Annotated in this window: 203 protein-coding genes, 2 pseudogenes and 1 riboswitch (1 of these 206 only partly in view); of the genes and pseudogenes, 132 read left to right on the forward strand and 73 right to left on the reverse strand. The window is 72.4% G+C overall.

What is annotated here, in order from left to right; all coding sequences use genetic code 11:
- Nucleotides 1–69, reverse strand: the start of a protein-coding gene (locus tag IE258_RS27585) for an MBL fold metallo-hydrolase (protein ID WP_189747801.1). The gene continues 1,125 nt to the left of window position 1, outside the view; only the first 69 of its 1,194 coding nucleotides appear in the window; its start codon is at nt 67–69; the stop codon falls past the left edge of the window.
- A gap of 151 nt (nt 70–220) precedes the next feature.
- Between IE258_RS27585 and IE258_RS27590 the strand changes: the two genes are divergently transcribed.
- Nucleotides 221–841 (forward strand): TetR/AcrR family transcriptional regulator, encoded by a 621-nt coding sequence (locus IE258_RS27590; protein WP_159325893.1) that lies wholly within the window; start codon nt 221–223, stop codon nt 839–841.
- A 56-nt stretch (nt 842–897) separates the two neighbouring features.
- On the opposite strand, the gene IE258_RS27595 is transcribed toward IE258_RS27590, so the two are convergent.
- Both IE258_RS27595 and IE258_RS27600 read right to left on the reverse strand, forming a co-directional pair.
- Nucleotides 898–1,683 carry an SGNH/GDSL hydrolase family protein gene (locus tag IE258_RS27595; protein WP_189748140.1) on the reverse strand — a complete coding sequence of 262 codons (786 nt, stop codon included), beginning with the start codon at nt 1,681–1,683 and terminating at the stop codon, nt 898–900.
- Nucleotides 1,684–1,926: 243 nt separating this feature from the next.
- Entirely contained in the window at nt 1,927–2,883 is a 957-nt protein-coding gene (locus tag IE258_RS27600; RefSeq protein WP_189747803.1) for a M23 family metallopeptidase, read from the reverse strand.
- A gap of 2 nt (nt 2,884–2,885) precedes the next feature.
- Nucleotides 2,886–3,045, reverse strand: a riboswitch (cyclic di-AMP (ydaO/yuaA leader).
- A 424-nt stretch (nt 3,046–3,469) separates the two neighbouring features.
- On the opposite strand from IE258_RS27600, the gene IE258_RS27605 reads away from it, so the two are divergent.
- On the forward strand, nt 3,470–4,267 hold the full coding sequence (locus tag IE258_RS27605; RefSeq protein WP_189747805.1) for a tyrosine-protein phosphatase: 798 nt from the start codon (nt 3,470–3,472) through the stop codon (nt 4,265–4,267).
- Nucleotides 4,268–4,292: 25 nt separating this feature from the next.
- Here the strand turns inward: IE258_RS27605 and IE258_RS27610 are convergent, their stop codons facing one another.
- The 20 genes from IE258_RS27610 to IE258_RS27700 all read right to left on the reverse strand — a co-directional run bounded on the left by IE258_RS27610 (nt 4,293) and on the right by IE258_RS27700 (nt 25,512).
- A complete protein-coding gene (locus IE258_RS27610) occupies nt 4,293–4,412 on the reverse strand; it encodes a DUF6126 family protein (RefSeq protein WP_087805636.1) in 120 nt (39 codons plus the stop codon).
- On the reverse strand, nt 4,409–5,035 hold the full coding sequence (locus IE258_RS27615; protein WP_127893114.1) for a helix-turn-helix domain-containing protein: 627 nt from the start codon (nt 5,033–5,035) through the stop codon (nt 4,409–4,411). Before IE258_RS27615 ends, IE258_RS27610 begins: the two co-directional genes overlap by 4 nt.
- Nucleotides 5,036–5,145: 110 nt before the next feature.
- The gene (locus tag IE258_RS27620; RefSeq protein ID WP_189747807.1) at nt 5,146–6,531 is read right to left on the reverse strand and encodes an aspartate aminotransferase family protein; all 1,386 of its coding nucleotides are present in this window, start codon (nt 6,529–6,531) and stop codon (nt 5,146–5,148) included.
- Complete coding sequence (dxs, locus tag IE258_RS27625; RefSeq protein ID WP_189747809.1) at nt 6,532–8,502, reverse strand: 1-deoxy-D-xylulose-5-phosphate synthase; 1,971 nt, start codon at nt 8,500–8,502, stop codon at nt 6,532–6,534.
- 25 nt (nt 8,503–8,527) lie between these two features.
- Nucleotides 8,528–9,682 carry a flavodoxin-dependent (E)-4-hydroxy-3-methylbut-2-enyl-diphosphate synthase gene (gene ispG, locus IE258_RS27630; protein ID WP_189747811.1) on the reverse strand — a complete coding sequence of 385 codons (1,155 nt, stop codon included), beginning with the start codon at nt 9,680–9,682 and terminating at the stop codon, nt 8,528–8,530.
- Nucleotides 9,683–9,686: 4 nt separating this feature from the next.
- Entirely contained in the window at nt 9,687–10,709 is a 1,023-nt protein-coding gene (gene hpnH, locus IE258_RS27635) for an adenosyl-hopene transferase HpnH (protein WP_030404094.1), read from the reverse strand.
- A 6-nt stretch (nt 10,710–10,715) separates the two neighbouring features.
- Complete coding sequence (locus IE258_RS27640; RefSeq protein ID WP_189747813.1) at nt 10,716–11,357, reverse strand: phosphorylase family protein; 642 nt, start codon at nt 11,355–11,357, stop codon at nt 10,716–10,718.
- Entirely contained in the window at nt 11,357–13,399 is a 2,043-nt protein-coding gene (gene shc / locus IE258_RS27645; RefSeq protein WP_189747815.1) for a squalene--hopene cyclase, read from the reverse strand. Before shc ends, IE258_RS27640 begins: the two co-directional genes overlap by 1 nt.
- Nucleotides 13,400–13,513: 114 nt before the next feature.
- Entirely contained in the window at nt 13,514–14,578 is a 1,065-nt protein-coding gene (locus IE258_RS27650; protein WP_189748143.1) for a polyprenyl synthetase family protein, read from the reverse strand.
- Between the two features lie 68 nt (nt 14,579–14,646).
- Nucleotides 14,647–16,083 (reverse strand): hydroxysqualene dehydroxylase HpnE, encoded by a 1,437-nt coding sequence (hpnE, locus tag IE258_RS27655; RefSeq protein WP_189747817.1) that lies wholly within the window; start codon nt 16,081–16,083, stop codon nt 14,647–14,649.
- A complete protein-coding gene (locus IE258_RS41370) occupies nt 16,080–16,238 on the reverse strand; it encodes a DUF6380 family protein (protein WP_159325865.1) in 159 nt (52 codons plus the stop codon). The genes hpnE and IE258_RS41370 overlap by 4 nt, the downstream gene beginning before the upstream one ends.
- On the reverse strand, nt 16,238–17,188 hold the full coding sequence (gene hpnD / locus IE258_RS27660) for a presqualene diphosphate synthase HpnD (RefSeq protein ID WP_373309939.1): 951 nt from the start codon (nt 17,186–17,188) through the stop codon (nt 16,238–16,240). The genes IE258_RS41370 and hpnD overlap by 1 nt, the downstream gene beginning before the upstream one ends.
- Nucleotides 17,185–18,096: a squalene synthase HpnC gene (gene hpnC, locus IE258_RS27665; RefSeq protein ID WP_159325863.1), complete on the reverse strand. Its 912-nt coding sequence runs from the start codon at nt 18,094–18,096 to the stop codon at nt 17,185–17,187. The genes hpnD and hpnC overlap by 4 nt, the downstream gene beginning before the upstream one ends.
- Before the next feature lie 359 nt (nt 18,097–18,455).
- The gene (locus tag IE258_RS27670; protein WP_189747821.1) at nt 18,456–19,235 is read right to left on the reverse strand and encodes an ABC transporter ATP-binding protein; all 780 of its coding nucleotides are present in this window, start codon (nt 19,233–19,235) and stop codon (nt 18,456–18,458) included.
- Nucleotides 19,228–20,157 (reverse strand): ABC transporter permease, encoded by a 930-nt coding sequence (locus IE258_RS27675; RefSeq protein WP_189747823.1) that lies wholly within the window; start codon nt 20,155–20,157, stop codon nt 19,228–19,230. Before IE258_RS27675 ends, IE258_RS27670 begins: the two co-directional genes overlap by 8 nt.
- Before the next feature lie 98 nt (nt 20,158–20,255).
- The gene (locus tag IE258_RS27680; protein ID WP_159325862.1) at nt 20,256–21,128 is read right to left on the reverse strand and encodes a glycosyltransferase family 2 protein; all 873 of its coding nucleotides are present in this window, start codon (nt 21,126–21,128) and stop codon (nt 20,256–20,258) included.
- A gap of 8 nt (nt 21,129–21,136) precedes the next feature.
- On the reverse strand, nt 21,137–21,916 hold the full coding sequence (locus IE258_RS27685) for a CDP-alcohol phosphatidyltransferase family protein (RefSeq protein ID WP_161378812.1): 780 nt from the start codon (nt 21,914–21,916) through the stop codon (nt 21,137–21,139).
- Nucleotides 21,894–22,955, reverse strand: coding sequence for an iron-containing alcohol dehydrogenase family protein (locus IE258_RS27690; protein ID WP_159325861.1), 1,062 nt, complete (start codon nt 22,953–22,955; stop codon nt 21,894–21,896). Before IE258_RS27690 ends, IE258_RS27685 begins: the two co-directional genes overlap by 23 nt.
- Entirely contained in the window at nt 22,943–23,695 is a 753-nt protein-coding gene (locus tag IE258_RS27695; protein WP_189747825.1) for a phosphocholine cytidylyltransferase family protein, read from the reverse strand. The genes IE258_RS27690 and IE258_RS27695 overlap by 13 nt, the downstream gene beginning before the upstream one ends.
- Entirely contained in the window at nt 23,692–25,512 is a 1,821-nt protein-coding gene (locus IE258_RS27700) for a DUF5941 domain-containing protein (RefSeq protein WP_189747826.1), read from the reverse strand. Before IE258_RS27700 ends, IE258_RS27695 begins: the two co-directional genes overlap by 4 nt.
- A 477-nt stretch (nt 25,513–25,989) precedes the next feature.
- Between IE258_RS27700 and IE258_RS27705 the strand changes: the two genes are divergently transcribed.
- Nucleotides 25,990–26,928 carry a cation diffusion facilitator family transporter gene (locus IE258_RS27705; protein ID WP_189747828.1) on the forward strand — a complete coding sequence of 313 codons (939 nt, stop codon included), beginning with the start codon at nt 25,990–25,992 and terminating at the stop codon, nt 26,926–26,928.
- Nucleotides 26,929–27,192: 264 nt separating this feature from the next.
- On the forward strand, nt 27,193–27,786 hold the full coding sequence (gene idi, locus IE258_RS27710; RefSeq protein ID WP_189747830.1) for an isopentenyl-diphosphate Delta-isomerase: 594 nt from the start codon (nt 27,193–27,195) through the stop codon (nt 27,784–27,786).
- 1 nt (nt 27,787) lies between these two features.
- On the opposite strand, the gene IE258_RS27715 is transcribed toward idi, so the two are convergent.
- The gene (locus tag IE258_RS27715; RefSeq protein WP_189748145.1) at nt 27,788–28,240 is read right to left on the reverse strand and encodes an ATP-binding protein; all 453 of its coding nucleotides are present in this window, start codon (nt 28,238–28,240) and stop codon (nt 27,788–27,790) included.
- Nucleotides 28,241–28,435: 195 nt separating this feature from the next.
- Between IE258_RS27715 and IE258_RS27720 the strand changes: the two genes are divergently transcribed.
- On the forward strand, nt 28,436–29,191 hold the full coding sequence (locus tag IE258_RS27720) for an enoyl-CoA hydratase/isomerase family protein (RefSeq protein ID WP_189747832.1): 756 nt from the start codon (nt 28,436–28,438) through the stop codon (nt 29,189–29,191).
- Here IE258_RS27720 and IE258_RS27725 read toward each other — a convergent pair.
- Nucleotides 29,178–29,813 (reverse strand): DJ-1/PfpI family protein, encoded by a 636-nt coding sequence (locus tag IE258_RS27725; RefSeq protein WP_189747834.1) that lies wholly within the window; start codon nt 29,811–29,813, stop codon nt 29,178–29,180. The two genes, IE258_RS27720 and IE258_RS27725, sit on opposite strands and share 14 nt — an antisense overlap.
- 47 nt (nt 29,814–29,860) lie before the next feature.
- Nucleotides 29,861–30,832 (reverse strand): GlxA family transcriptional regulator, encoded by a 972-nt coding sequence (locus tag IE258_RS27730; protein WP_189747836.1) that lies wholly within the window; start codon nt 30,830–30,832, stop codon nt 29,861–29,863.
- A 114-nt stretch (nt 30,833–30,946) separates the two neighbouring features.
- Here IE258_RS27730 and IE258_RS27735 point away from each other — a divergent pair, with 114 nt between their 5' ends.
- The 3 genes from IE258_RS27735 to IE258_RS27740 all read left to right on the forward strand — a co-directional run bounded on the left by IE258_RS27735 (nt 30,947) and on the right by IE258_RS27740 (nt 34,507).
- Nucleotides 30,947–31,816: an SCO6745 family protein gene (locus IE258_RS27735; RefSeq protein ID WP_189747838.1), complete on the forward strand. Its 870-nt coding sequence runs from the start codon at nt 30,947–30,949 to the stop codon at nt 31,814–31,816.
- Nucleotides 31,817–31,932: 116 nt separating this feature from the next.
- Nucleotides 31,933–32,064 (forward strand): LPFR motif small protein, encoded by a 132-nt coding sequence (locus tag IE258_RS41770; RefSeq protein ID WP_007389050.1) that lies wholly within the window; start codon nt 31,933–31,935, stop codon nt 32,062–32,064.
- Nucleotides 32,065–32,179: 115 nt separating this feature from the next.
- Nucleotides 32,180–34,507 (forward strand): Tex family protein, encoded by a 2,328-nt coding sequence (locus IE258_RS27740; protein WP_189747840.1) that lies wholly within the window; start codon nt 32,180–32,182, stop codon nt 34,505–34,507.
- 130 nt (nt 34,508–34,637) lie between these two features.
- Here IE258_RS27740 and IE258_RS27745 read toward each other — a convergent pair whose 3' ends face one another.
- Together IE258_RS27745 and IE258_RS27750 are read right to left on the reverse strand one after the other, a co-directional pair.
- The gene (locus IE258_RS27745; protein ID WP_189747842.1) at nt 34,638–36,281 is read right to left on the reverse strand and encodes an ABC-F family ATP-binding cassette domain-containing protein; all 1,644 of its coding nucleotides are present in this window, start codon (nt 36,279–36,281) and stop codon (nt 34,638–34,640) included.
- Between the two features lie 35 nt (nt 36,282–36,316).
- A complete protein-coding gene (locus IE258_RS27750; RefSeq protein ID WP_189747843.1) occupies nt 36,317–37,363 on the reverse strand; it encodes an oxidoreductase in 1,047 nt (348 codons plus the stop codon).
- Between the two features lie 66 nt (nt 37,364–37,429).
- Here IE258_RS27750 and IE258_RS27755 point away from each other — a divergent pair, with 66 nt between their 5' ends.
- Nucleotides 37,430–38,392 carry an FAD-dependent oxidoreductase gene (locus IE258_RS27755; RefSeq protein ID WP_189747844.1) on the forward strand — a complete coding sequence of 321 codons (963 nt, stop codon included), beginning with the start codon at nt 37,430–37,432 and terminating at the stop codon, nt 38,390–38,392.
- A gap of 33 nt (nt 38,393–38,425) precedes the next feature.
- On the opposite strand, the gene IE258_RS27760 is transcribed toward IE258_RS27755, so the two are convergent.
- The 3 genes from IE258_RS27760 to IE258_RS27770 form a co-directional block, all read right to left on the reverse strand.
- Complete coding sequence (locus IE258_RS27760) at nt 38,426–40,162, reverse strand: BCCT family transporter (protein WP_189747845.1); 1,737 nt, start codon at nt 40,160–40,162, stop codon at nt 38,426–38,428.
- 80 nt (nt 40,163–40,242) lie between these two features.
- Complete coding sequence (locus IE258_RS27765; RefSeq protein WP_189747846.1) at nt 40,243–41,541, reverse strand: M14 family zinc carboxypeptidase; 1,299 nt, start codon at nt 41,539–41,541, stop codon at nt 40,243–40,245.
- Nucleotides 41,538–41,798: a hypothetical protein gene (locus IE258_RS27770; protein ID WP_229892491.1), complete on the reverse strand. Its 261-nt coding sequence runs from the start codon at nt 41,796–41,798 to the stop codon at nt 41,538–41,540. The genes IE258_RS27765 and IE258_RS27770 overlap by 4 nt, the downstream gene beginning before the upstream one ends.
- A 174-nt stretch (nt 41,799–41,972) precedes the next feature.
- Here IE258_RS27770 and IE258_RS27775 point away from each other — a divergent pair, with 174 nt between their 5' ends.
- Complete coding sequence (locus IE258_RS27775) at nt 41,973–43,466, forward strand: M1 family metallopeptidase (protein ID WP_189747849.1); 1,494 nt, start codon at nt 41,973–41,975, stop codon at nt 43,464–43,466.
- 19 nt (nt 43,467–43,485) lie between these two features.
- Here the strand turns inward: IE258_RS27775 and IE258_RS27780 are convergent, their stop codons facing one another.
- Both IE258_RS27780 and IE258_RS27785 read right to left on the reverse strand, forming a co-directional pair.
- The gene (locus IE258_RS27780; RefSeq protein WP_189747850.1) at nt 43,486–43,971 is read right to left on the reverse strand and encodes a macro domain-containing protein; all 486 of its coding nucleotides are present in this window, start codon (nt 43,969–43,971) and stop codon (nt 43,486–43,488) included.
- 42 nt (nt 43,972–44,013) lie between these two features.
- Nucleotides 44,014–45,480 carry an amino acid permease gene (locus IE258_RS27785; protein WP_189747852.1) on the reverse strand — a complete coding sequence of 489 codons (1,467 nt, stop codon included), beginning with the start codon at nt 45,478–45,480 and terminating at the stop codon, nt 44,014–44,016.
- A 231-nt stretch (nt 45,481–45,711) separates the two neighbouring features.
- Here IE258_RS27785 and IE258_RS27790 point away from each other — a divergent pair, with 231 nt between their 5' ends.
- Nucleotides 45,712–46,464, forward strand: coding sequence for a MerR family transcriptional regulator (locus IE258_RS27790; protein WP_229892469.1), 753 nt, complete (start codon nt 45,712–45,714; stop codon nt 46,462–46,464).
- A 9-nt stretch (nt 46,465–46,473) separates the two neighbouring features.
- Here the strand turns inward: IE258_RS27790 and IE258_RS27795 are convergent, their stop codons facing one another.
- The 3 genes from IE258_RS27795 to IE258_RS27805 all read right to left on the reverse strand — a co-directional run bounded on the left by IE258_RS27795 (nt 46,474) and on the right by IE258_RS27805 (nt 51,137).
- Complete coding sequence (locus tag IE258_RS27795) at nt 46,474–48,654, reverse strand: 3-hydroxyacyl-CoA dehydrogenase NAD-binding domain-containing protein (RefSeq protein WP_189747856.1); 2,181 nt, start codon at nt 48,652–48,654, stop codon at nt 46,474–46,476.
- Between the two features lie 69 nt (nt 48,655–48,723).
- Nucleotides 48,724–49,938, reverse strand: a complete 1,215-nt coding sequence (locus tag IE258_RS27800) for an acetyl-CoA C-acetyltransferase (protein ID WP_189747858.1) — start codon at nt 49,936–49,938, stop codon at nt 48,724–48,726.
- 11 nt (nt 49,939–49,949) lie between these two features.
- Nucleotides 49,950–51,137 carry a CaiB/BaiF CoA transferase family protein gene (locus tag IE258_RS27805; RefSeq protein WP_189747860.1) on the reverse strand — a complete coding sequence of 396 codons (1,188 nt, stop codon included), beginning with the start codon at nt 51,135–51,137 and terminating at the stop codon, nt 49,950–49,952.
- A 207-nt stretch (nt 51,138–51,344) separates the two neighbouring features.
- On the opposite strand from IE258_RS27805, the gene IE258_RS27810 reads away from it, so the two are divergent.
- Nucleotides 51,345–52,535 carry a saccharopine dehydrogenase family protein gene (locus tag IE258_RS27810; RefSeq protein WP_189747862.1) on the forward strand — a complete coding sequence of 397 codons (1,191 nt, stop codon included), beginning with the start codon at nt 51,345–51,347 and terminating at the stop codon, nt 52,533–52,535.
- Between the two features lie 55 nt (nt 52,536–52,590).
- Here IE258_RS27810 and mmpA read toward each other — a convergent pair whose 3' ends face one another.
- Nucleotides 52,591–52,737 carry a morphogenic membrane protein MmpA gene (mmpA, locus tag IE258_RS27815; protein WP_127896768.1) on the reverse strand — a complete coding sequence of 49 codons (147 nt, stop codon included), beginning with the start codon at nt 52,735–52,737 and terminating at the stop codon, nt 52,591–52,593.
- Nucleotides 52,738–52,916: 179 nt separating this feature from the next.
- Here mmpA and IE258_RS27820 point away from each other — a divergent pair, with 179 nt between their 5' ends.
- Complete coding sequence (locus IE258_RS27820) at nt 52,917–53,111, forward strand: hypothetical protein (protein ID WP_189747864.1); 195 nt, start codon at nt 52,917–52,919, stop codon at nt 53,109–53,111.
- On the opposite strand, the gene IE258_RS27825 is transcribed toward IE258_RS27820, so the two are convergent.
- Nucleotides 53,099–53,800: an endonuclease V gene (locus IE258_RS27825; RefSeq protein ID WP_189747867.1), complete on the reverse strand. Its 702-nt coding sequence runs from the start codon at nt 53,798–53,800 to the stop codon at nt 53,099–53,101. The two genes, IE258_RS27820 and IE258_RS27825, sit on opposite strands and share 13 nt — an antisense overlap.
- Before the next feature lie 41 nt (nt 53,801–53,841).
- Here IE258_RS27825 and IE258_RS27830 point away from each other — a divergent pair, with 41 nt between their 5' ends.
- Entirely contained in the window at nt 53,842–54,138 is a 297-nt protein-coding gene (locus tag IE258_RS27830) for a YciI family protein (protein ID WP_189747868.1), read from the forward strand.
- 10 nt (nt 54,139–54,148) lie between these two features.
- On the opposite strand, the gene IE258_RS27835 is transcribed toward IE258_RS27830, so the two are convergent.
- Complete coding sequence (locus tag IE258_RS27835) at nt 54,149–54,478, reverse strand: plasmid stabilization protein (RefSeq protein WP_161380667.1); 330 nt, start codon at nt 54,476–54,478, stop codon at nt 54,149–54,151.
- 73 nt (nt 54,479–54,551) lie between these two features.
- A complete protein-coding gene (locus IE258_RS27840; RefSeq protein ID WP_189747870.1) occupies nt 54,552–55,598 on the reverse strand; it encodes a WD40/YVTN/BNR-like repeat-containing protein in 1,047 nt (348 codons plus the stop codon).
- A 326-nt stretch (nt 55,599–55,924) separates the two neighbouring features.
- On the opposite strand from IE258_RS27840, the gene ssgD reads away from it, so the two are divergent.
- A complete protein-coding gene (gene ssgD / locus IE258_RS27845; RefSeq protein ID WP_189747872.1) occupies nt 55,925–56,341 on the forward strand; it encodes a spore wall synthesis regulator SsgD in 417 nt (138 codons plus the stop codon).
- Nucleotides 56,342–56,388: 47 nt separating this feature from the next.
- Here ssgD and IE258_RS27850 read toward each other — a convergent pair whose 3' ends face one another.
- Entirely contained in the window at nt 56,389–57,069 is a 681-nt protein-coding gene (locus IE258_RS27850; RefSeq protein WP_189747874.1) for a GOLPH3/VPS74 family protein, read from the reverse strand.
- 299 nt (nt 57,070–57,368) lie between these two features.
- Between IE258_RS27850 and IE258_RS27855 the strand changes: the two genes are divergently transcribed.
- The 4 genes from IE258_RS27855 (at nt 57,369) to IE258_RS27870 (ending at nt 63,347) form a co-directional block, all read left to right on the forward strand.
- Nucleotides 57,369–59,003, forward strand: a complete 1,635-nt coding sequence (locus tag IE258_RS27855; RefSeq protein WP_189747876.1) for an ABC-F family ATP-binding cassette domain-containing protein — start codon at nt 57,369–57,371, stop codon at nt 59,001–59,003.
- 10 nt (nt 59,004–59,013) lie between these two features.
- A complete protein-coding gene (locus tag IE258_RS27860; protein WP_189747878.1) occupies nt 59,014–61,272 on the forward strand; it encodes an ATP-binding cassette domain-containing protein in 2,259 nt (752 codons plus the stop codon).
- 116 nt (nt 61,273–61,388) lie between these two features.
- Complete coding sequence (ddaH, locus tag IE258_RS27865; protein WP_189747880.1) at nt 61,389–62,165, forward strand: dimethylargininase; 777 nt, start codon at nt 61,389–61,391, stop codon at nt 62,163–62,165.
- Between the two features lie 207 nt (nt 62,166–62,372).
- Nucleotides 62,373–63,347: an acyl-ACP desaturase gene (locus IE258_RS27870; RefSeq protein ID WP_030190467.1), complete on the forward strand. Its 975-nt coding sequence runs from the start codon at nt 62,373–62,375 to the stop codon at nt 63,345–63,347.
- A gap of 60 nt (nt 63,348–63,407) precedes the next feature.
- Here the strand turns inward: IE258_RS27870 and IE258_RS27875 are convergent, their stop codons facing one another.
- Nucleotides 63,408–63,653, reverse strand: coding sequence for a WhiB family transcriptional regulator (locus IE258_RS27875; RefSeq protein WP_159325828.1), 246 nt, complete (start codon nt 63,651–63,653; stop codon nt 63,408–63,410).
- 192 nt (nt 63,654–63,845) lie between these two features.
- Here IE258_RS27875 and IE258_RS27880 point away from each other — a divergent pair, with 192 nt between their 5' ends.
- Entirely contained in the window at nt 63,846–64,637 is a 792-nt protein-coding gene (locus tag IE258_RS27880; protein WP_189747881.1) for a VOC family protein, read from the forward strand.
- 106 nt (nt 64,638–64,743) lie between these two features.
- Here the strand turns inward: IE258_RS27880 and IE258_RS27885 are convergent, their stop codons facing one another.
- Nucleotides 64,744–65,787, reverse strand: coding sequence for a LacI family DNA-binding transcriptional regulator (locus IE258_RS27885; protein WP_189747883.1), 1,044 nt, complete (start codon nt 65,785–65,787; stop codon nt 64,744–64,746).
- Between the two features lie 186 nt (nt 65,788–65,973).
- A complete protein-coding gene (locus IE258_RS27890) occupies nt 65,974–67,005 on the reverse strand; it encodes a multicopper oxidase domain-containing protein (RefSeq protein ID WP_189747885.1) in 1,032 nt (343 codons plus the stop codon).
- Nucleotides 67,006–67,205: 200 nt separating this feature from the next.
- Here IE258_RS27890 and IE258_RS27895 point away from each other — a divergent pair, with 200 nt between their 5' ends.
- Complete coding sequence (locus tag IE258_RS27895) at nt 67,206–69,683, forward strand: ThuA domain-containing protein (protein ID WP_189747887.1); 2,478 nt, start codon at nt 67,206–67,208, stop codon at nt 69,681–69,683.
- A gap of 14 nt (nt 69,684–69,697) precedes the next feature.
- Nucleotides 69,698–71,887, forward strand: coding sequence for an OmpL47-type beta-barrel domain-containing protein (locus IE258_RS27900; RefSeq protein ID WP_189748147.1), 2,190 nt, complete (start codon nt 69,698–69,700; stop codon nt 71,885–71,887).
- A 16-nt stretch (nt 71,888–71,903) separates the two neighbouring features.
- On the opposite strand, the gene ligD is transcribed toward IE258_RS27900, so the two are convergent.
- Nucleotides 71,904–72,929 (reverse strand): non-homologous end-joining DNA ligase, encoded by a 1,026-nt coding sequence (gene ligD / locus IE258_RS27905; RefSeq protein ID WP_189747889.1) that lies wholly within the window; start codon nt 72,927–72,929, stop codon nt 71,904–71,906.
- A gap of 93 nt (nt 72,930–73,022) precedes the next feature.
- Complete coding sequence (locus IE258_RS27910) at nt 73,023–73,361, reverse strand: hypothetical protein (protein WP_189747891.1); 339 nt, start codon at nt 73,359–73,361, stop codon at nt 73,023–73,025.
- A 203-nt stretch (nt 73,362–73,564) separates the two neighbouring features.
- On the opposite strand from IE258_RS27910, the gene IE258_RS27915 reads away from it, so the two are divergent.
- On the forward strand, nt 73,565–74,632 hold the full coding sequence (locus tag IE258_RS27915; RefSeq protein ID WP_189747893.1) for an ATP-dependent DNA ligase: 1,068 nt from the start codon (nt 73,565–73,567) through the stop codon (nt 74,630–74,632).
- Between the two features lie 19 nt (nt 74,633–74,651).
- Here the strand turns inward: IE258_RS27915 and IE258_RS27920 are convergent, their stop codons facing one another.
- On the reverse strand, nt 74,652–75,842 hold the full coding sequence (locus IE258_RS27920; protein ID WP_189747896.1) for a zinc-dependent alcohol dehydrogenase: 1,191 nt from the start codon (nt 75,840–75,842) through the stop codon (nt 74,652–74,654).
- Nucleotides 75,843–76,066: 224 nt separating this feature from the next.
- Here IE258_RS27920 and IE258_RS27925 point away from each other — a divergent pair, with 224 nt between their 5' ends.
- On the forward strand, nt 76,067–77,044 hold the full coding sequence (locus IE258_RS27925; protein ID WP_189747898.1) for a DUF3048 domain-containing protein: 978 nt from the start codon (nt 76,067–76,069) through the stop codon (nt 77,042–77,044).
- A gap of 15 nt (nt 77,045–77,059) precedes the next feature.
- Here the strand turns inward: IE258_RS27925 and IE258_RS27930 are convergent, their stop codons facing one another.
- Nucleotides 77,060–77,524, reverse strand: coding sequence for a MarR family winged helix-turn-helix transcriptional regulator (locus IE258_RS27930; RefSeq protein WP_159325818.1), 465 nt, complete (start codon nt 77,522–77,524; stop codon nt 77,060–77,062).
- A 208-nt stretch (nt 77,525–77,732) separates the two neighbouring features.
- Here IE258_RS27930 and IE258_RS27935 point away from each other — a divergent pair, with 208 nt between their 5' ends.
- The 7 genes from IE258_RS27935 to pcaDC are packed head-to-tail and all read left to right on the forward strand — an operon-like array spanning nt 77,733 to nt 84,255.
- Nucleotides 77,733–78,515 (forward strand): CoA transferase subunit A, encoded by a 783-nt coding sequence (locus IE258_RS27935; RefSeq protein ID WP_189747900.1) that lies wholly within the window; start codon nt 77,733–77,735, stop codon nt 78,513–78,515.
- On the forward strand, nt 78,515–79,168 hold the full coding sequence (locus tag IE258_RS27940) for a CoA transferase subunit B (RefSeq protein ID WP_189747902.1): 654 nt from the start codon (nt 78,515–78,517) through the stop codon (nt 79,166–79,168). The genes IE258_RS27935 and IE258_RS27940 overlap by 1 nt, the downstream gene beginning before the upstream one ends.
- Complete coding sequence (locus IE258_RS27945) at nt 79,165–80,367, forward strand: thiolase family protein (protein ID WP_189747904.1); 1,203 nt, start codon at nt 79,165–79,167, stop codon at nt 80,365–80,367. The genes IE258_RS27940 and IE258_RS27945 overlap by 4 nt, the downstream gene beginning before the upstream one ends.
- A 17-nt stretch (nt 80,368–80,384) precedes the next feature.
- Complete coding sequence (gene pcaH / locus IE258_RS27950; protein WP_189747906.1) at nt 80,385–81,158, forward strand: protocatechuate 3,4-dioxygenase subunit beta; 774 nt, start codon at nt 80,385–80,387, stop codon at nt 81,156–81,158.
- Between the two features lie 6 nt (nt 81,159–81,164).
- A complete protein-coding gene (gene pcaG / locus IE258_RS27955) occupies nt 81,165–81,770 on the forward strand; it encodes a protocatechuate 3,4-dioxygenase subunit alpha (RefSeq protein WP_189747908.1) in 606 nt (201 codons plus the stop codon).
- A complete protein-coding gene (pcaB, locus tag IE258_RS27960; RefSeq protein ID WP_189747910.1) occupies nt 81,767–83,131 on the forward strand; it encodes a 3-carboxy-cis,cis-muconate cycloisomerase in 1,365 nt (454 codons plus the stop codon). Before pcaG ends, pcaB begins: the two co-directional genes overlap by 4 nt.
- Nucleotides 83,128–84,255 carry a bifunctional 3-oxoadipate enol-lactonase/4-carboxymuconolactone decarboxylase PcaDC gene (gene pcaDC / locus IE258_RS27965; protein ID WP_189747912.1) on the forward strand — a complete coding sequence of 376 codons (1,128 nt, stop codon included), beginning with the start codon at nt 83,128–83,130 and terminating at the stop codon, nt 84,253–84,255. The genes pcaB and pcaDC overlap by 4 nt, the downstream gene beginning before the upstream one ends.
- A 26-nt stretch (nt 84,256–84,281) precedes the next feature.
- Here pcaDC and IE258_RS27970 read toward each other — a convergent pair whose 3' ends face one another.
- Nucleotides 84,282–86,960 carry an ATP-binding protein gene (locus tag IE258_RS27970; protein ID WP_189747914.1) on the reverse strand — a complete coding sequence of 893 codons (2,679 nt, stop codon included), beginning with the start codon at nt 86,958–86,960 and terminating at the stop codon, nt 84,282–84,284.
- 263 nt (nt 86,961–87,223) lie between these two features.
- Here IE258_RS27970 and IE258_RS27975 point away from each other — a divergent pair, with 263 nt between their 5' ends.
- On the forward strand, nt 87,224–88,267 hold the full coding sequence (locus IE258_RS27975; protein ID WP_189747916.1) for a DUF2510 domain-containing protein: 1,044 nt from the start codon (nt 87,224–87,226) through the stop codon (nt 88,265–88,267).
- A gap of 168 nt (nt 88,268–88,435) precedes the next feature.
- Here IE258_RS27975 and IE258_RS27980 read toward each other — a convergent pair whose 3' ends face one another.
- Entirely contained in the window at nt 88,436–89,050 is a 615-nt protein-coding gene (locus tag IE258_RS27980) for a TetR/AcrR family transcriptional regulator (RefSeq protein WP_159325808.1), read from the reverse strand.
- A gap of 203 nt (nt 89,051–89,253) precedes the next feature.
- On the opposite strand from IE258_RS27980, the gene IE258_RS27985 reads away from it, so the two are divergent.
- Together IE258_RS27985 and IE258_RS27990 are read left to right on the forward strand one after the other, a co-directional pair.
- The gene (locus IE258_RS27985; protein WP_189747918.1) at nt 89,254–90,069 is read left to right on the forward strand and encodes a phosphatase PAP2 family protein; all 816 of its coding nucleotides are present in this window, start codon (nt 89,254–89,256) and stop codon (nt 90,067–90,069) included.
- Nucleotides 90,066–91,022 carry a DMT family protein gene (locus IE258_RS27990; RefSeq protein WP_189747920.1) on the forward strand — a complete coding sequence of 319 codons (957 nt, stop codon included), beginning with the start codon at nt 90,066–90,068 and terminating at the stop codon, nt 91,020–91,022. The genes IE258_RS27985 and IE258_RS27990 overlap by 4 nt, the downstream gene beginning before the upstream one ends.
- A gap of 34 nt (nt 91,023–91,056) precedes the next feature.
- Here the strand turns inward: IE258_RS27990 and IE258_RS27995 are convergent, their stop codons facing one another.
- A complete protein-coding gene (locus tag IE258_RS27995) occupies nt 91,057–93,120 on the reverse strand; it encodes a phosphocholine-specific phospholipase C (protein ID WP_189747922.1) in 2,064 nt (687 codons plus the stop codon).
- A gap of 170 nt (nt 93,121–93,290) precedes the next feature.
- Here IE258_RS27995 and IE258_RS28000 point away from each other — a divergent pair, with 170 nt between their 5' ends.
- Nucleotides 93,291–94,592, forward strand: coding sequence for an MFS transporter (locus tag IE258_RS28000; RefSeq protein WP_189747924.1), 1,302 nt, complete (start codon nt 93,291–93,293; stop codon nt 94,590–94,592).
- Between the two features lie 54 nt (nt 94,593–94,646).
- Here the strand turns inward: IE258_RS28000 and IE258_RS28005 are convergent, their stop codons facing one another.
- From IE258_RS28005 to IE258_RS28020, 4 genes are all read right to left on the reverse strand, one after another.
- Entirely contained in the window at nt 94,647–96,833 is a 2,187-nt protein-coding gene (locus IE258_RS28005; protein WP_189747926.1) for a hypothetical protein, read from the reverse strand.
- A complete protein-coding gene (locus tag IE258_RS28010; RefSeq protein ID WP_189747928.1) occupies nt 96,830–100,408 on the reverse strand; it encodes a DUF5682 family protein in 3,579 nt (1,192 codons plus the stop codon). The genes IE258_RS28005 and IE258_RS28010 overlap by 4 nt, the downstream gene beginning before the upstream one ends.
- Before the next feature lie 85 nt (nt 100,409–100,493).
- The gene (locus IE258_RS28015) at nt 100,494–105,551 is read right to left on the reverse strand and encodes a DNA-binding protein (protein WP_189747930.1); all 5,058 of its coding nucleotides are present in this window, start codon (nt 105,549–105,551) and stop codon (nt 100,494–100,496) included.
- A gap of 40 nt (nt 105,552–105,591) precedes the next feature.
- Nucleotides 105,592–106,473: a DUF4132 domain-containing protein gene (locus IE258_RS28020; RefSeq protein WP_189747932.1), complete on the reverse strand. Its 882-nt coding sequence runs from the start codon at nt 106,471–106,473 to the stop codon at nt 105,592–105,594.
- A 551-nt stretch (nt 106,474–107,024) separates the two neighbouring features.
- On the opposite strand from IE258_RS28020, the gene ramR reads away from it, so the two are divergent.
- Complete coding sequence (gene ramR, locus IE258_RS28025) at nt 107,025–107,633, forward strand: two-component system response regulator RamR (RefSeq protein WP_189747935.1); 609 nt, start codon at nt 107,025–107,027, stop codon at nt 107,631–107,633.
- A 4-nt stretch (nt 107,634–107,637) separates the two neighbouring features.
- Here the strand turns inward: ramR and IE258_RS28030 are convergent, their stop codons facing one another.
- The 4 genes from IE258_RS28030 to lanKC are packed head-to-tail and all read right to left on the reverse strand — an operon-like array spanning nt 107,638 to nt 114,191.
- On the reverse strand, nt 107,638–109,434 hold the full coding sequence (locus IE258_RS28030; RefSeq protein WP_189747937.1) for an ATP-binding cassette domain-containing protein: 1,797 nt from the start codon (nt 109,432–109,434) through the stop codon (nt 107,638–107,640).
- Entirely contained in the window at nt 109,431–111,299 is a 1,869-nt protein-coding gene (locus tag IE258_RS28035; protein ID WP_189747939.1) for an ATP-binding cassette domain-containing protein, read from the reverse strand. Before IE258_RS28035 ends, IE258_RS28030 begins: the two co-directional genes overlap by 4 nt.
- Before the next feature lie 35 nt (nt 111,300–111,334).
- Nucleotides 111,335–111,463, reverse strand: coding sequence for a mycelium formation morphogenetic lantipeptide SapB (gene ramS, locus IE258_RS28040; protein ID WP_003972313.1), 129 nt, complete (start codon nt 111,461–111,463; stop codon nt 111,335–111,337).
- 37 nt (nt 111,464–111,500) lie between these two features.
- Entirely contained in the window at nt 111,501–114,191 is a 2,691-nt protein-coding gene (gene lanKC / locus IE258_RS28045) for a class III lanthionine synthetase LanKC (RefSeq protein WP_189747941.1), read from the reverse strand.
- A 225-nt stretch (nt 114,192–114,416) separates the two neighbouring features.
- Between lanKC and IE258_RS28050 the strand changes: the two genes are divergently transcribed.
- From IE258_RS28050 to IE258_RS28065, 4 genes and pseudogenes are all read left to right on the forward strand, one after another.
- Nucleotides 114,417–115,490, forward strand: coding sequence for a Rieske 2Fe-2S domain-containing protein (locus IE258_RS28050; protein WP_189747943.1), 1,074 nt, complete (start codon nt 114,417–114,419; stop codon nt 115,488–115,490).
- Nucleotides 115,487–115,657 (forward strand): hypothetical protein, encoded by a 171-nt coding sequence (locus IE258_RS28055; RefSeq protein WP_109028635.1) that lies wholly within the window; start codon nt 115,487–115,489, stop codon nt 115,655–115,657. Before IE258_RS28050 ends, IE258_RS28055 begins: the two co-directional genes overlap by 4 nt.
- Nucleotides 115,654–116,601 (forward strand): PDR/VanB family oxidoreductase, encoded by a 948-nt coding sequence (locus IE258_RS28060; protein WP_189747945.1) that lies wholly within the window; start codon nt 115,654–115,656, stop codon nt 116,599–116,601. Before IE258_RS28055 ends, IE258_RS28060 begins: the two co-directional genes overlap by 4 nt.
- Nucleotides 116,602–116,744: 143 nt before the next feature.
- Nucleotides 116,745–117,035 (forward strand): annotated as a pseudogene (locus tag IE258_RS28065) (ABC transporter substrate-binding protein); the annotation flags it as partial.
- 68 nt (nt 117,036–117,103) lie between these two features.
- On the opposite strand, the gene IE258_RS28070 reads toward IE258_RS28065, so the two are convergent.
- Together IE258_RS28070 and IE258_RS28075 are read right to left on the reverse strand one after the other, a co-directional pair.
- Nucleotides 117,104–117,388 carry a hypothetical protein gene (locus tag IE258_RS28070; protein WP_189747949.1) on the reverse strand — a complete coding sequence of 95 codons (285 nt, stop codon included), beginning with the start codon at nt 117,386–117,388 and terminating at the stop codon, nt 117,104–117,106.
- A 159-nt stretch (nt 117,389–117,547) separates the two neighbouring features.
- On the reverse strand, nt 117,548–117,988 hold the full coding sequence (locus IE258_RS28075) for a helix-turn-helix domain-containing protein (protein ID WP_229892471.1): 441 nt from the start codon (nt 117,986–117,988) through the stop codon (nt 117,548–117,550).
- Between the two features lie 277 nt (nt 117,989–118,265).
- Between IE258_RS28075 and IE258_RS28080 the strand changes: the two genes are divergently transcribed.
- The 35 genes from IE258_RS28080 (at nt 118,266) to IE258_RS28245 (ending at nt 137,700) form a co-directional block, all read left to right on the forward strand.
- Nucleotides 118,266–118,559, forward strand: a complete 294-nt coding sequence (locus IE258_RS28080) for a helix-turn-helix domain-containing protein (RefSeq protein ID WP_189747953.1) — start codon at nt 118,266–118,268, stop codon at nt 118,557–118,559.
- On the forward strand, nt 118,556–118,744 hold the full coding sequence (locus tag IE258_RS28085) for a hypothetical protein (protein ID WP_189747955.1): 189 nt from the start codon (nt 118,556–118,558) through the stop codon (nt 118,742–118,744). The genes IE258_RS28080 and IE258_RS28085 overlap by 4 nt, the downstream gene beginning before the upstream one ends.
- Before the next feature lie 92 nt (nt 118,745–118,836).
- A complete protein-coding gene (locus IE258_RS28090) occupies nt 118,837–119,220 on the forward strand; it encodes a hypothetical protein (RefSeq protein ID WP_189747956.1) in 384 nt (127 codons plus the stop codon).
- Nucleotides 119,217–120,398, forward strand: a complete 1,182-nt coding sequence (locus tag IE258_RS28095) for a hypothetical protein (RefSeq protein ID WP_189747958.1) — start codon at nt 119,217–119,219, stop codon at nt 120,396–120,398. Before IE258_RS28090 ends, IE258_RS28095 begins: the two co-directional genes overlap by 4 nt.
- Nucleotides 120,395–120,520 (forward strand): hypothetical protein, encoded by a 126-nt coding sequence (locus IE258_RS41775; protein WP_268256346.1) that lies wholly within the window; start codon nt 120,395–120,397, stop codon nt 120,518–120,520. Before IE258_RS28095 ends, IE258_RS41775 begins: the two co-directional genes overlap by 4 nt.
- On the forward strand, nt 120,517–120,951 hold the full coding sequence (locus IE258_RS28100) for a hypothetical protein (protein ID WP_189747960.1): 435 nt from the start codon (nt 120,517–120,519) through the stop codon (nt 120,949–120,951). The genes IE258_RS41775 and IE258_RS28100 overlap by 4 nt, the downstream gene beginning before the upstream one ends.
- Nucleotides 120,948–121,388: a hypothetical protein gene (locus IE258_RS28105; RefSeq protein WP_189747962.1), complete on the forward strand. Its 441-nt coding sequence runs from the start codon at nt 120,948–120,950 to the stop codon at nt 121,386–121,388. Before IE258_RS28100 ends, IE258_RS28105 begins: the two co-directional genes overlap by 4 nt.
- The gene (locus IE258_RS28110) at nt 121,381–121,629 is read left to right on the forward strand and encodes a hypothetical protein (protein WP_189747964.1); all 249 of its coding nucleotides are present in this window, start codon (nt 121,381–121,383) and stop codon (nt 121,627–121,629) included. The genes IE258_RS28105 and IE258_RS28110 overlap by 8 nt, the downstream gene beginning before the upstream one ends.
- Nucleotides 121,626–121,835, forward strand: coding sequence for a hypothetical protein (locus tag IE258_RS28115; RefSeq protein WP_189747966.1), 210 nt, complete (start codon nt 121,626–121,628; stop codon nt 121,833–121,835). Before IE258_RS28110 ends, IE258_RS28115 begins: the two co-directional genes overlap by 4 nt.
- Nucleotides 121,832–122,773: a hypothetical protein gene (locus IE258_RS28120; RefSeq protein WP_189747968.1), complete on the forward strand. Its 942-nt coding sequence runs from the start codon at nt 121,832–121,834 to the stop codon at nt 122,771–122,773. The genes IE258_RS28115 and IE258_RS28120 overlap by 4 nt, the downstream gene beginning before the upstream one ends.
- The gene (locus IE258_RS28125) at nt 122,773–123,927 is read left to right on the forward strand and encodes a recombination directionality factor (RefSeq protein ID WP_189747970.1); all 1,155 of its coding nucleotides are present in this window, start codon (nt 122,773–122,775) and stop codon (nt 123,925–123,927) included. The genes IE258_RS28120 and IE258_RS28125 overlap by 1 nt, the downstream gene beginning before the upstream one ends.
- Entirely contained in the window at nt 123,927–124,658 is a 732-nt protein-coding gene (locus tag IE258_RS28130) for an exonuclease domain-containing protein (RefSeq protein ID WP_189747972.1), read from the forward strand. The genes IE258_RS28125 and IE258_RS28130 overlap by 1 nt, the downstream gene beginning before the upstream one ends.
- Nucleotides 124,655–124,933 carry a hypothetical protein gene (locus IE258_RS28135; RefSeq protein ID WP_189747974.1) on the forward strand — a complete coding sequence of 93 codons (279 nt, stop codon included), beginning with the start codon at nt 124,655–124,657 and terminating at the stop codon, nt 124,931–124,933. Before IE258_RS28130 ends, IE258_RS28135 begins: the two co-directional genes overlap by 4 nt.
- Nucleotides 124,930–125,526: a hypothetical protein gene (locus tag IE258_RS28140; protein WP_189747976.1), complete on the forward strand. Its 597-nt coding sequence runs from the start codon at nt 124,930–124,932 to the stop codon at nt 125,524–125,526. The genes IE258_RS28135 and IE258_RS28140 overlap by 4 nt, the downstream gene beginning before the upstream one ends.
- Nucleotides 125,523–127,244 (forward strand): DNA cytosine methyltransferase, encoded by a 1,722-nt coding sequence (locus IE258_RS28145; protein WP_189747978.1) that lies wholly within the window; start codon nt 125,523–125,525, stop codon nt 127,242–127,244. Before IE258_RS28140 ends, IE258_RS28145 begins: the two co-directional genes overlap by 4 nt.
- Entirely contained in the window at nt 127,244–127,828 is a 585-nt protein-coding gene (locus tag IE258_RS28150; protein ID WP_189747980.1) for a hypothetical protein, read from the forward strand. The genes IE258_RS28145 and IE258_RS28150 overlap by 1 nt, the downstream gene beginning before the upstream one ends.
- Nucleotides 127,825–128,025, forward strand: a complete 201-nt coding sequence (locus IE258_RS28155) for a transcription factor WhiB (protein WP_189747983.1) — start codon at nt 127,825–127,827, stop codon at nt 128,023–128,025. The genes IE258_RS28150 and IE258_RS28155 overlap by 4 nt, the downstream gene beginning before the upstream one ends.
- Complete coding sequence (locus IE258_RS28160; RefSeq protein WP_189747985.1) at nt 128,022–128,417, forward strand: YfdP family phage-associated protein; 396 nt, start codon at nt 128,022–128,024, stop codon at nt 128,415–128,417. The genes IE258_RS28155 and IE258_RS28160 overlap by 4 nt, the downstream gene beginning before the upstream one ends.
- A 3-nt stretch (nt 128,418–128,420) precedes the next feature.
- The gene (locus IE258_RS28165) at nt 128,421–129,248 is read left to right on the forward strand and encodes a DUF2303 family protein (RefSeq protein WP_189747987.1); all 828 of its coding nucleotides are present in this window, start codon (nt 128,421–128,423) and stop codon (nt 129,246–129,248) included.
- Nucleotides 129,248–129,559 carry a hypothetical protein gene (locus IE258_RS28170; protein ID WP_229892473.1) on the forward strand — a complete coding sequence of 104 codons (312 nt, stop codon included), beginning with the start codon at nt 129,248–129,250 and terminating at the stop codon, nt 129,557–129,559. Before IE258_RS28165 ends, IE258_RS28170 begins: the two co-directional genes overlap by 1 nt.
- A gap of 12 nt (nt 129,560–129,571) precedes the next feature.
- Nucleotides 129,572–131,491, forward strand: coding sequence for an AAA family ATPase (locus tag IE258_RS28175; protein WP_189747989.1), 1,920 nt, complete (start codon nt 129,572–129,574; stop codon nt 131,489–131,491).
- Between the two features lie 92 nt (nt 131,492–131,583).
- The gene (locus IE258_RS28180; RefSeq protein ID WP_189747991.1) at nt 131,584–132,240 is read left to right on the forward strand and encodes a hypothetical protein; all 657 of its coding nucleotides are present in this window, start codon (nt 131,584–131,586) and stop codon (nt 132,238–132,240) included.
- A 40-nt stretch (nt 132,241–132,280) separates the two neighbouring features.
- Complete coding sequence (locus IE258_RS28185; protein ID WP_189747993.1) at nt 132,281–132,562, forward strand: hypothetical protein; 282 nt, start codon at nt 132,281–132,283, stop codon at nt 132,560–132,562.
- Nucleotides 132,559–132,963 (forward strand): hypothetical protein, encoded by a 405-nt coding sequence (locus tag IE258_RS28190; protein ID WP_189747996.1) that lies wholly within the window; start codon nt 132,559–132,561, stop codon nt 132,961–132,963. Before IE258_RS28185 ends, IE258_RS28190 begins: the two co-directional genes overlap by 4 nt.
- A 75-nt stretch (nt 132,964–133,038) precedes the next feature.
- On the forward strand, nt 133,039–134,007 hold the full coding sequence (locus IE258_RS28195; RefSeq protein ID WP_189747998.1) for a hypothetical protein: 969 nt from the start codon (nt 133,039–133,041) through the stop codon (nt 134,005–134,007).
- Complete coding sequence (locus IE258_RS28200; RefSeq protein ID WP_189747999.1) at nt 134,004–134,243, forward strand: hypothetical protein; 240 nt, start codon at nt 134,004–134,006, stop codon at nt 134,241–134,243. The genes IE258_RS28195 and IE258_RS28200 overlap by 4 nt, the downstream gene beginning before the upstream one ends.
- Nucleotides 134,244–134,293: 50 nt before the next feature.
- Nucleotides 134,294–134,572 (forward strand): hypothetical protein, encoded by a 279-nt coding sequence (locus IE258_RS28205; RefSeq protein ID WP_189748002.1) that lies wholly within the window; start codon nt 134,294–134,296, stop codon nt 134,570–134,572.
- On the forward strand, nt 134,569–135,000 hold the full coding sequence (locus IE258_RS41375; RefSeq protein WP_229892475.1) for a hypothetical protein: 432 nt from the start codon (nt 134,569–134,571) through the stop codon (nt 134,998–135,000). The genes IE258_RS28205 and IE258_RS41375 overlap by 4 nt, the downstream gene beginning before the upstream one ends.
- The gene (locus IE258_RS28215; RefSeq protein WP_189748003.1) at nt 134,997–135,194 is read left to right on the forward strand and encodes a hypothetical protein; all 198 of its coding nucleotides are present in this window, start codon (nt 134,997–134,999) and stop codon (nt 135,192–135,194) included. Before IE258_RS41375 ends, IE258_RS28215 begins: the two co-directional genes overlap by 4 nt.
- Entirely contained in the window at nt 135,191–135,448 is a 258-nt protein-coding gene (locus IE258_RS28220; RefSeq protein WP_189748006.1) for a hypothetical protein, read from the forward strand. The genes IE258_RS28215 and IE258_RS28220 overlap by 4 nt, the downstream gene beginning before the upstream one ends.
- On the forward strand, nt 135,445–135,615 hold the full coding sequence (locus IE258_RS28225) for a hypothetical protein (RefSeq protein ID WP_189748008.1): 171 nt from the start codon (nt 135,445–135,447) through the stop codon (nt 135,613–135,615). Before IE258_RS28220 ends, IE258_RS28225 begins: the two co-directional genes overlap by 4 nt.
- Nucleotides 135,612–136,112, forward strand: a complete 501-nt coding sequence (locus tag IE258_RS28230) for a hypothetical protein (protein ID WP_189748010.1) — start codon at nt 135,612–135,614, stop codon at nt 136,110–136,112. Before IE258_RS28225 ends, IE258_RS28230 begins: the two co-directional genes overlap by 4 nt.
- 3 nt (nt 136,113–136,115) lie before the next feature.
- The gene (locus IE258_RS28235; RefSeq protein WP_189748012.1) at nt 136,116–136,388 is read left to right on the forward strand and encodes a hypothetical protein; all 273 of its coding nucleotides are present in this window, start codon (nt 136,116–136,118) and stop codon (nt 136,386–136,388) included.
- Between the two features lie 2 nt (nt 136,389–136,390).
- Nucleotides 136,391–136,849 carry a WDGH domain-containing protein gene (locus IE258_RS28240; RefSeq protein WP_229892477.1) on the forward strand — a complete coding sequence of 153 codons (459 nt, stop codon included), beginning with the start codon at nt 136,391–136,393 and terminating at the stop codon, nt 136,847–136,849.
- Nucleotides 136,850–136,947: 98 nt separating this feature from the next.
- Nucleotides 136,948–137,700, forward strand: a complete 753-nt coding sequence (locus tag IE258_RS28245) for a hypothetical protein (RefSeq protein WP_189748017.1) — start codon at nt 136,948–136,950, stop codon at nt 137,698–137,700.
- 102 nt (nt 137,701–137,802) lie between these two features.
- Here IE258_RS28245 and IE258_RS28250 read toward each other — a convergent pair whose 3' ends face one another.
- A complete protein-coding gene (locus IE258_RS28250) occupies nt 137,803–138,018 on the reverse strand; it encodes a hypothetical protein (protein ID WP_189748019.1) in 216 nt (71 codons plus the stop codon).
- A gap of 58 nt (nt 138,019–138,076) precedes the next feature.
- On the opposite strand from IE258_RS28250, the gene IE258_RS28255 reads away from it, so the two are divergent.
- On the forward strand, nt 138,077–138,271 hold the full coding sequence (locus IE258_RS28255; RefSeq protein WP_189748021.1) for a hypothetical protein: 195 nt from the start codon (nt 138,077–138,079) through the stop codon (nt 138,269–138,271).
- Between the two features lie 21 nt (nt 138,272–138,292).
- A complete protein-coding gene (locus tag IE258_RS28260) occupies nt 138,293–138,439 on the forward strand; it encodes a hypothetical protein (protein WP_189748023.1) in 147 nt (48 codons plus the stop codon).
- Between the two features lie 60 nt (nt 138,440–138,499).
- Here the strand turns inward: IE258_RS28260 and IE258_RS28265 are convergent, their stop codons facing one another.
- Nucleotides 138,500–138,781: a hypothetical protein gene (locus tag IE258_RS28265; RefSeq protein ID WP_189748025.1), complete on the reverse strand. Its 282-nt coding sequence runs from the start codon at nt 138,779–138,781 to the stop codon at nt 138,500–138,502.
- Entirely contained in the window at nt 138,771–139,073 is a 303-nt protein-coding gene (locus tag IE258_RS28270) for a helix-turn-helix domain-containing protein (protein WP_229892481.1), read from the reverse strand. The genes IE258_RS28265 and IE258_RS28270 overlap by 11 nt, the downstream gene beginning before the upstream one ends.
- Before the next feature lie 170 nt (nt 139,074–139,243).
- On the opposite strand from IE258_RS28270, the gene IE258_RS28275 reads away from it, so the two are divergent.
- From IE258_RS28275 to IE258_RS28440, 34 genes are all read left to right on the forward strand, one after another.
- Nucleotides 139,244–139,435 carry a hypothetical protein gene (locus tag IE258_RS28275; protein ID WP_189748026.1) on the forward strand — a complete coding sequence of 64 codons (192 nt, stop codon included), beginning with the start codon at nt 139,244–139,246 and terminating at the stop codon, nt 139,433–139,435.
- Nucleotides 139,435–139,629 (forward strand): hypothetical protein, encoded by a 195-nt coding sequence (locus IE258_RS28280; protein WP_189748027.1) that lies wholly within the window; start codon nt 139,435–139,437, stop codon nt 139,627–139,629. Before IE258_RS28275 ends, IE258_RS28280 begins: the two co-directional genes overlap by 1 nt.
- A gap of 148 nt (nt 139,630–139,777) precedes the next feature.
- Nucleotides 139,778–140,620: a protein transporter Sec31 gene (locus tag IE258_RS28285; protein WP_189748028.1), complete on the forward strand. Its 843-nt coding sequence runs from the start codon at nt 139,778–139,780 to the stop codon at nt 140,618–140,620.
- The gene (locus IE258_RS28290; protein WP_189748029.1) at nt 140,620–140,808 is read left to right on the forward strand and encodes a hypothetical protein; all 189 of its coding nucleotides are present in this window, start codon (nt 140,620–140,622) and stop codon (nt 140,806–140,808) included. The genes IE258_RS28285 and IE258_RS28290 overlap by 1 nt, the downstream gene beginning before the upstream one ends.
- A 12-nt stretch (nt 140,809–140,820) precedes the next feature.
- Nucleotides 140,821–141,108 (forward strand): hypothetical protein, encoded by a 288-nt coding sequence (locus IE258_RS28295; RefSeq protein ID WP_189748030.1) that lies wholly within the window; start codon nt 140,821–140,823, stop codon nt 141,106–141,108.
- Entirely contained in the window at nt 141,105–141,689 is a 585-nt protein-coding gene (locus IE258_RS28300; protein WP_189748031.1) for a hypothetical protein, read from the forward strand. The genes IE258_RS28295 and IE258_RS28300 overlap by 4 nt, the downstream gene beginning before the upstream one ends.
- Nucleotides 141,686–142,270 (forward strand): hypothetical protein, encoded by a 585-nt coding sequence (locus tag IE258_RS28305; protein ID WP_189748032.1) that lies wholly within the window; start codon nt 141,686–141,688, stop codon nt 142,268–142,270. The genes IE258_RS28300 and IE258_RS28305 overlap by 4 nt, the downstream gene beginning before the upstream one ends.
- Complete coding sequence (locus tag IE258_RS28310) at nt 142,267–143,088, forward strand: hypothetical protein (protein ID WP_189748033.1); 822 nt, start codon at nt 142,267–142,269, stop codon at nt 143,086–143,088. Before IE258_RS28305 ends, IE258_RS28310 begins: the two co-directional genes overlap by 4 nt.
- A 138-nt stretch (nt 143,089–143,226) precedes the next feature.
- Nucleotides 143,227–143,793 (forward strand): hypothetical protein, encoded by a 567-nt coding sequence (locus IE258_RS28315; protein WP_189748034.1) that lies wholly within the window; start codon nt 143,227–143,229, stop codon nt 143,791–143,793.
- 185 nt (nt 143,794–143,978) lie between these two features.
- On the forward strand, nt 143,979–144,428 hold the full coding sequence (locus IE258_RS28320; RefSeq protein ID WP_189748036.1) for a hypothetical protein: 450 nt from the start codon (nt 143,979–143,981) through the stop codon (nt 144,426–144,428).
- Between the two features lie 76 nt (nt 144,429–144,504).
- Nucleotides 144,505–145,038: a hypothetical protein gene (locus IE258_RS28325; RefSeq protein ID WP_189748038.1), complete on the forward strand. Its 534-nt coding sequence runs from the start codon at nt 144,505–144,507 to the stop codon at nt 145,036–145,038.
- Nucleotides 145,038–146,309, forward strand: a complete 1,272-nt coding sequence (locus IE258_RS28330) for a PBSX family phage terminase large subunit (RefSeq protein ID WP_189748041.1) — start codon at nt 145,038–145,040, stop codon at nt 146,307–146,309. Before IE258_RS28325 ends, IE258_RS28330 begins: the two co-directional genes overlap by 1 nt.
- Nucleotides 146,309–146,581 carry a hypothetical protein gene (locus IE258_RS28335; RefSeq protein WP_189748043.1) on the forward strand — a complete coding sequence of 91 codons (273 nt, stop codon included), beginning with the start codon at nt 146,309–146,311 and terminating at the stop codon, nt 146,579–146,581. Before IE258_RS28330 ends, IE258_RS28335 begins: the two co-directional genes overlap by 1 nt.
- Complete coding sequence (locus IE258_RS28340) at nt 146,562–148,076, forward strand: phage portal protein (RefSeq protein ID WP_189748045.1); 1,515 nt, start codon at nt 146,562–146,564, stop codon at nt 148,074–148,076. Before IE258_RS28335 ends, IE258_RS28340 begins: the two co-directional genes overlap by 20 nt.
- 15 nt (nt 148,077–148,091) lie before the next feature.
- Nucleotides 148,092–149,207: a phage minor capsid protein gene (locus IE258_RS28345; protein ID WP_189748047.1), complete on the forward strand. Its 1,116-nt coding sequence runs from the start codon at nt 148,092–148,094 to the stop codon at nt 149,205–149,207.
- Between the two features lie 99 nt (nt 149,208–149,306).
- Entirely contained in the window at nt 149,307–150,092 is a 786-nt protein-coding gene (locus tag IE258_RS28350; protein WP_189748049.1) for a hypothetical protein, read from the forward strand.
- A 25-nt stretch (nt 150,093–150,117) separates the two neighbouring features.
- On the forward strand, nt 150,118–150,996 hold the full coding sequence (locus IE258_RS28355) for a major capsid protein (RefSeq protein ID WP_189748051.1): 879 nt from the start codon (nt 150,118–150,120) through the stop codon (nt 150,994–150,996).
- Between the two features lie 42 nt (nt 150,997–151,038).
- On the forward strand, nt 151,039–151,965 hold the full coding sequence (locus IE258_RS28360) for a glycosyltransferase family protein (protein ID WP_189748053.1): 927 nt from the start codon (nt 151,039–151,041) through the stop codon (nt 151,963–151,965).
- The gene (locus tag IE258_RS28365) at nt 151,956–152,627 is read left to right on the forward strand and encodes a hypothetical protein (RefSeq protein WP_189748055.1); all 672 of its coding nucleotides are present in this window, start codon (nt 151,956–151,958) and stop codon (nt 152,625–152,627) included. Before IE258_RS28360 ends, IE258_RS28365 begins: the two co-directional genes overlap by 10 nt.
- Nucleotides 152,612–153,247 (forward strand): FkbM family methyltransferase, encoded by a 636-nt coding sequence (locus IE258_RS28370; RefSeq protein ID WP_189748057.1) that lies wholly within the window; start codon nt 152,612–152,614, stop codon nt 153,245–153,247. Before IE258_RS28365 ends, IE258_RS28370 begins: the two co-directional genes overlap by 16 nt.
- Nucleotides 153,244–154,248, forward strand: a complete 1,005-nt coding sequence (locus IE258_RS28375) for a glycosyltransferase family protein (protein ID WP_189748059.1) — start codon at nt 153,244–153,246, stop codon at nt 154,246–154,248. The genes IE258_RS28370 and IE258_RS28375 overlap by 4 nt, the downstream gene beginning before the upstream one ends.
- 3 nt (nt 154,249–154,251) lie before the next feature.
- A complete protein-coding gene (locus IE258_RS28380; RefSeq protein WP_229892482.1) occupies nt 154,252–154,671 on the forward strand; it encodes a hypothetical protein in 420 nt (139 codons plus the stop codon).
- Nucleotides 154,668–154,985 (forward strand): hypothetical protein, encoded by a 318-nt coding sequence (locus IE258_RS28385; RefSeq protein ID WP_189748061.1) that lies wholly within the window; start codon nt 154,668–154,670, stop codon nt 154,983–154,985. The genes IE258_RS28380 and IE258_RS28385 overlap by 4 nt, the downstream gene beginning before the upstream one ends.
- An 11-nt stretch (nt 154,986–154,996) precedes the next feature.
- Nucleotides 154,997–155,347, forward strand: coding sequence for a minor capsid protein (locus tag IE258_RS28390; RefSeq protein WP_189748063.1), 351 nt, complete (start codon nt 154,997–154,999; stop codon nt 155,345–155,347).
- Complete coding sequence (locus IE258_RS28395) at nt 155,344–155,775, forward strand: minor capsid protein (protein ID WP_189748065.1); 432 nt, start codon at nt 155,344–155,346, stop codon at nt 155,773–155,775. The genes IE258_RS28390 and IE258_RS28395 overlap by 4 nt, the downstream gene beginning before the upstream one ends.
- 10 nt (nt 155,776–155,785) lie before the next feature.
- Nucleotides 155,786–156,268, forward strand: coding sequence for a phage tail tube protein (locus tag IE258_RS28400; RefSeq protein WP_189748067.1), 483 nt, complete (start codon nt 155,786–155,788; stop codon nt 156,266–156,268).
- A complete protein-coding gene (locus IE258_RS28405; protein WP_189748069.1) occupies nt 156,268–156,789 on the forward strand; it encodes a DUF7426 family protein in 522 nt (173 codons plus the stop codon). Before IE258_RS28400 ends, IE258_RS28405 begins: the two co-directional genes overlap by 1 nt.
- Before the next feature lie 213 nt (nt 156,790–157,002).
- Nucleotides 157,003–159,435, forward strand: a complete 2,433-nt coding sequence (locus IE258_RS28410; RefSeq protein WP_189748071.1) for a phage tail tape measure protein — start codon at nt 157,003–157,005, stop codon at nt 159,433–159,435.
- 3 nt (nt 159,436–159,438) lie between these two features.
- The gene (locus IE258_RS28415; protein ID WP_189748073.1) at nt 159,439–163,230 is read left to right on the forward strand and encodes a hypothetical protein; all 3,792 of its coding nucleotides are present in this window, start codon (nt 159,439–159,441) and stop codon (nt 163,228–163,230) included.
- Nucleotides 163,231–163,239: 9 nt separating this feature from the next.
- On the forward strand, nt 163,240–163,758 hold the full coding sequence (locus IE258_RS28420) for a hypothetical protein (RefSeq protein WP_189748075.1): 519 nt from the start codon (nt 163,240–163,242) through the stop codon (nt 163,756–163,758).
- Between the two features lie 62 nt (nt 163,759–163,820).
- A complete protein-coding gene (locus tag IE258_RS28425; RefSeq protein ID WP_229892484.1) occupies nt 163,821–164,681 on the forward strand; it encodes an N-acetylmuramoyl-L-alanine amidase in 861 nt (286 codons plus the stop codon).
- A gap of 3 nt (nt 164,682–164,684) precedes the next feature.
- Complete coding sequence (locus tag IE258_RS28430) at nt 164,685–164,948, forward strand: hypothetical protein (protein WP_189748077.1); 264 nt, start codon at nt 164,685–164,687, stop codon at nt 164,946–164,948.
- Between the two features lie 81 nt (nt 164,949–165,029).
- Entirely contained in the window at nt 165,030–165,362 is a 333-nt protein-coding gene (locus IE258_RS28435) for a hypothetical protein (RefSeq protein WP_189748079.1), read from the forward strand.
- A 56-nt stretch (nt 165,363–165,418) separates the two neighbouring features.
- Complete coding sequence (locus IE258_RS28440; protein WP_229892486.1) at nt 165,419–166,072, forward strand: collagen-like domain-containing protein; 654 nt, start codon at nt 165,419–165,421, stop codon at nt 166,070–166,072.
- Between the two features lie 44 nt (nt 166,073–166,116).
- Here the strand turns inward: IE258_RS28440 and IE258_RS28445 are convergent, their stop codons facing one another.
- Both IE258_RS28445 and IE258_RS28450 read right to left on the reverse strand, forming a co-directional pair.
- Complete coding sequence (locus IE258_RS28445; RefSeq protein ID WP_189748083.1) at nt 166,117–166,971, reverse strand: helix-turn-helix domain-containing protein; 855 nt, start codon at nt 166,969–166,971, stop codon at nt 166,117–166,119.
- 13 nt (nt 166,972–166,984) lie between these two features.
- Nucleotides 166,985–167,740 carry a DUF6879 family protein gene (locus tag IE258_RS28450; RefSeq protein WP_189748085.1) on the reverse strand — a complete coding sequence of 252 codons (756 nt, stop codon included), beginning with the start codon at nt 167,738–167,740 and terminating at the stop codon, nt 166,985–166,987.
- Nucleotides 167,741–167,912: 172 nt separating this feature from the next.
- Here IE258_RS28450 and IE258_RS28455 point away from each other — a divergent pair, with 172 nt between their 5' ends.
- From IE258_RS28455 to IE258_RS28470, 4 genes are read left to right on the forward strand one after another with little or no spacing between them, the layout of a single operon-like run.
- Nucleotides 167,913–168,116, forward strand: a complete 204-nt coding sequence (locus IE258_RS28455; protein WP_189748087.1) for a hypothetical protein — start codon at nt 167,913–167,915, stop codon at nt 168,114–168,116.
- Nucleotides 168,113–168,304, forward strand: a complete 192-nt coding sequence (locus IE258_RS28460; RefSeq protein WP_189748089.1) for a hypothetical protein — start codon at nt 168,113–168,115, stop codon at nt 168,302–168,304. Before IE258_RS28455 ends, IE258_RS28460 begins: the two co-directional genes overlap by 4 nt.
- Nucleotides 168,304–168,486 (forward strand): hypothetical protein, encoded by a 183-nt coding sequence (locus tag IE258_RS28465; RefSeq protein ID WP_189748091.1) that lies wholly within the window; start codon nt 168,304–168,306, stop codon nt 168,484–168,486. The genes IE258_RS28460 and IE258_RS28465 overlap by 1 nt, the downstream gene beginning before the upstream one ends.
- Nucleotides 168,483–168,683: a hypothetical protein gene (locus IE258_RS28470; RefSeq protein WP_189748093.1), complete on the forward strand. Its 201-nt coding sequence runs from the start codon at nt 168,483–168,485 to the stop codon at nt 168,681–168,683. Before IE258_RS28465 ends, IE258_RS28470 begins: the two co-directional genes overlap by 4 nt.
- A 188-nt stretch (nt 168,684–168,871) precedes the next feature.
- On the opposite strand, the gene IE258_RS28475 is transcribed toward IE258_RS28470, so the two are convergent.
- Both IE258_RS28475 and IE258_RS28480 read right to left on the reverse strand, forming a co-directional pair.
- The gene (locus IE258_RS28475; protein WP_189748095.1) at nt 168,872–169,105 is read right to left on the reverse strand and encodes a helix-turn-helix domain-containing protein; all 234 of its coding nucleotides are present in this window, start codon (nt 169,103–169,105) and stop codon (nt 168,872–168,874) included.
- A gap of 249 nt (nt 169,106–169,354) precedes the next feature.
- A complete protein-coding gene (locus IE258_RS28480) occupies nt 169,355–171,031 on the reverse strand; it encodes a recombinase family protein (protein ID WP_229892488.1) in 1,677 nt (558 codons plus the stop codon).
- A gap of 39 nt (nt 171,032–171,070) precedes the next feature.
- Between IE258_RS28480 and IE258_RS28485 the strand changes: the two are divergent.
- The 4 genes and pseudogenes from IE258_RS28485 to IE258_RS28500 all read left to right on the forward strand — a co-directional run.
- Nucleotides 171,071–171,769, forward strand: a pseudogene (locus IE258_RS28485) (ABC transporter substrate-binding protein); the annotation flags it as partial.
- Nucleotides 171,766–172,539 (forward strand): ABC transporter permease, encoded by a 774-nt coding sequence (locus tag IE258_RS28490; RefSeq protein WP_189748097.1) that lies wholly within the window; start codon nt 171,766–171,768, stop codon nt 172,537–172,539. The pseudogene IE258_RS28485 and the gene IE258_RS28490, both read left to right, overlap by 4 nt.
- Complete coding sequence (locus IE258_RS28495) at nt 172,536–173,315, forward strand: ABC transporter permease (RefSeq protein ID WP_189748099.1); 780 nt, start codon at nt 172,536–172,538, stop codon at nt 173,313–173,315. The genes IE258_RS28490 and IE258_RS28495 overlap by 4 nt, the downstream gene beginning before the upstream one ends.
- A 25-nt stretch (nt 173,316–173,340) precedes the next feature.
- Nucleotides 173,341–174,162 carry an ABC transporter ATP-binding protein gene (locus IE258_RS28500; RefSeq protein ID WP_229892490.1) on the forward strand — a complete coding sequence of 274 codons (822 nt, stop codon included), beginning with the start codon at nt 173,341–173,343 and terminating at the stop codon, nt 174,160–174,162.
- Between the two features lie 7 nt (nt 174,163–174,169).
- Here the strand turns inward: IE258_RS28500 and IE258_RS28505 are convergent, their stop codons facing one another.
- The gene (locus IE258_RS28505; protein ID WP_189748101.1) at nt 174,170–174,829 is read right to left on the reverse strand and encodes an MmyB family transcriptional regulator; all 660 of its coding nucleotides are present in this window, start codon (nt 174,827–174,829) and stop codon (nt 174,170–174,172) included.
- A gap of 230 nt (nt 174,830–175,059) precedes the next feature.
- On the opposite strand from IE258_RS28505, the gene IE258_RS28510 reads away from it, so the two are divergent.
- A complete protein-coding gene (locus IE258_RS28510) occupies nt 175,060–175,725 on the forward strand; it encodes a helix-turn-helix domain-containing protein (protein ID WP_189748103.1) in 666 nt (221 codons plus the stop codon).
- 127 nt (nt 175,726–175,852) lie between these two features.
- Entirely contained in the window at nt 175,853–176,089 is a 237-nt protein-coding gene (locus IE258_RS28515) for a hypothetical protein (RefSeq protein WP_159325790.1), read from the forward strand.
- A gap of 28 nt (nt 176,090–176,117) precedes the next feature.
- On the opposite strand, the gene IE258_RS28520 is transcribed toward IE258_RS28515, so the two are convergent.
- Together IE258_RS28520 and IE258_RS28525 are read right to left on the reverse strand one after the other, a co-directional pair.
- Nucleotides 176,118–176,798, reverse strand: coding sequence for a 4'-phosphopantetheinyl transferase family protein (locus tag IE258_RS28520; RefSeq protein ID WP_189748105.1), 681 nt, complete (start codon nt 176,796–176,798; stop codon nt 176,118–176,120).
- Nucleotides 176,795–177,682 (reverse strand): metallophosphoesterase family protein, encoded by an 888-nt coding sequence (locus tag IE258_RS28525; protein WP_189748107.1) that lies wholly within the window; start codon nt 177,680–177,682, stop codon nt 176,795–176,797. Before IE258_RS28525 ends, IE258_RS28520 begins: the two co-directional genes overlap by 4 nt.
- Nucleotides 177,683–177,967: 285 nt before the next feature.
- On the opposite strand from IE258_RS28525, the gene IE258_RS28530 reads away from it, so the two are divergent.
- Nucleotides 177,968–179,110, forward strand: a complete 1,143-nt coding sequence (locus IE258_RS28530; RefSeq protein WP_189748109.1) for an ATP-grasp domain-containing protein — start codon at nt 177,968–177,970, stop codon at nt 179,108–179,110.
- On the opposite strand, the gene IE258_RS28535 is transcribed toward IE258_RS28530, so the two are convergent.
- Nucleotides 179,103–180,440 (reverse strand): 6-phospho-beta-glucosidase, encoded by a 1,338-nt coding sequence (locus IE258_RS28535; protein ID WP_189748111.1) that lies wholly within the window; start codon nt 180,438–180,440, stop codon nt 179,103–179,105. The two genes, IE258_RS28530 and IE258_RS28535, sit on opposite strands and share 8 nt — an antisense overlap.
- 149 nt (nt 180,441–180,589) lie before the next feature.
- Here IE258_RS28535 and IE258_RS28540 point away from each other — a divergent pair, with 149 nt between their 5' ends.
- From IE258_RS28540 to IE258_RS28560, 5 genes are all read left to right on the forward strand, one after another.
- A complete protein-coding gene (locus IE258_RS28540) occupies nt 180,590–181,384 on the forward strand; it encodes an IclR family transcriptional regulator (RefSeq protein WP_189748112.1) in 795 nt (264 codons plus the stop codon).
- Between the two features lie 33 nt (nt 181,385–181,417).
- Entirely contained in the window at nt 181,418–182,647 is a 1,230-nt protein-coding gene (locus IE258_RS28545) for a sensor histidine kinase (protein ID WP_189748114.1), read from the forward strand.
- Entirely contained in the window at nt 182,644–183,312 is a 669-nt protein-coding gene (locus tag IE258_RS28550; RefSeq protein WP_189748116.1) for a response regulator, read from the forward strand. The genes IE258_RS28545 and IE258_RS28550 overlap by 4 nt, the downstream gene beginning before the upstream one ends.
- 136 nt (nt 183,313–183,448) lie before the next feature.
- The gene (locus IE258_RS28555; protein ID WP_189748117.1) at nt 183,449–185,533 is read left to right on the forward strand and encodes an MMPL family transporter; all 2,085 of its coding nucleotides are present in this window, start codon (nt 183,449–183,451) and stop codon (nt 185,531–185,533) included.
- 287 nt (nt 185,534–185,820) lie between these two features.
- Nucleotides 185,821–187,221, forward strand: a complete 1,401-nt coding sequence (locus tag IE258_RS28560; RefSeq protein ID WP_189748119.1) for a glycoside hydrolase family 16 protein — start codon at nt 185,821–185,823, stop codon at nt 187,219–187,221.
- A 78-nt stretch (nt 187,222–187,299) separates the two neighbouring features.
- Here IE258_RS28560 and IE258_RS28565 read toward each other — a convergent pair whose 3' ends face one another.
- Nucleotides 187,300–188,226: a helix-turn-helix transcriptional regulator gene (locus IE258_RS28565; RefSeq protein ID WP_189748121.1), complete on the reverse strand. Its 927-nt coding sequence runs from the start codon at nt 188,224–188,226 to the stop codon at nt 187,300–187,302.
- Nucleotides 188,227–188,383: 157 nt separating this feature from the next.
- On the opposite strand from IE258_RS28565, the gene tkt reads away from it, so the two are divergent.
- From tkt to pgi, 5 genes are all read left to right on the forward strand, one after another.
- Nucleotides 188,384–190,492 (forward strand): transketolase, encoded by a 2,109-nt coding sequence (gene tkt / locus IE258_RS28570; RefSeq protein ID WP_189748123.1) that lies wholly within the window; start codon nt 188,384–188,386, stop codon nt 190,490–190,492.
- Between the two features lie 63 nt (nt 190,493–190,555).
- Entirely contained in the window at nt 190,556–191,701 is a 1,146-nt protein-coding gene (tal, locus tag IE258_RS28575) for a transaldolase (RefSeq protein ID WP_189748125.1), read from the forward strand.
- Nucleotides 191,698–193,476 carry a glucose-6-phosphate dehydrogenase gene (gene zwf / locus IE258_RS28580; RefSeq protein WP_189748127.1) on the forward strand — a complete coding sequence of 593 codons (1,779 nt, stop codon included), beginning with the start codon at nt 191,698–191,700 and terminating at the stop codon, nt 193,474–193,476. The genes tal and zwf overlap by 4 nt, the downstream gene beginning before the upstream one ends.
- Nucleotides 193,473–194,408 (forward strand): glucose-6-phosphate dehydrogenase assembly protein OpcA, encoded by a 936-nt coding sequence (gene opcA, locus IE258_RS28585; protein WP_189748129.1) that lies wholly within the window; start codon nt 193,473–193,475, stop codon nt 194,406–194,408. The genes zwf and opcA overlap by 4 nt, the downstream gene beginning before the upstream one ends.
- Nucleotides 194,401–195,493 (forward strand): glucose-6-phosphate isomerase (gene pgi / locus IE258_RS28590; RefSeq protein ID WP_189748131.1); only part of this gene is annotated, 1,093 nt, incomplete at its 3' end. The genes opcA and pgi, both read left to right, overlap by 8 nt.

Raw genomic sequence — 195,493 nt, forward strand, 5'->3', positions numbered from 1 at the left:
CGGGTCCACGCCGAAGGCGGCGGGCCGCGGCACGCTGAGCCCGGGACTCGGGGAACGGAAAGCGGCCACGGTACCTCCAGGTGGAGTGGTTCAGGCTCTCGTTATGGTCGTCTCGTCCTACGTCACCTCGAACGACGGACGTCACATCCGTGTTCCCCCGGTCCGCGACGACCGGCGAGAACGTCGCCGCACGTCCGGGCGCCTGTATAGGGTGACGTGCGTGGGGAGAGTCCGGTTGAGCGTGGCGGAGCGGCGCGAGGAGCTGCTGGGCGCCGCCATCGAGCAGATATCGGCGCGGGGCGTGGCGGCACTGCGGATCGCCGACGTGGCCGCGGCGCTCGGCGTCAGCAACGCCCTGGTGCTCTATCACTTCTCCACTAAGGAGCGCCTGGTCGCCGCCGCGTTCACCCATGCCGCCGAGGACGACCTCGCCCATCTGCGGGGGCTGCTGGCCCGTCGTACGTCGGCGTTGCGCCGCCTGCGGGCGGCCGTGCGGTGGTACGCGCCGACCGGTCCGGCCAAGGGCTGGCGGCTGTGGATCGAGGGCTGGGCGGCGGCGCCGCGCGAGCCCGCGCTGCGGGAGGTCACCCGCGAGCTGGACCGCCAGTGGAAGGCGGCGATCGCCGAGGTCATCGCCGAGGGCGTGGCCGCCGGGGAGTTCTCCTGCCCCGAGCCGGACGCCGCGGCCCTGCGGCTGACGGCGTTGCTGGACGGGCTGGCGGTACAGCTCACGTCGTACACGGGCACGGTGTCGCGGGCCCGGGCGCAGGAGTGGGTGGACGAGGCGCTGGCCCGGGAACTGGGCCTGGAGCGAGCGGCCCTGGCGGCCACGCGGCGCTGACGCCCGTACGCCCGCCGCCCCATACCGGGGCCCGTGGCACGCCCGCTCCCCCGCCGTCAGGCCACCGACGCGATCCGCGTCTTGATGTCGTCCGGCGACAGGGTGCCCTTGGCCGTCACGTGGTCGCCCGAGGACTCGCCCCGCAGCCGGCGCCCGATCCACGGCACCAGGTACTCGCGCGCCCAGTGCACGTCGTCGCGCCGGACGTCGAGCGTGCCGCGCGGCGGCAGGGGCGGCCAGGGCTGGTCCGGGTCGGCCGGGACCCGCAGGCCGAGGGCCTGCCCCGCGCGCAGCGCCACACGGGTGTGGCCCTCCGGCGACAGGTGCAGCCGGTCGGCGTCCCACGCCCTGCGGTCCTGGACGCTGCGCAGCGACCACAGGTCGAGCACCGGGCAGCCGTAGCGGTCGGCGATGGCGCGTACGTGCCCGTTGTACGTGGCGATCTTGCCGCGCAGGTGTTTGAGGACGGGCACCCCGCGGGTGTCGAACCCGGTGGTCACCAGGACGGTGCCGGCCGCGGCGGTCAGCGCGGCCACCGCCAGCTCGAAGCGCTCGGCGACCTCGTCGGGATCGGTGCCGGGCCGGATGATGTCGTTGCCACCCGCCGCGAACGAGACGAGGTCCGGCGCGAGTGCGACGACCCGTGGGACCTGTTCCGCCACGATCTGGTCGAGGAGCCTGCCGCGCACGGCGAGGTTCGTGTACGTGAAGTCGCCCTCGGGGCGCCGGTCCGCGAGCAGTACGGCGAGCCGGTCGGCCCAGCCGACGAACGCCCCGTCGGGGCCGGTGTCGCCGACGCCCTCGGTGAAGCTGTCCCCCACCGCCACGTACGACCCGATCACTGCTCTGCTGTCACTCTTCGAATCGTCTGCCACATCGGCCCATGATTCACCTTGGAATGTGACCTACGCGACCGTAGGAAGGGGTTGACGGGCGGTGAGAAAGGCCACGCCTAAAGTGTTCGTCAATTCCGGAATACATCGGGGGACGGATACGCGGATACCCCGCGTGCCGGACACGCCGAAGGCCGGACCCGGGGATCGGGGTCCGGCCTTCGGGGTGCGGAGGCTGCGCGGGTCCGGTCGTCAGACGGAGACGCCGTGCGAGCGCAGGAACGCGATCGGGTCGATGTCCGAGCCGTAGTCCGGCGTGGTGCGGATCTCGAAGTGCAGGTGCGGGCCGGTCACGTTGCCGGTGGCACCGGAGAGGCCCACCTGCTGACCCGCCGTCACCGACTGACCGGCGGAGACGGAGAGCGAGGAGAGGTGGGCGTACTGGGCGTAGTGGCCGTCGGCGAGCTGGATGACGACCTGGTTGCCGTACGCGCCGCCCCAGCCGGCGGAGACGACGGTGCCCGCGCCGACGGCCTTGAGAGAGGTGCCGGTCGGGACGACGAAGTCGGTGCCGGTGTGGTAGCCGCTGGACCACATGCTGCCGGACTGGTGGTACGGGGTACCGACGGTGCCGCCCTGGACGGGGGAGGTGTAGCCGCTGGTGGTGCCCGCGGACTGAGTACCGGTGTTCGAGGAGCCGGAGGAGTCCGCGGAGGAAGAGGAGGCGGCCTTCTCGGCGTCCGCCGACTTCTGGGCCGGCTTCTCGACGGCCGACTTCTCGGCGGACTTCTCCGCGGGCTTCTCCGTCTGCGCGGAGGACGGCGCCGCAGACTTGGCGGCCTGGCCGCCGATCGACAGCTCGAGACCGGGGTGGATCAGCGACGGGTCGGAACCGACGGCCTCGCGGTTGTCCGCGTAGAGCTTCTTCCAGCCGCCGTCGACGTGCTGCTCGTCGGCGATCTTCGAAAGGTAGTCACCGCTCTTCACGGTGTACGTCCGGGAATCCGAGTTCTTCTCGTCGCCGCTCGCGGCGGTCTTCTTGGCCGACGTCGCGGCGGCCTGCTCGGAAACGGAGTGCGCGGGGGCGGCGTTGGCGGCGGCGGCACCCATCAGCGGGAGTGCGAGCGCGGCGCCGCCGGTTCCGGCGACGGCGATGGCGCGGGTCAGGCGCATGGCCCTGGTACGGCGGTGCTTACCCTTCGCGGGCATGGCGAATTCCTCTCCGGCGCCTGCGAGGTGAGCTGTCGGGTGCGGGCTGGAGATGCCCGGCCGCGCCGAAACGCGGCTTTACCCCAAGCCGTTCCGGGAACCGGAACAGGCAGTTCTACCTGTGGGTCCCCCGCTCCTGCCGTGTACGGGTGGTGGATGAGTGCGGGCTCCGGTCGGCGGCAGGATTAGGCGTCCGTCCGGATCGGTGGTGAACGTAAGGGACCAAGACGCGCAGGGACAAGCGAGGGTTTCGTTCGCCCGGTGTTCCGATTGATCCTTTACGGGAATTACCGGTAACCCTGCGTCGATTTCCGTCGCGTCGATTTCCCTGAAGGGCCTTGAGAAACAGCTGAATTACGTGAACATGACGGGCAACGCACGGTCACGGATATGACGCTGCTCACGCACCCCTCACCCACCCTCCGTCATTCCGGGCGCAGTTGTTACGAAGGCACCAATTCGGACAGAAAGCTCTTATCGGCCCGCACTATCCCTCGGGGCATGATTTCGCACCCCGGTCATGCCGTATCGTCGTGGGACGCCCGTCGGCGAGCAGCGGCGGCGGGGTGGACCGGGAGGAGCCCCCGTGACGCAGCAGGTCCCGTCGACCGAACCCGAGCTGACCGGCGTGCGCAACTTCCGGGACGTGGGCGGACTGCCCACCGTGGACGGGCGGCGGGTGCGGCAGGGGGTGCTGTTCCGCAGCGGTCACCTGGCTCACGCCACCGGGGAGGACGCCGCGTTCCTGGCCTCGCTGGGCCTGCACACGATCTTCGACTTCCGCAACGCGGCCGACCAGAAGCTCGAGGGCCCGGACGTCGACCTGCCGAGCGTGCGCAATGTGAACCTGCCGCTGAGCGACCCGGCCGACGGCGCCGAGTTCTGGAAGATGGTCCGTGACGGCGATCTCGACCAGCTGCGCGAGATCCTGGCCGACGGCAAGGCCGCGGACCGGATGATCGGCTCCTACCGCTCGATCGTCACGGAGCGCACGGCGGAGCACTCCCGCATCCTGCACGCGCTCGCCGAGGACAGCGTCCCCGCGCTGATGCACTGCGCCGCCGGGAAGGACCGTGCGGGCCTGTCCATCGCCGTCACGCTGCTCGCCCTGGGTGTCGAGCGCGAGGCCGTCGTCGAGGACTACCTGAAGTCGAACGCCGCGCACCGCCGCTACAAGGTGCGCCGCAGCGGCTCCGCGGCCTCGGCCTACTCCCCCGAGGTCATGGAGCTGCTCAGCCCTCTGTTCGACGCGCGCGCCGAGTACCTGGCGGCTGCCTTCGAGACCGTCGAGGAGACGTGGGGCGGCGTCGACGCCTACCTGGAGCAGGGTCTGCGACTCACTCCCGCGACCCGGGAGCGGCTGCGCGAGCGGATGCTGGACTGAGCCGGGGCACCCGCTCGCGACGGCGCTACTTGGCGCCCACCTCGAACAGCAGATAGAGGAAACCGCCGAAGACGTGCCCCAGGGCGATGTAGATGATCAGTCGCACCCACAGGGCGCGCGGGAACTTCTCCTGCATGGTGCTCATGGCATCTCTCCGGGGTTCGGGCCGGCGGCCGGGCCGAGGCACAGTGCGGCCGCCGGGCTCTGCAGCAGGGTGTGGACGAAGAGCAGCTCGACCCCGTCGGGGTCCTGGGCGGCGATCCGGTGCGGGGTCATCGAGTCGAAGTGCGCGCCGTCCCCCGCGGTGAGCCGGTGCTCGGTGTCGCCGAGGCGCAGGCGCAACCGGCCCCTGAGGACGTGCAGCCACTCCTCACCGGGGTGCACCCGCACGACGTCGCCCTGGGAGCCGTACGGCACCTGGACGCGCAGGGCGTGCATGCCGCGGCCCGGCGCACCGGCCCGGTAGTACGTCCAGCCGCCCGCGCTCGTGGGTTCCATGTCGGCGGCGCGCACGACGGCGTCCCGGTCGGCCGCCGTCTCCCCCAGCAGCTCGGCGACGGTCGTACCGTAGACCCGGGCCAGGGAGAGCAGCATCGGCAGCGAAGGCTGGCGCTGCCCGGTCTCCAGCCGGGAGAGGTGGGCGGGCGAGAGCCCCGCGGCGCGGGCCGCGGTCTCCAGGGTGAGGGCGGCCCGCCGCCGCAGCTCCCGCAGCTGGGGCGCGACGGCGGCGACGGTCCCCTCGGCGGGGCCGGTCTCGGAGGAGCTCATGCCCCCATTCAGCCCCACCCTTGCCCGCCAGGCAAATTTCTTGCCTCATAGGCAAAAGCCTGGGCGAAAGCCCGACGATCGGCCGCACGGACGGCCGGGCCAGGCCGGGCTCAGCGGTTGGCCACCGCCTGCTTGACCAGGGTCTTGCCGAAGTCCCACATCAGGCCACCCCCATTGTGCGCGTCCTCCATCACCTCCGTGAAGGCGTCGACGAACCGGTCGGCGTCGGCCGTGTCGATGATCAGCGGCGGGATCAGCTTGATCACCTCCAGGTGGTCGCCGGACACCTGGGTCAGGATGCGGTGCCGCTGCAGCAGCGGCACGACCACCATCTGCGCGAACAGTCCCTTCCGCGCGGCCTGCAGCATCGTCCAGCGGCTGCGCAGCTTCAGGGACTGGGGGCGGCCGAACTCGATGCCGATCATCAGCCCGCGGCCCCGGACGTCGGCGAGCAGTTCGTAGCGGCCCACCAGCTCGGCGAGCCGGGACTTCAGCCGCTCCCCCACCGCGGCGGCGTTCGCCACGATCTGCTCGTTCTCCATCACCGACAGCACCGCGAGCCCCGCGGCCATGGCCTGCGCGTTGGACCCGAAGCTCGCCGAGTGGACCTGCACGCGGTCCATCGAGGAGTACACCTTCTGGAAGATCCAGTCCCTGCCCAGGGTGGCGCCCACCGGGACGTAGCCGCCGGACAGCGCCTTGGCGACGCAGACCAGGTCGGGTTCGACCCCGTCCGAGTGCTGGTAGGCGTAGAACTTGCCGGTCCGGCCGAGGCCCGTCTGCACCTCGTCGGCGATCAGCAGCGCCTTGTGCCGGTGCAGCAACTCCTGTGCGGCGAGCAGGTAGCCGGGCGGTACCTCGTGCACGCCCTTGCCCTGGACCGGCTCCACGATCAGGGCGGCCACATCGCCCTTCTTCAGCTCGCGCGCCAGGGCGTCCAGGTCGCCGAGCGGGACGGCGGTGTCGGGCAGCAGGGGTGCGAAGCCCTTGCGGAACGAGTCCTCGCCGTTGACGGACAGGGAGCCGGCGGTCAGTCCGTGGAAGGCGTGCGAGCAGTACAGGATCCGCTGCCTGCCGGTCGCGTACCGGGCGAACTTCAGGGCGGTCTCGACGGCCTCGGTACCGCTGTTGCCGAAGAAGACGCGGTCCAGGTGCGGGCTGTAGGAGAGCAGCTTCTCCGCCAGCAGGCCGGGCAGCGGCGGGCAGTCGAAGCGGGTCAGGTCGGCGAGCGAGGCGTCGAGGACGTCGTGCAGCGCCTTGCGGACGACGGGGTGGTGGCGGCCCAGGCCCATGACGGCGAACCCGGCGAGCATGTCCAGGTAGTCGTTGCCGTCCGCGTCCCAGAAGTGCGCGCCCTCGGCCCGCTCGTAGACCTTGTCGAAGCCGATGGTGCGCAGCATGCGCGGCTGCTGGTGGTTGAGGTACTTGGCGTGCAGCTCGTACCGCTCGGCCCCGCGCTCGGCCAAGAGCGCGGCGAGGTCGAACTCCTTGGTCATTCAGTTCTCTCCTTGCACTGGCATGACGATCCGTCCTTCGCCGGACTGCCGTCCGTCGCCGGGCTGTTCCACTGCCGGTCTCCCGGGCTCCTCCACGGCCGGTTCGGCCAGGGCCAGGCTCGCGCTGATCCGGCCGGCGACGTCGACCGGGGTGAGGCCGATGTCCGCGAGCACCTCGGCGCGCTTGGCGTGCGCGAGGAACTGCTCGGGAATGCCGAAGCGGCGTACGGGGACGTCGACCTCGGTGTCGCCGAGCGCCAGCGCCACCGCGGAACCGACCCCTGCGGCACGGCTGTTGTCCTCGACGACGGCCACCAGCCGGTGCCGGGCCGCCAGCGGCGCGAGCGCCGGGTCGACGGGCTTGACCCAGCGCGGGTCGACGACGGTGCAGCCGATGCCGCGGGCCTCGAGGAGTTCGGCGGCGCCGAGGCAGACGGGCGCCATCACACCCACGGCCACGAGCAGCACCTCGGGGCGGTCCGCGGCGTGCAGGACGTCCAGGCCGCCGATCCGGTCCACGGCGGGTACGGCGGGCCCGACGGACTCCTTCGGGAAGCGCAGCAGCGTCGGCGCGTCGTCCACCGCGACCGCCTCGCGCAGCTGTGCGCGCAGTTGGTCGGCGTCGCGCGGCGCGGCGATGCGCAGCCCGGGGACGACCTGGAGGACGGACATGTCCCACATGCCGTTGTGCGAGGCCCCGTCGACGCCGGTGACGCCCGCCCGGTCCAGGACGAAGGTGACCCCGCAGCGGTGCAGGGCCACGTCCATCAGGAGCTGGTCGAAGGCGCGGTTGAGGAAGGTGGCGTAGACGGCGACGACCGGGTGCAGTCCGCCGGTGGCGAGGCCCGCGGCGGACACTGCGGCGTGCTGCTCGGCGATGCCGACGTCCCAGACGCGGTCGGGGAACCGTTCGGCGAAGGGGGCGAGGCCGACGGGGTGCAGCATGGCCGCGGTGATCGCCACCACGTCCTCGCGCTCCTCGCCGATCCGGACGATCTCCTCCCCGAACACCGAGGTCCAGGAGGGCCCGCCCGACGGGCTGAGCGGCTCGCAGGTGAGCGGGTCCATCACGCCGACGGTGTGGAAGTGGTCCTCCTCGTCGCGCAGTGCGGGTTCGTAGCCGCGGCCCTTCTCGGTGAGGCAGTGCACCAGTACGGGGCCGTGGAAGCGTTTGGCACGGCGCAGCGCCGACTCGACGGCGCCGATGTCGTGCCCGTCGATCGGGCCGAGGTACTTCAGCCCCAGGTCCTCGAAGAGCCCCTGCGGTGCGAAGGCGTCCTTGAAGCCCTTCTTGGCGCCGTGCAGGGCCTCGTAGACGGTGTTGCCGACCACGGGGGTGCGCTGGAGCACGTCCTTGCCCCAGGCCAGGGCCCGCTCGTAGCTGTCGGTGGTGCGCAGGGTCGCGAGGTGGTTGGCGAGGCCGCCGATGGTCGGGGCGTACGAGCGTTCGTTGTCGTTGACGACGATGATCAGCGGCCGGTCCCTGGCCGCCGCGATGTTGTTCAGCGCCTCCCAGGCCATGCCGCCGGTGAGCGCGCCGTCACCGATGACGGCGACGACGTGGCTGCGCTCCCCCTGCACCTGGCGGGCCTTGGCGAGGCCGTCGGCCCAGCCGAGGACGGTGGAGGCGTGGCTGTTCTCGATGACGTCGTGCTCGGACTCCTCGCGCGAGGGGTAGCCGGACAGGCCGCCCTTGCTCCGCAGCTTGGAGAAGTCCTGACGTCCGGTCAGCAGTTTGTGCACGTAGCTCTGGTGGCCGGTGTCCCACAGGATGCGGTCGTCCGGCGACTCGAAGACCCGGTGCAGGGCGACGGTGAGCTCCACCACGCCGAGGTTGGGTCCGAGGTGACCACCGGTGCGGGCGACCGCGTGCACCAGGAAGTCACGTATCTCGTCGGACAGTTCACCGAGTTCCGCCTCGGACAGCGCCTTCAGGTCGCGTGGTCCCCGGATGTTCTCCAGAATCGTCACGCTCGGGCCCCCTTCGGTCCGCGTTTCAGCTCACGGTGACGGCCGGCTCCCCCGACGCGCCGTCCTTCTCCATCTGCTCCGCGATCCTCATCGCCTCCTCGATGAGGGTCTCCACGATCTTCGACTCGGGAACGGTCTTGACGACCTCGCCCTTGACGAAGATCTGCCCCTTGCCGTTGCCGGAGGCGACGCCGAGGTCCGCCTCGCGGGCCTCGCCGGGGCCGTTGACGACGCAGCCCATGACGGCCACGCGCAGCGGCACCTCCATGCCCTCCAGACCGGCGGTGACCTCCTCGGCCAGCTTGTAGACGTCGACCTGGGCGCGGCCGCAGGACGGGCAGGAGACGATCTCCAGCCGGCGTTCCCTGAGCCCCAGCGACTGCAGGATCTGGATGCCGACCTTGATCTCCTCGACCGGCGGCGCGCTCAGCGACACCCGGATGGTGTCGCCGATGCCCTGGGAGAGCAGCGCGCCGAAGGCGACGGCCGACTTGATCGTGCCCTGGAACGCCGGGCCGGCCTCCGTCACGCCCAGGTGCAGCGGGTAGTCGCACTGCGCGGCCAGTTGCCGGTATGCCTCGACCATGACGACCGGGTCGTTGTGCTTGACCGAGATCTTGATGTCCCTGAAGTCGTGCTCCTCGAAGAGCGAGGCTTCCCAGAGGGCGGACTCGGCGAGGGCCTCGGGGGTCGCCCTGCCGTACTTCTGCAGCAGGCGGCGGTCCAGGGAACCCGCGTTCACACCGATGCGGATCGGCGTGCCGTGGTCCTTGGCCGCCTTGGCGATCTCCTTGACCTTGTCGTCGAACTGCTTGATGTTGCCCGGGTTCACCCGGACCGCCGCGCAGCCCGCCTCGATCGCGGCGAAGACGTACTTGGGCTGGAAGTGGATGTCCGCGATCACCGGGATCTGCGACTTCCTCGCGATCACGGGCAGCGCGTCGGCGTCGTCCTGGGTGGGGCAGGCCACCCGGACGATCTGACAACCCGACGCCGTCAGCTCGGCGATCTGCTGGAGCGTGGCACCGATGTCGGACGTACGGGTGGTCGTCATCGACTGCACCGACACCGGGGCCCCACCCCCGACCGCCACCGGCCCGACCTGGATCCGCCGCGACACGCGCCGCTCGGCGATCGGCCGGACCGGTACCTCGGGGAGCCCCAAGGGGATGGCGGTCATGACGTCACTCCCGGTTCGAGGAGACGGTCTCGCGCATGGCGCGCAGGGACTCCTTGAGCGAGCCCATGGTGGCCAGGACGGCGGTGGGCTCGTAGCCGCAGTGCGCCATGCAGTTGTCGCAGCGCGGGTCCTTGCCGCGGCCGTACTTGTCCCAGTCGGTCTTCTCGATCAGCTCCCGGTACGTCGGGACGTAGCCGTCGCTCATCAGGTAGCAGGGGCGCTGCCAGCCGAAGAGCGAGTAGTTCGGGATCGCCCAGGCGGTGCACGGGAAGTCGACCTTGCCCTCGAGGAAGTCGAGGAACAGCGGGGAGTGGTTGAGCCGCCAACGGGCCCGGTTGCCGCCGGAGAATGCCTTCCTGAACAGCTCGCGGGTCTGCTCCACGCCCAGGAAGTGCTCCTGGTCGGGTGCCTTCTCGTAGGCGTAGGCGGGCGAGATCATCATCTCGTCGACCTTGAGGTCGTCGTTGAGGAAGTTGAGCACCTCGACGATGGTCTGCGGGGTGTCGGTGTTGAAGAAGGTCGAGTTGGTGGTCACCCGGAAGCCGCGCCGCTTGGCCTCCTTGATGGCCTCCACGGCCTCGTCGAACACGCCTTCCTTGGCCACGGACTCGTCGTGCCGCTCGCGCAGTCCGTCGATGTGCACCGCGAAGGCGAAGTACGGCGAGGGCTTGAACTTGTCCATCTTCTTGCGCATGAGCAGCGCGTTGGTGCAGAGGAAGACGTACTTCCGCTTGGCCACCAACTGCCGCACGATCTCGTCGATCTGGGGGTGCATCAGGGGTTCGCCGCCGGCGATGGAGACCATCGGCGCGCCCGATTCGAGCACCGCCCCCACGGCCTGCGCGACCGGCATGCGCTGCTTGAGCACCCCGGCCGGGTGCTGGATCTTTCCGCACCCCTCACACTTCAGGTTGCAGGCGAAGAGCGGCTCCAGCTCCACGATGAGCGGGAACTTGTCCCGTCGGCGAATCTTCTGTTCGGCCAGGTATGTAGCGACCTTGATGGACTGGCGCAGGGGCATGGCCATCTGGGCTCACCTCCGGGGGAGCAACAAAGAACGGTGCCATTCGAAAAATGCGGGAAGAACGGATCGAAGAACGCGGAAAGCCGATATTCCACCGCGCACGGTGCCGATCCGGACGAGTTCGTGTTCTGGAGCGTCCACGACCACTCGGACGGCCGCAACCGGGCGCGGGCCCGTGCGGACGGCGCTCAGGAGCGTGGCCGCGGACTCCATGTCCACGGCGATCGCGCCGGTCGCGAGCAGGTCGGCGCGTTCGGGGCCGCGGACGACGTGGTCCGAGCCGGTCAGCGGCCCGGTGTGGACGGTGCGCCCGGGGACGGCTCGCGCGAGTTCCTTGACGAGCCGGTCGGTCGAGACGCAGGGGACGGTGGAGCGGGGGTCCCGGGTCTCCTCGGCGACGACCAGGTCGCCGGGGTGCATGCCGGTGGCCAGTCCCGCGCAGAAGCCGGTGGCGAGGACGGCGGCCGACTCGAGCGCCGGGTCGGCGAGGACCCGGGCGACCGAGCGTTCCGCGGCCTTGGGGCCCATGCCGGTGCGCAGGACGGTGACCGGCCCGCCGGCGCCGGCGCGGTCGCCGGTGCGCAGGGCGAGGTGCTCGATGCCGAGCGCGCAGGCGATCAGCAGCGGGGACGGGCCGGTCTGCGGGGTCATCAGCTGCCCTTCACCTCGGCCGCGGCGGACTCGGCGGGGGCCTCGGTGGCGCGGGACTTCTTGGCGAAGGGCTCCCCGTTGACGTACCGGCCGAGCGCGGTGAGCGGGAAGACCTGGCGGTAGAGGTTGTAGTTGATGGAGAAGTCCCACGGGAAGCCGGTGCCCGTGAAGTAGGGCTCGTCCCAGGAGCCGTCCTCCCGCTGGGTGGCCGCCAGCCACTCGATGCCGCGCGCCACGGCCTTGGACTCCCGCTCCCCCGCCGCCAGCAGGGCCATCAGCGCCCAGCCGGTCTGCGAGGCGGTCGAGGCGCCCCGGCCGCTCCACTCCCGGACGTAGCGGTAGGAGCGCAGGTCCTCGCCCCAGCCGCCGTCCTCGTTCTGGACGGACTCCAGCCAGCGCACCGCGCGCCGGATGGCCTGGTGCGAGGTGGGCAGCCCCGCGGCGGTCAGGGCGGGGATCACGGACCCGGTGCCGTAGACGTAGTTGACGCCCCAGCGGCCGAACCAGGAGCCGTCGGCCTCCTGGGCGTCCAGGAGCCACCGGATGCCGCGGCGGGTGCGCGGGTCGTGGGCGAGGCCCTCGACGGCGAGCATCTCGACGACGTGCGCGGTGACGTCGGCGGACGGCGGGTCGATGACCTCGCCGAAGTCGCAGAACGGCAGCCGGTTGGGGAAAGCGCTGGTGTTGTCGACGTCGAAGGCGCCCCAGGCGCCGTTCTTCGACTGCATGCCGAGGTTCCAGCGCACCCCGCGGCCGATCGCCTTCTCCACCCGCTCCGGGTCGTGGTGCCTGACCCGGCGCAGGGCGAGGACCACCTCGGCGGTGTCGTCGATGTCGGGGTAGTTGTCGTTGTGGAACTCGAACGCCCAGCCGCCCGGCGGGAGTCCGGGGCGCTTCACCGACCAGTCGCCGGGGCGCACGATCTGCTCGCCGAGCATCCAGTCGGATGCCTTCACCAGTTGCGGGTGGTCCTCGGGGACGCCCGCGTCGGCGAGCGCGATGGTGGCCAGGCAGGTGTCCCACACCGGGGACTGGCATGCCTCGATCATCCGGGCGCCGTCCTCGCGCCACACGGCGAAACGGTCCAGCGACTCCAGGCCCGCGCGCATCACGGGGTGTTCGAGGTCGTAGCCGAGCAGATAGAGCGCGATGACCGAGTAGACGGCGGGGGGCTGGATGCCGCCCCAGCAGCCGTCGTTCTCCTGCCGCTCGATGATCCAGCGGGCGGCGCTGTTCATCGCGGCCCTGCGCAGCCGGCGCGGGGCGACCTTGCGGTAGGCGTGCAGGGCCTTGTCGATGCGCTGGAAGGCGCCGTCCCAGCTGGCCGCCGGGGCCAGGGGGCGCGGCGGATTGGGCCGGGCCGGGTCGGTGTGCAGTTCGTCCAGCGGGAAGGGCGCGGGTCGCACCGGCCGCTTCGCGGAGACGATGGTGAGCGGCACGATGGTCTGCCGGGCCCAGCAGCCGAAGTCGTAGATGTTGAGCGGGACCCAGGTGGGGAAGTAGATGAGTTCCGGTGGGAGTTCGGGCAGGTCGTCCCACTTCCACCAGCCGAACAGGGCCAGCCAGATCCGGGTGAAGACCCGGGCGGAGGCGATGCCGCCGCGGGACCTGATCCATTCGGCGGCCCGGGCCATGTGGGGCGCGTCGGGCGCGTCGCCGGCCAGGCGGAGGGCGACGTATGCCTCGATGGTGGTGGACAGCTCGCCGGGGCCGCCGTAGAAGGTGGCCCAGGTGCCGTCCTCGCGCTGCTCGCCGCGGATGAACAGGGCGGCGGCGCGGGTGGTCTCCTCGTCCTGGATGCCCAGGAACTGACGCAGGAGCAGGTCTTCGGCGTCCATCGTGACGTTCGTCTCGAGGTCGCCCTTCCACCAGCCCTGGGCGTCCTGCTTGGAGAGCAGGAAGTCGGTGGCGCGCCGGGTGGCGCGTGCGGCGGCTTCGGGTACCCCGGCCGCCGCGGCGGGGATCGTGATGTCGGTGTCGCTGGCCGAGGCTGCCAGGGGCCTCACGGAGGCCCCGGTGCTTCCGTCGGTCGTCGCTGTCATGGCTTCCCCTTCGTGCAGTGTGCGTGGTGCGTCTGCTGGGTCCGCCGTCGGCCGGTGCTCGTGTCTCCACGACACCGGCCGGCGACTACGCGAGGGCTATTCGACCGATAATGATCATCTCTTTCGTACGACGACGAAGTCCGCGAGCGCCGTGAACATCTCCCGCACCCGGTCGGGCATGTCGACGGCGTCGAGGGCTTCGATGGCGATGGTGTGCTGGCGACGCGCCTCGTCGGCGGTCCACTCCCGCCCGCCCGCTTCCTCGATGAGGGCGGCGCGGGCCGCGAACTCCTCCTCGGAGAAGTTCGCGAAGTCACTGGTCTTGGCGTCGGCGGCGAGGATCTCGCCGAGCCGCTCGGAGGCGGACCCGCCGGCCGCGAGGGCGGCGACGACCGGCAGCGACTTCTTGCGCTGGCGCAGGTCGCTCCAGGTCTGCTTGCCGGTGGCGTCCGGGTCGCCCCAGATGCCGAGCAGGTCGTCGACGGCCTGGAAGGCGAGGCCCAGGTGGTAGCCGTACTTCTCCAGGGTGTCGGCGGTGCGCTCGTCGGCGCCGCCGAGCACGGCGCCGATGGAGCTGGCGGAGGCGAGCAGGGCGCCGGTCTTGTTGCCCTCCATCTCCAGGCACTCCTCGACGCTGACGCGGTCGCGGTGCTCGTAGGAGATGTCCTGGGCCTGGCCGTCGATCAGCGAGCGGCTGGCCTTGGTCAGGCGGCGGGTGGCCCGCCCGGCCTCGACGGTGCCCAGTTCGAGCAGCACCTCGTTGGCCAGGGCGAACAGGGCGTCGCCGACCAGGATGGCCTGGGCGGGGCCGTGCACCTTCCAGACGGTGTCGCGGTGGCGGCGCTGCTCGTCGCCGTCCATCAGGTCGTCGTGCAGGAGGGAGAAGTTGTGCACCAGTTCCACGGCCACCGCGCCGGGCACGCCGACCTCGGGCGCGGCACCGGTCACCTCGGCGGAGAGCACGGCGAGCGCGGGGCGCACGGCCTTGCCGCCGTCGCCGTCGGCGGGGTTGCCCTGGGCGTCGATCCAGCCGAAGTGGTAGGCGGCGACGGTGTCCATGGGAGGGGCCAGGCGGTCGACCGCCGCCCGCAGGACCGGCGTGGCCAGGGTCCGGCCGCGCTCCAGAAGCGCGGTCACGTCCACCGTGGTCCGTCGATCGGCCTTCGCGGCCGGGGGCACAGTGGGCACAGTCTTTCCTCCAGTTGCGGTGCCGGGAGTGCGGGGGTCGGTCCCGCGCGGATCGGCTCTCACGCCGCCTCCTCGAAGAAATCGGGAAGGAGGCCGCGGGTCCGGCCCGGGGTGCCGAGCGCGGCGGCCGCCGCTGCGACACCGCTGCGAACCGCACTCTCCATGGTCGCGGGCCACCCGGTGGCGGTCCACGCTCCGGCCAGGTAGAAGCCGGGTGCCTTGGTACGGGCGCCGGGCCGCAGGCGGCCGACGCCGGGAGCGGGGGCGAACGTGGCGGTGCGCTCCCTGGTCACGAAGAAGTCCTTCACCTCGGCACCCCGGGTGCGCGGCAGCAGCCGCTCCAGCTCCGGCAGGTACCGCTCGCGCAGCACGGCCACCGGTTCGTCGATCTCGTTCTGCGCGGTCGACTGGGACAGCGCCAGGTACTGACCCTCCTTCAGACCGGATGCCTCGGTACGGTCGAACACCCACTGCACCGGGGTGCCGAGGGCGGTGAGGAACGGTGCGGCGAGCACCTCGCGGTCGTAGACCACGTGGATGTTGAGGATCGGCGCGGTGTCGATCCGCAGAAGATTTTCCGGGGTGTCCAGCGCACCGTCGGGCAGCAGGTCGTGGGCCTCGCGCTGGGGTACGGCGAGGACGACCGCGTCTGCTTCGAGCGTCTCGCCGGGAACCTGAACGCTCCAGCCCCCGTTCTCGTTTACAGAGACGGAGGTGACGCGTGTACGGACCTCGGTACGGACGCCCGCGGAGTCGAGCGCCTTGCGGGCCAGCCGGTCGTGCAGTTCGCCCAGCGGGACACGGGCCCACCCGATGTCGGCCGCTCCCGGGTCGGACAGCAGACCGGTCTTGAACACCATCGCGGCGAGCCCCAGCGAGGCGTCGCCCGCGACCGCGTTGAGGGTGGCCACCCCGACCAGGTCCCACAGGGCCTCGACGGCACGCGCCGACTGGCCGTGCGCGGTCAGCCAGCTGCCGAAGTCCTGGGTGTCCAGGGTCGGATCGGCGGGGTCGAGCCCCTTCAGCGCGAGCGCGGCGCGCCCCACCGAGGCGCGTTCGGCGAGGGAGAGGTGCGGGTAGGTCGCCAGGCTGCGCCCCAGGTGCAGGGGCACGGGCAGCGCGTCGCGCCGCAGTCTGCCGAGCCGGTTGCCCTCGGTCCTCGCCAGGTCGACCACGGGCACGTCGAGACGTTCCTGCACCGGTGCGAGCGCGGATCCGCCGATCCGGTCGAGGAACCACCGGTAGGCGGTGCAGCAGCGCAGGTACACGTGCTGGCCGTTGTCGACGGTGAGGTCGCCGCGCTGGAAGGAGAAGGCGAGCCCGCCCAGCCGTGGGCGTCCTTCGAGCAGGGTGACGCGCACCCCGGCGTCGGCGAGTGCGAGCGCGCTGGTGGCTCCCGCGAGTCCGCCGCCGACCACGACGGCGTGTCCGCCGGGGCCGAGGGCCGGGACGTCCGCGAGCGGTCCGCCCTCGCGCGTGCCGTTGCCCTGCGTCATGGTGCGCCCCTCCCTGTCCGGTCACCGTGGTGTTTGAACGGCGTACGGCTGACCGTCTCAGTCAGGGACGCCGACCGCCACCGGAGGGTTGCCCGCCGCCGCCCGCCGGTGGTTTCGTGCGGGTCCTGGGTGTCGAGTGTGCCCGGTGTGTCCATCAGGCGCGCCTCCTGACGGTCCGCCGGGTGACGTGCCGGGTGTCGAGGCCGGACAGACCGCGCACGGCGACGTACGCCTTCTCGCGTCCCGGCAGCGAGACCCGGCCGCGCAGTACGGCCTCGGGGTCGCGCTCGATGCGGTCCAGGAGGCGGCGGTAGATGCCGGCCATGGCGGCCACGCAGGCGCCGCTGCGCCGGTCGAGCATGGGCAGCAGCCGGTAGCCCTCGGCGAAAAGGGCGCGGGCCCGACGCACTTCGAAGTGCACGAGGCCCGCGAAGTCGGAACCCTCGGGTGGTGTCGGTCCGTCGAAGCCGGCCGAGCAGCCGAACTTGGCGAGGTCGTCGGCGGGCAGGTAGGTGCGCCCGCCCTCGGCGTCCTCCCGGACGTCGCGCAGGATGTTGGTGAGCTGCAGCGCCAGCCCGAGCGTGTCGGCGTACTCGGGCGCGCGCTCGGCGCCGCGCGCCCCCGGTTCGGTGCCGAAGACGCCGAGCGAGAGGCGTCCGATGGCGCCCGCCACACAGCGGCAGTAGACCTTCAGGTCGTCCCAGGTCTCGTAGGTCTCACCGCGCAGGTCCATCTGGACGCCGTCGATCAGCTCGTCGAGGCCGCCCAGCGGGATCGGGAACTGCCGGGACGCGTGGGCGAGGGCGACGGCGACCGGATCGGTGTCGTCCTCGTCGACCGCGCCGTCCTGGATCCGGGCGAGCACGGCCCGGGTCTCGTCCAGCCGGGCGACCTTGACGTCGTCCGCCAGCGTCCCGTCACCGATGTCGTCCACCCGGCGCGAGAACGCGTACAGCGCGGACATCGCCCGTCGCTTCGGCGTGGGCAGCAGCCGGATGCCGTAGGCGAAGTTACGTGCCTGCTGACCGGTGACGGCCTCGCAGTAGCTGTAGGCGGCGAGCACCGGTGCCGGCATGTTCGCTGACGACTCCACGGACCCGATCACCCCTCTCCTCGCAGGACCACGCCCGCCTCGCGCAGCAAGTGGACCTTGCCTGACTTGGGCGGGCCGGGAAGTACGTCGTGATCCGCCGCCGCGATCGCGCCCAGCGCCGCCCTGCCACCCGCCACGAAGCCCGCGAGGAGCAGTCGCAGCCTGCCGTGGACGCTACCCACCAGGGGGGCTCCTTCATTCAGCAGGTCGCGGGCGCGCGCGGCCTCGTAGGCGATCAGGGCGCGCACGGACGCGTTGGCGGTGGGCGCGGCGAGGTCCGTCTCCTGGACGTGGAAACGTTTCATGTCCTCGGCGGGCAGGTAGATCCGGTCACGTGCGAGGTCCTCGGCGACGTCCTGGAGGTGTTCGACGATCTGCAGGGCGGTGCAGATCTCGTCGGAACGGCGGATCCGCTCGGGCGTCGAGGTGCCGGTGACGGCCAGGACGAGACGGCCGACCGGGTTGGCGGACAGCTCGCAGTAGGCGAGGAGGTCGTCGTAGGTCTCGTACCGGGCGACCAGTTGGTCCTGGCGGTTGGCGGCGATCAGGCCGAGGAAGGGCTCGGGGGTCAGCGCGCGGCGGCGCACGGTGGGCACCAGGCGGCGCAGCAGCGGGTGGCGGGGCGGGCCGTCGGAGCCGCCGAAGACCCTGCGCAGGTCCGCCTCGAAGGCGTCCAGCATCAGCAGGCGGTCGTCGGCGCGGTCCCCGGGGACGCCGAGGAGGCGGGCGTCCGCTCCGCCCGGGGCGAGGTCGCCGTCGCCGATGTCGTCGACGAGGCGGGCGAAGCCGTAGACCGCCATGAGGTCGGTGCGCCAGGCGCGGGGCAGGAAGAAGGGGGCGACGGGGAAGTTCTCGTCGGCGGCCTTGGCGAGGGTGCCGCGCTCCGGGTCGACGGCGTGCGCCGTGTCGGTGGCCGTCATCGCGGGCTGCCCTGGGCGGGGACGGCGCACGCTTCGCGGAGCTGGGGAGTTTCCGTCGCCATTGCCGTCACATCTCCCGTTCTACACTGCCGACCCAAAACACACTATTTCGGACACGCCGCCCCGCCACCCGCGCAGCAGGCCCGGTCGAGGGTGTCGGGCATTATCGCCCCATGTGCCGCGTTTCGGGACCGGTACAGCTTACGTTGTACAACTCACGGGCGTCCGTCGGGGTGCACGGTGCATCACAACAACACACCGATTGACTTCAAGATTCCTGAGAACGCCAGGAGTTGACGTTTCCTTTGCAGACGCGGGGCCTCGCCGGAACAGTTCCGGCGAGGCCCCGGCGTGTCGGGCTACTTGCCCGTGAACTTCTCGTACTCCTTGAGCACCTCGTCGGTCGGGCCGTCCATGCGCAGCTCGCCCCGCTCCAGCCACAGGACCCGGTTGCAGGTGTCGCGGATGGACTTGTTGTTGTGACTGACCAGGAAGATGGTGCCGGCCTTCTTCTTCAGTTCCCGGATGCGTTCCTCGGAGCGGGTCTGGAACTTGCGGTCGCCGGTGGCCAGCGCCTCGTCGATCATCAGGACGTCGTGGTCCTTGGCGGCGGCGATGGAGAATCGCAGCCGGGCGGCCATGCCGGAGGAGTAGGTGCGCATCGGCAGGGTGATGAAGTCGCCCTTCTCGTTGATCCCCGAGAAGTCGACGATCTCCTGGTAGCGCTCCTTGATCTGCTCGCGGCTCATGCCCATGGCGAGGCCGCCGAGGATGACGTTGCGCTCGCCGGTCAGGTCGTTCATCAGGGCGGCGTTCACCCCGAGCAGGGAGGGCTGGCCGTCGGTGTAGACCTTGCCGCGCTCGGCCGGCAGCAGGCCGGCGATGGCCCGCAGCAGCGTCGACTTGCCGGAGCCGTTGGAGCCGATCAGGCCGATGGCCTCGCCCCGGTAGGCGGTGAAGGAGACCCCGCGCACGGCGTGCACCTTGCGCACGCCCCGTTCCTCGCCGCGCTTGAGTATGCGGCTGAGGGCCGCGGTGGCGCTGCCCTTGCCGGTCTTGGCGCCGTTGACGCGGTAGACGATGTGCAGTTCGTCCGCGATGACCGTCGGCACCCGCTGGTCCTGCTGCTGCTCAGCCACGGCCGTACCTCTCCTCCGCCTTCCAGAAGTACACGAAGCCGCCCACGGCGAGGACCACGGCCCAGCCGAACGCGACCGCCCACACGTGCGGCGGCAGGTTCTCGGAGCCGTACCCGTCGATCAGCGCGAAGCGGATCAGGTCCATGTAGACGGCGGCCGGGTTCCACTGGAGCACGTCGGCGAGCCAGGCCGGCTTGTCCTCCAGCATGATCGGGATGGAGAACATCACGCCCGACGCGTACATCCAGGTCCGCATGATGAACGGCATCAGCTGGGCCAGGTCCGGCGTCTTGGCTCCCATGCGGGCCACGATGAGCGCGAGGCCCACGTTGAACAGGAACTGCAGGACGAGCGCCGGCACGACCAGCAGCCAGGACAGCGAGGGGTAGCTGCCGAAGCCGATGACCACCGCGAACAGGACGATCATCGAGGCCAGCAGCTGCTGGAGCTGCTGGAGCGCGAACGAGACGGGCAGCGAGGCGCGCGGGAAGTGCAGCGCCCGCACCAGCCCGAGGTTGCCGGAGATGGCCCGCACCCCCGCCATCGCGGAGGACTGGGTGAAGGTGAAGACGAACACACCGGTCACCAGGAACGGGATGTACACGTCCTTGGACATGCCGCGGCCCGCGTTCAGGATCAGACCGAAGATCGCGAAGTAGACGAACGCGTTCAGCAGCGGGGTGGCCACCTGCCACAGCTGGCCGAGCTTGGCCTGGCTGTACTGGGCGGTCAGCTTCGCCTGGGAGAAGGCGAGGATGAAGTGCCGCCGCCCCCAGAGCTGACGGACGTACTCCACGAGGGAAGGTCTGGCACCGCTCACGGACAGCCCGTACTTGGCGGCGAGCCGGGCCGGTGTGAGGCCCTCGTCGGGCGACACGGGCTTGGTCATGGCGACCGTGCCGTCGTGCGTTGTCTCACTCACTGGTGGAAACTTTCGTCTTCGAGAATGCTCGGCCGCGCGGGCCTGGCATGGACCTGGTGGCCCCGGTCGGGGCCGGGACGCTCTCGGGTACGAGCTTGTCAGATCACCGGGGGGCGGCCCAGCCGGGTCAGGCGCCACACCGTACGCCACCGCATGGGCCGACGGGGACCGCACGGGGTGGCCCAGCCCTCGCGGAAGCCCCCGAACCATGCCTTCAGCGCAGGTCGCGACGGCCGGCGCAGCAGGGTGAGCAGCATCCAGACGCCGAGGTAGACCGGGATCAGGAGCGCGGGGAGGTTGCGGCGGGCCAGCCAGACACGGTTGCGGGCGACCATGCGGTGGTAGACCGCGTGCCGGGACGGCGCGGTCGTCGGGTGGTTCAGCACCATGTCGGACCGGTAGTCGATCATCCAGCCCGCGTCCAGGGCCCGCCAGGCCAGGTCGGTCTCCTCGTGGGCGTAGAAGAACGCGTCGGGCAGGCCGCCGACCTGGGTGAGGACGCGGGTGCGCACCGCGTTGGCGCCGCCGAGGAAGGTGGTGACCCGGGAGGAGCGCATCGGGTCGGCGGCGCGCAGCCGCGGGACGTGCCGGCGCTGGGTCTCGCCGGTGTCCGGGTCGGCGATGCGGAAGCTGATGATGCCCAGCGCGTCGTCGGCCGCGAAGGCCTCGCGGCACAGCTCGGCGGTGTCGGTGCGCGCGAGCAGCCCGTCGTCGTCGAGGAAGAGCAGGACGTCGACGTCGCTGCCGCCCGGTCCGAACGCCTCGATGCCGACGTTGCGGCCGCCGGGGATGCCCAGGTTCTCGGGCAGCTCGACGGTGCGCACGCCGTCCGGCACCTCCGGCACGGGCGAGCCGTTGCCGACCACGACGACCTGGACCGGGTCGCCGTCCTGCTTGGCCACCGAGTCGAGCAGGGCGCGCAGCTCCTCGGGGCGGTTGCCCATGGTGATGACGACGGCACCGACCTTCATGGGCGCGCTCACTTCAGCCTGCTGGAGGCGAGGACGGACACCAGGTGCAGCAGGGTCTGCAGCAGCGCGATGCCGGCGAGTACGGCGGTGCCGAGGCGGGTGAAGAACAGGTCGCCGCGCGCCTGGTCGACGATCGCGAGGACCAGGATCAGCAGGGACGCCTCGATGCCGAGGATCAGCCGGTGGAACTTGAGCGCCCCGGCGGCCCGGCGGGCCAGCGCCATGCCGGAGGAGCGGATCTCGGAGGCGGCCTCCTTCACGGGCTCCATCCCGGCCTGGTGTCGGGCGACGCCCACCAGGTCGGTCTCGGCCTTGATCAGGATGGCGCCGAGTGCGGCCAGGGTGCCGAGGAAGGCCCACAGCCAGTCGATGCGTCCGGTGCCCCAGAGGTCGGCGGCGCGCAGGCCGAGGCCGACCAGGACGGCGGCGTCGGTCAGGTAGGCGCCGACCCGGTCCAGGTAGACGCCGCCGAGCGAGTACTGCTTCTTCCAGCGGGCGATCTCGCCGTCGACGCAGTCCAGCAGCAGGTACAGCTGGACCGCGACCACGCCGAGCACGGCGCCCCAGATGCCCGGCACGAGCAGCGCGGGGGCCGCGAGCACGCCGCAGACGGTCATCAGGTACGTGAGCTGGTTGGGCGTGATCCTGGTGTTCACCAGGTAGCGGTCGATCCGCAGCGAGACCTCGCGCATGTAGAGGCGTCCCGCCCAGTGCTCACCGCTGCGCCGGTCCTTGACCCCCGCGGGATGGACGACCGGGCGTAGTTCAGCTACCGATGGCCTTGACATAGTCGGCGTACAGGTCCTTGATCTGGTCGGTTTTCAGGTCGAGGTGCTCGAGGATCGTGTAACGGCCGGGGCGGGTCTGGGGGGCGAACTCCACGGCCCGGAAGAACTCCTCGGGCGTGAACCCGATCTCCTCGGGCAGCACCGGCAGCCCGTGCCGCCGCAGCACCTCGGCCATGTGGGCGGACTCCTCGTGGGCTCCGCGCAGGTACATCGCGAAGGCCGCGCCCAGGCCGCACTGCTCGCCGTGGGCGGCCGCGCGCTCGGGGTAGAGCAGGTCGAAGGCGTGGTTGATCTCGTGGCAGGCGCCCGAGGACGGCCGCGAGTCGCCGGAGACCGACATGGCGATGCCGCTGAGCACCAGCGCCTCGGCCAGCACCTGCAGGAACTCGTTGTCGCCGATGCCGCCGGGATGCCGGAGCACGGCCTCGCCGGCCTGCCGGGCCATGGCCGCGGCCAGGCCGTCGATCCGCTCGCCCTTGATGCGGTTGGCCAGCTCCCAGTCCGCGATCGCGGAGACGTTGGAGACGGCGTCGCCGATGCCGGCACGCACGAAGCGGGCCGGGGCCGCGCGGATGACGTCCAGGTCGATGACGACGGCGATCGGGTTGGGCACGCCGTAGGAGCCGCGGCCCGCGTCGTTGTCGAGGGTGGCGACCGGGGAGCACAGGCCGTCGTGCGCGAGGTTGGTCGGCACGGCGACCAGCGGGAGGCCGATGCGCGCCGCCGCGAACTTGGCGCAGTCGATGATCTTGCCGCCGCCGAGGCCGACGACCGCGTCGTAGTGGCCGCCCTTCATGGCGCCGGCGAGCTTGATCGCGTCGTCCAGGGTGCCGCCGCCGACCTCGTACCAGTCGGCGCCGGGCAGTGACGGGGCGACGCGGTCGCGCAGCCGGGCGCCGGAGCCGCCGCTGACGGCGACGGCGAGCTTGCCCGAGTGGGAGATGCGCTCGTCGGCGAGCACACCCCCCAGGTCGTCGAGGGCACCCGCGCGGATGTCCACGACGACCGGCGACGGGATGAGCCTCGTCAGTACAGGCACGCGATCTCCCTGCCCTTGGCGAGGTCGTCGTGGTTGTCGATCTCCACCCACTTGACGTCGCCGATCGGAGCCACGTCGACCTTGAAGCCGCGGTTGACCAGCTCCTGGTAGCCGTCCTCGTAGTACAGCTGCGGGTCGCGCTCGAAGGTGGCCTTCAGCGCGTCGGCCAGGTCGGCGGCGGCCTCGCCCTCGATGAGGGTGACGCCGATGTACTCGCCGGTCGCCTCGGCCGGGTCCATGAGCTTGGTGATGCGCTGGACGCCCTTGTCGGGGTCGACGACGACCTTCATCTCCTCCTCGGCGAGGTACTTCACCGTGTCGAGGGCGAGGATGATGTTCTTGCCGTCGCCGCGGGCGGCGAGCAGGGTCTTCTCGACGGAGACCGGGTGCACGGTGTCGCCGTTGGCGAGGATCACGCCGTCCTTGAGGGCGTCACGGCCGCACCACAGGGAGTAGGCGTTGTTCCACTCCTCGGCCTTGTCGTTGTCGATGAGGGTGAGCTTGACGCCGTACTTCTGCTCCAGCTCCTCCTTGCGGTCGTACACGGCCTCCTTGCGGTAGCCGACGATGATCCCGACCTCGGTCAGGCCGACCTCGGCGAAGTTCGCCAGGGTCAGGTCGAGGACCGTGATGCTGTCCTCCGCCCCCTCGGGGCCGACCGGCACCAGTGCCTTGGGCAGGGTGTCGGTGTAGGGGCGCAGACGCCGGCCGGCGCCGGCCGCCAGCACGAGGCCGATCATGCGGGTTCTCCTTCGTCGTGTACGGCGGGTGCGCCGACCTTGTGGGCGGCGACCCAGAAGCGGATGCTCTCGACGAGCACCACGAGTGCCACGGCCACGGCGAGAACCGTGAGCGCGAGCTTGAACTGTGAGGCGGTGAGCAGCACGGCCAGCGCGCAGATCACCAGCGTGCGGCCCTCGTGCCCCCCGACCGTCCGCACCAGCCACTGCGGCGGCGCGCCCGCGTCGCCGCGGATGCGGTAGACCGTGTCGTAGTGATGGTAGGCGACCGCGGACACCAGCCCGAAAGCCGCCGGAAGGGCCCCGTTCACGTCGGCCTTCGCGGCCAGTACCAGGACGGTGAGGTACTCGGCGGCCCGGAAGAACGGCGGGACCAGCCAGTCGAGGGCGCCCTTGAGGGGGCGGGCGACGGCGAGGGCGGAGGTCAGCACGTACACGAGCGCGGCGACCAGCGGCCAGCGGCCGCCGAAGTCGGTGAGCGCGGCGGTGGCGACGACGGCGGCTCCGCCGAGGAGCGCGACGGCGGGGGCGGTGATCGCGGGCAGCCGGCGGGCGGTGCCGCGCAGGCCCCTGGCGGCGGCCTCGGCGAGCGGTCCCGAGTCGGCGAGGTCGGCCAGTGCCTTCGCCGCGCGGTCGGTGCGGGTGGCCCTGCGGGTCAGCGAGCGCAGCACGCGGCCCGCGGTGGTGTACGTCGCGGAGAACGCGCAGCCGATCAGCAGCGCGTAGAAGGTGATCCGGGGCGTGGTGAGCGCGGTCAGCACGGCGATCATGGCCCAGCGTTCACCGATGGGCAGCACGATCATGCGGCGCACCCAGACCGTCCAGCCGACGCTGTCGAGCTTGCCGGAGAGGGCGGCGGTGGGGCTCGTGTTGGCGGTGGCGTCGTGGTTGGCCTCGTTGAAGGAGAAGTCCACGACGTGCCGGCAGGTCTGCAGGACCATCGCGCCGAGTGCCAGGGCCCACACGTCGTCGCCGCCGCGGGCGGCCCCGAGGGCGAGGCCCGCGTAGTAGGCGTACTCCTTGGCCCGGTCGAAGGTGGCGTCGAGCCAGGCGCCGAGCGTGGAGTACTGCAGGGAGTAGCGGGCGAGCTGCCCGTCGGTGCAGTCGAGGACGAAGGAGGCGATGAGCAGCACGCCGGCGGCGACGAAGCCGGCGCGGGTGCCGGTGGCGGCGCAGCCCGCCGCTATCAGCGCGGTGATCAGCGAGGCGGTGGTGACCTGGTTGGGGGTCAGCCCGCGCCGCGCGCACCAGCGGGCGATGTAGCGGGAGTAGGGGCTGATCAGGAACGTGGTGACGAAGCCGTCGCGGGCCTTGACCGCCGACTTCAGGCGTACGGCCTCGTCGTCGACGGCGGCGACGGCCTGCCGTGCCTCGTTGCGGGCCTGCGGGTCGGCGGGGACGGCGGCGACGAGGCGGCCCAGCTCGGGGCGGTGCACCTCGGCGCCGTCGGCGTCGAGGGCTGCGGTGATCCGGTCGGCGAGGCTGTCCACCGCCAGCACGGTGCCGCCGCCGGCGGCCGAGTTCTCCCGGGCCATCGCTCGGGTCAGCGTCTGACGGGCGGCGGGCTGGGCGGTGACGGCGCCCGGGATCGCGGCGAGCGGGAAGCGGGGGTCGGTGAGGCCGAGGCGCAGGGCGTGCGGGTGGCCCACGAAACGGGCGTCGACGACGGCGACCCGTTCGTCGCCCGGGGCCCGGGCCAGGAGGGTCTCGGTGTCGGCGGCGCCGGAGGCGAGGTGCACGTCGAAGCCCAGGGACCGCAGCTCGCTCTCGATCGACGAACCGGGGACCGGCTGACCGGTGAGGATGGCGGTCGGCAACCGAACTCACTCCCTGGTGCCGGCGCCTGGACGCCGGGCCTGTGCATGGTGGAGCGCCCGTGCCTGGGGCACCCGGGCGGCATGTCGGCAGAGGTTATCGGATGCCGGGAACGCCGTGTTCACCGCCCGTTTCACGGTCGGTCGACGCCGCTTGCTCCCGCCTTTGCCGCGATCATCATCGTGGATGCGGTGCCCGCCCCACAAACCGCACTCCCAGACCGGGCATCGCGGACATCGCACAGTGTCGACGGTTGTGCGCGCAGGGTCAGGGCGACCTTCCGCGCCCCAGTACGCCACCTGGCGGACGCCGCGCTTCCGAATGCCCTCCACAGCCCTGACCTGCGGAACGTTTTCGCAGGTCAGGGCACATGACAACGGTGTTCAGTGCCGCGTTGCCGTATACCCCCTACCCGTAGTTGACTGTTCTCCGGGCACCGGGTCACCGGACGCCGACAGGCACAGGGAGGCGGCTTTCTCATGGGGGCTGGGCACGATCACGGACACACGCACGGGGGGCATGCCGGCGGGACGGCGACGGCCGCCTACCGGGGCAGGCTGCGGGTGGCGCTGGCGATCACCCTCACCGTCATGGTCGTCGAGATCGTCGGCGGTCTGGTCGCCGACTCGCTCGCGCTGATCGCCGACGCCGCGCACATGGCGACGGACGCCCTGGGGCTCGGCATGGCCCTGCTGGCCGTCCACTTCGCGAGCCGCCCGCCGAGCGACCGCCGCACCTTCGGCTACGCCCGCGCCGAGATCCTGGCCGCCCTGGCCAACTGTCTGCTGCTGCTCGGGGTCGGCGGCTACGTCCTGTACGAGGCGATCGACCGGTTCGTCACTCCGGCCGACACGGCGGGCGGCCCGACCGTCGTCTTCGGCGCGATCGGTCTGGTGGCGAACATGGTGTCGCTGTCGCTGCTGATGCGCGGCCAGAAGGAGAGCCTGAACGTGCGGGGCGCCTTCCTGGAGGTGGCCGCGGACGCGCTGGGCTCCCTGGCGGTGATCGTCTCGGCGCTGGTGATCCTGGGCACGGGCTGGCAGCCGGCCGACCCGATCGCCTCGCTGCTCATCGGCCTGATGATCGTGCCGCGCACCTGGCGCCTGCTGCGCGAGACCCTGGACGTGCTCCTCGAGGCGGCTCCCAAGGGCGTGGACATCGCCGAGGTGCGCAGCCACATACTGGCCCTCGACGGGGTCGAGGACGTGCACGACCTGCACGCCTGGACCATCACCTCGGGCATGCCCGTGCTGTCGGCGCACGTGGTGGTGGACGGCGAGGCGCTGAGCGCGATCGGCCACGAGAAGATGCTCCACGAGCTGCAGGGCTGCCTGGGCGACCACTTCGACGTGGAGCACTGCACCTTCCAGCTGGAGCCCAGCGGTCACGCGGAGCACGAGGCCCGGCTGTGTCGCTGAGCCGGGGCGGCGCGACGGACGACGGGGGCGCGTGCGCACCGGCACGCGCCCCCGATCGCTCCACCCCAAGGGGTCCCCGGCTCCCCCAAGGGTTCCCCGGGCGCGCCCCCGGGAACGATCACTGATCGGACCCCTGCTCGGTGTCCGACCGGTCGCCCCGGTGCCGGCGCGGGCACGCAGGACATGCGGGTGGGCCGGGAAGTGCCGAGAGTGCCGGATTCGTACGGCACACTTGGGGCGCGAGGACCGATGTGAAGGATGGGTATGCCGATCACTCCTGCCACCGCGACGCCCAGCTCGTCGAACGGCACCGCAGACGCCATTTTGCTGGAACTGGTCGACGAGAACGGCGTGACGATCGGCACCGCGGAGAAGCTCTCCGCGCACCAGCCGCCGGGGCGGCTGCACCGCGCCTTCTCCGTGTTCCTCTTCGACGAGCGGGGGCGGCTGCTGATCCAGCAGCGGGCGCTGGGCAAGTACCACTCCCCCGGTGTGTGGTCGAACACCTGCTGCGGTCACCCCTACCCCGGTGAGGCGCCGTTCGCCGCGGCGGCCCGGCGGACGTACGAGGAGCTGGGGGTGTCGCCGTCCCTGCTCGCCGAGGCGGGAACGGTGCGCTACAACCACCCGGACCCGGCCTCCGGGCTGGTCGAGCAGGAGTACAACCATCTCTTCGTCGGCCTGGTCCAGGCCGAGCCGCGCCCGGACCCGGAGGAGGTGGCCGGTACGGCCTTCGTGTCCCCGGCGGAGCTGACCGAGCGGCATGCGAAGGACACCTTCTCGGCGTGGTTCATGACGGTGCTTGACGCGGCCCGCCCGGCCGTACGGGAGCTGACGGGCCCGTCCGCGGGATGGTGATCTAACGCGCGGCGTGCTTGAGCGGCAGGGCGGCCCAGATCACCTTGCCGCCGCTCGCGGTGTGGGCCACGTCGCAGGCCCCGCCCGCCTCCCGGGTGATCTCACGGACCAGGAGCAGGCCGCGTCCGCCGGTGCGGCCGTGGTCGGTCTCCAGGGCGGTCGGGCGGTAGGGGTGGTCGTCCTCCACGGCCACCCGCACCCACTCGGGCCCGACGGCGACCTCCACGGCGAGCACCGGCGAGAGCACCGCCGCGTGCCGGACCGCGTTCGTGACCAGCTCCGAGACGATCAGCAGCAGGGCCTGGGTCACGTCGTCGGAGACCGGCACGCCCTGGCGGGTCAGCAGGTCGCGCACGGCGTGCCGGGCCTGCGGCACCGAGGCGTCCACGGCGGGGGCGGTGAACCGCCAGACACCTTCGTACGGCAGCGGCCCGGTGGGCCCGGTCTCGTCCATCGTCCGGTCGCCACCCCTGGGCTCGATTGTCACCACACCCCTGAGTGTTGGTAACGCGTCGCGCCGCACCGGAGGACTGAACACAAGTCAGCATGTATCGAGCGATTTCTGATCGTTGACGCATGACACGGGACCGTTCCTGTTCCGCCTGCCCGAGCGTTCGCGGTGCGGGGGCCGGTGGATAGCATCCGGTCCATGGAGCCGCAGCTGCTGCGCCGGGTCGCCGACTCGGTCGCCACCGTCGTCATCCACCACCCGGCCAAGCGCAACGCCATGACGGTCGCGATGTGGCGGGCGCTGCCCCGTGTCCTCGAGGACCTGGCCGCCGATCCCGGGGTGCGGGCGCTGGTACTCACCGGCGAGGGCGGGACCTTCTGCGCCGGGGCCGACATCTCGACCCTGCGCGAGTCGGCCGAGGAGGCGCAGGAGCTGGCCGTGCGGGCCGAGGAGGCCCTCGCCGCCTTCCCCAAGCCGACGCTCGCGGCGGTCCGGGGGCACTGCGTGGGCGGCGGGGCGCAGTTGGCGGCCGCCTGCGACCTGCGGTTCGCCGAGGAGACGGCGCTGTTCGGCGTGACCCCGGCCAAGCTGGGGGTCGTGTACGCGGCGTCCGCCACCCGTCGGCTGGTGGCGTTGACCGGGCCCGCCACCGCGAAGTACCTGCTGTTCAGCGGCGAGTTGATCGACGCCGCACGGGCGCTGCGCACCGGACTGGTGGACGAGGTGCTGCCGGAGGGCGAGTTGGACAAACGGGTGGCGGAGTTCACCCGGGTACTGGCGTCCCGCTCCCTGCTGACGCAGGCCGCGGCGAAGGAGTTCGCGAACGGGCGCACGGACCGGGACGCCCACTGGACGGCGCAGGCGCGCCGCAGCGGCGACACCGTGGAGGGAGTCGCCGCCTTCCTGGAGCGCAGGCAGCCACGGTTCGGCTGGAACGGAGCTACGTCAGGATGAAGCGGCTCCGGCCGCGGAGCTCCTCGACGAGGTGCGCGGGCGCCTTGGCCGGTGACCCGGCGTCGTAGGGCGGCTGCGGGTCGTACTCGGTCAGCAGCTGCACGGCCCGGGCGTGCTCGTCGCCGGCGATCCGGCCGAGCAGGGTCAGCCCCATGTCGATGCCGGAGGAGACACCGGCCGCGGTGACGTACTTGCCGTCGGTGACGACCCGTTCCCCGGTCGGCTCGACGCCGAACCGCTTCAGGAAGTCCAGCGCCAGCCAGTGCGAGGTGGCGCGGCGCCCTTCCAGCAGTCCGGCGGCGGCGAGCAGCAGGGAGCCCGTGCACACGGACGTGGTCCAGGTGCTGGTGGCGTCGGCGGCACGCAGCCAGTCCAGCAGGGTCTCGTTCTCCATCTGCGGCGTCTGGCCGGGACCGCCGGGGACGACGACGATGTCGGGGCCGGGGACGTCGGCCAGCGTCCGGTCGGCGGTCAGGGCGAGGTCTTGGGTGTCGGTGCGGACGGGACCGGTGCGTTCGGCCACGAAGACGGTCTCCGCGCCCGGCAGACGGCCGAGGGTCTCGTACGGGCCCACGGCGTCGAGGGCGGTGTAGCGGTCGAAGAGGACGATGGCGATCTGCACGTGTTTCCTCCCGGGGTCGGTCGGTGACGGTGGTGCGGGCAGGGGCTTCAGCGGACCGGTGCGGGCCTGAAGCGGCGGCGGTACTCCGCCGGTGAGGTGCCGAGGGCCTTGACGAAGGCGCGGCGCATGGCCTCCGGGGTGCCGTAACCGCTGGCGCGGGAGACCTCCTCGACGCCGTCGCCGGTGTCCTCCAGGAGCCGCCGGGCGTGTTCCAGGCGGACCCGGTCGACGTACCGTCCGGGCGTCATGCCGGTCTCGGCGTGGAAGGCGCGGGCGAAGTGGCGTGGCGAGAGGCTGGCACGGGCGGCGAGGGACTCGACGTTCAGATCGGCGCCGGGATGCTCGGTGATCCAGTGCTGGAGCCGGCGCAGCGGCTCCCTGCGCGCGGTCTGCGCGGCGAGCTGGGCGCTGAACTGGGACTGGTTCCCGGGTCTGCGCAGGAACACCACCAGGTGCCGGGCGACGGTCAGGGCGACGTCCCGGCCCAGGTCCTCCTCCACCAGGGCGAGGGCCAGGTCGATGCCGGAAGTGACGCCCGCGGACGTGGCCACGTGCCCGTCCCGGACGTAGATGGGGTCGGGGTCGACGTCCACGGCCGGGTGGTCGCGGGCGAGCCGGTCGCTGTAGGCCCAGTGGGTGGTGGCGCGGCGGCCGTCCAGCAGCCCCGCCCTGGCCAGCAGGATCGCGCCGGTGCAGACGGAGACCAGGCGCCTGACGCCCGGTCCGTTCTCGACCAGCCAGGCGATCAGGCGCGGGTCGGGGTCCCGCGAGCCCTGGCCGCCGGGGACCACCAGGGTGTCCGGCTCCGGCACGTCACCGGTGAGCGCCCGGTCCGGTACGACGGTCAGACCGCTGGAGGTGCGCACGGGAGCCCCGTCCAGCGACGCCGTGCGGATGCGGTACGTGCCCGGCGTGTGCGTCTCGGCACCCGCGAAGACCTCCACGGGGCCGGTGACGTCGAGGCTCTGGACGTCGTCGAAGAGGATGACCAGTACGGTTCGGCCGGTTCGCTGTGCCATGCCGTCGATTGTTCGCCCCGCCGCCGTACGGCCGCAATGACGAGAACCCCTCCTTTCCTGCCATGCGCAGCTGAGCCCTCGAGTACGTACTGAGCGGTTGGTAACGTGCGTGGCATGACAACTGCCGCCATCGACCCGCGCGCGAGCCGCCGCTGCCACAACGCGCTCAACTCGCTGCACTCCACGCACTACTTCTCGCCCGACCTGGGCCGGGAACTGGGCGCCCTCGGGGTCACCGAGGCCCCGGCCGTCAACTTCGCGGCGCGCGCCGCCGCGCTGGGTCCGGTCGGCGCCGGTGCCGTGACGGCGGCGTTCTACAACTACAAGCACGACCTCGTCACCCGGCACGTGCCCGCCGTGTGGGAGAAGGTCACGCCGGAGCAGGCGCTGGCGGCACGCGTGCGCGCCGTGGACGCGACGCTGCGCCGTCTGCTGGGCGAGGAGGCCGTGGCGTCGGCCGGGATGGCGGAGGCGGCCGAGCTGGCCCTGCGCGCCGCCGAGGGCTGCACCCGCAGCGCCCGCCCGCTCTACTCGGCCCACGCGGACCTGCCCGTGCCCGACGCGCCGCACCTGGCGTTCTGGCACGCGGCGACGCTGCTGCGCGAGCACCGCGGCGACGGGCACCTCGCCGCACTCCTCGCCGCGGGCCTGGACGGCCTGGAGGCGCTGGTCACCCACACCGCGACGGGCAAGGGCCTGGCACCGAAGTGGATCTTCAGCACCCGGGGCTGGACCCGGGAGGAGTGGGACGCGGCCGTCGGCCGGCTGCGCGAGCGCGGACTGATCGACGCGGCCGGCGGGCTGACCGAGCAGGGCACGGCGCTGCGCGAGAGCGTCGAACGCGAGACGGACCGCCTGGACGCGGCCCCCTACGCGCACCTGGGAGCGGACGGCGTGGCGCGCCTGACGGAACTCGGGACGGCCTTCGCGCGCACGGCGCTCGGCGCGGGCGCCTTCCCGGCGGACCTGCTCGCCGGGCGCTGACCCGCCGGCGACACGCCCGGGGCACGCACAGGACGTACGAACGGGCATGCGAGGCCGTTGCGGAGGTACCCGTACGTCTCCCGGCCGAAGCGGTCGGGAGACGAAAGGAGCAACTCGTGTTCCGTGCCATCGCAGACGTACTGCGCCAGATCGGTGGCGCAGTCGCCACCGTGGTGACGCTTCCGTTCCGGGCCCTGGCCCGGCTCTTCGGCGGGGCCTCGTCCGCCACCAGGGGCCGCCGGGTCTGACTCCGGCCCACTCACCCGCCGGTTCCGACCGGCCCGGACGGTGCCCTGGTCCCCGATTGTCGGTCCCGCCTGCCACAATTGCCGCGCAACCTCAGTGAGAAGGCGGTACGGGATCGTGACGACACCCGACGTAGGGTCCATCGAAAGCAGGATCGCCGACGAGCTCGGCGTGCGCGAGCGGCAGGTGAAGGCCGCGGTCGAGCTGCTCGACGGCGGTTCGACGGTGCCCTTCATCGCCCGCTACCGCAAGGAAGCGACCGAGATGCTCGACGACGCGCAGCTGCGCACGCTCGAGGAACGGCTGCGCTATCTGCGGGAGCTGGAGGAGCGGCGCACGGCGATCCTCGAGTCGGTGCGCGAGCAGGGCAAGCTCACGGAGGAGCTGGAGGCGCGCATCCGCGGGGCGGAGACCAAGGCGCGCCTGGAGGACATCTACCTGCCGTTCAAGCCGAAGCGGCGCACGAAGGCGCAGATCGCGCGCGAGGCGGGTCTCGAGCCGCTGGCCGAGGGCCTGCTCGCCGACGCGTCGGTGGACCCGGTGGCCGCTGCGGCCGCGTTCGTCGACGCCGACAAGGGCGTGGCCGATCCGCAGGCGGCCCTGGACGGGGCACGCTCGATCCTCACGGAGAAGTTCTCGGAGGACGCCGACCTGATCGGCGAGCTGCGCGAGCGGATGTGGGGGCGTGGGCGGCTCGCCGCCAAGGTCAAGGACGGCAAGGAGGAGGCCGGCGCCAAGTTCGCCGACTACTTCGACTTCGCCGAGCCGTTCACCGAGCTGCCCTCGCACCGCGTCCTCGCGATGCTGCGCGGCGAGAAGGAGGACGTGCTCGACCTCGTGCTGGAGCCGGAGGAGGCGACCGAGGGCCCGTCGTCGTACGAGGCGATCGTCGCGAGCCGGTTCGGGATCGCCGACCGCGGCCGGCCGGCCGACAAGTGGCTGGGCGACACGGTCCGCTGGGCCTGGCGCACCCGCATCCTGGTGCACCTCGGCATCGACCTGCGCCTGCGGCTGCGCACTGCCGCCGAGGACGAGGCGGTGAACGTCTTCGCGGCGAACCTCCGCGACCTGCTGCTGGCCGCCCCGGCGGGCACCCGGGCGACGCTCGGCCTCGACCCCGGGTTCCGTACCGGCGTGAAGGTCGCCGTGGTCGACGCGACCGGCAAGGTCGTGGCCACGGACGTGATCCACCCGCACGTCCCCGCCAACCGGTGGGACGAGGCGATCGCCAAGCTGGCGCGGCTGGCGAAGGAGCACGCGGTCGACCTGATCGCCATCGGCAACGGCACGGCCTCCCGCGAGACCGACAAGCTCGCCGGTGAACTCATCGCCAAGCACCCCGAGTTGAAGCTGACCAAGGTGATGGTGTCCGAGGCGGGCGCCTCCGTGTACTCGGCCTCCGCCTTCGCCTCCCAGGAGCTGCCGGACATGGACGTCTCGCTGCGCGGCGCCGTGTCGATCGCGCGGCGGCTGCAGGATCCGCTGGCCGAGCTGGTGAAGATCGACCCGAAGTCGATCGGCGTCGGCCAGTACCAGCACGACCTGTCCGAGGTGAAGCTGTCGCGCTCGCTGGACGCGGTGGTCGAGGACTGTGTGAACGGCGTGGGGGTGGACGTCAACACGGCCTCCGCGCCGCTGCTGGCCCGGGTCTCCGGCATCACCTCCGGGCTCGCCGAGAACATCGTGGCGCACCGCGACGCGAACGGGCCGTTCACGTCGCGGACCGCGCTGAAGAAGGTGTCGCGGCTCGGTCCCAAGGCGTACGAGCAGTGCGCGGGATTCCTGCGGATCCGGGGCGGGGACGACCCGCTGGACGCGTCCAGTGTGCACCCCGAGGCGTACCCCGTGGTGCGGCGGATGGTGAAGACCGCCGGGCAGGAGGTGGCCGGACTGATCGGCAACACATCGGTACTGCGGTCGCTGAGGCCGGACCAGTTCGTGGACGAGACGTTCGGTCTGCCCACGGTCACGGACATCCTGCGGGAGCTGGAGAAGCCGGGGCGCGACCCGCGACCCGCCTTCAAGACGGCCACCTTCAAGGAGGGCGTGGAGAAGATCTCCGATCTGGCGTCCGGGATGGTGCTGGAGGGGGTCGTCACGAACGTCGCGGCGTTCGGGGCGTTCGTGGACGTCGGTGTGCACCAGGACGGGCTGGTGCATGTGTCGGCCATGTCGAAGACGTTCGTGAAGGATCCGCGGGACGTGGTGAAGCCCGGGGACATCGTGAAGGTGAAGGTGATGGACGTCGACATTCCGCGGAAGCGGATCTCGTTGACGTTGCGGTTGGACGACGAGGCGGCTCCGCAGGGGGAGCCGAAGAAGGAGCGGGGCGGGAGGCCGCCTCGGCAGCGGAAGGCCGCCGGCGGTAAGGGGCGGCCGTCGTCGGCGCCTGCTGCGTCCAACGGGGCGATGGCGGACGCGTTGCGGCGGGCCGGGTTGGCGTAAGCCTCCGGCGGTGGGGCGGAGGGGTGGGTGCACTCACCGGCGTTTGCCGGGTGCCGCTGCGCCCACCCGTGCCGCCTGGGGGTACCTCCCAGGCCGTTCAGGCACTGGGGGGAGGCACGACTGCCCGCAGCTACGTGCGTTCCACCACCTTGCCGTTTGTTACCTCCAGGCGGCGGGTCACGCTTACCGCCTTCAGCATGCGGCGGTCGTGGGTGATCAGGAGGAGGGTGCCCTCGTAGGCGTCCAGGGCCGATTCGAGCTGTTCGATGGCCGGGAGGTCGAGGTGGTTGGTCGGCTCGTCCAGGACCAGGAGGTTGACGCCCCGGCCCTGGAGGAGGGCCAGGGCGGCCCGGGTGCGTTCGCCGGGTGACAGGGTCGACGCCTGGCGCGTGACGTGGTCGGCCTTGAGGGCGAACTTGGCCAGCAGGGTGCGGATCTCCGCAGGTTCCAGGTCGGGGACGGCCGCGCGGAACGCGTCGAGCAGGATCTCGGGGCCGTGGAACAGCTTGCGGGCCTGGTCGACCTCGCCGAGCAGGACGCCCGAGCCGAGCGCCGCGTGCCCGGCGTCGAGCGGCACACGGCCCAGGAGGGCGCCGAGGAGCGTGGACTTGCCCGCGCCGTTGGCTCCCGTCACCGCCACCCGGTCCGCCCAGTCGATCTGGAGGGAGACCGGACCGAGCACGAAGTCGCCGCGCCGTACCTCGGCGTCGCGCAGGGTGGCCACGACCGCGCCCGAGCGGGGCGCCGAGGCGATCTCCATGCGCAGGTCCCACTCCTTGCGCGGTTCCTCGACGACGTCCAGGCGCTCGATCATGCGCTGGGTCTGGCGGGCCTTCGCGGCCTGCTTCTCGCTGGCCTCGCTGCGGAACTTGCGGCCGATCTTGTCGTTGTCGTTGCCCGCCTTGCGCCGGGCGTTCTTGACGCCCTTGTCCATCCAGGCGCGCTGCGTCTGGGCCCGGTCCTGGAGGGAGGCCCGTTTGTCGGCGTACTCCTCGTACTCGTCGCGGGCGTGCCGGCGGGCCACCTCGCGTTCTTCCAGGTACGCCTCGTAGCCGCCGCCGTAGAGGTTGATCTGCCGCTGGGCCAGGTCGAGCTCGAGGACCTTGGTGACGGTGCGGGTGAGGAACTCGCGGTCGTGGCTGACGACGACGGTGCCGGCGCGCAGGCCGGTCACGAAGCGTTCGAGGCGCTCCAGGCCGTCCAGGTCGAGGTCGTTGGTCGGCTCGTCGAGCAGGAAGACGTCGTAGCGGGAGAGGAGGAGGGAGGCGAGGCCGGCGCGGGCGGCCTGCCCTCCGGACAGGGACGTCATCGGCTGGTCCAGGTCGACGGTCAGGCCCAGCGCCTCGGCGGTCTCGTCCGCCCGGTCGTCGAGGTCGGCGCCGCCCAGGGCCAGCCAGCGCTCCAGGGCACTCGCGTAGGCGTCGTCGGCGCCGGGTGCGCCGTCGACCAGGGCCTGGGTGGCGTCGTCCATGGCGCGCTGGGCCTCGGTGACGCCGGTGCGGCGGGCCAGGAACTCCCGCACACTCTCGCCGGGGCGGCGCTCCGGCTCCTGCGGGAGGTGGCCGACAGCCGCGGTGGGCGGGGACAGGCGCAGCTCCCCCTCCTCCGGGGCGGTCAGCCCGGCGAGCATCCGCAGGAGGGTGGACTTCCCCGCGCCGTTGGCCCCGACGAGGCCGATGACGTCGCCGGGTGCGACGACGAGGTCGAGCCCGGTGAACAGGGAGCGGTCGCCGTGGCCGGCGGCGAGGTTCTTGGCGACGAGGGTGGCAGTCATCAGACCGTCGATCCTAGCGCCGCTCCCGCGGCCGCTCAGCCGGGTTCGACCGGCCCCGGTCCACCCCGCGTCACGGCCGTCACCAGCACGCTTCCCGGTGTCCGCGCCACCACGTACGCCTCCCCCTTCATCGCGCCCGCGTCCAGGGCGACGCGGTGGCCGCCCGGTTCGAGCACGCCGTCGAAGATCTCGTGGACGTGCGTGCGGTGGAGGCGGTCCAGGCGGTACGCGGTGAGGCGTACCCGGCAGGGCGAGGTGACCTCGACGTCCGCGGCGGCGGCGCTCGCCGTCAGGCGGGTCAGGCGGCGGCGTTCGGCCGGGCCGCGGTCCAGGGCGTGTTCGATCTGGGCGACGAGCACCGGGACGACCGGGGCCAGGCCGTCGACGTGGGCCACGTCCACGCCGGCGTCCGCGAAGGCCCGGCGTACGGACGCGCGCCGGGCCTCGGTGACCGTGCGGCCGAAGGCGACGGCGCCGTAGGTCCGCAGTTCGTCGGCCGGCACGTCGCGGGCGTCCTGGGTGATGTCGGCGCCGATGCCGATGGTGCGCAGCGCGGCGGCGAGCCGGGCGAGCAGGGCGACGCGGGCGCCGATGAGCAGGACCCGGCGGCGGGGGCGCGGGGCGCCGTCGAGAAGGGTGGCGAGGGCCTCGCGGTATGCGGCGCCGGGGAAGCGGTAGGGCCCGATGCCGTGGTAGCCGTTCAGCTCCAGGTCGGCGAGTTCCGAGGTCTGCCAGGCGAAGTCCCGCCAGACGAAGTCGTCGCCGTCCCGCAGGATCACGGCGGTCACCGCGCCGCAGGCCAGGTCGGCGCACTCGGGGCAGCCGTAGATGACGTACCTGCCGCCGGGCAGGGGCGCGTCGGCCTCCAGGAGCAGGCCGCGGACCTGTGCGGTGAAGATGGCGGGCGGTACGTCGGAGGCGAGCGGGGAGACCGCGTCCAGGTCACTGAGGCGGAACAGGAGGGGGCGTCCGTCGACGACGAAGTCCATGAAGTCGCGGTGGACCTGGAAGTCGCCGTCGGTGTGGACCTGGCCGGCGCGCGTCGCCGGGGCCAGACCGAAGGTCGCGTACTCGGCAGCCATGCGGTGAGTATTCCCGCGGCGGAGCCGCTTGGAGCACGGTGCGGGTCGTTCGGTTAACGTCCTGGTGTGGAAACCGAACTGGATGGCGAACGGGATGGCGAAGTCGTCGTGGTCGGCGGCGGGGTGATCGGACTGACGACGGCGGTCGTCCTCGCCGAGCGGGGCAGGCGGGTACGGGTGTGGACGCGGGAGCCCGCGGAGCGGACCACCTCGGTGGTCGCGGGCGGACTGTGGTGGCCGTACCGGATCGAGCCGGTCGCGCTGGCGCAGGCGTGGGCGCTGCGTTCCCTGGACGTCTACGAGGAGTTGGCGGCCCGGCCCGCGCAGACCGGCGTACGCATGCTCGAAGGGGTGCTCGGCGAGACCGGCCTGGACGAGGTGGACGGGTGGGCCGCGGCCCGGCTGCCGGGGCTGCGTGCGGCGAGTGCCGCCGAGTACGCCGGGACGGGGCTGTGGGCGCGGCTGCCGCTCATCGACATGTCGACTCATCTGCCGTGGCTGCGGGAGCGGCTGCTGGCCGCGGGCGGCACCGTGGAGGACCGTGCGGTGACCGACCTGGCCGACGCGGACGCGCCGGTGGTGGTCAACTGCACCGGCCTGGGCGCCCGGGACCTGGTGCCGGACCCGGCCGTGCGGCCGGTGCGCGGGCAACTGGTCGTCGTGGAGAACCCCGGCATCGACAACTGGCTGGTCTCGGCCGACGCGGACTCCGGGGAGACGACGTACTTCCTTCCGCAGCCGGGGCGGCTCCTGCTGGGCGGGACGGCCGAGGAGGACGCCTGGTCGACCGAGCCGGACCCGGCGGTCGCGGAGGCCATCGTGCGGCGGTGCGCGGCCCTGCGTCCCGAGATCGCCGGGGCGCCGGTGCTCGCCCACCTGGTGGGGCTGCGGCCGGCCCGGGACGCGGTCAGGCTGGAGCGCGGGACACTGCCGGACGGGCGGCTGCTGGTGCACAACTACGGTCACGGCGGCGCGGGCGTCACCGTGGCCTGGGGCTGCGCGCAGGAGGCGGCCCGGCTCGCCTCCTGACGCACGTGTTCCGGTCGGCCGGACCCTCGGGGGTCAGTCCTTGTGGTGCTTGCCGATCGGGTCGCCCTCCACGTCCGTGCCGGGACCGGGCCCGATCCGGATCTCGAACTCGCCCTCGTACTGCTTGTGACCCTCGATGACGGCCAGTTCGACGGCTTCGTTGGCCATCTCGCCGCGCACCATGAGCGGGTCGCGGCGCAGGTCGCGCATGAGTGCGACGCACATGAAGATCATCACGATGACGAACGGCGCCGCCGCGAGGATCGTGAGGTTCTGCAGGCCGGTGAGCGCGTCCGCCTCGCCGCTGCCGATCAGCAGCATGATGGCCGCGACGGCGCCCGTCACCACGCCCCAGACCACGACCACCCAGCGGCTGGGTTCGAGCGCGCCCTTCTGCGAGAGCGTGCCCATCACGATGGAGGCCGCGTCGGCGCCGGAGACGAAGAAGATGCCGACGAGGATCATCACCAGCAGGCTGGTCGCGGTGGCGATGGGGTACTCCTGGAGCACGCCGAAGAGCTGGCCCTCGGGGGTCGAGTCGTCGCCCAGCCGGTTCTGCTCCTGCAGCCGCATCGCCGAGCCGCCGAAGATGGCGAACCAGATCAGGCTGACCGTGCTGGGCACCAGGATGACGCCGCCGATGAACTGACGGATCGTCCGGCCGCGGCTGATGCGGGCGATGAACATGCCGACGAAGGGCGTCCAGGAGATCCACCACGCCCAGTAGAAGACGGTCCAGCTGCCCAGCCAGTCCGCGACCCCCTTGCCGCCGCTGATCTCGGTGCGGCCCGCCATCTGGGGCAGGTCGCCGAGGTAGGCGAAGACCGAGGTCGGCAGCAGGTCGAGGATGAGGATGGTCGGACCCGCGATGAACACGAACACGGCGAGCAGCAGCGCCAGCACCATGTTGGTGTTGGACAGCCACTGGATGCCCTTCTCCACACCGGAGATCGCGGAGGCCACGAACGCCACGGTCAGCACGGCGATGATGCCGACGAGGAGTCCGGTGCTGACCTTGTCCATCCAGTCGAGCTTCTCCATGCCGGAGCCGATCTGGAGCGCGCCGAGGCCGAGCGAGGCCGCGGAGCCGAAGATCGTCGCGATGATGGCCAGGACGTCGATGACCCGGCCGCCGGCGCCGTTGGCGTGCTTCTCGCCGATGAGCGGGGTGAACACCGCGCTTATGGTCTGCCTGCGGCGCCTGCGGAAGGTGCTGTAGGCGATGCCCAGGCCGACCACCGCGTAGATCGCCCACGGGTGGAGCGTCCAGTGGAACAGGGTGGTGGCCATGGCCGTGGCCATGCGGTCGCCGGAGTCGGCCGGGCTGGTGCCGGGCGGGGGCGTGGTGTAGTGCGCGAGCGGCTCGCTCACGCCGTAGAACATCAGGCCGATGCCCATGCCCGCGCTGAACATCATGGCGACCCAGGACACGGTCCGGAACTCGGGTTCCTCGCCCTCTGCCCCCAGGTGGATGCGGCCGTAGCGGCTGGCCGCGAGCCAGAGGGCGAAGACCACGAAGCCGGACGCGGCGAGCGTGAACGCCCAGCCGCCGTTGTGCAGGAGGCCACCGAGCATGCTGCTGGAGACGTCCTCCAGCGAGTCGGTGGCGGCGGCGCCCCAGATGACGAACGCCAGGGTCAGGACGGCCGTGACGCCGAAGACGACGCGGTCGGTCCGGGGCCGGTGCTCCTGCCCCGGCAGGCCCGCTTCCGAACCCGGCAGCGTGCCTCTTTCGTGCTCTTCCTTGTCGCTTGGTCGGTCCTGCGTCACAGGCGGCACCTTTCCAGTCGATCAGGCCGAAAATACTCCACCGCTACGCCCTTACCACGTAAGACGCGGAACTCACCTCCTCAGCAGCGAGTGTCCGGTTCGCCCGCGGTCACGTGGTATGTCGCGCGCTCGTCCAGGAGCAGCGGCACCAGGGCACGCTGTGACTGGCGCAGCGGTACGTAGGCGCCCTTCTCCCCGGCCGGGCGCACCTGTACACCGTGCAGGGCGAGTTCGTCCCCGACGTCCCGGTACTGGGCGGGGGTCAGCCGGTAGCCGCAGGGCGGGTCCCGGAGCACCTCGGAGTCCTCGGCCGGGTCGTTGTCCGCGCCGCCCAGGTAGACGGGTCCGGAATCGGCCAGGCCCGCCCGGCGGGCGGCGCCCGTGGCCGCCTCGACGCGTCCGCGCCGCTCGTCCGCGAAGCGGAACATGCCGTCGAGGGCGGCGAGCTGGGAGTCCACCCGGCGCCGGTGGTTGAGGGCCGGGTCCGCTCGCTCGGCGTCGGTGAGGGCGTCGACGCGGCTCTCGATGAGCAGGCCGGCCGCGTGTTTCACGCCGGACATGTTGCGCAGGATGCGTTCCTGGCCGTCGCCGGCGGTCTGTTTGACGGGGTCGCCGGTCTCCGGGTCGGTCCAGATGCCGTACGTGCCCGTCGAGTACCCGGCGTGCTCGGCGGCGGGGCGGACGTAGCCGCCGGACAGGGTGCGGGCCTCGTCGTGGACCGGCGCGGCGGTGTTGAGGTTGCGGGGCCAGAGGTCGAAGAGGTCCTTGTCGTAGTACGGGGGTGTGGCGCCGTACTCGTGCAGGTCGTAGATGACGTCGGGGCGCTCGTCGCGAACGACGGCGGCCAGGGCGCGGGCCTCGGCCGTCGCCAGGGCGAGGTGGTCACGGTTGACGTCGACGCCGTCGCCGTTGCCGCGGGTGTCGGCGGCCCGGCCGTCAGGGTTGGCGGTCGGCACCACCAGCACGGCGGTGCGGTCCAGGAAGCGCCGGGTCGTGCGGTCGGTGGCGTACGCGAGGTCCCGCACGGTGGTCAGGCATGCCTCCCGGCCGGAGGGTTCGTCGCCGTGCTGGCTGCACACGAGGAGCACCTTGTTGGCGGCGGAGGGCCTGCCGATGGTCACGAGTTGGAGGGGACGGTTCTGCTTCGTGGTGCCGATGCGGTCGAGGGTGACGCGGTCGCTCGCCCGGTCGGCGGCGGACAGGAGGGCCTGTTCCTCCGGCTGGGTGGTCCAGCGGGCGCCGTGGGTGCGCTCGAAGCCGGTGCGGGGCGGGTGGGGTGCGGCGCCGTCGGCGTGGGCGGGTGCGGCGAGGAGGGACGGGACCAGGAGGGACGCGGCAAGGGCCGCGGTGGTCGCGGTGAGGGTGCGCAGGCGGTTCATCGGCCTCCCTTCGGGACACGGTGCGTGGGGTGCGGCGCGGGTGCCGGAGCGGCGGTTTCCGTACCGGCGGTGGCCCTGGTCTCGGCGGTGCCGCCGACGAACGGTACGCGGGCCGGCGTGCGGGGGCGGTCCAGGGTGGGTGTCGGCGTGTCGGCACGAGGGCCGACGGGGCCCTGGCCGACGCGCACGGCGGACGACTGGGCCGGGGCCGCCGTCGCGAGCGGTCTCTTGAGAGTGAGGCGCATGCGTATCGGCATGCGCGGACGGTACATCGGTCCACCCCCGCGCATAAGAGGGCCGGGAGTGACCCATGACGGCCGGATGGCGATCGTGTGACAGGGGTGGCCGTGGACATGACGGTGCGCACAGGGGCTGAATAGGCTCCGAACAGATTCCGAACGGATCTCGTGCCCCTACGACTTGGAGCTTTCGTGCACCGCAGAATCATCGTGCCGGGCGCACTGGGCGCCGCCTCCCTCATGCTGGCGATCCCGGCGTCGGCGGCGGCCCACTCCCCCGGCGCTCCGGGCATCGGCGACCCCTACTACCCGGCCTACGGCAACGGCGGATACGACGTCTCGCACTACGACCTGCGCCTGAAGTACCAGCCGGCCACCGACCGGCTGGAGGGGACGGCGACGATCCTGGCCCGCACCACCGCGGACCTGTCGCGGTTCAACCTCGACTTCCTGCTGGACGTCGGCGAGGTGCGGGTGAACGGCGCCAAGGCATCGTTCACGACGTCGGGCGAGCAGGAGCTGGAGATCACCCCGAGGAAGCCGCTGGACAAGGGCACACCCCTCACCGTCGTCGTCCGCTACAGCGGCGTGCCGTCCTCGAAGCAGGCGTTCGGCTTCACCAGCTGGCACCGCACCCCGGACGGAGGCATCGCCGCGAACGAGCCCGAGGCCGCGGCCTGGTGGTTCCCCAGCAACGACCACCCGCTGGACAAGGCCACCTACGACGTGTCGGTGCAGGTACCGGACGGCACCCAGGCGATCTCCAACGGCACGCTCCAGTCGACGAGTTCGCGGCTCGGCTGGACGCGCTGGAACTGGCGCTCGGACCAGCCGCAGGCCACGTACCTCGCCACGCTGGCGGTGGGGAAGTTCGACCTCACCACCGGCACCACGGAGGGCGGCATCCCGGTCGTCAACGCCTACAGCAGGGACCTGGGCGCGAACGACGGCGCGGCGCGGGCCAGCGTGGAGCGGACCGGGGAGGTCGCGGACTGGCTGAGCGAGTACTTCGGGCCGTATCCGTTCAACGCGCTCGGCGGCTACGTGCCGAACACCACCACCGGGTACGCGCTGGAGACGCAGACCCGGCCGTTCTACAGCCCGCGGCAGTTCGCGAACGGGTCGAACGTGTCCGTCGTCGTGCACGAGCTGGCCCACCAGTGGTACGGCGACCTGGTCTCGGTGCGCGGCTGGAAGGACATCTGGATCAACGAGGGCTTCGCTCGGTACGCCCAGTGGCTGTGGTCCGAGCACGAGGGCGAGGGCACGGCGCAGGAACTGGCCGACTACACGTACGCCTCGCACCCGGCCGACGACGCGTTCTGGACGGTGAAGCCCGGTGACCCGGGCCCGGAGAACCAGTTCGACGGCGCCGTCTACGACCGGGGCGCGCTGGCCGTCCAGGTGCTGCGCAACGAGATCGGGGACGACGCCTTCTTCACCGTGCTGAAGGGCTGGCCCGCGAAGTACGCCCACGGCAACGCGTCCGTCGCGGACTTCCAGCGGTACGCCGAGGAGGTGTCGGGCAAGCCGCTGGCGGCGCTGTTCGACACGTGGCTGTTCCAGCCGTCGAAGCCGGACGCCCCGGCGGAGGGTGCCCGGTCCCTCTCGAAGGCCCCCGCGGTGCCCGTGCAGCCCCGTTCCTGGCAGAAGATCGCCGCGACGAACGACGTGCACGAGCACTGAGCCGCAGGCCGGACTGGCCCTAGGCGGCGTCCCCGTGGTCGTAGACGGTCACGGGGATGCCGCGCCGGGCGAGGCGGTCGGATATGAGCGGCTCCACGCGCGACCACTTGCCGCCGGCCAGGCCGCAGCCTATGCGGGGCATGTGCACGGACGCCTCCAGCTCGGCCGCCCGGTCGGCGACGCGGCCGAGCGCGGTGCCGATGGCCTCGTAGCGCACGGGGACGCCCTTGCTGCCGGTCCTCATGCCGTGCTGACCGATCATGTTGGCCACCCACACGTACGGCTCGACCTGGACGAACTGGACGGCGCCGAGACCGAAGTCGTTGGACGCGCGGTCGCGGTGCCAGGCACGGTACGCCGCCTCCGGCTGGGGCCAGCGGCGGGAGACGGCCAGGACGAAGCCCTTGCCCCAGCCGCCGAGGTCGTTGCACACGTGGGCGATCATCTTGACGCCCTTGACCGACGGCGCGGTGGCGTCACCCCGGACATAGCTGATCTCCGACATGACGCCACCGTACGGGCCACCACTGACAGTGGTCCCGGGTCGCTACTCCTTCGGCGTCGGCAGCTCCTGCCCGGCCTGGTGGGCGACCCGGCGCCGGACGCCGAACCAGCCGGCCACCAGCATCACCGCGATCACGGGCACCAGGAGCACGGTCTTGCGGCCGACCTCCTCGTCGTTCCACATCAGGCCGATGACCGCCAGCAGGAAGGCGATCGTGACGATCTCCGTGACGGGGCTGCCGGGCAGCCGGAAGCCCGGCCGTTCGACCAGGCCCGCACGCGCCCGGCGGACGAACACCAGGTGGCAGATCATGATGATCACCCACGTGCTGATGATGCCCAGGGAGGCGACGTTCAGCACGATCTCGAATGCCTTGCTCGGCACCAGGTAGTTCAGTCCGACACCGAGGACGCAGACCGCGCAGGTCAGCAGGATGCCGCCGTAGGGGACCTGGCTGCGGCTCATCACGCCGGTGAACCTGGGCGCGGAGCCGGCCATCGCCATGGAGCGCAGGATGCGGCCGGTGGAGTACAGGCCGGAGTTGAGCGACGACATCGCGGCGGTGAGGACGACGAGGTTCATCACGTCACCGGCGGCCGGCACACCGATCCCCGACAGCACCGTGACGAAGGGGCTCTCGTCGCCCGAGTAGAGCGAGCTCGGCAGCAGCAGGGCCAGGAGCACGACCGAGCCGACGTAGAACAGGGCCACCCGCCACATGATCGAGTTCACCGCACGGGGAACGATCCTGTGCGGCTCGGCGGTCTCGCCTGCGGCGACGCCGACCAGCTCCAGGGCCGCGTAGGAGAAGATCACGCCCTGCATGACGAGGACCACGGGCATCACACCGTGCGGGAGGATGCCGCCGTGGTCGGTGATCATGCCCACGCCCGGGGTCTGCCCGCTCACCTCGTGCTGGGTGGCGAGCAGGAAGATGCCGATCAGCATGAAGCCGACGAGGGTGGCGACCTTGACGATCGCGAACCAGAACTCCATCTCGCCGAAGATCTTCACCGAGATCAGGTTCACGGCCAGGACCACCGCGAGGGCGATCAGCGCGAGCACCCATTGGGGAATGCTCGTGAACATGCTCCAGTAGTGCGTGTACAGCGCGATCGCGGTGATGTCGGCGATCCCGGTCGTCGACCAGTTCAGGAAGTACATCCAGCCGGCGACGTAGGCGCCCTTCTCACCGAGGAACTCGCGCGCGTACGACACGAAGGATCCGGAGGAGGGCCGGTAGAGCACCAGCTCACCGAGTGCCTTGACGACGAAGAAGGCGAAGACGCCGGCGACGAGGTAGGCGATCGCGAGCGCCGGTCCGGCGTCGCGCAGCCGCCCGCCGGCGCCGAGGAAGAGGCCGGTGCCGATCGCGCCGCCGATGGCGATCATGTTGACGTGGCGGGCCTTGAGGTCCTTGCTGTAGCCGGCGTCGCCCGCGTCCGCGGGTCGTTCGGCCGCCTGTGGGTGGGCGGCGGCCTGTGCCGTGGCGACGGCGTCCTTGCTCACGGGTGGTTCCACTCTCTGGTGCGCCCGGGCGGGATGTGCCCAGGTCGTCCGTACAGTGACAAGGCCCGCACCACCCTCGCGGCACAGACCAAGACGGCACCTTCCCACGACGCTGCGTGCGCATGCGGTGGCTTATGTCACACAGCGTGACTTCTCACAAGATCCGCCGCCGGTCTCCACCCGGTGCACAAGAGGTGTCACAGCATTGGTGGGACAGCGATACTGCTGTACATGACGACGCGCGACACCGAGGCAGCCGACACCGAGGCAGCCGACACCGAGGCAGCCGACGCCGGGGGGCGGACCCTCACGATCGACGAGCTGGCCGCGCGGGCCGGCGTCACGGTGCGCACGGTCCGCTTCTACGGCACCAAGGGGCTGCTGCCCCCGCCCGTGATCGGCCCGCGCCGGGTGGGACGCTACGACGGGGAGCACCTGGCGCGACTGGCGCTGATCGAGGAGTTGCAGCACCAGGGCATGACGCTGGCCGCCATCGAGCGGTATCTCAAGCGGCTGCCGGACGACCTGAGCCCCCACGACCTGGCGCTCCACCGCGCGGTCGTGGCCTCCTGGGCCCCGGAGACGGTGGAGCGGGTCACCCGCGAGGAACTGGGCAGGCGGGCTGGGCGGCCGCTCACCGACGAGGAGGTGGACCGGCTGCGGACGATGGACGTCGTGGTGCCCGACGGCGACGCCTACCGGGTGGACGTCGGGCTGCTCCGGCTCGGCGTCGAGCTGCTCGACGTGCCCTTCTCCCCCGAGACGCTCCTCGCCGCACGCACCGCCCTCCTGGAGCACTCCCGCGCCGCCGCGCGCGACCTGTCGCGGCTGCTGCGCGACGCCGTCGCCGAACGGGAGGCGCCGGAGGTGCGGTCGCTGTCCGCCCACATGCACCCGCTGGTGGTGCAGGCGCTGCTGACCACGTTCCAGCGGTCGCTGCGCGAGGAGCTGCGGGAGTGGCTCGACAAGGAGGCCGGTGAATGATCCGGCGGCTCAGCGGCCGTCCGTGAAGACCTCCCCGTTGTCCGCCTTCTCCACCAGCAGGGCGGGCGGGGTGAAGCGGTCGCCGTAGCGGTCGGCCAGCTCGCGGGCGCGGGCGACGAAGCCCGGCAGGCCGCCCTCGTAGCCGTTGACGTACTGCAGGACGCCGCCGGTCCAGCCCGGGAAGCCGATGCCGAAGATCGAACCGATGTTGGCGTCGGCGACGGACGTCAGCACGCCCTCCTCCAGGAGCCGGACGGTGTCCAGCGCCTCCGCGAAGAGCATCCGCTCCTGCATGTCGGCGAACGGGATCTCGTACCCGGGCTTGGTGAAGTGCTCGCGCAGCCCCGGCCACAGCCCGGCGCGTCTGCCGTCCTCGCCGTACTCGTAGAACCCGGCGCCTCCGGCGCGTCCCGGGCGGCCGAACTCGTCGACCATGCGGTCGATGAGCGCCTCGGCGGGATGCGCGGTCCAGGTGCCGCCCGCCTCCTCCACGGCCCGCTTCGTCTCCTCGCGGATCTTCCGCGGCAGGGTCAGCGTCAGCTCGTCCATCAGGGACAGCACCTTGGCCGGGTAGCCGGCCTGGGCCGCCGCCTGCTCCACCGAGGCGGGCTCGATGCCCTCGCCGACCATCGCGACACCCTCGTTGATGAAGTGGCCGATGACCCTGGAGGTGAAGAAGCCCCGCGAGTCGTTGACCACGATCGGCGTCTTGCTGATCTGCCGGACCAGGTCGAACGCGCGGGCCAGCGCCTCGTCCCCGGTCCGCTCTCCCTTGATGATCTCCACCAGCGGCATCTTGTCCACGGGAGAGAAGAAGTGCAGCCCGATGAAGTCGCCCTGGCGCTCGACACCCTCGGCCAGCGCCGTGATGGGCAGCGTGGAGGTGTTGGAGCACAGCAGGGCGTCGGGGGCGACGACGTGCTCGATCTCCTGGAACACCTTGTGCTTGAGCGAGGTGTCCTCGAACACCGCCTCGATCACCGCGTCACAGCCCGCGAGGTCGGCCGCCTCGGCCGTGGGCGTGATCCGGGCGAGGAGCGCGTCGGCCTTCTCCCGGCTGGTACGGCCCTTCGCGACGGCCTTCGCGCACAGCTTCTCGGAGTACGACTTGCCCTTGACCGCCGACTCCAGCGAGACGTCCTTGAGCACGACCTCGATGCCCGCGCGGGCGCACGAGTAGGCGATGCCCGCGCCCATCATCCCCGCGCCCAGCACGGCGACCTTGGTGACCTTCCCCGGCTCTACGCCCTTCGGGCGGTTCGCACCCGAGTTGACCGCCTGGAGATCGAAGAAGAACGCCTGGATCATGTTCTTCGAGGTCTGGCCGGCGGCCAGTTCGACGAAGTAGCGGGCCTCGATGACCTGGGCGGTCTCGAAGTCGACCTGGGAGCCCTCGACCGCGGCGGCCATGATGTTGCGCGGCGCCGGGTAGGGGGCGCCGTTCGTCTGCTTGCGCAGGTTGGCGGGGAAGGCGGGCAGGTTGGCCGCGAACTTCGGGTGGGACGGGGTGCCGCCGGGGATTCGGTAGCCGGGCCGGTCCCAGGGCTGGGCGGACTCCGGGTGGGCGTCGATGAAGGCGCGGGCCTTGGCGAGCATGTCCTCGCGGCTGTCGGCGACCTCGTCGACCAGGCCGTTCTCCTGGGCGCGTCGGGGGTTGTACTGGGTGCCCTGGAGGAGGACCTTCAGCAGGGCGTCGGTGATGCCGAGCATCCGGACGGTGCGGACGACGCCGCCGCCTCCGGGGAGCAGGCCGAGGGTGACCTCGGGGCAGCCGATCTTGGAGCCGGGGGCGTCCAGGGCGACGCGGTGGTGGCAGGCCAGCGCGATCTCGTAACCGCCGCCCAGCGCCGCGCCGTTCATGGCGGCGACGACGGGCTTGCCGAGGGTCTCGATGCGGCGGAGGTTGCGCTTGATGGCCATGCCGCCGTCGAAGAGGTCCTGGGCCGTCTCGGGGGTGACGCGGATGAGGTCGCGCAGGTCGCCGCCGGCGAAGAAGGTCTTCTTGGCGGAGGTGACGATGACGCCGCGGATGGAGTCCTTCTCGGCCTCCAGGCGGTCGGTGACCGCCGCCAGTGAGTCGCGGAACGCCTGGTTCATGGTGTTCGCGGACTGGTCGGGGTCGTCGAGGACGAGGGTGACGACACCGGTGTCGTCCTGCTCCCAGCGGATGGTGGTGGGCTCGGTGCTCATGAGGTGTGCTCCAGGTGGTCCGTCGTGGCCGTGGCGGCCGTGGCAGCCGTCGTATCCGTCGGGAGGGGGTCAGATGCGCTCGACGATGGTGGCGATGCCCATGCCGCCGCCCACGCACAGGGTGGCCAGGCCGTAGCGCTTGTCCTGGCGTTCCAGTTCGTCGACGAGGGTGCCGAGGATCATCGCGCCGGTGGCGCCGAGCGGGTGACCGAGCGCGATCGCGCCGCCGTTGACGTTGACCTTGTCCAGCGACAGGCCCATATCCTTCGCGAACCGCAGGACCACCGCGGCGAACGCCTCGTTGATCTCGACCAGGTCGATGTCGTCGATGGTCAGCCCGGCCTTGGCGAGGGCCTTGCGGGTGGCCGGTGCGGGGCCGGTGAGCATGATGGTGGGCTCGGAGCCGGAGACGGCGGCGGAGACGATCCGGGCGCGCGGCCGCAGGCCGTGGCGGTCGCCGACCTCCCGCGAGCCGATGGCGACCAGGGAGGCGCCGTCGACGATGCCGGAGGAGTTGCCCGCGTGGTGGACGTGGTCGATCTTCTCCACCCAGTGGTACTTCTGCAGCGCGACCGCGTCGAAACCGCCCAGCTCGCCGATGTCCGCGAAGGACGGCTTGAGCTTCCCGAGGGAGTCGGCGGTGGTGCCGGGCCGCGGGTGCTCGTCGTGGTCGAGGACGGTGAGACCGGCGCGGTCCTTCACCGGCACGACGGACCGCTCGAAACGGCCCTCCTTCCAGGCGGTGGCCGCACGCTCCTGGGACAGCGCCGCGTACTCGTCCACGTCGCGGCGCGAGAAGCCCTCGATGGTGGCGATCAGGTCGGCGCCGATGCCCTGCGGGACGAAGTTGGTGGCGAGGTTCGTCATCGGGTCGTTGAACCAGGCACCGCCGTCCGAGGCCATGGGGACGCGGGACATGGACTCGACGCCGCCGGCGAGGACCAGGTCCTCCCAGCCCGAACGGACCTTGGCGGCGGCCATGTTGACGGCCTCCAGACCCGAGGCACAGAAGCGGTTCTCCTGCACGCCGGCCACCGTGTCCGGCAAGCCGGCCGCGATCGCCGCGATACGCGCGATGTCCGAGCCCTGGTCGCCGACCGGACCGACGACGCCGAGCACGACGTCGTCCACGGCCGCCGGGTCCAGGCCGGGGAAACGGGCGCGGATCTCGTGGATGAGGCCGACGACCAGGTCGACGGGCTTCGTGCCGTGCAGGGCGCCGTTCGCCTTGCCGCGTCCGCGCGGAGTGCGGATCGCGTCGTACACGTACGCTTCGGTGCTCACTGGCAGGCCTTTCACTGAGGGTTGTGCACTGCGGGATCGGGGCGGGAGGCCGGGGACGGTGCCCAGTCGGGGGCCAGCCCCCAGTCGCGGACGACGGCCTCGGTGTCGGCGCCGGGCAGGGCGGGCCCGGTGCGGACGGCGGTGGGGGTGGCGGAGAAGCGGGGCGCGGGGGCCGGCTGGGTGATGCCGCCGTGCTCGGTGAAGGTGGCGCGGGCGGCCAGGTGCGGGTGGTGCGGGGCCTCGCGCAGCGACAGGACGGGGGCCGTACAGGCGTCGGAGTCGGCGAAGACGGCCGTCCACTCGTCGCGGGTACCGGACTTGAAACGGGCGGCGACGGCCGCGCGCAGCTCGGGCCAGCGGGCGATGTCGTCGCGGGCCGGTGCCAGGTCGGGCAGGCCCAGGAGCCGCATGAACTCGGCGTAGAACTGCGGTTCGAGCGCACCGACCGCCATGTACCGGCCGTCGGCGGTCTCGTAGGTGCCGTAGAAGGGGCAGCCGCCGTCCAGGAGGTTGGCGCCGCGCCGGTCCTGCCAGCCGCCGGCGGACAGCATGCCGTGGATCATCGCGGAGAGGTGGGCGGTGCCGTCGACGATGGCGGCGTCCACCACCTGCCCGGCGCCGTTCTCGCGCGCGTGGTGCAGGGCGGCGAGGATGCCGACGACCAGGTAGAGGGAGCCGCCCGCGTAGTCGCCGAGGAGGTTGGCGGGGACGGCCGGGGGCTCGTCGGGGCCGCCGATCATGCCGAGGGTGCCGGTGAGCGCGATGTACCCGATGTCGTGTCCGGCGCGCTGCGCGAGCGGGCCCTCCTGGCCCCAGCCGGTCATCCGGCCGTAGACGAGGCGCGGGTTGCGGGCGTGGCAGTCCCCGGGGCCCACGCCGAGCCGCTCCGCGACGCCGGGGCGGTAGCCCTCGATCAGGACGTCGGCGCGTTCGGCGAGGTCGAGGACGCGGGCCGGGCCGTCCGGTGCTTTGAGGTCGACGACGACGGAGCGCTTGTTGCGGTTGGTGACGTCGTGGGCGGGGTCGATGCCGAGGCCGGGCCCGCCGGGGCGGTCGACGCGCACGACGTCGGCGCCCAGGTCGGCCAGGAGCATGGCGGCGAAGGGTCCGGGTCCGATGCCGGCCAGCTCGATCACGCGCACACCGGCGAGCGGGCCGTCGGTGCACGGCGTCCGCGTCGGCGTCTTCGCTTCCGACATCCAGCCCCCAGCTCTGTGACACAACCGATGTAACACCAGCGATGCTAAGAACGTGTTCCACTGGGCACAAGACCCGGGCGAGCAAGCGCTTAGCCAATTATGGTGCAGGCTCCTCTCCGGGTCGCGCGATCCTCACGCTAGCCTCAGCCACCGGCAACGGCGCGTGCTGCGGACCCAGGGGTTGCCGACGGGTGACGAAGGGATGTCATGAGCAGGCTGAAAGCGGCCGACCGGCCGTACGACATCGTGCTGTTCGGGGCGACGGGGTTCGTCGGCGAACTGACGGCGGAGTACCTCGCCGCGCACGCACCGGACGGCCTGCGCTGGGCGGTCGCCGGCCGCGACCGGGAGAAGCTGCGCCGCCTGCGCGACCGGCTGACCGCTGCGGCGGACACCGCGGCCGACGTCGGCGTGCTGCTCGCGGACGCGTCCGATCCGGCCTCGCTGCGCGGTCTCGCCGAGCAGGCGCGCGTGCTGGCCACGACGGTCGGCCCCTACGTCCGGTACGGCGACGCGCTGGTCGCCGCCTGCGCCGACGCCGGCACGGACTACCTCGACCTCACCGGGGAGCCCGAGTTCGTGGACCTGGCGTACGTCCGCCACGACGCCCGCGCGCGGGAGACCGGCGCCCGCCTGGTGCACGCCTGCGGCTTCGACTCCGTCCCGCACGACCTCGGCGTGTACTTCACCGTGCGGCAGCTGCCGGAGGGCGTGCCGCTGAGGGTGGACGGCTTCGTGCGGGTCGGCGCCACGTTCTCCGGCGGTACGTTCGCCTCCGCCCTGGGCCAGTTCGCGCGCGGGCGTGCGCTGCGGGCGGCCGCGCTGGAACGCCGGCGGCACGAGCCCCGGCTGGTGGGCCGCCGCGTGGTGACCCCGACCGGGGCGCCGCGGTTCGCCGGGGAAGTGGGGGCGTGGGCGCTGCCGCTGCCGACGGTGGACGCGCAGATCGTGCGCCGCTCGGCGAAGGCCCTGGACCGCTACGGCCCGGACTTCCGCTACCGCCACTACGCGGCCGTACGGCGGCTGCCCGTCGCGGTGGGCGGGGTGGCGGCCGTGGGCGCGCTGCTGGCGGCGGCCCAGGTGCCGGCCGCGCGGCGCTGGCTGTCCGGTCGGCTCGCGCCGGGTGAGGGACCGAGCGCCGAGCGGCGGGCGAAGAGCTGGTTCTCGGTCCGCTTCGTGGGCGAGGGCGCCGGCCGCACGGTGTTCACCGAGGTCGCGGGCGGCGACCCCGGGTACGACGAGACCGCCAAGATGTTCGCCGAGGCGGCGCTGTGCCTCGCCCTCGACGCCCTGCCGCCGACGGCCGGGCAGGTCACCACGGCCGTGGCGATGGGGGACGCGCTGACCGAGCGGCTGCGGGCGGCGGGCATTTGCTTCCGGGTGGCCGCGAGCCGCTGAGGGGCTGCTCCGGGAGGTGTCCGGCTGCCCGGGAGGCGTCCGGCGGGTCCGGGGCCTACCCGGACCACCCGGCGATGGTGTAGATCATCCCGCCGATCCAGGCCAGCCCCGCGCCCACGGCCAGCACCAGCCCGGCGACCACAGCCCGCTCGACGGGCCGGCCGGGCTGGGCCGAGTACTTGGGTGCGCGGTGTGTCGTCATGCCGTCCACCCTGCCGGGACCGCGGCGGTGGCACATCCGTACGGATACTCAGATCCGCCTGAGCGCCCGGACCGGCATATTTGAGACTTTCCCGGCTACTTCACGGCGCCCTTCGGGACACGACCGGGCATCATGCGCGGCGAAGTGCCAAAAAGGACTTCAATGAAACCCTTGAAGGCATGAAGTTCCTTCTCGAAGTCACCATGGACGAAGGCGCCCTCGCCGAGGACCCGGCGGGCGAACTGCAGCGGATCCTGCGGTACTGGGGCGGCAACCTGAAGCACTACGCACTGCGGCCCGGCGACGGCTCGGCGATCTACGACTCGGCGTACCGGGAGGTGGGCCGCTGGAGCGTCGAGGATCAGGTCGGGTAGGCGGCGTTCCGCAGGGCCGCGCGGCACAGGGCGTCGGCCCTGCGGGTGGTCTCCGGCAGCCGGTAGGCGGGCGTCAGGGCGAGGGTGTGGGCGCAGGCGTTGCCGAGGTCCACCCGGTGCCCGACGGAGACGAAGACCGGCTTCACGGCGTCACGGGTGCGCACCGCCCGCCCGACCTCCTCGGCGCCGGCGAGCAGCGGCGACGTACTGCCGCGCCCGGTGTCAGGGGCGTCGTACGTGAAGGCGAACGGGTTCTTGGCCACGCCGATCGTGGGCAGGCCGGTGAGGACGCCCAGGTGGCTGGCGAGGCCGAAGCGGCGCGGGTGGGCCAGGCCGTACCCGTCGCACACGACCAGGCCGGGCGGGCAGGGCAGCGCGTCCAGGGCGGCGAGCACGGTCGGGATCTCCCGGAAGGCGAGCAGGCCGGGCACGTAGGGGAAGGAGATCCGCCCGACGGCCGTGGCCTCGGCGACGACGGCGAGGGTCTCGGCGTCCAGCACGACGGCCGCCGCCGCGACGACGTCGTGTTCGTCGTCGTAGGCGACGTCCACGCCGGTCACCCGGCCGGTGCCGGGCGGCGGACCGGGCTCGTCGAGCACGACGCGTGCGCGCAGTTCGTCCTGGACGGCGCGGGCCCGCTCCTCGGTCGCGGGCCAGTCGGCGGGGGTCTGCACGGTCACGGTCGTCATCGTGGCCGCAAGCCTACGGCAGCCCGGGTAGGCTCGCGATCATGTTCGTACTGGAGCTGTCCTACACCGCCCCGCTCGACGCCGTCGACGCCCTGCTCGAGGACCACGTGGCCTGGCTCGACGGACTGTACGAGCAGGGCGTCTTCCTGGCGTCCGGGCGCAAGGAGCCCCGCGACGGCGGGGTGATCCTCGCCGTCGCGGGGGACCGTGCGCGGATCGAGGAGATCACCGCGGGCGACCCGTTCGTCAGGGCCGGGGTGTGCGAGTACCGCGTGACCGAGTTCGTCGCCACGAAGACGGCGCCCGCGCTGGAGCGCTACCGGGAGACGCTCCGCTGAGGACCGCGGCTCACTTGCCGAGCGCCTGGCGCAGCTCGCCCTTGTTCATGCTCGAACGGCCGTGGACGTCCCGGCGCTTGGCCTCCTGGTACAGCTGGTCGTAGGTGGGCCCCTGGGGTCCCTGCCGGTTCCCGGAGCGCTGGCCGCCGCGCTTGCTCGGCGACTTGTCCTGCGTCGAGGTACGGCTGGCGGTCCTGGACTCGCCGGACTGCGCGCGCTCCTTGTTCACCGTCCGCGCCGCGATCTCCTTGGCGCGGCCGGTGCTCTCGCCGCGGTCCTTCGCGCTCTTCTTGATGTGCTCGTACTGCCGCTCCCGCTTGGAGCTGGAACCGCTCGGCATGTCCGCTCACTTCCTCTCGCGTTCCAGCGAACGGTTACCCACGTTACGGACAATCACCCCGGGCCGCCCGGCGTCAGCGCTCCAGCCGGGCGATCCGGCCCTGCTCGCCCGCGGCCCAACAGGTCAGGTCCGGGGTGCAGTCCACGGTGTCGTAGGACCCGGTGTCGACGGTGCGCCAGGTGTGGCCGCCGTCCGTGGTGAGGTCGGTGCCGGTGGGGCCGACGGCGAGGGCGGCGGAGCGGCTGTGCGGGAGCCAGACGACGCCGGAGCGGTAGGCGGCCGGGGGCCGGTCGGCGGGGCGCCAGGTGCGGCCGGCGTCGGCGGTCCGGGCGGCGGCCCGCGGCGATGCCTGCCCGGGGCGGTAGTCGCCGCCGACGGCGAGGCCGCGGGCGCGGTCGCGGAAGGCGAGGGCGAAGACACCGCGGGCGGGGTCGCCGGCCGGGACGGGGGCGTCGGTGGCCGTCCAGGTGAGCCCGCGGTCGGCGGAGTGCAGCACGCGCGCGCGTGCGGCCCCGCCGGTGGCCAGCCACACGTCCCTGGGCCCGGCGGAGACCAGGCACTGGCCGCTCGCCGCGAACCCGGCCTCGCCGTCCTGCGCGGGCGGCATGCCCGCGTCGGGCAGCACCTTCCAGGAGCGGCCGCCGTCGCTGGTCGACAGGATGCGGAACTTCCCGTCCACCGGGTCGCTCATGGCGAGGCCGTGACGGCGGTCGAAGAAGGTGAGGCAGTCGTAGAAGGCCCGCGCGTCGGTGTTGCGGAAGGACTCGGTCCAGGTCGCCCCGCCGTCGTCGGTGCGGTAGACCCGGGACGCCTCGCCCTCGCCGATGGCCAGGACCACGGCCCGGCGGGCGTCGAATGCCTCGATGTCCCGGAACTCCAGCGCACCGGCGCCGGGCGGGGAGACGGCGCGCCAGGTGTCGCCGCCGTCGGTGGTCCGCAGGACGGTGCCCCCGGTGCCGGCCGCCCAGGCGGTGTGCCGGCTGACGGCGGCGAGCCCCCGGAACCGGACGTCCTGGACCCCGGTGTCCTTCACGTCCCACTGCGGCCGCTGGTGCGCCTGGGCGGGTACGGCGGTCAGCGCGGCCAGCGCCGCCCCGCAGACCGCCCCCGCGAGCGCCACCCGCCCCGTGCGCCTGCCGCCGGCTCGAACGGACCGTACCGTGCGTCGCGTGCTTCCCAAGCGCCTCATGGCGGGCGAAGCTAGCCCACGGCCCGCGCCCCGTCCAGAGGGCCGCGACCGCTCGCGCGCGTGGTGCGGGCGTGCCGCAAGTGCCCTGCGGGACACGGGAGGAGAGGCGTGTCACTCCTGGGACCCACGGGGCATGAACGCGGTGACAGAGGTCACTCGCTCGTCGTGTGCACGGATGGGCTGATTCCGACGTCTCTTCCAGTGCCCGGCCCGTACCACCCGCGAAGCCCGTCCAGCCGTCACGAGGGAGCAAGGCGTTGTCCACCGTCATCGATCAGCCCGTCGAGGCGCGCCTCGTCGCCGCCGCGCCGCGCATGCCGAACATTCCCGCCACTCTGCACTACGACCGCGCCGACCCGTTCGCCGTCCGCATGACCTTCCCGGCCCCGGCCACCCTGGAGGGCGTGGAGGTCTGCTGGACCTTCTCCCGCGAGCTGCTCATCGCCGGGATGCGGGAGCCGAACGGCCACGGCGACGTCCGGGTGCGCCCGTACGGGTACGACCGCACCGTGCTGGAGTTCCACGCGCCCGAGGGCACCGCCGTGGTCCACGTCCGCTCGGGCGAGCTGCGCCGGTTCCTGCACGCCGCCGGCGAGCTGGTGCCGGTCGGTCTGGAGCACCTCCAGCTGGACCTGGACCACGAGCTGGCGGAGCTGATGCGCGGGAGCTGCTGACCTCTCCCCGGACCACGACTCCCCCGGACCACGACGACGGACGACGCTCAGCCGCGCGCGGACGCCGGTGCCCGTGCGCCCTCGTCGCTCACCGCGTCCCACACCTCGCCCACGATCTTCCGCATGCCGGGTGCCGCACTTGCCGCGCTCACGCACCGCCGGGTCAGCTCCGTGATCCGCTCCCGTCCGCGCACCCCGCTCACCGGGCCCCCGGGCACGCCCAGTCCGGCGGCGGCCGCCAGCACGGCCAGGGCCGCGTCCCGCTCGGACACCTCCCCGGCCGGTTGCGACCCCTCGAGGACCCGGCGCGCCTCCTCGCGCAGCGCCCGCGTCGCGGCCTCCCGCGCGAGCACGTACTCCACGGACGGGAACACGCCGAGCACGCGCCTCCTCTCGGCCCGCAGGTGCCCCTCGGCCACCAACTGCTCCCGTACGGCGTCGAAGGTGACCCGGGCGTGCAGCCGCACCCAGGTGCGCCACCGGTGCGGCAGCGACTCGCGGACTAGTTCGAGGAGGCCGTCGAGGACGGCGTCCCCGGTGCCGGAATCCAGGTCGGCGGGGGTGGCGATGCCCTCGTCGTCGGTGAGCAGCCCGCGCTGGACCAGTTCGGTGAGCGCACCGGCGCGCACCAGGTGCTGGACCCGGGCGGTGTCGGTGGCGGTGGACCCCGCGGGGTCCCAGGCCAGCAGGCAGAGCCGGGCCGGCAGTGAGAGCGAGCCGTTGGGCACGGGGGCCTCCTCGGGTTCCGCGTAAATGCGTTGACAGGCCAACCGGTCTCTCTTTAAGTTCTGTACCGCTTCTGTTGCCGCCGATTGGAGAAGGACGTTGCTCGTCTGAGGTCCTGAGACACCGCGTCACACGTATCTCACGTGTGTGCGCCGCGTGCGACCTCGTCGTTCGAGCCGTCCGAGCCTCCGACGGAGCAGGGCTTCCTTCATGCCCTCCCCTCGTCCGAGGCGGCCGCCCGCTTCCGGTGTCTCGATACGCGTTTGCCCCTGACCGCTTCGAGCAACCGCGGAGACCCCGTATGTCTACTTCCCCCACTTCCCTCGCCTGTACGTCCCTGTCCTTCGCCTGGCCCGACGGCACCACCGTCTTCGACGGACTCGACGTCGCCTTCGGCCCCGGCCGCACCGGCCTCGTCGGTGTCAACGGGGCCGGCAAATCGACCCTGTTGAAGCTGATCGCCGGCCGGCTCACTCCGGCCGACGGCACCGTCCGGGTGGCCGGCGAGGTGGGCCACCTGCCGCAGAACGTCACGCTCGACACCGCGCTGCGGGTCGACGAGGCGCTCGGCATCGACGCGCGGCGGGCCGCGCTGCACGCCATCGAGGCCGGTGACGTGAGCGAGGCGCACTTCGATACCGTCGGCGACGACTGGGACGTCGAAGAACGCGCGCTGGCCACGCTCGGCGAACTGGGCCTGGGCCACATCGGCCTCGACCGCACCGTCGGCGAGCTCTCGGGCGGCGAGTCGGTGCTGCTGCGGCTGGCCGCTCTGCTGCTGCGCCGGCCCGACGTCCTGCTCCTGGACGAACCCACCAACAACCTCGACGTCTACGCCCGTCGGCGGCTGTACGCGGCCGTCGAGTCCTGGCCGGGTGTGCTGGTCGTGGTCAGCCACGACCGCGAGCTGCTGGAACGGGTCGACCAGATCGCCGACCTGCGCTTCGGCTCGGTCACCTGGTACGGCGGCAACCTCACGGCCTACGAGGAGGCGCTCGCCGTGGAGCAGGAGGCGGCCGAGCGGATGGTCCGGGTCGCCGAGTCCGATCTGCGCCGGCAGAAGCGCGAACTGGCCGACGCCCAGGTCGTCCTGGCCCGGCGCAGGCGCTACGGACAGAAGATGTACGACACCAAGCGCGAGCCCCGGGCGGTGATGAAGCTGCGCGCCCGCACGGCCCAGCAGTCCGCGGGCAAGTACCGCATCATGCACGAGGAAAAGCTCGCCGAGGCGAAGGAACGGCTCGACGACGCGGTGGAGGCCGTACGGGACGACGACGAGATCCGCGTCGACCTGCCGTACACGGCCGTGCCGCCGGGCCGGACGGTGCTGACCCTGCGGGAGCTGGAGATGGTGTACGGCGCCCGGGTGGCGGGCGGCCTCGATCTGCACGGTCCCGAACGGGTCGCGCTGGTCGGGCGCAACGGCGCGGGCAAGACCACGCTGCTGCGCACCGTCGCCGGGGAGCTCGCACCGGTGGCGGGCGAGGCGACGGCGCACGTGCCGCTGCGGTTCCTGCCGCAGCGCCTGGACGTCCTGGACGACGGGCTGAGCGTCGCACAGAACGTGGCGCGGTTCGCGCCGGGCGCCACCAACAACCGGATCCGGGCGCGGCTGGCGCGCTTCCTGTTCCGGGGCGCCCGCGCCGACCAGCAGGCGGCCACGCTGTCCGGCGGTGAGCGCTTCCGGGCGGCGCTGGCCGCGCTGATGCTGGCCGAGCCCGCGCCGCAGCTGCTGATGCTGGACGAGCCGACCAACAACCTGGACATGGCGAGCGTGCGGCAGCTCACCAGCGCACTGGAGGCGTACGAGGGGGCGCTGGTCGTGGCCAGCCACGACCTGCCGTTCCTGGAGTCGCTCGGCATCACGCGCTGGCTGCTGCTGGAGGAGGGAGAACTGAGGGAAATCACGCCGGAAGCTGTCGGGTATTCCGCCTAGCGTCCGTTGGATGAGCGAGTTCATCAGCATCACCGGGGCCAGGGAGAACAACCTCCAGGACGTCACGCTCCGCATCCCGAAGGGCCGGCTGACCGTGTTCACCGGCGTTTCGGGGTCGGGGAAGTCGTCGGTCGTCTTCGACACGATCGCGGTGGAGTCGCGGCGCCAGCTGAACGAGACGTTCACCTGGTTCGTCCGCAACCGGCTGCCCAAGTACGAGCGGCCGCACGCGGACGCCCTGGAGGGCCTCACCCCCGCGATCGTCGTCGACCAGCGGCCGGTCGGCGGCCACTCCCGCTCCACGGTCGGCACGATGACCGACATCCACTCGGTGCTGCGGGTGCTGTTCTCCCGGCACGGCACCCCCGGCGCCGGAGGGGCGACGGCGTACTCCTTCAACGACCCGTCGGGCATGTGCCCCGGCTGCGACGGCCTGGGCCGCAGGGTGCAGCCCGACTGGGACCGGATCCTGGACCCGGCCAGGTCGCTGGCGGACGGGGCGGTCCGTTTCCCGCCGTTCGCGGCCGGGACCTGGCAGGGGCAGACCTACACCAACACCGAGGAGCTGGACACCGGCAAGCCGGTCGGCGACTTCACGGCGGCCGAGCGCGCCTTCCTGATGCGGGGGCGGCCCGGCAGCAGGGTCACCGTCAGCGGCTCGGGCGGGACGTGGAGCACCGAGTACGAGGGACTCGCCGACCGGTTCGAACGGCTGTACCTCAAGCGCGACCTGTCCGGCATGAGCGAGCGGACCCGGGATCTCGTGCGCGGCTTCCTGGTCGAGGCCCGCTGCCCCGACTGCGGCGGGGCCCGGCTGAACGCGGCGGCGCTCGCGACCCGGATCGACGGGCGCTCCATCGCCGACTGCTCCCGGATGCAGATCACCGACCTGATCGCCGTGCTGAGGGAGATCGACGACCCGGTGGCCCTGCCCGTCGCCGGCGCCGCGGTGGCCGCGCTGGAGCGGGTGGAGGCGATCGGCCTCGGCTATCTCAGCCTGGACCGGGAGACCGCCACGCTGTCCGGCGGCGAAGGGCAGCGGCTGAAGACCGTGCGGCACCTCGGTTCCAGCCTGACCGGGATGACGTACATCTTCGACGAGCCCAGCGTCGGACTGCACCCGCGTGACGTCGGGCGCCTCGGCGACCTGCTGCTGCGGCTGCGCGACAAGGGCAACACCGTGCTGGTGGTCGAGCACGACCCGGACGTCATCGCGCTGGCCGACCACGTCGTCGACATGGGCCCGCGGGCCGGTGCCGGCGGCGGCCGGGTGGTGTTCGAGGGGACGCCGGCCTCCCTGGCCGCGTCGGACACGCTGACCGGGCGGTGCATGCGGCGGCGTACGGCGGTGAAGGAGACCGTGCGCACACCCACTGGCGAGCTGTGGGTCAAGGGCGCCGAGCGGTACAACCTGCGGGAGGTGACGGTGGCGTTCCCGACCGGGGTGCTCACCGCGGTCACGGGGGTCGCCGGGTCGGGCAAGAGCACGCTGGTCGCGGAGCTGACCGGGACCCACCCGGACGCCGTGGTCGTCGACCAGTCGGCCATCGGCATCTCCGCCCGCTCCACCCCGGCGACGTACCTCGGGATCATGGACACGGTGCGGAAGGTCTTCGCGCGCGAGACCGGTACCGAGCCGGGGTTCTTCAGTTTCAACTCGGCCGGGGCGTGCGGGACCTGCGAGGGGCGCGGGACCATCCACACCGACCTCGCCTTCATGGACCCGGTGACGACCACCTGCCACGACTGCGAGGGGCGCCGCTTCCGGGAGGAGGTGCTGCGGCTGACGGTGGACGGACGGTCGGTCGCCGACGTGCTCGCGATGACCGCCGACCAGGCCCTCGGCTTCTTCTCCGACCCCGGCATACGCCGTCGGCTGCGCGCCCTGCGCGACGTCGGCCTCACCTACCTCACCCTCGGGCAGCCGCTGTCCACGCTCTCCGGCGGCGAGCGGCAGCGGATCAAGCTGGCGACCCGGCTGCACCGCACCGGCGCCGTCTACGTCCTGGACGAGCCGACCACCGGACTGCACATGTCGGACGTGGAGGGGCTGCTCGCCCTGCTGGACCGGCTCGTGGACGCCGGCAACACGGTCGTGGTCGTCGAGCACAACCTGGACGTGGTGGCGCACGCCGACCGGGTGATCGACCTCGGCCCGGACGGCGGGCGGGACGGCGGCCGGGTGATCTTCGAAGGCACCCCGCGCGAACTGCTCGCGGCCCGCGGCTCCAGCACCGCCGAGCATCTCAGGAGGGCTACGAGGGGCTGACGGGGGTTTCGCGGGCGCGGGCCCGCGCTGCATGATGGCGCGAACCGGCGCCGGGTCACGGCGCCGGACAGCCGACGTCGACACCCGCCGATCAGCGCCGACACGAAAGGCCCCGCGTGCCCAGCAAGAAGGCCCTCGTCCGCCGCCCCAGCCCCAGGCTCGCCGAAGGACTGGTGACACACGTCGAGCGGGAGAAGGTCGATCACGGCCTGGCCCTCGAACAGTGGGACGCCTACGTCGAGGCCCTCGGAGCGCACGGCTGGGAGACGCTGGAGGTGGACCCGGCCGAGGACTGTCCGGACTCGGTCTTCGTCGAGGACACCGTCGTCGTGTTCCGCAACGTCGCGCTGATCACGCGGCCCGGCGCCGAGTCGCGGCGCGCGGAGACGGCCGGTGTCGAGGAGGCCGTGGCCCGGCTCGGCTGCTCGGTGAACTGGGTGTGGGAGCCGGGCACCCTGGACGGCGGCGACGTCCTGAAGATCGGGGACACGATCTACGTGGGACGCGGCGGACGGACCAACGCGGCCGGTGTCCAGCAGCTGCGGGCGGCGTTCGAGCCGCTGGGCGCCCGGGTCGTCGCCGTGCCCGTGAGCAAGGTGCTGCACCTGAAGTCGGCGGTCACCGCGCTGCCGGACGGGACGGTGATCGGGCACATCCCGCTGACGGACGTGCCCTCGCTGTTCCCCCGCTTCCTGCCGGTGCCGGAGGAGTCGGGGGCGCACGTGGTGCTGCTCGGCGGGAGCAGGCTGCTGATGGCGGCCAGCGCCCCGAAGACGGCGGAGTTGCTCGCCGACCTCGGTCACGAGCCGGTACTCGTCGACATCGGCGAGTTCGAGAAGCTCGAGGGCTGTGTGACGTGCCTCTCGGTCAGGCTGCGCGAGCTGTACGACTGAGCACGCCGCGCAGGGCGTTCGCCCGGCCCCGGACCTGCGGATCTCGGGGCCTTGCCGGGTGCCGCCGGACGGTGGCTGATCAGCGACCTTTACAGTGCGTTTAACCTACGCTCTCGTAACCTACGGTTTCGTAGCCTACGATCCCGTAGGTTCCCGGCACCGCTCGCCGGCCGCACCGCACTGTCGTACGTCCCCATGGAGTTATTCGTGACGATCGTCTCCCCGCACCTCGGCACTTCCGCAGAATGGACCGACGCCCGGCTGCTGTACGCGCTGGAGGAAGTGGTCGAGAAGGAACTCAACCGGCATCTGCAGGTCGCCAAGGACTGGATGCCGCACGAGTACGTGCCGTGGAGCGACGGCCGGAACTTCCCGGGGATCTTCGAGGACGGCGAGGCATGGGAGAAGGAGCAGTCCAAGGTCACCGAGATCGGCCGGATCGCCCTGGTGGTGAACCTGCTGACGGAGGACAACCTCCCCAGCTACCACCACGAGATCGCCAGCCTCTTCGGCCGGGACGGCGCCTGGGGGACCTGGGTGCACCGCTGGACCGCCGAGGAGGGCCGGCACGGCATCGTGATGCGCGACTACCTGCTCGCCTCGCGCGCGGTCGACCCGGACAAGCTGGAGCAGTTCCGCATGGCCCACATGAGTGAGGGCTTCGAGTCGGACAACCGGCACTCGATGCTGCACTCGGTGGCGTACGTGGCCTTCCAGGAGCTGGCCACCCGCATCTCGCACCGCAACACGGGCCACCAGTCCGGCGACCCGGTCTGCGACCGCATGCTGGCCCGCATCGCGACCGACGAGAACCTGCACATGGTCTTCTACCGGAACCTGCTGAAGGCGGCCTTCGAGCTGGCACCCGACCTGACGATGCAGGCGGTCCGCGACGTGGTCGTCAACTTCCGGATGCCGGGTCACGGCATGCCGGGCTTCGAGCGGGCCGCCGCGCAGATGGCGATCGGCGAGGTCTACAACCTGCGCATCCACCACGACGACGTGATCCAGCCGGTGCTGCGCTTCCTGAAGGTCATGGAGATCGACGGCCTCGGTCCCGACGGGCAGGCGGCCCAGGAGGAGCTCGGGTTGTACATGGGCGGGCTGGACGCCGAGGCCGCCAAGTTCGACGAGAAGCTGGCGGCGCGCAAGGCCCGGATGGCGGCCCGCGCGGCGGGCTGACCGCCTCGGGCCCGGCCTCCCCGGGCCGGGCCCCAGGTGTCCGCCGTGCTCGGCCGGCGCTCAGGGGATGGTGCGCCGCAGCGCCAGCCGTTCCTTCTCCGACAGGCCGCCCCAGACGCCGAAGCGCTCGTCGTTGCTCAGCGCGAACTCCAGGCAGGTCGAGCGGATCGGGCACAGGGCACAGATCCGCTTCGCGTCCCGTACGGAGCTGCCGGGCTCGGGGAAGAAGAAGTCGCCCCCGGTCTGCGCGCACAACGCCTCCTCCTGCCAGCTGAGGTCGGGCGCCGCTGTCGTCTCGATGTGCATGCGCAGCAGCGTGCCGGGAGACGAAAAACGTTCGATCAACGCGGTATCAACGCCGCGCGTCCACCACCCCCAGCCGATCAGATCGTCCTCCGCAGGGCACGGCGGCGCACGGCGGCGCGCGGAAGCGGTTGTCGGTGGTCGGTGGAAGACTCGGAAGAGGCAGGCAACGGGACCCTTCCGAGGAGGGCGATCATGCTCACCACCCGTTTCGTCACCGGCGCGCCGAACTGGCTCGACGTCGGCACCCCGGACCTCGACGGCGCCACGTCCTTCTACGGCGGTCTCTTCGGCTGGCGGTTCCGGTCGGCGGGGCCGGAGGCCGGCGGCTACGGCTTCTTCGAGCTGGACGGCCGGATCGTGGCCGGCGGCATGGGCACGACCGAGGAGCAGGGCCCGCCGTCCTGGACCGTGTACTTCCAGGCGCCGGACGCCCGGGCCGCCGCCGGGGCCTCCGGGGAGGCGCACGGCGGTGTCCTCGTGCAGCCGATGGACGTCATGGACCAGGGCACCATGGCGATCCTCGCCGACCGGGCCGGGGTGCCGTTCGGCATCTGGCAGCCGGGGCAGCGTGCCGGCCTGGACGTGACCGGCGAGACCGGCGCGCTGTGCTGGGTCGAGCTGCACACCGCGGACATCGCGGCAGCCGCCGCGTACTACCGTGCGGTGCTGGGTCTGGAGACCTCCGGCGTCTCCTTCCCCGGCGGCTCCTACACCTGCGTCAACCCGGCCGGAGAGGGCGAGGACGCCATGTTCGGCGGTCTCGTCCCGCTCGCCGAGGATCCGGCGGACACGGACGCCGACGCCGGATGGCTGCCGTACTTCGCGGTGGACGACGCGGACACCGCGGTCGCCCGGACCACGGAGCTGGGCGGCAGGGTGCGGATGCCCGCGACGGACATCGAGGGCGTCGGCCGCGTCGCCCGCCTGGCCGACCCGTACGGCGCCCGGTTCGCGGTACTCAGGCCGGCACCCCGCCAGGGGTAGCGCACGGGGCGCGTCCGGCCGCTCGCGGTCACGTCGGGGCCCGGCACCAGGGCGCACTCGGGTCGGCGCGAGACCGGTGTCCGGCTTCAGGGGGTGCGGGGCCGGCTCATGCCGTGGACCGATGGACCAGGGTGGTCGGCAGGATCACGCCGGACGGGGCGGACGCCGGGGCTTCCGCGTCGTCGGGCGTCCCGCTGTCCAGGCCGCGCAGCAGCAGGCGGGCCATCAGCCGGCCCATGCCCTCGATGTCCTGGCGGACGGTGGTCAGCGGCGGGTCGGTCTGTTCGGCGACCGGCAGCATGTCGTCGAAGCCCACCACCGCCACGTCGTCCGGCACCCGCCGCCCGCGCTCGCGCAGCACCCGCAGGGCGCCCGCCGCGGTGAGGTCGTTGGCAGCGAACACGGCGTCCAGGTCGGGGCACCGGTCGAGCAGTTCCCGCATCGCCCGCTCCCCGCCGCCCGCGGTGAAGTCCCCCCGCGCGACCAGCCCGGGCTCGGCGCCCGCCCGGACGTCGCGGAAGCCCGCGAGGCGGTCCGCCGCCGAGGTCTGGTCGAGCGGGCCGGTGATGTGCGCGATGCGGGTCCGGCCGAGCCCGGCCAGGTGGTGGACGGCCGAACGCGCGCCGCCGCGGTTGTCGCTGTCCACGTAGACCACGTCGTCCCGCCCGTCGTCCCAGTCGGGGCGCCCGCCGAAGACGGTCGGCACGCCGGCGCTGCGGACCAGGCCGGGCAGCGGGTCGTGCAGGTGCAGGGAGAAGACGAGGGCGCCGTCGACGTGCCCGCCGGCCAGGTAGCGCCCGACGCGGGCGTGGTCCTCGCGGCCCTCGGTGAGCAGCAGCACGAGCTGGTTGTCGTGGGCCGTCAGTTCCTTGCTGATGCCGCGCAGTTGCTGGGCGAAGTAGGGGTCGGCGAAGACCCGTGTCTCCGGTTCCGCGGCGACGACGGCGACGGCCTGGTGCCGTCTGGTCACCAGGGAGCGGGCGGCGTGGTTGGGCACGTATCCGAGTTCCTCCACCGCGTGCCGGACCCGCTCGGCCAGTGCGTCCCGCACCCCGTGGGCACCGTTGACCACGCGGGACACGGTGGCCCGCGAGACCCCGGCGCGCTCGGCCACGGCCTCGAGCGTGGGGCGCGGCGCGGTCTCGGTCACGTGCGGCTCCTCCTCGGCGGCTGCGGCTCAGGATAGCGGCAGGCCGCGGCGCGGGAGGTGGCGCTCCGGGGACCGAAAACGTTCTTGTGCGCAGGCGGGTGCGGTCGTCAGCATGGACGTATGTACAGAAGAACGGTCCACGACAGCTGACCGGCGGCGCCGCTGACGGCGCCGGCCGGCCCCGGCTCAGTGCTCGTGTTCGTGCGCGGCCGCCTCGCCCGCCGGCTCCCCGCTCTCGCCGCTCTTCGCGGTCGCTCCTCCGTGCTCGTGCGGTTCGTACCCGGGGATCGTGCCGTCCGGCTTCTTCACCAGGAACAGCCCCACCATCCCCATGTCGGAGTGGCTCTGCACGTGGCAGTGGTACATCCACGCCCCCGCGCCGACCCCTTCCCCCGCGATGATCTGGAAGCCGAAGGAGTCCGCCGGGCCGGTGATCTTGTTGTCGATGACCCGGCTCGGGTCGTCGGGCCCGGTGAGGATGCCGGTGCGGTTGTCCGCCCAGCGGTGACCGTGCATGTGGAAGGTGTGGTAGTACTCGCCGTGCGTGATCATGACGATCTCCACGCGGTCGCCCACGGTGGCCTCGAAGTCGGGGCCGGTGTGCGGCTTGCGGTTGTTGATGGTCATGTCGTTGAAGACGATCGTGTGCGTGGCGTCCGGCAGCACGTCCCCCTTGCGGCGCACGATCACCGGGCCGTACAGGCCGTTGCGGATGCCTCCGGTGCCGTGTTCGGTGCCCACGACGTGGTCGTGGTAGTGCCAGTAGCCCGCGCTGCCCGGCCGCCAGGTGCCGTCGTCGCGGCGGCCGGGTTTGTGGGTGCGCCAGGTGTAGGTGCGGGTGCCGCCGGGCTCGACGTCGCTCTTGTTCATGGCGGTGCCGTCGCTGGAGATCTCGTAGTCCAGGCCGTGGACGTGCAGACTGGCGCGCACGTCCATGGTGTTGGTGAACTCGATGTGCACCGTGTCGCCCTCGTTGAGTTCGATGAGCGGGCCGGGGACGGTCGCCTTGCCCTTCTCGAAGCCGTAGCCCATCTGACCGTCCGCCAGCTTCTCGGCGTACATCTTGAGGTGTCTCACCTCGCCCCCGGCCGGCGCCGTCCTCGCGGTGACCTCCTTGGCCGCGGGGGCGGCGCCCGCGACCTCCGGAGCGATGGACAACGATGTCGCGGCGGCCGCGCCGCCCAGCAGTACCCGTCGGTTGAAGCCTCGCCTGTCCATGCCGAACTCCCCACGCCGATACGGAATGTGCGCAGACCCAGGACCTGATTGGCTGTGATGAGCCTGTGGGACCGTACCGGTTGCCGCCGCGTTTATCCACACTCAGGACAAAGTTCGTTCGATTGCGGTCATACCTATTGGCGTACCGCGCAAAGAGGTCTAGCTTCCTTGGCGCTGCTGCCGTGACCGAGGAGGTGCCCATGCCCTTAAGAGGGTTGAGCGCGAGAAGAAAAGGCTGGGCGGCGTGCGCCACCGCCGCTTTCGTCGCCGCGGGACTGCTGGCCGGCCCTGCCGCCAGCGCACGTCCGGCGCCGGACCCATCCCTGACAACGATGTCGATCAAGTCGCCGCCCGGCGGCGCCAATGTACGGGTGCTGATCTTCTACGGTTCCGCCGCGGCCGGGGACGAGTCCCCGGTGGTGAACGCCGGTATCGCGGCCATCGAGCGGATCGGTCTCTCCGGGCCTGCCAAGGAGCAGTTCGCGGTCGAGGCCACGGACAACGCCAACGTCTTCACCAACGAGAAGAAGCTCGGCCGCTTCAACGCGGTGGTGTTCCTGACCGGCGGCGGAGATGTCCTGACGCCTGCTCAGGAGGCGGGCCTGGAGGCGTACATGGAGGCCGGCGGCGGGTTCGTCGGCGTCCACGACGCGGCCCGCGCGGAGCCGTACTCGGACTGGTTCACCGGTCTGGTCGGCGCCCGCCCGGCCGCGGGCAGTCCGGCCAAGGTCCAGCGGGCCACGGTCGAGGTCGGTGACCGGCGGCATCCGGCCACCAAGGACCTGCCGCTGGAGTGGAAGCGCCCCGACGAGTGGCTGAACTGGCAGAAGAACCCGTCCGGTGAGGTCCACACCGTGGCCAGGGTGCGCGAGTCGACGTACGCGCCCGGAACGAGCGCCAACGGGGCGGACCACCCGGTCAGCTGGTGCCGGGACTACGACGGCGGCCGGTCGTTCTACACCGGCATGGGCGGCACGGTGTCGTCGTACGACGAGACCGACTTCCGCACCCATCTGCGCGGCGCCCTGATGTGGACGACCCGGCTGTCGCAGGCCGACTGCAAGGCGACCATCAACGCCAACTACAAGGCCGAGCGGCTCACCGACCCCAACCAGCCCGGCCAGAACGACCAGATCGGCGAACCGCACGGCCTGGTCACCGCGCCCGACGGCCGCGTGTTCTACATCGGCCGCGGCGGCGCGGACTCCTCCCAGCCGGTGGTGACCGACTGGAACGACCCGAACGTCGGCAAGGGCACGGGCGAGATCCACGTCTGGGACCCGAAGACCGACAAGGTCACCCTCGCGGGCGCGCTGACCGTCTTCGGCAACAAGGGCGGCGGCGACGAGCTGACCAAGGTCGAGGAGGGCCTGCTCGGCATCGAGCTGGACCCGAGGTTCGCGGAGAACGGGTGGGTGTACCTGCACTACACCCCGCACTCCGAGATCAACCGGGACACGCACATGGCCGAGCGCCGGGTCTCCCGCTTCACCCTCGACCCGGCCACCAACAAGCTGGACATGGGCAGCGAGAAGGTGCTGCTCAAGTGGCCGGTGCAGATCCACAGCTGCTGCCACGCGGGCGGCGGGATGGCCTGGGACTCCAAGGGGAACCTGTACATCGCCACCGGTGACAACAACTCCAGTGGTTTCAGCGACGGTTACTCCGGCAACAACCCGCAGCCCAACTTCAAGGGCGTGTCCTTCGCCGACGCGCGCCGCACGGCCGGCAACACCAACAACCTCAACGGCAAGATCCTGCGCATCCACCCGGAGCAGGACGGGACGTACACGCTCCCGGAGGGCAACCTCTTCACCGGCAAGGAGACCGCCGAGGGCGGCGGCAAGACGCGCGGCGAGATCTACGTGATGGGTGTGCGCAACCCGGCGCGCATCTCCGTCGACAAGAAGACCGACACCCTGTACGCGGGCTGGGTCGGCCCGGACGCCGGTGCCCCGTCGCCGACGTGGGGTCCGGCCAAGTACGACACGTTCGCCACCATCACCAAGGCGAGCAACCGCGGCTGGCCGTACTGCATGGGCAACAAGCAGCCGTACCGGGACCGGAACCTGCCGGACCCGTCGAAGCCGCTGGGCTGGTACGACTGCGACCACCCGAAGAACGAGTCGCCGAACAACGACGGCCTGGTCAACCTGCCGCCGGTGACCGGCAACAACATCTGGTACTCGCCGCAGGGCGGCGGCCCCGACTTCCCGCGCGACGAGAACGGCGTCCCGTCGTACGAGCAGGACGAGGCCACCTACCGGCTGCCCTGGCTCAAGGGCGGCGGCCAGGCCGCGATGAACGGCCCGCTCTACCGGTACGACGCCGACAGCACCAGTGACACCAAGTGGCCCGCGTACTGGGACGGCAAGTGGTTCGTCGGTGACTTCTACGACGCCGACCAGCCGCGCAACGCGGTACTGATGGACCCGAAGACGCAGGGCGACGGCGGTCTGCCGGTGCACTCGGAGTCCCTGAAGAAGATCGTGCCGATCGGCAACGACGGCATCAAGAACCTGATGGGCTGGAAGTTCGGCCCGGACGGCGCGCTGTACGTCCTGGACTACGGCCGCGGCTTCTTCACCTCGGACTCCAAGTCGGCCCTGTGGCGGGTCACCTACGAGGGCGGCGGTCCGACGCCGGCCGCCGGACAGCTGGCGAGGGGGACCGAGTGATACGCCAACGAAGAATGTGGGCCGCGCTGCTGGCCGGCCTGCTGATGGTGCTCGGACTGCAGGCGACGTCCGCCTCCGGGCAGCCCGCGAAGGCACCCGCCGCGGCCGCCGCCGACCAGGTGCTCACCTGGACGGCCGGTGACGACATCACCAAGTACACGTCGGCGCCCGAGACGGCGGTGGCCGGCCCGGCCACGATCGTCTTCGAGAACAGTGAGGCCACCGGCAACACCACCGGCATGCCGCACACGCTGACGTTCATGACCAGCGATCCCGCGTACAACCAGGACGTGCAGCTGAACATCCTGGCCAACCCGAACGACGCGGAGGGCGGCAAGCACACCGCAGAGGTCACCCTCACCCCCGGCAAGTACATGTACCACTGCACGATCCCGGGCCACGGCCAGATGACGGGCGTGCTCGTGGTCACCGAGGGCGGCGGCGGCGAGGACACCACGGCGCCCGCGACCTCGGCCGAGGTGGGCGGCACGCAGAACGCCGAGGGCGCGTACGTCGGTTCCGCGACCGTGAGCATCGCCGCCACCGACGAGGGCGGCTCGGGCGTGGAGCGGATCGAGTACGCGATCGGTGCCGACGGCGCCTGGCAGCCGTACACCACGCCGGTCGTCGTCGACCAGGTCGGTGAACACGTGGTGCGTTACCGGGCGTTCGACAAGGCGGGCAACGCCGCCGAGGAGAAGAGCGTCACGTTCGCCGTGGCCGCGCCGGACACCGACGACACGACCGCGCCGGAGACCTCGGCGACGGTCAGCGGTGAGAAGAACGCGGACGGGGCGTACATCGACATGGCGACGGTGACCGTCACCGCCTCCGACACCGGTTCCGGCGTCAACACCATCGAGTACGCGGTCGGCGACGGCGCCTGGACGGCGTACACGGCGCCGGTCATGGTGCACGAGGTCGGTGAGCACACCGTGCGCTACCGGGCCACCGACAAGGCGGGCAACGTCGCCGCGGAGAAGAGCGTCGCCTTCACCGTGGCCGCCGCTCCCCCGCAGGACACCACCCCGCCGGTGACCGGCGCGACCGTGGACGGCACCAAGAACTCCGACGGCGCCTACGTCGGCAGCGCGAAGGTGACCGTGAACGCCGCGGACGAGGGCGGTTCCGGCGTCGCCGGTGTGGAGTACTCGCTGGACGCCGGGCCCTACCTGGCGTACACCGACCCGGTGGTCGTGGACCGGGTGGGCCGGCACACCGTGGCGTACCGGGCGAGCGACAAGGCGGGCAACACCTCCGAGCCGCTGACCGTGAGCTTCTCGGTGGTGGCGGCCCAGGTGCCGCCGCCGCCCTGCCCGGAGTACGACGAGCGCCAGACGGTGATCGTCGGCACGGTCGACACGGGGGTGCCGAACCGGGTGACCAACAACCGGTGCCGGATCAACGAGATGATCGAGGACGAGAAGGAGTGGACGTCCCAGGCGCTGTTCCTCAAGCACGTCCGTGAGGTCATGGACGGCCTCCTGGACGAGGGCGTCGTCGACAAGCGGGAGTACCGGGCGATCAACAAGGCCGCCAAGCAGTCGAAGATCGGGCTGCCCGGCCAGACCGAGGGCTACCGCACGATCCTCGACGGCACCCAGGACTCCTTCGCCAAATGGGAGCAGGTGGGCGGCGGTTCGTTCGGGCTGAACCCGGACGGGTCGATCACGTCCAGCACCAGCACGCCCGGCATGGGCATGCTGTGGTTCCCCGAGCGCAAGTACGGCGACTTCTCGCTCAAGCTCCAGTGGCGTGACGACGCGGCGGGCACCACGAACACCAACGGCGGCGTCTTCGTGCGCTTCCCGCAGGTGCACGACCACCCGGAGGAGTCCCGACCGGAGTGGGTCGCCATCAAGTACGGGCACGAGGTGCAGGTGTTCGACAGCCCGACCGGCGACATGTACAAGACGGGCTCCCTCTACGGCTTCGACCGGGTCGGCCTGGCCGGCGCGGGCGTGACGGAGAAGGGCACCTGGAACGACTACGAGATCCGGGTGGTGGACCAGCACTACTCGGTCTACCGCAACGGCGTGCTGATCAACGAGTTCGACAACTTCGGTGGCCAGACCTTCTACCCCGAGCGCTCGGACGACCCGGGCACCGACGGGCGGCGGTTCGCCTCCGGCTACATCGGACTCCAGGTGCACAGCACCTCGGACGTGGTCTCGTACCGCGACGTCCGGATCAAGGACCTCTAGGGGTCCGCGTCGTGGCTCAGTCCGGGCCGGGAGCCTTCTTCCTGGCCCGGCTGGGCTGGACCCGGCTCGGCTCGCCCGGCATCTTCGGATACTCGGGCGGGTACGGCAGATCACCGAGCCCGTGGTCGTGCTCGTCCTTCGTCGCCAGCTCCAGCAGCGCGTCGAGGGAGTACCGCACGTCGTCCATGCCCGCGTGCACGTCGCCGAGTTCGGCGAAGCGCGCGGGCATCGTCGTGATGTCGAAGTCCTGCGGGTGCGCGACGCCCACCTCGTCCCAGGTCAGCGGGGCGGAGACGGGCGCGTGCGGGCGGGGCCGCACGGAGTAGGCGGAGGCGATGGTGCGGTCGCGGGCGGTCTGGTTGTAGTCGATGAAGATGCGCTCGCCGCGCTCCTCCTTCCACCACTTGATGGTGACCCGGTCGGGCATCCGGCGTTCCATCTCGCGGCCGACGGCGATGGCGGCGCGCCGCACCTGGGTGAAGGTCCAGCGCGGCTCGATCGGCACGAAGACGTGGATGCCGCGCCCGCCGGACGTCTTGGGCCAGCCGCGCAGCCCGCCGAACTCCTCCAGAACCGCGCGCAGTTCGTGGGCGGCACGGGCGGCGTCGTCGTAATCCGTCCCGGGCTGCGGATCGAGGTCGATGCGCAGTTCGTCGGGGTGGTCGACGTCGTCGCGGCGCACCGGCCAGGGATGGAAGGTGAGGGTGCCGTACTGGGCGGCCCACAGCACGGCCGCCTCCTCGGTGGGACACATCTCGTCGGCGCTGCGCCCGCTGGGAAAGGTGATGTGCGCGGTCGGGATCCAGTCGGGCATCCCCTTGGGCGCGCGCTTCTGGTAGAACCACTCGCCGGTGATGCCGTCCGGGTACCGCTGCAGGGTGGTGGGCCGGTCGCGCAGCGCACGCAGGACGCCCGGGGCGACGGCCTGGTAGTACCGGGCCACATCCAGCTTGGTGTACCCGCACTCCGGGAAGAACACCTTCCCCGGGCTGGACAGCCGCACGGCCCGCCCGCCCACCTCCAGCTCCACCGCTTCCACCATGCGAGCCACGGTAGGCCCAGCACCTCCGCTTCGCATATCGGATGCCGGGGGCGAAAGAACACGCATGATCCGGCCCGCCCGGGCGCCGGGAGGCTACTTGCCGACACTGATCCTGTCGTTGTCGAGGAGCACGGCGTGGGTGGCGGCCGTGATGATCAGCAGGGCCAGGAGGAATCCGGGGACGGGGTTGGTGTCGTCGGGGTCCGGGCTGATCGCAAGGGCGACGGAGAAGAAGGCGACCTCCCCCACGACGTACACACCTGCCAGCCACGGCTTCACCACGCCCTTGACCGCGGCCACGACGAACGGAACGGCGGCGGCGAGTCCCAGCGTGATGATCGGGACCAGCGTCCAGACCACCTTGGCCAGGGTCGACCCGTACATACGGGGGCGCACAGGCGTGAGCGGGGCGTTGAGGTAGGGACTGGCCACGAGTTCTCCCGTTGTGTCGACGACGTGCAGGAAGCGTGATGCAGCGGTGGCGACATGTCAGGTGGTTCGACCGGCGCAACACGATCGAGTGATCGGGGCGGGAATGTTGTTGTCGATCAAGCTGCTCGCGACGAGTCCTCCAGCCGGGGCTGGGCGTGGCGCCCGACAGGCGGGAAAGCGCCGGCGGCGTACAGAATCGGAGCATGGATCTGCCTGTCATGCCGCCCGTGAAGCCGATGCTTGCCAAGTCCGTGGTGAGGATTCCGCCGGGGATGCACTACGAGGCGAAGTGGGACGGGTTTCGGGCGATCGTGTTTCGCGACGGGGACGAGGTGGAGCTGGGGAGTCGGACGGGCAAGCCGTTGACCAGGTACTTCCCGGAGCTGGTGGCGGCGGTGCGGGAGCGGTTGCCCGAGCGGTGCGTGGTGGACGGGGAGATCGTGATCGCGCGGGACGGGCATCTGGACTTCGACGCGCTGACCGAGCGGATCCATCCGGCGGACTCGCGGGTGCGGACGCTGGCGGAGCGCACGCCGGCCTCGCTGGTCGCCTTCGATCTGCTGGCGCTGAACGACGAGTCCCTGCTCGACGTGGGGCTGGCCGATCGGCGGGCGCTGCTGGTGCGGGCACTGTCGGGGGTGACGCCGCCGGTGCACGTGGCGCCGGCGACGGACGACATCGAGGTGGCCCGGCGGTGGTTCGAGCAGTACGAGGGTGCCGGGCTCGACGGCGTCGTCGCCAAGCCGCTCGATCTGCGCTACCGGCAGGACGAGCGGGCCATGTTCAAGATCAAGCACGAGCGCACGGCGGACGTGGTCGTCGCCGGGTACCGCTTCCACAAGAGCGGGCCCGTGGTCGGCTCGCTGCTGCTCGGGCTGTACGACGACCGGGGTGTGCTCCAGCACGTGGGGGTGAGTGCCGCCTTCACCATGAAGCGCCGGGCCGAGCTGGTGGAGGAGCTGGAGCCGCTGCGCATGGACGACGCCGCCGGGCATCCGTGGGCCGCCTGGGCCGAGGAGGCCGCGCACGAGTCGGCCCGGCTGCCGGGCGCGCCGAGCCGCTGGTCGGGCAAGAAGGACCTGTCCTGGGTGCCGCTGCGGCCCGAGCGGGTCGTCGAGGTGGCGTACGACCACATGGAGAACGGGGCGCGCTTCAGGCACACGGCCCGCTTCCGCCGCTGGCGCCCGGACCGGACCCCCGAGAGCTGCACCTACGCGCAGTTGGAGGAACCGGTCCGATACGACCTGGCGGAGATCCTCGGCGGGTCCTGACGCGCCGGCGCCCCGGCTCCTACGGCTTCATCAGCACCTTGACCGCGCCGTCCTGCTTCTTCTGGAACATCTCGTAGGCGTGCGGCGCGTCCGCCAGCGGCACCCGGTGGGTGGCGAAGCCGTCGACGCCGAGCGGGTCCTGGTCGGTCAGGTACGGCACGATCTCGTCGCTCCAGCGGCGTACATTGGCCTGGCCCATCCGCAGCTGGACCTGCTTGTCGAACAGGGTGAGCATCGGCATCGGGTCGGCCATGCCGCCGTACACGCCGGACAGCGAGATCGTGCCGCCCCGGCGCACCAGGTCGATCGCGGTGTAGAGGGCGGCGAGCCGGTCGATGCTGAACCGCTCGGCCAGCGGCCCGCCGATGGCCCGGGGCATCACCGCCGCGGTCTGCTGCACCAGCTTGGCCACGGCGCCGCCGTGCGCCTCGGTGCCGACCGCGTCGATCACGGCGTCGGGGCCGCGGCCGTCCGTCCGGTCCTGGATCGCGGCGACGAGTTCCTTCTCGTTGTCGAAGGACCGCAGGTCGAACGTTTCCACGCCCCGTTCGCGGGCCCGCTCCAGCCGCTCCGGCACGAGGTCCACGCCGAACACCTTGTCGACTCCCTTGAGGCGGGCGATCCGGCACGCCATGTCGCCGATCGGGCCGAGGCCGAGCACGGCGACGCTGCCGCCCTGCGGGACGGACGCGTACTCGACCGCCTGCCAGGCGGTGGGCAGCACGTCGGAGAGGTAGACGAAGCGGTCGTCGGCCGGGCCCTCGGGCACCTTGATCGGGCCGTACTGAGCCTGCGGCACCCGCAGGTACTCCGCCTGGCCGCCGGGCACCGCGCCGTACAGGCGGGTGTAGCCGAACAGCGGGGCGCCCATGCCCTCGCCGGTGACCTGGGTGGTCTCGCACTGGGTCGGCAGCCCGGTGTCGCACATGTAGCAGTGTCCGCACGCGATCTGGAACGGCACCACGACCCGGTCGCCCGGCTTCAGGTTCGTCACCTCGGATCCGACCTCCTCCACGATGCCCATGGGCTCGTGGCCGAGGATGTCGCCCGGTGTCATGAACGGCGTGAGCACTTCGTAGAGGTGCAGGTCGGAGCCGCACAGCCCGGAGGAGGTGACGCGGATGACCGCGTCGGTCGGCTCCTCGATCCTCGGGTCCGGCACCTCCTCGACCCGCACGTCCCGCTTGCCCTGCCATGTCACTGCCTTCATCGCCCCGCGCTCCCTCCGTCGCCGTGCGCGTCGGTTCTGCGTGGCGGCCGGGTACCCCGGGGTTCCCGTCGCCGAACCCGGCGGTCTTTTCGGCCGAACAGCGGATTATCTGCCTCGTTCCGTGTGCCGTATCGGATTCAGTCAGGTATGGCACTAAATGCTTCAAGAAGCGCACAATCAATGACACGGGATGGGTGGACGGGATGGTCGGGATGCAACGCGGTATGCGGCGAGGGACGCGGATGCGAAGGGAGCGCCGGTACGCCGCCCTGCTGACGGCGGCGGTGGCGGTCTCACTGGCCGCCGCCGGCTGCACGGCGGGACCCGGCGCGAAACAGGACGGGCGGGCGCCGGAACCGGAGCGCTCACCCAGCGCCGCCCCCGCTTCGGGACCGGTGCTCGCCGTGAAGGTCGACAACGTGCGCGAGGCCCGCCCGCAGACCGGCCTGGAGGCCGCGGACGTCGTCTACGCCGAGCCGGTGGAGGCCGGACTGAGCCGGCTGATGGCGATCTACGCGACCGAGCTGCCCGCGTCGGTGGGGCCGGTGCGCAGTGCCCGCGAGTCCGATCTGGAGCTGCTCGGCCAGTTCGACCGGCCGGTGCTGGCGTTCTCCGGTGCGCAGAGCAAGCTGCTGCCGCTCATCGACAAGGCGCCCCTGCGTGCCGAGCCGCCCGGCGAGGACTCCGACGCCTACGTCCGCGCCGCGGACCGGCAGGCCCCGCACAACCTCTACCTGCGACCGGGCGAGCTGCTCCGAAAGCCCTCGGGGGGCGCGGCCCTCACCACCGGCTTCACCTACGGCAAGGCCCCGGCGGGCGGCCGGGCGGAGTCCACGCGCACGGTGCGCTATCCCTCGGCGAGCTTCACCTTCACCTGGTCCGGGAGCCGGGACCGGTGGCTGGTCTCGATGGACGGCTCCCCGGCCCGCACGGCGGACGGCGGGCGGCTGGCCCCGGCCACGGTCGTCGTGCAGCACGTGAAGGTGCGCGAATCGGACTTCCGCGACTTCCGGGGCAGCAACTCGCCCTACGTCGAGTCGGTGGGCTCCGGGGAGGCGGAGGTGCTGCGCGACGGGCGCGCCTACGACGCGACCTGGAAGCGGGGGGCGGCCGCGGACGGCACGACCTTCACCACCGGGGACGGAAAGCCGCTGAATTTCGCCGAGGGCCAGGTGTGGGTCGTCTTCGCCGGGCGCTCCTGAGGGGAAAGTCCCTCGTCAGCCGGGTGCCGCCGTCGGCTCCGCCGGGTTGCGGAGCCCTTCCGCGGCGTCCGCGACCCGGCGCATGAGGTCGATGAAGACCGCCTGCTCGTCGGCGGCGAGCGGGGCGAGGAACACCTGGTTCATGCGGGCGACGCGGACACCCAGTCTGCGGTGGACGCGCAGGCCCTCGTCGGTGAGCCGGAGCAGGGACCGGCGGCCGTCCTGCGGGTCGCGGACCTTGTCGAGCAGCCCGCGGCGGCCGAGCCGGCTGACCACCTCGGCGATGGTGGAGCGGTCCAGGCCCACCCGCTCCCCCACGGTGCGCTGGTCCAGGCCCGGCTCGGCGACCAGGGCGTTGAGGACGGCGTACTGCGGCGAGGTGGTCTCCTCGGAGACCATCGTGTTCCACAGCAGGTAGTGCGCCTGCTGCAGCCGCCTGGCCAGGTGGCCGGGGTGGGTGGTCAGATCGACCGCTGCCATGCGCGCGCTCCCATGGTCACTTTCATCGGTGCACTGACGATACATGGCACGAGGCACGAACGCCCGAGAACGCCATACACGATCTACCTCGCATTTTGTGGGTCTTGACGCCCCGGCCGTCCGGTGGCAGCGTGTGGGAAACCTCGCTGAAATACTCAGTGCCCTGACTATCTGCTCCGGGGCGCGCGGACGAGATGGGGCTTCTCGGATGGACAAGGTGGTGGCCACGGCCGGTGCGGCGGTGGCCGACGTGCCCGACGGCGCGTCGCTCGCGGTGGGCGGTTTCGGGCTGAGCGGTGTGCCGAACGTGCTGATCCAGGCGCTGTACGAGCGCGGGACCGGCGGGCTGTCGGTGGTCTCCAACAACTGCGGGGCGATGGACTCCGGGCTGGCCGTCCTGCTCGCCGCCGGGCGCATCGCCCGGGTGACCGGGTCCTACATCGGCGCGAACAAGGAGTTCGCGCGCCAGTACCTCGGCGGGGAGCTGGAGGTCGAGATGATCCCCCAGGGCACCCTGGCCGAGCGGCTGCGGGCCGGTGGCGCGGGCATCCCCGCCTTCTACACCCCCGCCGGGGTCGGCACCCAGGTCGCCGACGGCGGGCTGCCGTGGCGGTACGACGGGTCCGGCGGCGTCGCGCTGGCCTCGCCGCCGAAGGAGGTCCGCGAGTTCGACGGGACGGAGTACGTGCTGGAGCGCGGCATCCGCACGGACTTCGCGCTGGTCCGCGCGGCCAAGGGCGACCGGCACGGCAACCTGGTCTTCGCGAAGTCGTCCCGCAACTTCAACCCGCTGGCCGCGATGGCCGGGCGGGTGACGATCGCCGAGGTGGAGGAGCTGGTCGAGCCCGGCGGGATCGACCCGGACGCCGTGCATCTGCCGGGCATCTTCGTCCAGCGGGTCGTGGCCCTCACCCCGGAGCAGGCCACCGACAAGAAGATAGAGCGGCGTACGATTTCCGCGCCTCCGGCACGAGGGACGGTGACTTCCTGATGGCCTGGACGCGTGAAGAGATGGCCGCCCGGGCCGCGCTGGAGCTGGCGGACGGCCAGTACGTCAACCTCGGCATCGGCCTGCCCACCCTGATCCCGAACTACCTCCCCGAGGGCGTCGAGGTCACCCTGGAGTCGGAGAACGGCATCCTGGGCACCGGCCGGTACCCGACCGAGGCCGAGGTGGACCCCGACCTGATCAACGCGGGCAAGGAGACGGTCACCGTCCGGCCGGGCGCCGCCTTCTTCGACTCGGCCCTGTCCTTCGGCATGATCCGCGGCGGGCACATCGACGTGGCGGTGCTCGGCGCGATGCAGGTCTCCGCCTCCGGCGACCTCGCGAACTGGGCGATCCCGGGCAAGATGATCACCGGGATCGGCGGCGCGATGGACCTCGTCCACGGCGCCCGCACCGTCATCGTGGTCATGACCCACACCGCCAAGGACGGCTCGCCCAAGATCCTCGAGGAGTGCGCCCTGCCGCTCACCGGCAAGGCGTGCGTCAACCGCGTCATCACCGACCTCGGCGTCCTCGACGTCACCGACGACGGCCTGGTCCTGGTGGAGACCGCCCCGGGCGTCGACGTCGACGAGGTCGTCGCCAAGACCGATGCCAAGCTCGTCGTCGCGAAGAGCGCGGAGGGACTGAAGTGAGGGACGTCTTCATCGTCGACGCGGTGCGCACCCCGTTCGGCAAGTACAACGGGGGTCTGGCGGGCGTGCGCCCGGACGACCTGGCCGCGCACGCGATCCGTGAACTCCTCGGCCGCACCCCTGACCTGGACCCGTCCCGGATCGACGACGTGTACTTCGGGAACGCCAACGGCGCCGGTGAGGAGAACCGCAACGTCGCCCGCATGGCCGCCCTCCTGGCCGGCCTGCCCACCACCGTCCCCGGCGTCACCGTGAACCGGCTGTGCGCCTCCGGCCTCGAAGCGGTGATCCAGGCCGCCCGTGCGATCGCGGTCGGCGACGCCTCGGTCGCGCTCGCGGGCGGGGTGGAGTCGATGACGCGGGCGCCGTACGTGCTGCCCAAGTCGGACCGGCCCTTCCCGGCCGGGCACACCGAGATGTACTCGACCACCCTGGGCTGGCGCATGGTCAACCCGGCGATGGACCCGCAGTGGACCATCCCGCTCGGCGAGTCGGCGGAGCTGATCGCGGACAAGCACGGGATCACCCGCGAGCAGCAGGACGAGTACGCCCTCGCCTCGCACGGGAAGGCGGCCCGCGCCCAGGCCGACGGCCTGTTCGACGCCGAGATCACCGCCGTCCCGGTGCCGCGCCGCAAGGGCGACCCGGTGGACTTCGCCGCCGACGAGTGCGTACGCGCGGACGCGTCCCTGGAGGCGATGGCCAGGCTCAGGCCGTCCTTCAGGAAGACCGACGGCACGGTGACCGCGGGAAACGCCTCCCCGCTCAACGACGGCGCCGCCGCGCTGCTCCTGGTCGACGAGGAGGGGCTGCGGGCCACCGGACGCGAGCCGCTCGCCCGGGTCTCGGCCACCGGTGTCTCGGCGACCGACCCGCAGTACTTCGGACTCGCCCCCGTCGAGGCGGTGAACCGCGCGCTCGCCAGGGCCGGCCGGAGCTTCGCCGACCTGGACGTGCTCGAACTCAACGAGGCGTTCGCCGCCCAGGTGCTGGGCTGCGTCGCCGAGTGGCCCGAGCTCGACCCCGCGGTCCTCAACCCGCAGGGCGGCGCCATCGCCCTCGGTCACCCGCTCGGTGCCTCGGGCGCCCGCCTCGCCGGCACCGTCGCCCACCAGCTCGCCCGCAAGGGCGGCGGCACCGGCATCGCCACCCTCTGCATCGGCGTCGGCCAGGGCCTCGCCCTGGTCCTCGACCGCTAGTCACCCCGGGACCCCATATGACTCTCACCCAGCACGACATCGACGCGGAGATCGCGGCCGAGCACGCCGCCTACGAGAAGCGGGTCGCCGACGGCGGCCCCGTCGAGCACCACCCGCGCCGCGACTACGCCCCGTACCGCTCCTCGGTGCTGCGGCACCCGAAGCAGCCGCCGATCGCCATCGACGTCACCAAGGACCCGGAGCTGGTGGAGCTGGCCTCCCCCGCCTTCGGCGAGCGGGACATCACCGAGATCGACAACGACCTGACCCGGCAGCACGCCGGGGAGCCGGTCGGCGAGCGCATCACCGTCTCCGGCCGCCTTCTCGACCGGGACGGCAGGCCCGTGCGCGGGCAGCTCGTGGAGATCTGGCAGGCCAACTCGGCCGGACGCTACGCCCACCAGCGCGAGCAGCACGACGCTCCGCTGGACCCGAACTTCACCGGCGTGGGCCGCACCCTCTCCGACGAGGACGGCTTCTACCGCTTCACGACCGTGCAGCCCGGCCCCTATCCGTGGCGCAACCACGTCAACGCCTGGCGCCCGGCTCACATCCACTTCTCCGTGTTCGGCTCGGCGTTCACGCAGCGCCTGGTCACGCAGATGTACTTCCCGAACGACCCGCTGTTCCCGTACGACCCGATCCTGCAGTCCGTGACGGACGACGCGGCGCGGCAGCGGCTGATCGCGACCTACGACCACAGCCTGTCCGTGCCGGAGTTCTCGCTCGGCTACCACTGGGACATCGTGCTCGACGGCCCGAACGCCACCTGGATCGAAGAAGGACGCTGACCCGCCATGACGAAGATCGACACCAGCGGCCCGGAGCAGGTGCCGCCCACGCCGTCGCACACGGTCGGCCCCTTCTACGGGTACGCCCTGCCCTTCCGCGGCGGCGAGGACATCGCGCCCGCCGGGCACCCGGACACGGTCACCGTGCACGGGTACGTGTACGACGGCGAGGGCAACCCGCTGCCCGACGCGCTGCTGGAGCTGTGGGGCCCGGACCCCGAGGGCCGGGTGCCGACCGCCGACGGCTCGATGCGGCGCGACCCCGCCTCCGGCGGCTTCCTGGGCCGCAACGGCGTGGAGTTCACCGGCTTCGGGCGCATCCAGACCGACGCGAACGGCCACTGGTACGCGCGGACGCTGCGACCGGGCGCGCGCGGGCAAAGCGCGCCGTACCTGAGCGTGTGCGTCTTCGCGCGCGGCCTGCTCGCGCACCTGTTCACCCGGATCTACCTGCCGGGCGACGAGGCGGTGCTCGCGGCCGACCCGCTGCTGGCCCGGGTGCCGGCCGAGCGCCGCGACACGCTGGTCGCCGGGGACGAGGGCCCGGGGACGTACCGTTTCGACATCCGCCTTCAGGGCGAGGGCGAAACGGTCTTCCTGGAGTTCCAGTGACATCACCTGCCGTCCCCGACCCCACCGGGAGCGACACCGACGCCGACACGAGCCTGCTCGCCCCCGGGTGGACCGGCTCGCCGGCCGCCTCGGCGACCGGTGACCGCGCGTATCTGCGGGCCCTGCTCGACGCGGAGGCGGCGCTGACCCGTGCCCAGGTGGCGCTGGGGCTCGCCCCGGCCGAGGCGGCGGACGCGGTGGGCGCGGCCGCCGCCGCCCCGGCCGCGTTCGACGCGCGCTCGCTCGCCGAGCGCGCCCGGGGCGGCGGGAACCCGGTCATCCCCCTGGTGGCCGACCTGACGCGGGCGGTCGGCGAGACGTACGGTCCGTACGTGCACCGGGGTGCGACCAGCCAGGACATCCTGGACACGGCGACGATGCTGGTCGCCGCGCGCACCCTGGACCTGCTGCTGCCCGATCTCGCCCGTACGGAAGGGGCGCTGGCCCGGCTGGCCGCCGAGCACCGGGCCACGCCGATGCCGGGCCGGACGCTCACCCAGCACGCCGTGCCGACGGCCTTCGGGCTGAAGGCGGCCGGCTGGCGCTCCCTGGTGCTGGACGCGCGGGACCGGATCACGGCGGTGCGGGACGCGCTGCCCGTCCAACTCGGCGGTGCGGCGGGCACCCTGGCCGCCTTCGGGGCGTACGGCGCGACGGATCCCATCGCGCTTCCGACGGCGTATGCCCGTGAACTCGGGCTGCGGGCACCCGTGTTGCCCTGGCACACCCTGCGCACTCCGATCGCCGACCTGGCCGGCGCACTCGCCTTCGCCGCCGGGGCGCTCGGGAAGATCGCCGTGGACGTGCTGACGCTGTCCCGGACCGAGATCGGCGAGGTCGCCGAGGGCAGCGGGGGCGGCTCGTCGGCGATGCCGCACAAGGCCAACCCGGTGCGGTCCACGCTGATCGCGGCGGCCGCCCGGCGCGCACCGCAGCTCGCGGCCACGCTGTACGGCTCACTGGCCGCCGAGGACGAGCGGCCGGCCGGGGCCTGGCACGCCGAGTGGGAGCCGCTGCGGGACCTGCTGCGGCTGACCGGCGGTGCCGCCCGGGACGCCGCGGAGCTGGCCGAGGGGCTGCGGGTGCGCCCGGACGTGATGCGGGCGCACCTCGGGCTCACCCACGGCCTGATCGTGTCGGAGCGGCTCTCGGCCGAACTTGCGCCGGTGCTCGGGCGGGCCCGCGCCAAGGAACTGCTCACCGAACTGGCGGCGCGCGCCCACGCCGAGGACCGGAGCCTGGGCGAGCTGCTCGCCGGCGTACCGGAGCTGCGGCACCTCGACCTGGCCGACCTGACCGACCCCGCCCGCTACACGGGCGCCGCTGCCGCCCTCACCGACCGTGCTCTGGAGCAACGTTGACGACCATTCTCAACCACCTGTCCGAAGGCTCGGAGTCCGCTCCCCCGCTGCTGCTCGGGCCCTCGCTGGGCACCTCGTACGCGCTGTGGGACGCGGTGGCGCCCGAACTGTCCGTCGGGCACCGGGTGATCCGCTGGGACCTGCCGGGGCACGGAGGTTCGCCGGCCGATCTGATCGGGCCCGGCGCCACCGTCGGGGACCTGGCCGACCTGGTGCTCGCGCTTGCCGACTCACTCGGTGTGCAGCGGTTCGCCTACGCCGGGGTGTCCCTGGGCGGAGCGGTGGGTCTGCACCTCGCCGTGCACCGTCCGGAGCGTGTGTCGTCCCTGGCGGTGGTCTGCTCGTCGGCGCACTTCAACGGCGCGCGGCCGTGGCAGGAGCGGGCGACGCGGGTGCGCGAGGAGGGCCTGGCACGGCTGGCGGAGAGCGCGGACGCACGGTGGTTCACCCCGGGGTTCAGCGTGCCGCGGCTGGTCCGGGACCACCGGGACGCCGACCCGGGCGCGTACGCGGCCTGCTGCGACGCGCTGGCCGCCTTCGACCTGCGGGACCGGCTGGGTGAGATCTCCGTGCCGACGCTGCTGATCGCCGGGCGCGAGGACCCGGCCACGCCGCCCGCGCACCTGCGGGAGATCGCCGACGCGGTGCCGGGTGCGACGCTGACGGAGCTTCCGGGCGCCTCGCACCTGGCGCCGGCCGAGCGCCCGGAGGCGGTGCTGGCGGCGCTGCGGGCGCACTTCGACGGTGCGGCCCGGCGGGGCATGGCGGTGCGGCGCGAGGTGCTGGGCGACGCGCACGTGGACCGGGCGCAGGGGCGGCAGACGCCGTTCACCGCCCGCTTCCAGGACTTCATCTCGCGCTACGCGTGGGGCGAGATCTGGACCGACGAGACGCTCTCGCGCCGCGAGCGCAGCATGGTCACACTGACGGCACTGGTCGCCCACGGCCACTACGAGGAGCTGGCCATGCATGTGCGGGCGGCGCGGCGCAACGGGCTGACGGCGGACGAGATCGGGGCGGTGCTGCTCCAGACCGCGGTGTACTGCGGGGTGCCGGCGGCGAACTCGGCGTTCGTGACGGCCCAGCGGGTACTGGCCGAGGAGGCGGGCGGCGTCCCGGAGTAGCCACCTCGGCGCGCTCCGCCGGTGCCTCAGCCCGCGTGTCCCGCCACCAGGGCCTGACGGGCGCGGGCCGCGAGGCCGTCGGCGCCGCAGGATTCGGCCAGCGCCAGGCCCCGGTTCAGCTCGGCCGCCGAGCGGGCCGCGATGCCGTACTCCACGCGGGCGGCGGCGTGCTCGTACTGGCAGGGCGAGGCCTCCAGGTAGGTGACGGCCTGGGCGGCGAGCCGGACCGCGCGCTGGCCCGTCTCCAGTGCGGCGGCACAGCGCAGGGCCTCTCCTATCGCCGTGTCCGTGCCGAAACGCTCGGCCTGACGGCGGGCGTCGGTGGCCAGTTGGGCGGCGCGGCCGGGATCCTCGCCGGCCAGCGCCCGGGCCAGTTCGGTCGCCCAGGGGACGACCACCGGGTTGTGCCGGCCGCGTGCGGCGGCGGCCTTCTCGGCGGCCTCCAGTTCGTTGATCCCCTCCTCGGTGCGGCCGGTGGCGAGCAGCAGCCGGGCACGCACCGGTCGGGGGTCGGGCAGCACGATCGTCGACGGGTACGGCGGGGCGAAGCCGTACTGCTCGGCGACGGTCCGGGCCTCCTCGACATGGCCGCGGGCGAGCAGGGTGTCGATCAGGTTGCAGGTCGCCGACCAGTACAGCGGCAGCCCGCGGCCGACGCGCTCGGCGATGCGCAGTGACTCGCGCAGCGACTCCTCGGCCTCCTTGAGACGGCCCCGCCTGCGGTGGCCGAGACCGACGTAGGCGTGCGCCAGGGAGAGGTGGCCGCCGCTCCAGCCGGCGCTCTCGTAGGCGCGCAGGGCCTCGGTGAACAGTGCCTCGGCGCGGTCGAGCCGGTCGGTGTAGGCGTAGGAACTGGCCAGCATCATCGGCAGTTCCAGGCCCCACTCGGTGTCGGTCCAGCCGAGTCCCGGTGCCAGGCGGCCGTTGACGAGGGCGCGGTCGCACAGTTCGACGACCTCCTCGGCGCTCTCGCCGTGGGTCATGGCGTCGAAGCCGCGCAGGATGAGCAGGGCGCGCTCGGCGTTGTCCCGGCCGGTGCAGGTGGCGGCGAGTTCGGCCAGGCGGGCGGAGCGGTGGGGTGAGGAGGTCTCGCCCGCGTGGATGCCCTCCCACATGTACTGGGCGGCCTGGAGCCGCAGCCGCGCGGAGGGGTCGGGGTTGCGGGCGGCCTCCGCCTCGACGGTGCGGACGGCCTCCTCCAACTGGTCGTTGCGGAGCAGGGCCTGGGAGAGCCGGAAGACGGCGTCCACCCGCTGCTCGCCCTCGAGGCCCGGCATGGCGAGCGCGGTGCGCAGGTGGCCGATGGTGGTGGCGGGCGCGGTGAGGAGCGTGGCGCAGCCCAGTTCGAACAGCACGCGGGCGTGGGACTCCGGCAACGGCGGTTCCTGCAGGGCCCGTTCGAGGCAGCGCCGGGCGGCGTCGGGGGCTCCGACGGCGAGGTGCTCGCGGGCGGCCTCGCGCAGCTGGGCCACGACCTCCTGGTCGTCGTCGGGGTGCACCTTGAGCAGGTGCCGGGAGGCGGCGGCCGCGCCGAGCCCGGAGTCGGCGACCAGCTGGGCCGCTATGCCGTGCATCGCCGTGCGCAGCGCGTCGGGGATGGAGTTGTAGACGGCGGTGGCGATCAGCGGGTGGACGAACTCCAGCTCGCCTGCGCCCGGTTGCCCCGCGCCGGCGTCGGGTACGGACAGGATCCGGGCGCCCCTGAGCAGTTCGGCGCAGCGGGCGGCGTCGGCGGGGTCCAGGGTGGCGAGCCTGGCCACCATGTCGACGGTGATGCCGCCGCCGAGGATGGCCGCGGCCCACGCGAACCGGGTGGAGTCGACGCCGAGTTGCTCCAGGCGGGCGACGAGACCGCCGCCGCGGGCGGTGCGGTTCAGGGCGCGCAGTTCGGCGGCCTCGGCTTCGACGGGTTGCAGTTCGCTGTCCTGGACCTTGGCGAGGAGTTCGACGGTTTCGTATGGGTTGCCGCCGGTGACGGCCCACACCTCGCGGCAGAAAGCGGCCTCGGCGTGTGCGCCCAGCGTGGTGCGGGTGAGTCCGGCCGTCGCCTCGGGGGTGAGGGCGTTCAGCGGGGCGAGGGGGCGGCCGACGGCGGTGGCCGCCTCCAGGTGACGGGCGCTGTCGCCGCTGACGTCGCCCGGGCGGCGGGCGATGACGACCAGAACGGAGGTCTCGTCGAGCCGTTCGGCCAGCGCGGCCAGCCAGCGCAGGGTCTCCTGGTCGGCCCAGTGGGCGTCGTCGATCAGCAGCACCAGCGGCCACTCCCGGCGGGCGAGCCGGCGTACCGCGGCGACCAGTCCGTCGCACACGCCCTGCGGGTCGGCCTGCCGCTCGCCGGGGTCCGCTATGCCGAGGGCGGGGCCGGCGATGTCGTACCAGTCGCCGAGGTACTCGCGGGCCTCCTCGGGGAGCATCGACACCAGTGCGGGCTGGAGCAGTTGGCGCACCACGTTGAAGGGGACGGACCTGAGGGTCTCGCCGCCGCGGGCCGACCAGACGGTGCAGCCCCTCGCCTCGGCGATGCGGCGGGCCTCGGCGAGCAGCGCCGTCTTGCCGACCCCGGCCTCGCCGCGGGCCTCCAGCAGGATGCCGGGGGACGAGCGGTCCGCGCACAGGGTGTCCACCGCGCGCGTGAGGGTGGCGACTTCCTCGTCGCGCTCCCAGAGGGAGGCTGGGACGGCGCCCGCCCGCCGTACCTCCGTCATCCCGCTACCTCCCCGAGTCGCCCGAATGACGTACAGAGCCTGAGCCTAGCCCTCCGATCGCGCAAGTGGTGGGCGCTCCGCCGACCAGTTGCCGTGACGGGTGACATGCGGTAAAGCGTGAACGACGCACCGGGCCCGTCATCAGCGGCGGTGCGGTGGGGCGCCCGTCAACCTCGCGCGGCGCGCGGCGGCCGCCGGCCCTTCCGAGCGGGTGCGACCGGGCCTCTCATCCGGCTTTCACCGACGCCTCATACGGTGGGCACATGACGCAGGCGACTCCTCCCGGGTGGTACCCGGACCCCGGACAGAAGAATGACGGTCCCGCCACCGAGCGCTGGTGGGACGGCGCGGCGTGGACCGACCAGGTGCGCGCCGCGGGAGCGGGCGCCGCGGGTGCCCCGCCCGCGCAGCCGCCGGCCGGGCCGCCGCTCCAGCCGCCGGTGCAGGACACGGCGGCCGGGCCGTATCCCGTGCACCCGGGGTATCCGGGTGTTCCCGTCCAGCCGCCGTCCGCGCGTCGGCGGCGGCTGCGTACCGGGATAGCCGTGGCGGCGGCCGTGGCGGTACTGGCCGGCATCGGGGTCGGCGTGTACGCGCTGACCGACGACGGATCGGGCGGCGACAGCGCGGCCCCCTCGCAGCAGGACCGCGGCGGTCCCGGCGACCGGAACGACCCCTTCGGCGACTCGGGCGGCGGCGACGGCGGCGGCGGCGAGGACGGCGGGTCGCCCGCCCCGGACTCCCCCGGCGAGTCGGAGCCGCCCACGGTCGACAGCGGCTCGGTGACGGACGCGCTGAGCGGGATCAGCCTGCCCATCCCGGACGGCTGGTCGGGGCAGGAGCTGCAGGTCGGCGCGCAGGTGACGTCGGACGACGCCTACAAGTGCCCCGGCGACACCTCCAAGTCCTGCACGAAGGGCGGCGCCTACTCGGCCCCCGCGATGCTGCTGAAGACCAAGGGCGACACCGCGGAGGAGGTCGCGAAGGCCGACATCGAGGCGAACGCGGAGGAGTCGTACGGCGGCGAGTCCTACGGCGGGATCACCTCGCACGACGAGCTGGCCTCCAAGGCGGTCACGGTCGCCGGGCAGAAGGGCTACCTGGTCCGCTGGAAGGCGGTCACCGCCAAGGGCTCCGACGGCTACGTCGAGTCGCTGGCCTTCCCTTCGCCGGCCGATTCCTCGCGCATCGTCGTCGTCCGCTTCGGTGTCGACACCGACCAGGAGCAGTCGGTCATCGACGAGATCACCAAGGGCATCGAGGTGGACACCTCGGCCGGCGGCGGGGGCAGCGGCCAGGACGTCTGACCGGTCCGGCGGCACCCGCGAAGGTGCCGCCGGAAAACCGTCGGCCGGGTGGGGCGCCCTTCCGCTCAGAGGGGGCCCCGCCCGGCCGGGGGTGCGCGCCGCCCCCGTCCCCACGGTGCGGCGCGGGCAGGCCACCGTCCAGTCATCCCGTGGACGGCGGCCTGGGTCTCAGGGGAGGCCGAGCGCCGGCAGCACGACGGCCTCCACGAACCGGACCAGGTACGCCGCGTCGGCCTGCTTTCCCTCCAGGACGGGCCGCATCCGCAGCATGCCGAAGAGCTGCGCGGGCACGTACTCCAGCGCCGGGTGCCCGGCCGGCACCTCGCCCCGTGCCACACCGCGCGCGAGGATCGCCCGCAGCGCGGCGATCTCCGGCTCGACGAGCGCCTCGCGCAGCGCGCACTTCAGTTCCGGGTCCTCCATGACGGCGTGGCCGAGGGCCTGGAGCAGCCCGGTGTCCTTGCCCGTCCCCTCGCCCGCGGCCGCGGCCGCCTGGCGCAGGTCGTCGGCGAGCGACCCGGTGTCGATGTCGGTGAAGCGCACCCGGCGGTTGGAGCGCAGTGCGGCGGCCACGAACTGGGGCTTGGTCTTCCACTGCCGGTAGAGCGTGGACTTGCTGCACCGGGTGCTGGCGGCGATGCCCTCCATGGTGACGGCGTCGTAGCCGCAGGAGCGGAGCTGGTCGAGCACGGCGTCGAAGAACTCCTGCTCACGCTCCGGCGTGATCTTGGAGCGGCGCGAGGTGCCGACCGTTTCCGGCCGGTACGCGTCCTGAGACGTCATCGGCTCCGCTCCTTCCCGCTCGCGCACGGAACTCCTGCTCGGTCCCGAACCCGGTGTGTCGTATGTCTATCGATACGCCAGTGTACCGGTACTCCACCGTATCGGTACACTGGCGTATCGGAACGAGGTCGTATCGATGAGAACCGTCACACGCCCCGTACCCGATGAGCCACACGCACCACCGTCAGCGAAGGGGCCGGGGGATGAATGCCCGCAGCGAGCCTGTAGAAGCGGGGCCGGACGCGCCCGCGCGCCCACCGCTCGTCCGTGAGCTGCTGCTCGTGGCCGGGCTCTTCCTCGTCTACAAGTTCGGCCGCCAACTGGCCACCGGGCACACCGCCGAGGCGTTCCGCAACGCCCACCACGTGTGGGACTGGGAGCGCGTGCTCCGGCTGCCCCACGAGGGCACGGTCCAGTCGCTGCTCCTGCACGGCGACACGCTGGTGCACGTCGCGAACACGTACTACGCCGCCGTCCACTTCCCGGCCACCCTCGCCTTCCTGGTCTGGCTCTACCTGCGCCGGCCCGCGCACTACGTCTGGGCCCGCCGGGTCCTGGCCGCCGTGACCGGCGCCGCGCTGGTGCTGCACCTGCTCTTTCCGCTCGCCCCGCCACGCATGCTGGCGGCCACCGGCCTGATCGACACGGCCCGGCTCTACGGCCCCTCGGTGTACGGGCCGCCGCGCACCGACGCGTTGTCGAACCAGTTCGCGGCGATGCCCTCGCTGCACTTCGGCTGGGCCCTGATGCTGGCCGTCGGCCTGATCGTCGCGACGCGGACCCGGTGGCGCTGGCTGTGGCTGCTGCATCCGCTGGTGACGCTGCTGGTCGTCGTGGGCACCGCGAACCACTACTGGCTCGACGTGATCGCGGCCGCGGCACTGCTCGGCCTCGCGCTGGCGGTACTGCGGCCGCCGCGGGCACGGCCGCGGACCCGGTGCGGACTGCCCCACCGGCGGGCCGAGGTCCGGCGCCGGACGTCGGCCGAGCGGCCCGAGCTGGTCGGGGCGGCCCGGTGAACGCCGCCCTCGTCGCCGTCCTGCTGTCGCTGGTGTCGGCGTGCGCCTACGCCGCCGCGGCCGTCGCCCAGGAGCGGCTGGCCTCGCGCGCCTCCGACGCCGGTCCCCTGCGGATGCTGACGTCCGGCGCCTGGTGGTGGGCGGTCGCGCTCAACGCCTCGGCCGCGCTGCTGCACGTCGTGGCCCTCAAGTACGGTCCCCTCACCGTGGTCCAGCCGCTCGGTGCGCTCACTCTGGTCGCGGCGGTGCCCCTGGGGGCGCGGCTGGCGGGCCGCAGGGTGAGCGCGATCGAGTGGCGGGGCACCGGGCTGACGCTGCTGGGTCTCGGCGCGCTGCTGCTGACCGCGTCGGGTCCGGCACCGGACGACGTGCTCAGCGTGCCGGAGGCACTGACCGTGTCCGGCGCCACGGCGGCGCTGATCGGCGTGCTGTCGTGGCCCGGCGCCCGGCCGGGGCTGCGGCACGCGACGGCGTCCGGCATCGCGTCCGGGGTCGCCTCGGCGCTCACCCAGACCGTCACGGTCGCCGTCACCGACCGGTCCGGCCCGCTGCTGAGCGTCCAGGTGATCGGCGTGGCCGTGCTGGTGGCCGCCTTCGCGACGGGCGGGCTGCTGCTGTCCCAGACCGCGTACCGGGGCGGTCTCGGCGCTCCGCTGGCGGTGGTGACCCTGGCCAACCCGGTGGCCGCCGCGCTGATCGGGCTCTCACTCCTCGGCGAGCGACTCAGGGGCGGCGCGGGCGGCGTGCTCCTCGCCCTGACCGGCGCGGTGCTGGCCGCGTGGGGAGTGCTCCAGCTGAGCCGGGCGACCCCGGAGCCGGGGCGGCACGAGCCCGCGGCACCGGTGCTCACCGGTCCGGAGCCGGATCCGGAGCCGAATCGGGCGCCGGAGGGGCCACCCCCGGCGGGGCTGGTGCCCCGGCAGCCGGGACCGGGGCACCTCACGCCGCTCTAGCTCCGCGTCCGGAAGCTCCTCGTCCGCTCGCGCCTCAGTCGGTGACGATCGCCGGGTCGCTGGTTCCCGGCCGCCCGTTCTCCACGTGCCCGGCGAAGCGGCGCAGGAAGGCCGGGTCGGTCTCGGAGGTCACCGTCACGTCGTACCAGCGGCGGCTGCGCGCGAGGTCGACGGTGTGGTGCACGGTGGCGCCGGGGCGCACGGTGAGGGTCCGGGTGCGGCCGTCGTAGGCGTTCGCGATCCGGAGCCGGGCCGTGCCGGTCCCGGTGTTGGTGAGGGTGAGCCGGAGGTCGTCGCCGCGGTGCCGTGCGGTGACCTCGGGTCCGGCGGGTCCGGCGACCTCGTTGGCGCCCCGGAAGACCCGCAGGAAGCCGGCCGGGCCGTGCACGGTCAGGTCGTAGGAGCCGCCGGAATACGCCGAGTTCCAGGTGTCCGCGAGGGTCTTGCCCGCCTCGGTGGTGTACGTCCAGGGGCCGTCGGTGCGGTTGCCGGAGGTGACGAGGAAGGCGGCGCCGGCCCGGGCACCGGAGGCGAGGGCCAGGGTGAACTTCCCGGCCGCCGTGTCCACGGCACCGTCCGCGTACGGCTCGTAGCGCAGCGGCCGGGTGGGGCGCGTCCCGCGTTCCTGCCGGGGCATGCCGGGGTCCGCGGGCGGCGTCGGACGGTAGTCCGGGTGGCGTTCGCGGTCCGGCGGCTCGTAGGCGTCGGTGTCCGGCAGCCGGGCCGGGCGGCTGTCCTTGCGGGAGAAGTCGAAGGCGGAGGTCAGGTCGCCGCAGACGGCGCGCCGCCACGGTGAGATGTTCGGTTCGTGGACGCCGAAGCGGCGCTCCATGAAGCGGATCACCGAGGTGTGGTCGAGGGTCTCGGAGCAGACGAAGCCGCCCTTGCTCCACGGCGAGACGACCAACATGGGCACGCGCGGGCCCAGCCCGTAGAAGCCCTCGCGGTGGGTGGCGCTGCCCTCGAAGACGTCCAGGGAGACGTCGACTGTGGAGCGGCCCTGCGCGGCGGACTTCGGCGGCAGCGGCGGCACCACGTGGTCGAAGAAGCCGTCGTTCTCGTCGTACGTGATGAACAGGGCGGTCTTCGCCCACACCGCCGGGTTGGAGGTGAGCGCGTCCAGGACCTGGGAGATGTACCAGGCGCCGTAGTTCGAGGGCCAGTTGGAGTGCTCGGAGAAGGCTTCCGGGGCGGCTATCCAGGAGATCTTCGGCAGCGTGCCCGCCTCGACGTCGGCACGGAGCCGGTCGAAGTAGCCCTCGCCGCTCTTCGCGTCGGTGCCGGTGCGGGCCTTGTCGTACAGCGGGTCGCCGGGCTTCGCGTTCCGGTACTTGTTGAAGTACAGCAGGGAGTTGTCGCCGTAGTTGCCCCGGTAGGCGTCGTCGATCCAGCCCCAGTGGCCGGCCGCGTCGAGGCCGTCGCCGATGTCCTGGTAGATCTTCCAGGAGACTCCGGCCGCCTCCAGGCGCTCGGGGTACGTCGTCCAGTCGTAGCCGAGTTCGTCGTTGCCGAGGACCGGACCGCCGCCCTCGCCGTCGTTGTCGGTGTGCCCGGACCACAGGTAGTAGCGGTTGGGGTCGGTGGAGCCGATGAAGGAGCAGTGGTAGGCGTCGCAGACGGTGAAGGTGTCGGCGAGCGCGTAGTGGAAGGGGATGTCCTCGCGGGTCAGGTACGCCATGGTGGTGGTGCCCTTGGCGGGCAGCCAGCGGTCGTACTTGGCGTTGTGGTAGGCGTCCTGGCCGTCGGACCAGCCGTGCGGGAGCCCTTCGAGGAACTGCATGCCGAGGTCGTCGGCCTCCGGGTGGAAGGGCAGCACCTCGGTGCCGTCGCCCTTGCGCTGGTGCCACACCGACCTGCCGTCGTCCAACCGGACCGGGTGCGGGTCGCCGAAGCCGCGGACCCCGCGCAGTCTGCCGAAGTAGTGGTCGAACGAACGGTTCTCCTGCATCAGGACGACGATGTGCTCGACGTCCTCGATCGACCCGGAGCGGTGGTTCGCCGGGAGCGCGGCGGCCCGGTCGATGCTCGCGGACAGGGCACTGAACGCCGTGGTGGCGCCCGCGAGTTGGAGGAATCGGCGCCGGTTCACTTCGGCCATGGGGTGAGGGACCTCTCGCCTTGGGGGGTTCAACCGGCCGGACGGTGCCGGGTGATGACGGAATGCGCGCGAAAGGAGTGTTCCAGGAGCAGCAAACGTCAGGGAAGGGTCCGGTGGCGCTGGTGTGAAAGTCACCGGTACGCGAGGTGTGCCGGGCCTGCCTCCCGGGGATGGTCGCGATCATGACAGGCATGGACACGGAAGCACCGGCAGCCCCGACCCGACGGCCCGTACGCCAGTTGCTCGCCGCCTCGGTGGGCAACGCGGTGGAGTGGTACGACTGGTACGCCTACACCTTCCTGGCGACCTACATCGCGGACCAGGTCTTCCCGAAGGGCGCGGACAACTCGCTGGTGCCGCTGCTGTCGACGTTCGCCGTGTTCGCGGTGGGCTTCTTCATGCGGCCCGTCGGCGGGCTGCTGATGGGCGCGATCGCGGACCGGCGGGGGCGGCGGGCCGCGCTGACGGTCACCATCCTGCTGATGGGCGGCAGCAGTCTGCTGGTCGGGCTGACCCCGACGTACGCGGCGGCCGGGGTGCTGGCCCCGGTGGTCCTGGTCCTGGCGCGGCTGCTCCAGGGGCTGTCGGTGGGCGGCGAGTTCGCGGCCTCGACGACCTTCCTGGTGGAGTCGGCGGGGCCGGGCCGGCGCGGGCTGTTCTCCAGCTTCCAGTACGTCTCGACCACGGCGGGGCAGCTGGTGGCCTCCGGGATCGCGACCCTGCTGGTGGACACGCTGAGCGAGGACCGGATGAACGGCTGGGGGTGGCGGCTCCCCTTCGTGTTCGGCGCCGTCCTCAGCCTGGTCGGCTTCTGGATCCGGCAGGGCGCGCAGGAGACCCGCAGCAGCGAGCAGCAACGGGCGCCGCGTCCGGCCCTGTTCGAGGCACTGCGCCGCCATCCCCGCGAGTCCCTGCTGATCTGCGGCATCACGGCGGGCGGCACCATCGCCTACTACACCTGGACGTCGTACCTGCCGACGTACGCCGAGCTGAACGCGGGCGTGGCCAAGTCGGACGCGCTGCTCGCCGGGACGATCTCGCTGGCCTTCTTCGGGCTGCTTCAGCCGCTCGGCGGCCTGCTCTCCGACCGGTTCGGGCGCCGTCCCCTGCTGCTCTTCTTCGGTGTGGGGTTCGCGCTGCTGAGCGTGCCGCTGCTGCACTCCCTGCGCGACTCCTTCGCCGTGCTGCTGCTCGTGCAGTGCGCCGGGATGGTCCTGCTGACCGGCTTCACCTCCATCAGCGCCGCCGTCAACGCCGAGATCTTCCCGCCGCGGGTGCGGGCGGCCGGGATCGGCTTCCCCTACTCGCTCACGGTGGCGCTGTTCGGTGGCACGGCACCGTACGTGGGCACGCTCTTCAAGGACCTGGGGCATGCCGGGCTCTTCCCCTGGTACGTCGCCGTGCTGTGCCTGCTGTCCTCGCTGGTGTACCTGCGGCTGCCGGAGACGGCGCACAAGGAACTGGAGCGCTGAGGCGGGGCCCGTCCCGCCGGGCCCTCCTGCCGAATCTTCCCCCGGGGTTCCGGCTCACCGGTGCCACAGGCCGCGTGCCAGGGCCGCCTCCGTGCCGGTGAGGTAGACGGCGGTGGCCAGCCACTGGGCCGCGTACTGGTCCTGGTCGTCCCGGGCGGGGCGCCCGAAGGCGTCGCGGGGACGCCGGGCGGCCACGGCGCCGAGCGCGGCGAACAGGTCGGCGCCGGTGGCGAATCCGCCGCGGCGCAGGGCGGCGACGTGACCGGCGCGGTCGCCGTCCCCGGCGGGTTCCGCGGCGGCGCGGCGTCCGCCCGTGACCGCCAGTTCGACCAGGTCGCGTATCCGCCGCAGCGGCGAGTCGACCGGGCGGGCGTCGGCTGCGGTGACCCGGGGCGGGGGCGGGCAGTGAGCCCCGGCGGGGAAGTGCGCGTCGGCCAGCACGTCGTAGCCGAGGTCGGCGCGCTCCTGCCACTCCTGAGGCAGCCGCAGGGTCGTCGCGGCCCCGGGCACCGGGCCTACGGCCACGGGACGCAGGGTCGTGACCCGGCCGGGGTCGACACGGCCGAGGACCCGTAGCTCCAGCCCCGGACACGCGCCCAGCCGCCGGAGGTTGGCGGAGTGGGCGAGGGCGGGATGCCGGTGCGCCGGTGCCAGCCGGACGGTCGGCCCGGGGGCGTCGCCGGTGAGGACATGGACCAGTACCTCATCGCCCTCGGCGGCGACGATCCGCACGTCGCACCCGGTCAGCGGCGGGGCGTGTCCGGACCCGAGCCGGTCGGGGGCGGCGGTCGCGGGCACCGCGTCGGCCCAGGGGCGCCCGGCGGCGAAGGTGGCCCGGACACCGCGCTCCGCGAGCAGGCGGCCGTCCGGGGCGACGACCGCGCCGGTGACGACCAGACCGCCGCGGGACAGCCGCTCGTGGTCGCTCAGGAAGGACCGGACGGCGACATGGGCGGTCCCGGCGCGGCGGGCTCGCGCCGGGCCTCCCGGTCCGACGTCGCGGAGCGTGTACCAGCGGCCGGTGTCGTCGACGAGATGGGTGACGACGCCGCCCGCGCCACCCGGTCCGACCACCGGTTCGCGGCAGACGCCGTAGAGCCGCAGGGGCCCGTCGGGGCGGTGGTTGTGGGGGACGCCGCCGATCAGCTCGGGGTCGGGGTCGGCCGCCTTCAGGCGGTGGGTGACGAGGAGCAGTTCGCGTAGGGCGGTCACCAACTCGTCCGCCCGGTGGGCCCGGTGGGCGCCCTGCGGGTCACGCGTCGCGCGCAGGTGGCGTACGACTGCGAGGGCCGCGCCCTCCGCACGGTGCAGTCCGGCCAGGCGGGCCGTGTGCGCGGCCCGGAGCAACTCGGCCTGCGGGACCGCGCCCGCGGCGACGGATCCGGCGGCCAGGACCGCCGAGGCTGCCGCCCAGATCCCACCGGCGGCCCGGACCTGCGCGGCGGACGGGCGGCGTCCCGGCACGGCGGGAGACACCGGTCCCGCGCTGGACACCGCGCGCACGGCGCGGGCGGCGGGCCCAGTGGGCACGGCCGGCCCACCGGGCAGGGCGGTTGCGGCGGACGGGGCGGCATCCGTGGGCAAGGCCGGTCCGGCAGACGAGACAGGTCCAGCGGTTGAAGCGCCCTCGGCGGACGGGACGCGTCCGGCAGGCGGGACGGGCCCGGCGGACGGGACGGCTGCGGCGGACGGAGCGCCCTCGGGAGACGGGTCGGTGTGGAGGCCGGCGGACGGATCACGGCCGGGGGCGGGGCCGGCAGACGGATCACGGCCGGGGCCGGGGCCGGCAGACGGATCACGGCCGGGGCCGGGGCCGACAGACGGATCACGGCCGGGGCCGGGGCCGACAGACGGATCACGGCCGGGGCCGGGGCCGACAGACGGATCGCGGTCGGGCGACGGGCCCGGTTGCCGGGGCGGGATCGCGTCGGCGACCGGGCTCGCGGCCAGGGCCGCGGTGCGGTGGAGGCAGCGCGGGGACAGCAGGCAGGTGCAACGGGCCTGGTCGGGGGAGGTGATCGTGCCGGACGGGCCGGGGGCCAGGGTCACCCACGCGTCCGCGCCGCAGCGGATGCCGTACGTTCCGTCCTCGGCGAGCTCGACGGGCGTGTTGGCCAGCGACTCGACGGCCTGGTCGAGTCTGCCGCGCAGCCGGGTGGTCAGGCTCTCCACCGCGGCGGCGAGCACCTGCGGTGAGACCGGTGGGAGCGGGGCACCGGCGTCCCTGCGGGGCGGGGTCATCGGGCGGCTCCCCGGACCTGTTCGCCGACCCAGCGGGCGAGCGCGAGCGGACTGAGCGCGGCCACCGGCATCCCGGCGGCGGCGAGTCGGCGGGCGACCGGCACGGAGTAGCGGGGCGCTCCCCCGGCGTCGAGCGCGGCACAGCCCAGCAGCCGGACGCCGGCGGACACCAGGGCTCCCGCCTGGGCCAGCAGCCCCTCGACCGCGGCGCCCTCCTCGAAGTCGCTGACGACCACCACGAGGGTCCGGTCCGGCACCTTCACCAGGGGACGGGCGTGGGCGAGGCCGGCCGCGATGTGGGTGCCGCCGCCGATCCTCACCTCGAGGAGCAGTGAGAGGGGGTCGGCGACCAGGCCGGTGAGGTCGGCGACCTGGGTGCTGAAGGTGAGGAAGTGGGTGGAGAGCATGGGTGCCCCGGCCAGGACCGCGGCGGTGAGCGCCGCCCACACCACGGAGTCCTCCATGGAGGCGGAGACGTCGACGACGAGGATCAGCCGCCAGTCGTTCCGCCGCGCGGTGCGGGTCTTGAACACCGGCCGTTCGGGGACGATTTCGACCCGTCCGTCCTCCCGCCTGCGGGTGTGGACGAGGTTGGCCCGCAGTGTGCGGGGCAGGTCGAGCGGGCCGCCGGGGCGCCGGGTGGGGAGCGGGGTGGTCAGGCCGGTCAGCGTGGGGCGCACTCGGGTGGCGAGTTCCCGGGTGAGTTCCTCGACCAGCCGTTTCACGAGCGGCCGCAGCGCGGCCAGCCGCTGTTCGGGCATTCCTCTGGCCAGCGACAGCACGGTGGACAGCAGTTCCACGGAGGGGCGCGCGGTGGTGGCGTCGAGGAGGTCGACGGCGTCCGTACGCCCGTCGGCGACGGCGCGCGCGAGGACTTCCTCCCTGATGTCCGCGCCGAAGAGGGCCTGGAGGTCCTCGGCCCAGTGCCGGACGCTGGGGTAGCCGCGCGAGCGGCCGCCGGTCCGGTCGTCTCCCCTGTCTCCCCCGTCTCCGCCACCGTCCTCGCCGGCGGCTGGTCCGTCCGCGCCGGGTTCCGGCTCGGTGCCACCTGCGCCGTCTCCGTTCCCTCCCGTCCCCCCACTGCCCTCTCCCGCTCCGTCCGCCTCCCGCTCGAACAGTTCGTCCAGGGCGCGGGCGTACGGCCACAGGGTGTCCGGGAGTCGCGCGGTGTCGCGGCCCAGCAGCAGCCGCCAGCGGTCGGCGGGGCCGAGCCGTGGGGCATCGGCGGCGGGCAGGGCCTCGGAGGCGGGACGCACCGTCGGCGGCGCGGTGTCCGAGGTGGCCCCGACGCGTCCCGGTGCCGGGGCACGCACCAGGCCCGCCAGGCCCAGGTTCCACAGCAGGGCGTACCCCTCGTCGTCGGCCGCGGCCCACCGTCCGACCAGCTCGGCCGGTGCGGGGAGGCGGAGGTCGGGCCGGTCGCCCAGGCGGTCGGAGACGACCGCGAGCACCCGGGTCCGTCCCGCCGGGGTGAGCGCCCGGAAGCCGCCGCGCAAGGCGTACAGCCGGTCGAGGAAGCCGCGGTCGCTCATGGACTCCACGCGCTCGAACAGCGGGCCCAGCGCGGTGGACGCGGACTCGATCAGTGGTCCGGCCGCGACCAGCACGCCGGTGAGCCGGCGTTCCAGCCGGTGCCGGCCGTCCGGTCCCGTCGCGGTGTCCACCCAGCCGGCGAGCCTCGCGCCCAGCACGTCCGAGCCGTCGAGGTCCAACAGGACTCGGGCGGCCTGGGCAGCGCCCTGGAGGAGCGGGGAGCCGGTGCGGGAGAGCGCGTACAGCTCGCTGTCGAGCCGCAGGCCGAGCCGGTCCTCGGCGCAGCGGACGGCGAGGGTGACGACCGCGACGGCGTCCCGGGTCTCGTCGCTGCCGGCCAGCCCCGGCAGGACGCGGACGGCGGCTTCCGACAGGAGGTCGGCGAGCCGGGCCGCCCGGGCCCGGACGCGTTCGGTGGTGCCGGGCAGGTGCCGTCGGCGCAGGGACTCCAACAGGTCGAGTGCGTCGAGCAGTTCGGGGAGGCCGGCGGCGCCCGGCAGGACGCGCTCGGCCTCCGTGAGGCCGTCGAGGAGCAGGTCGGCGAGCGCGCACCGGGCCGCCGCGCCCAGCAGCGCGACGACCCGGGCCGGGGTGACCCGGCCGGCCTCGGCCGCCCTGCGGTGGTTCTCCCGGAGGGTCCCGTCGGCCGCCTGGGCGGCGGTGACGCCCCGGACGCCGACGAGGTCGAGGCGGGCGGCGACCGACGGGGTCCACGCGGCCCGCCAGCGGGTGGTGAGGGCGCTGCCCTCCCCGGCCGCGGTCACCTCGACGGGCTCCGCGTAGCCCACGCCGCATTCCCGCAGGCGCTGGAACAGGATCTCCCGCCGGGCGTCGAGGTCGGTACGCAGCGGCGTGAGCCGGAGGTCCCGGCTGCCCGGGTCGGCCGGTCCGGGCAGCCGCAGCGCAGCCAGTTCCGCCTCCACCCAGGGGCCGAGGCCGGAGCGGGGGGTGCCGGGCGCGAGCCGGCCGCGGCCCGAGCCGACGAGGACGGCGCCCAGTTCCCGGTCGGGGGCCCGGCCCCGGCCGAGTACGGACGTCACCGCCTCCAGCAGTTCCCCGCGGCCGGGGGCGGGCAGGCCGCGCAGGGTGCCGAGGTCGCAGGCCAGTCGCAGGGTCTCGACGGCCTCACCGGTGCCTGCCGTGTCGCCGGACGCGCGGATCTCGCGGCACAGCTCGGTGAGGAACCGGGCGGCGGCGTCACGGATGCGGGCGGGGTCGCCGCCGGCGTCGAGCACCGCCTGCTGCCAGCGCGGGTCGCGGATGCCGGCCGGGTAGCCGGAGCGGGGGTCCAGCAGGGCGAAGGCGTAGGGCACGAGGGACGTGACGACCGGGGTGCCGTGGCCCGGCGTCCCCGGCCCCGGGGCCGCGGCGGCCCCGGCCTCGGCCTGCACGGACTTGGCCCGCTCGCCCGAGTCGGCCAGGGCGGGTGCGTGGAACGCGCCGACCACCGCCGCGACCCGGCGCTGCCCCACCTCGGCGAGGACCCGGCGCATGTGTGCCTCGCGGGCCAGGTCACCGGTCGCGATCCCGCCGTGGGCCGCGGTGTCCTCGCGCAGCGCCCGCCCGAAGGCGAGGGCCGCGCGGCGCACCGCCTCGGGAGCGCTGCCGGGCGCCAGTGCCTCGACGGTGCGCTCCCACAGCGCGTCGACCTCGACACCGGTACCGTCCGGCGGCGCGCAGGACCATCCCTGGCGCGCCAGCGGCAGGTCGCAGCAGACCACCTCCACTCCCCGGTCCCGCGCCCAGCGGATCGCCGCCAGTTCCGGCGAGAAGTCGGCGAGCGGGTAGAAGTGCAGCCGTCCGTCGTCGTACGCACCGCTCAGGGCCACCGGCGCCACGGTCCTCCGGTCGGCGAGGTACGGCAGCCACGGCTGGAAGTCGGCCGGCAGTTCCACGCAGACGACCTCGGGGTCCGCGGCGTCCAGCAGCCCGGGGACGGCGACGGCCAGGGCGGGACTGTGATGGCGTACGCCGATCAGGTAGGGCTGCGCGGGGGCGGCCGGTGCCACCGTCTCGCCGAGGCTCTCTTTGTGTGCGGTCATGGATCCAGGTGCGGGGGGCAGAGGCGGTCAGGAGGAGGGGGAGGGGGACGGCCGCCCGACGATCGGCCCCCTCCCCCGGCAGTCGTCAGCGGCGGCGCTTCCTCGGTCGCGGCACCTCCAGCTCCTCCAGGCGCGGTCCGTCCCCGTCCTGGACGCGCTGCCAGGCATCCCGGTACACCGCGGCCACGGGCCGGGTGGGCACGACGACTCCCAGGACGGGTGCCTCCCCCTCCAGCAGGTCGTACATCGGCAGCTTCCACCGCTCCAGCGGCAGGTGCGGGTTGCCCGGCTGGGTCCAGCCGCCGGGCAGGAACAGCGAGCGTCCTGCCTTGGCGCGGCTGCCCTCGAGCACCAGGTCGGTGGCGGCGAGCTCGGCCCGGGCGGCGCGCAACCGGGCGGTGCCGCCGCGCTGCCCGCCCCAGCCGGTCCAGCGTGCGGTGTTGCGGTCGGTGGGGTCCGGCATGGCGAGCAGCATCAGGTACAGGACGGCGGCGTCCTCGCCGATGCCGTACCGCTTGGCGGCCTCGCCGACCAGGTCGGGCACGGAGCGGGCGGGGTCCTGCGGCCACCACAGCCCGTCCGCGTCGCGCTCGCCGGCCAGGGGGTTGCCCGGATCGGCGAGCAGTTCGGCGAACGGCCGGTCGTGGACCAGGCGCAGGGCCGTTTCCTGGGCGTTCGGCCGCTCACCGGTGTACAGCGCCGCGAGGTGGGGGTCGTGGCCGGCGGCGTCCAGCAGGGCCGTCCGGATGGCGGGGAGCGGTTCCGTCCGCTCGGTGCCCAGCACGACCGCGCCGTGGCGTTCGAAGTCGTCGCCGGTCTCCGTGGGGTCTCCGGCGGCCCGCCGGAACGCCTCCCAGTCGATCCCGCGCCGGTCGAGGGCGAGCAGCAGGCCGGGGTGGGCCAGTCGCTCGCGCAGTGCGGTCAGTACGCCGGGCAGGGTGGCCCGCAGCGGGTCGCCGGACGGGAGCCGGTGTGCGAGCCAGGCGGCCAGGGCCACCGACCCCTTGAGGACCGAGCTGTCGAAGCGGGGCGTCTGCTCGGCGGTCTCCACGTAGTAGCGGCCGAGGCTCCAGGTCAGGTCCGTCGTCAGGCGGGGCTCCGTGGCCAGGTCGACGAAGCCCCGCAGGGCGTGGGCGGGTGCCCAGCCGACGGGTTCGATCGTGCGGACGGCGTCGTGCAACACGTCTTCGGGCAGCGGGGTGCGTCTGCCCAGCCGCTCGTTCCACACCTCGGCCGCGCGGGCGGTGTCGGGGCCGTGCGTCCAGAGCCGGGACGGTTCGGTGGGCAGCAGGGCGGCCACCACGGCCCGCAGGGCGGCGCTGTCGAGCGATCTCAGCTCGTCCTTGGACACGCGGGCGTCGGCCGACTTCACCCCGATGACCTTCAGGGTCGCGGAGGGCACGTTCGCGCGCTTGTCGTCGGTCTGCGGCACGCCGACGAGCACCAGCCGGGCCGTGGTCGGGGTGACCCCGGTGAGCCGGGCGAACTCCTCGGCGGCCTCGGGGCGCCAGGGCACGGGGCCGCGCTCGGCCAGCTCGGCGCGGAAGGCGGCGACCCAGCCGGCAGCCCGCGTCGGCTCCGGCACGAACGGCTCCTCGGACACCGGCGTGTAGGGGGCCGGCGTCTCGAAGCGGCCGGACGGGTCGTGGTAAACCGCGCCGTAGTGCCTGCCCTTGACCTCGTGGGGTCCGTGCTCGCGGACGAACTGGTACCAGTCGTCGGGGAAGACCAGGAACGCGCCGCCCTCCAGGTCGAGCACGGTCCCCCTCCTGTACCCGTACGTGTCGCCCGGCCCGTCGAAGGTGTCCGGGTCGAAGGCCAGGTGCACCCGGCGCCAGTGGCCGGGGTCGAGCTCCGTCAGCCCGTGCGCGTCCAGTTCGCCGAGGAAGGTGTCCAAGGCTTGCCGGTGCTCCTCCACGGTGGCTTCCGAGGCCGCCCGGAGCGCCAGTACGGCGGGCAGTTCGGGCAGGGCCACCGCGTTCAGGTGCTCCAACGGCTCCCGCTTGGCGAGCGACAGGTGGAAGATGCCCGCGGGAGCCGGTTCGGTCAGGCCCTTCATCGACCGGGAGAGGAGCTGCGGCAGCTCGAAGAGGCTGTGCTGGAAGTCGTAGTACCAGCGCGCGTCGCGTTCGGTCAGGCCGGCGCCGTTCAGCGCGGAGGCGAGCAGGCGGTCGCCCAGCGCGGGCCGCGGTTCCTCCGGGGTGACGCCCCGGACCGCCGAGTCCAGCCGGGCGAGCAGCCCGTCCAGCACACGCTGCTGCTCGGCGGCGTAGCGCGCCACGCCGGTGATGCCCCGGAGCAGGGCTTCGTGGGTGACCTCCGGGAACAGGGTGCGGACGGGTTCGAGCACTGCTTCCCGGTCTGCCGTCCCGGCCTCCGCCGCTCCGTCCCCGGTCGTCTCGGCCACGGCGGCCGCCAGCAGTGCCGCCGCGACATCGTCGCCGACCCGGCGGAGTGCCGCGGAGCCCTGCGGGTCGCGGGGCCTCAGCAGGTGCCAGTAGCGCAGGGGCGGCAGCACCGGGGTACCCGTGGAGAACGGGCCGGCCGTCTGATCACGGTTGAACCGGGCGAGCACCGCGTGGTCGGAGTCCCGCAGCTGGATGTCGTTCGACCATCGCAGGACGGTGACGGCCCGGTCGGTACCGGGGAAGACCAGCACGTTCTCCGGGTTTCCGCCCACGCGCCACGGGACGACGACGGAGCGGCCGGCCAGGTCCTCTCCCTGCCGGGAGCGGTCGGGCCGGATGATCACCCGCCAGCCGATCAGCCCGTCCACCGGGGCGCACACCGGGCCCGGTTCGGCGGACGGGGCGGGCAGCAGCCAGGAGGGGCCGAGGGTGCTGCCCTCGGGTGCGGCGCGCAGTCCCTCGGCGAACCAGTCCGGGCCGCCGCGCTCCCCCTCGGTGTCGTCGGCCGGGTCGTAGGCGTGCCAGGTGCTGTTCTTCTCGCGGGACCAGTCGTCGACCCAGACCCAGTACGAGGTGCCGTCGCTGATCACCCGCCGCCGCCACGGGACGTGGGTGTCCCCGGCCCGCAGCACGCCGCGGCCGGTGGTGATGCCGCCCCCGGGGAGCGGGAGCGAGGCGGGCGGCATGCCGTTCGTCCCGCCGCTGCCGTCCGCGTGGCAGGTGAAGGAGTCGTGGACGGCGCCGACGAGTTCGGTCGTCGGCGAGATGCCCGTGTCGGGGTGGTACCAGTAGCCGTAAGAGGTGGACGTGGCGGACACGTACCAGGAGACGAGCAGTCCGCCGTCCACGTACCGGACGTCGGGGCGGCCCGCGTCGTCCGGCAGGCGCAGTTCGTGACTGAGGACCGTGCCCCGCGTGCCGAGAACCCGGGCGTGCGTGCCCTGAAGGACGACAAGGTGCGGCCATGCCTCGGCCACGCGTGTCGCGCGGGCCTCCTGTGGGGACGCGGACGAGCCGATCGCCTCGTCCCAGGCGGGCCAGCCCAGTTCGTCGACCAGCCCGTTCCGCAGCGCGCGGGCGAGTACGGGCGCCATGCCGGTGCCCAGCGCGTCCCGCACCTCCTGCTCGGCGGTCGCCAGGATCTCGCCCGGCAGCCAGTTCAGCGTCTGGAACGGGCCACTGCTGAGGGCGAAGTCGCCCAGTCCGCTGGTGAGGTACTCGCGGCTGACCCCGGCCACCCACTCGGCGAGCATCGGGCGGCCGCCCGGCGACTCGGCCAGCCGGGACACGGTGCGCTTGTCGATGCCCTCGCGTTCGTAGGTGGGGCAGCCGCTCCGGAAGACTTCCCGGAAGCGGGTGTCGGCCGCCAGGGCGAGGAGGTCGCGCCGTTCGTCGCCGGCCGCCCAGTCCTGGAGGTTGAGCCACGGGCGGTCCTCGGGGTCGCCGACGGGGACGTCCAGGGCGAGGAGCTGGTCGAGGAGGTTGACGTCGCCGACCGGGGGCCGCAACGTACCGTTCTCGTCGTTCAGTTCGGCGCGGAGGGCACCGGCCATGCGGTCGAGGAGGGGGTACAGCTCGGAGGGCGCGATGGACCGCTCGTGGGTGCGGCACAGGGCGAGGAACCTGCGGGCCCAGCCGGCGGTGCCGTCGGGGGACCGGGCCTCGGCGGGCAGCGTGGCGTCGCACAGTCCCTCGCTGGCGCCGGTCTTCTCCAGCAGGTCGAGCCACTGCCCCAGTTCCTCGTGCTCCCACTCCGAGGGGAGCAGTCCGAGCAGGGTGCCGCGGGCGGCGGGTTCGCGCCGGGTCAGTTCCAGCAGGGCGGCCCGGTGGGCCTTCCACCAGCCGGGCGGCGCCTTGAGGGTGCCGGGCAGCGGCAGCACCTCGCGCAGGTACGCCATCTCCTCGACGAGGGCGTTCTTGCCGGCGACGGCCTTCGCCAGCTTCCGCAACTCACCCGCGCCGGGGCTCGACGGGGCCACGCCGTGCGCGGCGAGCCGGACGAAGAGGCCGCGCAGGTGCCGGTAGGCGGTGGCGGCCGGCACCCTGGACGAGAGTCCCTTGGCGTAACTGGACAGCACCTTGGTCGGCATGGCGTCGGCGAGGGCGAACTCCAGGAACACCGCGTCCATGCGGGCCTCGTCGAACGGCAGGGCGTGGGCCGTCTCGGCCTTGCGCGCGTTGACGAACATCTGGGAGCCGTACGCCTTGTCGCCGGCGGCCAGGAACACCCGGCCGGCCTCCTCGTAGAAGGTGGGCAGGAAGTGCGGCACGGAACCCGCGAGGCGCGCGCCGATCGACTCGTAGGTGGCGCGGGCCTTCTTCGCCCGGGCGCGCACCGTCCGCGCGACCTTGTTCATCTCCTCGACGAGCGACATCGCGAGATGGCCGTCGGAGGGGTGACGGACCAGCACCCACTCGGGGAAGCCCATGGCCCGGTGCTGTCCGACGCCGACCTCGACCGGCTCGCCCACGGGCAGCAGTCCGAGGAATCCGCCTCCGTCCCCGGCTGCGGGATCTCCTGCGGATTCTCCTGCGGCGGGCTCCGTGCCGGACGGGTCGGCGGGCGTCAGGCGTACGACGATCCGGTCGTCCAGACCCGGATGCCGGTAGGCCCGGGTGAACACGGGCACGGCCCGGTCGCCTCCCCCGGTGGTGCCGGGCGGCAGTACGGCTCCGGCGCGCAGCAGCTCCGCCACCTCTTCCGCCGCCCCGTGCCGTGTCGTGCCGTCGCTCATGATCGCGTGCCTTTCGTGGGTGTGCGTATCGCTGTGGCGTTCACTCGGCGCCGTCCGTGGGCACGGTGCGGCCCGCGTGCAGGGCCGCCGCCATCCGCATGCCCTCGGAATAGGCGACGGGGCCGACCTCGTGCAGCGGAAGGCTCCGGTACCCGTCCCCGTGGCTCCAGCTCAGGCCGCCGGTCCATGCCTTGTCCTCCGTGTAGGGGTCGCTCATGCCGACGGAGGCGGTGAAGACACGACCGCCGTCCCGGACGCGGTCGACGATGCGGCTCCCGGAGATCTGGTAACCGAGGGAGGTGGCGCGGGCGGACAGGTGGAACCACGAGCGGTACTCCGCGCCCGCGAACTCGTTGACCACGTCGGTGTCGCCGTCCTCGGCCGCCCCGGGAGCCGGCCAGGTGGCCCGGTGGATCTGCTCCACGCCCTGCACGACACCCAACTCTGCTGCGAAGGTGCGCAGTTCCTCCAGGTCGGGGAGGAGCACCGGGTGGGGCATGGTGACCGTACGGGGGGTCAGGCGGACGGTCTCGCCGTCCAGGTTCACCACCCGCAGCCCGTCCGACTCGTCCGCGTCGCGCAGGAAGCCGACCTCGTCGGGGCCCTCGCCGACCACGACGATGTCACGCAGCGCCGCCTGCCACGCCTCGTCTGGCCACACGCGGGCGAGCAGCCCGGTCGGCACCGGGAGGGAGGACACCATCCAGTTGTCGACCTGCGCCGCGCACTCGGCGGCGTGCCGGTCCAGCCACTCGGCGAAGCGCTGGAGTTCGACCACCTCGGGGCGGTCCCGTATCTCCGCGGGCAGCGTCCGCTCCCGCTTCCCCTCCGTCGCCGTCCCCGTCGCCGAGGTGGGCCGCGCCACCACCCGGCCCTCCACCAGGGCGACTTCGTACCTGTCGCCCGCTGCCAGCCAACCCATCAGCTCTTCGCCTCTCCCACTACTAGGTACACACGGCACAGCACACGGGGCCCCTGAATCGGCACACTCCGCTGTGGCGTTGGCCAAAGACTAGGGGCACCCACCGACAGCCTCGGGAGCCGACCGCGCGGTGCCTTTCGCGCCAGATTGGACAGCGGCGGCTTTCGGCCGGGCCCGGTATCGCCCGGACCGCGGGCCGGTGGGGCCCGGACCGCGGGCCGGCCGGGCCCGGGCGGCGCGCGCGGCCGGCCGCGGGCCGCGGAAACCGCCCTGGCCAGGACGCCAGGGGCCGCCACGCGAAGACTGCGGACTCTCGTCGGTTCACGCACGGGCCGAAGTCGTCCGGCGGATTGGTGTGTTATCCGCCCTTCTTCTCCGCCGCACCCGTCTCGATCGTCCCCCGACAAGGCTCTGACGACGGCGAATTGCCTCCGATGCGGTTCGCACGTGCGTACGCGTCGTGTTCCGCCGTCCCGGATGGGGGCACATGGCCCGATGGCGCGGGGGCGCGCGGAGCCCGGCGGCCCGAACGGGGCCGCCGCTGACAAGGGGTGGGGGAGATGGTTCGTATTGCCGTGGTGCACGACGAGAAACTGCTGCGGTCGGCACTGGTGCAACTGCTCAGATCCGACGACACGCTGGACGTGTCCTCGCACTGCCTCGACGCCGACGGTCCGGAGCTGGGTGCGGCATTGCCCGCCGACGTCTGTGTCGTGGACGGAGAGTGCCTGACGGGGCCGGAGGACGGAGGCGCCGGACGCCTGCGGGCCCGGTACGGGGACCGGCTCGTGGTCCTGGCGACGGCCAAGCGGCCGGGAGTGCTGCGCCGGGCCTTCGACGGGGGCGCCCTCGGGCTGGTCGACAAGAACGCCCCGGCCCATCGGCTGATCACCGCCGTGCACACGGTCGCCCAGGGCGAACGCTTCCTGGACGAGACGCTCACCGTGGCCCTGCTGAAGGGCGCGGAGATGCCGCTGACCACGAGGGAACTTGGCGTGCTGGCCCTGGCTTCGCAGGGGGCGCCGATCGCCGAGATCGCGGCGCGTCTGCACCTGTCCCGGGGAACGGTCCGCAACTACATGGCCACGGCGGTCCGGAAGGTGGGTGCCCGCAACCGCGTCGACGCGATCCGCATCGTCCAGAGCGCCGGCTGGACCTGACGCGTCATGAGTTCCAGTGTCCCGTCAGTTCCCGGTAGAGAGGCGAACGGCCCAGCAGTTCGGCGTGCCTACCGCACTGCGCCCGTACGCCGTCCAGCACCAGTGTCCGGTCCGCACGGACCGCCGAGGACAGCCGGTGCGCCACCACGACGAGGGTTCCGGCCCGCCCGGCGAGGGCCTCCTCGGCGCGGGCCTCGGAGGCCGGGTCGAGATGGCAGGTGGCCTCGTCGAGCAGCAGCAGGGGGGCGGGCGACAGGTACGCGCGGACCAGCGCGACCAGTTGCCGCTCCCCCGGCGAGAGCTCGGCGGGGCGCACCGTGGCGTCCAGCCCGCCCAGCCGCTCGACCAGGGGCCCGAGACCGAACGCCCCGACCGCCGCGTCGAGTTCGGTCCGGCACGCGTCCGTCCTCAGGTACGCGAGATTGTCGCCGACGGTGCCGGAGAACACGTAGGCGTCCTGCGGGACCAGCACCCGGAGTGCGGCGAGCTCGGCGGCGGGGCGCCCCGTCACCGGGCGGCCGGCCACGCGTACCTCGCCGCGGCTCGGCGCGAGCGTTCCCGCGACGAGGCGGGTGAGGGTCGACTTCCCGATGCCGCTCGGTCCCACGACGGCGAGGTGTTCACCCGGCGCGACGCACAGGTCGAGCGCGTCGAGCACGGGCTCGGCGCGGACGCCGTAGGACAGGGTGACGGCCCGCAGTTCCAGCGCCGGGGCCGCGGCGGTGTCCACCGCGAAAGCCGCCACCGGTGCGCTCGCGATGCTCGGCTCCGGCTCCGGCTCCAGCCCCGACCCCAGCTCCACCTCCACCTCCACCTCCGGCTCCGGCTCCGGCTCCGGGCCGAGGATCCGGTCGAGGACGACCAGCAGCCGGGACCCCGCCGCGCCCAGCGCGGTCATCAGGGTGTGCAGGGCGGGCAGCAGGGACTGGACGAGGTAGGTGAACGCGCCCAGCAACGCCCCCACGCTCACCCCGTGCCCGCGCAGCCACTCCACCGCCACCAGCAGCGCGAGCACGGGCAGGTGGCCCGCGACGCCGAGCGCCGCCGTACGCACCGCCGCCCAACCGGCCAGCGTCCGGGCCGCCGCGGCGGCGTCGGCGACCAGGTCCGCGCCGCTCCGCTCCGTCCCGGGTCCGGTCCCGCAGGCGGCGAGGTCCCGCAACGCCGTACGCGCCCGCGCCGCGTGGTCGCCCAACGCCTCGTCGGCCGCCAGGGCCCGGCGTTGGGCGGCCGCCATGGGCCGCAGCGTGAACAGGAACAGCGCGAGCCCGGCCGCCAGCGGGGGCAGCACCACCACGAGCAGGGCCGGGTGCAGGGACAGCAGGCCGAGCAGCGCGCCGGCGGCGGTGAAGACGAAGGACCGCAGGGTGAGGACGAGGCCGGCGAAGCTGTCCCGGGCGATCTCGACCTGGTTCGTCAGCCGCGAGACGGCCGCGCGGTCCGTCCCGCCGGGTCCGCCCTGTGCCGCCCGGGCCATGGACCGGTCGACCGCACGCCGCACCAGGCCGTCGCGCAGCGGCTCCGTCACCCCGGCGAGCTGCGCGAACACGCCCCGGACGACCCGGGCGCCGGACAATACGGCGACCAGCGCGATCCCGAGCCACAGCAGTCCCCGGCGCGGATCACCGGCGAGGAACCCCTCGTCGACGGAGCGCGCGACCGCGTGGCCGACCAGAAACGCCTGCCCCGACTCGGCCAGCGACCAGAGCGCGAGCCGTACCAGCACGCCCTTGCGGTGGGCGAGGAAGCGGCGGGCCGGCGGTGCGAGGCGGCGCAGTGTCCCGGCCTCGGCGGACGTCACGGGCGCGCCTCTTCGGGCTCGGGACGGCGTACGGCCCCGGGGCCACTGCCGCCGACACCGGTACCGGGATCAACATCAGCACCGGCATCGGCTCCCTCGCCGGCGTCGGCGTCGGCGCCGAAGACCTCCCGGTACCCCGCCCTGTGCCACAGCTCGCGATGGGTTCCCACGGCGCGCACCTGTCCGTCCTCCAGCCAGAGCACCAGGTCGGCCCGGTCCGCGACCGACGGGCGGTGCGCCACCACGAGTCTGGTCCCCGGCCGTACCGAGCGCCGCAGCGCCAGGTCCACCTCGTGCTCCGTGGCGGTGTCCAGACTGGACGTGGCGTCGTCCAGCACCAGCAGCCGCCCGGCGTGCGCGAAGGCCCGCGCCAGTCCGAGCCGCTGGTGTTCCCCGCCCGACAGGGGTGCCCGCGGCAGCGGGGTGTCGTACCCGTGCGGCAACCGGCGTACGAAGCCGTCGGCGCCCGCCGCCCGGGCGGCTCGGCGTATCCGCTCGCGCGACGGCCGCCGCACCCCGGCGGCAATCGCCTCCGCGACCGTGCCCTCCCCCAGTACGGGGCGTTCGAAGGCGTACGCCACCTCGGTGCGCAGCGCGTCGTGCGTCAAGCGGTCGAGCCGGACGCCGTCCAGCAGGACGTGTCCCTCGTCGGGGTCGATCAGCCGTCCCGCGACGGCCGCCAGGACGGACTTGCCCGCCCCGCTGCGGCCGACCACCGCGACCGTGCTGCCGCCAGGCACCCGTACGCCGTCGGCGCGCAGCACTTCCCTGCCGCCGCGCAGCACGCGCACTCCGCACAGCCGCAGCTCTCCGGGGCCGTCCGGAGGCAGCCGCCGCGTGCCGTACGCCGTCGCGGGCAGCCGTTCCAGCTCCCGGGTCCGGCGCCGTGCCTCGCGGGCCCGGACGATGGCCCCGAGCAGGGACGCCGCCGCGCCGACGCCGGCCGTGAGCTGCGCGTACCGGCCGACGGCGAGCAGGTCCCCCACGCTCAGTTCGCCGGCCGCCAGCCGCAGCCCGCCGACGGCGGTGGCGGCCAGCGTCAGCAGCGGGACCAGGACACCGCTCCGGCCGAGCGCCCGTCCGTGCAGCGCCCACATGTGCCGGCCCTGCGCGCCCAGTTCCGCCAGCGGTGCCAGGACACGGGCCCGCTCCCTTTCGCCGGTTCCGGCGGCGTCGATCGTGTCCGCGCCCTCCAGGGCTTCAAGCAGCCGGGAGGCGATCAGGGACTGGGTGCGCTGGTAGGCGGCGACCGTGGCGCCGGTGTCGCGGGCGAAGGAACGCAGCAGCAGCGCCAGGGCGGGCAGACCGGTCAGCACGCAGAGCGCCACCCACACGTCGACGAGCGCCAGCGCCACCAGGGCGCCCAGCGGGGTGATCAGTGAGGCGGCCAGCGCCGCACGGGCCGCCGGAGCCCCGCCCGCGTCGGCGGCGTTGAGGGTCAGGCGGGTCCCGATGTCGCCCGGCGGGTACGGCCGCGCGTGCTCGGGGGCGGCGCGCAGCAGTCCACGCAGGGCGCGGGTGCGGACCGACGCCGTCCAGGTGGCGTTGCAGCGGCCGGTGAACAGCGAGGTCGCGCTGTCCAGCAGCAGTTCGCCCAGGAGCAGTCCGGCGCTCAGCGGGAGCCACCATCCGGCGTCGCCGTCGCGCAGGAGCAGATCCAGGGTGCGGCCGAGGGCCAGGGGCTGGGCCACCGCCGCCGCGGCCGCCGCGACCGAGCACAGCAGGACCAGGGCTTCCAGGGCGCGCCCCGGCGCTTGCGGCGGCACGGGCCTGCTCTTTCGCACCGGTGAGAACCTCCGTACGTCGTGCGCGGGCAGGCGTCGGCGCCCCGGGCCGGAACCCGGGGCGCCCGCGCCCGGCGACATGACTCACCACGTCGCCTTGGCCGTCAGCTCCTGCGTCAGTTACAGGTGGTGATGCTCAGGCTGCTGTCGCCGCAGAGCAGGAGGCTCGCGCGGCTCCCGGTCTCGACGTCCCCCATGGCCTCTTCCTTGGGGGTCTCCATCGACTGCAGGTCGAACAGGTTCATGACGATTTCCTTTCGTTCAGCAAGGGGTGTGCTTTTCTCACGGCTCCTGGTGGAGCCGAGTCGGGGGGCCGCCGCTTCGGCGCGGCGGCGGCAGGAACGGCAGTCCGGTGGGCGCGTCGCCGAGGACGGAGGCGACGGCGAGCAGGCATCCGGCCGTTCCGGTGGAGAGGTCCATGGACAGGCGCATCATCTGCTCGCCGGGGAAGGCGAGTCGGTCGCGGTAGGACATGGCGTGCCAGGACAGGGCGTCCAGTTGGCGCCGTACGGCCCGCGGCCCGGTACCGGGCGCCGTGGCCGTGGTGCGGCCGAGGTGCAGGACCATTCCGGCCACGCCCCGGTAGAGCCCGGGCTGGGCGTAGAACATCGCCTGGGCCGCGGCCACGATCTCGTTCGCGGCCCGTGCGAACTCCTCGTCCGCCCGGTGCGCCAGGTAGTCGTCCAGCACCATGCCGATGCCCACGCTGCCGGCGCCCAGGTAGGGCATCGTGCGCCAGCCCTCGTCGACCTGCAGCGCGCCGCCCGCGCCGCGGACGCAGCGGGCGAGGTCCTGGCACAGCGCGTCGCGGGCGAGGTCGAGGAGGGCGGAGTCCCGGGTGCGTTCGAAGAGCCGGAGGAAGAACAGGGCCCGCCCCGCGCCGCCGTACAGCAGCCCGGCACGGCCGCGGCTGACGCGGTCGGCCGGCACGCCCTCGCCCCGCAGTCCGTCGGCGGCCAGTTCTGCGCAGTGCAGCGCCGCCGCGTGGAGCGCGGCCTGACCGGTGGTGGCGGCCAGCGACTCCAGGGCCAGGCCGAGACCGGCGGTGCCGCCGTGCAGGTCCGGGCCCAGATGGTCGAGCGGCTGGTCGAGGAGGAGTTCGGCGAGGTCGAGGGCGCGGTCGCGGTGACCGAGGCGCTCCAGGGTCCAGGCGAGTCCGGCGAGCCCGTCGTGGAAACCGAGCGGCATGCCCGACGGCACTCGCTTGGTCCGCTCCAGCAGCCACTGCTCGCCGTCCTCGTCCCGTCCGGCCCCGCACTCGGCCAGGGCGTACAGCACCCCCGCCGCACCGTGGGCGAAGGCCAGCCCGCCGCCCGCCGTGGCGAACTGCGCGATGTCACCGGGGAAGAGGCGGTCCGTGCGGGAGGGCGTCGCGGAGGCGCGGATCGCCGCCGCCATGGAGTCCCGGCTGCGGGGCCAGTCGTCCGGCCGGACGGGCGCCACCGGCCCGGCGGGCCGCCGCGCCGCCGGGGCCCGGTGGACGCGCGTGCTCCCGTCGACACGCGTGCTTCTTTCCTTGAGGCCCGTGTTCCCGTCGGTGCGCGTGCTCCCGTCGACGCGCGTGATCTCGTCGACCGCCGCGTCCAGGAAGGCCCGGTCCACCGGGAACTGCTCCGCCACCACCTCCGCGAGGTGCGCCGCCTTGTGACGGTCGACGGCCAGCAGACTGGTGAGCGGGAGGAACAGCGCGAGCCGCAGACAGGCCAGCGCGTACCGGTCCACCGCCACCCCACGCCGGTCGGCAGGCGCCACGAACCCCGGGTTCGCCACGATCTGGCGTCCCGCCTCGTCGACGTGGTGGGCGGCCTCGAAGTCCAGCAGGGCGACGCTGTCGTCGTCCCGGATCATGATGTTGAACAGGTGCAGGTCGTTGAAGACCACACCCCGGGCGTGGACCTCCGCGACGGCGCGTTCCACCCGCGCGTGGACGTCGAGGGCCCAGTCGGTGTACTCGGCCAGTCTCCGCTCGCCCGGGTCGGCCTCGATGAGCGGGTGCCGGCGGGCGAAGAACGTGTTGAGCGGCTTGCCGTCGATGTGCTCCAGGACGAGGAAGTGGTGCTCCCCGACCGTGAGGTGGTCGAGCACCTCCGGCGTGCAGGCGAGCCCCGACAGCCGCTCCAGCGCCCGGCGTTCACGGTGCAGCCGGGTCACGGCGTCGGCGCCGTCGGCCGCCAGCCCGGCGTGCGGACGGGCCTCCTTGAGGACGACCCGCGCACCGGTGCGGGTGTCGCGGGCGAGGTAGACGCCGCCGCCGTTGGAGAAGTGCAGCGCCGACTCGACGGTGTACGGCATGCCGGTCACGGTCACCGCGGAGCGGGCGTCGAGGTGCGGGCGCAGGAAGGCGGGCGGCTCGACCCACTCCGGGATGCGGAAGACCGGACCGCGCAGGTCGGGCACCAGCACACCGTCGGGGCCGGACACGGCGGGCCGCAGTTCCCCGTCCGCGTCGTAGCAGTCGCGCCGGGTGAAGCCGCCGTAGCGGACGTGCACGGGCCCGTCGCCGATCCGCAGGTCGCTCAGGATGTGCGGTCCGGGCTCGCCGGCCAGCAGCTCGGACAGCTCTCCCACGAGCCGTTCGAACTCCGCCTCGTTGGCCGGGTACACGGTGACGAACTTGCCGCTGCCCGCCCGGTCCGCGTACTTGGCGTTGCGCTGGTGCAGCAGGTAGCGGCTGGGCACGAACTTGAAGGCCGTACCGCCGTCGACGCAGTGCCGCCACACCCGGTCGAGCACGGACTCCGCGTTGTCGAGGCAGGCGGAGACGTGGATCTTCCATCCCTGGGCGGGCAGGTCGGCGTCGGCCGGACGCAGGGCGAGCCAGTCCCCGCTCTCGTGGCGCTGCCACCCCTGCGGTACGGGCGAGGAGGCGGCGGCGTACCGGGAGCGCGCGGCTCCGGTCCGGTCGGCCGTGCGGTGCGGGGCGTCGTAGAAGTACGGGTCCGCGTCGCAGTACACGGCGTAGCCCTTGTTCACGCCTGCTCCCTCCCACCGGTGGCTGACGGAGACGACGCTGTCACGCGGCGTACCGCCTCGGACAGTTGCGGCTGTCACCACTCCGAGGTGCGGAACGCACAGGTAACTTCGCGGCGGCGGAACTCCCGGAGCGGGAGAATTCCGCCTGACGGAAGTGCTGTTGCCGGGGCGGGACGGCGTGGCGATGGTGTGACCACACGACGTCGAGGACGACGGGAGCCGCGCATGCCGCACATGACCGCCTTCGCCAGGAACCAGTGGTACGTCGCCGCCTACAGTCACGAGGTGGGGCGCGAGTTGCTGGGCCGCACGGTTCTCGGGGAACCGCTCGTGCTCTACCGCGCCGAGGAGGACGGGAGCCCGGTCGTCCTGCACGACCGCTGTGTGCACCGCCGCTATCCGCTGTCCGAGGCGCCGACGCGGCTGGACGGGGACCGGATCGTGTGCGGGTACCACGGGTTCACGTACGACACGACCGGCACCTGTGTGTACGTGCCGGGCCAGAAACGGGTCCCGCGCACCGCCCGGGTCGCCTCGTACCCGGTGGCCGAGCGGGACTCCCTGGTGTGGGTGTGGATCGGCGACCCGGCGCTGGCCGATCCGGAGGCGGTGCCGCGGGCCCGGCACCTGGACGCGCCGGGCTGGGTCACGGTCCGGGGCATGGAGCCGATCGACGCGGACTACGGGCTGCTGGTCGACAACCTCCTCGACCTGTCCCACGAGACGTATCTGCACGGCGGTTACATCGGCACGCCCGAGGTCGCCGAGACGCCGATCACCACCGAGGTCGACGAGGGCGCCGGGATCGTCCGGGTGAGCCGGCACATGGACGACGCCGAGTGCCCGCCGTTCTACGCCAGGTCGACGGGGATCGGCGGGCGCATCGACCGCTGGCAGGACATCGAGTACCACGCGCCCTGTCTGTACCTGCTGCACAGCAGGGTCGCCCCGACCGGTGTGGTGCCCGCGCCCGACGGCAGCGACCCGGACGGTTTCCACACCGAGATCACCTACGCCATCACGCCGTCGGGCGACGGCAAGGTGTACGACTTCTGGGCGGTCTCCCGGGACTGGGCGACGGACGACGCCGAGGTCACCGAGTTCCTGTACAAGAACAACCGCACGGTCGTCATGCAGGACGTCGACGCGCTCAACCTGCTGCAGCGCACGCTCGGCAGTGAGCGCACCGGCTATCAGGAGCTGAGCATCAACATCGACACCGGGGGTCTGGCGGCGCGCCGCATCCTGGCCCGGCTGGTCGAGGAGGGCGCCGGGGCCGGACCGCGGGCGGCCCGGTGAGCGGCCGTACCGGCGAGGTCTACCGCGTCGACTGGCTGCCCGGCACCGACGTCCTGCGCGGCACCTGCCACTGCGGCGCCGAGCACACCGCCGAGGACCCCGTCGCGATGTGGGACTGGATGCTCGCCCACCCGCGAGGACACGACCTGCCCGGGGACGGTTCATGACCCGGTACGAAGCCGAACTCGTCGTCGCCCGCCGGGAGACCGCGGCCGACGGCGTGCTCGTCCTCACCCTGCGCCACCCGCTGGACGAACGGCTCCCGGCCTGGGAGCCCGGCGCCCACGTCGACGTGGTCCTCGGTCCGGGCCTGGAGCGGCAGTACTCGCTGTGCGGCGACCCGGCCGACCGGGCGCAGTGGCGGATCGCGGTGCTGCGCGAGAAGGACGGGCGGGGCGGCTCGGCCTACGTCCACGGGGAGTTGCGGGCCGGGGACGCGGTCCGGGTGCGCGGCCCGCGCACCAACTTCCGGCTGGAGCCCGCGCCCCGCTACCGATTCGTCGCCGGCGGCATCGGCATCACCCCCGTCCTGCCGATGCTGGCCGCCGCCGAGGAGGCGGGCGCCGAGTGGACCCTGCTGTACGGCGGGCGGACCCGGGCCCAGATGGCGTTCACGCAGGAGTTGGCGCGGTACGGCGACCGGGTCACGCTCGTCCCGGAGGACGAGTCGGGGCTGCTCGACCTCGCGTCCGGGCTCGCCGACCTGTCCCCGGACACCCTCGTCTACTGCTGCGGGCCCGGCCCGCTGCTGGACGCCGTCGAGGCACGCTGCCCGGCCGGGAGCCTGCGCGTGGAGCGGTTCCGCCCGAAGGAGGCCGACGGGGACGCCCCGGCGGGGGCGGAGGCGGAGTTCGAGGTCGTCCTCGCCCGCAGCGGCCGTACGGTGGTCGTGCCGCCCGGTGTCTCGGTCCTGGACGCGGTCCGTGGAGCAGGCGTCGAGGTGCTCTACTCCTGCACGGAGGGCACCTGCGGGACCTGCGAGACGGAGGTCGTCGAGGGCGCTCCCGACCACCGGGACTCGGTGCTCACCGAGGAGGAGCGGGCCGCCGGGGAGACGATGCTCATCTGTGTGTCGCGGTGCCGCGGCCGGCGGCTGGTGCTGGACCTGTGACTCCGCGGCGGCACACCCTCGGTTGAATCCTCAACGGCCCATCTCGGCAAGAGCATTGACCACGACTGAGCGCCGGCCCTACGTTCCCGCTGAGCACGTTCCCACTGAGCACGTCCACTGAGCACGTTCCTCCAGGGGGAGTCATGCGTCGTCTGTTCGTCGGCCTCACGGCCGTGTCCGTCCTGGCCGCCGCGACGGCGTGCGGTTCGTCCGACGACTCCGGGGGGTCGGACGGGTCCGGCTCCTCCGGGGGCACCACCGAGGTCGAGGTGGGCCTCATCCCCATCGTCGACGTCGCGCCCCTGTACCTGGGTCAGAAGAAGGGGTTCTTCGAGAAGCAGGGCCTGAAGCTGTCCTTCTCCAGCGCGCAGGGCGGCGCGGCGATCGTGCCGGGCGTGGTCAGCGGCCAGTTCGAGTTCGGCTTGTCCAACATTGGTCTAGGGAACCATTAAAGCCGCAGGCTACGAGCCTGCGGCTTTGATGGATCGTTCATGCAGTGCTCTCAGCTGGCGCCCGGCCAGTTCTGCACCCACCAGCCCTCGCGGACGATGCGGCCGAGCTGGTCGAGGAGTTCGTCCCGTGCCTGAGTGCTGACGTGATGTCGGTCGGCGAGCCACATGAACTCCCCCTTGCGCTCGACGCCCATGACGGCCCGGCCCCCCGGCAGGCTGTCGACGAGCTCCATGCGGAATTCCGCGTCCGGCTGGGGTTCGGACTGCTCCTCGCGGGGCAGGTCCTGTCCATCCGGCGTCTCGTCGCGTGAGCCCTCGCGCTCCCCGTCCGCCATCGCATTGCCTCCCCAGGTACATCCGCACATGGCACATTCGTTCTGGTGTTCGAACGCGTGTGCGGACTGATCTAATATGCGCCCCCCAGGCGGATCACCGACGATGCCATACCGATCAGAGTGTGACCAGAGTGAATCGCTGAGTAATAGAAAGTCGTACTAATCGTCCGACTTGCCCTGGCCAGGGCCGTTACGCTGCGCTCGCCTCCGGGCCATGACTTCGGCGATCTCCGCCAGTTCCTGGCGGTCCTCCTCCGTCATCTCCCCTGCGTGCGCCACGATGATCCTCAGCGTGCGGTCGCCGCTCCATACACCCGAGGAGGCCCCGGCGACATCGAGACCGAAGAACTGCGCGGCCGCCGCCGCCCTGAGTTCGTCGAGCGGAATCCTGTAGCCGGCCTCTAGAGCCTTGAGGAGTTCTTCCTTAGGGGCGTCGACAGGCTTGCCGTTTTCGACCTTGGACAGCCACCCGAACTTCGCCTGAGCACCGCTGCCGGGGTCGACTGAGCGCAACTCCATCTCCCGCAGGCTCAGGCCGAGGTCAGCCCGGCGCTGCCGCAGTAGGTCGCTGAACTCGGTTCGCCGCCCTTGCTCCGTCATGGCGTGCATTGTGCCCTCTCGATTCGCCCCGTGACGCCTGTTGTCTACGTTACGCCTGGAGATCACCGCGAAAATACCAGGTCAGCGGGCACAACCGTTTGCCCCCCGGCACAAAGTGTCTACGCACACACCCCGTGTGCGCTATCCCCCCAGGGCGTGATGACTCAAAAAAGTCGCCCCCTCAACGCTTGTGCGTTTCCGTAGACACCACGTCTACCGCCGTGTACTGTCGGTCTTGTTCACGGAAACGCACACAGCGTCTACGGAGGTGATACACATGCGCCCTCAGCAGAACCCCATGGTCCTCGTGAGCGCTGACCTGCTGGTCCGCCTCATGGAGCGCACCGGCGACGGCCGCTCCGTCAGCGTCCGCGAGCTGGCCCGGGTGGCCGGCTGCCACCCCAGCAAGATCGGACACCTGCGGACCGGCGAGCGCGAGACCGCCGAGCAGGACGAAGCAGCGGCAATTGCCAAACGGCTTGGAGTAGACCTCCTCGTCCTGTGGCAGCCCACCGGCCGCACCGTGCAGGCGCCGGCCGAGCCGAAGCTCCTCGCGGCAGTGGCCGGATGAGCGCCGCACGGTTCTCCATCGCGGAGGCCGAGGAGCGTCTCGGTCCGGCTGCGGCGGCGGAAGCGAAGCGGAGCGCCGCTGAGGCGCCGCGGTTCCGCCCGGAGCAGATCGAGCATCTGCGGGCGCTGTTCGCCTCGGCCGTCGTGCTGGGGCAGACCACGCCGCCGGCGGCGAAGGCCGCCTGACCCACCTAACGCCGAAGGGCCGCTCCGACTGTGCCGGCCTGAGCAGCCCTACGACTCGGCGACCCCATCACCAGAACGAAAGAGAGGTCCCCGTGACCACATCATTCCAGACCCCACAGGTGCAGCACCTTTCGGTGCTCGACCAGTGGGCCGCTCGCGAGCGGAACGAGAGCAACTACGACACCACCGTTGCCTACCGCGGTCTTCCGGCCTCCGGGCACATCGCGGTGCGGGCGACGGCGGACGCGGTGCTGGTGACCGCGACGGACATCGACGTGCTGGCCGAGTGGCTGTTCGTGCAGGGCGGCACCGTGTCGAAGGTGGACCTGCCGTCGGGACAGACGGTGTGGACGCTGCACACGAAGACGTGGACGGACTCCCCGGTGAAGTTCCCGGAGATCCCGGTGCACGTGACCGTGGTCCTGCCGTCGACCGAGTCCGTCATCCACGAGATCGCTGCGGCGGTGGCGGCATGAGCGCCCCTTCGACGATCGCGGCCGCCCTCGCCTCCCTCCTCGACACGGCCCCGTCGTGGCTGCCGCAGGTGGACCACTGGGAGATCGCTGAGGACACGGACACTTGGATCCTCTCCGGTCAGCTCGCCGGTGACCCGCGCGAGGCCGAGGCGTTCGGGCTGCTGGCTCCGGTGATCGAGCGGGCCCCGTCCGCGCATTCGGATGACGGCCGTCTGGTGAAGGTGCCGTTCGAGTGGGACGGCGTGCCGGGGCAGGTCTGGTATCTGAGGCCGGTGGAGCGGTACGTCGTGCCGGAGCGGTGCGCTACGTGCCCGACGCTGTTGGCGGACGCGGGCAACCAGTTCGTGCGGCTGGGTGGGCGTGGGGCTCCGGTGATCTGCGTGCCGTGCCGGGATCGGATGCATGAGGCGTGGGTGCGTGAGGCTGCGGTTCGTGAGCTGGGTGCGCTGCCGATGCCGGCGGGCCCGGAGCCGCAGGCAGGGCCGCGGTCCTTCAACCTCGTTGGTGAGGTCACGGCCGACGACTACGACGACGCCGTGTACGCGGCCGAGCAGGCGTACTCCGGTATGCGGGGCCAGGGCTACAAGGGCAGCATCTCGGTCGACACCGGTGCCGGTGTGTCCGAGGCCGAGTTGGACAGCGCGATGCAGGAGCTGTCGGCGTTCCTGCGGGTGCGGCTGGCGCTGGAGTCGGCGAGGCGTGGCCGTCGTGAGCTGCGGGCCGAGCTGTACACCGCGCAGGCCCACGGCCGGACGTTCCTGGATCAGCGCAACGCTCACGCGACGGAACTGCTGGCGCTGCGTCCGAAGGTCGCCGAGCTGGAGGCCGAGCGAAACAAGCTGGTCCGCTGGCACGCCGAGGACGACGCCGCCATGACCCGGCAGCGCAACCTCGTTGCCGAGCTGCGGGCTCGCATCACCGAGCTGGAGGCCGCACAGCAGCCCGCCGAGGGCTCCTCGTACCCGTCGGTGCTGCCGTGGGCCCGGCTCATGGACGCCGAGGATCTCGCCGAGTTCCTGGCCGAGGTGGAGCACGCCATCGCCACCCCTGGAGCCACCCCGGCTGAGGCACTGGCCGCTGTGGAAAAGAGGTGCGGCACCTGGCGAGTCATCGCCGAGGCGCAGCACGCGCACAACACCGCGCCGGGCCCGGACGCCGAGGCGGGTGAGCCGTCGTGAACGTCATCGAGTGGCTCGTCTGGCTGACCGCCGTCGGTCTCATCTGGGTCGCGTTCTGTGCGAGCGACCTCCCCTCTCTCCTCTCTCACCTGCTCCACCGCCACCACGGAGGCCGGTCGTGAAGCTCATCCGCGCCGGGCGCCTCGCCCGATTCATCGCCACTATCCGCCGCCACAACCTCGGCACCGTCCGCGCCGGAGCCACCAACATCCAGGTGACCCGCATCGCGGGTGGCGCCGCCCTCAGCCTCACTGACGCCCTGCGCCCCGCTGTCCTGGACCTCGCCGAGATGCACGCCGAAGACCCCGGATCGTTGGCCTCCTTGCTGGAGGAGATCTGGGACCTGGCCGGTGCGGCTGGCGGCCGGGACTCGCACGCCCGGCATGAGCTGGACGAGCGGGTGTCCGTGTTCCTGGAGGCGGTGGGTGCGCACGAGGTGCGCGTCTACGACGGTCAGGTGGAGCGGCTGGCGGCGCTGCTGTGGGAGTGCCGTGGGCAGCAGGCTCCGGTGTCGCTTCCGGCTCAGCGCCGCGAAGGCGGTGCCGCCGCATGAGCGCCCACACGGCCCGTCAGGGCATCTTCAACGTCCTCACCGGCCGCGCGGTGTGCCCCGCCTCGCGACCGGACGATGAGGCGGAGGGACTCCTCAACGCCGACCGCGCCGAGGTGATCAGCGAGCTGGCCGCGAAGCTCGACAGCCGCCTGAGGCTCACCAGGCACAAGACGGTCAGCAAGGACGCCATCCGCCGCTTCCTCCAGCTGGAGGCCTCAGTCGCCCGCGCCGCCACCCCCGGGGAGAAGAGCAGCCGCCCGACGGCCGACGCCACTCCCGAGGCGTACGACGGCGAACTGGCCATGCTCCGGCAGCTGGTCCGCACGCTCCGGGTGGTCGTCCGCCCTGACGACGCCGACATGGGCGAGGTCCGGCGGCTCCTGTGGCAGCACGCCGACGACGAGACCGCGGCCCGCCAGGAGGCGCGCCGTGGCTGACCTCACCACCCGCCGCGAGTACCTCTACGCCGCCGTCCAGCAGCACGGCCGCCCCGTCACCACCGGACTCGCCGAGCAGCTGCTGGCCGACAGCCCCTGGCCCACCGCCCGCCGCAACACCACGCGGAAGACCCTCCGCGGCTTGGCCCGCGCCGGGCGCCTGGCCGTCAGCCAGGACCCCGAAGGCCGCACCACCTACCGCCTGACCAGCACGACCACCGGAGAGGACGGCCAGCCGTGAGCCACCCGACCCTCACCCCGACCAGCGACACCACCCGCGTCCTCGGCCAGATCGAACGCGGCGAGATCCGCTGCGGCGCCGACGCCGCCCGCGAGATCGCCGCCCGCGCACAGGCCGCCTACGGCGACGACGTCTGGGGCCCGAACCCCGACGACGCCGCGTGGGCCGACGCCCTCGCCTCCCTGAACGGAGACAGCACCGCATGAGCACGAGCACGACGGTCGGGGCTTCGGCCCCGGCCGCCGGCCGCCGCCCGCGGAAGACCGCGAGCGCACCGACCGGCACCGACCGCATCCCCAAGCCCAGCCAGGGCTGGTACCGCGTCAAGGGCACCGACCTCAAGCTCCGCCGCGTCACCACCATCCTGGAGCAGGGCACCAGCAAGGGCGACGCCCTCACCTTCTGGGCCGGGAACATCACCGCCGAGACCGCCATGGCGAACCTCCCCTACCTGGTGAGTTCCTCGCTCTACCCGGACCAGCGCACCGAGGCCTACGACTGGCTGCGCCGCGCCCACACCCGCAAGAAGGACGAGCGCAAGGACGTCGGCTCCGCCGTCCACAAGCTGATCGAAGCGCACGTTCTCGGCAAGCCGATGCCCGCCGAGCTGCTAACCAACGAGGAGCTGGCCCCGTTCCTCGACCACTTCCTGACCTTCGTCGAGGACTGGAAGGTCACCTTCGAGGCCTCCGAGATGGTCGTCGGCAACGAAGCGCAGGGCTACGCCGGCACCCTCGACTACCTCCTGCGGTCCCCGCTCATCGCCGCCGCCCTGGCCGACTACTTCGACACCGAGGTCCCCGCGGACACGGTGTTCTGCGGCGACACGAAGACCGGCGGCGAACTCGACGTGAAGGGCGTCTACCCGGAGGCGTCGCTGCAGATGGCCGCCTACCGCAAGGCCAAGGTCGCCTGGCTGAAGGACGGCACGAAGGTCCCGATGCCCGACACGTTCTGGTCCGGCGTGGTCCTGCACCTGCGGCCGGAGGGCTACCGGCTCATTCCCGCGGTCGCCGACGACGCCGTGTTCGACGCCTTCCTGACCGTCAAGCGGAACGCCGAGTGGACGTCCGGCCTGTCGAAGACGGTCATCCGTCCCGCCCTCACCCTGCCCGTCACCACCAGCGAAGAGAGGGCCGCCTGATGCCCATCCTTGATCTTCAGCGCCGCATGCGGCAGCTCGGCGAGATCCGCCTCGGCCACGTCGTCCCCACCCGCAACGGGAAGACCCGCCCCGCCAAGCTCGACAAGTTCCGCTTCACCAGCCCCTCCCGCGAGATCCTCACCGAGGTCGCCAAGCTGTACGGCGGAGAGGTCAAGCCCTGGACCCCGGCCAACGGCGGCCCCGCCGAGTTCGAGGTCTACTCGCAGGCCAACCGGCTGCCCGTGCTGATCCCGCCGAAGGACGCGGTGTCGCAGTGGTACGAGCTGTACGCCGGATCGAAGTGCCAGCGCCGCTGCGACGGCGTCACCGAGCAGAAGTCCGACCGGCCGTGTATGTGCGATCCGGACGACCGCGAGTGCGCCATGACCACCCGCGTCAACGTCATGCTCCGCGACGTCCCCGCGCTCGGCCAGTGGCTCCTCATCTCCAAGGGCTACTACGCCGCCGTCACCCTGCCCCCGGCCGCGGAGCTGCTGTCGCAGGCCGGCGGGTACGTCGCCGGGTGGCTCGGGATGGAGGAGAAGACGGCCATCGTCAAGGACCAGTTGGCCCGCTTCAAGGTCCCGACGCTGGATGTCGAGATCACCCCGGCCGCGTTGATGGCCGGACAGATCACCGGCGGCGAGGTTGCGGCGATGGCGTCCGGTCCGGAGCGCGTGGCAATCACCTCGGGACGTCCGGACTACGCGGCACTCGCCGCGGTCGCTGCCACGGCCGAGGAGGTCGGCAAGCTCTGGAAGCAGGCTGTCGACGCCAAGCACATGGACGACGACCTCGCCAAGGTGCTCAAGGCCCGCGGCGAGGATCTGCGCTCCAAGAAGGCCCCGGACGAGGACGCCGGTCCGCACCCGGACGACACCCAGCGCGTCCTCAACCCGGCCGACTACGGCGACGCCGGTCAGGACCAGATCGACGAGTACGTCCACGACGTGGAGATCGTCGATGACGTCCCTAACCCAGCCGCCGCTCAGGAGGTCTGGTTCCAGATCATCGCCGCCGCCGGACCGCGCGGCATGACCACCGAGCAGGTCGAGACCGCGTTCGCCCGCCAGCACAGCGGCCTCCACCCGTCCTCGGCCACCGTGGCCCAGCTGAACGAGTTCCTCACCGCGTTGAAGGGCGGTGCCCTCTGATGGCCGCATGGTTCGAGGGACGCCTCGCCGGATTCGACCTGGAGACCACCGGCGTCGACGTCGAGCAGGACCGCATCGTCACCGCCTGCGTCGTCCAGTGCGGCGGCGGCAACCCCACGCAGTCCGCCACCTGGCTGGCCGACCCGGGCATCGAGATCCCCGAGGGCGCCGCGAAGGTCCACGGCATCACCACCGAGCGGGCCCGCGCGGAGGGGCGGCCGGCGGCCGGGGTCGTCGAGCAGCTGATCGCCGCGCTCGCGGAGAGCGTCCTCGCCGGGCTGCCGGTGGTCGCGATGAACGCTTCGTTCGACCTGACCATCGTCGACCGGGAGGCCCGCCGCCACGGCGTGCAACCGCTCGTGGACATCGTCGGCGGCGACCTCCGCGTCGTCGACCCGCGCGTCCTCGACAAGCAGGTCAGCCGCCGCAAGGGCCGCCGCACCCTGTCCGACCTGTGCGACCACTACCAGGTGCCGCTCGGCGAAGCGCACTCGGCGGACGCCGACGCGATCGCCGCGTGCCGAGTGGCGTGGCGGCTGGGTACGACGGTGCAGCAGCTCGGCGCGATGAGCCTCGACGACCTGCACCAGGCCCAGATCAAGTGGGCTGAGGCGCAGGGCCGTTCCCTCGCCGCGTACTTCCGGCGGACGCCCGGCAAGGAGTCGTGGGCGGACGGGGTGCGCACCGAGTGGCCGTTCATCCCGGCGCAGCGCGGGGGTGAGGCGCCGTGAGCCAGTTCGCCGCCGCCATGACCGGCGCAGGCACCACCGTCGCCGTCGGCCTCACCCTCATCGCCCGGTCCGTCCGGCCCCACGGCCGCCACCGCAAGCCGGAACCGCCGGTGCTGCTCGGCCCGGCCCTCGACCGGACCGCAGCCCTGTGCCGCACCGAGCGCCGGGTGACCGTCCACGCCCGCACTCACGTGACGCGGGAGCTGATCTGCATGGACTGCCACAACCCCAGCCCCGACCCGCTCGCCATCGCTGCTGCGGAGGGAGACCAGTGACCACTCTGTTCGATGTCGAGGCCCAGGCCGCCCCCGCGGCGGCCGGGCCCCGGCCCCGCTACCGAGTCGCCGGACTCGACATCAGCCTCACCGGAACAGGGGTGGCCACCCTCGGCGGCACAACTCGAGTTCCCACCACCGGCCGCCGCAAGGACACCATCGTCCAGCGCAACGCCCGGATGAAGCACATCACCGACACCGTGCTCACCGAAGTCGGCCACGTCGATCTCGCCTGCGTCGAAGGTCCCGTCGCCTACACCACGCCAGGCGGAAGCACGTGGGACCGCGGCGGCCTGTGGTGGCGGATCGTGTCCGCGCTGCTCGAGCGAGACATCCCTGTCGCCGTCGTCTCGCCCACTGCTCGAGCGAAGTACGCCACGGGAAGCGGAGCCTCGAGGAAGGCCGCCGTGCTCGAGTCGGCGCAGCGCCGGTACGGAGCGATCCTCGAGTCCGACGACGAAGCCGACGCGCTGATCCTCCGCGCCATGGGCATGGAGTGGCTCGGCACCCCCCTCGCCGAGGTCCCGGACGGGCACCGTGCGGCACTGGCCGGCGTGCAGTGGCCCGACCGCGAGGCGGTGCAGGCCCGATGACCTACCGCCACGACAACGACGCCCTCACGGTTATGGACTGGTTCTGCGGCGCCGGGGGCTCCAGCCAGGGCATGCACTCCATCCCCGGCGTCCGCATGACCCGCGCGGCGAACCACTGGGAGCGGGCGATCGAGTCCCACGCCACGAACTTCCCCGACGTCGACCACTACCGCGGCGACATCCGCGAGGCCCCCGTGCACCGGTGGCCTGTGACCGACATCTTCTGGGCCAGCCCCGAGTGCCCGCAGTGGTCCAACGCCCGCGGCAAGAAGCGCGACTTCGACGCCTCCCTCCAGGGCGACCTCTTCGACGGCTTCGGCCCGTCCGAGGAAGTCGAGCGGTCCCGCGCGCTGATGGAGGAGGTGCCGCTGTACCTGCGCGGCGTGCAGGAGCGCGGCGGCCTCGTCAAGGCCGGCGTCGTCGAGAACGTCGTCGACGTCCGCGCCTGGGACCAGTGGGACCGGTGGCTCGGCGAGCTGCACAAGCTCGGCTACCGCACCCGAGTCATCGCTCTCAACTCCATGCACGCCGACCCTCGGACCGTGCACAAGGCGCCGCAGTCCCGCGACCGCCTGTACGTCGCCTACTGGCACGAGTCCCTGGCCCGGACCCCGGACTGGGACAAGTGGCTCCGCCCGCGCGCCTGGTGCCCCGACTGCGACCAGTGGGTGCAGGCCGTCCAGCGGTTCAAGACGCCGGGCCGCGACATGGGCCGCTACCGCCAGCAGTACGTCTACCGCTGCCCCAATACCAACTGCCGCAACCGGGTGCTGGAACCTGCGACTCTCCCCGCCGCCGTCGCCATCGACTGGTCACTGCCGGGCCAGCGCATCGGTGACAAGCCGCTCAAGGAGTTCTTCTCGGACAAGGCCAAGACGAAGTCCCTCGGCTTCCACCCCCTCGCGCCGAAGACCCTCGCCCGCATCGAGGCGGGGCTGAAGAAGTTCGCGCAGCCCCTCGTCGTCCCCGCCGGCGGGACCTGGCGCAACGACGCCACGCCCGCAGTCGAGCCGATGCCGACACGCACCACCCGCGAGAACGACGCGCTGGCCGTGCCGCCGCTCCTGATCCCGGTCGAAGGCCGGGACGGGAAGGAACCTGGCTCCGCACACGCCCCGCTGCGCACGCAGACCGCACGGAACGAGACCGGGCTGGCGTGGCTGCCGTTCATCGCCGAGCTACGCGGCGGCGGCTCGGTCGCTCGCCCGGTGTCCGACTCCCTCGCCACCGTCACCGCGTCCGGCAACCACCACGGCCTCGTCGCCCCGGCCTTCCTGATGCGGAACAACACTCCGCGCGGCAACCCTGGCCAGCTCTGCACCGGCATCGACGAGCCCGCCCGCACGCTGACGGCGGCCGGCCACCAGTCCCTCGTCACCTGGGACCACCTCCTGGTCCCCTACTACGGCAACGGCACCGCGCGCACGGTCCGGGAACCGGTCGGCACCCTGTCGACCCGCGACCGGTACGCGCTCGTCCAGGGCCAGGTCGACGTCCAGGACGTCCTGTTCAGGATGTTGGAGCCGCACGAAATCGGCCGGGCCATGTCGTTCGCCGACAGCTACGTCGTCCTCGGCAACAAGCGGGAGAAGGTCCGCCAGTACGGCAACGCGGTCACCCCGAACTGCGCCGAGGTCATCGTCACCGCCCTCGTCGAGGCCATCACGGGCGAGGACATCGAGCGGCACACGGCGCCCGCGGTGGAGGTGGCCGCCTGATGTCCACCTACACCGCCCGCCGCGAGAAGGCCGCCCGGAACCGTCGGCACCAGGGCATCCCCGGCTGCGTCCCCACCCGCCCCGTCCTCCAGCACATCCACACCCTGAAGAAGCACGGCTGGACCAACCCCGAGATCGCCGACACCGCCGGCGTCGACCGCCGCACGATCCACAACGTCCTCCACGGCGAAGTCGCCACCGTCCACCAGCGCACCGCCCGCGCGATCCTCGCCCTCCGCCCCGACGACGCACCGAAACGAGTCCCCGCGATCGGCACCCGGCGGCGCCTCGAAGCCCTCGCCGTCATGGGCTGGCCCATGGCGCACGTTGCCGCGGAGGCCGGGATCCGCGGCACCCAGGTCACGGAGATCGTCGTCGGCCGCCGCAAGCGGATCCCCCGCGAGCAGGCCGAAGCGGTCGAACGGATCTTCCGCGAGCGCGCGCTGAAGCAGGGCCCGTCGAAGCGGACCCGGACTATCGCCCTGCGCAACGGCTGGGTGACGGCGCTCGCCTGGGACGACATCGACGACCCCGACGAGAAGCCGCAGGGCCTCAAGCGGCGCCGCACCCGGGCGGCGGCATGACCGGCTGGGTCGGCGGCCTCCAAGTCCGCCGCACCGACCGCGGCCAGACTCCGATCGCCGACTTCCTCTGCACCGCATGCGGCACCTTCCGCCGCATCACCGGCCGCGACAAGGTCCGCGACTTCGTCCGCGCCAACCCCATCACCGACCACCGGGCCACCTGCTCGGCCAACCAGAAGGGCACCACCCAGCGATGACCGCGAACACCGAGACCGGCGAGATCCAGCAGGCCCCCGTCGCCGCCTTCCTCGCCTCCCACCTCAACGGCCGCACCGACGAGGAACTCTCCACCGAGTTCCACACCCTCCTCGACGCCGTCCGCGCCCACGGCAAGAAGGGCGAACTGACGATCAAGATCGTTGTTGAGCCCCCGGCCAACGGCGTCGACTCCGCCCCGCTCCCCATCGGCGTCGAGTCCACCATCAAGGCCCCCAAGCCCACCCAGCCCAAGTCCCTCTACTTCCTCGACGACGAGGGCCTGCCCGTCCGCGAGGACCCCCGTCAGATGTCCGCCGGCGTGTACCGCAACACCGACGGCACCACCGAGTTCCGCACCGCCGACACCACCACCAACTACAAGAAGGCATGACCCGTGACCTACACCGAACTCGCCTCCACCAACGGCGAAGCGCAGACCATCGTCGACACCGCCCTGCGCACCGCCCCGCCCGCCGAACTGGAGCCCGGCAAGTACTACGCCTTCCACACCCAGACCGGCATCAAGGAGGTCGACCTCACCGGCCCCGAGCACACCGGCACCGTCGCACGGAAGTTCGGCACCACCACCGTCCGCGACGCCCAGTCCTTCCTCACCTACTGGGACAAGCACCACGACGACAACTCCGAGGTCTACGCCGATAACGAGCGCCTCACCGTCACCGCCGTCCTCGACGCCCACACCGCCGACGGCGCCCGCTGGGGAGGCCACCGCCTCCACCTCGCCCTCCGCGAGACCACCGCCTGGCAGCAGTGGACCCGCAACGACGGCCAGCTCCTCGACCAGGAAGCGTTCGCCGAGTTCTTGGAGGACCACCTGCCCGAGCTGCTGGAGCCGTCCGCCGCGGACATGCTGGAGATCGCCCAGTCCTTCCAGGCCGCGCAGAAGGTCGACTTCCAGTCCGCCACCCGGCTCTCCTCCGGGCAGCGGCAGTTCCAGTACGTCGAGACCGCCACCACCAAGGCCGGGCAGAAGGGCCAGCTCACCGTCCCCGAGACCTTCGTCATCGGCCTCGTGCCGTTCGAAGGCAGCGAGGGCTACAAGCTCACCGCCCGCCTCCGCTACCGCATCGGCCAGAACGGCCTCCGCCTCGGCTACAAGCTGGAGCGGCCCGACGAGATCCGCAAGACCGCCTTCGCCGACGTCGTCCAGGCGGTCGGCGAGCAGATCGACACCACGGTCATGAACGGGACCGCAGCCTGATGGCCAGCCGCAGCCGGGGCAGCACCACCACCGGCACCCGCTGCCCCAGCTGCGGCCAGCCCCTCCTCAGCCAGTGGGTCGGAGACGTCGCCGCCATCAAGGCCACCGTCACTCTCCCGCCGGCCGACGCCCGCCTCCCGTACACGGAAGCGCTCAAGGACCGGAGCCCGGACAGCCTCGTCTGGTGCCTGCCCCGCGGCCCCCACCGGGCCCCGCGCCTGCGCTGGACCCACGGACGGCACCCGCCGGACTGCCCCCACCAGCACCTCACCACGCACCGCTGCACCACCGAACCGACCACGCTCTTCTGAGGAGACCGCCCCGTGCCCGTGGACAACGTCCGCCACATTCCGCACCAGTCGGCGGACGAGGACGGCCCCGAACAGTACGACGCTGAGCGGTACGTCCTCGGTGGCTGCATGCACCAGCCCAAGCAGATCCCCACCATCCGCGGCATCCTCAACCGCACCGACTTCGCCCTGCCCGCCCACGAACTCATCTGGGACGTCCTCGGCCACCTCTACGACCAGGGCGAGCCCGTCAACCCCATCGCCCTGCGCATCGAACTGGAGAAGCGCAAGGAACTCCGCCGCGCAGGCGGCCTCTCCTACGTCGCCCAGCTCGGCAACTACGGCGGCGACCCCGACTACTACGCCCAAGAAGTCCGCCGCCGCGCCGACCTCCGCTCCGAAGCCGAACTCGGCCGCCGCATCGTCCAGCAGGCCACCGCACCCGACGCCGAGCCGGGCCGCGCCGTCACCTTCATCGACGACTACCTCAAGCGGCAGTCCGAACGCGCCGCCGGCCGCTCCGGCGACCCCGCCGACGCGCTCCTCGCCGAACTCCTCGACGCGTCCAGCCTCGACAACATGCCGACGCTGGAGCCCCTCGTCGGCGACCTCCTCCACCTGGACTCCCTCGCCCGGATCGTCGGCCCCTCCGGGCACATGAAGTCCTTCGTCACCATCGACCTCGCCGGGCACGTCGGCACCGGCATGAAGTGGCACGGCCACTACGTCCGCCAGGGCACCGTCGTCTACCTCGTCGCCGAGGGCGCCCGCGGCATCCGCAAACGCGTCCGCGCCTGGGAGAAGCACTACGGCCTGAAGATGGACAACGTCCTCTTCCTGCCCCGCCCCGTGCAGGCGATGAGCCCCGAGTGGGACACCCTCATCGAGGCGATGGGCCGCCTCCAGCCGCAGATGATCGTCATCGACACCCAGGCCCGGATCTCCGTCGGCGTCGAGGAGAACTCCGCGAAGGAACTCGGTGTCGTCGTCGAGCGCATCGAGGAACTGCGCCGCGCCACTCAGGCATGCGTCCTCGTCATCCACCACACCGGCCACATCGGCGAGCACGGCCGAGGCTCCTCCTCAGCGAAGGGCGCCCTCCAGTCCGAACTGCACGTGTCGAAGAAGGGCGACAACGCCAAGAACATCGTCGTCACCGTCAAGGTCGGCAAGCAGAAGGACGACGAGGAGTCCGGCGACATCCAGTTCGGGCTGAAGGTCATCACCCTCGACGGCGAGGCCAAGCCCGACGGCCGCCCGGTCACCTCCGTGGTGCTGGAGTCCCTCGACCACCGGCCGGCCGACGAGGTGAAGGGCACGCCCGAGTGGCTCGTCCGAGTCCTCGACAAGGCCGACATCCCCCTGAAGTGGGGCAGCCCCCGCGTCATCAAGTGGTGCGCGGACTACAAGATCCAAATGCGGAAGGACAAGATCGAGGAAGCTGTCCGCATCCGGAAGCAGCGGAACTCCTTCGACGAGGCGCGTACCGGGACGGGGGATGTCAATTCGGGCGCCCACTCTGGGGCAGACCTGGACATGAACGACATCACTCCTCTGCAGGTGTCCGATTCACCCCCGAATGACCTCCCCCCAGACCTCCCCCGCGATCTTGGAAGCCACCTCCCCCACGATCAAGGGGGGAGTTCGGGGGAGTTCGAAAAAACCCGCAGGTCAAACCTCCCCCCAACTCCCGGGGGACCCCCGGGGGACGTCCCTTCCCCACCTCCCTCCCCCCGCCCCGTCTCTAGGACGGGGGGAGGTACGGAGGGGGACCCCGGGGAGCAGGGCAACACAGGCCCGCTTTGCACCATCTGCGACCGCCCCATGAACCCCGACTGGGCCAACCGCGGATACGACACCCACCTCGGATGCGACCCCGCCACCGGCAGCCACCCCGACCGGCCCGACCACGGACACGGACACGGGACGGACGAACACCACGGCGCCGCCTGACCGCCCATCCGGATACCAGCCACCCCGCGCGAAAACGATCCCTACCGCGCAAACCCGACCACCACCCAACACGCCACCCACAGGAGCACCCAGTGACCGAACGCCCGTACACCGACACCGACCTCCGCGCCGAAGCGGCCCGCCAGCACGCCACCCTCACCGAGGACCCGGACTTCATGGGCGTCGGGGAGCAGATGGAAGCGGCCTGGGTGCCGTCCGTCGAGACGACCGAGGACGGCAGCGGACGCACCTGGAAGCAGCTCCTCGTCGTCGAGGACGAGACCGGGGACGACGAGGACTACGCCGCCTACGACGAGGCGCAGCGGAAGATCCACGCCCTGATCCGTGGCGCGGCCGACGTGTCCGAGTGGGCCGTCAACCTCGGCGCCGACGGCCTGGAGCCCTCCACCGAGCACGAGATCACCCTCAACGCGGGCCGGCCGATCGCCCGGATCCACTTCGCGTTCGAGCCGAGCATGCCCGAGGAGATGCGGACCGATCTCGTCGAGGGCATCGGCGACGCGATCAACGAGGCCGGGGCTGACCGGGAGGACGACGCCGAGGGCGAGCCGGCCGACTCCGACAGCGACGTCTTCGACCTGATCAGCGAGATCGCGTCCAGGCTGCGCGACGCCACCGACAGCGGCGAGTACCACGCCGTCGGCCTGATCTACGACCTGGCGATGAGCCGGACCACTGTCGCTGAGGCGCGCGCCGAGCTGGCGGACATCGAGTTCGGCCACGTCTGACCGCAGGCCGACACCACCACCCGAACCCGAGAGGACCGTCATGCCCCACCAGACCACGCCCCAGCCGCTCGACCCCGACACCGTCAACGCGATCGTCCGCGACATGGACGACCCCCGATACCCGACCCGGATCACCGTCTACTGCGACCACTGCGGCGTGCAGAACACCGGCGAGTACCTGGTGCGCGAGGGCATGACCAGCCGGGAGCGGCTCGGCGTCGCCCGGAAGCACCTCGTCGAGAACGAGGGCTGGGAGCACACGGCCGACGGCGACGACTTCTGCCCGGTCCACGCCGCGCCGGCGGCCGAGGCGCAGCAGTGACCGGCCGGCAGAACGAGATGGTCGCCAGCCTCGCCCGGGACGGCTTCAGCCGAGACGAGATCGCCGCCATGTGCACCCCCACCGCGTCCGTTGCCGACGCGCCCGACCCGACACCGCTGCGCTGGGGGCTGAACGACGTCCTCTGGGGCGACGACGACACGGTGACGGTGCTGCTGTCCGGGCCGGATGGTGAGCCGTACTGGCTGGAGCTGGACCCGGAGCGCGCGACGGTGCTGCGCGCGGACCTGGCAGGACCCGGCGGCGATCCGGTTGCCCGCGTCCGCGCCCTCCACACGCGCAGGGCCAACGGCACCTGCGCGGCCCGCTGCTACAGCACCGGCATGGCGCCCGAGCCCTGGCCCTGCCCCACGATCCGTGCTCTCGACGCCCCCACGGCGTGAGCAGCAGGCCGGCCGCCCGCGCAGTCGAAGTGCGCGGGCGGCCGGTGCCCGAACCCTACCCACCTGGAGAAGACCATGACCGGACCCGCCTGCGGCAACAACCCGAACCACAAGCTGACCGACGGCGACCGCCGCGTCGTCGAGAGCTTCCGGACCTACCTCGCCGCCCGGGGCGCACTCCTCGAAGCCGCTGACTGGTACGCCCAGCAGGGCAAGACCGCCCTCGCCGCCGCACAGGTCGCCACCGACCTGCGCCGCCGAGCTGGCGCTGAAGCGCGCCACGTGGACGCCAGCCCGGCGGCCACCGAGACCGACGAGGAGCGCGCCGACCGCGAGGAGACCGAACGCGACCACGACCGAGGCGATCACACGCACTGCGGGATCACGTGCGAGGTCGAGCTGCCGACCGAGCACCTGCGGAACTTCGTGACTGCCAAGGGCTACCCCGGCACGAAGGGTGCGCTCGCCGAGCTGGAACGCCGGGCCGCAGCCAACGTCGACCTCCCCGCCCGCCTGCTTGCCTGCGGCTTCTGCTACGAGGAGCAGGGCGAGGAAGTCCATCCGCACCCGGAGTGCCCGGTCGGCGGGGTCGCGCCCGCCGACCAGGTCGGACTCCGCGACCGCATCGCCGACGTCATCCGAGAGTTCCCCTTCGACGACTTCGGCCTCGACGACCTCGCGTTCCTCCTCGACAGCACGCCGGACACTCAGGAGTGGGTACCGAAGCTCGCCGACGCGGTGCTGGCCGTGCTGCCCGCGACCACCCGCCACGACACCGACACGAGCGCCGGGCCCGTCTGCAAGGACGCCGAGGGCTGCCACCGTGTCGTGCCCTGCGAGCCCGGATGCGGCACGAGGAACCTCCTGGCGGAAGCGACGCGCCCGCTGCCCGCGCCCGCCGACCGGGCCGCCGCCGGGGCGCGGCAGGACGGGGCGGACCACGTGTGCAACTCGGTGATGGCCCGCGGCCACATGGACGAGCCCCTGGGCTACTTCATCTGCGGTATCTGCGGGACGCCGAAGAACGGGGCGCAGCCGTCGTGATCATCGCCGACGCCCTCGACGCCCTCTGGTCCCTCGGCGCCGCCCTCCTCATCTGGCTCGCCCTCATCGCCACCGCCTTCGTGCTCGCCCTCGAAGCCCTCGCCGTCGGCCTGTACCTGGCCGCCCGCGCGGCCTGGCGCGCCCTCACCGCACGCACCCGCCGCCCGTCCTGGGCCCGCACCCGCGCCGCCGCACGCCGCTACGCCCGCAACCCCGACTACGACGAAGCCGCCTGACCACCGCCCCGGCCCACACGGTCGGGGCCCCACCCCAGAAGGCACCACCCATGACCCAAGTCCCCGTTCCCAAGATCCACGCCCAACTCGCCGACCCCGGCCCCGGAGAACACCTCTGGACCGTCCTCACCATGCACCGCGTCAGCGACGACACGATCCGCCGCCTCAACCGCGGCGAGACCCCAGACGCCGAACTCCTCGACCACGAGAACCTCCTCACCCTCGAAGGCCCCGGCTGCTTCAAGTGCGAGCAGCCGTACAGCCGCTACATCGCCCACCGCAAGTGCACCGGCATCCTCGACCTCCAGCCGATCGGAGACGACCGATGACCGAGTCCCGCCGCTTCCACCTCCAGCGCACCCACGACGTCACCGGCGTGTCCGGCACCGGCCGCGTCGCCAACGGCGTCCTGTGGCCCGACGGCACCGTGTCCATCCGCTGGGCGGGCGACCGGCCTTCCACCGTCTTCTGGGACGACGTCGCCCATGCCGAAGCCGTCCACGGGCACGGCGGCCACACCGCCATCGTCTGGGACGACCCCGACCCCGACCCCGCCCCGGCGGGAGACTGCGAGCACTGCCCCGACGGCCACACCCCCGCCGACAGCGGCTCCCAGCCCTGGCACGTCCGCGTGGGCCCCGAGCGAGACGGGGACGGGCAGCCGATCCGCCTGTACGTCGAGCGGTCGGCTGGCGCGCACGTTGCTGACGCCGACGCCGAATGGATCCGGGCCCGGCTCAACGGCGGGAAGCCGTGACTGTCGAGCAGCTCGCCCTCGACTGCGACCCCGACTGGAACGACGACATTCAACCCGCCGACGACGAAGACCTCGACCGGCCACCCAGCCCCTTCGCCCTCCGACAAGCCGAACTCCGAGACCAGCAAGACCAGGGCGCGAGCCGGTATGCGCTCTGGACCGCCCACAACGTCCCCACCGGGAGTTACCTATGAGACCCGCCCGCCGTACCGCCCGCGCCTGCCAGGCCGGCGCGTTCTTGTCCGCCGCATCCGCCGGCTACTCCCTCACCTGGCATCCCTGGCTCGCCGTACCCGGGCTCGTCGGCGCCGGCTTCCTCCTGTGGGCCGCCGCGTCGACCCAGGGCGCGGGTGACCGGCGAGCCGATCTCCATGAACGCCTCCACGACGCCGCCGCATCGGATGCGGCCCTCCTCACCCCCGACCAGCAGCCACGGAGTCCAGCATGACCGGCCCGTCGTCCAGCCCCCGGCCGGAGCGCGCGCCCCGGCCGGGCGTCACCTGGCAGACCGAGCTGGTGCGCGTCGAGCAGCTGGTGGACGACGACGCACCCGACCCCCGACCGAACCGGAAGGCCCGGCGTGCCATGGCGCGCGCAGCACGGAGGAACCGATGACCATCACCCGATACCGCAAGCGGCCCGTCGAGGTCGACACCATCCAGTGGACCGGTGACAACGAGGCCGAACTGATCGCCTTCACCAGCAACAACTTCCACGCCCTGGACGACGCCGACCGGGAGAACTCCGACGATCCCGAGGCCACGGCCACGGTGTACGACAAGCTCCACTCCACCTGGATCCTCGTCTACACCGGGCAGCACATCGTGCGTGGCGTGAAGGGCGAGTACTACCCGATTGCCGAGGACGTGCTCGCCGAGACGTACGAGCGCGTGGACGGGACCCCGGAAGCGGCCGAGCTGGAGACGACCGCCCGCGTCCTCTCCGGCCTCCACCGGTCCGCCGAGGACACCGTCACCCGCGTCATCACCCTCCACGAGCAGTGGGTCGCCGCCGGACCGCCGCCCCTCGGCGCGCCCCTCGCCCGCTGGTGGGACGCCCGCCTCGCCGAGCTGCACAACGCCATCCAGTCGCCCGCCACCCCCACGGAGTAGCCCATGCACTGCCGCGTCTTCGCCTCCGAGGTCGCCCGCAAGCTCACCGCCCGCGGCCACATCAACTCCACCACCGGGCCCGCCTGGCGGCCCGGCCACCGCGTCTCCCAGGCCAGCCCCAAGACCGCCCGCATCTGGCACGACGGACCTGACGAGCAGGCCCACCTCGACCAGTACGCCACCGCGCTCCGGACCGCCGGATACACGGTCGCCGCCGAGCGGCCCGCCGGGAAGCGGCCGTCGCTGCGAATCACCCACCAGACCACGGAGAAGTGACCATGCCCCAGCGCCCCAACCGCAGCACCGTCCAGAGCGCCGTGAACGCGACCGCCGCCCGCGTCGGCGAACGCCTCACCAAGAAGATCAAGGCCGTGGAGGCCGAGCGCGACGGCGCCTACCGTGAACGCGCCCACCTCGTCGCGCTCCTCGCCGCCCTCACCGACGACGCCGTGATCTCCTACGCCCGCGATGTCGAAGAGCCCGGCTGGCAGATCGTCTACCTCCAGCTCGGCGGTCACCAGGCCAGCTGGCACATCAGCCCGCGCGACGCCGAACTCTTCGCCCACGTCGAACGCGTCGACGTCGAGGATTCACGGGCCCAGTGGGACGGCCACAGCACCGAGGCCAAGTACGAGCGGATCGCCTCCTGGACGGCCGATCTCGCCGAACAGTGCGGTCCGGCCTGCGCCGAGCAGCACACCGAGACCGGACGTTGCGAGATCGCCCGCAGCCGCTGAGCACGACGAAGGGGCGTGCCTCTCGACCTCCCCAGGCCAGGCACGCCCCATCCGGTGATGTTCACCGTACCCGCCCCACCAGCACCACGGAGCCCGCGATGACCACCACCTCCACCCACCTCCGCTCGATCGCCCTCCACTGGACCGACCTCCACGAAGCCGCCGGACAACCCGCCGTCGTCGGCGCCTTCGGTCTCGGCCTCCGCGGCTACCTCGCCCGCCTCGACCAGGCCGACCGCGACGAGTTCAACTACGACCGCAACCACGCCGCGCACCTCCGGTCGCTCGAGCGCGACCCGATCCAGCTCGGCGAACGCCCCGTCCCCGTCCGCCTCCACATCCTCGACACCATGCGCGCCGTCGAAGCCGCCCTCGTCCACTGCGCCGACGACATCGCCGATCGGGTGCAGCGCGCGCCCATGGCCATGCCGAGCGCCCGCCACGCAGACACCTACACCACCCGGCGGCAGGCCCACCTCGCCTTCGAGGACCGCAAGCGTCAGGCCCAGCTGGCCCACGCCGACCTGGTCGACCCGCGGCGCTGGCGGTACACCGGCCGACGGACCGCATCGCACGCCGCGCTGTGGCTCCTCGCCCGGATCGAACGCGCACCGGGCCCGTGCCGGCGCCTCACCGAAGACGAAGAGCAGCGGATCGGGAACGTCGCCGTCGGCGCCGCGGCCCGGGTCGAACGCGCGCTGGACATCGCGGCGCAGCAGCGGACGCTGTCGACACCGTGCCCGGACTGCGGCGGCGCGGTCGACGTGCACGGCGGGGAAGGCCGGACGCCAGTCGCGCACTGCACCGGCTGCGGCAAGATCTGGGCCGAGAGCGGCGTCATCGCGGCCTGAACACGGGGGCGGCCCGCTGATCACAGGGGTGCGAGAGATCAGTGGGCCGCCGTCCACATCGGGTGCCCCCCTTTGTGGTTCGTCGACGGTACGCCCGCCCGGTCAGTGCGTCCAGACGTTGGGTCCGCCGCCGCGCCACTCGATCAGCGCGCTGCGCACCACGTCCATCTCGTCGAAGCTCTGCAGGCCGGCCTCCTGCATCAACGCCGCCACGTCCTGCACGCCGTACGCCAGCCCCAGAATCGCCCCGTCGACCCGCACCCGGCGGCCGCCCTGCTCGTCGGGCGGGTACACGATCACGGGGCGGTCGGTGGCCATGCGCCCATCGTCCGCGTGCCGAGCGGCGAGGGCACGGCGGGCGGGTCATCCTGGTGACGTGCCCCCGGAGCGGTATCACCTCGTCCTCCTCCTCGACGGTCGGCCGACGATGCACGGCTGGTGGGAGGACGAGGATGTGGCGCGTCGGAAGTTCGCTTCCTGGGTCGGCGCGTACGGCCGGGCCGGCGCCCACATCACCCTCACCGACGAGGAGACCGGCACCGTGTTGACGGAGTGGCCGGACCCCGGGTGATCGTCTGCCATCCTGTCCGGCATGGCTCACCGTCCGTTCCCCGTTGCCGCTCGCGCCTGGCGGCAGGTCCTGCGCCGCTACCGGTACGCCCGGCCGCCGCACTCGCCTGCCGCGTCCGCGCGGGGCCCGGTCGGCGAGTACCGGCTGTCGACGCGCCGGGGCCGGTAGCCCGGACACGACGAAGCCCCCGCCTCGACCTGCTGAGACGGGGGCCGTTCTTCAGCACTCCTACAGCGGCGTTCCGCAGCGCGCGCACGGTCGGTAACCGGACTCCTCCGCGTCACCGAGCAGCATCCAGCTGGCGTCGTCCAGCTTCCGGCCAGCACCGGTGATCAGGCCGCACTGCGCGTCACCGTGGAAGACATCCCGGCTGTCGGCCGCGCTCGCCCGGACCAGCACAGCAGGCTCCCCCGCGCGATCGATACCCTCATCGGCGTAGCACTCCACCATGTAGGCGGCGGCGTCCACTGCGTCCTGTCCGTCGGTGTAGGCCAGCTCCCTACCGCGCATCGTCAGCCTCCGACTTCCGCGGGCGGTTCTTCCCCGATCCCGAGTAGCCGGCCTCGATGTCCTGCACGGTCCGCAGTGACACGCCGAGCCTGGCCGCGATCTTCCGGTACGACACCGGCGGATCCTGTGCACGCATCTCCAGCACCACCTCGCGGCGCTGCTCTCGCCACCGTTTCGCCCGCGCTTCCTGATCGGCCAGCACCTCGCCGATCGCCTTCGCGCGCGCCTCCGGGTCGGCGATCGCCTCGACTGCATCCATGGCGTCGATCACCCGCTGGGCCTCCTCGGTCACACCCGGCCTCACTTCTCTTCGGGCGGGCCGCTTGCCATGAGTGTATGGGGCCCCATACATTCGAGGGAAGCAGTCCGCACTGCTGATGCAGAACGGCCCCGGCCGGAGTTGCCGCTCCATATGGCCGGGGCCAGACCTACCCACAACCGTGACGAAGGAGCAGGTCCGCCATGGAGCGTACCGACCAGCAGCAGCCCCAGCCCAGCCCCACGCCCGTCACCCAGGACGCCAACGCGTCGGCCGCCGAACTCCAGCAGCGCGCCGCCGCCGACCTGGCCGCCACGCGGGCCGCCGCCCAGAGGAAGGCCGACACCGACGGCACCGAAGTCCGTGAGGGCGTCCTCCCGGGCGGAGCCGCCTGATGGGCTGGCTGTCTCGCCGCGCGCAGTCCACCCGCGACTACCCCGCCGCCGGCACCAGCGTCACCGGCGACGCCGGACGGTTCCGCCGCGCCAAGACGTCCGGCGCCCGCAAGGCCGGCCGAGACGCCGAGCGCTGGGAGGAAGCCGACCGCGCCCGCACCCGACGCGGCGGCACCTTCCTCTGGAGGAACTGATGCGCGCCCTCTACATCCTCGCCATGGTCTGGCCGCTGATCCTCGCCGCCGTCCTCATTGGCCGGCACTTCGCCTGACCTCACCGACCGGCCGGGCCGCGAACCTCCCCCCGCGGCCCGGCCCTCTTCTCGCTCCCGGAGCAGCCACCGTGAAGACCCGCCCGACCACCCAGCTCGTGCCGCACACCGTCGACGGCAAGACCCGCATGGTCCCCGTCCAGATCAACGCGCCCGCGCCCCCGCGGGACTGGGATCGCCTCGTCCTCAACGGCGTCACCGGCATCTCCGCTCTCGTCCTCACGGCCTCCGTCGTCTGGTCCACCGCCAGCATCGGCGACCTCCTCGCCCACGCCGTCATCGAGCCCGCCGCGTACGGGGCCGCGGTCGTCTTCGACCTCGCCTGGATCGCGTGCATGGCCGTCGAGTGGCTCGCCCGCTACGACGAGGACCGCGCCGCCCTGCCACGGAAGGCCGGGCACGTCATGCTGATCCTGGCGATGCTGGCCGTCGGCGCGCACGGCAAGGTCGCCGGGTACTGGGAGATCGGCCTCATCGGCGCCGCCGTGTCCGCGCTCGCCAAGGGACTGTGGACCGTCGTCCTGCGGCACCAGACCCCTCCGCTCGACGAGCGCACCCGCGCGTGGATCCAGGGCGAGCTGGCCGACGCCGGTGCGTCCCTGGCGCTGATCCCGGTGCGGCGTCAGCTCCAGCGGGCGCAGGGCCAGGTGGACGCCGAGCGCGCGGCGATCGCCGGATCGGATCGCGGATCCGTCGATCCGGACCAGTCCGGACCGGCCGCGGACGACCCGGACGCCGACGTGATCGGGATCCGGCCCGGCGCCGTGACCACCAAGGATGCAGTCCGGATTGCCTGGGACAGCGACATCCGCGACGACGAGGCCGTCATCCGCTACGTCGCCAAGGCCACCGGCACCGCGCCCTCCCCCGACACCGTCCGCCGCTACCTCCGCGCGCTCCGGGTGGCCGGCTGATGGGCGCGGCTGCCGGGCTGCTCCTCGCCCTCACCTTCCTCACCATCGTCGCCGCCGGCCTCGCCCTCGCCGTCGCCGCCTGGCAGCCGCGCACCATCCCCGGCCCCGTCATCACCGCCGGGGCCGCGGTCGCCGCCGCCTGCCTCTTCCTCGCCGCCCTTCACGGGGCCGCCCGCCTCCTGACCTGAAAGCCGCCGACCATGCTGCTGTTCGTCATCTGCCTCGCCGGGCTCTCCCCCGGCATCGCCACCGTCTGGCTGCTGCGCCACCGTGGCTGGCTCCTCGCCACCGCGGCGGGGCTCGCCGTCACCCTCGCCCTGCCCGGCCTGCTGCTCGTGGCCATGGTCGCCATGCCGCCGCTCGGCTACCTGATCGCCGCCCTGTCCGCGGCCGTCGCGGTCCGGGCGTACGACGACGGCCGGGTCTTCGTCGGTACGGCGTGGGCTGTGGTCGTCGTCGCCGCGTTCGCCTGCGCAGGTGTGCTGTGACCGACCGCCAGCCCATCACCCCGACACGGGTCATCCCGGCCGCCGAGACGCTGCCCGCGCCCGCGTCGCCGCCGCCCCCGCCGCCCGCACCTCCGGCCCCTCCGACCGCCCCGGATCCCGGTCCGGACTGGTGGCGGACCGGATCCGGAGCGTCCGGACCGCCCCCGCCCGTGCCGGTCGACGTCCACGTCACGGTGACCGTTGACCACGGCGGATGGCTCGCCGTGCCCGATCCGGACCCGGGCCCGCGCTGGTGGCAGCGGATCCGCTGGGGCTACAACATCGCCCTCGCCGTGCTGTCCCTGTCGCTGGCCGGGCCGTGGGGTGTTGTCCTCGCCTCCATCCGCGACGAGGAGTCGCTCGCGGGCGCCTGGGTGCTGGCCCTCGTGCCGCTGGTCGTCCTCGGCTTCCTCGACAACGCCCGCCGCATCGAGGCCCTCCACTCTGACCCGGATCTCTGGGCCCCCAAGTGGCGCGCCGCGCTCGTCCGCTTCCTGCTGTGGGCCGCCGTCCTCGGCACCGCCCTCACCCTCCCGCTCACCACGCTCGTCTACGCCCTCACCGGAGTGAAGCCCGCATGAACGTCACCGTGGCCGCCGGCCAGTACACGACCACCACCATCTCGACCGCTGGCTTCGCCCTCGGCCTGGCCCTCCTCGGCGCCGAGCTGTGGCGCTGGCACAAGGGCGGGAAGGGAGGCGGAGGCAAGGGCAAGGGCGACGACTCAGGCGGCGCCGCGAAGGACCCGAAGGCTCTGATCCCGCTTGGCTTCGGCCTGGTCTGCGGCATCCTCATGATCGCCTGCCCTGCCGGGCTCCTCGGCACCCTCGCCGGATTCCTCCGCTGGGGCGGCAACAGCGTGGGCGACCTGGCCATGAAGTGGCTGACCGGCACCCCGTCCCAGACCCTCGGCACCGCCGCCACACCGCGCATCGACGGGTACGGCGCGATCGTCGTGACCGCCGTCGTCGTCAGCCTGTGGGTCCTGCGGAAGTCCATCGGCAAGGCCGTCCGCGGCAAGTGGTGGAAGGGCGTCCTCATCGGCTGCCTGCTGTGCGTGTCCACCGGCACCGCGGCCCTGATCGCGCAGCAGGTCGTCGAGGGCGCCAACGGCATCGGCGCCTGGGCCATCGGCGGCCTCGCGAACGGCACGATCGTATGAGCCGCGTCCCGTCCACGATGCAGTGGATCCGGCAGGCCGGACAGCGGATCGCCACCGGATCCGGGCGCCTCGCCACCCACCTGGCGAGCCGAGCCCTGCACCTCGGACGCCGGGTCTGGCAGCGCTCCGCGGGCTGGCTGGGGGAGGCGTCCGGCCTCGCCTGGCTGCTGCGCCTGGCCGCCCTCCTGGCCGCCGCGGCGCTCCTCCGTAAGGTCGCCACAGCCGTCGCCGCCGGGGTGTACGCCCGGGTCGAGGCCGGGGCCGCGCCGTGGCTGATGTGGAGTACGGCCGGCCTGTGGGTGGTGGCCGCGTACCGGTGCGGCCGGGACAGCTGGAAGCCCAAGGGGCCGGTCGCCGAGCGGCCAAGCGGGGAGCAGCTGGAGGCCGACGGCCAGGACCAGGAGCCCTCCGAGCCTCCGGCACCGGCCGCTCCCCGGCCCGTCTCCCCTGTCGCTCTCATCGCCGCGGTCCGCGACATCGGCACCCCGCACGCTCAGCTGAAGCCGCTCGCCGAGCACCTCTTCACGACCACCGACGCGGTGCGCGCGGCGGCGGCCGGGATGGGGTGGCCCGTCAAGGACGTGCGCATGGCCGGGCGTTCGGCGTCGGCGGGGCTGCGCTGGGATGAGTGCCCCTCCCCGGACCAGGCCGACCCCTCTCCGGGTGTCGTCGGTGCAGGTGAGCGCGCCGACGACAACGACGACGACACCGGCGGAGAGAGGCCCCGAGAGGGGATTGCTGTACGGCACACCGATGGCGGGCTGGTCATCTACGACCTCGCCGACACCCACCGCCGACGCGGAATCGTCGGCCACTGAAGACCCCGCCGCCTACCTACTGAGGCGTCGAGACTTCCGCTTCGTCACGATCAGGTGAATCCTGCGCATGCGGGGCAACCACACGTCACCTTCACCAGTCACACACCCGCACGACACGAACAGTCCCAGGGGGGACCCATGGCCAACACCACGCCGCCCATGCCCGACTTCCCGCCACCGGCCCCGTCGGCCACCCCGAAGAAGCCCCGCACCAACGCCATCATCATCGGCGCGGCCGCCGCAGTCATCGCTGCGATCGTCGGCACCGGCATCGTCGTCGTCCAGGCCCAGGACGACGACAGCAAGCCCACCGCCACCGCAGAATCCAGCGCTCCTGCCGAAGCCCCCGCGACCACCGTCGCCGAGGAGCCCGAACCGGAGCCGGAGCCGAGCTACGCCGACGTCGGTCCGGACAGTTTCACGATCGAACTGCGCACCACCGACCGGCAGTGCTTCGGATCTGCGGGCTGCAACATGACGGTCGAGCCGAAGTTGTCCTACGTCGGCGCCAGCACGGACATCGATCCGGAGGCGGTCTACGAGATCACCTACGAGATTCGGGGCGGTGACTCCGGTGCGGTCATTGAGACGGCTGAGCTGTCGGACCAGACGACTCTGAATTTCACGCCGACCATCCTCAGCACGGCCTCGTCGGGCACGAAGCTGTCCGTGAAGATCACCGACGTGGTGTCCCAGGGGGTCTGAGGCGCTGTAGTTACCCCCGTCGATGGCCTCGCCGTTCCGTGACGGCGGGGCCCCTGCTTCTGCACCTAGTTGCAAATCCGGGAATCATGCCTCACCATGGGCCGCAGATCTGGCATGCCCGGAACCGGAAGCGCCAGGTGCGGCATCATTCCCCCCGTATCTCACATCTGTCCCAGGGGGGACCCATGAGCCACCAACCCGCACAGCGCAGACCCGACAGCGTCAGGACGAAGATCCTCAAGTTCGGGTGCCTGCCCGTCATCGTCCTCTTCGCGGCCCTCATCGGCCTCGGCATGGCACTCGACGACGGCGACGACAAGACCGACAGCAAGCCCAGCACCACGCCGTCCGCGCGCACCGAGGCCAGCCCGAAGCCGGCCGACCACAGCAAGCTCGACGACGCCGCCAAGCTCGCCTGCGACGACTTCGCCCACGGATACAAGGCCGCACAGACCCAGCAGGCCCGCATCGACCTCGCCGACAAGGTCAACAAGTGGGCGTCGCAGTCGACGACGGACGGCATCGCCGACAACGCGGTCGCGCTCGCGCGTGGGTCCGAAGCGTCGGCGGGGGCGTGGCAGCTCGGCGCGGACGCCTTCGCGCAGTCCTGCCTCGACGCCGGGTGGGACGCCTGACCGACACTCACCGACTGGCCCGGCCGCTGTTGACACGGGAGCGGCCGGGCCTTCGCACGCCCCGAGGGAGGTGGCCGTGGCCAACCAGTACCAGAACCCGGTCACCAAGGCGGAGCTCCAGCAGATCCGCGAGCTCCACGCGCAGGGGAAGGGGCGCAACGAGATCGCTCGGATCACCGGCCGCAGTTTGCGAACCATCAGCGTCTACGCCTCGAAGATGGACCTCAGCTTCGACCGGACCATGACCGAGGAAGCCACCCGCGCCCGCAAGGCCGACCTCGAAGAGCGGCGCGTCATCCTCGCCGAGGCCCTCCAGGGCGACGCCGAACGGCTCAGCTCGCAGATGTGGGAGCCCGCCAAGGTGTTCAACATCGGCGGCAAGGACAACAAGTACACCGAGCACGACGTCGACGAGCCGCCGGCCGACGCGAAGAAGGCCCTCATGGCCGCTGCGGGCATCGCCGTCGAGAAGTCGATGAAACTGGCACCGCCCGAGGTCGATGAGGCCAACGTTGAAGCGGCGCGGTCCATGCTCGGCTCGCTGGCCGACGGGCTGTCTCGACTGGCCGCTCAGGAGCCGCGCGGGGAGGACGACAGCGAGGAGGGCTGATGCTCGACTCGCTGCCCCTGTCCCGGAAGCAGATCCGCTCCATCGCCGAGGCCACCGCGCGCATCTCCATCTGGCACGGAGCCATCCGCTCGGGAAAGACGATCGCCTCGCTGGTCGCCTTCCTCATCGCCGTGGCCGCGGCACCGGCGTCCGGGCTGATCGTCATCGTGGGCCGCTCGCTGCAGACGATCGAGCGGAACGTCCTCGACCCGCTCCAGGACGAGGCCCTGTTCGGGGCGGTCGCGAAGCTCGTCGTCCACACGCGCGGTGCGACGACGGCGACGATCCTCGGCCGGACGGTGCACCTGATCGGTGCGGCAGACTCCCGCGCCGAGGGCCGCCTGCGTGGTCTCACCGCGTGTCTGGCGTACGTGGACGAGGCGACGCTGATGCCGCGCGGCTTCTGGAACCAGCTCCTCGGCCGCCTGTCGGTGCCCGGCGCGCGCCTGATGGCCACGACCAACCCCGACAACCCCGGGCACTGGCTGAAGAAGGAGTTCCTCGACCGGGCCGCAGACCTTGACCTGCGGGCCTGGCACTTCACCCTTGAGGACAACCCGGCCCTCGACCCGGCCTATGTCGCCTCGCTCAAGGCCGAGTACGTGGGCCTCTGGTACCGGCGGTTCATCTCCGGCCACTGGGTGCAGTCCGAGGGTGCGATCTACGAGATGTTCGACGCGCAGCAGCACGTCGTGAAGACCCTGCCGAGGATCGAACGCTGGCTGTGCGACGCGATCGACTACGGCACCGTCAACCCGTACGCCGACCTCCTCGTTGGCCTCGGCGCGGACCGCCGCCTGTACGTCGTCTCGGAGTACCGGCACGACTCGCGGACCGCGCGCCGGCAGATGACGGACAGCGAGTACTCGAAGGCCCGCCGGGCCTGGCTGGCGCGGGTGCCGCAGCCGGAGACGAACGTGCTCGGTGTCGCCCCGGAGTGGACGATCGTCGACCCGTCTGCGTCGTCGTACATCGAGCAGCTGCACCGCGACGGGGTGTCCGGCGTGACGGCCGCCGACAACTCGGTCCTCGACGGGATCCGCACGGTCAGCTCCCTGTTCTCCACTGGAGATCTCCTCGTGCACGAGTCCGCGCGCGGGCTGGTCGACGAACTGCCCGGCTACTCCTGGGACGACAAGGCGGCCGAGCGGGGCGAGGACAAGCCGATCAAGGAGAACGACCACTCGTGCGACGCGCTTCGCTACGGGGTGCGGACGACTGAGGCCCTGTGGCGGCCGTACCTACCGACTCGACTGGAGGTGGCCGCCTGATGACGGAACGCACCGCGAAAATTCGCCTCGACGGCACAGGCAGCGGCACGATCGAAGTCAACGGCCAGCCGCTCCGAGGCGTTCGCAGCCTCACCCTGAGCAGCGAGGCCGGACAACGGCCCGAGATCACTCTCGAACTGCTGCTGCACGACGTCAGCACCATTGCTGAGGCTCGCGTGCTGATCACCGAGGACGTGGCCGCCACGCTCGTCTCCCTGGGCTGGACGCCCCCGCCGGAGCAGGAGGTGCCGGATGCCGCTGCCCACGGGTGACACGCCCTGGCCGCCCCCGCACCTCGGGCCCGCCCTCGACGCCATGCACACCTGGGACTCCTGGTGGTCCGGCGACCCCGACCGACTGGAGCAGCTCTACGGCGGCAGCACCGGCGGCGGCCCCGACCCGAAGCGTCTGCAGTACGCCGGCGGCGTCGTCGGCCGCCTCGCCCGCTGGTGGTGGGGTACTCCGACCGCGCCCGGGGAGCGCCGGACGAAGCTCCACGTGCCGATCGCCGGGGATCTGTGCGGCGGCTCGGCGGACCTCCTCTTTTCCGAGCCGCCGAAGTTCACTGTCGACGACGACACCACGCAGAAGCGCCTCGACGTCCTCGCCGACGACGGGATGCTCGCCACTCTGCAGACCGCCGCCGAGATCGGCTCCGCGCTCGGCGGGATCTACCTGCGGCCGGTGTACGACAAGGAAGTAGCTGACCGGGCGTGGCCGCACGCCGAGCACGCCGACCGCGCAATCCCCGAGTTCACCTGGGGCCGCCTCTCCGCAGTCACCTTCTGGCGAGTCGTCCGCGAGGAGGACGGCCAGGTCTGGCGGCACCTCCAGCGCCATGAGCGCGGCGTCGTCCTGCACGGCTTGTACCAAGGCACCAAGGACAACCTGGGCCGACCGGTCCCGCTGGAAGACTCGTCAGCCACGGAGCAGTTCGCACCGCTGGTCAACGATCTGGGTGCCATGGCCACCGGGTACGACAAGGGCCTTGACGTCGTGTACATCCCGAACCAGATCTCCCGCCGCTGGCGGTGCAGCCCGAAGCTGCAGGAGTTCGGCCGATCGGACCTCGACGGCGTCGAGCCGCTGATGGACTCCCTAGACGAGACCTACTCCAGCTGGATGCGGGACATCCGGCTCGGCAAGGGCCGCATCGTCGTCCCGAAGACGTACCTCCAGTCCAACGGGCCCGGCCGCGGCGCGAGCTGGAACCCGGACCAGGAGGCGTTCGCCGGGGTCAACGTCCTCCGCAGCGGCGAAGGGTTCTCCCTGACCGTGGCCCAGTTCGCGATCCGCGTGCAGGAGCACCGGGACACGGCCGAAGACCTGGTCAACCAGATCCTCCGCAGCGCCGGCTACTCGGGGCAGACCTTCGGCATCGGCGGCGACGTCGCCGTCACCGCAACCGAGGTCACCGCGCGGGAGCGGCGGTCGATGACCACCCGCGGGAAGAAGATCCTGCGGTGGCGTCCAGCGCTGGCGCAGCTGGTAGAGGCGCTCCTCGCGGTCGACCAGTACGCGTTCGGCGGTGGCATCACCCCGCAGCGGCCCACTGTCGAGTTCGAGGACAGCGTGCAGGAAGACCCGCTGTCCCTGGCGAACACGACGGACGTTCTGCGGCGGGCTCAGGCCGCGTCGACGGACACGCTGGTGCGGATGGCCCACCCCGAGTGGGACGACGACCAGGTGGCCGCCGAGGTGGCGCTGATCCGGCAGGAGAGCGGCACCGCTGTACCGGACCCGTTCCAGACGGGAGAGATGCCGTAGGGGTGGTGAGCCACGGTGGCCGTGTCGCCGGAGATGTCCGAGGACCTGGCCGCCGCGGTCGCGGACCTGTACGAGGCCGCCGAGGGCGTCCTGATCGACAAGATCCGCCGGGCCCTCACCGAAGGCTGGGACTCGCCGGTCTGGGTCGAGCTGAAGCTCGCCGCGGTCGGCAACCTCCAGACGGCCATCGCCGAGGTGATCGCCGCGCTCCAGACCGACGCGTCCGGAGCGATCGGGCAGGCGATGGCCGAGGCGTACGACCGGGGGCAGCAGGCCGCCGTCGCCGAGCTGGGGGCGCTCGGCGTCGGCCAGGCCGCGGCGGCCGCTGTGGCTCTGCCGACGGCTCCGGTTGTTGACCGGCTGGCGCAGGCGGTCATCGCCGACACCGGGCCCGTCTATGTGCGGATGCTGCGGGCGTCGATGGACGTGTACCGCGAGGTGATCAGCCGGGCCGCGGCGGCGCCGCTCCTCGGCGCGCAAACCCGGCGGGAGGCGGCGCAGCGGGCGTTCGACGACTTCGCGGCCCGTGGGGTGCGGGGCTTCGTCGACGCGCGTGGTCGGAGCTGGGAGTTGCGGTCGTATATCGAGGCAGCGATGCGCTCGGCGACCGCGCGGGCGTCGCTCGAAGCGCACTCGGATCGGCTCGGCGCCGCGGGTGTGGATCTGGTGCTGGTGTCGCAGGCGCCGGAGGAGTGCCCACTGTGCCGCCCGTGGGAGCGGAAGATCCTCGCGCGCACAGGTGCACCCGGTCGGCGGACCGTGGAGGTTGAGCACGCCACGGAGGACGGCGAGACGGTCCGCGTGGAGGTGGCCGGGTCACTGGACGAGGCGCGGGCGGCGGGGCTGATGCACGTCAACTGCCGCCACCGAGTGTCCGCCTACCTGCCGGGCGTGTCTCGGATTCCGAAGGCTCAGCCGTCGCGGGGGACGTACGAGGACACGCAGCGGCAGCGGTACTACGAGCGGCAGATCCGGAAGTGGAAACGGCTCGCCGACGCGGCGATGGACGAGCCCACGGCGAAGGCCAGGCGGGCGCGGGTGCGCGGGTACCAGGCCCGGATCCGGGCGCTGGTCGCAGAGACAGGACTGCCCCGCAAGAGCCACCGCGAGCAGCTCTCCACGGCCCGCTGACCGGGCCCACAGACTTCCGCCCGCCAGGCGCGGGACGGATCGCACAACCCCCGCCAGGCGCGGGGCCGACACAACCCGACGCGCACCAGGAGTGCACGCATGCAGAAGCGAACCCTCCCCAGGCTGGCCGGTGCCGGCTGGGCACACCCCTACGGCCACGCCCCTTTCGCGCCGTACCTGTACGCCGACGGCGGGGACGGAGACGACTCCGGATCCGACAGCGGCGACAGCGGTGACGAAGGCGGCGACGGCGGCCAGGACGACGACGCCGGCGGGACCGGCGACGACACCGGCACCGACGACGAGGGCAAAGGCGAGAAGCCCAAGCCGAAGCCGCCCGCCAAGAAGACGGACGAGGACCCGGCGGCCGAACTGGCCCGGCTCCGCAAGGAGCTGAAGGACGCCAACGCCGAGGCGGCCAAGGCCCGCACCGGCGCGAAGAAGCAGGCGGCCGAGGAGGCCAAGGCGCAGCTCGTCCAGGAGATGGGCAAAGCGCTCGGCCTGATCAAGGACGACAAGGACGAGGCGCCGGACCCGGCGAAGCTCACCGCCGAGATCGAGCGGACGCAGAAGGCGCACCGTGAGACGGCGATCGAGCTGGCCGTGTTCCGCGGGGCCGGGAAGCACGGCGCGGACGCGTCGGCGCTGACCGACTCCCGGTCGTTCCTGAAGTCGATCGCCGACCTGGACCCGTCCGCCGAAGGGTTCGACAAGGCCGTGTCCGCCGCCATCAAGGCCGCGGTCGCGGACAACCCCAAGCTCAAGGCGCAGGGTCAGGCGCCCGCGCGCACATCCAGCGACTTCTCCGGCAGCACCGAGAAGCCCAAGGACAAGAACTCGATCGAGGCCCAGCGAGAAGCGCGCCGCAAGGCACGCAACGGCTGAGCCCTCCACAGACAAGGAGGCCCCCGTGGCCAACACCTTTCTCACACCGGACCTGATCGCCACGAGGGCGCTCGCCACGCTCTACGAGACCACCGTCATGCCGCAGCTCGTCCACCGCGACTTCGACGCGGACTTCCGCGGACGGCAGGGCGACACCGTCACCGTCCGCAAGCCGGCCGTCTTCACGGCGGGCGAGTTCGACCGAGGCACGGGCATCGTGCCGCAGAACGCGACCGAGGGCAGCGTCGATGTGACGCTGAACCACTTCGCCGACGTCTCCTTCACGGTGACGACGGAGCAGCTGAACCTGGAGATCGAGGACTTCGGCACGCAGCTCCTCGACCCGGCGATGGAGGCGATCTCTCAGAAGATCGACCGCGACCTGCTGGCCCTGCGGGCCGACATCACGCAGACCACCTCCGACGTCGACGCCCCGCACGCGGCGACGGCGCCGGAGGTGCTGATCGACGCGGGCATCGTCCTGAACCAGGCCAAGGTGCCCGCGGCCGAGCGCCGTGCGGTGATCGGCCCGGCGACGAACGGCCGCTGGCTCGACTCCAACGTGCTGAAGCTCGTCAACGAGTCCGGCAGCACGGACGGCCTGCGGGAGGCGTACGTCGGTCGGCGCCTGTTCGGGTTCGACCCGTACTGGACGCAGAACATCGAGGCCCCGGAGGAGGGCGTCGCGTTCCACCGCACGGCGTTCGCGCTGGTGATGCGTCCGTTGGAGCAGACCCCGGGCGTCCAGGACATCGCGATCATGAACTACAAGGGTTTCTCGCTGCGCGTGGTCTACGACTACGACATCAAGTACAAGCAGACCATCGTCAGCGTCGACTGCCTGTACGGCACGAAGACCCTCGACGCGAACCGTGCTGTCGTCTTCGGCGGCTCCGGTTCCTGAGTCCTCCTTCGGGTGGAGGGATGGTGGGTGAGAGGGGGCGTCGTGCGCTGCATTGTGCTCGGCGCCCCTCGCCCGCTGCACCTCAACCGGTGGAAGGACTGCCTCACCGAAGGCGGCCAGGAACTCGGCTGGGACATGCTCCACCTCCCAGCCCGAGGCATCCCCGCCGCCGAGGTGGTGAACGCGTGCCGTGGGGCGGACATGTTGATCTGGGCCCGCACCCACGGCCACCAACCCGCCGGGGACATCCCCGGCATGCTGTGCGCGATCGAGGACGCGGGCACCGCCACGGTGGCCCTGCACCTCGACCTGTACTGGGGCATCCCGCACCGCGAGCAGCAGATCGGCGTGGACCCGTGGTGGTCCTGCCAATGGGTGTTCACCGCGGACGGCGGCCACCAGGCCGAGTTCCTCGCCCGCGGCATCAACCACTACTGGATGCCGCCGCCCCTCGGCCGCCGCTGGCTCGGCCGCACCCGACCGGACCGGGCGCGCTTCCCCGGCCGGATCGTGTTCGTCGGCGGCTACGCCCCGGACATCCACGGCACCCACCGCGCAGACCTGCTCACGTGGGCGCGGCGCCGCTACGCCTTCCAGTTCCAGCAGTACGGGCGCGGCCGGCCGGTGTGGGGCGCTGACCTAGGCGCCCTGTACGCGTCCGCTGAGGTCGTGCTCGGCGATTCGGCTCCGGCCGTCCGGTACTGGTCGGATCGGGTGGTGTGCACGCTCGGGCGCGGGGGCCTGCTCGCGCACCCGCGCACGCAGGGGATGACCGAGCTGGGGCTGACCGACGAGACGCTCCTGCTGTACGACCGGGGCGACTTCGTTGGTCTCGGCGACCGCATCGACGCGCTGACCACTGCACGCCGTCGGGAGATGACCGACGCGGCGATCACGCTCGTCGAGGAGCGGCACCTGTGGGAGCACCGGCTTCGGGACGTCGCGGAGGTGGTGTTCGGGTGCGGGTGATCATCGCGTGCGCGGGCCCCCAGACGAAGTGGGCGAACCACCTCGGTGTGCCGTCGCACCTGGTGCCGCTCCGCGCCCATCACAGGGTGCCGCTGCTGTACCGCACCGTCGGCCAGGCCCGGGAGATCAGCGACGACGTCCACATCACCGCGCCCGCCGGAGACCACCAGTACAAGATCCCCGGTACGACGCTGCACGAGCAGGACGGCACCGCCCCCTCCGAGTACGCGGCCACCCGCGACCTGTGGAACCCGCACGGCCGGACCGTACTGCTGCTCGGCGACGTCTACTTCACCGACACCGCCATCGCAACGATCGCCGCCTGGCGCGCCCAGACCTACCGGGTGTTCGGCCGCTCCCACGGCAGCCTCATCACCGGGACCCCGTACGGCGAGATCTTCGCCGCCTCCTGGTGGCCCAGCCAGCACACCCGCCTCGACGAGCGGCTCGCCGTCGTGCACGAGACCCGCGCGGCCGGCACTATCACCCGGCCGCCGGGCTGGATGCTGCTGCGGGCGTGGCAGCGCACCCCCCTCGACCGGCACGTCGTGGAGCCCGCGTGCTTCTCGGAGATCCACGACTGGACCGACGACATCGACACGCCCGCGGACTTCGCGCGGCACCCAGCAACCAGGAAGGGGCCCGCGTGGCCAACGTCATGAGGGCCCTGCCCGCCCTGCTGAAGGACCTCGACTGGACGCCGACCCACCTGGTGCACGTCGGCGCCCACGAGGGCCAGGAACTCCCCTTCTACCGGGAGGCAGGCATCCCGCAGATCACCCTCGTCGAGCCGATCCCCGCGCTCGCCGCACGCCTACACCGCGAGCACCCGGACACGGTCGTCCACGAGTGCGCGTGCGGCAGCCAGCCCGGCCGCGAGCAGCTGCACATCATGGCCCGCACCAACCTCTCCACCCTCGCACCCCCGCAGGACATCGACCGCGTCGCACAGACCATCGACGTCGACGTCCGCCGCCTCGACGACCTCGCCCCCACCGCCGACGCAGCCGTGATCGACGCGCAGGGCCGAGAGCTGGACGTCCTCGCCGCGGCCCCGTGGCCGTCACTGAGCCTGCTCATCGTCGAGACCTGCACCGTTGACGACGCCACCATGGCCAGCCCCTACCGGGATGTGGCCAACGTCGCCGCCTCGCACGGCTTCACAGAGGTCGCCCGCTGGGTCCGCGACTACGACTGGGTATCCGAGTGGGGCCGCGGCCGAGGCCTGCCCCCGCGCAACGCCGAGGTCAGGGACGTCGTCTTCTACCGGCCCCGATCGTGACCGTCGCCGTCCTCGTACCGTGGCGGCCGGACTGCGGGCACCGCCAGAGGGTGTGGGCGTGGGTGCGGGCGCAGTGGGCGCGCTGGCTGGACTGGGAGATCGTCACCGGAGCCTGCCCCGACGGGCCCTGGTCCAAGGGCGCAGCCGTCGCCGACGCGCTACGGCAGACCAGCGCGGACGTCCTGGTCGTCGCCGACGCCGACGTGTGGTCGGACGGCATCCCGGCCGCCGTCAACGCGGTGGCCGGCGGGCGGGCCCGGTGGGCGATGCCTCACCAGCTCGTCCGTCGCCTCACCGAGGACGCCACCCGCGCAGTCCTCAACGGCACCCCGCTCGACGGCCAGCCCACCCAAGAGACCCATCCCGGGATGCCGGGCGGCGGGATCGTCGTCCTCGCCCGCAACGTCCTCGAAGGCGTGCCCATGGACCCGCACTTCGAGGGCTGGGGCCAGGAAGACCAGTCGTGGGCGCTCGCTCTCACCACGCTCGCCGGGCCCATGTGGCGCGGCACCGCCGACCTCACACATCTGTGGCACCCGCCCGCGCCGCGCCGTTCCCGAGCGGTCGGCTCCACGGCATCGCTCGCCCGCTACCGCCGCTACCAGGCGGCCTCAGGCCAGGTCTCGCAGATGCGGGCGCTGGTCGCCGAGTTCTGCCCTACCCCCCTGGAAGGACAACCGATGACGTACAGATACCGCAACGCGAACACGAACGACGAGGTGGAGTACGCGCAGCCCAACGCCCGGCTGGAGATGCTGCCGAACTGGTCCCGCATCGCCAGCCCGGCCGAGACGCCGGAGCCGGACGACAACCCGGAGGCGGAGAAGAGCACCGAGCCGTCCACCCAGTCGACGATCGGCCGGCCCTCGACCAGCGAGCCCAAGGCCGCATGGGTCGAGTACGCCACCAGCCGGGCCAAGGACTCCGACGAGGTCGACGAGATCGCCACCCTCACCAAGGCCGAACTCGTCGAACGCTACGGCAGCGACGACAAGGAGTAGCCGATGCCCAGGGTCTACGCCACCGCCGCCGACTACCAGACGTACACCGGCGAGACCCCACCCTCGGACATCGACCGGCTGCTGCAGTCCGCATCCCTCATGCTCGACACCCGCGTACTCGCGTACTGCCGGTACGACGTCGACGACCAGGGCGCACCGTCCGACCCGGATGTCGCCGCGGCGGTCGGCCGGGCGGTGTGCGCGCAGGTCTTCTGGTGGGGCGAGGTCGGCGACAGCACGGGCGCGGCCGGCGTCGGCTATGGGTCGGTGGCGATCGGCTCGGTGAACCTCGGCCGCTCGGTCACCTCGGTCAGCGGAGACGACTCGGCGGCGCGGCAGCTCGCCCCGCAGATCGCAGACGAACTCCGGTCGCCGGACCTGCACGACAAGCTCGTGATCGGCGCTGTGGCGGTGCCCTGGTGAGCGCGGTGCCGCGCTGGCTGCTGCGCCACCGCATCACGATCGAGGAGTACCTGGGGGACTCCAGCACCGGCGCCCTGTACGGGCCGCCCGTCGAGGCGCGCGCGTACGTGGACGAGCAGACCCGCGCGGTCGTCTCGCCGGGCGGCGAGCAGGTCACCTCCTCGTCGACCGCGTACGCCTCGCCGGGCACGACGGTGCCGCCGCTGTCCCGCGTGACGCTCCCCTCCGGCCGTATCACCAAGGTCATCGCCTGCCTGCCGCGCGACGGCGGCGGCCTGCCCACACCGGACCACGTGGAGATCCAACTCCAGTAGGGAGGCCCGCTGTGGCGCAGCGTTTCCGACTCGACTTCAACGGGGCAGCGGTCGAGCGCAACCTCCGCGCCGCTGCCGCCCGCGGCCTGATCCTCGCCGCCGAGCACGTGCTGGCCGAGTCGCAGGAGATCGTCCCCCTCGACGAAGGGCCCCTGCAGAACTCCGGTATGGCCAGCGTCGACGAGGGCGACCTGACCGCCGCGGTCTCCTACGACACCCCGTACGCGATCCGACAGCATGAGGAGCTGGACTACCGGCACGCGCCGGGTCGAACCGCGAAGTACCTGGAGAGACCGCTCAACGCCGAACGACAGCAGGTACAAGCGCTGATCGCCGCTCAGCTGAGGCGGGCCCTGCGATGAGCCACGACGCCGACCTGTTCCAGGGCATCGCCGAGCTGCTCGACGCAGAGGGCATCGGCCGATACGACCCGGACGCGGTCCTGCCGGCCGATGTGACGGGCATCGTCCTCGGCAAGGTCCCGGACGGCCCCGACCGTGTGCTCGGCCTTACCCCGTACCCCGTCGCTGACGACGACAGCACGGACTCCGTCACCGGCATCCAGGCGCGCATGCGCTGGGGCACAGACGCGGCCGGGCTGGTGCAGCTGGCCGAAGACGTCTTCAACGTCCTCCACAACCGGCGTAGCTACCTGCTGCGCGGGGTGTGGGTGGAGATCTCCTGGCGCCAGTCCCAGGCGTGGATTGGCCAGGACGCACGCGGCCGCATGGAGCTCGTCGCGAATTTCTACTTCCGGACCGTGCGGACCGGACCTCACCTGAACCCCTGAGGAGGGCCTGATGTCGACTCCTGTCGAGACCACCGAGACCGAGCTGGCGCGCGAGTGGCGGCTCGAAGTGAACATGGGCACGGACGAGGCCCCGGACTGGCAGCTGTGCCCCGGCGTCCGCGAGTTCCAGCCATCCGCCGAGCCCAACATCGAGGACTCCAGCGACTACGACAGCGGCGGCTGGGCCGGGAACACGAAGACTGCGCAGGCGTGGGAGCTGGCGGTCACCATCCGTCGCAAGGCCAACAAGGCCCAGAAGGTGTACCACCCGGTGCACGAGGCGATCCGGGTAGCGGCCGACGAGTACGGCGAGGCCAACCTCGTGCCGCTGCGGTGGATGAACCGCGACGGGCTCCCGGAGGCGTACGAGGGCAAGGCCATCCCCACCTGGGCCCCGGCGGGCGGCGAGTACTCCGCCCTGGGAGAGGTCGAGATCACCTTCACTGGCGACGGCCCCCGCACGCCGATCGACAACCCGCTGGCAGGGAGCTGATGGCCGCCACCTTCGAGGCCCTCGGCGACTTCCTCGACGACTACCTGGAGCTGCCTGTCCTGTGCACCGACGGGCAGACGCGGACCTTCCGCATCCCGTCTCCCGCCGCAGAGGACGGCCTCCGCGTCGAGCGGATCACCAAGGCCGCCGCCAAGCTCTACCTGAACGGCACCGAACCGGATCAGGAACTCCTCGACGACAACGAGGAGAAGGACCTGTTCCGACTGGTCCTCGGCACGGTGCACGACGAGATCGCCGCACAGGTCAAGTGGACCCGCTTCCGGCACGTGGCCATGACCACGATGATGTGGGTCCTCAACGACCGGGAGACAGCCGCCAAGTTCTGGTCCTCGGGCGGCGACCCTTCTCTCTTGGCCCCGAACCGGGCAGCCCGTCGGCAGCAGAAGTCAGCGCCCTCGGCGTCGGCCGCGGCGAACGGGACCCGGTCACGGGGCTCTACGAGTGGTACGAAGGCGGGCTCCCGCCAGCGTCGCAAGCGCGGCGGCAGGGCAAACGCGTAACCCGCACGGACCTGTTGGAGCAGTGGCCACTGGTTGAGGCGGACTTCCAGGACACCTACGGCCTCGACCTGTCCACTCCCGATCTGTTGCGGGAGCGGTCCTGGCGCTGGTTCCAGACCCGCCTCTACGGCCTCGTCTCCGCAGAGTCCCGCGTCTCCCGGCACTTCGCACCTCCCCCACCCAAGCAACCACGAACACGGAGGAGGTAGCACCGTGGCGCTCACCGTCGGCGAACTTACCGGCCTCATCACCCTCAACGCCGACGGCGTACCCACCACCCTGCGCCGCGTCGAAGGCCAGATGCGGGCCTCCGGGCAGCGTCTCGCCGGAGACGCCGACGACGCCGGGCAGCAGGCCGGGACCCGGCTCGGCGGCGGCTTCGTCCGCGGCGCCGACGGACAGTGGCGCACCATCCGCGGCCAGTTCGTCGACGCGGTCACCGCCGCCGCCCTGGATGCTGAGGCCGCCGCACGCCGCGGCGGCCAACGCGCGGGCCAGCAACTCGGTGACGGCCTGCGGGACGGCGCCACCCAAGGTGCCAGGCAGGCAGGCGACGACGCCGGGAACGCCCTCGGCGACGGGCTCACCACGTCCGGCAGCGCGGGCGCCGACGAGGCCGGGGAGACCATCGGGCAGCGCCTGTCCGGGCGGCTGAAGCTCGCGGCAGCGGGCGCCGGGGTCGCTGCCGGCGCGATCCTCATGGCCGGGTTCCAGGAGGCACTCGACCAGTCGCAGATCACCGCCCGTCTCGGCGCGCAGCTGGGGACGACACCAGCGGTGGCGCAGCAGTACGGCAAGGTCGCCGGCCAGTTGTTCAAGGACGCGATCGTCGCGGACTTCCAGACGGGCGCGGACACAATCCGGGCGATCGCCGCAGAGGGCCTGCTGCCGCCGGGGGCGACGAACGCACAGATCAAGGACATCTCCGCGAACGCTGCCGACCTGGCGTCGACGTTCGACGTGGACGTCGCGATGGCGGCGCAGGCGGCCGGTATCGCGGTGAAGACCGGGCTGGCGAAGAACTCGGCTGAGGCGTTCGACCTGATTACTCAGGGGATGTCCGGTCTGGGCCCGGCGGGCGAGGATCTGCTGGAGACGATCAACGAGTACGGCGTCCAGTTCGCGAAGAGCGGGTTGTCGGGCCGTACGGCGTTCGGGCTGATGCGGCAGGCGATCCAGGCCGGGTGGAAGGACACCGACAAGGTTGCTGACGCCTTCAAGGAGCTGGAGCTCCGCGTCACCTCGGGCGGTAAGGCGCAGGTCGACGCACTGAAGTCGGTCGGGTTGAACGCCGACCAGATGATCGCCGACCTGTCTGCGGGCGGAACGCGCGGCGAGGCTGCGATGGCGAAGATCCACGATGCGATCGTGGAGCTTGGTCCGGAGTCGGACGTCGCGAAGGTCGCGATTCAAGACCTGTTCGGCGGCCCGGGTGAGGATCTGGGTGCCGCCTTCTTCAAGCTGAACCTGCACGAGGCGGCGAAGGCCATGGGTGGCGCGGAGGGTGCCGCCGACAAGCTCGGCAGCAGCCTCCGCGACAACGCCGGGGCGAAGGTCCAGGCGTTCAAGAACACGCTGCAGCAGAGCCTCGTGGAGTTCTTGGGCACGAAGGTCATCCCGCCGCTGGAGAAGGTGTTCGGCTTCGTCCAGGAGCACTCTGACGTGTTCATCCCCGCAGCTGCCGGGGTGACCGCGCTGGGGGCCGCGTTCTCGCTGGCGGCGCTGGGTGTGTGGGCGATGAACTCGGCGATGCTGGCCAACCCGATGTTCTGGATCATCGGCGGGATCGCGCTGGCTCTGGTGGGCCTGGTGCTGCTCGTCGTCACGTACTGGGATCAGATCAAGTCGGCCACGCTCACGGCCTGGGACTGGGTGGTCGCCAAGCTCGTCGCCGCGAAGGACGGGATCCTCGCAGCGATCGGCTGGCTCGGCTCCATCCCGGGGCAGATCAGCACGTGGTTCGGACAGGCCAAGGACTGGGCCGTCCGCAAGTCTTTGGAGCTCGTCGCGTGGCTGTCTGGCCTCCCGGGCCGCGTCGGCCGTGCGATCTCCGGGCTGTCGTCGACGCTCTGGAACGCGGCGACCCGCTACTTCCAGCGGTTCCGGGACGCTGCTGCCGCCAAGGTCATCTCTATGATCTCGTGGGTGTCCGGCCTGCCCGGCCGGATCTCAGGCGCAATCGGGTCCCTGTCGTCGCTGCTCTACAGCAAGGGCGCCGATGTCGTCCGCGGCCTGTGGAACGGCATCAAGTCCATGGGTGGCTGGCTGAAGTCGACCCTGATCGGCTGGGCCAAGAGCATCATCCCGGGCCCGATCGCGAAGGCTCTTGGCATCGCCAGCCCGTCGAAGGTGATGGCGAAGCAGGTCGGCCGGTGGATCCCGCGGGGCATCGTCGCCGGTATCGAGTCGACGCAGGGCGAGGTCGACCGGACGATGGCGAACCTCGTGTCCACCCCGACGGCTTCCGCGTCGTACGCCGGTTCCGTCAGCTCGGTCATGAGCGGAGCCAGCGGCGGCAGCAGCTCGCCTCAGACGGCGACGCTGAGGGCTGGTGACGCGCTCAGCGATCAGATCCTCGGCCTCATCCGCAATCAGGTCGGCATCAGGGGCGGCGACGTTCAGGTCGTCCTCGGCAACAGGAGGTAGACGGTGGCGTTCCCGGAGGACCCGCTTGGGCTGCGGACCGAGCTGCTGCTCGACGGGGTGTGGACGGACATCACGAAGGACGTCTACACCCGGGATCCGATCACCCATCAGCGGGGCATCCGCAACGAGGGAGCTGTCGCCGATCCTGCGTCGGTGCCGATGACGATCAACAACAGGTCCGGCAAGTACAGCAACCGCAACCCGATGAGCCCGTACTACGGACTCATCGGCCGCAACACGAGGGTCCGGCTGTCCTTGCCCGGGGAGGAGTCCTACCTCGAGCTGGACGGCGACCCGTCGTCCTACGCGTCGACGCCGGATGCGGCCGCGCTCGACCTCACCATGGACCTCGACCTGCGGTGGGAGGGCGAAACCGACTGGTACGCCACCGCGGGCCAGGTCCTCATCGGCAAGTGGTCGACCGAGCCGGGCCAGCGCTCCTACTGCATGCGCCTGGAACGCGGGCTGCTGTTCTTCCACGGCGGCCGCGATGGCACGTCGGGTCCCTTCCAGGGCTGGGTCCTGCCTGCGCTGCCCCGCCGTGCCGCCGTCCGCGTCACCCTGACCGGCGGTCTCACCGTCCGCCACTACTGGGCCGAGACGATGGACGGGCCGTGGACGCAGATCGGCACCGACGTCGACCTGGCCTCACCGCTGACCACCGGCCTGTTCGTGGGCACGGCGCCGCTCCTGATCGCGCCAAGCCAGTACGACTCCGACCCGGCACGCCCGCCCGTGGCCGGCCGCGTCTACCGGGCCGAGGTCCGGGGCGCTGGCGACACCGTGGTGGCCTCGCCGGACTTCCGAGGGCAGGCCGCAGGGGCGGCCGGGTTCACCGACGCGGCGGGCCGCGCGTGGACGCTGACGGGCACGGCCGAGATCCGCGACCGGATCGACCGGTTCATCGGCGAGATCAGCGAGTGGCCGCAGAAGTGGGTGCCGTCCGAAGCGGACATGTGGGTGCCGGTCCAGGCTGCTGGCGTCCTGCGGCGTCTGGGGCGCGGCACGAAGCCCGTGGACAGTGCTCTGCGCAGGCGTATCCCTTCCTTCGAGCCGATGGCGTACTGGCCGATGGAGGAGGGTCAGCAGGCGACGACGGCGTACTCGCCGGTCGCCGGGATCGACCCACTGTCCTTCAGCCAGGCGAACTGGGCCGCCGACAGCAGCCTGCCGTCCTCGGCGCCGCTGCCCGCGGTCGGATCCCAGTCCGGGGCCCTGTCGCACCTGTCGGGCATGGTCCGCAACTACTCGTGGGCGAACCTGCCGGCCTGGTCCGTGATCTGGACGTACCACATGCCGCAGACGCCGGCCACGCGGCAGACGTTCATGCTGGTGCGCAGCACGGGCACGGTCAGGGACTGGTATCTGCAGTTCGGCCCGGCCGACTCCCGCATCCTCGGGCTCGACCGCGAGGGCGCCACGGTCGTCGACCGCACCATCGCGACGAGCACCGACATCTTCGGCAAGTGGATCAAGGCCAGGTTCGCTGTCGAGCAGCAAGGCAGCACCGTTCGCTACGTCATGGTCTGGTCTGACATCAACGGTGACGCCGGGTTCTACGAGAACACCCTGTCGGGCGTCACCGGCCGGCCAACCGGCGTGTCCTCCCCACCCGGCGGCTTCTCCGCGAACTTGCAGGGCCTGGCCATCGGCCACATCTCGGCCTGGGACAGCTTCGACCCCGACGGCTACGACAACGCCCTCAACGCCTGGTCCGGCGAGACGGCCGGGGCCCGGATGCTGCGTATCGGCGACGAGCAGGGCATCCCCGTCACTCTGACCGGTCCGCCCGCGGCAACCGATCCGGTCGGCTACCAGAAGCTGTCACCGGCCCTCGACCTGGTGCGGACGGTGGCCGACGCGGACGGCGGTCTGCTCACCGAGGACCAGACCAAGCTCCGGCTGCTGTACCGGCCCCGGGCGACGCTGTACTCGCAAGAGCCCGCCCTGGTCCTCGACTACGCGCAGGGGCAGGTTGCCGCGCCACTGGATCCGGTCGACGACGACACCAGCGTCCGCAACGACGTGACCGTCACCCGCGACCAGGGCGGGTCGGCGCGCGTCGTCCTCGCTTCGGGCCCCCTCTCGGTGCTCGACCCGCCGGACGGCGTCGGCGTCTACGACGACTCCGTCACCCTGTCGCTGGACACGGACGAGCAGACCGTGGGCAAGGCGTACTGGGAGCTGCACCTGGGCACGTGGGACGAGCCCAGGTATCCGGCCGTCACGATCAACCTGCACCGGCACCCGGAGCTGATCCCGGCCGTGCTGAAGCTGCGTGAGGGCGACGTAATCCGGCTGATCAACATGCCGACGTGGGTGGCGCCGGACGACGTGGACCTGATGGTCATGGGGCTGAAGGAAACCCTGCTGCCCCGCACGTGGTCCATCACGTACGACTGCGTACCGGCGGGGCCGTGGCAGGTCGGCGCGACCGATGACGCGGCCCTCGGCAAGGTCGACACGGACGGCTCGCAGCTGGCAGCCGCGGTCGACGCCGACGACACGGTCCTGCCGGTGACCGTCACGGCTGGGCCGTGGTGGATCTCCGGGGGCGGCGTTCTCAACCCGAACCCCCGCTTCGAGAAGGACCTGGACGGGTGGACCGGCTTTGGGGCGACGATCGAACGGGTGGAGGCGCCACCAGCTCCGTTCGCCGGGGCGTGGGCGATGAAGCTCACGCCGAACGGCATCGAGCAGTACCCGAACGCGGGAAGCAGTCAGATCCCGATCACGCCCGGGAAGCAGTACACGCTGTCCGGGTGGCTGCGCTGCGCCACCGCCCGCTCGGTCGCCCTGAACATGAACTGGTTCGACGCCACCGCCGGATACCTGGCGACGTCCGCGAACGACCAGCCGGTCAACGCCCTGACGTGGACCTGGTTCGAGATGACCGCGACGGCCCCAGCCGGGGCGGCCACGGCGAACTTGGCGCCGACGGTCGCCGACTTCCCGCCGGCCACGGACGTGCTGTGGGCCCACCAGCTCACGCTGCGCCCGCAGACCGACGGCGCGAAGCTCGCGGACTTCCCGTTCGACGTGCGCGCGGGCGGGGAGGTGGTCACCGTCGACTCCGTCACGCCGACCGTCCTGGACCGCTTCGACCGGACCGTGGCAGGCGGCTGGGGCACGGCCGAGACCGGGCAGGCGTGGACGGCAACCGGCGGGACCGCCGCCGACTTCGAGGTCGGGGGCGGCGTCGCGCAGCACACCATCAGCACGAAGAACGTCTACCGGGTCACCTCGCTCAACGCGCTGGCCCTCGCGGACGTCGACATGATGGTGTCCGTGCGGCTGCCCTCCACCCCGACCGGGGACGGCATCTACACCTACTACCTGGCCCGCGGTGACGTGGCGGCCGGCATCTTCTACTTCGCCCGGCTGTTCTTCCAGACCAACGGCTGGGTGGAGTTGACGCTTCGCAGGCGCACGCCCGCGGAGGTGGCGCTGGCCACGTCTCCGGTGCTGCTGCCGTTCGTGGCGGGGAAGTCGTACCGGCTGCGGTTCCAGGTGCTTGGCAGCACGCTCCGCGCGAAGGCGTGGGTCCTGCCTGATGTGGAGCCTGCGGACTGGCACGTGACGGCCGTCGACACGAGCATCACGGCGGCCGGCGCGGTGGGTGTGCGGACGTACGCGTCGACGTCGAACACGAACGTCTCGCCGCTGGTGATCGTCGACAACGTGGCGGTGGGTCCGCAGCGGTTCGGTGTGACCCGGTCCGTCAACGGGGTCGTCAAGGCCCAGACCGCCGGGACGGATGTGCGGCTGGTCAATCCGATGCGACTCGCCCTGTAGGAGGATTCTGTGCCGTTTGAGCCTTGGCAGCCGGGGATGACGGTGACGGCGTCCCGTCTAGCTTCGATCTCGCCGACGTGGCAGGACTGGACGCCGGTCTGGACGACGTCAGGCGCCTCGACGCCGTCCTTCGGGAACGCGGCGATCACCGCTCGGTGGGCGCAATCCGCGCTCACCATCCATTACCAGGTCGACATCGTCTTCGGGTCGACCACCACCTTCGGGTCGGGCACGGACAACTGGAGGCTTTCCACGCCGGTCCCCGCCGCGGCGACATCCAACGGCTGTGGGTCGGGGGAGATCTCGCGGAGCGGCGCCCCGTCCGGGTACGGGAGCGGCGCGGGCACCCGGCAGCCGATCCGTATCCGACTGACGACCACGCAGACGTTCGAGTTCGAGATGTCCGGCGGCAACATCAACGCCATCAGCACCGTGTCGGGCGCCGGCCTGATCGACGCGTCCACCCCGTGGTCGTGGGACAACGGCTCCTCGCTGCGGTTCTGGGGCAGCTACGAGGCCGCCCCCTGACCGCCCCCTACTGCTGCCCCGCGCCGTCCTGGCCCGGGGCTTTCCTCATCTCTGGAGGCCCCATGGCCACACCCATGTCCGCGTCCGCGTTCGTCAAGGCGCTGCGCGACGAGGGCCTGACCGTCGTCGAGGTCGGCGACTGGCGCGACCACAACCGCAACCACAAGGGCGCCTGGGGCCCCGTGCACGGCGTGATGATCCACCACACCGTGACCAAGGGCAGCGCCAACACCGTCTCCATCTGCCAGCACGGATACGCCAACCTGCCCGGCCCCCTGTGCCACGGCGTCATCACCAAGGACGGCCGCGTCCACCTGGTCGGCTACGGCCGGGCCAACCACGCGGGCCTCGGCGACGACGACGTCCTCCAGGCGGTCATCGCGGAGAAGGCGCTGCCCGCCGACAACGAGGCGAACACCGACGGCAACCGACACTTCTACGGCTTCGAGTGCGAGAACCTCGGCGACGGCGAAGACCCGTGGCCGGCCGTGCAGCTGGAGGCGATCGAGCGAGCGGCCGCCGCGCTGTGTCGGCATCACGGCTGGGACGAGCGCTCGGTGATCGGGCACCTGGAGTGGCAGCCGGGGAAGGTCGACCCGCGCGGGTTCACGATGGCGTCGATGCGCGCCCGGATCAGCGACCGCCTCGACGGCCCCTCCAGCGACGACTGGAAACCCAGCACCCCCGGCACCACCCCGAGCAAGGAGGACCCCATGGCGGGATACAGCCAGGCCCAGATCGGCGACGCCGTACTCCACCGGGACAACATCCCGGCACCCAAGAGCGCGCCGGACAAGGCGAAGAACCCGAAGTGGACGCTGTCCAGCTACGCGCAGACCATCCTCAACACCCTGAACACGGCCCTCGATGAGCTGCGGGCCCTCCGCAAGGCCGTCGACGCGCTCGCCAAGAAGGAGTCCTGACCCATGCCCGAGCTGCACTTCGACGGCGAGACCGTCGTAAAGACCGCCACCTCCTACGCCCGCGACCTCGCCGAGCGGACCCTGTCCACGGCCGTCGTCGCCGCTGGCGGCGTAGCCATCGCGGCCGGCCCGGCCGACATGTTCCACGCCAGCTTCTGGCAGACCATGGCCGCGGCCGGAATCGCGGCTGCCGGGTCCCTGCTCAAGGGGATGCTGGCCCGCGCGTTCGGCACCAAGAACTCCGCGAGCCTGGCCAAGGGCGTCTGATGTGGGGCGCGGTGGGCGGCAGTCGGCCGCTCACCGCCCCTTCGCGCACCACCCCCCACCGCGCACCATCGGAGGACGCCTGTGGACGCTGCGACGCTCGGCGCTGTCGGAACCATCGTCGTCGGGCTCGCGGTGGCCGCCGCCGCTCTGTACGGGCATCGCGGCGCCAATGCCGCCTCACAGTCCGGCGCCGTCCTCGGCGGCTACTCAACGCTCGTCGACAACCTCCAGGAGGAACGGAACACGCTGCAGGCAAAGGTCGCCGAGAACGACCGCCTCTTGACTGCGGCGTACGCCGAACTCACCAGAGAACGCGCCGACAAAGCGGAGCTGCACGCGCGGATCGCGGAACTCACCAATGAGAACGCCCGGCTGCGTGAGCGGATCATCGAACTAGGGGGACAGCCCACGTGAGTCGTCATGGTCAGCCCGTCCTCGCGCAGCGGTGGCGGTCCCTCGCAGTCGCGGCGGTGCTGCTCGTGCTGGCCGGCGCGGTCGTTCTGGTGTGGCTGCGGATCGACGCGGAGGCCCGCCGTGCGGATCAGCTGGCGTCGGAGGCGGACCGCCGCGGCGACGCCGTGTCGACGTTGGCCGGGGACGTGCGGGTGCTGCGCCAGCAGGTCAAGGACGAGGGGAAGACACCGGCCGCGCCGGACCCGGCTGTGGCGGTGGACGATCTGCCTGCGCGGGCGGAGGTGCCGGTGCCGATCCCGGGGCCGAAGGGTGACCCTGGCCGTCCGGGCCGGAACGGCTCGCCTGGGCCTGCCGGTGAGGACGGCTCGCCGGGCGAGGACGGTACGGACGGAGCACCGGGCGAGGCCGGCGAGCCTGGTGCGGCCGGGGCCGACGGCACGGACGGCGTGCAGGGACCGCAGGGCGAGCCCGGCCCGGCTGGACCGGCAGGGCCTGCGGGGCCGGCCGGACCGCAGGGTGAGCAGGGGCCGCGCGGCGAGCCGGGCCCGGCCGGACCGAACTGCCCGACGGGGTACAGCCTCCAGCCGCCGGCCGACGACCCTGATGCGCTGGTCTGCCGCCGGGATAGCGCACCGGAAGACGACGGCTCGCAGGCGCCGACGAGCCCGCTCGCGCTGGCCTTGGATCCGTCTCGCAGGCAGTACCCGTGAAGCTTGGCCCTCATCGCCCCCGGCGGGCGGTGGGGGCCGTTTCGTCATGCCCGGGGGTTGAGCGCCCGCCGCGCGCGGCCGATCGCGTTCTGCGCGTCGGCCCCGTACACCGCGGACTCCCGCAGCGTCTCCCACGTCCGCAGGTACGTGGCCACGCTGGCCGGGTCGTCGATCCACAGCTCCGCGTGCCAGTTCTCCACGATGACCTGCTGGTCGTCGTACACCCAGAACGCGGTGGCCGGGGGGATCTTCACCGACGCCGACAGCGGGACGATCCCCAGCTCCACGGTATCCAGCCCGACGACGCCGGCCAGCCGGTCGAGTTGAGCGGCCAGCACTGCGGGCGGGCACACGAGCGCGCGCAACGCAGGCTCCCACAGCAGGAGATGGAACCGCTTCGACGAGTCGTAGAGCGCCTCCTGCCGCTGGATCCGGGACCGCACGGCAGCCTCGGTGTCGCGCGGACTGCGCTGGAGTTCCGCGTACCGGGTGAAGATCGACCGCGCGTAGTCCGCGGTCTGGAGGATCCCGAAGACCATGGAGGTCTCCCAGCCGCGGAACAGGCTGGCGTCCGTGTGGGCGCTCAGGTGGGTGTCCTGCACCGCCTTGTGCCCGGAGGCCAGCTGCCGCCGCCACGACCGGATGTGCGACTCGAAGCCCCGCAGCCGGGCCACGAGTTCGTCATAGGCGTCCGGCTGCCCGGTGCCGTCCGCCCACCGGCGCAGGTCGTCGGGTGTGGGGGTCTGCCGGCCGTTTTCCAGGCGGGAGACCTTCGACTTGTTCCAGCCGTGCTGCTCGGCGAGCTGGGCACCGGTGAGACGGCCGCCGGGCGCGGAGAGCCGGAGTTCTCGGAGGCGTATCCCGAGAGCTTCGCGCGCCTGCTGGTAGTCCGTGCTCACCGGTACCCCTTGTCTACTGTGCTGCTGGCAGCCGCTCCGCGTACTCGGTGTACGGGACGGCGTGGTGCATCGCCGCGTCGCGGGCCATGGCGTACCGCAGGACGGCGGCCGGTTCCCTGATCAGCTCGACGTTGATCAGGTTGTCGGCATCGTCGAAGTTGAGCAGGGCGACGAGCCTGGAGTCAAAGATCCAGAAGTCCTCTTCGGGCAGGCCAAGCCCGTCGGCGGTCGCACGGTCAAGGTTATGGATGGCCTCGCCCACAGAGCTGTTACGGCGCGCGTTCTCCAGGAGGTAGAGCTGCCCCGTGGTGGGCGGCTGATCGATGACGCGGACGCGTTCGAACTTCTTCCCCAGCGCGGCCTGTTCGCGCCGCTCGGCGCACCACTCCAGGTCCGCACCGGACCAGTCGACGGGCTCACCGCGGGTGAACTGCGCGTAGGTGGGGGCCGTCTCGTCGGAGGCGTACCGACTGCGCGTCTCCAGCCGCCAGGCCGTGTGCTCGAACACGGTGAACAGCCGGTCGAACTCGTCGAGGCTGATGATGTCGGGCTCTCGACCGGTGTCCTTCGGCCCGAAGTCAATGAGCAGCGTGCGGGGGACGACGATGGGCACCTCGCCCGGCCCGAGATGCCGCAGCTTGGCGATGTCCTCCTGCCCGGTCAGCGGCGGCCCGTGGACGATGACGTCACCGGAGTCCAGGTCTTCGTGGATGGATGGGCAGCCGTTGACTCCGCTGCCGGTGCCGTTGAACCGCAGTCGGCGTGCCATGTCTCTCCCCTTCGCCGTGGTGGTGGATGCCCCCAGCCTCTACCAGCCGGCCGCCGCCTGCCCCGTGTTCAGTGGCCTCAGATCCGCAACAACGCGCAATCTCGCGAAGTGGCCTTGCAACTCTGCGCAACCTCGATGGTGCCCGCCGGTCGGCCGCTCTTAACGTCCCGATATGGCCAACACGCAGTCGACCGACGTCGACCCCTTCATGGCCGTCGAGTCCCTCCGTGCAGCCCTCGACGGCGCCGGCATCGTCCTGCCCTCGCTCGGCGTGGACGCCGCGTCGCCGAGCCTCGCTCTGGTCGATCTGGGCCGGGTCCGGGCCGACGTCGCGCTGCGCCTGGCCGACGCCTTGCAGAGGGGGAACGCAGCATGAGCGCAACCGCCGAGACCGGAGACGGGCTACGCGCCATTGGCTGGTGCGCCTGGCACAAGGACATCGCCGACGGCGTCCGCGTCATCCAGGTCGACGAGCAGGGCTCCGGGCCCGGCGGCGTCCGCCGAGCCTGCCAGCCCTGCATCAACAAGCACGACCTGGTCCCGTTCGCAGAGCGGCCCCTGTGATGGCCACCGCAGACGCCCCCACGACATCGGGCTACTGCTCGTGGCACAACCAGGTCGAGGACCACGTGCAGCGCATCCAGCTCAGCGAGGCAGGCAGCGGCGGCAAGGTGCACTACGCCTGCATCCACTGCATCCGGATCTGGAAACTCACCCCCTACGAGGATGAGGACCAGGACCAGTGAGCACGGCCCTGCCCGACGCGGCCACCCTGTCCCGTCCGGTCTACTCCGGCTGGGCGTGCGTGCACTGCGGCGAATCCCTCGCCCGCGGCGGCACCCCCGCCGGCCGCGCGACCGGGCAGATAGGCGCCGTCCGCCTGGACGTCGACGTCTACCAGTGCATGCCTGGTCGTGGCTGCGCAGCCACCAGCACCACCTGAGACTCCGCCTCTGGCACGATTCCACGCCGGCCGTGCCGGGAGCGGAACCCGCGGCCCGTCTCCGCGCCCCCGTCGGGGGCGGGCCGCTCACAGGCTCCTGGCCGCCAGTCAGGGGGACACCGTTGGTGTCGGCCTTCCATCCGGAAGGGGGCGGCTGCCCGTGCCGAAGCTCCACCGGGCAGCCGCCGTCAGCCGACCAGATCCCGCAGCGGCACGTCGAGGACCCGGGCGATCCGCAGCAGCGTGAAGTACGTCGGGTTGTGACGGCCGGATTCGATCTTCTGAAGAACGTTGCGGCTGATGCCGGCGCGGAGGTGCAGCTGCTCTTGAGAGATCCGTCGAGCACGGCGCGCGGTGCGGATTCGGTCGCCGAGGACGCGGCTGTGCTCGTAGAGCCAGGCGTCGTCTTCGGGTGGGTGCACTCGACAAACGCTCTGACGAAGATCATCCTAAGTCAGCACGTTAAAGTGGGCATTTCCTGGATGCGACGCAACCCCTTCGACAAGGAAACACACGTTCGAGTGACACGCCGCGTAAGGATCTTGCACAGGGCAACCTTGTGCGCCAAGGGTGGAATCACACCCTCCCCTGAACCGGCCGACCGTCGTACTGCCCCCCAGGCTGCGACGGCCCGGCCAAGGCGCCCCCGGCATGGGTCCGGGGGCGCCGCCCTACTTCCAGTCGATCAGGATCGTCGACTTGTCGAAGTACGTCCCGTCCGGCTGCCGCCCCGGACGCGCCTTCCCCACCCGCACACGCATCACGTAGTCGACCGCCGCCCGCCGCCGCGACAGATCGAACACGTCGTTCCACACCTGCTCCGGATCGTCAGCGGCCAGCAACTCGGCCACCGGGTTCGCGGCCACCGCGTCCTTCATCTGATCCTCCGCAGCGTGCAGCCGCTTCCGCGCCTCCCCCGACGCGACCCGCCACTCCTGCATATCCATCTCGTTGCGGCCGAGCGCCGCAGCCAGCTCATCCAGCTTGGCCCGCGCCCGCCGCATGTCCTTGCGCACCTGCGCCACGTCCACAACCGGCTCGCTCCGCCGCGCGAACAGAGCCGCCGCGTCCTCCTCCTGCAGCCGCCGGAAGAAGTGCAGCAGCACGTAGTCGTCCAGGCTCTGCCCGTCCCGGACCACGCACCCGTTCTCGCACCGGTACGCCGGCTCTTTGTCGCCCACCCGACCGACGGGCTGCTTCCCCGTCTTCTTCTTCCGCGACACCGGGCGGGGGAATCCGGTGAGCTTCGCCGTGCCGCACTCGCCGCACTCGTAGATGTTGCTGCCGAGGTACTTCCGCACGTTCGACCCGGACGTGTACCGGCTCGGGTCCTCGAGGACCGCCATGGCGCTGCGCCACGTCCCCTCGTCGGTCAGCGCCATCCAGCCGCCTCGGCCCGCGATCTGGCCCCGGTGCTGGAGCAGGCCGGCGTTCCGGGGCCGCATGAGGATCGTCCGCACCTGGTTGACGTCGGGTGCCTTGCCGCGGCTGGAGACGAAGCCTTGGCCCGCCCATCCTCTGGCCGTGCCACTCAGCGATGCGCCGACCACCACGGCCTCCAGCGCCGGGTGGACGGCAGAAGCCTCGGACCCCTCGGCGAACTCCGCGGGCACCCGGCACTGGTCACAGACGAAGTCCACCCGGAGCGCGTCCCGCGCGTCACAGGCCTGGCACACCAGGTCACGGGTGAACCTGCCGGCTGCCTCGCACTCCTCGCACGTGCGCCGCATGGTGAACCCGTCCGGGCCCTCCTGGTGGCAGCGCGGGCATTCGAGCGTGCGCGGGGTGACGCCGTCGGCCTCGTAGCCGAACGGACGGGGGCCGCCGCTGTACTCGCCGTGCGACGCCTTCTGGTCGCGGGCCCGCTTCGAGCGTTCGATCATCCGCTCAACCTCGTAGCGGGCCTGGACGCCGAGCTGCCGGGCGATCATCCGGCCGGTCGCGGTGGACAGGTCGAGGTGGCCGGCCTTCACGGTGCGGGTGTCGATGGTGCGGGGGGAGCATACGTCGATGTACTCCTCCAGCTCGACCGGGGAGCGGTGGAGGCGGTCGGTGTGCCAGGCGAGGACGCAGTCCGCTTCGCCGTTGCGGAGCCGGGTGAGCATGTCCTTGTAGTCGGGCCGCGGCTTGCCGGAGTACGCGCTGAGGTCGTTGTCCTCGAAGACCTTGACGATGCGGTACTCGACGGCAGGGGTGGAGAGCTGCTCGGCGAGCTGGCGCATGTCGTCGAGCTGGCGCTCGGTGGCGAGGTGGGCGCCTTCGCGGTCCTCGCTGATGCGGGCGTACGCGAAGCAGCGGATGACGCGGCGCGCGGCGGTGTCGGTGGCGGTCTGCAGGCTTCTGGGCACGGAGCCAGACTGCCAGAACAGCAGTTACTTTGGGAGATGTTCGGCTTCAGCAACATGACGTCCCTGCTGATCGCCCAGTCGAACGACGTGCCGGTGAAGGCGGTGGCCAACGGCATCGCCTCGACCGGTGAGGTGGGCAAGGACTTCGAGGCGCTCACCGTGAAGGGGGACAGCCCGATCCGGTCGCCGAAGGAGCTGGCGGGCAAGAAGGTCGCCATCAACACGCTGAAGAACATCAACGAGACCGCGGTGCGGGCCTCGGTGCGCAAGGCGGGCGGCGATCCCGACGAGGTGGAGCTGGTGGAGCTGGCCTTCGACCAGATGCCGGCCGCGCTCGACGCCGGACGGATCGACGCGGCGATGGTGGTGGAGCCGGCGCTGGCCACGATCAAGAGTCAAGGAGGCCGGGAGATCGCCTCCCCCATGATCGACGTGGCGCCCGACCTCACCGTCGCCATGTACTTCACCTCGGCCAAGTACGCGAAGGAGCAGCCGGGGGTGGTGAAGAAGTTCCAGGCGGCCACCGCCGAGTCCCTCGCGTACGCCGACGCGCACCCCGACGAGGTCCGGGAGATCGTCACCACGTACACGAAGATCCCGGCGGACGTGCTGGCGAAGGTGACGCTGCCGAAGTGGCCGGCCGAGCCCAACCGCGCGGGTGTCGAGGAGCTGGCGCGGCTCGGCGAGGCCGACGGCCTGTTCAAGCGGGCGCCGGACCTGGACGAGCTGCTGCCGTGAGGGGCGAGAACGCCGCTCTGGGCGCGGCCGGGCTCGCGGCCTTCCTCGCCCTGGGCGAGGCGGTGCCGCGGCTGGGCCTGGTCGAGGAGGAGTACTTCCCGCCCACCAGCCGCATCGCCGACGCACTCGGCACGGAGGTCGCGGACGGCGCCTTCTGGACCGCGATGGGCGACACCCTGACCGGCTGGGCGCTCGGCCTGGCCGTGGCGGTCGGCGCGGGGATCGTGGTGGGCGTACTGCTGTCCGTGGTGCCGTACCTGCGCGAGGCGACGGCGTCCACGATCGAGTTCCTGCGCCCGATCCCGTCGGTCGCGCTGATCCCGCTGGCGGTGCTGCTGTTCGGCACCGAGCTGCGGTCGGTGCTGCTCCTGGTCGTGTACGCGGCCTTCTGGCAGGTGCTGATCCAGGTCCTGTACGGCATGCGGGACGTCGACCCCGTCGCCGAGGAGACGGCACGCTCGTACGGCCTGGGCACCTGGGCGCGGATCCGGTACGTGCTGTGGCCGACCGCGCTGCCGTACGTCATGACAGGGGTGCGGCTGGCGGCGGCGGTGGCGCTGATCCTCGCAGTCACCGCCGAGCTGGTCGTCGGGGCGCCGGGGCTCGGTGCCCGGATCGCGGTGGCGCAGACCTCGCAGGCCGTGCCGGAGATGTACGCGCTGATCGTCGTCACCGGTCTGCTGGGCCTGCTGATCAACGTCGGCGCGCGGTCGGTGGAGCGGCGGGCGCTGGCCTGGCACCAGTCGGTGCGCGGGGAGGTGGCGGTGTGAGACGCCTGCTGCTGCGCCTGGTGCTCGTGCTCGCCCTGCCGGTGGTCCTCGTGGCCGTCTGGTGGGTCTCCTCGTCGGGCAGCGAGGACGTGTACTGGCCGCCGCTCCGGACGATCGTGTCGGCCTTCCCCGACGTGTGGACCGGCGAGCGGTGGCGCGGTGACGTGCTGCCCAGCGTGCTCCGGCTCGCCGCCGGTTACGCGCTCGCGACCGTGGTCGGTGTCGCGCTCGGCACGGTGATCGGCTCCCACCGGCGGGTGCGGGCGGTGTGCGAGCCGGTGCTGGAGTTCCTGCGCGCGGTGCCGCCGCCGGTGCTGGTGCCGGTGATCATGCTGTTCGCGGGCATCGGCGACACGATGAAGGTCGTCGTCATCGCCAGCGGATGTGTCTGGCCGGTGCTGCTCAACACGGTCGAGGGGGTGCGGGCGGTGGACGCGGTGACGGCCGAGACGGCCCGCTCCTACGGCATCACGGGCGTGGCGCGGCTGCGGCACGTGGTGCTGCCCTCGGCGAGCCCGCAGATCTTCGCGGGGCTGCGCCAGGCGCTGTCCGTCGGCATCATCCTCATGGTGATCAGCGAGATGTTCGCCGCCAGCAACGGTCTGGGCTTCACCATCGTGCAGTTCCAGCGTTCCTTCGCGATCCCCGACATGTGGACCGGCATCCTGCTGCTCGGTCTGCTCGGCTTCGTGCTGTCGGTCCTCTTCCAGTTGGTCGAGCGGCGGGCGCTCGGCTGGTACCACGGCCTGCGCGCCGCCGCCCGGCGGTCCCGGTGACCCATGACGTGTGAAAGGGCGGTCCATGCTCGACGTACGCGGCCTGCGGAAGGTGTACGAGGGTTCGGGGCGGCGTGTCGAGGCGGTGCGCGATCTGACCTTCACGGTGGCGGCCGGTGAACTGGTCTGCCTGGTCGGTCCGTCGGGCTGCGGCAAGACGACGCTGCTGAAGTGCGTGGGCGGCCTGCTCGAACCGACGGCGGGCGAGGTGTTCCTGGCCGGCCGCAGGGTGGCGGGTCCGCCGCCCGGGATGGCGTTCGTCTTCCAGGAGTACGGACGAAGCCTGTTCCCGTGGATGCGGGTCGGCGAGAACGTCGAACTGCCCCTGAAGCAGAAGGACCTGAGCAGGCCACGGCGCCGGGAGCTGGTCGCGGACGCCCTCGCGTCGGTCGGGCTCGCGGACGCCGCCGGGGCCTACCCGTGGCAGTTGTCCGGCGGGATGCAGCAACGGGTGGCCATCGCGCGGGCGCTGGCGTACGAGCCCGAGGTGCTGCTGATGGACGAGCCCTTCGCTGCGGTGGACGCGCAGACCCGCGCCGACCTGGAGGACCTGGTGCGGGCGCTGTGGCGGGAGCGGGGCATCACGGTCCTGTTCGTCACCCATGACATCGACGAGGCCGTGTACCTGGGGCAGCGGGTGATCGTGCTGTCCGCCTCCCCCACCGTCGTACGGGAGCAGCTCCGGATCGATCTGCCGGACGGGCGGGACCAGGTGCACACCCGGGTGGCGCCGCGCTTCGCGGAGCTGCGCACCCACGTGTACGAGCAGATCCAGGCGGCCAAGCACGGGGCGGCCCGGGTCCCCTCGAAGGAGCCGCAGGGGGCGGACACCCCGCCCACGCACTGACCGCGGGTCACTCGGCGGCGGGGACGACCCTCAGGTGGGAGGAGGCGCGGCGGGCGCTCGGCGGGCGCTGCCCGGTGCGGCGCGGTTCGCGCAGGACCAGCGTCAGCCGGGTGTAGCCCAGTTCCTGGAGCGCCCCGGGCGTTTCGACCACGACCCGGCACTCGGTGGTGCCCCGGCGCGGGTCGGGGTGGTGCAACGGCCGTACGGCACCGTCGTGTTCGACGGCGCGTGCGCCGACGGCGCGGACCCAGTGCGGCAGGCCCTGGCGGTAGGCGGCCTCCATGATCGGGTCCTGGGCGATGTCCCGGCGGACGGCCTGCAGTCCGGGGTCGTGGCCGTACCGCTCCAGGGTGGCGGCGAAGTGCGCCAGCATGGGCAGGCACCAGCTCGACTCGTGCTCGGCGAGGACCGTGGCGGCGTCCGGGTGGAAGAGGACGAACCTGAGGAAGTTGTCGTCGGGCATGGCCGTCGGGTGCGGTCCGGCGCCCTGGAAGAGTGTCCGGAAGGCGCCGTTGGCCAGCACCACGTCCCAGCGGTGGTCGACGACGAGGGACGGGAAGGGCACGGCCTCGAGGAGCGCCGTGTAGTCCTGGAGATACGCCTGGGCCTCGGGGGTCGCGGGGGTGGGCCGCGGCGCCGACCGCTGCCCTCCTGCCTGAAATGCCATCGGGAGGTCACCCCTCTTGCCTATGCGGCCTTCTCGCGGCGTCCGCATCCTGGCGCCCCGACGCGAGGCGTGTCAACTATCGTGGCATTTCGTGCCTGTTGACGGCTGAAATAGGCCACAGTTGTGGCGATGCCTGGATGTGAGTTCGAGCGGCAGGCTACTCTCCGGGAAGTTCACGGCAACTGCTTGTGAGAAGCCTGTGCGGCCTGAGAGACGTAGGAGAGCTGTCGGTGACGGGTGGCTTCGAAGGTCCGGGCGCCATGCCGACCCCTACGCCGACCACGCCGACCGCCGTCGTCGCCCGCGTCGGCGCGCTCGCAGACCGGCTCGGCGTGCCGCACACCGAGGTCTTCGACGTGGGCCGGCTCTCCGCCGCCAGCGGCGTCCCCGAGTCCGTCGTCGGGGCTCTGCTCGGCGGCCGGCCGGCGGGTGAACCCGATGTCCAGACCAGGTTCGTGCAGCGCCTGGACCTGCTGCGCCGCACCCGGCTGAAGCCGAACGGCCGCAAGTACACCCAGCAGGAGATCGCCGACGGCGCCGGGATGTCCCGGCAGCAGGCCGGCGCCCTCATCAACGGCGACCGGCGCCCCACCATGGAGCACTGCGACGCCAGTCAGCGCTTCTTCGGGGTGCACGCCGGGTTCCTCACCGCCGAGGACCCCGAGGCGCTCGCCGGTGCCCTCCAGCGCACCGAGCAGGAACTGCTCCAGCAACTCGCCGACCGGGAGCGGGAGGCGGCGGCCGCCGCCGACGACCCGCTGGAGCGGCTGCTCCAGGACCACGGCGTGCGCGGCATCGCCTGGCGGGCCGCGCAACTGCCCACGGACCAGCACCGCGACAAGGTCGCCGAGTGGCTGGACATGCTCCTGGAGAGCGTCAAGCGGCCCGAGTCGTAACGGCACGGGGGCCCACGGAGGCCCGGTCCCGCGGACGGGATTGTCAGTGGTGGGCGGCAAGCTGGGAGGGTGCCGCCGCCGTGCGGGGGCGCGTGACCGCTGACGTCGTTGTGGGGAGAGCCGACCGATGACCACCGCCGTACTGACCGACCACGAGCGCACCGCCGTCCAGGCCTACTTGCGGCTCCTGCACACCGTACGGGCCGGCTTCGACACCGGGACGGGCCCGGACGGGCCTCCCCGGCCGCCCGTCGTCCCGCCCTCCGTGCTGGCCGAGGCGGAGGAGGCCCTGCGGGCGGCGGGACTGACGGGGAACGAGGAGGCGTTCTTCCGGCTGTTGCGGGACTGGAGCCCGCGTCCCTGACGGGAGGCGGGCGGCGCCTGGTGGCCCCTCAGCCGCGCGGGACCGCGACGGCCGTGGTGACCAGGCCCTCCCGGGCGGTCCAGCGGCCGTCGAAGTGGCTCAGGCGCCTGCCCGCCACGGTCGGTCCCGGCACCAGGAGCGCGGCGTGCAGGGTGCCGCGGCGCGGGTCGACCGGGTCCACGGAGATCTCGATGTCCGCCTCGGCGAAGTCCAGCCACTTCCCGGTGAGGGGGAACCACGCCTTGTAGACCGACTCCTTCGCGCTGAACAGCAGCCGGTCCCAGTGCACGTCGGGCCGCGCCTCGTCCAGTCGCCGCAGGCGGGCCGTCTCGGCGGGCAGGGCGATGGTCTTGAGGACGCCGTCCGGGAGCGGCCCGTCGGGTTCGGCGTCGATGCCGAGGGAGGCCAGGTCGGTCAGGCGGACCAGGGCGGCGGCGCAGTAGCCGTCGCAGTGGGTCATGCTGCCGGTGAGGCCGTCCGGCCAGCGCGGGGCTCCGCGCTCCCCGGTCAGCACGGGCTGCGCGGGTACGCCGAGCTTCTCCATGGCCCGGCGGGCGCAGGACCGCACGACGGTGAACTCCCGGCGCCGCTTGGCGACCGCCCGCGCGACGAGTTCCTCCTCCTCGGGGTAGAGGGGCAGGTGGCCGGCGTCGTCGTGTCCGAACGCCTCCACGGTGACGACCGTGTCGGGCAGCAGTTCCTCGATCAACGGGACACCTCCTGGCGCGGCGTCGCGGTGGACGCCTGCTCCGACGGCAGGATGCGGCGCAGTTGCCCCGGCGGCCCGGGCCGCTTGCGCCACTCGCGGGGATACCCCACCGACACCTCCTCGAAGCGGACCCCCTCGTGCCAGGTGGTGCGCGGGATGTGCAGGTGACCGTAGACCATGGTGGCGACGCGGAACCTGCGGTGCCAGTCGGCGGTCAGCGAGGTGCCGCACCACATGGCGAACTCGGGGTACCACAGGATGTCGGTGGGGTGCCGGTGCAGCGGATAGTGGTTGACGGGGATCGTCGGCAGGTCCGCGGGGATCTCGGCGAGCCTGCGCTCGGTCTCCTCGACCCGGGCCCGGCACCAGGCCTCGCGGCTGGGGTAGGGGTCGGGGTGCAGCAGGTACTCGTCGCTGCACACGACTCCGGTGCCCTGGGCGTACTCCAGCCCTTCGGCCTTGGTCGCGCAGCCCTTGGGCAGGAACGAGTAGTCGTACAGCAGGAAGAGCGGCGCCACGACCGCCGGGCCGCCCGCGCCCTCCCACACCGGGTACGGGTCCTCGGGGGTGGTCACGCCCAGTTCGCGGCACATCTCGACGAGGTGCTCGTAGCGGGCGACGCCGCGCAGGGTGACCTCGTCCCTGGGGTGCGTCCACAGTTCGTGGTTGCCCGGGACCCAGACGACCCGGCGGAAGCGGTCCGCGAGGGTCCCGAGCGCCCAGCGGATGTCGGCGACGGTCTCCGCCACGTCGCCGGCCACCAGGAGCCAGTCGTCGTCGGACTCGGGGCGCGTCCGCTCGACGAGGGCCCGGTTCTCCGCGTATCCGATGTGCAGATCGCTGATGGCCCACAGCTTCCCCGGAGCGCCGGCCCTCGACGTCATCCCCCCACCCCTTCCAGACGTACGTTCGACGCCACGAGATCACATCCCCGTCCGGGTCACAAGGCGGCCCGGTCGCGCCTCGGCGGAGCCGGGGGCCGCCCGCTCACTGCCGGGCCGACGCGTCCGTGTGACGCTCGTTGCGCCCGGGGCCGCGCGTACCCCTATGATCGCCCCAACACCACCGCCACGACTCTCCTTTCGCGCAGAGCGGCTCGGTGTCCCTCCAAACCCCTGGCCGGGCACGGCCCGCTTCGCCCTGCCCGCGAACCCTGGAAGGCGGCTTGCATGGCTTCTCCCGTACGCGTCTGGCTCAACCGCACGTACGCGGAGAACGTCTTCTTCATGGATCAGCTGCGGAGAAATCCCGCCGACCGGGCCGTCGAGATCCACGCCACCCACGGCGACCCGGACTCCCCCGTGCTGGCCGCCGCGGACACCGCCGACCTGGAGCCGGAGGGCCTGTCCCCCGCCGGGTACGTCGAGTACGCGCTGGACCAGTGCGCGCGGCGCGCCATCGACGTGTTCGTGCCCCGGCTGCACCAGTCGGCCCTCGTGGCGCACCGCGCCGAGTTCGAGGCGGCCGGTACGGCGCTGCTGGCGCCGCCGCCGGAGGCCGTGGCCCTCTTCCGGGACAAGGTGATCGCCTACGAGGCGGTCCGGGCGATCGGCGTGCCGGTGCCGCCCTGGTGGCGGGTGCGCACGGCCGACGAACTGGTCCTCGCGGTGGAGGAGCTGGAGGCGGGCGGCCACCGGGCGTGCTTCAAGCCGGCGTCCGGCGCGGGCGGCGTGGGCTTCCGGACGGTCACCCGCGACCCCTTCTCGCTCGCGCACCTGAGCGGCTTCCCGAGCCCGTCCGTGCCGCTGCCCCTGGTCGTCGAGGCGCTGCGGGCGGCCGAGGAGCCCGTGGACTGGCTGGTGATGCCGCGCCTGGAGCAGCCCGAGGTGTCGGTGGACTGCCTCACCGGGACCGACAACCGGGTCCGTCTCGCCGTGGGCCGCACCAAGAACGGCCGCCGCCGCGGGTTCACCCTGCACGAGCAGTGGCTGGCCCCGGCGCGGCGGATCGCCGAGGCGTTCGGGCTGCACCACCTGTCCAACGTGCAGTTCCGGATGTACGGCGACCGGCCCGTCCTGATGGACGTCAACACCCGCCCGGCCGGTGGGCTGCACCAGCTGGCGCTGTGCGGCGTCAACGTGCCGTGGGCGGCGGTCCGGCTGGCCCTGGGCGACGACCCGGGTGAGCTGGAGCCCCCGTTCCTGGGCCAGGACTACGCCGTGGTGTCGGGGCCGCGTCCGCTGCGCCCGGTGTCCGTGCCGCACCAGCGCGCGGACCTCCCCGCCGTTTTGACGCCGGCGGCGGCCGCGCAGGCACCGGCGCCGGGACCGGCTGAGGCACCGGCCGCCTCCGCGCCGGTGGGGCTCACCTGAGGTAGGCCAGTCCCGGGTGCACCGCACGGTAGCCGTCGACGAGGCGGTGGGCGACGTCCACCGAGTCGACCAGGGGGTGCAGGGCGAACGCGCGTACCGCGGCCGCCCGGGAGCCGGTCTCGGCCGCGGTCAGGACGTCGCGCTCGACGGCCTTGACCGCGCAGACCAGGCCGGTGGCGTGGTCCGGCAGCGGGGCGGCGGTCATCGGGTGGGCGCCGTTCGCGTCGACGAGGCAGGGGACCTCGATCACCGCGTCGGGGTCGAGGACGGACAGCGTGCCGCGGTTGCGGACGTTGAGGATCAGGGTGGCGCGTTCGTCGCGGGCGACGGCCCGCATCAGTGCCAGGGCCACCTGCTCGTAGCCGCCGGACAGGTCTTCGGCCTCGCGTTCGCCCGCGCCCGCCGTCTCGCGGTTCTCGGCCATGTAGGTGGCCTCGCGCTCGGCGCGGGTGCGGTCCCAGGTGGCCAGGGCCGGGGCGTCGGGGCGGCGCATCTCGTCGTAGAAGCGGGCCTGCTGGTCGCGCAGGAAGGCGCCGCGGGTGCGCTCGGCCTGCTGGTGGGCGCGGACGGTCTCCCGGTTGAAGTAGTAGTAGTGCAGGTACTCGTTGGGGACGGCGCCGAGGGAGCACAGCCACTCGGGACCGAAGAGCCGGCCCTCCTCGAAGGAGCCCAGCAGCGCCGGGTCGGCCAGCAGCCGCGGGAGCTGGTCGCGTCCGCCGACGCGCAGTCCGCGCAGCCAGCCGAGGTGGTTGAGGCCGACGTAGTCGACGAAGGCGTCGTCCGGGTCGGCGCCCAGCACGCGGGCGACGCGGCGGCCGAGCCCGACCGGCGAGTCGCAGATGCCGACGACCCGGTCGCCGAGGTGCCGGGACATGGCCTCGGTGACCAGTCCCGCCGGGTTGGTGAAGTTGATGACCCAGGCGTCCGGTGCCAGCCGGGCCACCCGGCGGGCGATGTCCACGGCCACCGGGACGGTCCGCAGCCCGTAGGCGATGCCGCCCGCGCCGACCGTCTCCTGACCGAGGACGCCCTCGGCGAGCGCCACCCGTTCGTCGTCGGCGCGTCCCTGGAGGCCGCCGACGCGGATCGCGGAGAACACGAAGTCGGCGCCGCGCAGCGCCTCGTCGAGGTCGGTCGTGGCGGTGAGCGTCGGCGCGTCGGGCACCCCGGCCGCCTGCTCGGCCAGCACCCGCGTCACCGCCGCCAGCCGGGCCGGGTCCAGGTCGTGCAGGACGACCTCGCTCACGCGCCCCTCGGCGCGGTCCCCGAGGAGCGCCCCGTACACGAGCGGCACCCGGAACCCGCCGCCGCCCAGCATCGTCAGCCTCACGTCCGCACCCTTCCGTCGCCCGCGGCCGCACTTGTGTCCGGCGCCGATCATGGCACGGGCGGGTGCCCCGGCGCGTGCACCCCGCCTCCCCCCGGTCCGAAGGCCCTTCCCTCTGTCCAGGGGCAGGGCGGGCACCTACCCTCGGCCCGGTGACCGCCCCCACCGCCCCCACCGCCCCCGACCGGCTGCTCTCCGTGCTCGCCGCGTTCGACCACGGGCACCCGGCGCTGTCCCTGACGGACATCAGCCGGCGGGCCGGACTGAGCCTGACCACCGCGCACCGGCTGGTGGGCGCCCTGACCCGGTGGGGTGCGCTGGAGCGGGACGGGTCGGGCGTCTACCACGTCGGCCTGCGGCTGTGGGAGATCGCCGCGCTCGCCCCGCGCGGTCTCGGGCTGCGGCAGGTCGCCCTGCCCTACCTGGAGGACCTGTACGAGGCGACCCACGAGAACGTGCAACTGGCGGTGCGGGACGGCGGCGAGGTCGTCTACATCGAGTGGCTGGCGGCGCGGTCCTCGGTCGGCGTGCACATCCGCGTCGGCGCCCGCTGGCCGCTGCACGCCACCGGGGTCGGGCTCGCCCTGCTGGCGCACGGCGAACCGGAGTTCCAGGAGGCGTACCGCGCCGGTCCGCTGGCCTCCTTCACCCCGTACACGATCACCGATCCGGCACGGCTGCGCCGGGTGCTGGCCGAGGTGCGGCGCACCGGGGCGGCGGTGAGCGACCGGCAGATCACCGACGACGCCCTCTCGGTGGCCGCCCCGGTGCACGGCCCGGACGGCACCGTGACGGCGGCCGTGTCGGTGGTCGTGCCGCACGCCGACGCCCGGGTGCCGGCGCTGGTGCCGGCGGTCCGGCTGGCGGCCCGCGGCATCTCACGGGCCCTGGGCTGGCGCCCGGATATCCCTCTCACCGGTGAGGACCCTCCCCCGCACACCTGTTGATACTGGGACGGTCCTTGCCCCGAGGAGCCGCCCATGTCCGCCCGGTCCCCGCTGTCCTCCCCGCCGACCTCCCCGCTCGCCCGCGTCCTCGTGCGGCTGCGTACGACCAGCCCGTACGCCGTGGACGCCGCCGTCGCCGGGCTGGTGCTGTTCGCCGTCTCGCTGCAGTGGCTGTTCCCCGACGAGGGCGACGACCCGCTGTCCTGGCGGGGCTGGCTGCTCGGCGCCGCGACCGCCGTGCCGCTGGTGTGGCGGCGGGCGGCGCCCTTCGCGACCGCCTGTGCCGTGTCGGTGGCCACGCCGGTCCAGGCGCTGTACCACGCGCCGCCGCCCGACCTGATGTACGGCGGCTTCGTCGTCCTGTACACGCTGGCCGCCCTCGCCCGGCCCTGGCAGCGGCGGGTGATGCTGGCGGGCTGGCTGGTCGGGGTCGCCGCCACCATCAGCCACAAGGAGGACGCCGAACCGTTCGAGTACGCCTTCCAGTTGCTGAGCATCGTGTGCGCGTACGCGCTCGGCTCGCTCGCCCGGACCCAGCGCGCCTACACCGCGGAGCTGGAGGACCGGGCACGGCGGCTGGAGCGTGAGCGGACGGCCGACACCGCGCGGGCCACGGCGCAGGAACGGGCCCGTATCGCCCGCGACATGCACGACATCCTGGCGCACGCGGTCAGCCTGATGGTGGTGCAGGCCGAGGCCGGACCGGTCGTCGTGCGCAGTGATCCGGCGCGCGCCGAGGCGGCCTTCGACGCGATCGCGACCACCGGGCGGGACGCGATGACCCAACTGCGCCGCATCCTCGGGGTGCTCAAGCAGGAGGAGCGGGAGTCCGGACCGTGGCGGCTGCCCCAGCCGGGCCTGGCCGCGCTGCCGGGCCTGGTCCGCCGGGTCGGTGAATCGACCGGCCTGGCCGTGGAGTTGCGCGTGACGGGCGACCCGCGTCCGCTGCCCCCGGACACCGAGGTCGCCGCCTACCGCATCGTGCAGGAGGCCCTCACCAACACGGTCAAGCACGCGTACGCTTCCTGCGCGACGGTCGGACTCGACTGGGCGGAGGACGAGGTGACCCTGACGGTGACGGACGACGGACGAGGCCCCGCGGCCCCGGGCGGGGCGGGCGAGGGCGGACACGGGCTGATCGGCATCCGGGAGCGGGCCGCCGCCTGCGGGGGCGGTGCCGTCACCGGCGCCGGACCGGACGGCGGTTTCCGGGTCCTCGTACGCCTGCCCGTCGCGGCCGGCCGTCGGGCGGCGCTCGGGTGAGCATCCGGGTGGTGGTCGCCGACGACCAGGAGCTGGTGCGCAGCGGGTTCAGCATGATCCTCGAGGCGCAGCCCGACATCGAGGTGGTCGCGGAGGCCGGGGACGGCGCGGAGGCGGTCGCCGCGGTCGAACGGCACACGCCGGACGTGCTGCTGCTGGACATCCGCATGCCGGTCATGGACGGTCTCGACGCGGCCCGGCGGGTGTGCGCGGGCTCCGCCTGCAAGGTCGTCATGCTGACCACCTTCGACCTGGACGAGTACGTGTACGAGGCCCTGTACGCGGGCGCCAGCGGCTTCCTGCTCAAGGACGTGCGCCGGGACGACCTGGTGCACGCGGTGCGGGTGGTCGCGGCCGGCGACTCGCTGCTGGCCCCGGCGGTGACGCGGCGTCTGGTCGCGGACATCGTGCGGCGCCGGCGCGAGGAGGCCACGGCCGAGGTCACCCCGGAGCGCCTGGAGGTGCTGACCGCGCGCGAGGTGGAGACGCTGCGGCTGCTGGCCCGGGGACTGTCCAACTCCGAGATCGCCACGACCCTGTTCGTGAGCGAGCACACCGTCAAGACCCATGTCAGCAACGTGCTCGGCAAGCTCGGTCTCAGGGACCGGGTGCAGGCGGTGATCTGCGCGTACGAGACGGGTCTGGTGGCGCCCGGCTCCCCCTGACGGGTGAGGCGGCGGGCGCTGTCCCCCGTGCGGGCGAGGCCCGCAAACCGCTCCCTCAGGCGATCCGGCGCACCCCCGGCGGCCCCGACCCTGGTGGCGACAGGGCAAGACCGCATCCGAAACGCCGGGAGGGACCGTGCTGTCCACACTCGCCCGGGCGGCGACCCGCCGCCCCTTGACCGTGCTGCTCCTGTGGGGCCTGTTCCTGCTGCTCGGCTTCGGCCTCGGCACGGGCGTCTTCGGGAGGCTCTCCGACGACGTGCCCGACGTCCCGGGCACCGAGTCGCAGATCGCCGCCGAGCACCTGGACGGCCTGGACCCGGCGGGCGACTCGATCACCGGCGTGGTCGAGGCCGCCGCCGTCGCGGACCCCGCCGTGCGCGCCGAGGTGCGGCGGGCCGTCGCCGACCTTCGGGAGGTCGCGGGCGTCGCCGAGGTGCCCGACCCCTACGCGACACCCGGGCTGGTCGTCCTGGAGGGCGGCCTCGACGACGACGCCGAGGAGGCGGCGGTGGACGACGCGGCCGACCGGCTGCACGGGATCGCCGGGAGCGAGGTGTCCGGCGTCCACGTCAGCGGCGGACCGCTGCTGGGGAAGCAGCTGGGCGAGCGCGCCCAGGAGGACGTGAAGAACGCGGAGTTGATCTCGCTGCCGGTCGTGCTGGTGCTGCTGCTCGTGGTGTTCGGGGGGCTGCGTGCGGCCGGCCTGCCGCTGCTGGTTGCGGTCGCCGGGATCGCGGGCGCGTTCCTCGCGCTGTTCGGCTTCAGCCAGTTCACCGACATCTCCGTGTACGCGATCCAGGTCACGACGATGCTGGGGCTCGGCCTGGCGGTGGACTACGCCCTGCTGATCCTGGTCCGCTTCCGCGAGGAGCGGCGGCACACCCCGGACGTGGCGGAGGCCGTGCACCGCACGGCCGCGGCGGCCGGCCGGACGGTGCTGTTCTCCGGGCTGACGGTGGCGGTGAGCCTGGCCGGGCTGCTCGTCTTCCCGAGTACGTTCCTGCGCAGCATGGGGCTCGCGGTCGCCGCGGTGGTCGTCGTCGACATGCTGGCGGCGCTGACGCTGCTGCCCGCGCTGCTGGCCCGGTTCGGCGGCCGGATCCCCCCGGCGAAGGTGCGGCCGGAGGAGGAGGGCCGGCTCTTCGGCCGCATCGCCCGCTTCGCCGCCCGGCGGCGCGTGGCAGTCCTGGCGGTGGCCGTCCCGGCCCTGCTGGTGCTGGCACTGCCCGTCAGCGGCCTGACCATCAACCTCGGGGACGCGCGGCAGCTCCCCAAGGACACCGAGGCACGGCAGTTGTACGACGCGATCGAGGCGCACTTCCCGCCGGGCACCGGCGTGTCACCGGTCACCGTGGTCCTGCGGCCCGGCACCGACACAGCGACGGCCGACCGGATCCGCGCCCTCGCTCCGGGCACCACCGCCCGTGACCTGTCCGGTGGCACCACCGTGCTCGAACTGCCCCCGGGCGGACCGGCCGACGGCCCGGCGGCCACCGAACTGGTCGAGCGGGTGCGCGAGGTGCGCGGCGACGCACCGGTCCAGGTCACCGGCGGCGCGGCCCAACTGGTGGACTTCCGGCAGATGCTCGCCGACCGGGCGCCGTGGGCGGCGCTGACCGTGCTGGCCGGGATCTTCCTGCTGCTGTTCGCGTTCACCGGGTCGGTGCTGCTGCCGCTGCGCACCGTCGCGACCACGCTGCTCAGTCTCGGGGCCGCGCTGGGTGCGGTGGTCTGGGTGTTCCAGGACGGCCATCTGGCCGGACTGGTCGGCGCGGAGGGGCTGGGTGCGCTGAGCCTGACGGCGCCACCGCTGATCATCGCCATCGCCTTCGGACTGGCCATGGACTACGAGTTGTTCATCCTGGCCCGGATGCGCGAGGCCCGGGAGGCGACCGGCGACGACCGGGAGGCCGTGGTGACCGGCCTGCGCCGGTCCGGCCGGGTGGTGACCTGTGCCGCGCTGCTCCTCGCGGTGGTGTTCGGCGCCTTCATGACGGGCGGCTTCTCACCGATCCTGCAGATCGGGCTCGGCCTCACCCTGGCGGTACTGATCGACGCCACGGTCGTCCGGATGCTGCTGGTGCCCGCCACGATGGCGCTGCTGGGCCGTCGCGCCTGGTGGGCCCCCAAGCCGCTGCGTCGGGCGCACGAGCGGTTCGGGGTGCGCGAGGAGGCCCCCGACCCCGCTCCGGCTCCGCCGCAGCCCGCGGCGCGCTGAAGCACCGGGCGCACGGGCCGGCCGCGGTCCTCCCCGACGGGGGTGGGGAGGACCGCGGCCGAGGCGCGCGGGCCGGGCGCCCGTCCACGCCCGGCACTTTCGTGACGTTCACGACGTTCATGGGCTGAACTCCCCGGCCCCGCAAGGACTTTCTCGGCTTCACCTCTTGACGGCGGCGGCGACCCGGAGCACATTGGCCGCACTCTGAGAGCGCTCTCAGACGTCTCCCCGCGGAGCGCGCTCGGGGCGTAACGCTTCCCACTCCCGCATCGAGAGGCGACCCCCACATGAGTCAGACATCCGGCAACCCGCCCAGACGCCGGCCGCTGCGCCGGGCGCTGGTGGCCGTCGTCGGCACGCTCGGCCTCGCCGCGGCGGCGACGACCGTCACGGGCCCGTCGGCGGGCGCGGCCGTTCCGCCGCCCCCGTCCGGCTGGACGCAGGTCTTCGCCGACGACTTCGACGGCTCGGCCGGCTCCGGCGTGAACACCGCGAACTGGCAGTACGACACCGGCACCTCGTACCCCGGCGGCCCCGCCAACTGGGGCACCGGCGAGATCGAGACGATGACGTCGTCCCCGAGCAACGTCTCGCTGGACGGCGGCGGCAACCTGCGCATCACCCCGCAGCGCGACGGCGCCGGCAACTGGACCTCGGGCCGCATCGAGACCAAGCGCGCAGACTTCGAGCCCCCGGCCGGCGGCAAGCTGCGCGTGGAGGCCCGCATCCAGGTCCCGAACGTCACCGGGGCGGCGGCCAAGGGCTACTGGCCGGCGTTCTGGATGCTCGGCGCGCCCTACCGGGGCAACTACTGGAACTGGCCCGGTGTCGGCGAGATCGACATCATGGAGAACACACAGGGCCTCAACACGGTCTGGTCCACGCTGCACTGCGGCACCTCGCCCGGCGGCCCCTGCAACGAGACCAGCGGCATCGGCGGCAACACCCCGTGTCCCGGCGCCACCTGCCAGGCGGGCTTCCACACCTACCGGGTGGAGTGGGACCGTTCGACGAGCGTCGAGGAGATCCGCTTCTACGTCGACGGCAACAACTTCCACACCGTCCGCGCCAACCAGGTCGACGCGACGACCTGGGCGAACGCCACCAACCACGGCTACTTCATCATCCTGAACGTCGCGATGGGCGGCGGCTTCCCGGACGCCTTCGGCGGCGGCCCGGACGGCGGCACCCAGCCCGGCCACTCCATGCTCGTGGACTACGTCCAGGTGCTGTCGGCCGGTGGGAGCGGTACCACGCCGCCCCCGACCGGCGGTGACCGCGACGCGTACAGCGCCATCGAGGCCGAGTCCTACGACGCCCAGTCCGGCACGATGACCGAGGGCAGTTCGGACTCGGGCGGCGGGAGCAACCTCGGCGCCCTCGCGAACGGCGACTGGGTGCAGTACAAGGGCGTCAAGTTCGGTTCGAGCGCGGCGACCCAGTTCAAGGCCCGGGTGGCGAGCGGTGCCGCCGCCGGGGTCAGCGGTCTGGTCGAGGTGCGCCTGGACAGCCGTAGCAGCACGCCGGTCGGCAGCTTCGCCGTGGGCAACACGGGCGGCTGGCAGTCCTGGCGGACGATCCCGGCGAACATCGCCTCGGTGACGGGCACCCACGACGTGTACCTGACCTTCACCAGCGGCCAGGGCGCCGACTTCGTCAACGTGAACTGGTTCAGCTTCGGCCGCTGAGCGGCAACCGGCCCCCCGCAGGAGGGCGAAGGGGCTCCACGCACCGTGGGGCCCCTTCGTCGTGCCGGGCGGGGTCGCTCAGCGCAGCTCCGCCCGGAAGGCCGCGGGCGTCTGGTCGGTGTGCTGCTGGAAGAACTTGGAGAAGTTCGCCGCGTCCGGGAAGCCGACCGCCGCGCCGACCCGGCCGATCGGCATCTCGGTGTGGGCGAGGAGCCGCTTGGCCTCCAGGACGACGCGCTTGTCGATGAACCCCTTGGGCGTCTCGCCGGTGGCGGCACGCACCGCGCGGACCAGGGTGCGCCGGGAGTAACCGAGGTTGTCGGCGTAGGCGCTGACGCTGTGGTTGGTGGCGAAGCCCCGCTCGACCGCGTCCCGGAAGAGGCTGAAGGTGCTGTCCCCCGGTGCGTCCGCCCGCCCTTGGCGCGCCGCGTGTGCGGAGCTGGCCGCGAGGTGCGCGAGGCGCAGCAGGAACGCGGACAGCGTGTGGCGCAGTACGGCGGTGTGCAGGCTCAGCGGAAGCGTGGTCGCGTCCTCGTACTCGCGCCGCAACTGGTCGAGCGCCGCCGTCAGCGCGGCGAGCCGCGCCTGGTCGGGATGGAGCAGGGGCGGCAGGTCGTACCGGTAGAGGCCGGTGGCCTCCACGGTGGCGCGGGGCAGGAAGCCGGGCTGCATGGTGAGCACCGTTCCGCGGTACTCGCCCTCGGGCGCGAAGCGGTGGACCTGGCCGGGACGGATCCAGAGCAGATCGCCCGCCGCCGCCTCGTACTCGGCGAAGTCGATCATGTGACGGACCGGGCCGCCGGTGAAGAGCATGACGGTGTGGAAGTCGATGCGGTGCACCCGGTGCAGCGGGGCGTGCGCGTGCCACCCGCTTCCGGCTCCCATGGGCCCGACCTGAACGCCGACTCCGAGGAGGCTGAGATCGACCGGGAAGGGGAACGTTCTGATCCCGTCGCCGTCACCGCCTCGGCCGCCGTCACCGTCTTGGATGCTTTCGTCCGCCATGTCCTTCTCGCGCCGTCCCGCCCGTGCGCCCCGCGGTCGGGGCGTGTCCCAGTTTCACCACAGGCTGGCACACCACGACCTTCACTCCCAAAAGTCAGACTTTTAAGTTTGAACGCGTCAGACCAGCTACCCCGCTCCTATCGAGGACTTCTTGAAGATGAGCACGCAGTCGAGCAAGCAGACAGTGGAGCCGACAGTGGACGGCGCGGACCGCTTCGAGTGGACCGAACTCGACCGGCGCGCCGTCGACACCGCCAGGGTTCTCGCGGCGGACGCCGTGGAGAAGGTGAGCAACGGTCACCCGGGCACGGCGATGGCCCTGGCCCCCGCGGCGTACACGATCTTTCAGAAGGTGATGCGACACGACCCCGCCGATCCCGAGTGGACCGGCCGTGACCGCTTCGTCCTCTCCCCCGGCCACACCTCGCTGACCCTCTACACCCAGCTCTTCCTCGCCGGGTACGAGGTGGAGCTGGACGATCTGAAGGCCTTCCGCACGCACGGCTCCAAGACGCCGGGCCACCCGGAGTACGGGCACACGGCGGGCGTGGAGACCACCACGGGACCGCTGGGCCAGGGCGTGGCCAACGCGGTGGGCATGGCGATGGCCGCCCGCTACGAGCGCGGCCTGTTCGACCCGGAGGCCGCCGAGGGCGAGTCCCCGTTCGACCACACGGTCTGGGCGATCGTCAGCGACGGCGACCTCCAGGAGGGCGTCTCCGCCGAGGCGTCGTCGATGGCCGGCCACCAGAAGCTCGGCAACCTGGTCTTCCTCTACGACGACAACCACATCTCCATCGAGGGCGACACCGCGACCGCGTTCTCCGAGGACGTGCTGAAGCGGTACGAGGCATACGGCTGGCACACGCAGCGCGTCGAGCCCGCCGAGAGCGGCGACGTGGACGTGCACGCGCTGCACGCGGCGCTGACGGCGGCGAAGGCCGAGACCGGCCGCCCCTCCATCATCGCCATGCGCACGATCATCGCCTGGCCCGCCCCGAACGCCCGGAACACCGAGGCATCCCACGGCTCCGCCCTCGGCGCGGACGAGGTCGCCGCCACCAAGCGCGTCCTCGGTTTCGACCCCGAGCGGTCCTTCGAGGTCGCCGACGAGGTCCTCGCCCACACCCGCCGGGCCCTGGACCGGGGCGCCGAGGCGCACGCCGCCTGGGACAAGCGGATCGCCGCCTGGCGCGACGCCGCCCCCGAGCGCGCGGCGCTCTTCGACCGCGTGGTCGCGGGCCGGCTGCCCGAGGGCTGGGAGGACGCCCTGCCCGTGTTCGAGACCGGAAAGGCGGTCGCCACCCGGGCCGCCTCGGGCAAGGTCCTCCAAGCGCTCGGCCCGGTCCTGCCCGAGCTGTGGGGCGGCTCCGCCGACCTGGCCGGCTCCAACAACACCACCATCGACAAGACCAGCTCCTTCCTGCCCGCGGGCAACCCGCTCCCCGGCGCCGACCCGTACGGCCGCACGGTGCACTTCGGCATCCGCGAGTTCTCCATGGCCGCGGAGATGAACGGCATCGCCCTGCACGGCAACACCCGGATCTACGGCGGCACCTTCCTGGTCTTCTCCGACTACATGCGCAACGCGGTGCGCATGTCCGCGCTGATGCAGCTGCCGGTGACGTACGTGTGGACGCACGACTCGATCGGCCTCGGCGAGGACGGCCCGACCCACCAGCCCGTCGAGCACCTGGCCGCCCTGCGGGCCATCCCCGGTCTCAACGTCGTCCGCCCGGCCGACGCCAACGAGACCGCGACCGTGTGGGCGGAGATCCTCCGCCGCCACTCCACCCACCCGGCGCCGCACGGACTCGCCCTCACCCGCCAGGGCGTGCCGACCTACGCGCCGAACCCGGACGCGGCGCGCGGCGGGTACGTCCTCGCCGACGCCGCCTCCGGCGCCCCGGACGTCGTCCTGATCGCCACCGGCTCCGAGGTGCAGCTCGCGATGGCCGCCCGGGAGACGCTGGAGGCCGAGGGCACCGCCACGCGGGTGGTGTCGATGCCGTCCGTGGAGTGGTTCGAGGAGCAGCCCCGCGCCTACCGCGAGAGCGTGCTGCCGCCGTCCGTGCGGGCCCGGGTGGCCGTGGAGGCCGGAATCGGCCTGACCTGGCACCGGTACGTCGGGGACGCGGGCCGCATCGTCTCCCTGGAGCACTTCGGCACCTCCGCCGACGCCCACACCCTGTTCACCGAGTTCGGCTTCACCGCCGGGCACGTGGCCGCCGCCGCCAGGGAATCCCTGGCCGCCGCCCGCGGCTGATCCCACCGGATCGCATCCCGGTCCGGACCCGTTTCGACCTCGATCCGAGGGCAGAAAGAGAAGATGATCACTGTGACCGAAGCAACCGCCACCGCGGGAGCACTGCAGCGCCTGGCCGACCAGGGCGTGTCCGTCTGGCTCGACGACCTGTCGCGGCGGCGGATCGAGTCCGGCAACCTCGCCGAGCTGATCAGGACGAAGAACGTCGTCGGTGTCACCACCAACCCGTCCATCTTCCAGGCCGCCATAGGCTCCGGAGAGGGCTACGAGGAGCAGCTCGCCGACCTGGCGACCCGCGGCGTCACCGTCGACGAGGCGGTCCGCATGATGACCACCGCCGACGTCCGCGCCGCCGCCGACGTGCTGCGCGAGGTGTACGACGTCACCGGCGGGCGCGACGGCCGGGTCTCCATCGAGGTCGACCCCCGGCTCGCCCACGACACCCGGGCCACCGTCGCCGAGGCGCGTCAGCTGGCCTGGCTGGTCGACCGCCCCAACGTGATGATCAAGATCCCGGCGACGAAGGCCGGTCTCCCGGCGATCACCGAGGTCATCGGCGCCGGCATCAGCGTCAACGTCACGCTGATCTTCTCCCTGGAGCGCTACCGCGAGGTCATGGACGCCTACCTCGCCGGTCTGGAGAAGGCCCAGGCGGCCGGGATCGACCTGGCCGGCATCCACTCGGTCGCGTCCTTCTTCGTCTCCCGCGTCGACAGCGAGATCGACAAGCGTCTGTCGCTGCTGGGCACGGACGAGGCGCGCGGCCTGCGCGGAAAGGCGGCGCTGGCCAACGCGCGACTGGCCTACGAGGCGTACGAGAACGTCTTCGCGGGCGACCGCTTCACCGCCCTCGCGGGGGCCCGCGCCAACCCGCAGCGCCCCCTGTGGGCGTCCACCGGTGTGAAGGACCCGGCATTCCGGGACACCCTGTACGTGGAGGAGCTGGTCGCTCCCGGCACCGTGAACACGATGCCGGAGGCCACCCTGGACGCCGCCGCCGATCACGGCGAGGTCCGGGGCGACACGGTCACCGGCGGGTACGCCCAGGCCCGGGCCGACCTCGCGGCGGTGGAGCGGCTCGGCGTGTCGTACGACGAGGTGGTGGAGCAGTTGGAGCGAGAGGGCGTGGCGAAGTTCGAGGCGGCCTGGCAGGACCTGCTCGCCGCCGTGACGAAGTCCCTCGACAGCAAGGGAGTTGACGGGGAATGAGCGAGGAGCTTCCCGCTGGGGCGCCCCAGGAGACCAAGGCGACGAAGGAAGCCAAGGAGGCCCGGACGGCCCAGGAGGCGGCGGGACCGCTGCACGCCGAGGAGGCCGAAGAGGCCCGCGCCGCCAAAGCGGCGAAGGCGGCCGCACCGTCGAAGGCTCCCCGGAGCGCGAAGAAGACCGGGACGTCCCGCGCCGCCAAGGGGACGAAGGGCAAGGGCGCGGGCGCGGAGGCCGTCGAGCCGGTGGCACCGCTCGACTGGAGCAACCCACTGCGCGATCCCCAGGACCGCCGGCTGCCCCGGATCGCCGGACCGTCCGGGCTGGTGATCTTCGGCGTCACCGGTGACCTGTCCCGCCGCAAGCTGATGCCCGCCGTGTACGACCTGGCCAACCGCGGCCTGCTGCCGCCGGGCTTCTCGCTGGTCGGCTTCGCCCGCCGGGACTGGGAGGACCAGGACTTCGCCGAGGTCGTGCACGACGCGGTCAAGGAGCACGCGCGCACGCCGTTCCGCGAGGAGGTCTGGCAGCAGCTCTCCGAGGGCATGCGCTTCATCCCCGGCGACTTCGACGACGACCAGGCGTTCGAACAGCTGCGCAAGGCCGTCGAGGAACTGGACGCCTCCCGCGGCACCAGCGGCAACTACGCCTTCTACCTCTCGGTGCCGCCGAAGTTCTTCCCGAAGGTCGTCCAGCAGCTCAAGAAGCACGGTCTGACCGACGGGCCGGACGGCTCCTGGCGGCGAGCGGTCATCGAGAAGCCCTTCGGCCACGACCTGGACAGCGCCCGCGACCTGAACGCGCTGGTGCACGAGGTCTTCGACCCGGAGCAGGTCTTCCGCATCGACCACTACCTGGGCAAGGAGACCGTCCAGAACATCCTGGCGCTGCGCTTCGCCAACCAGATGTACGAGCCGATCTGGAACCGGTCCTACGTGGACCACGTGCAGATCACGATGGCCGAGGACATCGGCATCGGCGGCCGGGCCGGCTACTACGACGGCATCGGCGCCGCCCGCGACGTCATCCAGAACCACCTGCTCCAGCTGATGGCACTCACCGCCATGGAGGAGCCGGCCGCCTTCGACGCGCGGTCGCTGCTCACCGAGAAGCTGAAGGTGCTGCGCGCCGTGCGGCTGCCGGACGAGCTGGGCGAGCACACGGTGCGCGGGCAGTACGCGGGCGGCTGGCAGGGCGGCGCGCAGGTGCCCGGCTACCTGGAGGAGGAGGGCATCGACCCGGCCTCCACCACCGACACCTACGCGGCGATCAAGCTGGGCATCGACAACCGCCGCTGGGCCGGGGTGCCCTTCTACCTGCGCACCGGCAAGCGCCTGGGCCGCCGGGTCACCGAGATCGCGGTGGTCTTCCAGCGGGCCCCGCACTCCCCCTTCGACTCCACGGCGACGGAGGAGCTGGGTGAGAACGCCATCGTCATCCGCGTCCAGCCCGACGAGGGCATGACGGTGCGCTTCGGCTCCAAGGTGCCGGGCACGTCGATGGAGATCCGGGACGTGTCGATGGACTTCGCGTACGGCGAGTCCTTCACCGAGTCCAGCCCGGAGGCGTACGAAAGGCTGATCCTGGACGTCCTTCTGGGTGACGCCAACCTGTTCCCGCGCCACCAGGAGGTGGAAGAGTCCTGGCGGATCCTCGACCCGATCGAGGAGTACTGGGCCTCGCACGACAAGCCCGCGCAGTACGCGTCGGGCGGCTGGGGACCGCGGGAAGCCGACGAGATGCTCGCACGAGACGGACGGAGCTGGCGCAGGCCATGAGGATCGACCTGACCGACACCACGGCAAGCAAGATCAACAAGGCGTTGGTGCAGGGCCGTCGGGCCATCGGCACCCCGGCCGTGGGCATGGTGCTCACGCTGGTGATCGTCACCGACGAGGAGAACGCCTACGACGCGATCAAGGCCGCCGAGGAGGCCTCGCACGAGCACCCCTCGCGCACCCTGGTCGTCATCAAGCGCCACCCCCGCAACCTGCGCGACCGCACCCGCTCGCACCTCGACGCCGAGGTCAGGGTCGGCTCGGAGGCCGGGACCGGCGAGACCGTCGTCCTGCGCATGTACGGGGAGGTGTCCGAACACGCCGACTCGGTGGTGCTGCCGCTGCTGCTGCCGGACGCGCCGGTCGTCGTGTGGTGGCCGGTGGAGGCTCCGGACAACCCCGCGAAGGACCCGCTGGGCGCGCTGGCCCAGCGCCGGATCACCGACCTGTACACGGTCGAGCGGCCGATGGAGGTCCTGGAGCGCCGGGTGCGCGCCTACGCGCCCGGCGACACCGACCTGGCCTGGACCCGGCTGACCCTGTGGCGCTCGATGCTGGCCGCGGCCCTGGACCAGGCCCGGGTGCCGGTGACCGCCGCGGTCGTGGAGGCCGAGGCGGACAACCCGGCGGCCGAGCTGCTGGCCCGCTGGCTTGAGGCCCGGCTGGACGTCCGGGTGGACCGGGTGGTCACCGACGGGCCGGTCGTCACCGCCGTCCGGCTCGGCACGGCGGGCGGCGAGATCGTCGTCGACCGCCCCGAGGGGCCGCTCGCCACGATGACCCTGCCCGGTCAGCCCCCGCGCTCCGTCGCCCTGAAGGTGCGCCCCACCTCCGAACTCATCGCCGAGGAGCTCAGGCGCCTCGACGCCGACGAGATGTACGCCGTCGCCCTGCGCGGCGAGGCCGGCAAGGAGACCCCTGTCCATGTCTGACACCACCAAGCTCAACCAGCGTCCGGAGTGGACCGCGCTCGCGGACCACCGCAAGGGCGCGCTGCCCCACCCGGACCTGCGCGAGCTGTTCGCCCAGGACCCCGGGCGGGCGGAGCGGTACGTCGTGCGTGTCGGGGACCTGCGTATCGACTACTCGAAGCACCTGGTCACCGACGAGACGCTGGCCCTGCTCCAGGAACTGGCCACCGCCACCGACGTGTTCGGTCTGCGCGACGCCATGTTCCGCGGTGAGCGCATCAACATCACCGAGGACCGGGCCGTGCTGCACACCGCGCTGCGGGCGCCGCGGGACGCGGTGATCGAGGTCGACGGCGAGAACGTCGTCCCCAAGGTGCACGCCGTGCTGGACAAGATGGCCGGCTTCGCCGACCGGGTCCGCTCCGGCGAGTGGACCGGCCACACCGGCCGGCGCATCAAGAACGTCGTCAACATCGGCATCGGCGGCTCCGACCTCGGTCCGGCCATGGCCTACGAGGCACTGCGGGCCTTCACCGACCGCTCCCTCACCCTCCGCTTCGTGTCCAACGTGGACGGCGCCGACCTGCACGAGGCGGTCCGGGACCTGGACCCGGCGGAGACGCTGTTCATCATCGCCTCCAAGACCTTCACCACCATCGAGACGATCACGAACGCCACCTCGGCCCGCTCCTGGCTGCTGGACGGCCTCGGGGGCGACGAGAAGGCCGTCGCGAAGCACTTCGTGGCCCTGTCGACCAACGCCGAAAAGGTCTCCGGCTTCGGCATCGACACGGCCAACATGTTCGAGTTCTGGGACTGGGTCGGCGGCCGCTACTCCTTCGACTCGGCCATCGGGCTGTCGCTGATGATCGCCATCGGCCCGGACCGCTTCCGGGAGATGCTCGACGGCTTCCGCATCGTCGACGAGCACTTCCGCAACGCCGAGGCCCCGGCCAACGCGCCACTGCTCCTCGGTCTGCTGGGCGTCTGGTACGGCGACTTCCTGGACGCGCAGTCGCATGCGGTGCTGCCGTACTCGCACTACCTGTCGAAGTTCACCGCGTACCTCCAGCAGCTGGACATGGAGTCCAACGGCAAGTCCGTGG

Origin of the sequence: Streptomyces tendae, assembly GCF_014650435.1 — a bacterium.
GTDB classification, from domain to species: Bacteria; Actinomycetota; Actinomycetes; order Streptomycetales; family Streptomycetaceae; genus Streptomyces; species Streptomyces tendae.

What these genes read in the sequence shown, in the direction of transcription:
- IE258_RS27600 (WP_189747803.1), bottom strand. Translation starts at nt 2,883, where the DNA reads ATGCCCGCGAAGGGTAAGCACCGCCGTACCAGGGCCATGCGCCTGACC.
- IE258_RS27610 (WP_087805636.1), bottom strand. Translation starts at nt 4,412, where the DNA reads ATGAGCACCATGCAGGAGAAGTTCCCGCGCGCCCTGTGGGTGCGACTG.
- IE258_RS27615 (WP_127893114.1), bottom strand. Translation starts at nt 5,035, where the DNA reads ATGAGCTCCTCCGAGACCGGCCCCGCCGAGGGGACCGTCGCCGCCGTC.
- IE258_RS27620 (WP_189747807.1), bottom strand. Translation starts at nt 6,531, where the DNA reads ATGACCAAGGAGTTCGACCTCGCCGCGCTCTTGGCCGAGCGCGGGGCC.
- ispG (WP_189747811.1), bottom strand. Translation starts at nt 9,682, where the DNA reads ATGACCGCCATCCCCTTGGGGCTCCCCGAGGTACCGGTCCGGCCGATC.
- hpnH (WP_030404094.1), bottom strand. Translation starts at nt 10,709, where the DNA reads ATGGCCATGCCCCTGCGCCAGTCCATCAAGGTCGCTACATACCTGGCC.
- IE258_RS27640 (WP_189747813.1), bottom strand. Translation starts at nt 11,357, where the DNA reads ATGACCCCGCAGACCGGCCCGTCCCCGCTGCTGATCGCCTGCGCGCTC.
- shc (WP_189747815.1), bottom strand. Translation starts at nt 13,399, where the DNA reads ATGACAGCGACGACCGACGGAAGCACCGGGGCCTCCGTGAGGCCCCTG.
- hpnE (WP_189747817.1), bottom strand. Translation starts at nt 16,083, where the DNA reads ATGACGCAGGGCAACGGCACGCGCGAGGGCGGACCGCTCGCGGACGTC.
- IE258_RS41370 (WP_159325865.1), bottom strand. Translation starts at nt 16,238, where the DNA reads ATGGACACACCGGGCACACTCGACACCCAGGACCCGCACGAAACCACC.
- hpnC (WP_159325863.1), bottom strand. Translation starts at nt 18,096, where the DNA reads ATGACGGCCACCGACACGGCGCACGCCGTCGACCCGGAGCGCGGCACC.
- IE258_RS27680 (WP_159325862.1), bottom strand. Translation starts at nt 21,128, where the DNA reads ATGAAGGTCGGTGCCGTCGTCATCACCATGGGCAACCGCCCCGAGGAG.
- IE258_RS27685 (WP_161378812.1), bottom strand. Translation starts at nt 21,916, where the DNA reads ATGTCAAGGCCATCGGTAGCTGAACTACGCCCGGTCGTCCATCCCGCG.
- IE258_RS27695 (WP_189747825.1), bottom strand. Translation starts at nt 23,695, where the DNA reads ATGATCGGCCTCGTGCTGGCGGCCGGCGCCGGCCGGCGTCTGCGCCCC.
- IE258_RS27705 (WP_189747828.1), top strand. Translation starts at nt 25,990, where the DNA reads ATGGGGGCTGGGCACGATCACGGACACACGCACGGGGGGCATGCCGGC.
- idi (WP_189747830.1), top strand. Translation starts at nt 27,193, where the DNA reads ATGCCGATCACTCCTGCCACCGCGACGCCCAGCTCGTCGAACGGCACC.
- IE258_RS27715 (WP_189748145.1), bottom strand. Translation starts at nt 28,240, where the DNA reads ATGGACGAGACCGGGCCCACCGGGCCGCTGCCGTACGAAGGTGTCTGG.
- IE258_RS27720 (WP_189747832.1), top strand. Translation starts at nt 28,436, where the DNA reads ATGGAGCCGCAGCTGCTGCGCCGGGTCGCCGACTCGGTCGCCACCGTC.
- IE258_RS27730 (WP_189747836.1), bottom strand. Translation starts at nt 30,832, where the DNA reads ATGGCACAGCGAACCGGCCGAACCGTACTGGTCATCCTCTTCGACGAC.
- IE258_RS27735 (WP_189747838.1), top strand. Translation starts at nt 30,947, where the DNA reads ATGACAACTGCCGCCATCGACCCGCGCGCGAGCCGCCGCTGCCACAAC.
- IE258_RS27745 (WP_189747842.1), bottom strand. Translation starts at nt 36,281, where the DNA reads ATGACTGCCACCCTCGTCGCCAAGAACCTCGCCGCCGGCCACGGCGAC.
- IE258_RS27750 (WP_189747843.1), bottom strand. Translation starts at nt 37,363, where the DNA reads ATGGCTGCCGAGTACGCGACCTTCGGTCTGGCCCCGGCGACGCGCGCC.
- IE258_RS27765 (WP_189747846.1), bottom strand. Translation starts at nt 41,541, where the DNA reads ATGAACCGCCTGCGCACCCTCACCGCGACCACCGCGGCCCTTGCCGCG.
- IE258_RS27770 (WP_229892491.1), bottom strand. Translation starts at nt 41,798, where the DNA reads ATGCCGATACGCATGCGCCTCACTCTCAAGAGACCGCTCGCGACGGCG.
- IE258_RS27780 (WP_189747850.1), bottom strand. Translation starts at nt 43,971, where the DNA reads ATGTCGGAGATCAGCTATGTCCGGGGTGACGCCACCGCGCCGTCGGTC.
- IE258_RS27790 (WP_229892469.1), top strand. Translation starts at nt 45,712, where the DNA reads ATGACGACGCGCGACACCGAGGCAGCCGACACCGAGGCAGCCGACACC.
- IE258_RS27795 (WP_189747856.1), bottom strand. Translation starts at nt 48,654, where the DNA reads ATGAGCACCGAGCCCACCACCATCCGCTGGGAGCAGGACGACACCGGT.
- IE258_RS27805 (WP_189747860.1), bottom strand. Translation starts at nt 51,137, where the DNA reads ATGTCGGAAGCGAAGACGCCGACGCGGACGCCGTGCACCGACGGCCCG.
- IE258_RS27810 (WP_189747862.1), top strand. Translation starts at nt 51,345, where the DNA reads ATGAGCAGGCTGAAAGCGGCCGACCGGCCGTACGACATCGTGCTGTTC.
- mmpA (WP_127896768.1), bottom strand. Translation starts at nt 52,737, where the DNA reads ATGACGACACACCGCGCACCCAAGTACTCGGCCCAGCCCGGCCGGCCC.
- IE258_RS27820 (WP_189747864.1), top strand. Translation starts at nt 52,917, where the DNA reads ATGAAGTTCCTTCTCGAAGTCACCATGGACGAAGGCGCCCTCGCCGAG.
- IE258_RS27825 (WP_189747867.1), bottom strand. Translation starts at nt 53,800, where the DNA reads ATGACGACCGTGACCGTGCAGACCCCCGCCGACTGGCCCGCGACCGAG.
- IE258_RS27830 (WP_189747868.1), top strand. Translation starts at nt 53,842, where the DNA reads ATGTTCGTACTGGAGCTGTCCTACACCGCCCCGCTCGACGCCGTCGAC.
- IE258_RS27835 (WP_161380667.1), bottom strand. Translation starts at nt 54,478, where the DNA reads ATGCCGAGCGGTTCCAGCTCCAAGCGGGAGCGGCAGTACGAGCACATC.
- IE258_RS27855 (WP_189747876.1), top strand. Translation starts at nt 57,369, where the DNA reads ATGTCTACTTCCCCCACTTCCCTCGCCTGTACGTCCCTGTCCTTCGCC.
- IE258_RS27860 (WP_189747878.1), top strand. Translation starts at nt 59,014, where the DNA reads ATGAGCGAGTTCATCAGCATCACCGGGGCCAGGGAGAACAACCTCCAG.
- IE258_RS27875 (WP_159325828.1), bottom strand. Translation starts at nt 63,653, where the DNA reads ATGCACATCGAGACGACAGCGGCGCCCGACCTCAGCTGGCAGGAGGAG.
- IE258_RS27880 (WP_189747881.1), top strand. Translation starts at nt 63,846, where the DNA reads ATGCTCACCACCCGTTTCGTCACCGGCGCGCCGAACTGGCTCGACGTC.
- IE258_RS27890 (WP_189747885.1), bottom strand. Translation starts at nt 67,005, where the DNA reads ATGGACAGGCGAGGCTTCAACCGACGGGTACTGCTGGGCGGCGCGGCC.
- IE258_RS27895 (WP_189747887.1), top strand. Translation starts at nt 67,206, where the DNA reads ATGCCCTTAAGAGGGTTGAGCGCGAGAAGAAAAGGCTGGGCGGCGTGC.
- IE258_RS27900 (WP_189748147.1), top strand. Translation starts at nt 69,698, where the DNA reads ATGTGGGCCGCGCTGCTGGCCGGCCTGCTGATGGTGCTCGGACTGCAG.
- ligD (WP_189747889.1), bottom strand. Translation starts at nt 72,929, where the DNA reads ATGGTGGAAGCGGTGGAGCTGGAGGTGGGCGGGCGGGCCGTGCGGCTG.
- IE258_RS27915 (WP_189747893.1), top strand. Translation starts at nt 73,565, where the DNA reads ATGGATCTGCCTGTCATGCCGCCCGTGAAGCCGATGCTTGCCAAGTCC.
- IE258_RS27920 (WP_189747896.1), bottom strand. Translation starts at nt 75,842, where the DNA reads ATGAAGGCAGTGACATGGCAGGGCAAGCGGGACGTGCGGGTCGAGGAG.
- IE258_RS27925 (WP_189747898.1), top strand. Translation starts at nt 76,067, where the DNA reads ATGCGGCGAGGGACGCGGATGCGAAGGGAGCGCCGGTACGCCGCCCTG.
- IE258_RS27930 (WP_159325818.1), bottom strand. Translation starts at nt 77,524, where the DNA reads ATGGCAGCGGTCGATCTGACCACCCACCCCGGCCACCTGGCCAGGCGG.
- IE258_RS27935 (WP_189747900.1), top strand. Translation starts at nt 77,733, where the DNA reads ATGGACAAGGTGGTGGCCACGGCCGGTGCGGCGGTGGCCGACGTGCCC.
- IE258_RS27940 (WP_189747902.1), top strand. Translation starts at nt 78,515, where the DNA reads ATGGCCTGGACGCGTGAAGAGATGGCCGCCCGGGCCGCGCTGGAGCTG.
- pcaH (WP_189747906.1), top strand. Translation starts at nt 80,385, where the DNA reads ATGACTCTCACCCAGCACGACATCGACGCGGAGATCGCGGCCGAGCAC.
- pcaG (WP_189747908.1), top strand. Translation starts at nt 81,165, where the DNA reads ATGACGAAGATCGACACCAGCGGCCCGGAGCAGGTGCCGCCCACGCCG.
- IE258_RS27970 (WP_189747914.1), bottom strand. Translation starts at nt 86,960, where the DNA reads ATGACGGAGGTACGGCGGGCGGGCGCCGTCCCAGCCTCCCTCTGGGAG.
- IE258_RS27975 (WP_189747916.1), top strand. Translation starts at nt 87,224, where the DNA reads ATGACGCAGGCGACTCCTCCCGGGTGGTACCCGGACCCCGGACAGAAG.
- IE258_RS27980 (WP_159325808.1), bottom strand. Translation starts at nt 89,050, where the DNA reads ATGACGTCTCAGGACGCGTACCGGCCGGAAACGGTCGGCACCTCGCGC.
- IE258_RS27985 (WP_189747918.1), top strand. Translation starts at nt 89,254, where the DNA reads ATGAATGCCCGCAGCGAGCCTGTAGAAGCGGGGCCGGACGCGCCCGCG.
- IE258_RS27995 (WP_189747922.1), bottom strand. Translation starts at nt 93,120, where the DNA reads ATGGCCGAAGTGAACCGGCGCCGATTCCTCCAACTCGCGGGCGCCACC.
- IE258_RS28000 (WP_189747924.1), top strand. Translation starts at nt 93,291, where the DNA reads ATGGTCGCGATCATGACAGGCATGGACACGGAAGCACCGGCAGCCCCG.
- IE258_RS28005 (WP_189747926.1), bottom strand. Translation starts at nt 96,833, where the DNA reads ATGACCCCGCCCCGCAGGGACGCCGGTGCCCCGCTCCCACCGGTCTCA.
- IE258_RS28010 (WP_189747928.1), bottom strand. Translation starts at nt 100,408, where the DNA reads ATGACCGCACACAAAGAGAGCCTCGGCGAGACGGTGGCACCGGCCGCC.
- IE258_RS28015 (WP_189747930.1), bottom strand. Translation starts at nt 105,551, where the DNA reads ATGAGCGACGGCACGACACGGCACGGGGCGGCGGAAGAGGTGGCGGAG.
- IE258_RS28020 (WP_189747932.1), bottom strand. Translation starts at nt 106,473, where the DNA reads ATGGGTTGGCTGGCAGCGGGCGACAGGTACGAAGTCGCCCTGGTGGAG.
- IE258_RS28035 (WP_189747939.1), bottom strand. Translation starts at nt 111,299, where the DNA reads ATGTCGCCGGGCGCGGGCGCCCCGGGTTCCGGCCCGGGGCGCCGACGC.
- ramS (WP_003972313.1), bottom strand. Translation starts at nt 111,463, where the DNA reads ATGAACCTGTTCGACCTGCAGTCGATGGAGACCCCCAAGGAAGAGGCC.
- IE258_RS28050 (WP_189747943.1), top strand. Translation starts at nt 114,417, where the DNA reads ATGCCGCACATGACCGCCTTCGCCAGGAACCAGTGGTACGTCGCCGCC.
- IE258_RS28060 (WP_189747945.1), top strand. Translation starts at nt 115,654, where the DNA reads ATGACCCGGTACGAAGCCGAACTCGTCGTCGCCCGCCGGGAGACCGCG.
- IE258_RS28070 (WP_189747949.1), bottom strand. Translation starts at nt 117,388, where the DNA reads ATGGCGGACGGGGAGCGCGAGGGCTCACGCGACGAGACGCCGGATGGA.
- IE258_RS28075 (WP_229892471.1), bottom strand. Translation starts at nt 117,988, where the DNA reads ATGACGGAGCAAGGGCGGCGAACCGAGTTCAGCGACCTACTGCGGCAG.
- IE258_RS28080 (WP_189747953.1), top strand. Translation starts at nt 118,266, where the DNA reads ATGCGCCCTCAGCAGAACCCCATGGTCCTCGTGAGCGCTGACCTGCTG.
- IE258_RS28085 (WP_189747955.1), top strand. Translation starts at nt 118,556, where the DNA reads ATGAGCGCCGCACGGTTCTCCATCGCGGAGGCCGAGGAGCGTCTCGGT.
- IE258_RS28095 (WP_189747958.1), top strand. Translation starts at nt 119,217, where the DNA reads ATGAGCGCCCCTTCGACGATCGCGGCCGCCCTCGCCTCCCTCCTCGAC.
- IE258_RS28105 (WP_189747962.1), top strand. Translation starts at nt 120,948, where the DNA reads ATGAGCGCCCACACGGCCCGTCAGGGCATCTTCAACGTCCTCACCGGC.
- IE258_RS28120 (WP_189747968.1), top strand. Translation starts at nt 121,832, where the DNA reads ATGAGCACGAGCACGACGGTCGGGGCTTCGGCCCCGGCCGCCGGCCGC.
- IE258_RS28125 (WP_189747970.1), top strand. Translation starts at nt 122,773, where the DNA reads ATGCCCATCCTTGATCTTCAGCGCCGCATGCGGCAGCTCGGCGAGATC.
- IE258_RS28130 (WP_189747972.1), top strand. Translation starts at nt 123,927, where the DNA reads ATGGCCGCATGGTTCGAGGGACGCCTCGCCGGATTCGACCTGGAGACC.
- IE258_RS28145 (WP_189747978.1), top strand. Translation starts at nt 125,523, where the DNA reads ATGACCTACCGCCACGACAACGACGCCCTCACGGTTATGGACTGGTTC.
- IE258_RS28150 (WP_189747980.1), top strand. Translation starts at nt 127,244, where the DNA reads ATGTCCACCTACACCGCCCGCCGCGAGAAGGCCGCCCGGAACCGTCGG.
- IE258_RS28155 (WP_189747983.1), top strand. Translation starts at nt 127,825, where the DNA reads ATGACCGGCTGGGTCGGCGGCCTCCAAGTCCGCCGCACCGACCGCGGC.
- IE258_RS28160 (WP_189747985.1), top strand. Translation starts at nt 128,022, where the DNA reads ATGACCGCGAACACCGAGACCGGCGAGATCCAGCAGGCCCCCGTCGCC.
- IE258_RS28170 (WP_229892473.1), top strand. Translation starts at nt 129,248, where the DNA reads ATGGCCAGCCGCAGCCGGGGCAGCACCACCACCGGCACCCGCTGCCCC.
- IE258_RS28185 (WP_189747993.1), top strand. Translation starts at nt 132,281, where the DNA reads ATGCCCCACCAGACCACGCCCCAGCCGCTCGACCCCGACACCGTCAAC.
- IE258_RS28195 (WP_189747998.1), top strand. Translation starts at nt 133,039, where the DNA reads ATGACCGGACCCGCCTGCGGCAACAACCCGAACCACAAGCTGACCGAC.
- IE258_RS28205 (WP_189748002.1), top strand. Translation starts at nt 134,294, where the DNA reads ATGACCCAAGTCCCCGTTCCCAAGATCCACGCCCAACTCGCCGACCCC.
- IE258_RS41375 (WP_229892475.1), top strand. Translation starts at nt 134,569, where the DNA reads ATGACCGAGTCCCGCCGCTTCCACCTCCAGCGCACCCACGACGTCACC.
- IE258_RS28220 (WP_189748006.1), top strand. Translation starts at nt 135,191, where the DNA reads ATGAGACCCGCCCGCCGTACCGCCCGCGCCTGCCAGGCCGGCGCGTTC.
- IE258_RS28225 (WP_189748008.1), top strand. Translation starts at nt 135,445, where the DNA reads ATGACCGGCCCGTCGTCCAGCCCCCGGCCGGAGCGCGCGCCCCGGCCG.
- IE258_RS28230 (WP_189748010.1), top strand. Translation starts at nt 135,612, where the DNA reads ATGACCATCACCCGATACCGCAAGCGGCCCGTCGAGGTCGACACCATC.
- IE258_RS28235 (WP_189748012.1), top strand. Translation starts at nt 136,116, where the DNA reads ATGCACTGCCGCGTCTTCGCCTCCGAGGTCGCCCGCAAGCTCACCGCC.
- IE258_RS28240 (WP_229892477.1), top strand. Translation starts at nt 136,391, where the DNA reads ATGCCCCAGCGCCCCAACCGCAGCACCGTCCAGAGCGCCGTGAACGCG.
- IE258_RS28245 (WP_189748017.1), top strand. Translation starts at nt 136,948, where the DNA reads ATGACCACCACCTCCACCCACCTCCGCTCGATCGCCCTCCACTGGACC.
- IE258_RS28250 (WP_189748019.1), bottom strand. Translation starts at nt 138,018, where the DNA reads ATGGCCACCGACCGCCCCGTGATCGTGTACCCGCCCGACGAGCAGGGC.
- IE258_RS28260 (WP_189748023.1), top strand. Translation starts at nt 138,293, where the DNA reads ATGGCTCACCGTCCGTTCCCCGTTGCCGCTCGCGCCTGGCGGCAGGTC.
- IE258_RS28265 (WP_189748025.1), bottom strand. Translation starts at nt 138,781, where the DNA reads ATGCGCGGTAGGGAGCTGGCCTACACCGACGGACAGGACGCAGTGGAC.
- IE258_RS28275 (WP_189748026.1), top strand. Translation starts at nt 139,244, where the DNA reads ATGGAGCGTACCGACCAGCAGCAGCCCCAGCCCAGCCCCACGCCCGTC.
- IE258_RS28280 (WP_189748027.1), top strand. Translation starts at nt 139,435, where the DNA reads ATGGGCTGGCTGTCTCGCCGCGCGCAGTCCACCCGCGACTACCCCGCC.
- IE258_RS28290 (WP_189748029.1), top strand. Translation starts at nt 140,620, where the DNA reads ATGGGCGCGGCTGCCGGGCTGCTCCTCGCCCTCACCTTCCTCACCATC.
- IE258_RS28295 (WP_189748030.1), top strand. Translation starts at nt 140,821, where the DNA reads ATGCTGCTGTTCGTCATCTGCCTCGCCGGGCTCTCCCCCGGCATCGCC.
- IE258_RS28305 (WP_189748032.1), top strand. Translation starts at nt 141,686, where the DNA reads ATGAACGTCACCGTGGCCGCCGGCCAGTACACGACCACCACCATCTCG.
- IE258_RS28310 (WP_189748033.1), top strand. Translation starts at nt 142,267, where the DNA reads ATGAGCCGCGTCCCGTCCACGATGCAGTGGATCCGGCAGGCCGGACAG.
- IE258_RS28315 (WP_189748034.1), top strand. Translation starts at nt 143,227, where the DNA reads ATGGCCAACACCACGCCGCCCATGCCCGACTTCCCGCCACCGGCCCCG.
- IE258_RS28320 (WP_189748036.1), top strand. Translation starts at nt 143,979, where the DNA reads ATGAGCCACCAACCCGCACAGCGCAGACCCGACAGCGTCAGGACGAAG.
- IE258_RS28330 (WP_189748041.1), top strand. Translation starts at nt 145,038, where the DNA reads ATGCTCGACTCGCTGCCCCTGTCCCGGAAGCAGATCCGCTCCATCGCC.
- IE258_RS28335 (WP_189748043.1), top strand. Translation starts at nt 146,309, where the DNA reads ATGACGGAACGCACCGCGAAAATTCGCCTCGACGGCACAGGCAGCGGC.
- IE258_RS28340 (WP_189748045.1), top strand. Translation starts at nt 146,562, where the DNA reads ATGCCGCTGCCCACGGGTGACACGCCCTGGCCGCCCCCGCACCTCGGG.
- IE258_RS28350 (WP_189748049.1), top strand. Translation starts at nt 149,307, where the DNA reads ATGCAGAAGCGAACCCTCCCCAGGCTGGCCGGTGCCGGCTGGGCACAC.
- IE258_RS28380 (WP_229892482.1), top strand. Translation starts at nt 154,252, where the DNA reads ATGCCCAGGGTCTACGCCACCGCCGCCGACTACCAGACGTACACCGGC.
- IE258_RS28395 (WP_189748065.1), top strand. Translation starts at nt 155,344, where the DNA reads ATGAGCCACGACGCCGACCTGTTCCAGGGCATCGCCGAGCTGCTCGAC.
- IE258_RS28400 (WP_189748067.1), top strand. Translation starts at nt 155,786, where the DNA reads ATGTCGACTCCTGTCGAGACCACCGAGACCGAGCTGGCGCGCGAGTGG.
- IE258_RS28405 (WP_189748069.1), top strand. Translation starts at nt 156,268, where the DNA reads ATGGCCGCCACCTTCGAGGCCCTCGGCGACTTCCTCGACGACTACCTG.
- IE258_RS28425 (WP_229892484.1), top strand. Translation starts at nt 163,821, where the DNA reads ATGGCCACACCCATGTCCGCGTCCGCGTTCGTCAAGGCGCTGCGCGAC.
- IE258_RS28430 (WP_189748077.1), top strand. Translation starts at nt 164,685, where the DNA reads ATGCCCGAGCTGCACTTCGACGGCGAGACCGTCGTAAAGACCGCCACC.
- IE258_RS28450 (WP_189748085.1), bottom strand. Translation starts at nt 167,740, where the DNA reads ATGGCACGCCGACTGCGGTTCAACGGCACCGGCAGCGGAGTCAACGGC.
- IE258_RS28455 (WP_189748087.1), top strand. Translation starts at nt 167,913, where the DNA reads ATGGCCAACACGCAGTCGACCGACGTCGACCCCTTCATGGCCGTCGAG.
- IE258_RS28460 (WP_189748089.1), top strand. Translation starts at nt 168,113, where the DNA reads ATGAGCGCAACCGCCGAGACCGGAGACGGGCTACGCGCCATTGGCTGG.
- IE258_RS28465 (WP_189748091.1), top strand. Translation starts at nt 168,304, where the DNA reads ATGGCCACCGCAGACGCCCCCACGACATCGGGCTACTGCTCGTGGCAC.
- IE258_RS28500 (WP_229892490.1), top strand. Translation starts at nt 173,341, where the DNA reads ATGCTCGACGTACGCGGCCTGCGGAAGGTGTACGAGGGTTCGGGGCGG.
- IE258_RS28505 (WP_189748101.1), bottom strand. Translation starts at nt 174,829, where the DNA reads ATGGCATTTCAGGCAGGAGGGCAGCGGTCGGCGCCGCGGCCCACCCCC.
- IE258_RS28515 (WP_159325790.1), top strand. Translation starts at nt 175,853, where the DNA reads ATGACCACCGCCGTACTGACCGACCACGAGCGCACCGCCGTCCAGGCC.
- IE258_RS28525 (WP_189748107.1), bottom strand. Translation starts at nt 177,682, where the DNA reads ATGACGTCGAGGGCCGGCGCTCCGGGGAAGCTGTGGGCCATCAGCGAT.
- IE258_RS28530 (WP_189748109.1), top strand. Translation starts at nt 177,968, where the DNA reads ATGGCTTCTCCCGTACGCGTCTGGCTCAACCGCACGTACGCGGAGAAC.
- IE258_RS28545 (WP_189748114.1), top strand. Translation starts at nt 181,418, where the DNA reads ATGTCCGCCCGGTCCCCGCTGTCCTCCCCGCCGACCTCCCCGCTCGCC.
- IE258_RS28560 (WP_189748119.1), top strand. Translation starts at nt 185,821, where the DNA reads ATGAGTCAGACATCCGGCAACCCGCCCAGACGCCGGCCGCTGCGCCGG.
- IE258_RS28565 (WP_189748121.1), bottom strand. Translation starts at nt 188,226, where the DNA reads ATGGCGGACGAAAGCATCCAAGACGGTGACGGCGGCCGAGGCGGTGAC.
- tkt (WP_189748123.1), top strand. Translation starts at nt 188,384, where the DNA reads ATGAGCACGCAGTCGAGCAAGCAGACAGTGGAGCCGACAGTGGACGGC.
- tal (WP_189748125.1), top strand. Translation starts at nt 190,556, where the DNA reads ATGATCACTGTGACCGAAGCAACCGCCACCGCGGGAGCACTGCAGCGC.
- zwf (WP_189748127.1), top strand. Translation starts at nt 191,698, where the DNA reads ATGAGCGAGGAGCTTCCCGCTGGGGCGCCCCAGGAGACCAAGGCGACG.
- opcA (WP_189748129.1), top strand. Translation starts at nt 193,473, where the DNA reads ATGAGGATCGACCTGACCGACACCACGGCAAGCAAGATCAACAAGGCG.